Source organism: Bradyrhizobium sp. URHC0002 (assembly GCF_054059515.1).
Genome location: NZ_JBSSCF010000001.1, coordinates 7072912 through 7303597, shown reverse-complemented (window position 1 = coordinate 7303597; position 230686 = coordinate 7072912). Strand labels below are relative to the sequence as shown.

The 230686-nt window shown below is 62.7% G+C and carries 195 protein-coding genes and 7 pseudogenes (2 of these 202 running past the window's edge); 96 read left to right on the top strand and 106 right to left on the bottom strand.

What is annotated here, in order from left to right; all coding sequences use genetic code 11:
* Positions 1-1208 carry the 5' portion of an NAD(P)/FAD-dependent oxidoreductase gene (locus ACVWVY_RS35525; protein ID WP_456630753.1) on the bottom strand. It extends 25 nt beyond the left edge of the window, so the window shows 1208 of its 1233 coding nt (coding positions 1-1208); the start codon lies at positions 1206-1208; the stop codon falls past the left edge of the window.
* A gap of 163 nt (positions 1209-1371) precedes the next feature.
* On the opposite strand from ACVWVY_RS35525, the gene ACVWVY_RS35520 reads away from it, so the two are divergent.
* Entirely contained in the window at positions 1372-2382 is a 1011-nt protein-coding gene (locus ACVWVY_RS35520; protein ID WP_456630752.1) for an AraC family transcriptional regulator, read from the top strand.
* Between the two features lie 56 nt (positions 2383-2438).
* On the opposite strand, the gene ACVWVY_RS35515 is transcribed toward ACVWVY_RS35520, so the two are convergent.
* From ACVWVY_RS35515 to ACVWVY_RS35485, 7 genes are all read right to left on the bottom strand, one after another.
* A complete protein-coding gene (locus ACVWVY_RS35515; protein ID WP_456630751.1) occupies positions 2439-2654 on the bottom strand; it encodes a hypothetical protein in 216 nt (71 codons plus the stop codon).
* A 330-nt stretch (positions 2655-2984) separates the two neighbouring features.
* Entirely contained in the window at positions 2985-4037 is a 1053-nt protein-coding gene (locus ACVWVY_RS35510) for an HlyD family secretion protein (RefSeq protein ID WP_456630750.1), read from the bottom strand.
* 2 nt (positions 4038-4039) lie between these two features.
* Positions 4040-4756: an ABC transporter ATP-binding protein gene (locus ACVWVY_RS35505; protein ID WP_456630749.1), complete on the bottom strand. Its 717-nt coding sequence runs from the start codon at positions 4754-4756 to the stop codon at positions 4040-4042.
* The gene (locus ACVWVY_RS35500; RefSeq protein ID WP_456630748.1) at positions 4753-5886 is read right to left on the bottom strand and encodes an ABC transporter permease; all 1134 of its coding nucleotides are present in this window, start codon (positions 5884-5886) and stop codon (positions 4753-4755) included. The genes ACVWVY_RS35505 and ACVWVY_RS35500 overlap by 4 nt, the downstream gene beginning before the upstream one ends.
* Before the next feature lie 293 nt (positions 5887-6179).
* Entirely contained in the window at positions 6180-6632 is a 453-nt protein-coding gene (locus tag ACVWVY_RS35495) for an MgtC/SapB family protein (protein ID WP_456630747.1), read from the bottom strand.
* A 42-nt stretch (positions 6633-6674) separates the two neighbouring features.
* A complete protein-coding gene (locus ACVWVY_RS35490) occupies positions 6675-7649 on the bottom strand; it encodes a hypothetical protein (protein ID WP_456630746.1) in 975 nt (324 codons plus the stop codon).
* A gap of 397 nt (positions 7650-8046) precedes the next feature.
* Positions 8047-8319 carry a PilZ domain-containing protein gene (locus ACVWVY_RS35485; RefSeq protein WP_456630745.1) on the bottom strand — a complete coding sequence of 91 codons (273 nt, stop codon included), beginning with the start codon at positions 8317-8319 and terminating at the stop codon, positions 8047-8049.
* 337 nt (positions 8320-8656) lie between these two features.
* Between ACVWVY_RS35485 and ACVWVY_RS35480 the strand changes: the two genes are divergently transcribed.
* Positions 8657-9202, top strand: coding sequence for a GlcG/HbpS family heme-binding protein (locus ACVWVY_RS35480; RefSeq protein ID WP_456630744.1), 546 nt, complete (start codon positions 8657-8659; stop codon positions 9200-9202).
* 152 nt (positions 9203-9354) lie between these two features.
* On the opposite strand, the gene ACVWVY_RS35475 is transcribed toward ACVWVY_RS35480, so the two are convergent.
* The 3 genes from ACVWVY_RS35475 to ACVWVY_RS35465 all read right to left on the bottom strand — a co-directional run bounded on the left by ACVWVY_RS35475 (position 9355) and on the right by ACVWVY_RS35465 (position 13772).
* Complete coding sequence (locus tag ACVWVY_RS35475; RefSeq protein WP_456630743.1) at positions 9355-10125, bottom strand: SDR family NAD(P)-dependent oxidoreductase; 771 nt, start codon at positions 10123-10125, stop codon at positions 9355-9357.
* Between the two features lie 540 nt (positions 10126-10665).
* On the bottom strand, positions 10666-13227 hold the full coding sequence (locus tag ACVWVY_RS35470; RefSeq protein ID WP_456630742.1) for an arylsulfatase: 2562 nt from the start codon (positions 13225-13227) through the stop codon (positions 10666-10668).
* A gap of 257 nt (positions 13228-13484) precedes the next feature.
* Positions 13485-13772, bottom strand: coding sequence for a hypothetical protein (locus ACVWVY_RS35465; RefSeq protein WP_456630741.1), 288 nt, complete (start codon positions 13770-13772; stop codon positions 13485-13487).
* Positions 13773-13921: 149 nt separating this feature from the next.
* On the opposite strand from ACVWVY_RS35465, the gene ACVWVY_RS35460 reads away from it, so the two are divergent.
* From ACVWVY_RS35460 to ACVWVY_RS35440, 5 genes are all read left to right on the top strand, one after another.
* Positions 13922-15316, top strand: coding sequence for a CoA transferase (locus ACVWVY_RS35460; RefSeq protein ID WP_456630740.1), 1395 nt, complete (start codon positions 13922-13924; stop codon positions 15314-15316).
* A gap of 145 nt (positions 15317-15461) precedes the next feature.
* Positions 15462-16709: an efflux RND transporter periplasmic adaptor subunit gene (locus ACVWVY_RS35455; RefSeq protein WP_456630739.1), complete on the top strand. Its 1248-nt coding sequence runs from the start codon at positions 15462-15464 to the stop codon at positions 16707-16709.
* Positions 16710-16734: 25 nt separating this feature from the next.
* Positions 16735-19857, top strand: coding sequence for an efflux RND transporter permease subunit (locus ACVWVY_RS35450; protein ID WP_456630738.1), 3123 nt, complete (start codon positions 16735-16737; stop codon positions 19855-19857).
* Between the two features lie 104 nt (positions 19858-19961).
* Positions 19962-21437, top strand: a complete 1476-nt coding sequence (locus tag ACVWVY_RS35445; RefSeq protein ID WP_456630737.1) for a hypothetical protein — start codon at positions 19962-19964, stop codon at positions 21435-21437.
* A 15-nt stretch (positions 21438-21452) separates the two neighbouring features.
* Positions 21453-22361 carry a methylenetetrahydrofolate reductase gene (locus ACVWVY_RS35440; protein WP_456630736.1) on the top strand — a complete coding sequence of 303 codons (909 nt, stop codon included), beginning with the start codon at positions 21453-21455 and terminating at the stop codon, positions 22359-22361.
* Here ACVWVY_RS35440 and ACVWVY_RS35435 read toward each other — a convergent pair.
* A complete protein-coding gene (locus ACVWVY_RS35435; protein ID WP_456630735.1) occupies positions 22349-23314 on the bottom strand; it encodes an amidohydrolase family protein in 966 nt (321 codons plus the stop codon). The genes ACVWVY_RS35440 and ACVWVY_RS35435 overlap by 13 nt on opposite strands.
* Positions 23315-23490: 176 nt before the next feature.
* Positions 23491-25377 carry a phosphorylase family protein gene (locus ACVWVY_RS35430; RefSeq protein ID WP_456630734.1) on the bottom strand — a complete coding sequence of 629 codons (1887 nt, stop codon included), beginning with the start codon at positions 25375-25377 and terminating at the stop codon, positions 23491-23493.
* 111 nt (positions 25378-25488) lie between these two features.
* On the opposite strand from ACVWVY_RS35430, the gene ACVWVY_RS35425 reads away from it, so the two are divergent.
* On the top strand, positions 25489-27087 hold the full coding sequence (locus tag ACVWVY_RS35425) for an FAD-binding oxidoreductase (protein WP_456630733.1): 1599 nt from the start codon (positions 25489-25491) through the stop codon (positions 27085-27087).
* A gap of 489 nt (positions 27088-27576) precedes the next feature.
* Positions 27577-28029: an ester cyclase gene (locus ACVWVY_RS35420; RefSeq protein ID WP_456630732.1), complete on the top strand. Its 453-nt coding sequence runs from the start codon at positions 27577-27579 to the stop codon at positions 28027-28029.
* 169 nt (positions 28030-28198) lie between these two features.
* Here ACVWVY_RS35420 and ACVWVY_RS35415 read toward each other — a convergent pair whose 3' ends face one another.
* The 5 genes from ACVWVY_RS35415 to ACVWVY_RS35395 form a co-directional block, all read right to left on the bottom strand.
* A complete protein-coding gene (locus tag ACVWVY_RS35415; protein WP_456630731.1) occupies positions 28199-28564 on the bottom strand; it encodes a hypothetical protein in 366 nt (121 codons plus the stop codon).
* On the bottom strand, positions 28554-29654 hold the full coding sequence (locus tag ACVWVY_RS35410; protein ID WP_456630730.1) for a hypothetical protein: 1101 nt from the start codon (positions 29652-29654) through the stop codon (positions 28554-28556). Before ACVWVY_RS35410 ends, ACVWVY_RS35415 begins: the two co-directional genes overlap by 11 nt.
* Positions 29647-30069, bottom strand: a complete 423-nt coding sequence (locus tag ACVWVY_RS35405) for a hypothetical protein (protein ID WP_456630729.1) — start codon at positions 30067-30069, stop codon at positions 29647-29649. Before ACVWVY_RS35405 ends, ACVWVY_RS35410 begins: the two co-directional genes overlap by 8 nt.
* Before the next feature lie 44 nt (positions 30070-30113).
* Positions 30114-31085 carry an alpha/beta fold hydrolase gene (locus ACVWVY_RS35400; protein WP_456630728.1) on the bottom strand — a complete coding sequence of 324 codons (972 nt, stop codon included), beginning with the start codon at positions 31083-31085 and terminating at the stop codon, positions 30114-30116.
* 128 nt (positions 31086-31213) lie between these two features.
* Positions 31214-32629, bottom strand: a complete 1416-nt coding sequence (locus ACVWVY_RS35395) for a TolC family outer membrane protein (RefSeq protein ID WP_456630727.1) — start codon at positions 32627-32629, stop codon at positions 31214-31216.
* Positions 32630-32973: 344 nt separating this feature from the next.
* Between ACVWVY_RS35395 and ACVWVY_RS35390 the strand changes: the two genes are divergently transcribed.
* The gene (locus ACVWVY_RS35390; protein ID WP_456630726.1) at positions 32974-34827 is read left to right on the top strand and encodes an acetyl-CoA hydrolase/transferase C-terminal domain-containing protein; all 1854 of its coding nucleotides are present in this window, start codon (positions 32974-32976) and stop codon (positions 34825-34827) included.
* A 143-nt stretch (positions 34828-34970) separates the two neighbouring features.
* On the opposite strand, the gene ACVWVY_RS35385 is transcribed toward ACVWVY_RS35390, so the two are convergent.
* Positions 34971-35750 (bottom strand): enoyl-CoA hydratase, encoded by a 780-nt coding sequence (locus ACVWVY_RS35385; RefSeq protein ID WP_456630725.1) that lies wholly within the window; start codon positions 35748-35750, stop codon positions 34971-34973.
* Positions 35751-35858: 108 nt separating this feature from the next.
* Positions 35859-36530, bottom strand: coding sequence for a hypothetical protein (locus ACVWVY_RS35380; protein WP_456630724.1), 672 nt, complete (start codon positions 36528-36530; stop codon positions 35859-35861).
* A 378-nt stretch (positions 36531-36908) separates the two neighbouring features.
* Between ACVWVY_RS35380 and ACVWVY_RS35375 the strand changes: the two genes are divergently transcribed.
* Together ACVWVY_RS35375 and ACVWVY_RS35370 are read left to right on the top strand one after the other, a co-directional pair.
* The gene (locus tag ACVWVY_RS35375; RefSeq protein WP_456630723.1) at positions 36909-37454 is read left to right on the top strand and encodes a sigma-70 family RNA polymerase sigma factor; all 546 of its coding nucleotides are present in this window, start codon (positions 36909-36911) and stop codon (positions 37452-37454) included.
* 1 nt (position 37455) lies between these two features.
* Complete coding sequence (locus ACVWVY_RS35370; RefSeq protein ID WP_456630722.1) at positions 37456-38094, top strand: NrsF family protein; 639 nt, start codon at positions 37456-37458, stop codon at positions 38092-38094.
* On the opposite strand, the pseudogene ACVWVY_RS35365 reads toward ACVWVY_RS35370, so the two are convergent.
* Positions 38091-39210, bottom strand: a pseudogene (locus ACVWVY_RS35365) (DUF2336 domain-containing protein). The gene ACVWVY_RS35370 and the pseudogene ACVWVY_RS35365 sit on opposite strands and share 4 nt — an antisense overlap.
* A gap of 63 nt (positions 39211-39273) precedes the next feature.
* Positions 39274-40419, bottom strand: coding sequence for a GGDEF domain-containing protein (locus tag ACVWVY_RS35360; protein ID WP_456630721.1), 1146 nt, complete (start codon positions 40417-40419; stop codon positions 39274-39276).
* A gap of 420 nt (positions 40420-40839) precedes the next feature.
* On the opposite strand from ACVWVY_RS35360, the gene ACVWVY_RS35355 reads away from it, so the two are divergent.
* The 4 genes from ACVWVY_RS35355 to ACVWVY_RS35340 all read left to right on the top strand — a co-directional run bounded on the left by ACVWVY_RS35355 (position 40840) and on the right by ACVWVY_RS35340 (position 44958).
* Complete coding sequence (locus ACVWVY_RS35355; RefSeq protein ID WP_456630720.1) at positions 40840-41409, top strand: sigma-70 family RNA polymerase sigma factor; 570 nt, start codon at positions 40840-40842, stop codon at positions 41407-41409.
* The gene (locus ACVWVY_RS35350; RefSeq protein ID WP_456630719.1) at positions 41406-42119 is read left to right on the top strand and encodes a hypothetical protein; all 714 of its coding nucleotides are present in this window, start codon (positions 41406-41408) and stop codon (positions 42117-42119) included. Before ACVWVY_RS35355 ends, ACVWVY_RS35350 begins: the two co-directional genes overlap by 4 nt.
* Positions 42120-42155: 36 nt before the next feature.
* Positions 42156-43883, top strand: coding sequence for a S8 family serine peptidase (locus ACVWVY_RS35345; RefSeq protein WP_456630718.1), 1728 nt, complete (start codon positions 42156-42158; stop codon positions 43881-43883).
* A gap of 553 nt (positions 43884-44436) precedes the next feature.
* Complete coding sequence (locus ACVWVY_RS35340; protein ID WP_456630717.1) at positions 44437-44958, top strand: TIGR03809 family protein; 522 nt, start codon at positions 44437-44439, stop codon at positions 44956-44958.
* A 21-nt stretch (positions 44959-44979) separates the two neighbouring features.
* On the opposite strand, the gene ACVWVY_RS35335 is transcribed toward ACVWVY_RS35340, so the two are convergent.
* The 6 genes from ACVWVY_RS35335 to ACVWVY_RS35310 all read right to left on the bottom strand — a co-directional run bounded on the left by ACVWVY_RS35335 (position 44980) and on the right by ACVWVY_RS35310 (position 51289).
* Complete coding sequence (locus ACVWVY_RS35335; RefSeq protein ID WP_456630716.1) at positions 44980-46350, bottom strand: TIGR03808 family TAT-translocated repetitive protein; 1371 nt, start codon at positions 46348-46350, stop codon at positions 44980-44982.
* Positions 46351-46573: 223 nt separating this feature from the next.
* The gene (locus tag ACVWVY_RS35330) at positions 46574-47218 is read right to left on the bottom strand and encodes a pyroglutamyl-peptidase I family protein (RefSeq protein ID WP_456630715.1); all 645 of its coding nucleotides are present in this window, start codon (positions 47216-47218) and stop codon (positions 46574-46576) included.
* On the bottom strand, positions 47215-48207 hold the full coding sequence (meaB, locus tag ACVWVY_RS35325; RefSeq protein ID WP_456630714.1) for a methylmalonyl Co-A mutase-associated GTPase MeaB: 993 nt from the start codon (positions 48205-48207) through the stop codon (positions 47215-47217). Before meaB ends, ACVWVY_RS35330 begins: the two co-directional genes overlap by 4 nt.
* A gap of 53 nt (positions 48208-48260) precedes the next feature.
* Positions 48261-49772, bottom strand: a complete 1512-nt coding sequence (locus ACVWVY_RS35320) for a tripartite tricarboxylate transporter permease (RefSeq protein WP_456630713.1) — start codon at positions 49770-49772, stop codon at positions 48261-48263.
* A 3-nt stretch (positions 49773-49775) separates the two neighbouring features.
* Positions 49776-50261, bottom strand: coding sequence for a tripartite tricarboxylate transporter TctB family protein (locus ACVWVY_RS35315; RefSeq protein WP_456630712.1), 486 nt, complete (start codon positions 50259-50261; stop codon positions 49776-49778).
* A 35-nt stretch (positions 50262-50296) separates the two neighbouring features.
* The gene (locus ACVWVY_RS35310; protein ID WP_456630711.1) at positions 50297-51289 is read right to left on the bottom strand and encodes a tripartite tricarboxylate transporter substrate binding protein; all 993 of its coding nucleotides are present in this window, start codon (positions 51287-51289) and stop codon (positions 50297-50299) included.
* Between the two features lie 223 nt (positions 51290-51512).
* On the opposite strand from ACVWVY_RS35310, the gene ACVWVY_RS35305 reads away from it, so the two are divergent.
* Positions 51513-51983, top strand: a complete 471-nt coding sequence (locus ACVWVY_RS35305) for an SRPBCC family protein (protein WP_456630710.1) — start codon at positions 51513-51515, stop codon at positions 51981-51983.
* Positions 51984-51994: 11 nt separating this feature from the next.
* Here ACVWVY_RS35305 and ACVWVY_RS35300 read toward each other — a convergent pair whose 3' ends face one another.
* From ACVWVY_RS35300 to ACVWVY_RS35255, 10 genes and pseudogenes are all read right to left on the bottom strand, one after another.
* Entirely contained in the window at positions 51995-52777 is a 783-nt protein-coding gene (locus ACVWVY_RS35300; RefSeq protein WP_456632392.1) for a PdaC/SigV domain-containing protein, read from the bottom strand.
* A gap of 48 nt (positions 52778-52825) precedes the next feature.
* Positions 52826-54985, bottom strand: coding sequence for a methylmalonyl-CoA mutase (gene scpA, locus ACVWVY_RS35295; protein WP_456630709.1), 2160 nt, complete (start codon positions 54983-54985; stop codon positions 52826-52828).
* 222 nt (positions 54986-55207) lie between these two features.
* Positions 55208-55564, bottom strand: coding sequence for a hypothetical protein (locus tag ACVWVY_RS35290; protein ID WP_456630708.1), 357 nt, complete (start codon positions 55562-55564; stop codon positions 55208-55210).
* A gap of 11 nt (positions 55565-55575) precedes the next feature.
* On the bottom strand, positions 55576-56043 hold the full coding sequence (locus ACVWVY_RS35285; protein WP_456630707.1) for a GFA family protein: 468 nt from the start codon (positions 56041-56043) through the stop codon (positions 55576-55578).
* Positions 56044-56045: 2 nt separating this feature from the next.
* Positions 56046-57909: pseudogene (locus ACVWVY_RS35280) on the bottom strand (methylmalonyl-CoA mutase family protein).
* A 92-nt stretch (positions 57910-58001) separates the two neighbouring features.
* Positions 58002-58493 (bottom strand): 2-amino-4-hydroxy-6-hydroxymethyldihydropteridine diphosphokinase, encoded by a 492-nt coding sequence (gene folK / locus ACVWVY_RS35275; protein WP_456630706.1) that lies wholly within the window; start codon positions 58491-58493, stop codon positions 58002-58004.
* Between the two features lies 1 nt (position 58494).
* Complete coding sequence (folB, locus tag ACVWVY_RS35270; RefSeq protein ID WP_456630705.1) at positions 58495-58866, bottom strand: dihydroneopterin aldolase; 372 nt, start codon at positions 58864-58866, stop codon at positions 58495-58497.
* Positions 58863-59720, bottom strand: a complete 858-nt coding sequence (gene folP, locus ACVWVY_RS35265) for a dihydropteroate synthase (RefSeq protein WP_456630704.1) — start codon at positions 59718-59720, stop codon at positions 58863-58865. The genes folB and folP overlap by 4 nt, the downstream gene beginning before the upstream one ends.
* Before the next feature lie 72 nt (positions 59721-59792).
* On the bottom strand, positions 59793-60200 hold the full coding sequence (locus ACVWVY_RS35260) for a DUF4332 domain-containing protein (protein WP_456630703.1): 408 nt from the start codon (positions 60198-60200) through the stop codon (positions 59793-59795).
* 54 nt (positions 60201-60254) lie between these two features.
* On the bottom strand, positions 60255-60620 hold the full coding sequence (locus ACVWVY_RS35255) for a DUF2267 domain-containing protein (RefSeq protein ID WP_456630702.1): 366 nt from the start codon (positions 60618-60620) through the stop codon (positions 60255-60257).
* Positions 60621-60948: 328 nt separating this feature from the next.
* On the opposite strand from ACVWVY_RS35255, the gene ACVWVY_RS35250 reads away from it, so the two are divergent.
* The 5 genes and pseudogenes from ACVWVY_RS35250 (at position 60949) to ACVWVY_RS35230 (ending at position 67347) form a co-directional block, all read left to right on the top strand.
* On the top strand, positions 60949-62574 hold the full coding sequence (locus ACVWVY_RS35250) for a helicase HerA-like domain-containing protein (RefSeq protein ID WP_456630701.1): 1626 nt from the start codon (positions 60949-60951) through the stop codon (positions 62572-62574).
* A 35-nt stretch (positions 62575-62609) separates the two neighbouring features.
* Positions 62610-63932 (top strand): glycosyltransferase family 87 protein, encoded by a 1323-nt coding sequence (locus ACVWVY_RS35245; protein WP_456630700.1) that lies wholly within the window; start codon positions 62610-62612, stop codon positions 63930-63932.
* Between the two features lie 19 nt (positions 63933-63951).
* Entirely contained in the window at positions 63952-65352 is a 1401-nt protein-coding gene (locus ACVWVY_RS35240; RefSeq protein WP_456630699.1) for a M20/M25/M40 family metallo-hydrolase, read from the top strand.
* Between the two features lie 378 nt (positions 65353-65730).
* Positions 65731-66114 (top strand): annotated as a pseudogene (locus ACVWVY_RS35235) (PAS domain-containing protein); the annotation flags it as partial.
* A 117-nt stretch (positions 66115-66231) separates the two neighbouring features.
* Positions 66232-67347, top strand: a complete 1116-nt coding sequence (locus ACVWVY_RS35230) for a sensor histidine kinase (RefSeq protein WP_456632391.1) — start codon at positions 66232-66234, stop codon at positions 67345-67347.
* Between the two features lie 141 nt (positions 67348-67488).
* On the opposite strand, the gene ACVWVY_RS35225 is transcribed toward ACVWVY_RS35230, so the two are convergent.
* The 3 genes from ACVWVY_RS35225 to ACVWVY_RS35215 form a co-directional block, all read right to left on the bottom strand.
* On the bottom strand, positions 67489-68472 hold the full coding sequence (locus tag ACVWVY_RS35225) for an NAD-dependent epimerase/dehydratase family protein (protein WP_456630698.1): 984 nt from the start codon (positions 68470-68472) through the stop codon (positions 67489-67491).
* A gap of 31 nt (positions 68473-68503) precedes the next feature.
* On the bottom strand, positions 68504-69283 hold the full coding sequence (locus ACVWVY_RS35220; protein WP_456630697.1) for a class II aldolase/adducin family protein: 780 nt from the start codon (positions 69281-69283) through the stop codon (positions 68504-68506).
* Positions 69284-69404: 121 nt separating this feature from the next.
* Positions 69405-71054: a glycosyltransferase family 39 protein gene (locus tag ACVWVY_RS35215; protein ID WP_456630696.1), complete on the bottom strand. Its 1650-nt coding sequence runs from the start codon at positions 71052-71054 to the stop codon at positions 69405-69407.
* Positions 71055-71398: 344 nt separating this feature from the next.
* On the opposite strand from ACVWVY_RS35215, the gene ACVWVY_RS35210 reads away from it, so the two are divergent.
* The gene (locus tag ACVWVY_RS35210) at positions 71399-72289 is read left to right on the top strand and encodes a DUF308 domain-containing protein (RefSeq protein WP_456630695.1); all 891 of its coding nucleotides are present in this window, start codon (positions 71399-71401) and stop codon (positions 72287-72289) included.
* Positions 72290-72472: 183 nt separating this feature from the next.
* Positions 72473-72886, top strand: coding sequence for a MucR family transcriptional regulator (locus ACVWVY_RS35205; protein ID WP_057854862.1), 414 nt, complete (start codon positions 72473-72475; stop codon positions 72884-72886).
* Positions 72887-72980: 94 nt separating this feature from the next.
* On the opposite strand, the gene ACVWVY_RS35200 is transcribed toward ACVWVY_RS35205, so the two are convergent.
* From ACVWVY_RS35200 to ACVWVY_RS35190, 3 genes are all read right to left on the bottom strand, one after another.
* Positions 72981-73409 carry a SufE family protein gene (locus tag ACVWVY_RS35200; RefSeq protein WP_456630694.1) on the bottom strand — a complete coding sequence of 143 codons (429 nt, stop codon included), beginning with the start codon at positions 73407-73409 and terminating at the stop codon, positions 72981-72983.
* 82 nt (positions 73410-73491) lie between these two features.
* Positions 73492-73917 carry a DUF5330 domain-containing protein gene (locus ACVWVY_RS35195; RefSeq protein ID WP_456630693.1) on the bottom strand — a complete coding sequence of 142 codons (426 nt, stop codon included), beginning with the start codon at positions 73915-73917 and terminating at the stop codon, positions 73492-73494.
* A gap of 60 nt (positions 73918-73977) precedes the next feature.
* Positions 73978-74217 (bottom strand): hypothetical protein, encoded by a 240-nt coding sequence (locus ACVWVY_RS35190; protein ID WP_456630692.1) that lies wholly within the window; start codon positions 74215-74217, stop codon positions 73978-73980.
* 122 nt (positions 74218-74339) lie between these two features.
* Between ACVWVY_RS35190 and ACVWVY_RS35185 the strand changes: the two genes are divergently transcribed.
* Positions 74340-76148: an ATP-binding protein gene (locus tag ACVWVY_RS35185; protein ID WP_456630691.1), complete on the top strand. Its 1809-nt coding sequence runs from the start codon at positions 74340-74342 to the stop codon at positions 76146-76148.
* Positions 76141-76860 carry a peptidoglycan-binding protein gene (locus tag ACVWVY_RS35180; RefSeq protein WP_456630690.1) on the top strand — a complete coding sequence of 240 codons (720 nt, stop codon included), beginning with the start codon at positions 76141-76143 and terminating at the stop codon, positions 76858-76860. The genes ACVWVY_RS35185 and ACVWVY_RS35180 overlap by 8 nt, the downstream gene beginning before the upstream one ends.
* On the opposite strand, the gene ACVWVY_RS35175 is transcribed toward ACVWVY_RS35180, so the two are convergent.
* Positions 76829-77863: a GlxA family transcriptional regulator gene (locus ACVWVY_RS35175; protein ID WP_456630689.1), complete on the bottom strand. Its 1035-nt coding sequence runs from the start codon at positions 77861-77863 to the stop codon at positions 76829-76831. The genes ACVWVY_RS35180 and ACVWVY_RS35175 overlap by 32 nt on opposite strands.
* 73 nt (positions 77864-77936) lie before the next feature.
* On the opposite strand from ACVWVY_RS35175, the gene ACVWVY_RS35170 reads away from it, so the two are divergent.
* Together ACVWVY_RS35170 and ACVWVY_RS35165 are read left to right on the top strand one after the other, a co-directional pair.
* A complete protein-coding gene (locus ACVWVY_RS35170; RefSeq protein ID WP_456630688.1) occupies positions 77937-78629 on the top strand; it encodes a DJ-1/PfpI family protein in 693 nt (230 codons plus the stop codon).
* Between the two features lie 63 nt (positions 78630-78692).
* Positions 78693-79037 (top strand): DUF1491 family protein, encoded by a 345-nt coding sequence (locus tag ACVWVY_RS35165; protein ID WP_456630687.1) that lies wholly within the window; start codon positions 78693-78695, stop codon positions 79035-79037.
* A 124-nt stretch (positions 79038-79161) separates the two neighbouring features.
* On the opposite strand, the gene ACVWVY_RS35160 is transcribed toward ACVWVY_RS35165, so the two are convergent.
* A complete protein-coding gene (locus tag ACVWVY_RS35160; protein WP_456630686.1) occupies positions 79162-80100 on the bottom strand; it encodes a DUF2336 domain-containing protein in 939 nt (312 codons plus the stop codon).
* A 280-nt stretch (positions 80101-80380) separates the two neighbouring features.
* On the opposite strand from ACVWVY_RS35160, the gene ACVWVY_RS35155 reads away from it, so the two are divergent.
* The 4 genes from ACVWVY_RS35155 to ACVWVY_RS35140 all read left to right on the top strand — a co-directional run bounded on the left by ACVWVY_RS35155 (position 80381) and on the right by ACVWVY_RS35140 (position 82664).
* Positions 80381-80581, top strand: a complete 201-nt coding sequence (locus ACVWVY_RS35155) for a hypothetical protein (RefSeq protein ID WP_456630685.1) — start codon at positions 80381-80383, stop codon at positions 80579-80581.
* Positions 80582-80597: 16 nt separating this feature from the next.
* On the top strand, positions 80598-81371 hold the full coding sequence (locus ACVWVY_RS35150) for a hypothetical protein (RefSeq protein ID WP_456630684.1): 774 nt from the start codon (positions 80598-80600) through the stop codon (positions 81369-81371).
* A gap of 160 nt (positions 81372-81531) precedes the next feature.
* Positions 81532-82020 carry a Twin-arginine translocation pathway signal gene (locus ACVWVY_RS35145; protein ID WP_456630683.1) on the top strand — a complete coding sequence of 163 codons (489 nt, stop codon included), beginning with the start codon at positions 81532-81534 and terminating at the stop codon, positions 82018-82020.
* Positions 82021-82055: 35 nt separating this feature from the next.
* Complete coding sequence (locus tag ACVWVY_RS35140) at positions 82056-82664, top strand: ferric reductase-like transmembrane domain-containing protein (RefSeq protein ID WP_456632390.1); 609 nt, start codon at positions 82056-82058, stop codon at positions 82662-82664.
* A gap of 143 nt (positions 82665-82807) precedes the next feature.
* Here ACVWVY_RS35140 and ACVWVY_RS35135 read toward each other — a convergent pair whose 3' ends face one another.
* Positions 82808-84316, bottom strand: coding sequence for an amidohydrolase family protein (locus ACVWVY_RS35135; protein WP_456630682.1), 1509 nt, complete (start codon positions 84314-84316; stop codon positions 82808-82810).
* A 321-nt stretch (positions 84317-84637) separates the two neighbouring features.
* Positions 84638-85489 carry a LysR family transcriptional regulator gene (locus ACVWVY_RS35130; RefSeq protein WP_456630681.1) on the bottom strand — a complete coding sequence of 284 codons (852 nt, stop codon included), beginning with the start codon at positions 85487-85489 and terminating at the stop codon, positions 84638-84640.
* A gap of 93 nt (positions 85490-85582) precedes the next feature.
* Here ACVWVY_RS35130 and ACVWVY_RS35125 point away from each other — a divergent pair, with 93 nt between their 5' ends.
* Positions 85583-86437, top strand: coding sequence for an MBL fold metallo-hydrolase (locus ACVWVY_RS35125; RefSeq protein WP_456630680.1), 855 nt, complete (start codon positions 85583-85585; stop codon positions 86435-86437).
* Here ACVWVY_RS35125 and ACVWVY_RS35120 read toward each other — a convergent pair whose 3' ends face one another.
* The 3 genes from ACVWVY_RS35120 to ACVWVY_RS35110 all read right to left on the bottom strand — a co-directional run bounded on the left by ACVWVY_RS35120 (position 86438) and on the right by ACVWVY_RS35110 (position 90071).
* A complete protein-coding gene (locus ACVWVY_RS35120) occupies positions 86438-87058 on the bottom strand; it encodes a DUF1254 domain-containing protein (protein WP_456630679.1) in 621 nt (206 codons plus the stop codon).
* Positions 87055-87633: a DUF1214 domain-containing protein gene (locus ACVWVY_RS35115; protein WP_456630678.1), complete on the bottom strand. Its 579-nt coding sequence runs from the start codon at positions 87631-87633 to the stop codon at positions 87055-87057. Before ACVWVY_RS35115 ends, ACVWVY_RS35120 begins: the two co-directional genes overlap by 4 nt.
* Positions 87634-87785: 152 nt before the next feature.
* The gene (locus ACVWVY_RS35110; RefSeq protein ID WP_456630677.1) at positions 87786-90071 is read right to left on the bottom strand and encodes a transglycosylase domain-containing protein; all 2286 of its coding nucleotides are present in this window, start codon (positions 90069-90071) and stop codon (positions 87786-87788) included.
* A 283-nt stretch (positions 90072-90354) separates the two neighbouring features.
* Here ACVWVY_RS35110 and ACVWVY_RS35105 point away from each other — a divergent pair, with 283 nt between their 5' ends.
* Both ACVWVY_RS35105 and ACVWVY_RS35100 read left to right on the top strand, forming a co-directional pair.
* A complete protein-coding gene (locus tag ACVWVY_RS35105; protein ID WP_456630676.1) occupies positions 90355-90870 on the top strand; it encodes a YcgN family cysteine cluster protein in 516 nt (171 codons plus the stop codon).
* Between the two features lie 175 nt (positions 90871-91045).
* Positions 91046-92620, top strand: coding sequence for an MDR family MFS transporter (locus ACVWVY_RS35100; protein ID WP_456630675.1), 1575 nt, complete (start codon positions 91046-91048; stop codon positions 92618-92620).
* A 20-nt stretch (positions 92621-92640) separates the two neighbouring features.
* Here the strand turns inward: ACVWVY_RS35100 and ACVWVY_RS35095 are convergent, their stop codons facing one another.
* The 3 genes from ACVWVY_RS35095 to ACVWVY_RS35085 all read right to left on the bottom strand — a co-directional run bounded on the left by ACVWVY_RS35095 (position 92641) and on the right by ACVWVY_RS35085 (position 95290).
* Positions 92641-93354 (bottom strand): type 1 glutamine amidotransferase, encoded by a 714-nt coding sequence (locus ACVWVY_RS35095; protein ID WP_456630674.1) that lies wholly within the window; start codon positions 93352-93354, stop codon positions 92641-92643.
* Positions 93355-93375: 21 nt separating this feature from the next.
* Positions 93376-93567 (bottom strand): KOW motif-containing protein, encoded by a 192-nt coding sequence (locus tag ACVWVY_RS35090; protein WP_456630673.1) that lies wholly within the window; start codon positions 93565-93567, stop codon positions 93376-93378.
* An 88-nt stretch (positions 93568-93655) separates the two neighbouring features.
* Positions 93656-95290: a thiamine pyrophosphate-requiring protein gene (locus tag ACVWVY_RS35085; RefSeq protein ID WP_456630672.1), complete on the bottom strand. Its 1635-nt coding sequence runs from the start codon at positions 95288-95290 to the stop codon at positions 93656-93658.
* 365 nt (positions 95291-95655) lie between these two features.
* Between ACVWVY_RS35085 and ACVWVY_RS35080 the strand changes: the two genes are divergently transcribed.
* Together ACVWVY_RS35080 and ACVWVY_RS35075 are read left to right on the top strand one after the other, a co-directional pair.
* Positions 95656-97248: a porin gene (locus tag ACVWVY_RS35080; RefSeq protein WP_456630671.1), complete on the top strand. Its 1593-nt coding sequence runs from the start codon at positions 95656-95658 to the stop codon at positions 97246-97248.
* 444 nt (positions 97249-97692) lie between these two features.
* The gene (locus ACVWVY_RS35075; protein WP_456630670.1) at positions 97693-97857 is read left to right on the top strand and encodes a Flp family type IVb pilin; all 165 of its coding nucleotides are present in this window, start codon (positions 97693-97695) and stop codon (positions 97855-97857) included.
* An 80-nt stretch (positions 97858-97937) separates the two neighbouring features.
* Here the strand turns inward: ACVWVY_RS35075 and ACVWVY_RS35070 are convergent, their stop codons facing one another.
* On the bottom strand, positions 97938-98174 hold the full coding sequence (locus tag ACVWVY_RS35070; RefSeq protein WP_456630669.1) for a hypothetical protein: 237 nt from the start codon (positions 98172-98174) through the stop codon (positions 97938-97940).
* Positions 98175-98210: 36 nt separating this feature from the next.
* Complete coding sequence (gene ku / locus ACVWVY_RS35065) at positions 98211-99176, bottom strand: non-homologous end joining protein Ku (protein ID WP_456630668.1); 966 nt, start codon at positions 99174-99176, stop codon at positions 98211-98213.
* A gap of 261 nt (positions 99177-99437) precedes the next feature.
* Between ku and ACVWVY_RS35060 the strand changes: the two genes are divergently transcribed.
* From ACVWVY_RS35060 to ACVWVY_RS35020, 9 genes are all read left to right on the top strand, one after another.
* The gene (locus ACVWVY_RS35060) at positions 99438-99590 is read left to right on the top strand and encodes a hypothetical protein (RefSeq protein WP_456630667.1); all 153 of its coding nucleotides are present in this window, start codon (positions 99438-99440) and stop codon (positions 99588-99590) included.
* A 272-nt stretch (positions 99591-99862) separates the two neighbouring features.
* Positions 99863-100534, top strand: coding sequence for a response regulator transcription factor (locus tag ACVWVY_RS35055; protein WP_212418408.1), 672 nt, complete (start codon positions 99863-99865; stop codon positions 100532-100534).
* 98 nt (positions 100535-100632) lie between these two features.
* Positions 100633-102006 (top strand): sensor histidine kinase, encoded by a 1374-nt coding sequence (locus ACVWVY_RS35050; protein WP_456630666.1) that lies wholly within the window; start codon positions 100633-100635, stop codon positions 102004-102006.
* A 162-nt stretch (positions 102007-102168) separates the two neighbouring features.
* Positions 102169-103584, top strand: a complete 1416-nt coding sequence (locus ACVWVY_RS35045; RefSeq protein WP_456630665.1) for a hypothetical protein — start codon at positions 102169-102171, stop codon at positions 103582-103584.
* A gap of 149 nt (positions 103585-103733) precedes the next feature.
* Positions 103734-104837: a c-type cytochrome biogenesis protein CcmI gene (gene ccmI, locus ACVWVY_RS35040; protein WP_456630664.1), complete on the top strand. Its 1104-nt coding sequence runs from the start codon at positions 103734-103736 to the stop codon at positions 104835-104837.
* Between the two features lie 44 nt (positions 104838-104881).
* The gene (ccmE, locus tag ACVWVY_RS35035; protein ID WP_456630663.1) at positions 104882-105373 is read left to right on the top strand and encodes a cytochrome c maturation protein CcmE; all 492 of its coding nucleotides are present in this window, start codon (positions 104882-104884) and stop codon (positions 105371-105373) included.
* A complete protein-coding gene (locus ACVWVY_RS35030; protein WP_456630662.1) occupies positions 105370-107349 on the top strand; it encodes a heme lyase CcmF/NrfE family subunit in 1980 nt (659 codons plus the stop codon). The genes ccmE and ACVWVY_RS35030 overlap by 4 nt, the downstream gene beginning before the upstream one ends.
* A gap of 4 nt (positions 107350-107353) precedes the next feature.
* Positions 107354-107851, top strand: a complete 498-nt coding sequence (locus ACVWVY_RS35025) for a cytochrome c-type biogenesis protein (protein WP_456630661.1) — start codon at positions 107354-107356, stop codon at positions 107849-107851.
* 81 nt (positions 107852-107932) lie between these two features.
* Positions 107933-108454, top strand: a complete 522-nt coding sequence (locus tag ACVWVY_RS35020) for a DUF1993 domain-containing protein (RefSeq protein ID WP_456630660.1) — start codon at positions 107933-107935, stop codon at positions 108452-108454.
* 27 nt (positions 108455-108481) lie between these two features.
* Here the strand turns inward: ACVWVY_RS35020 and ACVWVY_RS35015 are convergent, their stop codons facing one another.
* The 3 genes from ACVWVY_RS35015 to ACVWVY_RS35005 form a co-directional block, all read right to left on the bottom strand.
* A complete protein-coding gene (locus ACVWVY_RS35015) occupies positions 108482-108895 on the bottom strand; it encodes a hypothetical protein (protein WP_456630659.1) in 414 nt (137 codons plus the stop codon).
* Positions 108896-108962: 67 nt separating this feature from the next.
* Positions 108963-112049, bottom strand: coding sequence for an efflux RND transporter permease subunit (locus ACVWVY_RS35010; protein WP_456630658.1), 3087 nt, complete (start codon positions 112047-112049; stop codon positions 108963-108965).
* Positions 112046-113131: an efflux RND transporter periplasmic adaptor subunit gene (locus ACVWVY_RS35005; protein WP_456630657.1), complete on the bottom strand. Its 1086-nt coding sequence runs from the start codon at positions 113129-113131 to the stop codon at positions 112046-112048. The genes ACVWVY_RS35010 and ACVWVY_RS35005 overlap by 4 nt, the downstream gene beginning before the upstream one ends.
* A 181-nt stretch (positions 113132-113312) precedes the next feature.
* Here ACVWVY_RS35005 and ACVWVY_RS35000 point away from each other — a divergent pair, with 181 nt between their 5' ends.
* Positions 113313-114008, top strand: a complete 696-nt coding sequence (locus ACVWVY_RS35000; RefSeq protein ID WP_456630656.1) for a TetR/AcrR family transcriptional regulator — start codon at positions 113313-113315, stop codon at positions 114006-114008.
* A gap of 8 nt (positions 114009-114016) precedes the next feature.
* Here ACVWVY_RS35000 and ACVWVY_RS34995 read toward each other — a convergent pair whose 3' ends face one another.
* On the bottom strand, positions 114017-114757 hold the full coding sequence (locus tag ACVWVY_RS34995) for a TSUP family transporter (protein WP_456630655.1): 741 nt from the start codon (positions 114755-114757) through the stop codon (positions 114017-114019).
* Between the two features lie 113 nt (positions 114758-114870).
* Between ACVWVY_RS34995 and ACVWVY_RS34990 the strand changes: the two genes are divergently transcribed.
* The 3 genes from ACVWVY_RS34990 (at position 114871) to ACVWVY_RS34980 (ending at position 118474) form a co-directional block, all read left to right on the top strand.
* Positions 114871-115749 carry a LysR substrate-binding domain-containing protein gene (locus tag ACVWVY_RS34990; protein WP_456630654.1) on the top strand — a complete coding sequence of 293 codons (879 nt, stop codon included), beginning with the start codon at positions 114871-114873 and terminating at the stop codon, positions 115747-115749.
* 171 nt (positions 115750-115920) lie between these two features.
* Complete coding sequence (locus ACVWVY_RS34985; RefSeq protein WP_456630653.1) at positions 115921-117519, top strand: Do family serine endopeptidase; 1599 nt, start codon at positions 115921-115923, stop codon at positions 117517-117519.
* 274 nt (positions 117520-117793) lie between these two features.
* Entirely contained in the window at positions 117794-118474 is a 681-nt protein-coding gene (locus tag ACVWVY_RS34980) for a winged helix-turn-helix domain-containing protein (protein WP_456632389.1), read from the top strand.
* A gap of 114 nt (positions 118475-118588) precedes the next feature.
* Here the strand turns inward: ACVWVY_RS34980 and ACVWVY_RS34975 are convergent, their stop codons facing one another.
* Entirely contained in the window at positions 118589-118825 is a 237-nt protein-coding gene (locus ACVWVY_RS34975; RefSeq protein ID WP_456630652.1) for a helix-turn-helix domain-containing protein, read from the bottom strand.
* A gap of 979 nt (positions 118826-119804) precedes the next feature.
* On the opposite strand from ACVWVY_RS34975, the gene ACVWVY_RS34970 reads away from it, so the two are divergent.
* The 4 genes and pseudogenes from ACVWVY_RS34970 to ACVWVY_RS34955 all read left to right on the top strand — a co-directional run bounded on the left by ACVWVY_RS34970 (position 119805) and on the right by ACVWVY_RS34955 (position 124620).
* Positions 119805-120761 carry a hypothetical protein gene (locus ACVWVY_RS34970; protein ID WP_456630651.1) on the top strand — a complete coding sequence of 319 codons (957 nt, stop codon included), beginning with the start codon at positions 119805-119807 and terminating at the stop codon, positions 120759-120761.
* Positions 120706-122931 (top strand): annotated as a pseudogene (clpB, locus tag ACVWVY_RS34965) (ATP-dependent chaperone ClpB); the annotation flags it as partial. The gene ACVWVY_RS34970 and the pseudogene clpB, both read left to right, overlap by 56 nt.
* Before the next feature lie 417 nt (positions 122932-123348).
* Positions 123349-123804, top strand: a pseudogene (locus ACVWVY_RS34960) (metallophosphoesterase family protein).
* A 429-nt stretch (positions 123805-124233) separates the two neighbouring features.
* Complete coding sequence (locus ACVWVY_RS34955; protein ID WP_456630650.1) at positions 124234-124620, top strand: hypothetical protein; 387 nt, start codon at positions 124234-124236, stop codon at positions 124618-124620.
* A gap of 27 nt (positions 124621-124647) precedes the next feature.
* On the opposite strand, the gene ACVWVY_RS34950 is transcribed toward ACVWVY_RS34955, so the two are convergent.
* Positions 124648-125871, bottom strand: coding sequence for a DUF1236 domain-containing protein (locus ACVWVY_RS34950; protein WP_456630649.1), 1224 nt, complete (start codon positions 125869-125871; stop codon positions 124648-124650).
* Between the two features lie 218 nt (positions 125872-126089).
* Between ACVWVY_RS34950 and ACVWVY_RS34945 the strand changes: the two genes are divergently transcribed.
* The 3 genes from ACVWVY_RS34945 (at position 126090) to ACVWVY_RS34935 (ending at position 131897) form a co-directional block, all read left to right on the top strand.
* The gene (locus ACVWVY_RS34945; protein WP_456630648.1) at positions 126090-126446 is read left to right on the top strand and encodes a hypothetical protein; all 357 of its coding nucleotides are present in this window, start codon (positions 126090-126092) and stop codon (positions 126444-126446) included.
* Positions 126447-126514: 68 nt separating this feature from the next.
* Positions 126515-129490, top strand: coding sequence for a PAS domain-containing protein (locus ACVWVY_RS34940; RefSeq protein WP_456630647.1), 2976 nt, complete (start codon positions 126515-126517; stop codon positions 129488-129490).
* Between the two features lie 979 nt (positions 129491-130469).
* Positions 130470-131897, top strand: a complete 1428-nt coding sequence (locus tag ACVWVY_RS34935) for a TAXI family TRAP transporter solute-binding subunit (RefSeq protein WP_456630646.1) — start codon at positions 130470-130472, stop codon at positions 131895-131897.
* A gap of 678 nt (positions 131898-132575) precedes the next feature.
* On the opposite strand, the gene ACVWVY_RS34930 is transcribed toward ACVWVY_RS34935, so the two are convergent.
* Positions 132576-133829 (bottom strand): tyrosine-type recombinase/integrase, encoded by a 1254-nt coding sequence (locus ACVWVY_RS34930; RefSeq protein WP_456630645.1) that lies wholly within the window; start codon positions 133827-133829, stop codon positions 132576-132578.
* A gap of 282 nt (positions 133830-134111) precedes the next feature.
* On the opposite strand from ACVWVY_RS34930, the gene ACVWVY_RS34925 reads away from it, so the two are divergent.
* Both ACVWVY_RS34925 and ACVWVY_RS34920 read left to right on the top strand, forming a co-directional pair.
* Positions 134112-135578, top strand: coding sequence for an ATP-binding protein (locus tag ACVWVY_RS34925; RefSeq protein WP_456630644.1), 1467 nt, complete (start codon positions 134112-134114; stop codon positions 135576-135578).
* Entirely contained in the window at positions 135575-138511 is a 2937-nt protein-coding gene (locus tag ACVWVY_RS34920) for a bifunctional [glutamine synthetase] adenylyltransferase/[glutamine synthetase]-adenylyl-L-tyrosine phosphorylase (RefSeq protein ID WP_456630643.1), read from the top strand. Before ACVWVY_RS34925 ends, ACVWVY_RS34920 begins: the two co-directional genes overlap by 4 nt.
* 5 nt (positions 138512-138516) lie before the next feature.
* Here ACVWVY_RS34920 and ACVWVY_RS34915 read toward each other — a convergent pair whose 3' ends face one another.
* Both ACVWVY_RS34915 and ACVWVY_RS34910 read right to left on the bottom strand, forming a co-directional pair.
* A complete protein-coding gene (locus ACVWVY_RS34915) occupies positions 138517-139269 on the bottom strand; it encodes an anti-sigma factor (protein ID WP_456630642.1) in 753 nt (250 codons plus the stop codon).
* On the bottom strand, positions 139266-139844 hold the full coding sequence (locus tag ACVWVY_RS34910) for a sigma-70 family RNA polymerase sigma factor (RefSeq protein WP_456630641.1): 579 nt from the start codon (positions 139842-139844) through the stop codon (positions 139266-139268). Before ACVWVY_RS34910 ends, ACVWVY_RS34915 begins: the two co-directional genes overlap by 4 nt.
* A 152-nt stretch (positions 139845-139996) precedes the next feature.
* Here ACVWVY_RS34910 and ACVWVY_RS34905 point away from each other — a divergent pair, with 152 nt between their 5' ends.
* Positions 139997-140773: a DUF4394 domain-containing protein gene (locus ACVWVY_RS34905; RefSeq protein ID WP_456630640.1), complete on the top strand. Its 777-nt coding sequence runs from the start codon at positions 139997-139999 to the stop codon at positions 140771-140773.
* Positions 140774-140858: 85 nt separating this feature from the next.
* Here ACVWVY_RS34905 and ACVWVY_RS34900 read toward each other — a convergent pair whose 3' ends face one another.
* From ACVWVY_RS34900 to ACVWVY_RS34890, 3 genes are all read right to left on the bottom strand, one after another.
* The gene (locus ACVWVY_RS34900) at positions 140859-141236 is read right to left on the bottom strand and encodes a response regulator transcription factor (protein WP_456630639.1); all 378 of its coding nucleotides are present in this window, start codon (positions 141234-141236) and stop codon (positions 140859-140861) included.
* Between the two features lie 66 nt (positions 141237-141302).
* Positions 141303-141920 (bottom strand): response regulator transcription factor, encoded by a 618-nt coding sequence (locus ACVWVY_RS34895; protein ID WP_456630638.1) that lies wholly within the window; start codon positions 141918-141920, stop codon positions 141303-141305.
* Entirely contained in the window at positions 141917-144064 is a 2148-nt protein-coding gene (locus tag ACVWVY_RS34890; RefSeq protein ID WP_456630637.1) for a sensor histidine kinase, read from the bottom strand. The genes ACVWVY_RS34895 and ACVWVY_RS34890 overlap by 4 nt, the downstream gene beginning before the upstream one ends.
* Before the next feature lie 512 nt (positions 144065-144576).
* On the opposite strand from ACVWVY_RS34890, the gene ACVWVY_RS34885 reads away from it, so the two are divergent.
* The 6 genes from ACVWVY_RS34885 (at position 144577) to ACVWVY_RS34860 (ending at position 153232) form a co-directional block, all read left to right on the top strand.
* Positions 144577-145503: a formylglycine-generating enzyme family protein gene (locus tag ACVWVY_RS34885; RefSeq protein WP_456632388.1), complete on the top strand. Its 927-nt coding sequence runs from the start codon at positions 144577-144579 to the stop codon at positions 145501-145503.
* Positions 145504-145603: 100 nt separating this feature from the next.
* Positions 145604-147280 (top strand): arylsulfatase, encoded by a 1677-nt coding sequence (locus tag ACVWVY_RS34880; RefSeq protein ID WP_456632387.1) that lies wholly within the window; start codon positions 145604-145606, stop codon positions 147278-147280.
* Positions 147281-147520: 240 nt separating this feature from the next.
* Positions 147521-149167: an arylsulfatase gene (locus ACVWVY_RS34875; protein WP_456632386.1), complete on the top strand. Its 1647-nt coding sequence runs from the start codon at positions 147521-147523 to the stop codon at positions 149165-149167.
* Positions 149168-149251: 84 nt separating this feature from the next.
* Positions 149252-150286, top strand: a complete 1035-nt coding sequence (locus tag ACVWVY_RS34870) for an HAD family hydrolase (protein ID WP_456630636.1) — start codon at positions 149252-149254, stop codon at positions 150284-150286.
* A gap of 84 nt (positions 150287-150370) precedes the next feature.
* Positions 150371-151597, top strand: coding sequence for a cation:proton antiporter (locus tag ACVWVY_RS34865; RefSeq protein ID WP_456630635.1), 1227 nt, complete (start codon positions 150371-150373; stop codon positions 151595-151597).
* 156 nt (positions 151598-151753) lie between these two features.
* Positions 151754-153232, top strand: coding sequence for an arylsulfatase (locus tag ACVWVY_RS34860; protein ID WP_456630634.1), 1479 nt, complete (start codon positions 151754-151756; stop codon positions 153230-153232).
* A gap of 76 nt (positions 153233-153308) precedes the next feature.
* On the opposite strand, the gene ACVWVY_RS34855 is transcribed toward ACVWVY_RS34860, so the two are convergent.
* The 7 genes from ACVWVY_RS34855 to ACVWVY_RS34825 all read right to left on the bottom strand — a co-directional run bounded on the left by ACVWVY_RS34855 (position 153309) and on the right by ACVWVY_RS34825 (position 160678).
* Positions 153309-153524: a formate dehydrogenase subunit delta gene (locus ACVWVY_RS34855; RefSeq protein ID WP_456630633.1), complete on the bottom strand. Its 216-nt coding sequence runs from the start codon at positions 153522-153524 to the stop codon at positions 153309-153311.
* On the bottom strand, positions 153514-154350 hold the full coding sequence (fdhD, locus tag ACVWVY_RS34850; RefSeq protein WP_456630632.1) for a formate dehydrogenase accessory sulfurtransferase FdhD: 837 nt from the start codon (positions 154348-154350) through the stop codon (positions 153514-153516). Before fdhD ends, ACVWVY_RS34855 begins: the two co-directional genes overlap by 11 nt.
* A gap of 3 nt (positions 154351-154353) precedes the next feature.
* A complete protein-coding gene (gene fdhF / locus ACVWVY_RS34845; RefSeq protein ID WP_456630631.1) occupies positions 154354-157242 on the bottom strand; it encodes a formate dehydrogenase subunit alpha in 2889 nt (962 codons plus the stop codon).
* An 11-nt stretch (positions 157243-157253) separates the two neighbouring features.
* Positions 157254-158810, bottom strand: coding sequence for a formate dehydrogenase beta subunit (locus ACVWVY_RS34840; RefSeq protein WP_456630630.1), 1557 nt, complete (start codon positions 158808-158810; stop codon positions 157254-157256).
* Positions 158807-159283, bottom strand: a complete 477-nt coding sequence (locus tag ACVWVY_RS34835) for a formate dehydrogenase subunit gamma (RefSeq protein WP_456630629.1) — start codon at positions 159281-159283, stop codon at positions 158807-158809. Before ACVWVY_RS34835 ends, ACVWVY_RS34840 begins: the two co-directional genes overlap by 4 nt.
* Positions 159284-159517: 234 nt before the next feature.
* Positions 159518-160300 (bottom strand): methanethiol S-methyltransferase, encoded by a 783-nt coding sequence (mddA, locus tag ACVWVY_RS34830; protein ID WP_456630628.1) that lies wholly within the window; start codon positions 160298-160300, stop codon positions 159518-159520.
* A gap of 54 nt (positions 160301-160354) precedes the next feature.
* Positions 160355-160678: a hypothetical protein gene (locus ACVWVY_RS34825; protein ID WP_456630627.1), complete on the bottom strand. Its 324-nt coding sequence runs from the start codon at positions 160676-160678 to the stop codon at positions 160355-160357.
* Between the two features lie 170 nt (positions 160679-160848).
* On the opposite strand from ACVWVY_RS34825, the gene ACVWVY_RS34820 reads away from it, so the two are divergent.
* Positions 160849-162498 (top strand): winged helix-turn-helix domain-containing tetratricopeptide repeat protein, encoded by a 1650-nt coding sequence (locus ACVWVY_RS34820; protein ID WP_456630626.1) that lies wholly within the window; start codon positions 160849-160851, stop codon positions 162496-162498.
* A 21-nt stretch (positions 162499-162519) separates the two neighbouring features.
* Here ACVWVY_RS34820 and ACVWVY_RS34815 read toward each other — a convergent pair whose 3' ends face one another.
* Positions 162520-163368: a metal-dependent phosphohydrolase gene (locus ACVWVY_RS34815; protein WP_456630625.1), complete on the bottom strand. Its 849-nt coding sequence runs from the start codon at positions 163366-163368 to the stop codon at positions 162520-162522.
* A gap of 285 nt (positions 163369-163653) precedes the next feature.
* On the opposite strand from ACVWVY_RS34815, the gene ACVWVY_RS34810 reads away from it, so the two are divergent.
* From ACVWVY_RS34810 to ACVWVY_RS34800, 3 genes are all read left to right on the top strand, one after another.
* Positions 163654-164607, top strand: a complete 954-nt coding sequence (locus ACVWVY_RS34810; RefSeq protein ID WP_456630624.1) for an ABC transporter substrate-binding protein — start codon at positions 163654-163656, stop codon at positions 164605-164607.
* A 52-nt stretch (positions 164608-164659) separates the two neighbouring features.
* Positions 164660-166477: an adenylate/guanylate cyclase domain-containing protein gene (locus tag ACVWVY_RS34805; RefSeq protein WP_456630623.1), complete on the top strand. Its 1818-nt coding sequence runs from the start codon at positions 164660-164662 to the stop codon at positions 166475-166477.
* Between the two features lie 291 nt (positions 166478-166768).
* Entirely contained in the window at positions 166769-167686 is a 918-nt protein-coding gene (locus tag ACVWVY_RS34800; protein WP_456630622.1) for a LysR family transcriptional regulator, read from the top strand.
* A 26-nt stretch (positions 167687-167712) separates the two neighbouring features.
* On the opposite strand, the gene ACVWVY_RS34795 is transcribed toward ACVWVY_RS34800, so the two are convergent.
* The 4 genes from ACVWVY_RS34795 to ACVWVY_RS34780 form a co-directional block, all read right to left on the bottom strand.
* A complete protein-coding gene (locus tag ACVWVY_RS34795) occupies positions 167713-170016 on the bottom strand; it encodes an ATP-binding protein (RefSeq protein ID WP_456630621.1) in 2304 nt (767 codons plus the stop codon).
* A 256-nt stretch (positions 170017-170272) separates the two neighbouring features.
* Positions 170273-174052 (bottom strand): autotransporter outer membrane beta-barrel domain-containing protein, encoded by a 3780-nt coding sequence (locus tag ACVWVY_RS34790; RefSeq protein ID WP_456630620.1) that lies wholly within the window; start codon positions 174050-174052, stop codon positions 170273-170275.
* A 218-nt stretch (positions 174053-174270) separates the two neighbouring features.
* On the bottom strand, positions 174271-175647 hold the full coding sequence (locus ACVWVY_RS34785; RefSeq protein WP_456630619.1) for a cation diffusion facilitator family transporter: 1377 nt from the start codon (positions 175645-175647) through the stop codon (positions 174271-174273).
* A gap of 329 nt (positions 175648-175976) precedes the next feature.
* Positions 175977-176495, bottom strand: coding sequence for a DUF2846 domain-containing protein (locus ACVWVY_RS34780; RefSeq protein ID WP_456630618.1), 519 nt, complete (start codon positions 176493-176495; stop codon positions 175977-175979).
* Positions 176496-176690: 195 nt separating this feature from the next.
* On the opposite strand from ACVWVY_RS34780, the gene ACVWVY_RS34775 reads away from it, so the two are divergent.
* The 3 genes from ACVWVY_RS34775 (at position 176691) to ACVWVY_RS34765 (ending at position 180237) form a co-directional block, all read left to right on the top strand.
* The gene (locus tag ACVWVY_RS34775; RefSeq protein WP_456630617.1) at positions 176691-177533 is read left to right on the top strand and encodes an amidohydrolase family protein; all 843 of its coding nucleotides are present in this window, start codon (positions 176691-176693) and stop codon (positions 177531-177533) included.
* Positions 177534-177992: 459 nt separating this feature from the next.
* Entirely contained in the window at positions 177993-179003 is a 1011-nt protein-coding gene (locus tag ACVWVY_RS34770) for a fatty acid desaturase (protein WP_456632385.1), read from the top strand.
* Between the two features lie 235 nt (positions 179004-179238).
* Positions 179239-180237, top strand: a complete 999-nt coding sequence (locus ACVWVY_RS34765; RefSeq protein ID WP_456630616.1) for an aldo/keto reductase — start codon at positions 179239-179241, stop codon at positions 180235-180237.
* Between the two features lie 204 nt (positions 180238-180441).
* On the opposite strand, the gene ACVWVY_RS34760 is transcribed toward ACVWVY_RS34765, so the two are convergent.
* The 3 genes from ACVWVY_RS34760 to ACVWVY_RS34750 all read right to left on the bottom strand — a co-directional run bounded on the left by ACVWVY_RS34760 (position 180442) and on the right by ACVWVY_RS34750 (position 183257).
* A complete protein-coding gene (locus ACVWVY_RS34760) occupies positions 180442-181221 on the bottom strand; it encodes an SMP-30/gluconolactonase/LRE family protein (protein ID WP_456630615.1) in 780 nt (259 codons plus the stop codon).
* 3 nt (positions 181222-181224) lie between these two features.
* Positions 181225-182193: a zinc-binding dehydrogenase gene (locus tag ACVWVY_RS34755; RefSeq protein WP_456630614.1), complete on the bottom strand. Its 969-nt coding sequence runs from the start codon at positions 182191-182193 to the stop codon at positions 181225-181227.
* Positions 182194-182264: 71 nt separating this feature from the next.
* A complete protein-coding gene (locus ACVWVY_RS34750) occupies positions 182265-183257 on the bottom strand; it encodes an NAD(P)H-dependent flavin oxidoreductase (protein ID WP_456630613.1) in 993 nt (330 codons plus the stop codon).
* Between the two features lie 630 nt (positions 183258-183887).
* Here ACVWVY_RS34750 and ACVWVY_RS34745 point away from each other — a divergent pair.
* The 3 genes and pseudogenes from ACVWVY_RS34745 to ACVWVY_RS34735 all read left to right on the top strand — a co-directional run.
* Positions 183888-184024, top strand: a pseudogene (locus tag ACVWVY_RS34745) (IS5/IS1182 family transposase); the annotation flags it as partial.
* Between the two features lie 73 nt (positions 184025-184097).
* A complete protein-coding gene (locus tag ACVWVY_RS34740) occupies positions 184098-184631 on the top strand; it encodes a methyltransferase family protein (RefSeq protein WP_456630612.1) in 534 nt (177 codons plus the stop codon).
* Between the two features lie 617 nt (positions 184632-185248).
* Positions 185249-186769 carry an SGNH/GDSL hydrolase family protein gene (locus ACVWVY_RS34735; protein WP_456630611.1) on the top strand — a complete coding sequence of 507 codons (1521 nt, stop codon included), beginning with the start codon at positions 185249-185251 and terminating at the stop codon, positions 186767-186769.
* Between the two features lie 187 nt (positions 186770-186956).
* On the opposite strand, the gene ACVWVY_RS34730 is transcribed toward ACVWVY_RS34735, so the two are convergent.
* Entirely contained in the window at positions 186957-187655 is a 699-nt protein-coding gene (locus ACVWVY_RS34730; protein ID WP_456630610.1) for a Crp/Fnr family transcriptional regulator, read from the bottom strand.
* 654 nt (positions 187656-188309) lie between these two features.
* Between ACVWVY_RS34730 and ACVWVY_RS34725 the strand changes: the two genes are divergently transcribed.
* A complete protein-coding gene (locus tag ACVWVY_RS34725) occupies positions 188310-188501 on the top strand; it encodes a hypothetical protein (protein WP_456630609.1) in 192 nt (63 codons plus the stop codon).
* Between the two features lie 178 nt (positions 188502-188679).
* Here ACVWVY_RS34725 and ACVWVY_RS34720 read toward each other — a convergent pair whose 3' ends face one another.
* The 12 genes and pseudogenes from ACVWVY_RS34720 to ACVWVY_RS34665 form a co-directional block, all read right to left on the bottom strand.
* Complete coding sequence (locus ACVWVY_RS34720; RefSeq protein WP_456630608.1) at positions 188680-189768, bottom strand: ketopantoate reductase family protein; 1089 nt, start codon at positions 189766-189768, stop codon at positions 188680-188682.
* Positions 189769-189927: 159 nt separating this feature from the next.
* Positions 189928-190359, bottom strand: a complete 432-nt coding sequence (locus ACVWVY_RS34715; protein ID WP_456630607.1) for a CBS domain-containing protein — start codon at positions 190357-190359, stop codon at positions 189928-189930.
* A 274-nt stretch (positions 190360-190633) separates the two neighbouring features.
* On the bottom strand, positions 190634-191929 hold the full coding sequence (gene oxlT, locus ACVWVY_RS34710; protein WP_456630606.1) for an oxalate/formate MFS antiporter: 1296 nt from the start codon (positions 191927-191929) through the stop codon (positions 190634-190636).
* 216 nt (positions 191930-192145) lie between these two features.
* Positions 192146-193645 carry a tripartite tricarboxylate transporter permease gene (locus tag ACVWVY_RS34705; RefSeq protein ID WP_456630605.1) on the bottom strand — a complete coding sequence of 500 codons (1500 nt, stop codon included), beginning with the start codon at positions 193643-193645 and terminating at the stop codon, positions 192146-192148.
* Between the two features lie 27 nt (positions 193646-193672).
* Positions 193673-194170: a tripartite tricarboxylate transporter TctB family protein gene (locus ACVWVY_RS34700; RefSeq protein WP_456630604.1), complete on the bottom strand. Its 498-nt coding sequence runs from the start codon at positions 194168-194170 to the stop codon at positions 193673-193675.
* 85 nt (positions 194171-194255) lie between these two features.
* Positions 194256-195269: a Bug family tripartite tricarboxylate transporter substrate binding protein gene (locus ACVWVY_RS34695; protein ID WP_456630603.1), complete on the bottom strand. Its 1014-nt coding sequence runs from the start codon at positions 195267-195269 to the stop codon at positions 194256-194258.
* A 490-nt stretch (positions 195270-195759) separates the two neighbouring features.
* On the bottom strand, positions 195760-195897 hold the full coding sequence (locus ACVWVY_RS34690) for a hypothetical protein (RefSeq protein WP_456630602.1): 138 nt from the start codon (positions 195895-195897) through the stop codon (positions 195760-195762).
* A 202-nt stretch (positions 195898-196099) separates the two neighbouring features.
* Positions 196100-196336, bottom strand: a pseudogene (locus tag ACVWVY_RS34685) (formyl-CoA transferase); the annotation flags it as partial.
* Between the two features lie 8 nt (positions 196337-196344).
* Entirely contained in the window at positions 196345-197085 is a 741-nt protein-coding gene (locus tag ACVWVY_RS34680; RefSeq protein WP_456630601.1) for a hypothetical protein, read from the bottom strand.
* Between the two features lie 420 nt (positions 197086-197505).
* Positions 197506-198783, bottom strand: a complete 1278-nt coding sequence (frc, locus tag ACVWVY_RS34675) for a formyl-CoA transferase (protein WP_456630600.1) — start codon at positions 198781-198783, stop codon at positions 197506-197508.
* Positions 198784-198846: 63 nt separating this feature from the next.
* Positions 198847-200577, bottom strand: coding sequence for an oxalyl-CoA decarboxylase (oxc, locus tag ACVWVY_RS34670; RefSeq protein WP_456630599.1), 1731 nt, complete (start codon positions 200575-200577; stop codon positions 198847-198849).
* A gap of 65 nt (positions 200578-200642) precedes the next feature.
* Positions 200643-201338, bottom strand: a complete 696-nt coding sequence (locus tag ACVWVY_RS34665) for a GntR family transcriptional regulator (protein WP_456630598.1) — start codon at positions 201336-201338, stop codon at positions 200643-200645.
* A 219-nt stretch (positions 201339-201557) separates the two neighbouring features.
* Between ACVWVY_RS34665 and ACVWVY_RS34660 the strand changes: the two genes are divergently transcribed.
* The 3 genes from ACVWVY_RS34660 (at position 201558) to ACVWVY_RS34650 (ending at position 205570) form a co-directional block, all read left to right on the top strand.
* Entirely contained in the window at positions 201558-203723 is a 2166-nt protein-coding gene (locus ACVWVY_RS34660; protein ID WP_456630597.1) for an acetate--CoA ligase family protein, read from the top strand.
* Positions 203724-203827: 104 nt separating this feature from the next.
* The gene (locus ACVWVY_RS34655) at positions 203828-204676 is read left to right on the top strand and encodes an IclR family transcriptional regulator (RefSeq protein WP_456630596.1); all 849 of its coding nucleotides are present in this window, start codon (positions 203828-203830) and stop codon (positions 204674-204676) included.
* A gap of 129 nt (positions 204677-204805) precedes the next feature.
* Positions 204806-205570, top strand: coding sequence for an NYN domain-containing protein (locus ACVWVY_RS34650; protein WP_456630595.1), 765 nt, complete (start codon positions 204806-204808; stop codon positions 205568-205570).
* A gap of 21 nt (positions 205571-205591) precedes the next feature.
* Here ACVWVY_RS34650 and ACVWVY_RS34645 read toward each other — a convergent pair whose 3' ends face one another.
* The 3 genes from ACVWVY_RS34645 to ACVWVY_RS34635 all read right to left on the bottom strand — a co-directional run bounded on the left by ACVWVY_RS34645 (position 205592) and on the right by ACVWVY_RS34635 (position 209647).
* Positions 205592-206752, bottom strand: coding sequence for an acyl-CoA dehydrogenase family protein (locus ACVWVY_RS34645; protein ID WP_456630594.1), 1161 nt, complete (start codon positions 206750-206752; stop codon positions 205592-205594).
* Positions 206753-207083: 331 nt separating this feature from the next.
* On the bottom strand, positions 207084-208886 hold the full coding sequence (locus tag ACVWVY_RS34640; RefSeq protein WP_456630593.1) for an NAD(P)/FAD-dependent oxidoreductase: 1803 nt from the start codon (positions 208884-208886) through the stop codon (positions 207084-207086).
* A 119-nt stretch (positions 208887-209005) separates the two neighbouring features.
* Positions 209006-209647: a tyrosine-type recombinase/integrase gene (locus ACVWVY_RS34635; protein ID WP_456630592.1), complete on the bottom strand. Its 642-nt coding sequence runs from the start codon at positions 209645-209647 to the stop codon at positions 209006-209008.
* 35 nt (positions 209648-209682) lie between these two features.
* Between ACVWVY_RS34635 and ACVWVY_RS34630 the strand changes: the two genes are divergently transcribed.
* Together ACVWVY_RS34630 and ACVWVY_RS34625 are read left to right on the top strand one after the other, a co-directional pair.
* Complete coding sequence (locus ACVWVY_RS34630; protein WP_456630591.1) at positions 209683-210660, top strand: Bug family tripartite tricarboxylate transporter substrate binding protein; 978 nt, start codon at positions 209683-209685, stop codon at positions 210658-210660.
* Between the two features lie 112 nt (positions 210661-210772).
* Positions 210773-211834: a ketopantoate reductase family protein gene (locus tag ACVWVY_RS34625; protein ID WP_456630590.1), complete on the top strand. Its 1062-nt coding sequence runs from the start codon at positions 210773-210775 to the stop codon at positions 211832-211834.
* A gap of 57 nt (positions 211835-211891) precedes the next feature.
* On the opposite strand, the gene tenA is transcribed toward ACVWVY_RS34625, so the two are convergent.
* Complete coding sequence (gene tenA / locus ACVWVY_RS34620) at positions 211892-212560, bottom strand: thiaminase II (RefSeq protein WP_456630589.1); 669 nt, start codon at positions 212558-212560, stop codon at positions 211892-211894.
* Between the two features lie 41 nt (positions 212561-212601).
* Positions 212602-213564, bottom strand: a complete 963-nt coding sequence (locus ACVWVY_RS34615) for an aldolase/citrate lyase family protein (RefSeq protein WP_456630588.1) — start codon at positions 213562-213564, stop codon at positions 212602-212604.
* A gap of 250 nt (positions 213565-213814) precedes the next feature.
* Here ACVWVY_RS34615 and gcl point away from each other — a divergent pair, with 250 nt between their 5' ends.
* The 4 genes from gcl to ACVWVY_RS34595 all read left to right on the top strand — a co-directional run bounded on the left by gcl (position 213815) and on the right by ACVWVY_RS34595 (position 218045).
* Positions 213815-215614: a glyoxylate carboligase gene (gene gcl / locus ACVWVY_RS34610; protein ID WP_456630587.1), complete on the top strand. Its 1800-nt coding sequence runs from the start codon at positions 213815-213817 to the stop codon at positions 215612-215614.
* Between the two features lie 189 nt (positions 215615-215803).
* Positions 215804-216589, top strand: a complete 786-nt coding sequence (gene hyi, locus ACVWVY_RS34605) for a hydroxypyruvate isomerase (RefSeq protein ID WP_456630586.1) — start codon at positions 215804-215806, stop codon at positions 216587-216589.
* A gap of 34 nt (positions 216590-216623) precedes the next feature.
* Positions 216624-217511: a 2-hydroxy-3-oxopropionate reductase gene (locus ACVWVY_RS34600; RefSeq protein ID WP_456630585.1), complete on the top strand. Its 888-nt coding sequence runs from the start codon at positions 216624-216626 to the stop codon at positions 217509-217511.
* Between the two features lie 150 nt (positions 217512-217661).
* Positions 217662-218045 carry a DUF1236 domain-containing protein gene (locus ACVWVY_RS34595; protein WP_456630584.1) on the top strand — a complete coding sequence of 128 codons (384 nt, stop codon included), beginning with the start codon at positions 217662-217664 and terminating at the stop codon, positions 218043-218045.
* A 67-nt stretch (positions 218046-218112) separates the two neighbouring features.
* Here ACVWVY_RS34595 and ACVWVY_RS34590 read toward each other — a convergent pair whose 3' ends face one another.
* From ACVWVY_RS34590 to ACVWVY_RS34580, 3 genes are all read right to left on the bottom strand, one after another.
* Positions 218113-218466 carry a VanZ family protein gene (locus tag ACVWVY_RS34590; protein ID WP_456630583.1) on the bottom strand — a complete coding sequence of 118 codons (354 nt, stop codon included), beginning with the start codon at positions 218464-218466 and terminating at the stop codon, positions 218113-218115.
* 75 nt (positions 218467-218541) lie between these two features.
* Complete coding sequence (locus ACVWVY_RS34585; protein ID WP_456630582.1) at positions 218542-219150, bottom strand: thiamine pyrophosphate-dependent enzyme; 609 nt, start codon at positions 219148-219150, stop codon at positions 218542-218544.
* 8 nt (positions 219151-219158) lie between these two features.
* Positions 219159-219713: a thiamine pyrophosphate-binding protein gene (locus ACVWVY_RS34580; RefSeq protein ID WP_456630581.1), complete on the bottom strand. Its 555-nt coding sequence runs from the start codon at positions 219711-219713 to the stop codon at positions 219159-219161.
* Between the two features lie 331 nt (positions 219714-220044).
* On the opposite strand from ACVWVY_RS34580, the gene ACVWVY_RS34575 reads away from it, so the two are divergent.
* The 5 genes from ACVWVY_RS34575 (at position 220045) to ACVWVY_RS34555 (ending at position 224684) form a co-directional block, all read left to right on the top strand.
* Positions 220045-221094, top strand: a complete 1050-nt coding sequence (locus ACVWVY_RS34575; protein ID WP_456630580.1) for a hydroxyacid dehydrogenase — start codon at positions 220045-220047, stop codon at positions 221092-221094.
* Positions 221095-221124: 30 nt separating this feature from the next.
* Positions 221125-222003, top strand: coding sequence for an alpha/beta fold hydrolase (locus ACVWVY_RS34570; protein WP_456630579.1), 879 nt, complete (start codon positions 221125-221127; stop codon positions 222001-222003).
* A gap of 8 nt (positions 222004-222011) precedes the next feature.
* A complete protein-coding gene (locus tag ACVWVY_RS34565; RefSeq protein WP_456630578.1) occupies positions 222012-222848 on the top strand; it encodes an SDR family NAD(P)-dependent oxidoreductase in 837 nt (278 codons plus the stop codon).
* 464 nt (positions 222849-223312) lie between these two features.
* Entirely contained in the window at positions 223313-224338 is a 1026-nt protein-coding gene (locus ACVWVY_RS34560; protein ID WP_456630577.1) for a histone deacetylase family protein, read from the top strand.
* A gap of 112 nt (positions 224339-224450) precedes the next feature.
* Positions 224451-224684 carry a hypothetical protein gene (locus ACVWVY_RS34555; protein WP_456630576.1) on the top strand — a complete coding sequence of 78 codons (234 nt, stop codon included), beginning with the start codon at positions 224451-224453 and terminating at the stop codon, positions 224682-224684.
* Between the two features lie 16 nt (positions 224685-224700).
* On the opposite strand, the gene ACVWVY_RS34550 is transcribed toward ACVWVY_RS34555, so the two are convergent.
* Positions 224701-225552 carry an Mrp/NBP35 family ATP-binding protein gene (locus ACVWVY_RS34550; RefSeq protein WP_456630575.1) on the bottom strand — a complete coding sequence of 284 codons (852 nt, stop codon included), beginning with the start codon at positions 225550-225552 and terminating at the stop codon, positions 224701-224703.
* A gap of 7 nt (positions 225553-225559) precedes the next feature.
* Positions 225560-227596 carry a 4Fe-4S binding protein gene (locus tag ACVWVY_RS34545; RefSeq protein WP_456630574.1) on the bottom strand — a complete coding sequence of 679 codons (2037 nt, stop codon included), beginning with the start codon at positions 227594-227596 and terminating at the stop codon, positions 225560-225562.
* Positions 227597-227763: 167 nt separating this feature from the next.
* Between ACVWVY_RS34545 and ACVWVY_RS34540 the strand changes: the two genes are divergently transcribed.
* The 5 genes in view from ACVWVY_RS34540 to ACVWVY_RS34520 are tightly spaced (at most 27 nt apart) and all read left to right on the top strand, a layout consistent with a single transcriptional unit that may run on beyond the window.
* Positions 227764-228519 (top strand): biotin/lipoate--protein ligase family protein, encoded by a 756-nt coding sequence (locus ACVWVY_RS34540; protein ID WP_456630573.1) that lies wholly within the window; start codon positions 227764-227766, stop codon positions 228517-228519.
* 7 nt (positions 228520-228526) lie between these two features.
* A complete protein-coding gene (locus tag ACVWVY_RS34535; RefSeq protein WP_456630572.1) occupies positions 228527-229102 on the top strand; it encodes a DUF6505 family protein in 576 nt (191 codons plus the stop codon).
* Entirely contained in the window at positions 229099-230121 is a 1023-nt protein-coding gene (locus ACVWVY_RS34530; protein WP_456630571.1) for a DUF6352 family protein, read from the top strand. The genes ACVWVY_RS34535 and ACVWVY_RS34530 overlap by 4 nt, the downstream gene beginning before the upstream one ends.
* Positions 230122-230148: 27 nt before the next feature.
* A complete protein-coding gene (locus ACVWVY_RS34525) occupies positions 230149-230661 on the top strand; it encodes a DUF3305 domain-containing protein (protein ID WP_456630570.1) in 513 nt (170 codons plus the stop codon).
* Positions 230658-230686: the start of a DUF3306 domain-containing protein gene (locus ACVWVY_RS34520; protein ID WP_456630569.1), read on the top strand. Its footprint extends 673 nt past the window's final position; only the first 29 of its 702 coding nucleotides appear in the window; the start codon lies at positions 230658-230660; its stop codon lies off the right edge, out of view. The genes ACVWVY_RS34525 and ACVWVY_RS34520 overlap by 4 nt, the downstream gene beginning before the upstream one ends.

The following is a 230686-nucleotide window of genomic DNA, read 5'->3' as shown; positions in this document are numbered from 1 at the left end:
CCCGAGACTGCGGCAGCAAAGATCGCTTCGACGTTCTCAGGTGCAAAAAATTCTGCCGGCGATATCGTCCCGGCATTCAGGCGTGCAAAGCCGTCCATGGCGGCCTGGTTGCCGTGAACCGCGCCAAGGATCCGTTGCAGCTCGGGGGGCGGCGGCTCGAGCGTTGCGAGTTCGCAAGTGAAATCGTACATCGCTCCGGCCGCCGCGTCGCGGGTGTGCTGGTACTCGCTCATGGCCTCCTCGAATGGCCGCGTGCCCGACAACGATTGGTCGATGGCCGTGGCGCAGAGTTCGGCGTCCCGGAAGGCATCGAGAATTCCCTGCGCTGTTACGAAATCCTTGTTGTAACCGGCGTCCCCCACGAGAGCCCAGCCTGCGCCGTAAGGCTTGCAGAAATAGTTTGGCACCGCGGTGCCGGCGAACGGTGCTTCGCGCGTGGCGCTGCGCAGCCGTTTGGCAAAGTCCGGCGCCAGTTCGATCGCTTTCAAATAATTGCCCTCGATATCCTTCTTGTTGTCCGCAAACTCTGCGTAAGGCCATCCGGCAATGACAAGCGTCAGGTCGTCATGGGTCGGCATTGCCGCAAATGCACGCTTGTCGCGGATATAGGTTTCAAAGCGGCCGTCCGTGGGCAGCCCGCTCCAATAGCTGTAGTAACCCGCCAGCAAAGGCGGCTTCTCGCGATAGTGCTCAGGATGCACAGCCTCGCTCAGCAGAGAGTGCCGCCCGTCGGCTCCCACGACAATTTCGGCATATTCCGTGACAGTGCCGCCTTGCTTCGATCGGCCCTTGATGCCGACGACGCGCGCTCCTTCGACGATGATTTCCTCGACGATGAAACCTTGACGGAGCTCGGCGCCGGATTCGGCCGCGGCGTCGACGAGCAGTTTGTCGAGGATTGTCCGCCGCGGGCAGTAGGCAACGGGATCCCTGTCCGTACCGGGGGCGCCGGCAATGGTGAATGGGCCAAAGTCGAAGGCGTAGGTATGGATCGGCGGGCATCCGGTCGCCACCAGCCGGTCAAGTAGCCCCCATCGCGAAAGCGCATTCACAGCGCGGGGATGCACGAGATGGGTCGAGACGGTGTCGCTCGGGAATGACGCGCGATCGACCGCCAGCACGCGGTATCCCTTGCGCGCCAGCAACATCGCGGTTGGCGAGCCGGCGCAACGCGCGCCCATGACGATGGCGTCGAATGCCTTGTCCATCGAAACCTCCTTGCAAAGTTTTTTCGTGCCGGTTCATGGCAGCCAGGTTGACTGATCGCGGCGGCCGAGGCCATGCAGTCGATGTAGCGAGAAACCGAAGTCGCAACTTTGCCGAAACTCCGTGGTTCTTTGCAGGCCAGGGTCCACGTTCGGGAGCCAAGGAATGGATGCCTTATCGGAAGCTCTCGCGTCGGTGCACATGACGGGCGCCATCTTCTACCACGCGGAGTGCACCGCTCCCTGGGGGTTCCGGGTGCCTCATTTGCGAAACGTCGCCCACGTCCTTGCTCCTGGAACCGAGCGCCTGGTCAGCTATCACCTGGTCACGGACGGGAAGGCGATCGTGCGCTTCCCGGGCGAAGACGATATCGCCGTCGCCGCAGGCGATATCCTGATCATCCCCCACGGCGATGCCCATACCGTTTCGAACGGCTCGCCGTCGGCCTACCTCGACAGCGGAGCTTCGATCGGCGAGTTCCTGGTCGGCCATCTGACCACGATGCGATTGGGCGGCGGAGGCGAGGTGACAAGATTTGTCTGTGGCTATTTCGGCTGCGAACTTCATGCCGATCGGCTCTTCCTCGCCGGCCTGCCGCTGATGATCAAGATCAACCTGCGGGGCGACCCGGCCGGCGAATGGCTGGAGAGCTCGGTGCGCCATCTTGTCTCCCAGGCTGGGTCCGCGCGACCGGGACAGGCGATCCTGCTCTCCAAGATGGCGGAAGCGCTCTTCATCGAAACCATCCGCCGCTATATGGAGGCGTTGCCGCCGGAACAGACCGGCTGGCTTGCAGGTGCGCGGGATGCGGTCGTCGGCGGCGCGCTGGCGCTGCTGCACCGGAAACCCTGTCATCATTGGACCGTGGAGCAACTTGCCGCCGAGGCCGGGGTGTCTCGCTCGGTCCTCGCCGAGAGGTTCTCCCGGTTTCTTGGCGAGCCGCCGCTGACTTATCTGGCGCGCTGGCGATTACAACTAGCCGCCAGGATGCTGCAAACCACGCGGGAGGCTGTGATACAGGTGGCCTCCGAGGTCGGGTATGACTCGGAGGCGGCGTTCAATCGGGCGTTCAAGCGCGAGTTCGGCATTCCACCGGGGCAATTCAGGCGATCGTGCGCCCGACCGGAGTTGATTGGAGGTAACGGGCCAACTCGTATTCCCTCGGGCACGGCGTGAAAGAAATCAAAGGATCCTCGTGGAGGTGATGCAATCCCAGATCCGCCGGTTCTGATCTACCAGTAGATCAATCCCCGTTTTGTCTTTCCGGCTCCACCTCTGGCGAATGCAGCCGCGAGCCTTTGCTTTTCGGCGCAATGTGCAGCCAGGGTCTCGTATAGCCTTGCCTCCATGAAGGGGGCGTATTCCTTGCTGGGCGAGGATGCATCGGCGGTTGCCGAGATCAGCGCACTGATTTGGCGTATTAGCAGATCGTCTGTCGATGGCTGCATAACCTTCTCCTTCGATCACGGTTTCGGCCAGCTGATTCCCGATTTCGGTTCGCCGCAAGTCGGCAAGTCACATGAACCGCCATTCCGGGTGCGACACATTGTTCGCGCGTCATCAAGCTCTAGTGATGGGCGAACCTGCGCATCTCCCGCAGCCGGGCCAGGCAATATCCCCGGTATAGTAAGCCGATGAGGTTCCACATGATCGACTCCCTTGTCTGATCACATCACCACATCACTACAACATTGCCGTTTCCGGATTTCTTCGTCGCCCGAGGAAATGGCTTCGTCGCTAACGCGCAAAACTTCGTGGCGCTTGGCGACGAAACGTCTTCACGGGCTCGCGACCTTGTCCGAACGGAAATAGACATCGGCCTTCATTCCGATCGTGAGATCTCCTGCTCCGGTCAACCCGACCGTGACCCGGACGACATCCAGTTCAGCCTGGTTGCGCGATCCCGGCGGTTCGAGGCGGCCGGGCTCGACCAGTGGCGCGATCGACTGAACGCTTCCCTCGAACTCGCGATCGGGAAATGCCGCCGTCCGCACCGTCACCGTTTGCCCTGATCTGACCGACCCGAGGTCGCGTTCGTCCAATTCCGCACGCACACATAGTGCCGAGAGGTCGGCGAGCTGCAGCGGCGGCTGCGGCGAACCGGGGGACACCACTTCGCCCACCCGCACATTGACCTGCAGCACGGTACCGTCGATCGGTGCCCGCACCGTCATCTTGTCGAGGACGGATCGCGCCACCGTGGATTCCGATCGGGCGATGCTGAGCTGGCCCTCCAGCGAGGTCGGCAAGGCCCCGTCGTCCTCGGCGGTGCGAAGTTCGTCCTGCCGTGTCGACAGTTCATTCTGGGCGCGTGTGAACGCCAGCCGGGCCGCGGTCAGATCGGCCTCCGACCCGCTGCCGGCCCGTCGCCTCGCGGCCGACCGGTCAACGGCCGAGCGCGCTTCATACAGGGTCCGCTCGGCATCGGCCACGGCATCCAGCGCCTTGCGCCGCGTCCTCGCGCTGCCCGTCGCCGACTTCTCGTCCCGGGCGCGCTCGCGCAAGGCCGTCTGCGTCTCCGCCGCCGCCAACCGGGCCCTCAGCTCATCGTCCGCGAGCTGGATCAGCGCCTCACCCGCAAATACCTTGTCATTGGTCTTCACCAGAACCTTCTGAACCACCCCGACCACAGCCGTTGCGACCTTGATCTGGCCCGAGCAAGCCTCGATGCGCCCGGGCGCAACCGCCTGCCAGCGCTTTTCCGTCGGGGTTTCGGCCGACACGCCCCACCTTGTCGGCCCGACGGGGGCGATCGCCGTAATCGCGTACAGCGCCCCGGCGCCCGCAATCAGGGCCACGACGGCGACCAGAGCGGTCCGGCGCTTCGACATGACTAGTGGTTCTCCAGCGTTTGGCGAATGCCGCCGCGTTCCTCGGCAATGATCCGTCCGTCCTCGATATGAACGACCCGGTCCGCGAATGGCAACAGACGCGGATCATGCGTCACAATCAGCACGGCGTGTCCCCGTTCCCTGGCGATCTCGGCAAGCAGCTTCATGACCGCCTGGCCGTTCTCACCATCGAGCGCGGCCGTCGGCTCGTCCGCCAGGATGATGGACGGATTTCCGACGATGGCGCGCGCGATCGCTACCCGCTGCTGTTCGCCGCCGCTGAGGTCGCGCGGATACGCCTTTATCTTGTGGGCCAGGCCGACTTTTGCCAATGCCTCGCGTGACCGGACCTTTGCCGCCCTGCGGGGTTCACCGCGCACGTCGAGCGCGAGCCTCACATTGTCGGTGGCGGACAAGGTCGGAAACAGGTGAAACGACTGGAACACAAAGCCGACATGCTCGCGCCGGAGGCGCGCCAGCTCCTCGGGGTCGAGACCGGCGGTTGAATGCTGGCAAACATGAACCGTCCCTTCCGTCGGCGACAACATGCATCCGAGTATCGACAGCAGCGTGGTCTTGCCGCTGCCGGAAGGCCCCATCAGCAAGGTGAGTTCGCCGCCGTTGAGCGCCAGGCTGACGCCCTTGAGCGCTGCCACCCTGGCAGCGCCGCGGCCAAGGTCCTTCGTTACATTCGCCGCCTCGAGCATTGGTTCGCTCATCGCGTGAACACCATGGCGGGTTCGATGCGGGTGACCTGAATGATCGCCGCGATCGACGACCCGATACACATGACGAGGGTCAGCGCAAACAGCCCGGCCATCAGCCCGGGCGTGATCATGATCGGCAACGCGGTCCCTTCGGTCAGCCGAACGACGGCGTCGCCGACCAATGCTGCGATAGCGAAGCCGATGACGGCGCTCAGCAGCGCCTGCCAGAGGATCACTTTGTAGATATACCGCCGCGAGGAGCCCATGGCGCGCAGGGTGGCGAATTCGTTCAGATGCTCCTTCGTGCTCGCATAGAGTGTCTGGGCGACTACGACGGTACCGACGATCACGCCGAGCAGGGCGCCGGCGAACAAGGCGGCGCCGGCGCCGGTGCCGAACAGCCAGAACGTGCGGCTGCGCTCGCGAAACTCGGCCGGGGTAAGGACCTCGACGTTGGCGATGTTCGACATCAACTGCCGGCGAACGGCACCACTGTCGGCTTCGGCGTTCAGGCGAACGATGAGATAGGTAGCCTTTCCCGACGGCACCCCTGTGTAGGTCCGCGCCCGCTCGACGTCCATGAAAACGAACGGCGTCGTGGTGAATGACCTGATACCGTTGGTGACGGCCACCACCTGTACGGGTTGCTGCCGTATTTCGGCGGTCGCGCCGATCCCGGAGATACCAAGGCGATCGAAATAGGTCCGGTCGACCGCCACCGCCTTGGCGCTCGCCAGCGCCTCGATCCGGCCTTCCACAAGGTCCCACGGTTGCAGCCCGCCAGCCCGCAGATCCGAACCGATGACGAAAACCGGCGTCATCGCCCCGCTCGGCATTCGCCAGTCGGCAAAACCGATCACGACCGGAATGGCGTCGGCCACGCCGTTGATGGCAAGCGCGCGATAGCGCTCGCGCGTGTTCAACAGGGAAGGGTCCTCGAAGGCCTTGGTTCCGCGCGGCATGACCCAGAGATCGGCGGACGAATGGTCGATCATCGTCGTCACCATGCGCCCGAAGCCGAAATACAGGCCCATCTGGATGGTGACCAGAACGATGGAAAACACGATCCCGATCACGGTTGCAACAAGACGCAGCCGGTCGTGAAACAGGTTTCGAAAAGCGATGGTGAAAACCAATGGCATTACCCGGCGCCGATTACTTTCTGTCCCATGTCAGTTTGGTTTTCGATGATCGGAAAAGCCAGCCATTAATGGCGGACGCCGTCCAACGGAAACGAGGTAGGTGGCAGGGAGGCGAGGTTGGGAGCCGCGAATGGACCGCCAGCACTTCGCCCGCAATTCGCCGCCAACGTGACAATTTGGTGGCGCGTCTGGCACCACAGTTCTGAATGCGGAACGCCAGCGGTTGCACTGCAGCGTTGGCGATAAGGCGCTGAAATCCAGCCAGAGAATCCGTGGTGGACAATCCATCAGGTTCAGTCCGACTTATCGCCGCCTTCGTCCTTCTTGATATCGTCTTCTTCCTTGACCAGCGTCAGCAGCCTCAGTGTCAGGAACGTGAACACCGCGACCGTCACCGCGACGTCGTAGCTGCCGAGGCCAACGGAAACGCCGATCGCGCCGGTAGCCCACAGGCTGGCGGCCGTCGCGGTGCCTTGCACGGTCGTCCCCTGCTTGAGGATCGCGCCGCCGCCGATGAAGCCGATGCCGGTGATCAGGCCTTCGATCACCTTCGCCATGCCGTCGGGGGAATGCACCAGCAGGTTTTCGCTGGCCTGCACGAAGCCGCAGCTTGCCATCGCGACCAGCGGGAAGGTGCGCAAGCCCGCGCTGCGCGCCCGCTTCTCGCGGTCCCAGCCGATCGGCACGGCAAGCGCAAAGGCCGCGGCCAGCGCCAGAAAATGAACGCCTATCTGAAATCTATCCAAAGCCCGCCCTTGTGAAACCAAAGCCTCACGCCGGCGATGGATTTACGGCGCCGCGTTCTTCCTCAACGCATCTGCCGTGGAAACGTTCACCGCCGGCGCGAAGCCGTTTGCACCGTGACCGGTTGCCGCAGGCGACATGCTGACGATCGCCGCGTCGGTCCGGTACCGCGGCAGATGATTTTCGAGCGCGTAGAAGACGCACAGTGCGAGGCTGGACCAGACCGCCAGGCTGAAATAAAGCGACATCCACGCAATCTCATCCTTCCACTCGGCGAGGTCGTGCGTCACCACCCAGCGCGTGCTGACGTCGCGCAGGCCCTCGCGGGGCGTCAGGCGTTTGTCGCCATCGGCATCGCCGGTCCGCCAGCGGTTCAGGTACATCGGGACGTCGATGGTCATCAGAAACGCCAGAAAGCCGGCAATGCCTGCGATGGCGACCGCCAGGATCACGCGAACCGCCCCATGAAATTCCGGAAGCAGGCGGCAAAGACCGACGCCGATGATGAAGAAGGCAACCGCCCACAGCGAATTTTCGATGGCGTTGCCGAGATAATTCCTGGTCAGCACCGCATACCATGACAGGCATTCCGCGATCAGGATCAGCGGTACGATCACCCACGCGGCATTCACGGTCGTTTCCGCCCCGGTCATCGTGCCGAGCTGGTGCAGGAGAATTGCCCATTGCGCCACAAAAGCGATCTCGGCCACGGTCGCCACCGACCGTCCGACCAGAACGCTGGACCACCAGGTATCGAACAGGCAGATCCGCTGCACGTCCGCGCGCGGCAGAAATGATCTGAAGGCGCAGCCGAAAACATAGGCCGCACAGAACAGCAGCATGATCCCGACGCCGGCCGTGCTGCCGGCTGCTCCGGTCGGCTGGAGGGGAAGCTCGCGATACAGCACGAACCAGACTGCGATATTGACGCCGCTCACCAGCGTCAGCAGGCCCCACCACCACGACACGGGATTCGACCAGGCCAGGGAACCTGACCGCGCCTGCCATTCCAAGCTCATTCGTCGCTCCGCTGTAATCGAACTGACATTTAACTGTAATAATACAGTCACGTGTCAAGGCCAATCACGACCAGAGTATGTCAGCGGGTGAGGATGGGGTGGGGGAGCGCGGGTCGGCGCCGATATTGGTAGCCGATCCGGTCCATGGCCATTCCGACCTGAGGTCAGGATCGATCAGGCCCAGCCGATTTTCACAGCATGAGTTTCTATGCTGGTGTTGCGGGCTAAGAATTTAACACGTGGCCGAGGATAGCTGTCGTCCCTCACGGTGAGGAGGCGCCAACGCGTCCGCGCGAGCGCTGCCCAATGACAGGCTCCGCGCCGTCTCTGGACGATGCGTCGCATCGCCGGGCGCCATAAGGCCACGTCCTTCGAGGTACGGCGAAGACGCCGCTCTTCAGGACAGAAATTTGACGCCGTAGGTCTTGCCCCTGCGCCAAACCACTTCGCACGACTGGCGCGTCTTATGTTCGGGCACCAGCGCCAGTTCAAAGCTGTCTCTGACATCAAGCGCAGTATCGGTCGCGATCTTGGCGCCGCCCGGCGAGACGTCCAGGACGAAGCATTCAATTTTCGTCACGCCGTCGTCGACCGTCAACCAGGTCGGCCGTTTGCGCAGCTCGCGTCGCGGTTCGCGCTGCACTTTTGTCCTTTGTTCGTCGACAATCATCGGGGCCATCCGTCATTGATACCCAGTCGGCTGGGTCTTGGAGCAGGCCGCAGAGTGAAGGTAATTTCGTAAAGTTTCCTTAGTTTATCTTTTCAAATTTACCGGTTTACTTCGCGAGTTGTAAGGCGAGCTCTCTCAACCGTACTGGTGTCGTCGGGCGCGTTCGAGACGTCACCCATTGTCTTCGCCGCCGCGGCTGGCGCGAGACGCACGCCTAAATTGAGTTTCAAGCAGCCCGGAAAACGCCTACTGTTGCCTTCAGCCGGGCAGCGCAGGGGGACGGCCCGGCCGCAACATAATCAATACCCTCATAATCAATAATCCTTGGGAGGAAGACATGCGTCGGAATACCTTGGCGATTCTTGCGGCTTGCGCGGCCGTGACGATCTGCGGCCAGGCTCAGGCCCAGCAGCCGGCCGCCGCCCCGCCGACCCCGGCGGCGGTGCCTGACCAGATGCCGTTCGATATCCCGTACGGGAATTCGATCACTGCCGATCGCGCCGCCGATATCGTGAAGGCGGTCGTTGCCGAAGCCACGAAATCTCCCCGCAACTGGAAGCTCGCGATTTCCGTCGTCGATACGCATGGCGAGCTCGTCTATTTCTACAAGATGGACAATACGCAGCAGGCGTCGGTGGTGATTTCCCAGAACAAGGCGCGCACTTCGGTTCGCTATCGGCGCCCGACCCAGAACATCAACAACGTGCTGCAAACACCTGCCGGGGCCTACATCATCACATTGGAGTCGCCCCCGCCGACTGGATCTCCCGGCGGCTTCCCGCTGATTGAGGGCGGCAAGATCATCGGCGCGGTCGGTTGCAGCGGCGCGACCGGCGACCAGGATGCAGTGGCCTGCAAGGCCGGCGCGGAGACGGTGAAGTAGTTGCGGATCAGGATGGCTCCGCTGGTTCGCTCCGGCGGAGCCATTGGAAATTGTAGGGTGGGCAAAGCGCAGCGTGCCCACCATTCAGCTGGTTATGTGGATGGATGGTGGGCACGGCGCGAACGCGCCTTTGCCCACCCTCCGCAACGCTCTCAGAAATTCACCCGGTTCGAGATCGCGCCGTCGACGACGAGGTTCGAACCGGTCGTGAAGGAGGAGGCCGGGCTCGCCAGGAACACCGCCGCATTGGCGATTTCCTGCGGCGTCGCCATGCGGCCGGTCGGGTTGCGCGCCAGCGCATCCTGGTAGCGCTTCGGCATGTTCTGCTCGACCACGTTCCAGATGCCGCCCTTGAAATAAACGGTGCCTGGCGACACCACGTTGACGCGGATTTTCTTAGCAGCGTATTGCCGCGCCAGTCCCTTGGCCATGTGGATCAGCGCCGCCTTGATCGGGCCGTATGAGCTGGCGCTATCCGCCTGCGCCGCCGAGATCGAGGAAAGGATGACGAAGGCCGCGTCGCCGGTCTTCTCGCCGCTGGCTTCGAGCAACGGACGCGCAGCCTCGAACGCGTTGACGGCGCCGAGCACGTCGAGCCGAAAATTTTGCTCCCATGAAGCGGGATCGCCACCCAGCGCCATGGCGCCGGCATTGGAAAACAGCATGTCGACGCTGCCCAGCTCCCCGGCCGCATCCGATATCCATGACTTCAGCGCGGCGGCATCGGTGACATCAAGGGGCGCGCCGGTCGCCTTCACACCCATCGCCTTCAACTCGGCAACGGTGCCGGCGACCTGATCCGCGTTGCGGGCGCACACCGCGACGCCTGCGCCTTCGCCCGCCAGCGTGTCCGCAATCGCCCGCCCGATGCCGCGCGTGCCGCCGAGCACGACAGCGTTTCTGCCCCTCAAACCCAAGTCCATTTTGTTTTCTTCCTTATGTGATTCCGCCGCATTGTAGCGGTGAAGGTAACCCGGGAGAAAGCTGAAATCGCCGACGGCGCTTTCGTCAATGCTGACGTGGCACATCATTGCGCTCTTTTTTCCGTCTCCCCTTGTGGGAGAAGGTGGATCGACGCTGCTCGCCACCTTCTCCCACAAGGGGAGAAGGCAAGAACTCCGCCGTACGACCGCACGTCAATGTGTGACGCGCAGTGTGACTGCCCGACGGGCAAATCACCAAAAGTCCGTCCAGCCCTTGGCGTAAAAATATTCTGCTTTCGTTCTCACGCAGATCAGTCGCATAACTCCGCCCGTCTCGCCGCGGATGAGGGGCGTTGGCCATCGTCACGAACGCGCGGTGAGATGCGATGGATGCTGATGGCGCGATAAACGTAAGCGCCGGATGCGTACGGCGCTGAAGCTACTGATTAGCTGCGCATCGACGGATATCGCTGGACACCGGCACGTCAGCGTCCGGCCGGGCTCCCGAGGAAAGGACACCCGGCCGGATTTTCTGTGGCATCAGTTATTCGCGCCAGCGCGGGCGTGCCGAATGATCTGATGCTCGTCGCTGGTGAGCTGCACCGGCCCGACCTTGACGGTGAGCTTGTCAATCTTGCCGCTGAAACGGAAGGGCACCTGATAGTCCTTGTCGTCAACGGGGGTACGTGTATCGACACCCACGTCGAAGGTTTCGTCAATTGACATGAGGAATGGAAGGGTGTGCGGGACTTTGTTGGTCGCAGCCTCGTTGCCGTCCACCTTCAGGACACCCGTGCCGCCCTTGCCGAAGCCGGGTCCATCGTATTTGAAGTCGAACACGATGGTGTGCTTGCCCGGCGTGAGCGCGTCCTTGCCTTCCCAGCGGAAGCGTTCGAGGTCGGCGAAGTTGTAGAGGAAGACTGGCTTGCCCTTGAGCAGGTACAGGCCATACCCACCGAAACGACCGCCGAGGGTGACGATCATCCCTTCGCTGCCATCCTGTGAGCCCGCACGCCCAACGGTCGAACCAGCACTGCCCGGAATATCCACTTCGGCGGTGATCGTGTAGGACCTGTTCAGGATGCTGGGCGCATCGCTCGTGGGCAGGCCTGATAACTCGCCTGAGTATGTGAAGGTGTTCCGGCCTGCAGTTGCACTTGGCCTAGGTGCGATGATGCGCTGAAGCACCGAGTTATCCAGTGGAAACACGTTGTACTTTGTCGCTTCCACCAAGAACAGCTCCTGCATCTCGCGCAGCTTGTCGGGCATCTTGGCGGCGATATCATTGCTCTCCGAGTAGTCCTCGGCAATGTTGTAAAGCTCCCACTTGTAGCCGTTGACCACGTCCGCGGGCATCTTGGCGGTGCCCAGGAGCCAGGGCGGCGCAGGTGGCGTTGTCGCCGCTATCCAACCGTCGTGATAGATGGCTCGGTTACCCCACATCTCGAAGTACTGCGTCGTGCGCGCGGACGGCACGTTGGCGCTCGACTTGTCGAAGGTGTAGGTCATGCCGACACCTTCAATCGGCTTCTGCGCGACGCCGTTGACCATCAGCGGCGCCGGAATGCCGGTAACTTCCAGGATTGTCGGCACGATATCGATCATGTGGTGGAACTGGGTGCGGATGCTGCCCGCATCCTTGATACGGTTCGGCCAGCAGATTGCCATGCCCTGGCGGGTGCCACCGAAGTGCGACGCGACCTCCTTCGTAAACTTGAATGGCGTGTCGAAGGCCCATGACCAGGCCACCGCCATGTGCGGATAGGTGGCGGCCGAGCCCCAAGCGTCATACGCCTTCAACTGCTCGGCGATCGGAAGATCCAATATGCCATTGTAAGCGGTATACTGGTTCGGAGTCCCGCGCGTGGTGCCTTCCGGACTCGTGCCGTTGTCGCCGCTGATGTAGATGATCAGCGTATTGTCGAGCTTGCCTTCGTCCTGGACTTCCTGGATCACGCGCCCGATCTCGTGGTCGGTGTAGGCGGCATAACCGGCGAACACTTCGGCTTGCCTCGCGAACAGCTTCTTCTCATCGGCCGTCAAGGCCTCCCACTTCTGCAGGTCGTCCGGCCAGGCTGTGAGCTGCGTGTTCTCGGGGATGACGCCAAGCCGCTTTTGATTGGCGAAAATCTGGTCGCGTAGGGCGTTCCAGCCCATGTCGAACTTGCCCTTGAACTTGTCGATCCATTCCTTGGTCGGCTGATGCGGCGAATGGGTGCCGCCGGGCACGTAATAGAGGAAGAATGGCTGATCCGGTGCGGCAGCATTGAGTTGTCGCAAGTGGGCGATCGCGTCGTCCGCCATGTCCGTGGTTAGATTGTAGCCGACCTTTCCAACCCAGGGGAAAACCTGGGTGGTGTTCCGGAACAGGTATGGCGTCCACTGGTCGGTCTCGCCGCCCATGAAGCCGTAGAAGTAGTCGAAGCCCATGCCGATGGGCCATTGGTCAAACGGTCCCGTCACGCCATACTGATAGCTCGGCGTGTTGTGGTTCTTGCCAAACCACGAGGTGGCGTAGCCGTTCTGCTTCAGGATGGTGCCAATAGTAGCGCTCTCCGGTCCGATGATGCTGTCGTAACCGGGATAACCAGTCGCTTGCTCCGAAATGGTGCCGAATCCAACCGAATGGTGATTACGGCCGGTGATCAACGCTGCCCGCGTCGGCGAGCACAGCGCCGTGGAATGGAATTGGGTGTAGCGCAACCCCATCTGGGCAATGCGATCCATTGCCGGTGTCGGGATGACGCCGCCGAACGCCCCCGAAACGCCGTAGCCCTGGTCGTCAGTCATGATCAGGAGCACGTTGGGCGCACCCTTGGGCGGCACCACGCGGGCAGGCCAGTACGGTTTGGACTGACTGGCTTGAAGGTTGATGTCGCCGCCAAACTTCGGTGGCGGCGGTGGAAGATACTTTCCATCTATCGTGGTGGTGGCCCCGGGTGAGCCCGGTGTGCCGGTGGTTTGCTGCGCGAGGCTGGTTGTTCCCAGTGCACACAGCAAATAAGCGGCGCTGAATGTGGTGCCGCAAAGCAGCAGGTTGCGGCGGTTTTGTAAGCGGCTTTCTGTCTTTGAGCTATCGTCATCCTTACGGTTAGGGGTCATTGGAAACTCCCTCTTGGAGACTTCGGAACCCTGTGGACGCGTAGCCGGGGCACAATGCCGCAACGCATCTGTTGATCTAAATCAACCCTCCACCCACGGGTCCGAACCGTCGGCTTCGGGTCCAAAAGACGAAGCTTCGCTGCGCCCGCAATGACGGGGAGGGAACGGTGCCGCTGGAATCTGTAGCCCGGATGAGCGAAGCGATACCGCTGCGTTCATCCGGGCTACAGGCTTCGCCCGCAATGACGACAAAGAATCTACTCTGGTGCCGCGCCGACCGGTGGACCGCCGGGCGGGCGGTGCAGGAAGGTGATCGTCGCATAGGCGCCCACCCAGGAGCCTACGGCCGCAAAGGCAACGTAAGCCCAGTTCTCGGTGTAGCTGATGACGGCGTAGGACGAGAGCAAATACCAGACGCTGCTCCAGGTCGCCGCCGGCACGCGCTTGCGCGCGACCACCGCCGAGGTGAACATGACGTAGACGGCATCCGTGGCCGCAGTCGCAAGCAAAACGGCTCCCGCCGTCAGGGGATCGATGGCAGCCATTGCAACTCCTCTGTAGGTGAAGACCCTGGCCGTCATTGCGAGCGAAGCGAAGCAATCCATCTATCTACACGTGGCGCCATGGATTGCTTCGCTTCGCTCGCAATGACGGCTAAGACTACCGAGACGAACGTTAGGGAAGAGACACGCCGATGCAAAGCCCCCGTAAAATTCTCTCCGATATCTGGACCTCGATCGGCGGCGAAGCTTCCACGCTCGACGCGCTCACGCTGACCGGCGATGAACCGCAGCTGCCGTCCTCGTTTCGCGTTGCGGCGGCCGCACAGGTTAGCGTCGCCGCGACCGGGCTGGCGGCGGCCGAGATCTGGAAAATGCGCAGCGGCGAGGCGCAGGACGTCGCGGTCGATATGCGCCATGCCGTGGTCGAATGCCGGAGCGAACGCTATCTGCGCGTTGACGGCAAACCGCCGCCGCCGGCCTGGGACGCGATCGCCGGTGTCTATAAAACCCGCGACGGCTTCGTGCGCCTGCACACCAATTTTCCCCATCACCGCGACGCCGTCTGTACGGTGCTGAACTGCAAGCCGGAGCGTGACGCGGTTCAGGCGGCGCTGATGCAATGGGACGGCGAGGCGTTCGAGACCGCGGCCTATACGAGCGGCAGCGTCGTCGCCTTCATGCGCTCGCATGACCAATGGTCGGCAACGCCGCACGCCAAGGCGCTCGCCGGATTGCCGCTGATCTCGATCGCGAAAATCGGCGAGGCCGCACCGAAGCCATGGCCCAAAGGCGAGCGGCCGCTTGCGGGCATTCGCGTGCTCGATCTGTCGCGGGTGATCGCGGGTCCGGTGGCGGGCCGGACGCTCGCCGTGCATGGCGCCGAGGTGCTGCTGATTTCCGGCCCCGAGCTGCCGGCGATCCCGTGGCTCACCATCGACACCGGCCGTGGCAAGCTGACGAGTTTTGTCGAACTCAAGAACGAGCAGGGGCGCGGCGCGCTGCGCGATCTGTTGGCTGAGGCGGATATCTTTTCGCAAGGCTACCGGCCGCGCGCGATCTCAGGACTCGGCTTCTCGCCGGAGGATGCCGCGCGCATCAATCCCGGTATCATTTACGTCACGTTGTCGGCCTATGGTCATGCCGGGCCGTGGGCGGAGCGGCGCGGCTTCGACTCTTTGGTGCAGACCGCGACCGGATTCAACCATGCCGAGGGGCAGGCCGCTGGTGTCGATGGACCGAAGGAATTGCCGGCACAGATGCTCGATCACGCCACCGGATATTTCATGGCGTTCGGCGCCATGATGGCCAAAGCGCGCCAGGCGCGTGAAGGCGGAAGCTGGCACGTCCAGGTGTCGCTGGCGCAGACCGGAAGCTGGCTGTGGAATCTCGGCCGGGTGGCCGACGGTCTAAATACCCGTGATTTTACGGGGGAGGCGGTGACGCCCTTCATCGAGGAGGTCGGCTCAGGTTTCGGTGCGCTGCGGTCGGTCCGGCACTCTGCGATTTTGTCGAAAACCCCGGCGTTTTGGGCCCGTCCGGCGATGCCGCTCGGCAGCCATCCATCGCAATGGCCGGCGCGCGAATGAGGCAGTCATCCCTCGTTCAGCTTTACTTCTCCAAACTTTAACCTCGCCGCCAAGCCCATTTTGGTTTTTTAGGTTGTGTAAATTGCCAATTGGGCAGTATTAGCGGGCAGGTGAGGCAAAACGTCGCTGAGTGGTCCGGGCTCGTATGCTCAATAAAATAACAAAGCAATGGCAGGAACTTAGCTGGAAGCGGTGGGCCATGCCCGTGGCGCTGGTGGCGCTTGCAGTCGGCGCGGGCCTGTACGGCTTTGCGAAGATCGGTGGCGCCAAGACCGGACATTCGGAAGTCTCGAGCCAGTCCCGCAAGGGATCGCAGCGCTACACGCCGAGCCCCGCTGAATGGGCAAGCCTGACCATTCAACCCGTCACCCAACGCGGCTTCCGCGCCGAACAAGTCACCGAAGGCAAGATCGCGATCGATGAAGATCGTTCGACGCCGGTGTTTTCGCCCTATGCGGGACGGGTCACCAAGTTGCTGGCCAAGCCGGGCGACAGCGTCGTCAAGGGCCAGCCGCTGTTCGTGATCGAGGCCGCCGACAACGTGCAGGCGCAAAACGATTTCATCGGCGCGATGGCCGCCATGAACAAGGCGAAGTCCGCGCTCGATCTGGCGCAATTGCAGGGAGCGCGCGCCAAGGACCTGTTCGAGGGCAAGGCCGTTCCGCTGAAAGATTACCAGCAGAGCCAGGCGACCCTGATCCAGGCCGAAAACGACATGCGCTCGTCGCAGACGGCGATGGAGGCGGCGCGCAACAAATTACGCATTCTCGGCCTCACCGATGAGGACATCGCAACCTTCCAGGAAAAGCGCCGCATCAATCCCGAGACCACCATCTTCGCGCCGCTCGCCGGCACCGTGGTCCAGCGCAAGATCGGCCCCGGCCAGTACGTCAACGCCGGCGCCAGCGATCCCGTCTATGTGATCGGCGATCTCTCCACCGTCTGGATGACGGCCTTCGTCCGCGAGAGCGATTGCGCGAGTGTCGCGATCGGGCAGGAGGTGACGTTCAACGTGCTGGCGCTGCCGGGCCGTCCGCTGTCGGCGCGGCTCAACTATGTCGCCACCGCAATCGATCCGGCGACGCGCCGGCTGCTGGTCCGCGCGACCATCGACAACAAGGACTTCGTGCTGAAGCCCGAGATGTTCGCCAACGTCACGATCTATTCGGCGGGCGACCGTCCGGCGGTCGGAGTGCCGAAGCAGGCATTGATCTATGAAGGCGAACAGGTGCGGATCTGGGTCGCGCATCCGGACAAGACGATCGAATTGCGTCAGATCAAGCCTGGCCTCACCAATGGCGATCTCGTCGAGGTGGTCGGCAATCTGAAACCCGGTGAGCAGATCGTCACCAAGGGTGCGCTGTTCATCGACCGCGCCGCGTCCGGCAGCTGACCCCTCACTGAAAGCTCCGATCTGAATGGATCGCCTGGTCGCCCTAGCAGTCAGCCGCCGCTATTTAATGGTGGCCATGTTTGTCGCCGTGTTCGTTGGCGGCCTGATCGCGTTCGGGCAACTCAACATCGAGGCCTATCCAGATCCGACCCCGCCGATGGTCGACATCGTGACGCAAAGCCCGGGCCTATCGTCGGAAGAGATCGAACGCTACATCACGATCCCGATCGAGACCCAGGTCGCCGGCATCAAGAACCTGCGCACCATCCGCACCATCTCGCTGTACGGATTGTCCGACGTCAAACTGCAATTCTCCTTCGATTACACCTATGAGGAAGCGCTGCAGCAGGTCTTGAACCGCCTGTCGCAGCTCACACCCCTTCCGGGCAACGTGCAGCCGGGCATTTCGCCGCTGAGCCCGACCGGCGAGATTTTTCGTTACCGCCTGAAAGGCCCCCCGAATTACAGCGTGCTCGACCTCAAGACGCTGCAGGACTGGGTATTGCAGCGCCGTTTCCGCGCCGTACCCGGTGTGATCGACGTCACCGGCTGGGGCGGCAAGACCAAGACCTATGAGCTGCAGGTCGATTTCAACAAGCTGGTCGCCAACGGGCTGACGCTGCCGCAGGTGCTGCAGGCCGTCGGCAACGCAAACATCAATGTCGGCGGCAACACCGTCAATATCGGCGCGCAATCCGCCGTGGTGCGCGGCGTCGGCCTGATCCGCTCGATCGACGACCTCAACAACACCATGGTATCTCAGTCGGGCGGCAATCCGGTGCTGGTCAAGGATATCGCCAGCGTCACCGTCGGCGAGAAGCCGCGGCTCGGCATCGCCGGGATCGACCAGGACGACGACATCGTTCAGGGCATAGTGCTAATGCGGCGCGGCGAAAAGAGCTCGCCGACCATTGCCCGCGTCGAACAGCTTGTCCACAACATCAATAATTCCAGCATCCTGCCGCCCGGCGTGAAGATCGAGCGGATCTACGACCGCAAGGATCTGATCGACATCACCACCCACACGGTGCTGCACAACATGGTGGTCGGAATCATCCTGATCGTGCTGCTGCAATGGCTGTTCCTCGGCGACCTCCGCAGCGCGCTGATCGTCGGCGCGACGATTCCGTTCGCGCTGTTTTTCGCCGTCATCATCCTGGTGCTGCGGGGCGAATCCGCCAATCTGCTGTCGGTCGGCGCGATCGATTTCGGCCTGATCGTCGATGCCACCGTGATCATGGTGGAGGCGATCTTCCGGCGGCTGTCGCAGACCACCGCACTGTCGGAAGCCGAGCGGAGCCACATCTCCTTCGACACCACGATGGGGATGAAGACCCACGCGATCATGTCGGCGTCCGCCGACGTGTCGCGCTCGATCTTCTTCGCTGCCGCCATCATCATCGCAGCCTTCCTGCCGCTGTTCACGCTGAGCGGTGTCGAAGGCAACATCTTCGGGCCGATGGCGCGGACGTATGCCTATGCCTTGGCGGGCGGACTGCTCGCGACCTTTACCGTGACGCCCGCCCTGAGCGCGATCATCCTGCCCGCGCATCTGGATGAAGCCGAAACCTGGATCGTCAAAAAGCTCGACCGGCTTTACGTGCCGGTGCTGAACTGGGCGATTGCGAACCGGAAGATCGTCATGACCGGCGCGGCGGCTCTTGTGGTGATGACCATCGTGTTTGCGCGGCTCCTCGGGCTGGAATTCCTGCCCAAGCTGGAAGAAGGTAATCTGTGGATCCGCGCCACGCTGCCGCCGACCATCTCGCTGCAGGAGGGCAACGCCTACGTCAACGAGATGCGCAGGATGATCCGCGCCCGTCCCGAAGTGGAATCGGTGGTGTCGCAGCACGGACGCCCCGACGACGGCACCGACGCCGCCGGCCTCTTCAACGCCGAATTCTTCGCTCCCTTAAAGCCCAACAGCGAATGGCCCGGCACCCGCGACAAGGACGAACTGACCGCGGAATTGCTGGGGCAGTTGCAGGACAAGTTCCCGGGCGTCGAATTCAACTTCTCGCAATATCTGCAGGACAACGTCTCGGAGGCGGTGTCGGGCGTCAAGGGTGAGAACTCGATCAAGCTCTACGGCAACGATCTGCAGGCGCTGACGGATACGGCCAACAAGATCAAATCCGTGCTCGGCACCGTGCAGGGCGTCACCGATCTTGCGGTGTTCACCTCACTCGGCCAGCCGACCGTCCAGATCGATATCGACCGGGCGCGTGCGGCGCGCTATGGCCTGTCACCCGGCGATATCAACGCCACCATCAAGGTCGCGGTCGGCGGCGACAGCGCCGGCGATCTCTATGAGCCCGGCAGCGACCGGCATTTCCCGATCATCGTTCGCCTCGCTCCCGAATACCGCAAGAGCGCGGAGGCGATCCATAACTTAAGGATCGGCGTGGCCGGGCAGGGCGGCGCGATCACGCAGATTCCGCTCAGCGAGGTTGCCTCGATCAACCTGATCTCGGGCGCCGCCTACATCTACCGCGAACAGCAGGAACGCTATCTGCCGATCAAGTTCTCGGTCCGTAACCGCGACCTCGGCAGCGCGATCCAGGAAGCGCAGGAAAAGGTCGCCGCCCAGGTCGAACTGCCACCGGGGTCGCGGGTCGAATGGGTCGGTGAATTCGGCAATCTGCAGGACGCCATCAAGCGGCTGTCGATCGTGGTGCCGATCAGTCTCGCGCTGATCGGCGTGTTGTTGTTTCTCAATTTCGGCTCGATGGTCGACACGCTGCTCGCCATGAGCGTGATCCCGATGGCGATCTTCGGCGGCGTGCTCGGTCTGTTGATCACGGGCATCCCGTTCAGCGTGTCGGCGGCGATCGGCTTCATCGCGCTGTTCGGCATCGCGGTGATGGACGGCATCATCATCCTGTCGCAGTACAACCAGCTCATCGACGAAGGCTATGAGCGCATGCGCGCGGTGGTCCGTACCGGGGAGCTGCAACTGCGGCCGGTGCTGATGACCTGCGTGGTGGCCGGCGTCGGATTGCTGCCGGCGGCGCTCTCGGAGGGGATCGGTTCGCAGGTGCAAAAGCCGCTGGCGGTCGTGGTGGTGACCGGCATGATGCTGGCGCCGATTGTTATCCTCGTGACGCTGCCGGTGCTGATCTCGGTGTTCTCGCGCCGGGCGCGGTAATGCGTTGTGGGCACACGCCCATGTTTCTTGCCCACTCGGTTTGTGGTTGACGCGATCCGGCGGCCGTCCCTTGATACCGGCAGGGACAACCGCAGGAGCAAGCCATGCGGATCGAGGAAAGCCAAGGATCGAACGAAGGATCGAACGGCGGGCAGAACGGCCACGCGCAGCCGGCGAAAGCAGCGCCCACCGCCGAGCAGATTCTCGGCGAAATCCGCGACTATTGCCGCGAAACCCGCACGGCCGAATCCACCTTCGGGCGGCTGGTGGTCAATGACGGCAAGCTGGTATCGCGGTTGCGCGACGGCGCCAGGATCACGACCGGCACACTCGACAAGGTCCGCGCGTATCTCGCCGAGCATCAACCCGCTTCGACCGCAACGGCAGGCCAACCGTCACCGGCCGCCAAACCGCTGAACGGCGCGGCCGCTGCGGCCACCGCCAACGCCGTCGCGCCGCCGGGCTTCCGATTCTTCGACAACCGCCAGAAATACCTGCTGTTCGTCTCCACCTGCAGCGAGAAGACCGAGGTCGGCAACCGCATCTCGCTCGAACTCGGCAATCTGCAGCCGGCGCCGCCGGCGCTTCGCATCTTCGATGCCGGCGTCGGCGACGGCACCGTGCTGTCGCGGGTGATGCGGGCGGTGCATGCGCGCTTCCCCACCATGCCGCTCTATGTCGTGGCGAAGGAGATCAGCTACGAAGACGTCCGCCTGATGCTGGAGAAGATGGCGGATCGCCTGTTCGAGCATCCCGCCACCGTGCTGGTCGTGACCAACCTCTATTACGCCGAGGCGCCCTGGCTGACGCCACGTTCGGTAACATCAGCCCAAGGCCTGATCTGGAAAGATGTCACGCTGACCGGCAACACCGCGCACGGCTTCGCCGAGCAGATCGGCGAGCTCGAAGGCTTCCTTGCCGAGAACTGGCGCGCGGGCATCAGCCCGACCACGGGCAATCCGGTCTATCAGCGTCCGGTGATCCTGACGCTGCGGCGCGAGGATCACTCATTCCTGCTTGACCCGATCATGCCGCGGCCCGGCCGGGTGATGGCGGATTACGATCTGGTCATCGCCTCACAGCCCTACCGGGCGCGGGCAAGCGTGGAGTTCAAGGCTTCAAAAGTGTTGACGCCGCTGGTCAAGTCGCTCCGGCCGGGCGGGCGGCTGATCGGCATCCATTCACACGGCAAGGATCCCGGCATCGAAATCATCGACCAGGTCTGGCCGGGAGATGATCCCTTCAAGACCGACCGCTACGCCATCCTGCGCCAGGTCAAGCACGAGCTCGGCGCGGCGGCCCGGCACTACAATTTCAACGCCTCCTCCGACGCGCGCTCGATCTTCCGCTATCGCATGCACACGCTGCCGGACGAAGTCAGTGGACCGATCGGCACCTCGACGCTGTTTGCGGCCTGGAACGCCGCGATCTACGTGGCGCAGATCGAGGACAACAGGCTGTCGGAAGTGGTCCGCGACGGGCGCTACCTCGAAGCCACCGACCGCGTTCTGAAGAAGCATGGCGGCCTGTGGTTCAACGACGAAACCTACGTGATCTCGCGCCGCCGCACACCGGCCTGACAAGGGGAGGCGTCCGTGACCGTCTCGGAGCACGCATCCACCAAACTGGCCGCGCTGCTGCCCTCGGCTTCAGTCGAGGTCTCCTCGCGCGGGCATCAGATCGCAGAATTGCGCGAGCATTTCGCTGATGGCACCGACGTCACCATCACGTTCCTGCCCGGCGACAATTATCGTCACAATATCGAAACGGCCGCTGCATTGCGCTGCGCCGGCTTCAACCCGGTACCGCACATCGCGGCGCGCGAAATGCCGTCGCGGGAAGCACTCGATGATTTCCTGGCGCGGGCACGGGGCGAAGCTAACGTCACGCGCATCCTCCTGATCGCGGGCGACGTCGCCGCAACAAAAGGTCCGTTCAGATCGGCACGCGATGTCTGCGCCAGCGGATTGATCGAGGCGCACGGGATCACGTCCGTCAGCGTGGCCGGTCATCCCGAGGGCCATCCGTTCCTCGAACTGCCTGACGCGCTGAAGGGGCTGGGAGGCTGGCGCGACTGGGGGCGGCGGACAGGAACGCGCGTCGATGTCGTCACGCAATTCTGCTTCGAGAGCACGCCGATCCTGCAATGGATGGCTGAACTCGATCGAGCCGGCATTGACCTTCCCGTGATCGTTGGTCTTGCCGGTCCTGCGACCCCGGCAACGCTGACAAAATTTGCGCTCCGCTGCGGCATCGGCAATTCCATGCGCGCGCTGCGGGCCCAGATCGGCCGGTTCGGTCGCCTGCTGACGGATACCGGGCCTGACGATGTCGTCAAGGGATTGCGCTGCGCGCCTGCGGCCGCAACGGCTTCGATCGCGGGATTTCACCTGTTCCCGTTCGGCGGCCTGCGCAAGGCCGGCAACTGGCTGCGGACTTACGACCGCGACCCGCTCGGACGTGAGCGGGCCGCGATGTCGAGCGCCGGGCTTCAGAACCCGTAAAGCTGCGCCGGGTTGTCGACCAGGATCTTCTTGCGGATCGCCGCATCCGGCGCCCACACCGGCAGCTGGTTCAAAAGCCGCCCGTCTTCGATCTGGAACAGCGGCGTGACGTCAGAGATCTGCTTGCCGGCTGGTGTAACCGAATCCGGATGCGGCCAGTCGGTGCCCCAGACGATGCGGTCGGGATTGGCCGCGATCAGCGACTGGGCGAGCGCGATACAGTCGGCATAATCTGGGCCGACCTTCGAGGCGCGATAGGCGCCGGAAATCTTCACATAGGCCTTGCCCGCCTTGACGAGATCCACGAGGTCGGCAAAGCCGGGCTGCTCGACGCCAAGCGCCGCCTGTGCGCCGCCGAAGTGATCGAATACGACCGGCACCGGTGAGGCCATGATCAGATCCTTGACCGCCGTTATCATCGGCATGTTGGTATAGATCTGCACGTGCCAGCCGCGTGCTTTCATGCGCTCGACGGCGGTCGTGAAGCGTGGCCGGGCGATGTTCGGATCGTTGACGCCGCCGGTTGCGAGGTTGAGGCGGACGCCGCGAATGCCGGCCTTGCCCATCAGATCGAGATCGCTCTCCGACGTCTTGTCGTCGATCACGGCGACCCCGCGCGCGGTCGGTCCCCGCGCCGCCATGCCGAACAGCGTGGCGGAGTTGTCGGGGCCGTAGATCGAGGGTGTGACGATCACCACGCGCTCCATATGCAGCGCCTTGTGCAGGGCAGTCATTTCCTCCGGCGAAGCCAGTTCGGGCGTATAGACGCGGCCGGCGAAGAACGGGAATTTCGCAGGGTCCGGATGGATATGGGTGTGGCAGTCGCAGGCGCCGGCGGGCACGTCGAAATTCACCGGCGTCGCCGGCTGCGCCGCTTTGGCGGAGGCGGTCTTGTTGTTCATGATCACTCCGGCTGCGATGGAGGCAAGCATCATACTGCGTCGCGTCAGCATTGGTGTTCTCCCTGGATAATGTTGTTGATTGTTGATGTCCGGACGGGCTGTGGCGCCCATCTACTTCAGCGTTCCTCCTCGGCGCCGGGCATTGTTTCGCCTGCGGTGCGGCCGGCAGACTATCGGGAGAAGCAAGGCGCGGGAAGGGCGCTCTTCCTGCAGGAATGGCTTGGCCGTCAATCGTGTGGCGAACCGTCTGGACCCTTTTGATCGAGTAGCTGAATAAAGTTGTCGTCTTCCAACAGAAGCATGAGGAATCTTCCTGCATTTCGCATGCACGCTCTGCGTAATGTTGTGCCCAACGAGTGCTCCAACCCTTCCTTTTGTTCGTCTCCCCGATCAGAGATGCCTCGCAATACGAGAAGCTTCGGCGAAGGACGAATTGCTCGATCGGCACAGATTTGCCGGTACGCTATGGCGGCACCTCCCGCTTCCATGTCAGCTGCGCTGCATCCGCGGTCAACGAGAGCGTCACCAAACTCACGTGAAGCCGCCAGGAACTCTCCGGTCGCCAGCCTGACCGAATGTGCCGTGGGGCGTAGCGCGATCTTGAATTTGTTGGGATCAAGCGTGTCGCCAAATGGAGGCTTTTCCAGCGTCGCTTTTAGTTCGGCCTCGCAATCATCCCTCCAAATTTCCTTTGCTGCCGAAAGTCGCCTGTTTTTCGTAGCGAACTCCACAAGATCGGAGCTCTCGGCGATCGCCGGATCTGTCCTCAATGAAACGATATCGCTCAGCTTCGTTTCGCCTGAAGCCTTCTGCTCCAACTGAATGCGCGAGCGATGAAAGTACAGATCGATTTCGCGAGCGACGACAACGTCGCAGATCCTGACATCGCCATCCGGTCCGGTAAAGCCGGCCGCTATCCCCAGTACTGCTACTAGTTTGGGTGACAAGGCACGAAACAGATCCTCTGTGGCGAGGCCCATCTTCACGAGACCCATATCCGCCACGAAGGTCGCCGCGCAATTCTGGCCGTTACATTTGAAGAGGTAGTAGAATCTGCCTTGTAGATACCTCATTGTGATATCGGCATCGAGCGCCAGCAACAGTTCGGTGAAATATGAGAACTCTTCCTCAAGCGGGACGAGAATGCCGACGTCAATGGATAGGGTTTGAGCTACCGCATTGGCCTGGTGCGGCGCGCTCAGCATGCGGCAAAGAAAGTGGCACGCCGTCTCGAAGGCGTACCGATGAATGGCCTCGGCATTATCCTTTATTACCTTATCGTGCCTTTCATCGCCATATCCGCCGGCTCCGCGAAGCACGATCGTCCGAAGCCATCGGTCGTGGCGATGCGAGTACTCCCACGCCGCTGCAAGCAGGCCGCCGCTCTCCATGTCGATGATGGCCAGCTTTCGATCGCGCGCTCGTAGCCATCGAACTGCTTGCTTTGTCGTGGATACAACTTCGGCGCAGGCAAAATGCACAGCATGAACCCGCGAAGCATCACGCGTCACAATTTCGGTACTGCGGAGGTGTTCTTTGATTGCAGGGCTATTGAGCAGTTCGTGTCGGCTGGGCGATTGTCCTGCTTCGTCCTGGAATGCAAGATAGATCTCCGGATAGGCATATTGCAGGTTGACCGCCAACTGCGCAAACGAGTGTGAAGGACGGAATACCTCGCCGGCGAAAACGATGTTGGTTTGATACTGGCCCTCGTTCTTCTCGATCCGCTCCGCCTTGTCTTTGGTGAGATAGCAGTCCACCTGGGTGGCAATTGCCACGTCTCCCAGTCTCAGATCGTTCGACAGTATGCCGCCAAATCCGATTTGGGCGGCGATGGATGGTTGGAATCGTTCGAGCATGAAGCGCGTCAACATTGCAGTATCGACCAGCCCGATTGGAGTTCGAGCTGCGATCGTCACAAGATTCGTATGCTTCAAGACGAACTTTTGGACCGTTCCTTTGTCGCAAATGGATACGTCAACGGGTTGAGGGGGGTGATCGGTGAGGTGCTGATAGAAAAGCGCGTTGCTGTCACCCAACCGCTCCTGGTCCCAATTCTTTTCAGGAATAATGAGAACGAGGTCGATGTGGTCTGGCCCAGGTGAATCTGACATGTGCCCCTCCATAACCCGATGAACGCTGGCTGGCGTATCGAACCGAGACCTGCTCCGATTTGACTAATCACCCGCTCGCCCGGAATATCCGACATCACCTGGAATCACTTTATGCGAAAATTCTCACAAAAGTTCAAAACCGGCGCGTCGGTGGTTGCCGTGGTCGTCGTGTTGCTGGGCGTTTACAGCTATCGCAAGCTTCAGGCGCTGGCAGCCGATCCCAACGGGGAAAAGGATTGCGGGCCGGCGGTCGGCGGCGGCGAGCAGGCGAAAATCGACCTGGAGCGGATCAAGGCGATTGCGCCGCTCAAGGATGTGAAATGGTCGCAGCTTGGCGGCAGCATCAATGATGCGAGCTGCCTCAACAAGACCGAAATCTACGGCGTGGTCGAGGTGCGCAGCGTCGAGGATATCACGAAAACGCTGGCTTTTGCGCGCGACAACAAGCTCTCCGTCACCACCGCCGGCGTGCGCCACAGCATGGGCGGGCACGCCTTCCGCAAAGGCGGCGTCGTGCTCGACATGCGCGGCTTCAACAAGATCGTGCTCAACGAGAGTTCGCGATCGGTCACCGTGCAGCCGGGCGCGACCTGGCACGACATCCAGAATGTGCTGCATCCGCGCTTTGCGGTCCGCGCCATGCAGTCGACCGATATTTTCAGCGTCGGCGGCTCGATCTCGGTCAACGCCCATGGCATGGACCATCAGGCCGGCGCGCTTGCGAAGTCGATCAAGTCGATGAAGGTGATGCTGGCGGACGGTTCGTTGCAGACGGTATCGGCGACCGAGAACAAGGATCTGTTCAACCTCGTGGTCGGCGGCTACGGCCTGTTCGGCGTCATCGTCGAAGCCGAACTCGATATTGCCGATAACCTGGTCTATCAGACCGGGCGTCGCATGATGGACTACAAGGAATTCCCCGCACTGTTCGCCAAGGAGATCGAGAAGGACGGCAATGTCGGCCTGATGTACGGTCACCTCTCGACCGCGCCAAGCTCGTTCCTGAAGGAATTGCTGCTCTATACCTACACCAAGGTCGACGGCACCGATTTCAAGCGCGAACCGCTCGGCGAGATCTCAGGCACCAAATTGCGGCGGCTCACCATCAACCTGTCAAAGCAGGGACCGCTATTCCAGGAAATGAAGTGGCTGTCGGAAAAGCACATCGAGCACCGGATGGAAAACTGCACGGTGACGCGCGCGCAGGCGATCGGATCGGCGGAGGCCTGTCTCGTCAACCGCAACGACCCGATGCACGATTCGGTGCCTTACTTACGCAACTCGCTGCCCAACGACACCGACATATTGCACGAATACTTCATCCCGCGCAGCCAGTTCGTCTCGTTCGTCGACGGCATGCGCAAGGTGCTGACCGACAACAAGACCAATCTGTTGAATGCGTCGGTGCGCGTCGTCCATCAGGAAAACAATTTCCTGACCTATTCGCCGGAGCCCGCTTTCTCCCTGGTGCTCTACATCAACCAGACCACCGATGACGACGGCAACAAGCGGATGAAGAGGGCGACGGAAGAGCTGATCGACCTCACCATCGCGCACAAGGGCCGGTTTTTCCTGCCTTACCAGCTCTATTATTCGCGCGACCAGTTGCAGCGCTCGTATCCGCAGATCAACGATTTCTTCGCGGCGAAGCGGAAGTATGATCCGAGCGAGCTATTCACCAATACGTTTTATCAGAAGTACGCGTCGTAAGACCTGATACGTCATTGCGAGAGGCCAACGAGCCGCGCATGCCCGTGTGCGATCGGTCTATGTGTGAAACAATCCAGATTTTCTGAAGCTTGGGCGGGGCATCGTAGCGGAGCCGGCGATACCCTGAAATTTACTTCCGCTTTCGGCGGCATACGGACGTGGCCGGACTTGCTACCGACTCGCCCGGTGCGTGAATGACCCAAAGGCGACCTGTGTTGGCGTAGCAGCCGGTCGGAAATCGGGTGGATCGATCTGTGTGAAATCCTATCGTGACAACACACAGATGGGAGCACGACATGCACAAATTTCATTCGATAGCAGCTCCTTGTGGAGACGGTCTCCGACCAGAACTACGAGAGCTGTTCCAGAGGCGGGCGATTGATCCGCACTCTGGGCTCCACATTCGTCATGACGATATGGTCCAAGCCGGTCCAGATCCCGTTCCGAGGCGTTCACTCAAACTAAACATGGAAATACAGGAGTTAGCACATGTCGAAGGAAAGTGAGAACAAGGCGATCGTAGGTCGCTGGTTTACCGGTTTTTGGGGCGAAACCTGCAACCTGAATATTGTGGATGAACTCGCCGCGCCGGATATGCTGTTGCAGTATTCGCTTCACGAGCCACGTCGAGGCCGCGACGAAATCAAGGCCTTCATGATCGACTTTCGCAAGGCGTTTCCCGACCTCAACTTCTGGGGTGCGGCGGACCTGATCGCCGAAGACGATTACGTCGTCGGGCGCTGGGAGGGTGGTGGTACCCATACTGGCCCTGCCTTTCGCGACTTTTTGGCGGGATCACTTCCAGCCAACACCGGACGCAAGATGAGGTTCACCGGAACGACCGTTCTTAAGCTTAAGAACGGCATGATCGTCGAGGAGATCGGGCTTGATGACGGCGTGGCTGCCTTGACGCAACTTGGACTTATGAAGACCGCCGCATAAGCTTGTTCGCACGTAGTCCTATCAGCAACGGGCCGGCCTTCTCGGGGGCCGGCCCGTAATGCCGATAAGGCACCTGCCGACGTCGCCTGTTGGCCCATCGCGTCATTTCGCTGCGCGGCAGATATGAGCTCACGGCCTTGCTCAACGATGGATTGCTTCGCGGAGCCTGTCATCCGGCGGCGCTTCGCGCCGACCGGGCGGCTCGCAATGATGGTGATAGGCCCGTGCAGCCACCGGCCTGTTCGGCGTCCAATACCAGCAACGCGCCCGCCGCATAGAGGCTGGCGACAAAGCCGGCATCGTCGGAACGCGCGATGGTGAAGTAGTCGTTCGAGGCGAGGATGCGGCCGTTGGCCTTGGCGATGGCGGCCAGCGCCTGCGATGGCGGACCGACAACGGCCATCGACTTGCCGGGGGCCGATCCAAAGGTCAGCGCAACGACGACGGCGAGCCAGCCAAACACGACGAGGGCGATGGCGCCGGCGATGCGGCCCAGCGGCAACGCCCGGCTCTGCTGACGCTCGTCAGTAATCATAAAAGTGTTCAATGCTCGCGCCCCTGGCCTTGAGCTCGCGGTTGATATCCACGAGACGGTCGATCCTGGCTTTCAGGCCGGCCCTGCGAAAACCGGGCCGGGCATCCAGCTTCAGCGAAAACAGCTCCGCCGTATCCTTGATGTCGAGTTTGGCGGCATCCGGAGCAATCACGGTAACGAGGATGTCGTGATTGCCGGCGATCTCCGCAAGGCCAATGCCCTGATCCAGCAGGCCCTGCAGGATTTCCGTCAGCGCCTTGTAGCGCGGCGCCTGCACCAGCTGCCATTGCGCGTTGAGCGCCCGGATCGGCTTGATGCGCGGCTCCTTCGCCAGCACCTGCGGCGGCAGCGCAGCGACCACGAACATGATGTCGCGCGGCTCCTCGTCCCCACCGGCGTCGAGCGCCTTCTGGATCAGCGAGGCATAGCCGATCTTGACGAAATATTCCGCGCCGAGCGCGAAGTCGCGTTCCCAGCTGCGCAGATTGCTCGGCGTCGGCGCTGAGATCGCCATCAGGCCGTCGAGCTTTTCGCGAAACGGATATTTGTACCAGGGGACGGTGTAGAGGAATGCGGCATAATCCTGCAACACGGCGCGGCCGAATTCATCCTGCGGTGTGCGCTTCTCACCCCTGATCCATTCGAACACGCGCCCAACGGTGTTCTCATAAAGCCCCTTGATGGCGTATTCGGCGGAGTAGCTGATGCCGATCACGTAGATCATGGTCTTGACCTCCGTGAGCGACTCTGCCGTCGCGGGCACCGCGCGGTTGATGGTGCAGAAGCTCTGCCAGAATCCGAAGATATGGCCGAGATAATTGAAATGGCTTTCGCTGGAGCGGTCGAGGAATCGGCCGAAATCCTCGAAGGAATAGACGATGTACCATTCGGGGAAGGTGAAGAAGGTGTTGTTCAGTTTGCGTCGGTAGCCCGGCTCGTCGATCGCGGGCAAGGTCACGGTCGACGCACTGGCCGCTGCGGCGCCGGAAGAGGGGCGGCACGTCCCCTCGATATAGGCCAGCGGCACAAACACCGACAGCGCGATCAGGATCGCGATGACAGCCAGGATGCACCGCAGCCATTTAAGCATGAACTGTGGACCGCGTCCGCGGCGCCAGCCCATAGCCGATCAGGATCGCCACACCGCCAAGGCCGAGATGCGGGGCATTGGCGAAAAACCGCGTCGAGAGCGGCAGGTTGAGGACACCGTTGATCAGGATGCCGAAGTCGAGATAGCCGCTGCCGGTGAGCAGGCCGAGCACGCCATCGGCAAAGTAGAACACGCCGAACAATTGAAAAAACAATTCCGAGGCGCGGCGCGAGGTCATGGCGGCAGCAGCCGCCCACAGCGCCGAGACCAGATGCAGCCCGTCAGCGTACCAGGTGCGGCGGAACAGGCCGAAGATCATGTCATTGGCGTCGATGAAAGCCGGAATGTAGCCGGTGAGGATCACGAAGCCGAGCAGGGCGGCATAGCCCCAGGCGCACAATCTGATGATGTCCATGATGTCTCCGGCGTGGTCGAGGACGTGTCGAATCTCTGCCCAGTCTAGAATTTTCCAAGTGTCTTGAGCAGGGCGTCGTTGAACATGCCGGGGTCTTCGATTTGCGGAATGTGACCGAGCCCCGGCAGCAGCGTCAGGCTCGTCTCCGGCGGAAGCAGCGTTCTGAGATCAAGGGCTTGATCGACCGGCGTAATGTCGTCCTTGTCGCCCCACAGGATCGCGACGGGGACTTCCAGCTTCGCATAGGCGTTACGGTCCGCGCTCGCGGCATCGGTGTCGGTGCCGAGGAAATAATATAGCCAGTTGGCGATATCGCTCGTGCTGTCGCGCTGCGTCAGCGGCCTTTGCAGAATCGCGACATATTCCGGCAGCGCGCGCTCCTTCTTCGCGATCAGCGATTTGAGCAGCATTTCCGTCGCCACGGGGTTGGTGATGGTCAGCGACACCAGAATTTCCCGAATCCATTGCGGCTGGATCACCCAGGGGGCGGCTGACGGCGCTGCCGTCAATCCGAGTGCCGCATCGACCAGCACCAATGCGCGCGCACGATCCGGATATCGCATCGCAAGTTCGGTCGCTGCACCAGCGCCGAAGGAGTGACCGACGATGATGGCGGGCTCAGCCTTCAGCGCATCAAGCACGTCGTTGATCCGGTCGGCCTGGTCCTGCCGTGTGTAACTGCCGGGACGGTCCGAGAATCCAAACGGCGGGAGATCGAGGGCGATCACATGAAAGCCTGCGGCGGCCAGCGCGTCGCTGGTATGCCGCCATAGCTCGCTCCACGCCGCCGTGCCGTGAAACAGCACCACGGGAATGCCGTCCTCCGGACCCTTCTCCTGTACGAACACGCCGCCTGAACGCGTCGGCACCAGGTGGCCGGTCCGCGGCGCCAGTTGGGTCCGCGCGCCGGTTTCCCGGATCGACGCTGCGAGGCGGAACGAGGTAATCACAAGGATTACGGACAGGAGCAGGACCAACAAGCCGTTGCCCGACCAGCGCAGAATGTTTGAAACCACGAGGCCTCGCAAACGATCGGTCAAAACGGAGGGCGGAAACGAATCGAGTTTTAGGCAAACGCGGCTTACTGGCGACTGAAACTACCAGACATGATCAGCGTCCGGTTAACACCGGGAGAAAATACAACCTACTGTCCCGACGGCGTCCGCAGGCCGTGCCAGGCGTCGCGCACCTGATGGTAGTGCACTTCCGGCAGATAATCCGGCGTGTTGAGGCCGAGGTTCTTGACGTCGAGCCGGCCGATCGCGCTGAGCAGGGTGTAGGAGGCGATCACCCGGTCGCGCTGCGCGCCGATCAGCCGGGCCTTGGCCAATATCAGGTCTTGTTGCGCGTTCAGGACGTCGACGGTGGTACGCTGGCCGCCGGCCGCCTCCCGCTGCACGCCCTGCAGGGCGACGGTGGCGGCGCGGACTTCGGCTTCGGATGCGGTGACCGCTATCTTGGCGCCTTCATTGGCAACCCAGGCGGCGACTGCGGCGGTGCGGGACTGATTGCGGACCTGGTCCAGCACCAGCCGGCTTTGGCTGGCGACCTCCTTGGCCTGCCGGGTCTGCGAGGCAGCCATGCCGCCGTCATAGATCGGCTGGGTGAGCTGGCCGGTCACCGAGGCCTGGTCGGTCCCTGCGCTGCTGAGGGTAGGATCGGACTGCCTGCTGCGGCTGGCGCTGCCTTGCAACGTGATGGTCGGCATCAGGCTGCTTTCGGCGACGCGGATCGAAGTCGACGCGACGTCGAAGTCGAAGCTGGCCGCCATCACCGCCGGATGCTCGCGGAAGGCAAGACCGGTGGCGTCATCGCGGCTGCGCGGCAGCAGGCGGTCGACGGTTTCGGCGGGGCGGAGCAGGGTGGGCGCGTTGCCGATCACCTGGCTATAGGTCGCCTGGCTGACGGCGAGGTTGACCTCGGCGGCGTTCAGGTCGGCGCGGCCCCGGCTCAGGCGTGCCTCGGCCTGCGCGGTATCGGTGGGCGTGACGTCGCCGGCATTGAGACGCTTCTGGGTGATGCCGAGCGTTTCCTGCAGGAAGGCCACGTTGGAGCGCTGCGCGTCGACCAGCGACTGGTTGGCGAGCACGTTGGTGTAGACGGTGACGGCGTCGAGCAGCACGCCCTGGCCGACGTTGCGCAGGGCTTCACGGCCGGACTGCACCTGCAGCTCTGCCACGCGGACGCTGTTGGCAGTCTTGAAACCGTTGAACAACGTCTGGGACACGGTCACGCCGATGGTCCAGGGCTTCAGGTTCGCCGACTGGACGGTATTGTCGGGCAACAGGTTGCGCACCGCCTGAAAGCCGGCGGAGAGCGTAGCGACGATCTGCGGCCGATAACCCGAAAGAGCCTGCGGCACGTTCTCGTCGGTGGCGCGCTGGCGGGCACGTTCGGCATTGAGCGCGGGGTTGGTCTGGTAGGCCTTGGTCAGCGCCTCGGGGAGGTTTTCGCCATGCGCAGCCGGCGCCGCCAACGCAAAGCAAGCCGCCGCAAGGCAAATGCCCGATCGAAGCAACCGCCTTTCAACGTGGCCAAACCTGGTGGCACGCCCAGCCATTTGATCCCGTAGCCAACACACGAACGTGATAACCCTGCTTCGAGCCATCCCGCTCTATCTGCTTGTTTGAGCATGATCTTCAGGGAATGCCGGTACCCGTCATTCCGGATCATGCGTCGCTTGTCCGCCCCCGCCGACAGTCGCGCCTCGTCTACCTGTTTAGGGGGCGTCGGCGCCACAGGCAAACTGCCGCGCGACATCAGTACATTGATTCGGTGAAATCAGCGCTCGGCTGTTGCCGGTTCGTCACAGACGAAGTCCGGCGGCAAATACGCTATAGCTTCACTGGCTGGCGTCCGATTCAGGGCGGTTGGCTCCCCAGCGATGCCCGGGTCCGCAACTTGATGCCAAAGCCGTTTTCCGATCCCGAAGCGCTCGCGGAGGATATCATCCGCGATGTCGGAACCAATCTCGTGGTCGGCTTGCCGCTTGGGCTCGGCAAGGCCAACCATGTCGTCAACGCGCTGTATGCACGTGCCGCCGCCGACCGTTCGATCAAGCTGACATTCTTTTCGGCGCTGACGCTGGAAAAGCCGCGGCCGTCGGGCCTGCTCGAACGGCGCTTCATCGGCCCGGTGATCGATCGCCTGTTTGGTGGCTATCCTGACCTGACGTATGCCGGCGCGCTGCATGCCGGCGAACTGCCGCCCAACGTCCAGGTGATCGAGTTCTTCTTCCTGGCCGGCAAATGGCTGCACGTGCCATTCGCGCAGCAGCATTACATTTCCGCGAACTATACCCATGCCGCGTCCTACCTGCTGTCGCGGGGGCTGAACGTCGTCGCCCAACTGGTCGCGAAACGTGTGGTCGATGGCGTGACGCGCTACAGCCTGAGCTGCAACACCGACACCACGCTCGACATCCTGCGCGCCCGCGGGCAAGGCCAGGCGTCGTTCAAGCTGATCGGCCAGGTCAATTCCGAGCTGCCGTTCATGCCAGGTCCCGGCGATCTGCCGGCGGATGAGTTTTCCGCCGTTCTCGACAGCCCTGCGACGGATTTTCCACTGTTTGCGCCACCGGCCGAGCCGGTCAGCGACACCAAATATGCGATCGGACTTCATGCCGCTGGCCTCGTGCCTGACGGTGGCACCTTGCAGATCGGCATCGGGCAGGTCGGCGATGCACTGGCGCGGGGGCTGATCGTTCGCCACCACGACAATGCGCAGTTCCACGCCATCATGAAGCGCCTTGTGCCGGGAGCGGCACCTGCGGAGAGCGCACCGTTCACCAAGGGGCTCTATGGGGTCAGCGAAATGCTGATCGAGGCGTTTCTCGGCCTGATAGACGCCGGTATTCTCAAGCGCGAGGTCGACGGCGTGACGCTGCACGGCGCGTTCTTCCTCGGGCCGAAATCGTTTTACCGCGCGCTCCGCGAAATGCCGGCCGAGCAACTCGCGCGCATCCAGATGATGCCGGTATCCTTCACCAACCAGCTCTATGGCGACGAGGATGCCAAGCGCTGCGCGCGCCTCGATGCGCGCTTTGTCAACACCGCGATGATGGCGACGCTGATGGGGGCGGCGATTTCGGACGGCCTTGAAGACGGCCAGGTCGTGAGCGGCGTCGGCGGCCAGTACAATTTCGTCGCGCAGGCATTCGCGCTTGCAGGCGCGCGGTCGGTCCTCGCGCTGGAATCGACCCGGCAGGCGGGCCGCAAAACGCTTTCCAACATGCGCTGGAATTACGGCCACCAGACCATCCCGCGGCATCTGCGCGACGTGTTCGTCACTGAATACGGCGTTGCCGACGTCAGGGGCAAATCGGACGCCGAGACCATCGCGGCGATGCTGGCGGTCACGGATTCCCGTTTCCAGGATGAACTGGCCGGGATCGCCAAGGATGCCGGCAAGCTGCCGAAGAGCTTTGAAATTCCGCGCAGCCACCGCGAGAATTTTCCGGAGCGGATCGCGCAAGCCTTAAAACCTGCGCGTGACGCGGGGCTGCTGCCGTCATTCCCGTTCGGCAGCGATTTTGACGGGGTCGAGCAACGGCTGATCCCGGCGCTGCAATTGCTGCGGGAAGCGCAGCGGACACCGCTGCTGTTGCCCGGGTTGCTGTGGCAGGGGATGAGGCAGCCGCCGGACGCCCGAGCCCGCGAATGTCTGGCGCGGTTGGGTCTCGATCGACCGACGACGTTTGCCGAGCGCGGCTACCGCGCGCTGGTCAATGCGGCGCTGGCTCGGAGCGGGGGAAAATAGTCGCTCGTCGTCCCTGCGAAAGCAGGGACCCATAACCACAGAACGTGCTTGTTCACGACAGATGTATCCACCTTCGTGCTTCAACACGACGGCTGCGGCGTATGGGTCCCTGCTTTCGCAGGGACGACAGCGGCGCTGCCGCCCTACCTGTTCTTGTTCACCGGCTTGCGCTTCTCGATGAACGCCGCCATGCCTTCGGAGCGGTCTTCCAGCGCAAAGGTCGAGTGAAACAGGTTGCGTTCGACATTCATGCCTTCCGACAACGGCGTCTCGAACGCGCGGTTGATGGCTTCCTTGGCCATGGCCGCCGCGGGACGCGACATCGAGGCGATCTTTTCGGCCGCCGACAGCGCCTCTTCCATCAATTTATCCACCGGCACGATGCGGCTGACGAGGCCGGCGCGCTCGGCTTCCGCGGCGTCCATCATGCGTCCGGTGAGGCACAGATCCATCGCCTTGGATTTGCCGATCGCGCGCGTCAGCCGCTGGGTGCCGCCGATGCCCGGGATGGTGCCGAGCGTGATTTCCGGCTGGCCGAATTTCGCGGTGTCGGATGCGATGATGATGTCGCACATCATGGCGAGCTCGCAGCCGCCGCCGAGCGCATAGCCGCTGACGGCCGCGATCGTCGGTTTCCGGCAGGTCGCGACCCGGTCGCCGCCGATCGCGGCGAAATCGCTGGAGAACATGTCGATGAAACTTTTCGGCTGCATCTCCTTGATATCGGCGCCGGCGGCGAATGCCTTTTCGCTGCCGGTCAGCAGGATGCAGCCGATCTTGTCGTCGGCCTCGAGATCATCGACAGCAGCGGCAATCTCGCGAAACACGCCGAACGACAGCGCGTTGAGCATTTTCGGCCGGTTCAGCGTGATGATGCCGACCGCGCCCTTGCTCTCGACAATGATGTGTTCGAACGTCGCCATGATCCACCCCGCGCTACCGATTTTGCAGGCAATGTGCCTGCTGCCGGGGTGGGCTTCAAGTGGGGCAAGCGGTTGAGGCGGCTTGCCGGCGCGCCTTGTCGCGTCCCGCTACGCCATGAACATGCGCGCGGCCGACGCCATCGTCAGCAGGGCGCCGAAGGCGATGAAGATCTTTCCGATCAGCGAGGTCTTGTCCAGGGTGGAACTGTCGTTGTTCGCGGCCTGAGCGAGGCCCTCCGCCGCCGGTCTGCTGGTCGAGGCCATCGCAACCGTCTGCGTGGAGGTGGCAGGGGCCTCCTGTGGATGTAGCGCCCGATCGGTCTCGTTGAGCTGGTCGGGCGCAACTACGGCGGTATCCGCCGGCGCCTCCGCGTCAGCCGGCTTGTCCACCGCCGCCTGCAGGACCGTGTTGGCTTTCTCCGACATTGCCGCCGACATCCCCTTGGCGCTATCGGGGGCCGCATCGTCTGCCGTCATTTGCGCGTTGGCGTTGGCGAGCCATCCCGGCAGCGCGGGTGTTGTGCCGCCGCTCGCATCGGCGACCTGCTTTTCGTCGGCTTTCTTGCTCTCGACGGATTTCGATGCCGTTCGGGTATATTTGCGATGGGCGTAGCGTTTCTTCAGGTAACGGGAACCGTGCTTGGCGGACGTCGCACTTTCAGATTTCGACACGGCGGCGCTATCGTCGCCGGCGGCCATCGTCGGCGACAGTCCCGCGATACCTATCAAAAGCCCTGCTGCTAAAATCAATGCCGATCCCGCGCTGGCTTTGATTGTCATGTGAAATCACTCCATTGGCCGCTGCCCTGCCGCGAAATGAGACCCCGCCGGTGTCCGTAGCGCGGCGGAAAGAGGGAATCTTCGGGCAACACCGGGCAAAAGCTGGGCAATGGTGTTGCAGCAGATGTGTGCTGGCGGCATTTTTGCCGGGCGGACTTCTTTAGCGGAACTGCGCCGGGTGCGAGCCTGAGCAAACGGTGTTATGAGCCTGCCGTCCGCGCAGCCGGCCGTCCCGATTCCCGGAGAGGGGCCCCGGGCGGTTGCGCTGGGGCTTCTGCGCCAGGACTTCTGATCAAGACTTTCGATCACGACTTCGTGATCGGATCGTCCCGATGTAACAAATTGAAAGATCGACCGAATTGCAGGGTAGGAGCGCTCTTGCGCGAACGGGATGACGAATGGACCGGCCTGATGCGGTCGGCCATTGCAGGCGACAGTGCGGCGTATCATCGCCTGCTCAAGGCCGTCTCGCCGGTGCTCCGGGCCGCGGCGCGCCGTGGTCTGGCGCGTGCGGGGCAACCGGTCGATCAAGCCGAGGACATCGTGCAGGACATTTTACTGGCGGTCCATCTGAAGCGGCACACCTGGGACGTCACCGCCCCGTTTGCCCCCTGGCTGTTTGCGATCGCCCGCAACAAGTTGATCGATGCGTTGCGCCGGCGCGGCCGGCGCATCTTCGTCGACATCGACGATTTCGCCGAGACGCTGCCGGGCGAAGCTCCGGCCGAGACCGCTCCAGCGAGCGAGGTTGCCGCCCAGCTTCAGACGCTGCCGGCGCGGCAGCGTGACGTGTTGCAGTCGATCGCGGTCGACAGCGCCTCGATCAAGGATACGGCCGCGAAATTTTCGATGAGCGAGGGCGCGGTGCGGGTGGCGCTGCACCGGGGGCTGGCCAGCCTGACGGCGAAGTTACGGGAGCAGTGAGATGGATACCGATCAGCTCATTCGAACGCTAGCGGCCGACAATACGCACCGGGCGCGGCCTGTCGGCTTTGCGCTGATGCTGGCGCTTTTGGCGGCGGCGCCGGTCTCGCTTCTGATGTTCTTTACCGAACTCGGCGTCAGGCCCGACGTGATGGTTGCGATGCGCAACCCGTTCTTCGACCTGAAATTCGCGGTGACGCTGGCGCTGGCGATTGCGGCGATTGCCGTCAGCCTGCATCTGTCGCGGCCCGAGGCCTCGCTGCGCGGATTTGGCTGGTTGCTGCTGGCGCCGGTGGGGATTTTGACCGCAGCGATCGGCGGCGAGATGATGATGCCGCAGCGGCTTCCGATGATGACGCGGCTGGTTGGCAAGAATTGGTGGACGTGCCTGATGGCGATCCCGCTGATGTCGCTGCCGCTTCTGGCCGGCGCGCTGATCGGCCTGCGCCACGGCGCGCCGGCGCGGCCAGGGATCGCCGGCGCGATCGCGGGACTGTTGTCGGCGGGATTGGCGGCGACGCTCTATGCCTCGCATTGCACGGACGATTCACCGCTGTTCGTGGCGGCCTGGTACACGATAGCGACCGCGCTGGTGACGGCGGTCGGCGCGCTCGCGGGCGCGAAGCTGCTCAGGTACTAGGCGAGCGTGGTGGGCGTATTCTGCTGCATGCGGTGGAAGCGCAGCACCTGCTGCGCCGTCGACGGCCGCAGCCGCTCATAGGTGTCCTGGCAGGCGGCAAGATCGGCCGGCTCCGCGCCGGACAATTCGTCGCGCATCCTGATGATGGTCCTGACCGTCGGCCACGACAACCCTGCGACCTTCGCCAAAATCATCACGCCTTCGGCCCGGGTTTCAATCATCATGTTCTCGGCGATCGCCACCGGCACGTTGGCCATCGCCGCGATCGCCGCATTGGCCTCGTCAAACTTGCCAGCCTTGGCAAACGACGCGACCTCGGATTCGTCGAGCCGGCCGTCCTCGTACAGCGATTTGACCAGAGCATGGGCAATCGCAGTGTCCTTGGTGATCGTCGAGGTCGCCGAGCGCGCGCGCCCGCGTTGCTTCCTTGACCACATTCGGCACCTGCGCCGCCTGCTGCGGGTTGGCGGCCTCCAGCCGCTGCCGCACCGTGTCGGAGGCCTTGGCGAGCAGTTTCAGATAGAGATGCCGCGGCACGGATGGACGCAGGCCGATGCGGGTCGTGAGATTGTCGTCGCCTTCGGCGCGGCTGACGAGGCGGGTAAAGCCGCGCTCGGTGAACTCCGCGCCCGGATTGTTCACGGTGGACTGGATCACCTCATCGTTGCCGCGCTGGACCAGCACGTCGGTAACCGCGCCGCTCAGAGTCCTGCGGGTCGAAATCGCCATCAAATGCGCCTGGCTCTTGCTGCGCGCATTCTCGATCAAGGTCTTGTCGTCGAGCCGCATCGACTGCGACAGCACCGGACCGGCCACCTCGATGACATCATCGAAAGCGAGCGCGCGGATGGTGAGCGGCGGGGCGGTGTCGATCGGGGCGAGACGGTTGGCCAGCAGCATCTTGGCCGAGGATTCGATGTGGTCGATCAGGCACTGGAAGACGTCATCGAACAGCCCTATCTGCTCGTCCGAATAGTCCACCGCGCCGTTGATGAAGAGATCGGTTACCCGGCGCAGGGTCTCTACCCGGCGAGCGACGGTGCCGTGCGCGAGCGTCGACTGCAACTCGTCGAGCAGATTTCCGGGAGAGGGAGAGGTGGCGGCTTTCGAAATCATGACTCTGTCCTGGAGCAAAAGCCGGTGGCGTATTCTTCGCCGCCGGAGCTGGAATATGTCGGATCAAGCGCGGGTAATGCGATTGCGTCCCTGTGCCTTGGCTGCATAAAGCGCGCTGTCGGCGCGCGCGAGGAATGTGTCTGACGTCTCGTTCGGATCAAGCGTCGCAACGCCTGCCGACATCGTCACCTTCATGCCCGGCGAGAACGCGCTCCAGTCGAGATCGGCAATAATGGCGCGCAGCCGGTCGAGCGCCCGCATCGCCTGGCCGGCGTCCATGTCGGGCAGCACCAGCAGGAATTCCTCGCCGCCATAGCGGCCGAACCGGTCGACGCTGCGGATGTTGGCGAACATGGTGATCGAGAAGGTCCGCAGCACCTCGTCGCCGGTCGGATGGCCGTAGGCGTCGTTGATGCGCTTGAACCAGTCGAGGTCGATCAGCGCGATGGAGCAGGGCGATCCGCTGCGGGGGGCGCGCACGATCTCCTCCTCCAGCATTCGCATGATGCTGCGCCGGTTGGACGCCCCCGTCAATTCGTCGAGTTCGGCAAGCTCCTCGATCCGCTTGTACGCCGCTTTCAGTTCGAAGCTGCGGTCGTAGAGCATCTTGCGCATGGTGCTGCCATACAGTCCCACGAAGGCGCACTGTCCGATCGTGAAGACAAAGGAAAGCATGGCTGCGACGCGTTCGGTCTGGGTGGCAATCGGCAGGCCGATCGGGGTGCTGCTAAAGAGGAAGATCGGCGCCAGGCCGATCATGGTGAGCGTCCAGGAGATGATTGCCTGCCGCGAGGTCATTCGCAGCGCGCCGAATCCGAAGATGAGGAATACGACGCTGAGGAAGGCAAATCCGATCTGCGGCGCCGCCAGCAGAAAGCAGAGCTGGAGTGCGACGTGGCCGGCGACCTGGAAGATCGTGAGATAGTGGTCTTCGAACCGGTCGTTGAAGTGGGCCTCCGACAACACGACAAAGACCGCGACCAGTCCGATGCCGGAAAGGAAATAGGCCGACGGAAAGATCACCGGGATGGTGCCGGCGTAGCAATAGACCAGCAGCACCGAGGTGATGAGCGCATAGCTGACGCCTTGCACGGCCAGCATCTGGCGGCGCTGGCTCGCCCGGCGCTTCAATACGTCCAGGGGCAGTCGGACCGGCGCGGTCGTCCTGTGGGAGCCTTGCCCCTGAAGCAATGAAGCCGCGCTGCTCATGTCCCGTCGCTATTGGAGTATGCCGGACGAAACTTTAGGGAATAAAGCCTTTAGGTTTGGTATCTTTTGAAGTCGAATCGAGTCCGTTAAAACCCTGCCATTGCACTGTTTCTCAACGGAAATTTGCCAGATTCCGATAGCGCAGAACGCGCTTGCGCGGGAAACCATGTGCGCACGCGGATGCTGCCCCGCCGGCGAAGCCTTGCTAAGGTTGTGGGGTGGCGCGTCTTTAAGAAAGTGTTTCCGTATTATGGTACCAATTCTGGGGTTCAGCTCGTCCTTGGCGGGAAAATGGCCTGGTGATGTCCGTCTGTGCGGTAGGTCACACATGCAGTCCGGGCATTGCCGTAATGTGAAGAATCTCACTCTTCACATCGAACCGCCGGCCTCTCCCGTCAGACACACTTTGCGAGACGGCCATTGAACGCGGCGCAGGCGGCTTCAGACGAAATTCTGATCGCTCGGATCGCTCAAGGCGACCGGCTCGCCATGCAGGTGCTTTACGGAAGGCACCATGTCAGGGTGTTCCGTTTCGGGCTTCGGCTCGTAAGGGATGAACAGATTGCGGAAGACCTCATCAGCGAGGTTTTCCTCGATGTGTGGCGGCAGGCTGGCAAGTTCGAAGGCCGATCCGCCGTTACCACCTGGATCCTGGCGATTACGCGGTTCAAGGCCCTGTCGGCACTTCGCCGCCGCAAGGACGTTGGACTGGACGATGAGACCGCGAACGCGATCGAGGATACGTCCGACGATCCGGAAGTGGTGGTGCAGAAGAAGGACACGGGTGAAGCGTTGCGCAAGTGCCTGACGGCGCTTTCGCCAGAGCATCGGGAGATCGTCGATCTCGTCTACTACCACGAGAAGTCCGTGGAAGAGGTGGCCGAAATCGTCGGTATTCCGGAGAACACCGTCAAGACGCGCCTGTTTTATGCGCGCAAGAAATTGGCCGAGTTGCTCAAAGCAGCAGGCATAGAGCGAGGTTGGCCATGATGGCAGCGAGCAGAAAAATGCTGGATCGAGAGCCCAGCGCTATCGAGATGCTGTTGCCGTTCCATGCGGCCGGTACCTTGAGCGCGCGCGATGCACGCCGTGTCGAGGAAGCGCTGGCCGGCGATCCCGAGCTTGCCCGGCAGTATGCCGTCATCCGCGAAGAATATGCCGAGACGATCAGCCTCAATGAGAGCCTGGGCGCGCCGTCCGCGCGCGCCATGGCGAAGCTGTTTGCCGCGATCGACGAAGAGCCCGTGCGCAAGCCATCGCTTTCGGTAAGTCTGTCCGCCCGGATATCGGAATTTTTCGCAAGGCTGTCGCCGCGTACGCTGGCCTGGTCGGCAAGCCTCGGCGCCGTGGCGCTGCTGTTGCAGGCCGGCGTGATCGGTGCGGTGCTGATGAAGAACCAGCCCGCTTCGTTCCAGACCGCCTCGCTCAGCCTGAACGAGCCGTCGGCAGCGCCGATCACGCGCGATCTCGCCAGCAGCGCCGCGCCGACCCGCGCGCTGGTGCGGTTTACGCCGGAAGCCCGTATCGCCGACATCACCGCGTTGCTCGACAATTACCAGGCTTCGATCGTCGACGGCGCCAAGGGCGGCATGTTCCGCCTGCAGTTCGGCAACAAGGCAATGAGCAAGGACGAAACCGCTGGCCTGCTCGCCAGGCTGCAGCGCGAGAAGATCGTCAGCCTCGCGGTCGCAACGCCTTAAGAGGCTGTCGCGCGCTCCGGGAGGGCCGAGGTTTCCATGGTTCACGATGGCCCGAATTGGCTGATGAAGACGCGCCGCGCGGCATTGATCTTGTCGGCGGCGCTTCTGCCATTGACGGCTTTCGCGGCCTCGGCGGTTCATGCGCAAAGCATCATGCGCACCCCTAATCTCAATGTCGGGGCGCGGACGCCGACCATCAATCCAACGGTGACGCCCCGGATCAACCCGACCATCGGGGCCCGGCCGGTCGTACGCACCGATACCGTCGCGCGGACGCCGCCGTCCCGGATCATGAGTTCGACTTTGCGAGTCCGCCCCGGGGCGGGCGTGCTGTCGACGCTGCCCCATGCGCGGTTTTCGCCCAACCTCTACCCGGCTTGCGAGTATGCGTTTCGCGGTCCCGACGGCGAATGCTTCGATCGTCCGGTGATGTCGGCCGGCGGCAGCAACGGCACCTCGACCAAGAAGGGCAATGGCGGATCGCGCAATAACAACGCGCAGGCCGCGGTCAATCTGCGCGCGGTCCAGAACGAACTCGTCGCCGAAATCGACGGCGCGTTATCCACCGCCGAGGCCGATGAACTGGCGCGGCGTCATGGCCTCGAGCGCATCGCCTCGCAGAGTTTCCCGCTGCTCGGCGGCACCATCGGCCTGTTCCGCATCGTCGATCGGCGTCCGGTGGACACGGTGCGCCGCGAATTCGCGGCCGACGGCAACGTGCGCTCGGTGCAGCTCAATCTACGTCATTTCCTGCAGGACCAGAAAAAGCCCGCGATCGAGGGCGACGTCGCGCAATACGCGGTCGCCCAGCTTCGGCTGCCGCAGGCACACGCGCTCGCCCGCGGTATGAACGTCACCATCGCGGTGATCGATTCAGGCGTCGACGTCAAACATCCCGAACTCGCCAATTCGGTCGCTGACAGTTTCGACGCGCTCGGCAGCAGGGAAGGTCCGCATGTCCACGGCACCGGCATTGCCGGCGCGATCGTCGCGCATGCCAAGCTGATGGGTAGCGCGCCGGAGGCGAGGTTGCTCGCCATCCGCGCATTCGGCGCGGGATCGAAAGGCGCGGAGAGCACGTCCTATGTGATCCTGAGGGGATTGGACTACGCGGCCGAGCATGGTGCGCAGATCATCAACATGAGCTTTGCCGGCCCGAAGGATCCGCTGATCGAACGGGGAATCGCCGCTACCGCAGCCCGTGGCATCCTGATGGTGGCTGCGGCCGGCAATGCCGGGGCGAAATCGGCGCCGCTCTATCCAGCCGCCAATCCGAACGTCATCGCGGTGAGCGGAACCGACGCGCAGGACAAGCTGTTTGCGGCGTCGAACCGGGGCAATCACATCGCGATATCAGCTCCGGGCGCGGATATCTTCCTGCCGGCGCCGGATGAAAAATATCAGATCACATCGGGCACGTCGTTCTCCGCGGCCTATGTCAGCGGCGTTGCGGCGCTGTTGCTGGAGCGCAATCCTGCACTGAAGCCAGGTGATGTTCGCGCCATCCTGACGAAGACCGCCCGCGATCTCGGCGCCCCCGGCCGCGACGATCAGTTTGGAGCCGGCGAGGCCGACGCCTTTGCCGCTGTCATCGCGGCGACCGCCGCGCCGGCGGTTCCGCTTGCCTCGGTTTCCGGCAAGCCGGCGGGCGAAAAAACGCCGGCGCTTGACCCGTCCGCCGATAACGCTTCCGTGAGCCGGGCACTGAACGACGCCCCGCCATCGATGGCGTCGGACAAATCGGCCGCAAACGGCGCGAAATAGCCTGCTGCGCAGTGATTTTCCGGCAATCATCCGCGAATACGAGGGTAAAAAAATCGTCCGGCGTTTTGAACGTCCCGCGAGGATGCTGCGACTTATTTATGTGGGAGCGGTAATCCCTCCCCATCGGCTGTATTCGGCGCGAGCGCCCATCCACCCCAAGCGCCCCATATGGCTTGACCCGTCCGGTTGTCCCCCCGGACGGGTCTTTCATTTTCGGCACAGGTTTTTTGGAAGAAGCCGCGTCGCGTGCGGCGCCGGATGGGCTTGCCGACCGCAGACTTTCGGTTCGTCCGCGTGACGCGCGATACCTTCCTCGGGTGTCTTCCCAAACGAAATTATCGGGAAGCGCTTCGCAACGCGGCCATGCTGCCGTGCAGCTTGACTGTGAATAGAGCTGACAACTCCGTATTTGTGCGGGTTTGTTCGATTGCTGGCCTGCTCCGTAGCGCCACGTACTGGACAATGAGAAAGTTTTCCACAGAATATACCTGTCACGTCCAATTGATTCGTTTCAGGTTGCGTCTGCGTCCGTCTCTCTCTTACGGGCTGATTTATGGCACATCCTGCAGACGTGGCGCGCGGCCGCAACATCGTTGCGCGCTGGTGCAACCTCGCCGAGCAACGGCTGGAACACCTCACCGAACTGTTCGAGAGCGGGCGCTGGCGCCGCTATCACACCGAACTCGATTTTCTCGAAAACATCCAGGAAGCCAAGGCCGCCGTCGAAACCTGGCGTGACCTGTTGAGCCGCGAGGCTTCGCTTGAAAACACAGCGATCGACATGTCGTGGGTTGGCCGCCGGCGCACGACGCCGCTGCCGCGCGATACGGGGTACCGTCAGCCGGTTGTGCACCTGAAGCCGCAACCGGCGCCGATTGCAGCAACGCCGTCGATTGCCACCGCGCCGTCACGCGAGGTTCCCGCTGACGTTCTGGTCGCGCTGGAAAGCCAGCTCGTCGATGCGAATGAGGCGCCGTCCGTACCCGACGTGCTGGCGCTCGACGAAATGCAGTTCCCGGCACTCGATCTCGATTCGATGAAGGAGCGTTATCCGCTGCTGCGCAACGCGCTGTAGGCGGGCGGAGAGGGACACGAGCTACCGCCGCACCGCGTTGCCTCCGACCACCACCTGCGCGTAACGCTGCGCGCCTTCGGCCGACAGGTCGGTCGTGATGGTACGGGCGTGATCGAGCCCGACCACGGCGCCGCGCGGGGTTTCCGAAATCATGTTGTTGTTGATCAGCGCCGTGCCGGCGCCGGGCAATACCGACACGCCGACACCGACGAAGGCGTTGCGGATAACGTTGCCCGTGATCGCGACGTCGCGGAGATATTTGCCCCAGCCGGCGATGATGCCGAAGGAGGGCGCGTTCTCGACCACGTTGCCGGTCACGGATGAATCCGCCTCGACATAGATGCCGATCCCGGCGTCGTCGTCGGGTGCGGTGCCGATCGGCCGCTTTGGCAGCAGGTTGCGGATGATGTTGCCCTGCACGACGGCGATGCGTCCGCCTTCGTTGAAATTGCAGACGGAGACGCCGACGGCGGCGCCATCCACCGTGTTGTTGGCGATCACGGCGCCCTCGAACGCGAATTCGGAATAGAGCGCGACCTCGCGGACATTGCTGACGCTGTTGTCCGTGATGTGGATGTTGGAGGCCGAATTGCCGCGCACCGCCGAGTAGTCGCAATTCCTGATGCGGTTGCCGCGCACGATCACGTTGCCGGCGCGGAAGGCGTTGATGGCGTTGCCATATTGTCCGGAGCCGCCGGGGCCGGCCTTGATGTCCTCGATGCGGTTGTCGAGAACGAGCGTGCCGTCATCGCCAATCGCCGTGCGCAGGATTTCGATGCCGTTATCATTGGTATCGGTAATGGTGTTGCGCGATACGATCAGGCCCTTCGCGTCGAAGGATACGACCGCGGTGGTCGCGATTTTCGTGAAGATGTTGTTGGAAATATCGCCCGAGACCTGTTCCAGCCAAATGCCGTTGCCGCCGCTGCCCGTGATTTCGCAGTCGGCGATGCGGACGTCGCGACCGCTGAGGCAATGCAGGAGACCGCGCCGCTCTGGCAGCGGAATATTGCCGCCGTCGAAGGTGATGCCGGTCAGGCCGACGCTGTTGGCGCGTTCACCTTGCAGCATCGAGGCGCCGCCGCTGAATATGAGTTTGGTCGCGCCGCGCACGCCGACCAGTTGCGTGCCGCTTTGCAGGCGAAGCATGCCGGTGCGATAGACGCCCGGCGGCAGCGCCAGCGGCACTTGCGCGCGCGCGGCTTCGTCGATCGCGCGCTGCAATTTCGCGGTTTGATCGTCTGGGCTGCCGGGGCGCACGCCATGCTGCGTGACGTCGCGCCCAAGCGTGGAGGTGGGTGGTGCCGCGCGGGCGGCCTCCGGCGACATCGCAAGCGCACCGGCGACGCCGGCGGCGGATCCTCCAATGAGATGGCGGCGGTTCATGTCCATGATGGCCCTCGCGCGATGCAAGTTCTGGCATTCGCGAATTCATAGGTATCGCGAAATTGCGACCCGGCATGGTGAAGACGAGGCAGGAACGCGATGATTGTTCGGGGTAGGGTTAATGTTGGGTAGGACCGCGGTCCGTAGGGTGGGCAAAGCGCAGCGTGCCCACCATTTCCATTTGCGAAGAGCAGTGGTGGGCACGCTTCGCTTTGCCCACCCTACGAAGTTATGGAGGCCTTCGCGCCAGCCTCGCCATTTCCAGCAGCATCGCTTCGCCGGCATCGACCAGATCTTCCAGCGTGATGCGCGGAAAGCCCTTGCGCCTGACGGCGCCGCCGCGCGCCAGCGGCGGGATATGGATGAAGGCGGCGAGGCGCGGGCCGCTGTCGGCATTGACGGCCTCGATCGCGCGCCAGCTCAAATAGTTGCAGAGATAGCTCCCGGCATTGCGCGAGGCGCGGGCATCGAGGCCGGTGGCCTTGGCGGCACGCAGCAATTTCGCGGTATGCGGGCCGAACCTCTGCGCGTCAGCGCCGTCGGCGATCGATCGTTTTCGCACGCGGGTTTGCGCGGCATCGGGCCACAGCATGGTGACGGCGTTGCGGGCGCGGGTTTCGACCCGGACGTATCCGGTGCGGCCGGCGAGGCCGAACATCAACAGCGCATGCGGCTTGTGCTTTTGCAGAGCCAGCGGCAATTCGCGGTCGACCGCCTTGTAGGTCACGGGAAAGATATGACTGGACAGTTCGACGTCGGTGAACGCAGGACGCCGCAGCCGCGTCAGACGCGCCACCAGCGGCTGGGTCGGATTGTAGGGCGCGCCGGGAAACGGGCCGAAGCCGGTGAGGAGAATGCGAAGTTTTTCGCTCACCGCAGCCACTCCGCGATCTGTTCGGCGGCGACCGCCGGCGTGACGCGGCCGTCGGCGACCTCGGCCTCGGTCTTCTTCACCTTGGCGCGGATCGCGGGATCGGCGCGCAGCCGTGCCATCATCCGCTGCTCCAGCATCGACCACATCCATTTCACCTGCTGCTCGCGCCGCCGGCCGGCGAATTCGCCGGAGGCATTCATGGCGGTGCGGTGATCGAGAATCTTCTGCCACAGCGTGTCCATGCCGGTGCCTGTCAGCGCGGAGTAAGTCAGGACCGGCGGATGCCAGTGCTCCGAGCGGGGCGTCAGGATATGCAGCGCGCCGCGGTATTCGGCCGCCGCCAGATTGGCACGCTTGATATTGTCGCCGTCGGCCTTGTTGATCGCGATCATGTCGGCGAGTTCGACCAGGCCTTTCTTGATGCCCTGCAATTCATCGCCGGCGCCGGGCAGCATCAAGGCCAGGAAGAAATCGGTCATGTCGCAGACGGCGGTCTCGGACTGGCCGATGCCGACGGTCTCCACCAGCACCACGTCGAAGCCGGCGGCTTCGCACAACAGCATCGCCTCGCGGGTTTTTGCAGCGACCCCACCCAGCGTGCCTGACGAGGGCGAGGGCCGGATGAAGGCGGCTTCGGAATTCGCCAGCCGCGCCATCCGCGTCTTGTCGCCGAGGATCGAGCCGCCGGTGCGGGCCGAGGAGGGGTCCACCGCCAGCACCGCGACCTTGTGGCCGCGCCCGATCAGGAACATGCCGAGCTCGTCGATAGTGGTGGATTTACCGACGCCGGGCGAGCCGGTAATGCCGACGCGAATCGCCCTGCCGGTGTCTGACAACAACGCCTGCACCAGATCGCGCGCGGCGGCCTGATGGTCACCGCGCCTGCTTTCGATCAGGGTGATTGCGCGCGCCAGCGCCGCGCGGTGGCCCGAGCGGAGCTCCTTGGCAAGCTTCTCGATATCGGGGGAAGCATTCTTCGGCAGGATCATGCCTTGGTTTACAACGGCCGAGCCGTGCAGGCGAGGGGGCCTGCGCGGTCCGTTCAGCCGGCCGATGTGGCGGGGGCGGGCTGGCCTTTGAGCTTCCGCCACACCCAGACCAGCGCCGGCCAGATCAGCGCGCCGATCGCCATGGCGGCGAGGATCGCGGCGATCGGCCGCTCGAAGAACGGCAATATGCTGCCGTCGGATTTGATCAGCGAGGTGACGAACGCCTGTTCCACCATGGTGCCCATCACGATGCCGAGCACCATGGCAGCTACCGGATAGCCGTTTTCCTCCATGACGTAGCCGATGATCCCGAACATCGCGACGGTGACGACGCCGAACATGTTGTTGCCGATGGCGAAGGAACCCACCGCGCAGCACAGCATGATGACCGGCATCACGCTGGAACGCGGCGCGCGCAGCACATAGCTCGCCAGCCGGATCATGACGATGCCGAACGGGATCATGATGATGTTGGCGATGATGAACATCAGGTAGATCGCATACATGCTCGACGCTTTTTCGGTGAACAGCGTCGGGCCGGGGTTGAGGCCCTTCATGTAGAGCACGCCGATGGCAATCGCGGCGATGGTGTCGCCGGGAATGCCGAACAGCAGCGACGGCACCCAGCCCGAGGCGATGCTGGCGTTGTTGCTGGCGCCGGCTTCGACCAGGCCTTCGACATGGCCGGTTCCGAACTTCTCGGGTTCTTTTGAAAAGCGTTTCGACATGGCGTAGCTGACCCAGGCGGCCATGTCGGCGCCGGCGCCCGGCAGCACGCCGATGATGATCCCGATGATGTTCCCGCGCGTCATCTGCCAGTGATATTTTTTTGTCAGCAGCCACTGGCCCGCCATGATGCTCCCGAACTTGCGCCGCGGGATCGGCGGCGGCTCCGGCGTCAGCATCGCGCGCATCACCTGGGCCACGGCAAAGACGCCGACCAGCGCCGGGATCGGTTCGATGCCGCCGAACAGGTCGGTCATGCCGAATGTGAAGCGTGGTACGCCGCCCGGGTTTTCGATGCCGATGCAGGAGACGAGCAGGCCGATGAACATGCCGGCGATTGCCTTCACCGGGGAAGAACGCGCGACCAGCGTGGCGCACATCAGGCCGAGGAACGCCAGCCAGAAATATTCGAAGGTCGAGAACGACAGCGCGATCTCGGCGAGTGGCGGCGCCAGGATCATCAGCGAGAGCGTGCCCGCGATGCCGCCGACGGCGGAAAACCACACGCCCGCGCCGAGCGCGAGCTCCGCCTCGCCCTTGCGCGTCATCGCATAGGCTTCGTCCGCATAGGCGGCGGAGGCGGGGGTGCCGGGAATGCGCAGCAAGGCGCCTGGAATGTCACCGGAGAAGATCGCCATCGAGGAGGCCGCCACGATGGTAGCGATCGCGGCGATCGGCGACAGATAGAAGGTGACGGGGACCAGAAGCGCAGTTGCCATCGTGGCCGATAGCCCGGGCAGCGATCCGATGACGAGGCCGTAGATCGAGGCCGCGAACATCGCGATGATGACTTCCCAGGTGGAAATGAGCGCGAACGCTTCAATCAGGGTTTTAAGCATCGATCACCACGGCATCGGCAGCAGCCCGGCCGGCAAGGGCACGCGCAGCAACTTTGAGAAAATCAGATGAATGCCGATCGGCGCCAGCACGGCGAGCGGCAACGACAGCTTCCACTTTGCGCCGAGCGCGGTCGACGTGACGAACACGATCAGCGCTGCCGTGATGATGAAGCCGAGCCGGTCCGCCACAACCACGTAGAACAGCAGCAACGCCGGCGGCAGCAGGGCGCGCAGCCCGTAGAACTTTCCGGTCGGCGCCGGTGGCTGGCCGCCCTCGACCGGAATGAGCTCTTCTTCCTCTTCGAAACTGTGACCGATCCCGAACGCGATCGCGAGCCCGCAGAGCGCGAGACCCGTCCCGATCACGAGTGGGAAGACGTTGGGCCCGACCGGCTGGCCGGGCACCGGCGGCAACTGCCAGCCGCCATAGGCGGCAGCCGCGCCGAGGCCAACGAGAAACAATCCCGTGACGCGATCGGGAAGACGCATGGAAGAACTCCGCGGATTGGAACGATGAAGCGCGATCAGGCCTTCGACAGGCCAGCGGCCTTCATCGCCACGCCCATCTGGGCGTCGCCCTTGTCCATGAAGGTGGCGAATTCGGTCGCGTCGCCCCAGACCGTTCCGAAGCCGCGATTGCTCATGAACTCCTTGAACTCCCTGGAGTCGAAAACCTTCTTCAGCGACGCCGTCAGCTTGGTCGCGACATCCGCAGGCAAGCCCTTGGGGCCGGCAATGCCGCGCCACGCGCCGGTCGAATAATCGATGCCCATCGCTTCCTTCAGCGTCGGAACGTCGGGGAAGGCCGGGTTGCGGGCCGCGGCCATCAGCGCAAGGCTGCGCGCCTTACCGGCCTCGATGATGGCGCGCGCTTCCGGCACCGAGCAGGTGGTGAGGTCGAGGCCGCCGGCCGCGAGATCCTGCATCGCGGGCGCAGCGCCGTTCGACGGCACCCAGGCCACGTGGTTCGGTGCAAGTCCCATCGCCTGCATCCAGCCGACCAGCGCCAGGTGCCAGATGCCGCCCTGACCGGTGCCGGAGGCCTTGAACTTGCCGGCAGGCGCGGCCTTGATGGCTTCGGCGAGCTCTTTCACGGTCTTGTAGGGCGACCCGGAGCTGACCTGGATGCCGGGCGGATCCTCGTTCATCAGCGCCAGCGGCGTGTAGCTCTTCGGCGCCAGTTCCGTGAGCCCCTGCCAATGCATCATCGAGATTTCCACCGTCAACATACCGATGGTGTAACCGTCGGGCTGTGCGGTCGCGATCGCGGTATGACCGACCACGCCGGAGCCGCCGGTGCGGTTGACCACGTTGAACGGCTGGCCGAGATCCTTCTCCAGCAGCGCCGCCACGATGCGTGCGGTCGCATCAGTACCGCCGCCGGCGCCCCACGGCACGATCACGGTCACCGGCCGCGCCGGATAGGCCTGCGCCAAAGCCGGCTTGATGCCAAAACCCGCGACGGCCGCGGCAGCAGCGGATGAAGCCGCGAAGGCGCGGCGGGTAATCTTGGGCATGGTCGTTCTCCCCTGCGGCGTCCGTGAGGCCGGACGCTCTTTGATGAGGCATTCTAGGCGGCTTTGCGCAGGGATCGCAAGGCGTTGGGCAATGAAGCGCAATCATTGCAGGTGGGCATCGCGCCCTATCCGGAAATCGGGTGGCAGCGATCAGAGCTACCTGAAATAGGTATCATGTGCGGCGCCGGAGTTGAGGCAGCCGCGATCGAATGCGGAGACCATCATGACGATAGCCTATTACAGCACCGTGCTGAACCACCCTCTGGAAACCGTGTGGACCCTGATCCGCGATTTCAACAATTATCCGGCCTATATCGACGGGGTCACCGAGAGCGTGATCGAGGACGACAAGGGCGGCGACGAGGTCGGTGCGGTCAGGCGCTTCTGCTATCTCGGCAACTGGATCAGACAGCGCCTGGCCGGCCATTCCGACGCAGGCCATTCGCTGACCTATGCCGGCATCGAGCCGTTTCCGTTTCCGCCCGGGCTCTTGCCCGATGCGCCCGGACCGACGCGCTATGAAGGGACGATGCACCTGCTTCCGGTCGTCGAGGGCAACAGGACATTTATCGAGTGGAGAGTTCAGCTTGATACCGCGCCGCAGGATTCCGATCGCTGGCAGACGCTGTTCCAGTCATGGATTCCGGACTGGACGCATTCGCTTGAGCGGGCGCTGGGCCGTCAGGCTGCTTGATGGTACGGCCGTCATTGCGGCCCGTCTTCGTCGTCCTTCGGTCGCGCGCCGCCGAAAATCCTGACGCCTTCGGGCGTCAGATACGGCTTCAACGTCTCCCATGGTACGAAGGCGACATACCCGCCTTCGGCGTAGGAGCCGACCGCGTAAGGAGCGTAGTGAAAGGTCAGGCCGGAGCTCTTGCCTTCCTCGGTCGATGGCGCCAGCGAGACCGGCCCGATCTGGAGCAGCTTTGGCTCGATCGCTTCGATGGCGCTGGCATCCGTGCCTTCCGTGCCGCGTTTCTTTTTCTCGGCCTCCAGCGATGCAATGACGCCCTGCCGCATCGCTTTCAGCGTCGGGCCGTTGTCGGCCGTTTCGGTAAAGAATGGACGGATGCTGATGCGTTTGCCGGCTGACTTGTCCCACAGGATCGTGTCGGACGAGCTGTTGGGATGCGCGCCACCGGTATACTCATAGTTGGCTCTGACGATGCTGACATAACGGCCGTCGACCACCGAGCGCATTTCGTATTTCCGCTCCATGGTCCAAGGGCCGTTGCGGAAAAGCTCAGGGTCCTGCTTGCGCTCCTTGTCGGCATCGGCGCGGTTCTTCTCCGCCCACTTCTTGCCCTCGGCCAGGCAATTGGTCGCCAGCGCTGCATCGGCCTTGATCTTCGCGTCGAGGACGACGCTGGCCTCGATCGATTTGGTCTTGATGGAAAAGTCCGGCTTGGGCTCGGCGGCAAGCGCCGGGCCGAGTGCCGCAGCGCATGCGATGGCGCCCGCTAAAGCCAATGTCCGGGCGAATGCGATGCTGCGCAAGGACGGTCCTTCCGGAAGTAGCTGGCCCCCGGCGGAAAGTTACTCCGCCGCCTCGCTGCTGTGGCCGAGCCGGGCGTTGAGCTTTTGAATCAGCTCTTCGGCGGCATCGGAGATCACGGTGCCGGGCGGGAAGATCGCTTCGGCGCCGGCCTTGTACAGTGCCTCGTAATCCTGCGGCGGGACCACGCCACCGATGATGATCATGATGTCCTCGCGGCCGTGCTTCTTCAGTGCGGCCTTCAGTTCCGGGACAGCCGTGAGGTGGGCGGCGGCCAGCGACGACACGCCGAGAATATGGACGTCGTTCTCGACTGCCTGGCGTGCCGCCTCGTCGGCGGTGGCGAACAATGGTCCGATATCGACGTCGAAGCCGACATCGGCAAAGGCGGATGCAATCACCTTCTGGCCGCGGTCGTGGCCGTCCTGGCCGATCTTGGCGACGAGGATGCGGGGGCGGCGGCCCTCGGCGTTCTCGAACGCATCGATCAGCTCCTGCACCTTCTCGACCCGGTTGGACATGGCGGACGCCTCCCGCTTGTAGACGCCGGTGATGGATTTGATTTCGGCGCGGTGACGCCCAAACACCTTTTCCATCGCGTCCGAAATTTCGCCGACGGTGGCTTTGGCGCGCGCCGCGTCGATGGCGAGCGCCAAAAGATTGCCGTTGCCTTCGCCGGCGCTGCGCGTCAGCGCCGCGAGCGCAGAATCGACTTCCTTCTGGTCGCGCTCGGAGCGCAGCCGCTTCAGCTTGTCGATCTGCAGCCGCCGCACGGTGGAATTTTCCACCTTGAGCACGTCGATCGCGGCTTCATTGACCGGCTTGAACTTGTTGACGCCGATCACCGCCTGACGTCCGGCGTCGATCCGCGCCTGCGTCTTGGCGGAGGCCTCCTCGATGCGCAGCTTCGGCACGCCGGCTTCGATCGCCTTGGCCATGCCGCCGAGCGCCTCGACCTCCTGGATATGGCCCCAGGCTTTCGCCGCGAGATCCCGCGTCAGCCGTTCGACGTAATAGGAGCCGCCCCAGGGATCGATGATGCGGTTGGTGCCGCTTTCCTGCTGCAGGAACAATTGCGTGTTGCGCGCGATGCGGGCCGAAAAGTCGGTCGGCAGCGCCAGAGCCTCGTCGAGCGCATTGGTGTGCAGCGACTGGGTGTGGCCTTGCGTCGCCGCCATCGCCTCGATGGTGGTGCGCATCACATTGTTGAAGACGTCCTGCGCGGTCAGCGACCAGCCGGAGGTCTGGCAATGCGTGCGCAGCGACAGCGAGCGCGGATCCTTTGGATTGAACTGCGTCAGCAGCTTGGCCCACAGCAGCCGCGCGGCGCGCATCTTGGCGACTTCCATGAAGAAGTTCATGCCGATCGCCCAGAAGAATGACAGCCGCGGCGCGAAGCGGTCGACGTCGAGGCCGGCCGCCAAGCCTGCGCGCAGATATTCGACGCCGTCGGCCAGCGTGTAGGCGAGCTCGAGGTCCTGCGTCGCGCCCGCTTCCTGCATGTGATAGCCGGAGATCGAGATCGAATTGTACTTCGGCATTTTCTGCGAGGTGTACGCAAAGATGTCGGAGATGATCCGCATCGAGGGCGTCGGCGGATAGATGTAGGTGTTGCGCACCATGAATTCTTTCAGAATGTCGTTCTGAATGGTGCCCGACAACTTCTCCGGCGCAACGCCCTGTTCCTCCGCGGCCGCGACGAACAGCGCGAGGATCGGCAGCACCGCGCCGTTCATGGTCATCGACACGCTCATCTGGTCGAGCGGAATGCCGGCGAACAACGTGCGCATGTCGTAGATGGAGTCGATCGCCACGCCGGCCATGCCGACGTCGCCGGAGACGCGCGGATGATCGGAATCGTAGCCGCGATGGGTGGCAAGGTCGAAGGCGACCGAGAGGCCTTTCTGCCCGGCCGCGAGGTTGCGGCGGTAGAAGGCGTTGGAATCTTCCGCCGTCGAGAAGCCGGCGTACTGCCTGATCGTCCAGGGCTGGTTGACGTACATGGTCGGGTAGGGGCCGCGCAGATAAGGCGCAACGCCCGGCCACGTCTCCAGGAAATCGATGCCTTCGAGATCGGCCTCGCTGTAGCCGGGCTTCACCGGGATGCCCTCGGGCGTCAGCCACGGCTCGGCACCGCCGGCAGGCTGCGCGGGCGCCACCGGCTCGAACGCAACATCAGCGAAATTGGGAATGCGGGTCATTCCTTGGATTCCTCAAACCTTCGGTTTCGTTCGATCAGCTTTTGAACGTTCTTCTTGTAGACCGGGTCGTCCAAGCTGCTGTTTGGCAGGACCTTTGTGAAGAACCGCTGATCGGCCCCGAAATTGGGTCGATCAAGTTGATCACAAGGTCTGCCAAACACCGAAACATTGGCCAATCCTACCACGCTTGCCGCCCCTGATAACCAGCCAAATCCGCTCGGCTCAGCTAGCTGTTTGCGCTTTTCGCAGCGCAATCCGTCGTTTCATTTCGTCAGTTACGTCCTTCAACTCACATTCCGAGAGGTAAGCATTGTAGTCTGAGGGCATAAGCAGTTCGTGACCTTTCAGTGCGGCGAGGCCTCCAAAGATCAGAGCGTTGATCTTGTAGAAGATCCGAGCATGAAACAGCCCTCGGCCGAATAGGATCGTCCAGAGGCGGTCCAGCAGCCTGTGTCTGGCGTATTTCGGCGCTTCCAGAATTCTCACTTCCTTTTCCCGGATCAGCGCCTCATATCTCGACGCGATTTCGGCGTCGTCGAGCTTCGCTAGGTCCCCCCGAAGGTTCATTCCGATGCGCATGGATCGCGGGCTCAATCATGGTCCGGATGCTGGTGGCTGGTAATCGTCGCCATCTTCTCTGGCCCGTAATTCTGTTGCGTGGTCTGGCTCGGCAGGTTGGCGATGCCGACCACCCAGCCGAGCCGGGATTCGGTTCCAAATTGCCGCGTCGGCACCACCCGGTCGGGGCGGTCGAACGCGCCGGTCATGATCTCGATCCGGGGGCCATCGATCAGCCGGTAGGTCAGCGGCGTGCCGCAGGCTGCGCAGAAAGCGCGCTCGGCGATGGAGGAGGACTGAAACGTCGCCGGCTTGCCGCGGGTCCAGGTGAAGTGTTCGTGCTCGATATCGGCGAGCGAGGCGAAGGGCGCTCCCGATGCTTTCTGGCACATCCGGCAATGGCAGATGCTAACCTTGGGCGGCGGCACCGACAGCGCAAAGCGGATGGCGCCGCACTGGCAGCCGCCGGTCAGGACCGTCTTGTGGTTGTTCTCCGTCATGCTCACTCCATGCGCCGCCAGGTTTCCCGCAGCATCGCCAGCGCGTCGCCGCCGGCAAAGATGAAATCGCCGACGCCAGCCGTGCGCAACGCGGCCTCCTGTTCGCCGGGCCGCCCTGCCAGATAGATATGCGTGGCGCCGGCGGCTTGAAGGGCCTTTGCGGCGGCGGCCGCGTGTTCCGCGTAGACCTTGTCGGACGAGCAAAGGCAAACAATAGCGGTGCCGGACCCCTTGAACGCGGTCGTGAGCGCCGCCGGGTCGGCAAAGCCTTGCGTATCGATCGCCTCGATGCCGCCGGTCTCGAAAAAACTCTTGGCGAAGGTGGCGCGCGCGGTGAAGTCGGCGGCAGTGCCGAGATTGGCGAGGAATATCTTTGGCCGCATGCCGGATGTCTTGAGCTCTTCGTCCGATTTGTCGCGCAGCGCCTCGAACGGCGCGGCCAGCCGCATCGGCGCCACCGCATCGAACTTTGAACTTTGCCTCGCCATAGGGCGGCAGCACCACCGGCGTCGCATCGAGCACGGCGATCTCAGCTTCATGCAGGTTCGGAAACTCACTCGCGCCCGTCAGCACGTCACGTCGCTTGGCGATATTGGCCTCGCGGGCAGCGCGGGTTGTGGCGACCTTGCGCTGGATCAGATTTTGTTCGAGCGCGGCGAAGATGCCGCCAGCCTTTTCGATCTCCTGAAACAGCGACCACGCGGATTCGCAAAGCTGTCTTGTCAGTGTTTCGATGCCGCCAGAGCCGGCTGCGGGATCGCTCACCTTGGCGAGGTTGGATTCTTCCAGCAGCACCAGTTGCGTGTTGCGCGCGGCACGCCGCGCAAACGGATCGGGCAGACCCAGCGCCAGCGTGTGCGGCAATACGGTGATGGCGTTGGCGCCGCCGAGGCCGGCGGAGAAGGTCGCCATCGTCGCCCGCAGCATGTTCACGTAGGCGTCGCGCTGCGTCAGCATCCGCCAGGCGGTATCGGCCGCGATGAACAGCGGTTTGGGCGTGAGACCGCAGGCCTCTTCGATCCGCGCCCATAATAGCCGCAGCGCCCGGAATTTCGCCAGCGTCAGGAACTGGTCGGCGTCCGCGCTGAGCCGCGCATAGACCTTGCCTTGCGCATCTTCGAGCGCAATCCCGGCCTGTTCGATCGCACGCAGATAGGCAACGGCCGCGGCCAGCACGAATGCCAGTTCCTGCACTTCCGATCCGCCGGCATCATGAATCACCCGCCCATCGGCGGCGGCGAGCGGGCCCTTAAAACCCATCGCGGCGAGGCCTTTGATCGCGCCCGTGACCGCGGGCGCGATCTCTTCCCAGCTGTAGGGACTGAAGCCCCAGACTGCACAGGACCCAAGCGGGTCCAGCCCGAAGCGGATGTCGCAGGCGGCGGGATCGATGCCTTTGCGCTTGATATATTCCGCCACGTGAATGGCGGCCATTCGCGACTGCGGGCCAATCTGAAGCTCGATGCCGATCCCGGCGTCGAGATAAATGCCGTCGAGAACCTGCGCGACCGCCTCTGGCGAAGGATCCAGTCCGAAACCATGGGCGCCATTGGCGCCGGCGAATACGAGTGTCAGTCCCGTCGCGCCGTTCTCCAGATCGTGCAGTGCCTGTGCGTTGGCCGCTTTTGCATCGGGATGATCGATCCGCTGCATGATCTGCCAGGGCGCAGCCGCAGCACGGCCGGCGACCGGCGCGGCTCCTTTCGCGCGGCGATAGATCGGATCGATTTTCAACCCGTCGGACGTCTTGCTGATCAGTTTCTCGAACGGCGCGCCCTTCAGCACCCCGTCGACCAGCTTGCGCCAGTCCTCGTAGGTCGCTTGCGGAAACTCCGCGGCCAATGTCAGCTCATCAATATTGGTCATCCGGGCTATTTATTCCCTGGTCGTCTCTCGATTTGGCCGGAAATTGCCACGGGGCGGCCGCCAAGCCAAACGGTTGTTTGGGTCTTTCGGGGTCAATCGAGGTCGGGCAACCGCTGGATACCCTCGGTCGAAAGCTGCGCCAGCGCGTCGGCGACGCGGCGTCCCGCAATGACACGGTCGGGCGCGATTTCGGCCAGCGGCACCAGCACGAAGGCGCGCTCCAAAGCCCGCGGATGCGGCAGCGTCAGTTCCGGCTTGTCGAGCCTGACATCGTCATAGGCGATCAAATCGAGGTCCAGGGTGCGCGGACCCCAACGTGTCTCACGCGCGCGGTCGCGGCCGAATTTTTTCTCGATCTTGTGCAGCGTGAACAGCAGCGCATGCGGGTCGAGGCTGGTTTCGATCTCGATGCAGGCGTTGGTGAACGGCGCCTGCTGTTCCTCGCCCCAGGGCGGGGTGGTGTAGTCGGATGAACGCGCGAGCAGGGCGGCCTGTGTCATGCCGCAAATATTGGAAATGGCCTTGTTGAATGTCGCGCGGACGTCGCCGACATTACCGCCGAGCGCGATCAGCACGTCCGCCATGTCAGGGCGATTGCCGCTTGCGCGTCAGCACCACGCCGACATCCTCGAAGATCGCGGCAATCGGCGCATGCGGCTTGTGCACGGTGACCTTGACCGCATCGATGCGCGCAAACGCCGCGAGTATCGCGTCTGCCACGGCGCCCGCGGCGCGCTCCAGGAGCTTGTAATTGGTATTCTTGAACGCCGCCGTCGCGGTCGCCACCACGCTGGCATAGGATACGGTGTCGGACAGGTGATCGGTGCGTGAGGGTTCCGACAGGTTGACGGCAAGTTCGAGATCAATGACGAAACGCTGCCCGACTTCGGTCTCGTGCTCCATCACGCCGTGGCGGGCATGGATGACGACGCCGGTGATGAAGATCGTATCGCTCATCCCTGTTCCCTGATTGCGGCGGTGACGCGCAGCGCCTGTACGGTTTCGGCGACGTCATGCGCCCGGATGATCCGCGCCCCGTTCTGGGCCGCCAACAGATGCGCGGCGATCGAGCCGCCGAGGCGCTGATGCGGCTCCGACGGCGTCACCGTGCTGATGAAACGCTTGCGCGAGGCGCCGACCAACAGTGGAAGTCCGAACGACTGCAACTCGCCGAGCCGTGCCAGCGCGGTCATGCTTTGCTCCGGCGTCTTGCCGAAGCCGATGCCTGGATCGAGCACGATCTTGTCAGGCGAAATTCCAGCTTTCGCCGCGATGTCGAGCGAACGCGCGAAGAAGTCGACGATTTCCTGCATGATGTCTGCAGCGGGATCGGCGCTATCGCGATTATGCATGATGATGACGGGCGCGCCGCGCTCGGCGACGAGGCCAGCCATGCCGGAATCGCGCTGCAGGCCCCAGACATCGTTGGCGATCGCGGCGCCCTGATCGAGCGCCCAGGCGACGACGGCGGATTTCATGCTGTCGATCGACACGGGAATGCCGAGCGCGACGATTTCGGGCAGCACCGGCTGCAGGCGTTGCAATTCTTCTTCCGCCGAGATCGGTTCCGACCCATAGGGCCGGGTGGATTCCGCACCGATGTCGATGATGTCAGCGCCCTCGGCGATCATCCGCCGGGCCTGGGCCAGCGCGGGTTCGGGGGCCGCAAATTGCCCGCCGTCCGAGAATGAATCGGGCGTTACGTTCAGTACGCCCATCACCGCCGGATAAGGCATGGACAGCAGCGCAGACAGCACCGGTTGACCGGCCGGACCGGTTGTGGCGGTGGGGCTTGGCTTGGCTGCGATCATGCGGTCGATTTGCGCGGTCCGCGCCGCCGAGTCAAGGCGTGAGAGCCGGTCTCCGCGGGCAGCCTGACGGCTTTAGTAGCTAATCTTCGGCGCCAGCCTGCGCGCCTGTTCGATCAGTTGCTCGACTGATCTTTCCGAAGGCAAAACCCGGACAAGTTTGCGCCGGATATTTACGTCTTTCATGTTCTGGGCCAGTCGCGCCGGATTGCGGAGCGCGAGTTCGCGTACCGTGGTGACGCCGGCCGCGCGCACCAGGCCTACCTTGGCCTTGCCCATGCCGGGAATGCGCATGTAGTCGGAAAAATTGGCCCATTCGAGCAGTTGCTGTTCGCTGATGCCGGTCTTCGTCGCGAGCGCCTTACGCCCTTTCACCGTGCGGGCAGCCTCCAGCAGCGCCTCGGTGGTGCGAATGCCCACCGATTTCAGTTTCGAGGCAGAGTAGGCGGTCAGGCCTTCGATCTCGGAAAGGGGATAAGTCATGATACTCGATGAAAAAAGAATGTGCTGAGGCCGAACTGCTCACCAAGGCGCGAATTATGCGAACTGGCTGAGGCCCGGCGTCCCTGAAATGATTTCGCCCATCTGATCCGCTCCGATTTTGTCGCGGCCGAACCTGAATAGTTCACGCGCCACGTTTTGAATCTCGCTCATGCCCAGACCAAGCGCCATCAGCCTGGTGCCCACCGCCATTACTCCGCCGCCCATCAGCCGCGAGAAGCCGCCATTGCTGCTGGAGGCCGCAATCGCAGCCTCGGCACCCGGAATTTGGTCGATCAGGGCCTGAACCTTGTCGGAGGGCCCCTCGTTACGGAGAAAACCCAGAACGATGCCGATGGTTTTTTCAGCGACAGCGCTATCGATGCCGGCCTTGGAGGCCAGCCGTCCAATCAGTTCGTCCATATTTGCCCCGTCCCCAACCAGCCGTTTGATTGGCCGCTTGCCTAAAATTGATCTTGAGCGCCTGCGTTCTGAAATACAAGCGACCCACCCCCATCGAGATGATTTTGATTCGCCGAGTGTTGCAGCAATGCAAGACTTGGTGCCGATTCACGCTTACTTGTTGCGCTGCGTTCCCGCTTTTTTCTCTCTAAGGTCGGAAAAGTATGAGAAGCAGAGATGTCGAGGTGGGTGAATACTCATATGTGCGCCGCGAACGGTTTCAATCCGAAGCCAGGATGCGATATGATTGCCAATCAAACCTGCGCGATACGCGCGAAGAGGCGATGCAATGGTGACCTCCGATAACAAGACGGCCGATACCGACGAGAAGATTTTCATCGGCAAAGGTGAAGAAACGGTATGGCTTGCGCTTGCGCTTGCCAATCGGCATGGCCTCGTCACCGGAGCAACCGGAACCGGCAAGACCGTATCGCTGCAGGTGATGGCGGAGGGTTTTGCCCGCGCCGGTGTTCCCGTGTTCGCGGCCGATATCAAGGGCGACCTGTCCGGCATCTCCGAAGTCGGCGAGGGTAAGGATTTCATCCTCAAGCGCGCCAAGGAGATGGGCCTCGATTTCCAGCCCGACCAGTTCTCGACGGTGTTCTGGGACGTGTTCGGCGAGCAGGGCCATCCGGTTCGCGCCACGGTCACGGAGATGGGCCCGTTGTTGCTGTCGCGGATGCTCGATCTGAACGACGTGCAGGAAGGCGTCCTCAATGTCGCATTCCGTGTGGCGGATGAAAACGGCTTGACGCTGATCGACATGAAGGATCTGCGGTCGCTGTTGGATGCGATCGCGCCAGCCGGCGGAAAAAAGGGGCCGGATGCCGAGGAGGATGAACTCGCCGACATCCGGAAGGCCGCGCAGAGCTTTGGCAATGTCAGCAAGGCAACTGTCGGGACCATTCAGCGCCAGCTTCTGGTGCTGGAAAACCAGGGCGCAGCAAAATTCTTCGGTGAGCCGGCGCTGACGCTGAAGGATTTCATGAAGACCGACAGCGACGGCCGCGGCATGATCAACATCCTTGCCGCCGACAGACTGATGCAGAGCCCGAGGCTCTACGCCACCTTCCTGTTGTGGATGCTGTCGGAGCTGTTTGAAGAGTTGCCGGAAGCCGGCGACCTGCCGAAGCCGAAACTGGTGTTCTTCTTCGACGAAGCGCATCTGTTGTTCGACGATGCGCCGGACGCGCTGATGGACAAGATCGAGCAGGTGGTCCGCCTGATCCGCTCCAAGGGCGTAGGCGTCTACTTCGTCACACAGAACCCGATCGACGTGCCGGACAAGGTGCTGGCCCAGTTGGGCGGTCGCGTGCAGCACGCGTTGCGTGCCTTTACGCCGCGCGACCAGAAGGCGGTGAAAGCGGCGGCGCAGACCTTCCGGCCCAACCCCAAGCTCGACACCGCGCGCGTCATCATGGAACTCGGCAAGGGCGAGGCGCTGGTGTCGTTCCTCGAAGGCGGCGGCACGCCGACCATGGTCGAGCGCGTCATGATCCGTCCGCCGACCGCACGGATCGGGCCGGTCACGCCGGAAGAGCGCAAGGCGATCATGAGCAAGAGCCCGCTCAAGGGCAAATATGACACCGCGATCGACGCCGAATCTGCCTATGAGATGCTGCAGAAGCGCGTGGCGGGAACGGCGGCGCCTGCGGGTGGGCAGGATGGTGGCGCTGCCGGCGGCGGAATTCTCGGCCAGCTCGGATCGATCGTCGGCACGATCTTCGGCACCAACGTCAAGCGCGGCAGGATGTCGACCGGCCAGGTGATTGCGCGAGACGTTACGCGGTCCGTCACCAACAAGGTGGTGGGCGGCATCGTCGCCGATCTCGGCAAATCGGTCGGCGGATCGCTCGGCAGTTCGGTTGGGCGCGCGCTGGTGCGGGGCGCGCTCGGCGGCTTGCTGCGGCGGTAGAGCTGCGATCTCCCTCTGACCTCCGGAACGAGCGCGTGCTGAGATATCCATCGTTGCGAGCGCCGCTCGATCTTCTGTTTCTGGCCTGCTGCATCGCGCTGACGGCCGACGTACTGGTCCCGGAAATCTGGGCCAACGGCAAAACCAAGGACTATCCGCTATGGTTCTGGGCGGGGCAGCAGGTGCTGCACGGCAGGAATCTCTACCCCGACAATCCCGGCGGCTATTTTGAATTCATCTATCCGCCGCTGTCGGCGGTGCTGCTGGCGATCCCGAGCTGGTTCGGCAAGATCCCGCTTTATCTGTGCCTGTCGTTCCTCAACATCGTCGCGTGGTGGATGACGGCGCAATTCTCGCACGCGATGGCGGGATCGGGGCGGAAGCCCGGACCGTGGCTGGAAGCGCTGCCTGGCCTCGTCACCGTCACCTTCGTGTTCGACATGTTCGATCTCGGTCAACCGAATCTCGTGCTGCTGGCGCTGATGCTCTACGGGTTCTGGCTGCTGCGCGATCATCGTGGCTGGATGGCGGGAAGCATGTTTGCGCTGGCCACCGCCATCAAGGTGTTTCCAGTGGCGGTGCTGCCTTATCTAGTGTGGCGAAGACAGTGGGCGGCAGCGGCGAGCATGCTGATGTTGACAGGCGTGTTTCTGTTCATTCTGCCGGCACCGTTTCGCGGCTTCCAGCACAATGTCACGGAGCTGAAGACCTGGTACCAGGGCATGGTGGGGACCAGTTCGGAGAAGGGGTTCGGACAGCGCGACGAGCAGAACTGGTCGTGGGTCAATCAGTCGATCATCGCGGTGACGCACCGGCTGACGCGGCCGGTGAACTATAATCAGGACGATCCGTCCAAGCCGGTGCGCACGATGAATGTCGCCAATCTCGATTTCAGGACGGCGAACTGGATCGTGCTGGCGATCTCGCTGGCGATAGGGCTCGGATATCTCGCCGTGATGCCGAAGGCCACGCGCCGGACCGAGCGGTCGGATGCCGAGGAGCTTGGCATCCTGTTCTGTCTGATGACGGTCGCTTCGCCGCTGGCTCGCCAGTATTACTTTCTGTGGCTGTTCTTTCCGATCACCGTGCTGGCCCATCGCGCCGCTTATGATCCCAGGCCTGCGGTCAGAACCGGCACATGGGCGCTGCTCGCCGTCGCGGGCGGCTTGTTGTTCCTGTCGCTTCCGCTGTTCCCGATCGACCTGCAGGCCTATGGCAATAATCTCGCCGCCACCATCCTGCTGACGGCAGGGCTGGTCTGGCACATATTGCATCCGCCTGCCGCGGATGTTGCCTTGCCTCAGGCCACGGGCGAGCTACAACTTGACGCCAACAACAAGGCTTACAGCCAAGGGTAACCTCAAGGATAATCCAGCCATGTCCAACGCAAAAATGCAGCCGGTTCTCGATCACATCGACGCCGATTTCGACAACAGCCTCGAGCGGCTGTTTGCGTTGTTGCGGATCAAGTCGATCTCGGCCGACACGGCCTTCGCCGGCGATTGCAAGACGGCCGCCGATCATCTTGCGAAAGATATCGCGACGCTCGGCTTCAAGGCCGAGGTGAGGCCGACGGCGGGGCATCCCGCGATCGTCGCCAAAGCCAATGGCGGCGCCGGCGGCCGTCCGCACGTCCTGTTCTACGGCCACTACGACGTGCAGCCGGTCGATCCTTTGAACCTCTGGCACCGCCCGCCGTTCGAGCCCGTGGTCACCGACCACGCCGACGGCCGCAAGATCATCGTTGCGCGCGGGGCAGAGGACGACAAGGGGCAGTTGATGACTTTCGTCGAGGCCTGCCGCGCCTGGAAGAAGGTCACGGGATCGCTGCCGGTCGACATCACCATCGTGATCGAGGGCGAAGAGGAAATCGGATCGAAGAATTTCGTGCCGTTCCTGGAAGCGAACAAGGACGATCTCAAGGCCGACTTCGCACTGGTCTGCGACACCGGCATGTGGGACCAGAACACGCCGGCGATCACCACCTCGCTGCGCGGGCTCGTCTATGACGAGGTCAAGATCAAGGCCGCCAATCGCGACCTGCATTCCGGCATCTTCGGCGGCGGCGCGCGCAATCCGATTCGGGTGCTGACCAATATTCTCGGCGGGCTGCACGACGAGAACGGCCACATCACCATTCCCGGATTCTACGACGGCGTGAAGGACCTGCCGCCGGACATCCTGGCGCAGTGGAAGAACCTCAATCTCACGCCGGAGTCGTTCCTGAAGCCGATCGGCCTCTCCATTCCTGCCGGCGAGAAGGACCGCCTCTTGATCGAACAGGTGTCCTCGCGTCCGACCTGCGACATCAACGGCATCATCGGCGGCTATACCGGCGAGGGCTCCAAGACCGTGATCCCGGCGGAGGCTTCCGCAAAAGTCTCGTTCCGCCTGGTGGAGGGTCAGGACCCGGCAAAGATCCGCAACGCCTTCCGCGACTATGTCACCGCGCGCTTGCCCGCCGATTGCAAGGCCGAATTCATCGACCACTCCAACGCACCGGCGATCGCGCTCGACTGGAACATGAAGCCGCTTGCCGCCGCCAAGCGCGCGCTGACGGAAGAGTGGGGCAAGGAAGCGCTTTTGATCGGCTCGGGCGCCTCGATCCCGATCGTGGCGGATTTCAAGCGCACGCTCGGCCTCGACACTGTGCTGGTCGGCTTCGGACTCGACGACGACAACATCCATTCGCCGAACGAGAAGTATGACCTCAAGAGCTTCCACAAGGGCATCCGCTCCTGGGCACGGATTTTGGCAGCGCTCGCGGAGGCGAAATAGAGCGCGAGATAACGTAGGGTGGGCACGCGGAGCCTGTCATCGGGCGCGCGTTGGTGCGACACATTGGCTTTGCCTACCCTTGGCATCGTCATTGCGGCGACCGCGCGCCAGTGCAGAATGTGGTGGTTCTGGGGCAATTCTGGGCAGGTCCAGGGTTATTGGGACTATTGCACGCCACCTCATTGAGGCGTTCAATCCCGCAGATGACCGTCTCGTCGATACGGACCAGTTCGATCTGCCGTCGGCAGACGAGACGGTGGGCGACATGATCCGGATCCCCGGCGGTGTGCATTCCGAAGCGATCAATATCTCTAAAAGCGTATCGGGTTTAGTTGCGTCGCGCGCGGGAGGATTGGCGATGGAAGCCGATAGCAGCCGATGACAGCATATCAATCCTCGATCACGACCGGCGTGCCGCCGCGATTTTCAGACGAGGTGTTCGATCCGCGGCAGCCGACGCTGCAACTGATCTACGACGCTGCGCCGATCGGCCTTGCGTTCTTGTCGCCGGACTGCCGCTACCTCCAGGTCAACCAGCGCCTGACCGATATCTGCGGCATATCGGTTGAGGATCATCTTGGCCGCTATGTGCGGGACTGCGTACCGGCGCTGGCGGACGCGGTCGAAGGCATCGTGCAGTCGATCATGCGTACCGGCGATCCCGTCACCGGCGTCGAGGTGGCTGGCCAGCGCGCCGACCAGACCGATGAGCGCTTCTGGGTCACCTACTGGCACCCGCATCGCAACGCCGACGGTGAGATCGTCGGCGTCAATGTCGCTGCCGAGGAGATCACCGAGCGCAAGCGCGCCGAGGCCGCGCTAAGGGCCAGCGAACGTCAGTTCCACACGCTGGCGGATTCGATTCCGCAACTGGTGTGGATGGCGCACGCCGACGGCGCGACCTACTGGCTCAACAGTCACTGGTACGAATACACGGGCCGGCCCGCCGGCGAGGTCAACCCGCATGCCTGGCATACGGTGCTTGGCAATCGTTGGACCGAGGCATTGGCAACTGGCACCGCGCTGGAGTCGGAGTTGTCGCTGCTCAGCAAGGATGGCGAGTACCGCCCGTTCCTGACGCGCGTCGTTCCGCTGCGCGATTCCCAGGGCGTGGTCTATGGCTGGATCGGCACGCATATCGACATCAGCGAGCGCAAGCGCAGCGAGCGGGAAGTGCGGCGGGCCAGGGATGCGGCCGAAGCCGCGTTGCAAAATCTGCGCGAGACTCAGAACTGGCTGATCGAGGCGGAAAAGCTTGCCGCGCTCGGCCGGCTGGTCGCGGGTGTCGCGCACGAAATCAACAATCCGCTCGGCACCAGTCTGACGGTCGCGTCCTCGCTGGAGCGCAAAAGCCAATTGTTTGCCGCGGAAACGGCTCAGGGAACGCTCAAGCGGTCGAGCCTTAACGAGTTTGTGGACGCAGTGCGCAATGGCTCTGCGCAGCTTCAGGAGAGCCTGAACCGCGCGGCCGGACTGATCCAGTCGTTCAAGCAGGTGGCGTCCGACCGCAACAATTCGGATCTTCGGTCGTTCGACCTCGGCGATCTTACCGAGCAGGTCGCCATGGGCTTACGGCCGGCTCTGCCAAAGCACGGCGTGACGTTGAACGTCGCGTGCGAGCAGGGCCTTTCGATCAGCAGCTATCCTGGCTCCTACGGGCAGGTGCTGACCAACCTTTTCCTCAACTCGATCGCGCATGCGTTTCCGGACGGCCAGCAGGGAAGTATTGCCATCAAGGTGAGCGCATGCGGCGACAATGATGTCGAGATCATCTTCAGCGACGACGGCTGCGGCATGAGCCCGGACGTCAGGCGGCAGGCGTTCGATCCGTTCTTTACTACCCGCCGCCACCAGGGCGGCACCGGCCTTGGCCTGCATATCGTCCATAGCGTGGTGACGAATCGCCTGGGCGGCCAGCTTCGCTTGAGCAGCGAACCCGGCGCGGGAACTGACGTAAGGATCATACTCCCAAGACAGATGCCGGACGGGACGTGAGCGTTACGCCGGCGATGCCGCCGTCCCCAAATAAAAACGCCGCCCGGGATTGGGCGGCGTTTTGATTCCGGACGTATAGAGGTATGTAACCGGCAATTTAGCGCATCCACGCGGTTCGTCCACCGGATATTTCTCGCGCCCTCACTCCACCGGGTAGGGGCCCTCGCCAAAGACGCGGTCGTGATAGCCCTTGCTGCCGACCTCGCGCGCGAGCGGACTGCGGAACTCCTCGCCAGCGCGCAGCCGCGCGATCAGCGCGCGGAAATCATGGCGTGGCTGCCAGCCGAGTTCGGCGCGGGCCCGGTCGTTGACGTAGACGCGATCGATGCCTGGAATCATCGTCCAGCCGCGCCGCGCGAATTCGGCCTCATAATCCGGCACGTAACGGCGGACAACCCGCGGCGCGTCGTTGCGCAATTCCGCCGCGTCCTGCCGCGCGAATGGCGTGGTGGCGCTGATGATGTATTTCGCGAACCCGGCCGATGGCGCGTGATGGGCGGCCAGCAGATGCGCGCTGACCACGTCTTCGATGTCGACGCGGCGATAGAGGAACTCGTTGGTCTTGATGTTGGCGTCGGTGTAGGCCTCGCGTACCGCGCGATGGTCGTCCTCTTCGGGAAAGAAGCGCGAGGTGCGCAGCACAATGGCGCCCAGCGAATGATTGCGCGCGAACAGCTGGCACAGATCCTCCGCGGCCGCCTTGGTGACGCCATAGATATTTTTCGGCACCGCCGTGACGTCTTCGGTGACCCAGGCCGCCGGCTCGCCCGGGGGCGGCACCAGCGCATCGCCGAATACACTCGTGGTGCTGGTGTAGACAAACGCCGTGACCCCGGTTGTGGCGGCCTCTTCAAGCAGATTGAGCGTGCCTGAAATGTTGACGTCAATGAAGTCCTGGCGGCTGTGGGTCGCCACGTGCGGCTTGTGCAGCGTCGCGGCGTGCAACACGGTCGTGGCGCCCTTCATGCAACGGCGCACGAAAGCCCGGTCGGCGATTGAACCCACTTGGTGGGTGAATTCACCGGCCTGAACATCGATCCCAATGGTCTCGCGCCGTTGCGCCTGCAACGTGCGCATCAGCGCCTCGCCCAAATGGCCGGAACTGCCGGTCACCAGTACCGTCACGCCGCCAAAACCTTTCGCGCGCTCGCCCGGCTCAGGTCTTGTAGTTCGGGTCGATGCGATCCAGTTTCCGCAATAGCGGCGGCCATACCAGATTGGTCGAGCGCCGTTCCGCGAAATCGGCATTGCTGAACAGTTGTTCGTTCTTGTCGATCACGGCCTGTTCCACCGGGTAGGCGGTCGGGCCCAGCATGCGGGTGCGCACCTGCATCGTGCAGGCCCGCTCCAGATGGTACATGCGCTCGAAGGCGGAGGCGACCGAGCGGCCGACCGTCAGCGTGCCGTGATTGCGCAGCAGCATGTGGTTCTTGGTGCCGAGGTCCTTCTGCAGCCGCGGGCGTTCGTCGTGGTCCAGCGCGACGCCTTCGTAGTCGTGATAGGCGAGGTCGTGGGTGACGAACTGCGCGGTCTGGTTCATCGGCAACAGGCCCTCCTTGCAACTCGCGACCGCCGTTCCGTCCGGCGTATGCAAATGAAGCACGCAGCCGGCATCCTCGCGCACCTCGTGGATCGCCGAATGGATGGTAAAGCCGGCCGGATTGATGCTGTATTCGCTCTCGCTAAGCTGGTTGCCGTGCAGATCGACCTTCACCAGGCTCGACGCGGTGATTTCCTCGAACATCAGTCCGTAAGGGTTGATCAGAAAGTGATGATCGGGACCCGGGACGCGCGCCGAGATGTGGGTGTCGACCAGGTCGTCCCAGCCATAGAGTGCTACGAGGCGATAGCAGGCGGCGAGATTGACGCGCTGGTTCCACTCGGCGTCCGTCATGCCGGACGGAGTTTGCTTCAGGCGAGCTTCGGCTGGCGACATGGCGCGCTTTCTCCTGAAAATTGTTGATTTTCGACAGCGAGCCTAGCCCTCTGCCGGACGGGCAGCAAGGCGCACGTCCTGCGTGGCAGTCATGCTGTTGCGCTATCGCCGCGATGCGTCGCTAAGGCGCCGGAATGGCCAGCAGCGTCGGGATCGGACGGCCGCGGATATCGTAAACGCGCGCGAACACGACGTCGTCGCGCTTGATTTCCACCATGACGGGCGCGGTGAGGCCCTTGCAGTAGAACTCGCCCAGCGTCATGGCGAAGTCGGCGGACTGGCTGTCCCAGCCGATCGTGAAGTCGGGGCCGAGCGCCACCTGCGCCGGGCGCTGCGGGCCGCATACCGCGACCTTCCATTTCCGTCCCTGCGGCGGCGATTCCTGCCGTTCGACCAGCTCTTCGCGCAGACCATCGGACGCCTGCTTCAGCGCCAGGCCCCAATAGTCCAGCATGAAGTAATTGTCGGCGGTGCGAACGGTGCCGGCGATGTGGTTGAAATGGGTGTATTCGTAGGGGTGCAGGCGGATCATCTCGCTGAGCGGCAACAGCAGGCCGAACGTGAACACCGCAAGTGCGGCAGGTTGCCAGCGGCGGTGATTGACCTTGAGCCAGTTCATGCCCCAGGCGAACGATACGCCGGCCAGCACCGCCATCGGCGGGATGACGAAAACGAAATGCCGGATGCCGTTGTAGAGCGCCGGCCGCTTCACCATCGCGATCACCAGCGGCAGGCTGGCCGCCAGCGTCAGCATCAGCAAGATGGTCTTGCGGCGGGCGGAGACGTCCGCGCGCGACAGCGACATGAAGGTGCCGACGACGCCGGCTAACAGCAGCGTGAGCAATATTTCGGGAAGCTGCAGTGCGAACAGCGTCGGCAGGTAGGACCACGGCATATCAGGCACCGAGACCAGCGCGCCGTCGAACATTTCCTTCCAGGGCTTCTCGAAGAAGTGCGAGAAATAGGTCAGCGCCTTGAAAGGATGGTCCGCCTCCATGATCGACCACGGCCACATCAGGCCCATGATCAGGTATCCGACCACGAGGCCGGGCAGCAGCACGTACATGACATGGGCGAAGCGGCGGATCGCTTCGCGCGCGCCTTGCGTGCGAACGTCATCGATCAGCAGCGGGACGAAGCCCACGATCGCATAAACCAAAGCCAGCCCGCCGAGAATCCGGCAGCCGATGGAGAGGCCGGCGCCGAGGCCCACGATCAGGATGGTTCGCGGCGAGGGTGCGGGATATTCCTCGGCGAGGCGCACCAGACCCAGGATCAGGATCACCATCGAGACGGCAAAGGGCGCGTCTTTCGGGTTCATGAACATGTGCCCGTAGAAGGTCGGGCACAGCGTCAGCAGCAGCAGGGTCGCGAGCCCGGCAAGCGGGCCGCCGACGCGCCGCGCCAGCCGCCAGGTCACGGCAAGGCCGATGACGCCGACGACGGCGCCGAGCAGGCGGCGCGTTTCAAAAAGTTCGAGCGGAATGATCTTGTGCAGCAGGGCCGCCGCCATGTCGAAGCCGCCGCCATACATGTAGAGATTGGCGAACGACAGCGCGCCGGTGTCCTTGAAGCCGGAACCATACATCCGCAGCAGCAGGTCGGCATATTCGGCGTGCGTGTAGTCGTCCCAGCCCAGCCCGTAGTCACGGAAGGTCAGGCCCGCGACAATGGCGACCACTGCCAGCGCTAGTATGGCAAGGTCGTCGCAGGTCCGCTCCACCGAGCGCCGCGCGGGCGTATCGAGGGCAGAAGTCGTGATAGCTGACATGGCGATTGGTAACCCAGCCCCTATGGCCCAGCTTGGATATTCTTGAGCCTCATTCCCCGGGTACCCATATAGCGCAGTTCCATTTCCAAGTATTGGGAATTGTGGCCTTAAATCCCTGATGCAATGCAACAAAAGGGCAGCAATTGGTAGGTGGTAAGACTACGGGTAGCGGGCTGAACGGTACCTGAATGGCCGGATGCTTGTCTGCGGCTTCAATCCTGTAACCGAACGACGCTATTGCGGAACCCTGGATGCAATTCGCGGTTGGCGGTGCGGACAATATGACGGTATCGTGGCGTGGGGCGGCTTGCGAGCGTTTCGGGCGCGGCTGAGGGGTTACTTCGATGATGTTTGTTATGTTGGTCGCCGGGATCGGCCTCATTTTGGCGGGCCTGCTGGCGATCGCATACGGAATTGGGGTCCAACTCAGTACCGGCAATACGCTGATCATCGCCGGCATGATCGGCGTCTGCACCGGCATGATCATGCTTGGGTTCTGGATGACGGTCCGGGAGTTGAAGAACATCGCGCGGCGGCTCGGTTCTGGCGTGCCTGAAGTGCGCGGGGAGGCTGCGGTGCGGCCGGGGGTTCCTGTTGCCGCGACGCGGGATTCCGCCTCCGCCGGTGGCGGGTTCCTGGACGCTGAGCAGCCCGGCGGTTCCGGACCCTTTTCTTCGCCAGCGGCCCCGCCGGCTTTTGCCTCAGCGGCGCCGCCGCCGTGGCAGAACGAGGCTGTCCTGCGTGATCATCCGATTCCGGAACCGACGCACCCCGAACCGCCACCGTCGGCTTCGAAACCGAAGCGCAATTTGCTGTTTTCATCGACGTCCCGAAAAGAGCGCGAGCGTGCCCAGGTACGGTCCAGCGAGATGCTACCGCCGGACCTGTTGTCGTCGGACCTTCGCCTCAAGCCGCCCACCGTGCCGCCGATCGACACGGCCGAACCGCCCCCGGGATCGTTCGACGATGCCTGGCCGAGAGCGGAACGCGCAAAGCCCGGTGAAATTCCGCTGCCGCGGCGCGCCAGCCGGATGCCCCCGACGCTCCCAGAAGCCAATGGCGGACCGGTGCACATCGAGGATCAGCCCGAGGTGACGGTGCTGAAATCGGGCATTGTCGATGGCATGGCCTATTCGCTCTATTCCGACGGTTCGATCGAAGCCCAGATGCCGGAGGGGATGATGCGCTTCGCCTCGATTGATGAACTGCGCGCGCATCTCGACCAGCGGCTGTAAAACCGGCAATACTTGCCAAGGGGCCGGCTATCGAAAATAAAGCGCCGTCGTTCCTGTCAGTTTCCCGGCACTTCGTTGATATTCGCCAAGTCGTATGAGATACCGCTGATGTATAGGCGCGGTTGGATACTGTCCGAACCGTATGGCCGGCGGATGCATTCTGTGATCCCAAAAGGTTGAGCCATGACCGATTCCGCCGGCAAGACGCCCGTCGAACTGACCGCCAACATCGTATCGGCCTATCTCAGCAACAATCCGACCCAGGCCTCGGAAATCCCGAACCTGATCAGCCAGGTCCATGCGGCGCTGATGCGGGTGTCGAGCGGCCGCCCCGAGACGCCGCTCGAGCCGGCCAAGCCGGCCGTGTCGGTGAAGAAGTCGATGACCCCGGAATATCTGGTCTGTCTCGAGGACGGCAAGCGCTTCAAGTCGCTGAAGCGTCATCTGCGCACGCAGTACAACATGACGCCGGAGCAATACCGCGACAAATGGGGCTTGCCGCCGGATTATCCGATGGTGGCGCCGAACTACGCGGTGGCACGCTCACAGCTCGCCAAGAAGATGGGCCTCGGCCAGCAGGCGCGGAAGCGGAAGTAGTCCATAGTTTTCAAGCAAAGCATGCCCTCGGACTTGATCCGAGGGTGGGTACCGGTTCGCGTCACGAAAACGCGTCAAATATAAGCTCTGGACGTCAGGAAGCCGCGGCCAGCGTCTCGCGCGCGTCTGAGCGGATGCGCTCGACCATGGAGCGCAGGCCGTTGGAACGCTGCGGCGTAAGGTGGTCGCGGAAGCCGAATTCGTCGAACACGGCAAGCGCATCGGTTGCCAGGATCTGCTGCGGCGTGCGGCCGGAATAAAGCGTCAGCAGGATCGCGATCAGGCCGCGCACGATGTGGGCGTCGCTATCGCCCAAATATTTCAGCCGCGGTTCACCGTTGCCGCTACGGTCGATCTGCCTGGAGAGCCAGACCTGGCTGACGCAGCCATTGACCTTGTTCTCGGCGGAATGCTCGGCCTCCGGCATCGGGTCGAGCGTGCGGCCGAGTTCGATGACGTACCGGTAGCGGTCGTCCCATTCCTCCAGCAGCTCGAAATTGTCCCTGATCTCGTCGATCGTCATCGTGGCCCGCGTCCGTTTCCTTGAAGCTCTATATAGGATGCGGATCGAACGAAAGCGACGGAAATGGAACCGGTTCCGCCCGCTATTTTGCGGCCAATGGCGTCTGCGGCAGCCGCCATTCGATCGCCATATCGTCTGCCGTCAGCGCGTCGGCGGGCAACGCGGCCGCGGCGTCGTCGGCCGGGTCGATCGAGCTGGTATGGTCGGGCTTCTTGTCGGGGACGGGCTTCGTGTCGGTGACGGGCTTCTTGTCGGTGATGATCTTGTACAACTGGCGGGCGCCATCCTGGGCGCGCTGGCCGATCGCCGTCGCCGCCTGACCGCCGACCTCGCAGGCCGCCGGCTGGCGCTTGCAGAATTGGCTCATGTCGGAGACGGCGGCGGTCGCAGCCGATACGGCTTCGGAGGCGCCGACCTGCGGCACCTTGTCCGATTCAGGCGTCTTTTCCCTGGGCAACAGCACGAGCACCAGCCCGAGCCAGAATGCCATGCGAAGCAGAAAAAACATCTCGCGACCCCGGTCGTCTCTTATGGTTGTGTTGCAGTTAAACCGCAGCTTTGTTCCTGACTAACAGCCGTCGATAAATCCGAAGTGTTTGCATTGAGGTAAAGTCGCCGAAAATTCGCTGAAAATTGCAATGATTCGATTCGGCGTAAATTTTCGATTGATGACCACCATCGCGCGCAAAGTCCGCGCCGTTCGCCCATCCACCATTTCGAAACCATAGATCATCGCGGCTTGTAACCTGTCGTTCACCATCCGGGTCGAATGAGCGTCGTGCGAGGCGTGAAACGCCTGCGAATGCACGGTGTTGGTCGGTCGATCCCGGCGCCTTAGCGTTCGCTTAAGTTCGCTCTGACACGGTGACGCAAAGATTGAGGGGGCGTTCCGGCGCGTCTGTCTGACGAACAAGCCGAAGCGCGAGAGCCGTGACTGTTTTGAGTATCATCCGCGATTGTCTCGATGCCTTGCTGCATCCCTCGGCACGATATGATGCGTTGACGCGTGCGCGTCACCGCGCATTCATGGCGCCGCGGCTGCTCGGCAGCCTGGTGGCGCTTGCGGCTTTTCCGGTCTATCTGGCGATGCGCGGGGCGCCCACGGCGCTCGAGGTCGCGGCCTTCGCCTGGCTGATCGCACCGATCCTGTTATCCTGGTTCCTGTCGCGCACCGGCCGCTACGAAGGCGCGCATATCCTTTCCGCGCTGGCACTGGCTGGCCTCGTCATGATGGTTGCCATAACCACCGGCGGTATCGAATCGTTCGCCGCGGTCTGGCTCATCGTCGTTCCGCTGGAAGCCGCGCTGTCGGCCTCGCGCCGCGTGGTCGCGTTTGCTTCCGCGCTGGCGCTGTCATGCGTCGCCTTGCTGATCGCGCTAGGACATTTTCACTTCCTGCCGGTGCCGGAGTCGAACGCCGCCCTGCGCGCCGTCCTGATGGGAGCCGGCGTGGCTGCCGCGACGCTCTATGCGGCGGGACTGGCCGTCAGCGCCGAATCGCTGGCGCGCACTTCGGTGGCGTTGCTCTATGTGGAGGAAGACCGTTATCGCTTGCTCGCGCGAAACATGAGCGACGTGATTTCGCGTCACAGCCGCAACGGCGCCGTGGAATTCATTTCGCCGGCGGCGGAAGCGCTGCTCGGCACGCCGGTTGCCCGGCTCACCGGCCATGGCCTGTTCGACCGCGTCCATGTCGTCGATCGTCCGGCCTACCTCACGGCGCTGTCGGACGCTGCGCGCGGCAGCGAGCAACGCGTCGAATTCCGTCTTCGCCGCGACGCGGCTCGCGGCCAGAACATTTCCGCCGATTTTATCTGGGTCGAGATGCGTTGCCGGCCGCTCGAGCAGGGTTCGCTCGAGGCCGAGGTCGTCGCCGTGATGCGCGAGGTCACCGATCGCAAGGTCCAGGAGCAGGCACTCGAACTGGCGCGCACCGCAGCCGAGCATGCGGATGCCTCCAAGACCCGATTCCTGGCTACCATGAGCCACGAACTGCGCACGCCGTTGAACGCCATCATCGGTTTCTCCGAGATGATCGTGCACGAAGAGGCGATGATGATCGACGCCGCGCGTCGCAAGGAATATGCGCAGCTCATCAACGATTCCGGCCAGCATCTGTTGTCGGTCGTCAATGGCATCCTCGATATCTCAAAGATGGAAACCGGCAATTTCGAAATTTCGCCGGAGCCGTTCGCGCCGCGCGCGGCGCTGTTGCACTGCTGCAATTTGCTGGCGCTGAAGGCGCGCGACAACGGCGTCGATCTGATCACCCGTGCGTCGGAGGATTTGCCCGTGATGAATGGCGATCCCCGCGCGTTCAAGCAGATCGCGCTGAACCTCGTCGCCAACGCCATCAAGTTCACCGAGCGCGGTGGCAGCGTGACGGTTTCCGCCGCGGTCGAGGGATCGCGGCTGATGCTGTCTGTCACCGATACCGGGGTCGGGATCGCCGCCGAGGATCTGGCACGGATCGGCGATCCGTTCTTCCAGGCCGGCAAGACCTATCAGCGCAAGCACGAAGGCACCGGCCTCGGCCTGTCGATCGTGAAGGGCCTGGTCGGATTGCACAATGGCGAGATGAACGTGCAGAGCACGGTCGGCGAGGGCACCACGATAGCTGTTGCCTTGCCGCTTGACTTTGCGCCACTGCTGACGCCTTCAAACAACGTCGCGCCGCTGAAACCGGCGCTGCGATCCGGATCACAGGATCAAGTCCATCAGGTGAAGAAACGTGCCTAGGCGCATTGACGACGATGACGAGATGCCACGCCGCCGCCGTCGCGGCGCGAAGGCGGCTGCGATTGAAGTGGAGGAAGAGCGCGGCCTTGTGATGCGCATCCTCCTGCGCAGTCCGAAAGACGTGGTCGCGGGCCTGCTCGCCGCTGCCGCGATCTGCGCCATCCTCGCCAACGCGCTGTTCCTGCAGGCCGGACGCCATCCCTCGCCGATGTTCGGCTCGGTGGTGACGCTGCCGGCGCCGCAAGCTGCCGTCGTGAGCCCGCTGCCGCGCCCGCGCCCGGTCGAACTGGCCTCAGAGCCGCCGGAAATCAGGCCGGTCGAGGTGAGGGGGGCTGATCCCAGACACGTCGAGATCAGAAGCGCCGATCCAAGGGGCGATTCCAAAAACGCTGACCCCAAGAACCCTGACCCACTGGCCAATCTGGTGGTCAAGTCGACAGGTGCGCCCACCGCGGCGCCCGCGAATGTGGCGCGTCCGCCCGCGCCGATTCCGGCCACCGCGCAAAGCGCCGGCGCGCGCCGCGTGGCTTCCGTGCAGCGCGCGCTCACCCAATATGGCTACGGCCAGTTGAAGCCGACCGGCGCGGTCGGTTCGGACACGCAGGCCGCAATCTCGAAATTCGAGCGCGACCGCAAGCTCCCGGTGACCGGCCAGATGTCCGATCGGCTGGTGAAGGAGCTCACCGCGATGATCGGCCACCCGATCGACTAGGCGACGGTGTCCGCCCGGTCCGGTGCATGGCACGGAACAGTCTTGGCGCTACGCCAAATCGCCGTTCAAAAGCATTGTTGAGCCGGATCGGGGTCAGCCCGACCTTGGCTGCGACACCTTTGAGCGGCAAGTCCCCGTCAACGAGCGTGCGTGCTGCTTCCAGACGGAGGGCTTCGACGAAATGAGCCGGCGAACTGCCGGTTGCAGCGAGAAAGCGGCGATAGAAATTGCGCTCGCCCAAGCCCGCGCGGGCTGCAAGGGTCGGCACATCCAGCGGCCGATCCAGATTGTTCTGCATCCAGTCGATCAGGTCCGCGAACGGGCTCTCGGCCTGGATGCGGGCATTCAACAGCGGACTGAACTGCGACTGATAGCCCGGCCGCCGCGCGTAGAGCACCAGGCGCCGGGCAATGGCATTGGCGACCTCGGCCCCGCAATCGGCTTCGACCATCGCAAGCGCCATGTCGATTCCCGTGGTGACACCGGCCGAGGTCCAGATCTTGCCGTCGACGACGTACAAGGCTTCGGGATCCACGGTAATGCCGGGATACAGCGCGGTCAGCGAGTTACACGCTTCCCAATGCGTTGCCACCCGCCGCCCGTTGATCAATCCCAGCGCGGCCAGAATGAATGTGCCTGAACATACCGAGCCGACGCGTCTTGCATTTTCAGCTCGGCGCGGAACCCAGCGGCGAACCGCCGTATTGGCAATTGCGGCGCGCAGCGCGGGCTCTTCGGCGCCGGCGATCAGCAATGTGTCGATCCGGCCATCGGGCATGCGTGCGATCGCGCGGGTTTGCACCGCAAGGCCGCTATCGCTTGCGACTGCGCCGCCCGCAGGGGACAGCACCTCGACCCTGTAGGCGTTGCGCTTGAGTTCGCGGTTGGCGGCGGCGAACACGGCGACAGGGCCGGTCACGTCCAGAAGCTGGAAGCCGTCATAGGCGAGCAGGACCATGGTCAGCGATTTCGGCATTGTCAGAAAATAGCAGTTTATTGTCATTCCTGACAAGGCAGTCCGCGGGATAGCCTGAGCTCAATGCTCACTTGCCCATTTCCCTGCCTTGGAGACGATGATGCGGCTTTCGATCCTGATTTATGACGGGCTGACGACCCTCGATGCCATCGGCGGCTATGAGATACTCGCTCGGCTTCCCGGTATGGAGACGGAGTTCGTGGCGTCGCGTCGCGGCATCATTGCCGCCGACACGCGGAGTCTCGGCCTAGTGGCTTTTCGCGAATTTTCGGAAGTGACGGCCACGGACATCTTGTACGTTCCCGGCGGTCCGGGTGGGTTCGCACTCGAGACGGACGAAGTCTTTCTGGATACGATCCGCCGGCTCGACAAAACCTCGACCTGGACTGTCGGCATCTGCAATGGCGTCGGTCTGCTCGCCGCCGCCGGACTGCTCAAGGGCCTGAAGGCAACCACCAACTGGTTCTATCAGGATAGGCTGCGAGCTTATGGGACAGAGTTCGTTGCCGAGCGCTATCACCGCGACGGCAAGTACGTCACAGGCGCCGGCGTTTCCGCGAGCATCGATGCAGGTCTGTTTCTGACGTCGTTGATCGCCGGCGAGCAGGTCGCGAAGACGCTGCAGCTCGGCATCGAGTATTATCCAGCGCCGCCGTTTCCAGAACGGCGCCCGCAGGACGTGGCCGTCGAAATACAGGATCGGATACGTCGTTTCGAATCTGAAGGCGGCAAGAAGCAGTTGGCTCAGGAGCCGGCATTCAAGGACATGTTCGAGCTCGCGACGGGGTCATGATCACCCAGGATCCCGGGTCGGCTCTAGCTTCGCGTTGAACGCTGGCCTATACCCGTCGCCACCATGCGATTGAAATCAAGCATCTGGGTGGCCGCCTATCTGCGCCGCTGCCAGACCGAGGGAATTTTTGGCGCCGTGCGCAAGCGCGGGGCGGAGGAGGCGGGGGCGGTGTTCGTCAAGGTGGCGCTGCTCGACGGCAACGCCATGCTGTATGCACCGGCGCCGCAGACCGTCTATGACGAGAGCCGCCCGACCGAGCGCTTGTTCGTGTCCGCTTCGCCGCAGCCGGTGCCGGAGCAATCGGTGGAAGAACGCCTCGCCAAGGAACTGCGGTTCGATCCCGACGTCTGGATCGTCGAGACCGAGGACCGGGCAGGGCGGCATTTTCTGGATATCGCGAAATCTTAGAGCATGCTTCAACTAAGTTGAATCATGCTCGTCGATTATCTTCTTGTTTGAGCATGATCTCCGGGCAAACGCGTTCCGCGTTTGTCCCGAGGGAAAACCGGTGTCCACTTTTCCGGATCATGCGCTAGCGCTTCGAACCGTCGGTGCCGGTGCGAACGGCCGGCGCAGTTCCGGGCTGCACGGCGGGGCGCGTTTGCAAGGTCGCCGCACGCGCGCGATGGCGTTCGTCGTCGTAGAGCGCGGCGCGGTATTTGGCGCGGGTGACCGCCATGGTCGAGCCGCGCCACGCCGCCAGCATCACCAGCGCGGATCGTTCGCTCAAGCGGTCGTAAAGCCGCGACAAGCGATAAACGTTGTGCACGGATGAGCCGAACTCGGGATTGAGAAACAGCAGCACGCGCTGGAACGCGGCGCTCGGCATGTCCAGCGCGCGCGCGGCGCAGGCCAGCGGCTCGCCACCGGGATCGTGGACCACCTGCTCGGCAATCCGCTGCGGCAGGATCAGGGCTTCACCGATTTCGAGCGCGAAATTTTCGGTGTCCTCGGCGAATGCGGCCATCTCCAGGATATGGAGCGCGCGGGCGGCGCGGGCTGCGGGAATTCGCGCCGAGGCTTTCAACGGCGTGTCGTCCAGATTGTGCAGGATCAGCGCGCGCTCGCTGGCGCCCGCCGCAAAGAACATGTCGCTGATTTCGGCGGCATCGTTGGGCCGCATCGCCAGCGTGGAAGCCATCCGCAACTGCGCTTCGGTCGGCGGCTTCACCGTCGGCGCGCTGGTCGGAGCGGCGGCAATCGCGGCTGCGAGCGGCAAGTCCTGGCCGGGGGGCGAACGCCGCAGCCCGAGCTTGTCCATGATCTCGGGCGGGGTCGCCGGATAGATCGCGAGCCGCGCCCGCACCGCGGCGCGGGTGGCGTCGTCGACCTGGTCGATCAGGCGGGACGTCAGTTCGACGAACTGCCGTTCCTCGTCGGCGGAATGGGCGCTGGTCTGGACATAGAGGTCGGTCAGCACGCGCAGCAAGGTCGGCCTGATATCGACGCCCTCGCGGCGCGAGAGCGACATCAGTCCGTCGAATCCTGGAAACAATGGAGCTGCGGTCATGTCAGGTGTACGCGACTTCGGTAATCCCTCCTTCAGCCTACGCAGGGCGCTTTAAGAGTTGGTTAAGGAAAACAGCCCGTGAAGAAATCCGATAAAATGCGCGCTTTCGGTGGGCGCACATAACCCCGGAACCCGTAACTGTACCGCCTGCACAAATTAAGATGCCGTTAACCACGTTCTGTTCTGAATAATGACATGTCGCCGGCCAGATCGCCCGTGCGGCAACCAGAGAGAACGAGATATGGGCACCATCATTGAATTTCCGGCGGATGCGGCTTCGCGGCGGCCGGGCTCAACCACGGATGGGGCTCCACGCGATGGTCTGGGAACCGTGCTGATCCTTCCTGTTGTCCGTATCGAGCGTAAAGCCGGCGAGACCGGCGATGGGCGCGGACCGGAAGAGGGCACCGCACCCGGTCGCCGTCGTCGTCGGCGCCCCTGAACGACGGACATTTGAAATGCCGGAGCTGTGCCTCCCGATCCGGACCACCGGGCTTCGGTCACTCCCGGCTCTCATGCTGCTCGTGGCAGGTACGGTGCTCGGCGGCTGCAGCGGCGGGGATTTCGGTCGCACCCGCGCCGATATGCGCAACGACGACATGCACCGCTGGCTGGGCGCCGAGGCCACGGCAAGCGTCGGCCTCAAGTCCTCGCAGTTCCAGCTCACCGAAAACGAGCGCCAGCTTCGCGATCTCGCCTATCCCTTGATCGAGCCGCCGCATTCGCGGCCCGCCTGGAAGAGCGTGTTCGGCGATTACCAGCCGCTGCCCTCGCCATGGCGGCAGAAGGTGGTGTTCGACCGCACCACCTACGGACGCGCCCTGATCGACGAGCCGCACCGCTCGCACACTTCGCGTTATCAGCAGTTGATCGAGGACGTCCGTAACGACATCACGAGGTTCGAGCCGTTCTTTGCCTCGGCCGCGCGCGTCATCGAACTCGACCGCAAGCGCAGCGCCAGCCTGAATATGGTGTCGGAACTGTCGCCGCGCGAACAGGCCGATGCGATCGCCCGCATGGAAGAGAACACGCTGATCGTGCAATGGGTCCAGCAATGCCTGGAGCAGCGCATTTCCTCGTATCGCTGGGCGCTGGAGCGGCTGGTGATCCAGGCGCCTGACGGCATCGCGGCCGATGCCGACCGCCTGATCGGCGAGCTTGCCGCGCAAACCGCCAATCCGCCGCTTGCTGCCCAGCCGGTGATCGGGCGGGCAGTGACGGTGAAGGGCTAAATGGGGCCCATGCCCCACTAACGACGCTGGTCGAGTGGCCGGCACACCGTTCACAACACTGTTATTGCGACCTGTCGCGCTCTTCGCCTCCCTTAACTGGGCGTCTGACGCGCGTTGCTGTAACCTCGTCTGCAGCTGCACGGACCCAGGAGGACTTCACATGCCCACCCTCGTGCTCAACCGCCGCAACCTCCTCGCCGCCGGCGGCGCCGTCCTGGCAACCGGGGTTTCCGGGTTCCTGCTGCCGGCCCGCGCCGCCGGCCTCGCGCCGACCGATTCGATGTCGGGCGGGGCGAACAACTACCGCAAGGGCGCGCCGATCGTGGATCGGATCGGCAAGGGTGGCTTCTGGATGAGTGGTACCGTGCGCCGCGCAGGCGACGGAACTCCGCTTGCCGGGCAGCGCATCCAGATCTGGGCGCACACGACCGAGGGGCAGGAGCACGAGCCGCAGAGTCATGGAGCCACGCTCACCGACAAGAACGGGGCGTTCCGTCTTGAGATGCCGCAGATCATTCCCATCTTCGGCCAACCGCATGGTCACCTCGCCTATGACAGTGGTGAGTTCAAAACCGTCTTTCTACGTCCCGTAATGCGGAGCGCAAAGGAAACCAGCCTGGAGGCGCATTTCGTCCTTCAGTCGGTCTGATCGAGTTGCGAACGAAGGGATGGAGATTGGCCCAGGTGATCCTGATCTGGGTCGCCTTTGCGGCAGCCGTTTGCGTGCCGATCGCCGCTGCAGCGGCGAGCCCGCTGCTCGCATGGCGCGGTCCGGTCTACATCCTGGCCGGATTCGCAGGGATTGTCGCACTCGGCGTCATGCTCCTTCAGCCGCTTTTGATTGGCGGATACTTACCGGGACTGTCGGGCCGCATTGGGCGGCGTGCCCATCACTGGATCGGAGGCACGCTGGTCGCGGCGGTGGTGGTCCACGTCGTGGGCCTTTGGATCACCAGTCCGCCGGACATGATTGACGCGCTTCTCTTCACATCGCCGACGCCGTTCTCCCCCTTTGGTGTGATCGCCATGTGGGCAATCTTCGCCGTCGCGCTTTTGGCTGTTCTTCGCCGGCGATTAGGGCTGCGAACGTGGCGCATCGCCCACACGCTGCTCGCGATCGTCATCGTCGTTGGAAGCGCGGTCCACGCCATACTCATCGAGGGCACGATGGAGACGGTCTCGAAGGCTGTGCTCTGCGCGCTGGTCCTTGCGGCGGCAATAAAAGTAATCGCTGGCCTGCGGGTGTGGAGAAAGCGAGCGACGTCGCGCGGAGAGAGCGTTGCGCGGCAGTAGGCTAGGCGGAATTGATAGCGACAAGGATCTTCGGAACGTGTCCGGGTTGGGTCAGAGGACTAAACTAACGCACTTCTTGGCGGCAAGGGCTCCGATCCAGTCGGACAGGCCATTGGCCGCTGCGCCGCCGCAACTGCTGGCACTCAGGCGGCGCGAACGTATCCGTAACGGAGGTTCGAGGGTTGCTCCGCAGCTTGTGCGTACTCGCTCTTGAGCGCTGCGAGGCGGTCTTCGGAAAAGATTGGCATTCTCGTGTTATCGGCCGCCTTGAGCTTGATCTTGTAGAACCTGGTTGCGTTGCCCGAGAAGATCAACTGCTTTGTGCCGCTGTTGGCGTCGCCGAGCGGCGCAAAGCCATATTTCTTCTGCATGTCCTCCGGGATTTCGAGCCGGCGCAGCGCCTCGATCTGCCACTGCGGCGAGCCGTACCAGACCGAATCGGTGCCCCACATCACGTGGTCGATCCCCATGCCTTTGATCAACGTGCCGACCAGCGCCGCGCAGAACTTGGGATGCGCAACTGCCGAGTTGGCAAACGACGTGCCGAGTTCGGCATAGACGTTGGTGACACCGAACTTCTGCGGGATTTCCGCGAGGTCCGAGGCCCACTGGATGCGGCCGGTCTGCTCGAACTCCGCCCAAGCCTTGTCCGGCAGCTCGAGGAACGCCCGCAGCGCCGAGTGATAGATCACGAAGTTCATCTGCGGCCAGTCCTTCGCCGCCTTTCCAATGTCCCACGCGGTTGCATATTCCCACACGCCAGCGAACGATTTCTCGTAATCCGGCGGCAGCAGCCCCTTGTGGATGCACAGCGTGTTGATGCCGGCCTTCACCGCCTTTTCGTAGAACGGATACATCACCTGCTCATCGTCGAGCCGCCATGGGAATTTGGAGGGTGCCAGCGGATCGCCGATCGTGTAGGACTTCCAGGAATCCGGCTTGTAGACCTCGATTGCCTTGTCGACCTCTTCCATCCAGCCGGGCTGCTTTGGGGTGATGACGCTGTGCGCCAGCAGGCGGCGCGAACCGGCGAAGTCGTTAATGAGTTCGCGGGCCTTGACGATCTGCTCGTTGGAAAGAAGCCACCAGCTCGGATCGTCGAACGGCGCTCCGCTCAGTAGCGCCATGTTTGTGTCGCTGTCGTAGTAGATCTCTTTTACGTAATTCTGGAACTTGTAGCGGGCGAGCGAGGAGACGCCTTCCTCCTTCATCTTCGGATTCCAGTGCTGGCTTGCAAAGTCGGCCAGCCCCAACAGCTCCTTGTGATCGAAGTCGTCGCGCACGAAATGGGTCTGGACGTCGAAGATGAACTGGCCGGCGAGGCCTTGCGCGCGCGCCAGCATCAATTCGGGTTCGCGGGCCTCGGCCGGCGCGACCTGGAAAACATTGCCGTAGACGTCGTTCATCGCGAGGAACGCCGCGGCCATGCCGCAGCTCGTGTGCAGGAACTGCCTGCGGCTCAAGCCGAGGTGCTTGCCGTTAACGTCGGCGAGTTCGTTGATCCGTGCCTCGACCTTTTTTTGCACGGCGCTCTGCGGGGGCGGCAGATACTCGCCGTTGGAAACAATCTGAGTGGGAATCGGCGTTGCTGCCGATGCCGCCTCCGCGCCCGCGACAAGACGTTGCTCTCGCTCACTAAGCCAGGTGCTCATTGTTTCTCTCCCTCTTTGGGGGCCATCGACGATGCTGGTCGGTGCGCGCATGAGGCTACGCGATTTGGCCACTCCCGATCAGTTAGAAGGACGGAATAGGCGTAACCTCCCGCGTTTCAGCTACGCATAAGGCCGTCACACTCCCCTCACGCTCAGGCGAGTCTCTTCATCGTGTCGTGCTGCCAGAGCACAAACACACTCGCAAAACTACTTGCGGTAGTGGCGGCATCATGGCCGAATTCAATGCTCAAACCTCCATTCGCGCAAGCAAGTTATCCGACAGTCACACTGTCCCAACGCGCCCATTGCGACTGGCCGGGTTTACCGGGCCTTCGATTTGGCGCGGCCCGCTTTGGGCCGCTGGCTCTGCAGTTTCGCGATAAAATTCTGCAGCGTCTCCGACGGAGGCCGTGCCGAGCTGTAGGCGAGCCCCACCTCGCGCTTCACATCGACGTCGATCTCGCGCACGGCGACATCGGAATTGGCGCGCGCCACGCCTTCGGGAACGATGGCAATGCCGACACCGGCGGCGACCAGCGCCATCGCCCAGTCTTCGGATTCGGCAATCGCCGCGGGCTGGCGTGACGCCGATGCGGCACGGCCGAAGAATTCGCTCTGCTCGCAATGACAGCGATCGACCATGGCGACGCCGGCGAGGTCCGCGGTGCGCAGCCGCTCCTTCAGCGTCAGCGGATGCGACGGCGGCAGGGCTGCGACGTAACGCTCGACCCAGAGCGGCACGAAATGTTCATCGGCGCGCAGCAGATTTTTGGAGACCATCCGCGCATCCGAAGGCTCGTCGACGCCGACGAGACGGAGCGCGATGTCGGAAGTCCCGGTCAGCGGCTTCAGAAGCGCGATGGTTCGCGGTCGGTCCAGCGTGCGCATCAGGCCGAGCGTCAATGCGCTCCGCGTCGCAGGTTTCCGGAACAGGTTTTTTGCGGCGTCCGCCTCGTCGATGATGCGGCGGGCCACGGCGTGGAATTGTTCGGCCGCTTCCGTCGGCGCCACGCCCTTCTTGTGCCGGATGAACAGCGCCGTGCCGAGTTCGGCTTCCAGGTTGGTGATCGCCGCCGAGATCGAGGGCTGCGAGATGAAGCAGCGTTTGGCGGCCGCCGTCAGGCTGCGCTCCCTGAACACGGCCGCGAAATAGCGGAGTTCGCGGATATCCATAGTCTGTTCCTATTGATACTATCAGATATCGATATTTTACCTATGGCTCAGGGAATGGCAAGCAAGACGCCTGACCTTGAAGGAGACCTTGTCATGCGCGTCCATCATCTCAACACCGGCACCATGTGCCCGATCGGCCGGCGCCTGGTGAACGGCACCGGCAGCATTTTTCAGCGCGCGCGCATGGTGTGTCATTGTCTGCTGATCGAGACCCATGACGGGCTGGCGCTGGTCGATACCGGCATCGGATTGGACGACATCGCCAACCCGCCGCGGCTAGGACCCAAATGGGTCCGGCAGACGACGCCGCGGCTCGATCCGGCCGAGACCGCCGCGCGGCAGGTCGAGGCGCTCGGCTATTCCAAAAGCGACGTGCGGCATCTGTTGCTGACGCATCTCGATCGCGATCATGCCGGCGGCATTCCGGATTTTCCGAACGCGAAGGTGCACGTCCATCGCCGCGAGTACGACATGGCGGTGACGCGCCGGACGCCCGCACCGAAAGGCCGCTATATCACCGCGCAATGGCAGCATGGTCCGCAATGGGCGTTCTACGGCGAAGGCGGCGAAGACTGGTTCGGCTTCAAGGGCGTCCGTGCGCTCGGCGATCGCGAGCCTGATATCCTGATGATCCCGCTGCCGGGCCATACGCTCGGCCATTGCGGCATCGCCGTGCGAAGCGGGCATAAATGGCTGCTGCATGCCGGCGATGCTTATTTCTTCCACGGGCAAGTACAGGCTTCGCCGAAAACGCCGCTGGTGCTCGGCATGTTTCAGCGCCGGGCCGACATGGATCGCGCCATGCGTATCGAAAACCAGGCGCGGCTACGGACGCTCAAGGCCAATCACGGCGATCAAGTCACGATCTTCAATAGCCACGATCCCGTGGACTACGAGAATTGCCGCTGCGGCCAACACCAGGAAGTGCCGAGCCATAATAAGCCGTGATCAGCGCTTGCCCTTCGGCGCCGGGGCAGGGGCTGGCGCCGGCGGCGCCGGTTCGGGTTGCTTGGCCGGCGGAGGCTCGGTCTGCAACGTGCAGCGCGATGCCGCGAGCGAGGCCTGCGCCTGCGGCATCAGCCCTGGCTCAGGCGCCAGCGCCTTCAGCACGATCAGGCCGGTCGCGGTGGGGGAGTCGATGATCAGCCGGTCGGCGGCGGTGATTTCCTCATCCTCCGGCAACGCGGAATGCTGATCTTCCGTCATCAGGTCGAGTTCGATCACCTTGCGGCCGGCCGAGCGGTCGTTGATGGCGTAATAGGCGACCTCGTTGCGCGTGTAGAACGACACCGAGGTATAGGCCTGGCTGACCGGCACCGTCAGCTTGATGGGGCCGCCGGAAAGGTCGTAGCGGCAGATCGCGACCGCAAAGGCCGGGTCCATGAACGGCATCGGCGCGTTGTTGGGCTCGGCGAGCGGAAGGGCGGTGACGGCATTCTCTTTGGTCATCGGCGTCAGCCGCGAATAGGCGTCCTGGGTGGCAATGCGCGGCAGCGCCAGCACGCTGACGAGATGCACTACGCCGCCCAGCAGCACGCCCGCGATAATGGTGAATACCAGCCGGATCATGGGCAGCCTGCCGTCGTGATGGAAGGCATCGGGGCGTCGCGCTGCGTTCGCGTCGCCACGCCAACCGGCGTATCGTACAGCCGCAGCATCAGCGCGTAGCGTTCGATGCCGCCGGTCGGCAGCCAGTTTCCGGCCCGCGACCGCGCCGCCACGCGGATCTCGAACGAGCCGTCGGAGCCGCGGACGATCTCCTGGCTGGTGAAGCCGTAGCGCTGCAGCGAATTGGCGACCAGATGCCCCTTGCGGTCGAACAGGGTCAACGTCCAGAACCGGGCCGCCGGGGTCACCCCGCTGACGACCACGTCGCAGCGCCCGTCGAGCGGTTTCTTCTTGTCGTCTGTCGTGGCCGAGAAGGCGATGCCGTCACCGGTGCCGATCGGCAATTCGCCGCTACGGGCAATCAAGGCGCGCGAATAGGGATCGACGTCGGCGGTGCCGCTCTTGGGCCGCGCGGTCCAGGCGCCGATCGTGAGCGTGCCGAGATCGGTGCCACGCGTCGCCGTCATGTAGGTCGAGCCGAGACCGACGGCGGTGGCAAGCGCTAACGCCAGCAAAGTGATGAAGATCAGCCGCACAGGCCAGTGCTCCGAAATCTCACGGCATCAGATTCCGGTTGAACCGGCTTCATCCGAAACCTGAAGCGCTTCGTTTTGTGTGAGCATGTCGGCGCGGACGCCTCGCATCTGCTCCGAGGAAAGCCGGTTAACATTCTGCCGGATCATGTCTTTTAATTCTTCCGCTGCGCCGGTGCAGGCTGGTCGCCAGCGGCTGCGATATAATTCTCGGGGAAAGCCAGCGCGCCTGATGTGACCGGCTTGGCGGGCTGCTTCTGGTCGTTGGACGAGGTCTTGCCCGCGACCTTGCCGGCCTCGTCGAGCAGTCGCTCGACGCGCACCAGAATATCCGCGCCGCGCTTGGTCAATACCGGCGGCGGCCCCGGCTTGGTCTCCAGCACCCGTGCCGCACCGTTGGCCGCGACGCTGGCGGGGACGGCGGCCGGCGGCAGTTTCGTGCCCATGCCGATTCCGGGGATTTCCTTTACCTCGACGCCCTGGTGCGCGACGACCATGATGTCGTGCCAGGTTTGCGCGGGCAGCGAACCGCCGGTCATGCGGTTGGTCGGCGAGTAGTCGTCATTGCCGTACCAGACCGCGCAGGTGAAGTTGCCGGTGTAGCCGACGAACCAGGCGTCGCGGTACGCGTTGGTGGTGCCGGTCTTGCCTGCGGTCGGAATACCGTCCAGCGCGGCGCGGCGGGCGGTGCCCTCGCTGACGACGTGGCTCATCATCCACGCCATGTCGGAGGCGACGGAGGCGGGAATGGCCTGCACCGGCTTCTTGCCGTCGCGGTCGAATCGCCAGACCAGATCGCCGGCGCCGGTGCGCACTTCCAGCACCGAATGAGGTTTCACCGACTTGCCCTTGTTCGGGAAGGTCGCATAGGCGACCGCGTGTTCGAGCACGGTGACTTCGTCGGAGCCGATCGGCATCGACGGCGTATCGGGCAGGGGGGCCGTGAGGCCGAATTTCCGCGCCACCTCGGTGATCTTGACGCGGCCGGCCTTGGCGGGGTTCGGCGACTTGCCGCCGAGCGCAATCGACAGCTTGACCGGCACGACGTTGATCGAGCGGGTGATCGCCTGGGTCAGCGTCACCGAGCCCGAATAGGAGTGGCCATAATTCTGCGGGCACCAGTTGCCGATGCAGACCGGACCGTCGACCACGATCGAGGTCGGCTTGTAACCGTTCAACAGCGCGGTCGTGTAGACATAGGGCTTGAACGAGGAGCCCGGCTGCCGGTAGGCGTCGGTCGAACGGTTGAACTGGCTGGCGCCATAGTCACGGCCGCCCACCATCGCGCGAACGCCGCCGTCGAGATCGGCGACCACAGTCGCGGCCTGGGTGGCGTGATAGTCCCGGCCGAACTGGCGGAGCTGGTTTTCGACGGCTTCCTCGGCGGCGCGCTGCACGTTCATATCGATCGCGGTGCGGACCACGAAGACGCGCTCGATGTAGGATTTCGGGAACGTGTCGACCAGCTTGCGCATCTCTTCGAAGGCGTAGTCGAGATAGTAGTTCGGCGAATTTTCGTCGCGGCGATCGACGGCGACCGCAGGATTGCGCCGCGCACCGAACACCTGGCCTTCGGTCATGAAGCCGGCATCGACGAGGTTGTCGAGCACGACGTTGGCGCGGGCGCGGGCGGCGGGCAGGTTGATGTGCGGGGCGTATTTGGTCGGCGCCTTGAACAGGCCGGCCAGCATGGCGGATTCCGCCAGATTGACGTCGCGCGCCGACTTGTTGAAGTAGAAATGCGCCGCGCCGTCGACGCCGAAGGTGCCGCCGCCCATATAGGCGCGGTCGAGATAGAGTTTCAAAATCTCGTTCTTGGTGAGGCGCGTCTCCAGCCAGATCGCCAGGAACGCTTCCTTCACCTTGCGCTCGATGGTGCGCTCGTTGTTCAGGAACAGGTTCTTCGCCAGCTGTTGCGAGATCGACGAACCGCCCTGGCGCACGCCACCGGCCTGCGCGTTGGTGACCAGCGCGCGCGCGGTGCCGGCGATGTCGATGCCGAAATGGTCGTAGAAGCGGCGGTCTTCGGTGGCGAGCGTCGCCTTGATCAAATTGTCCGGAAAATCTTCCAGCGGGATCGAATCGTTGTGCTTGATGCCGCGGCTGCCGATCGGATTGCCGTAGCGGTCGAGGAACGACACCGCGAGGTCGGATTTCTTCAACCAGTCATCATCGGCGGTTTCGCGAAACGCCGGGATCGCGAGCGCCAGCATCAGGATCAGCCCGCCGAGACCGATGGTGGCGGCTTCCGAAAACGGTTCGATGAAGACCCAGCGCTTCCAGCGGCCGACATAGAAGCGGTCCATGAAGGTGGAGTAGCGCTCGTACAGCTCGCGCAGGCCCTTGCCCGACGAGAACAGCGTCGAGTCGATGCGCGCATCCAGATCCAGAAGGAAGTTCCGGATCTTCTGCTTCAACTGCGGAGGTACGATCTGGCGCACCGGGACCCTTGGTCGTTGGCAACGCTCACACACCCGGCCGGGCGCTGTCGAGACGTCATGCTTTGATGTTGCGGCAAACCCAAGGCGCTTTTAGGACGCTTGGAGACTCACAATTGTTCTATCCGAGCGGGGGCCATAAACCAATGCTCTCGCTCACCATTTTGGTGGTCAGCCCTAACGCGTTCCCAGCTTTTTTACCCCCGTAATCAGCCCGCTTGCGCCTGGGTTGCCGGACCCCCTAGAAGGGCTGCAGCCGAACCCGACCCGGAAACCATCCGACTTCATGACCGCGCCGCCCAAGCGAGCTTCCAGCCAGGAGGGATTCTTCTGGAAAACCAAGACGTTGGAAGAAATGTCCAGCGTCGAATGGGAAAGCCTGTGCGACGGCTGCGCGCGCTGCTGCCTGGAAAAGCTCGAGGACGAGGATACCGGGAAAATCTACTTCACCCATGTTTCCTGCAAACTGCTCGATTCCGGCCTATGCGCCTGCAAGGATTACCAGAACCGTTCCGACAAGGTTCCGGATTGTGTCCGCCTGACGCCCGAGAACGTCCGCACCCTGAACTGGCTGCCGCCGAGTTGCGGCTACAAACTTGTCGCGGAGGGACGCGATCTCTACTGGTGGCACCCTCTGATTTCGGGTGACCCCAATACCGTGCATGAAGCCGGGGTTTCGGTGCGCGGCAGGGTGCAGGGCACCGAGGACGAGATCGCCGATGAGGATCTCGAGGACCACATCGTGCAATGGCCGGCACTGTTGCCGAAGCGGGCGCGGCTGAAGAAGCGGCCCAAAGCCTGAACGTAACCCGCTGAAGCTGTTGCGCTGATCACTCACGGAAACGCGAAGCCATCCTCGCGGGATGCACCCATGCACCCGCGGTGCTGCCGCGAAGGGGACTGGTCCTCTAAAGTGCTGCCGATATGGCGATTCCATCTCAGCGGCTTTGGCTGCGCAGAACAATATTACGTCCGACATGAACAAGCACCAACGGCAAGGCCGCGAGCCCGCCGACCAGACGACATTGCCTGACGATATCGGCGAAGAGCTCTCGCGCATCACGACGGAGGTCATCGATGTCAGCGATGCGCCGCCGATTGCGCCGCCGGTGCCGCTGAGCCCCGACGAGGTTCGCACCATCCTGATGAGCCTGTTGCTGACGATGTTCCTGGCCGCGCTCGACCAGACCATCGTGGCGACGGCGCTGCCGACCATCGGCCGCCAGTTCAACGACGTTAGCAGCCTGTCCTGGGTCATCACCGCCTATCTGTTGGCCTCGACCGCGGTAGCACCCGTGTTCGGCACGCTGAGCGACATTTACGGCCGCCGCGTCATGATCACCGTTTCGCTTGTCCTGTTCACGGTCGGCTCGATCCTCTGCGCGGTGGCGCCGAACATGCCGATATTGATCGTCGCGCGCGGCCTGCAGGGGCTCGGCGGCGGCGGCATCATGCCTGTGGTGCAGACCGTGATCTCCGACGTGGTCTCACCGCGCGAGCGCGGCAGGTATCAGGCCTATTTCAGCGGCGTCTGGATGGCTGCAGGCTTGCTGGGTCCCGTGCTCGGCGGCGTGTTCGCCGAGCATCTGCACTGGTCGATGATTTTCTGGATCAACGTGCCGCTCGCGGTCGGCGCACTGTTTCTGCTGCTGCCCAAGATGGGCAAGATCCCCGTGTTCCATCGCCGCCGCAAGGTCGACTGGCTCGGCGGCGTGCTGTTGATGGCGTCTGCCGTCGTCGTCATGCTGGTGCTGAGCTGGGGCGGCAACCGCTATGCCTGGCTGTCGCCGGCGATCATGGCGATGATCGGTGGGTCTGTCGCGCTGGCGTTCGCCTTCGTCTGGCACGCGCGCAAGGCCGACGAACCGTTCCTGCCGCTGCCGCTGCTGGGCGGAACGGTGGTGCCTTTCGCCATGGCGGCCGGCGGCTGTGCACTTGGCGCCATCACCGGGCTGACCGTGCACCTGCCGCTCTACTACGAGGTCGTCTATCATTTGACCGCGAGCGAAGCCGGGTTGGCGCTGATCCCGATCGCCGCGATTTCCACCTGTGGTGCCGCGATCGCCGGACGGACCATGGCGCGCGCCAAGCACTACAAGCGCGTGGCGATCGCGGGCACTTCGGCGGCGGCGATCTTCGGTGCGGTGCTGACCGTGACGACGCTGCCGCTATGGGGGTTTCTGATCGTGCTCTCGCTGTTCGCGCTCGGGCTCGGCACGACATTCCCGGTCAGCGTGGTCTCGCTGCAGAACTCGGTGGCGCGCGCGCAGATCGGCACCGTGACGGGTGCGATGAATTTCTTCCGCTCGCTGATGTCGTCGTTCACGGTCGCCGCCTTCAGCGCGATCCTCTTGATGGCGCTGGGCGCGGGTATATCGCTCGGCGAACATCGGGGACCGGCGAACGCGATTCCGGTCGCCGACATGATTACCGCATTCCGCTACGTGTTCGGCGCCGCCACCGCGCTGCTGGCCTGTGCCGCGCTTTGCATCATCCTCATGGAGGAACGGCCGCTCGCCGGCCCATCGACGCCGGCGGAGATGGCCGAATAGGGGATTATTGCCGGCCAGCTCTAAGATGAGCCGGTGAGAAAGCGCGTGATCGCGCCGCCGAGCCGAGCGCTCTCCAGCGGTTCGGCGAGCGAGGCTTGCGCAGATGTCACCACACTATCGGGCGCATGGCCCTTGCTGCGTACCATCTCGCAGCAGGCCAGCGCGAAGCCTAAGGTGAATTCCGGGTGTGCCTGCACCGAGAACGTGGTGCCACCGGCGTAGAGCAGCCCGGCATACGGCGTGAAATCCGAGGACAGGATGGTTTTGGTGCCGGCCGGCGGCGTGATGACCTGGTCCTGATGCGAGCAGGCGAGTGCGATATGTGCGCCCTCGACCAGCCCGTTGCCGGCCGCCACGTCGTAGACATGCCTTCCCAGCCCCCAGCCTTTCTCTGACTTGCGCGCCGTGCCGCCCAACGCCTGCGCGATCAATTGATGGCCGAAACAGACGCCGACCATCGGCACCTTTCTCTGGTGGGACGTGCGCACGAACGCCTCGAGCGGCGCGATCCACTCGAACCCGTCATAGACGCCGGCCGAGGAGCCGGTGATGAGAACCGCTTCCAGCCCTCTGATTTCAGGCAGCGGCTCGCCGGCGGCAATGCTGACGGTATCGAACGTGACGGTGGCGTCGGCGGCGCCGATCATCCGCTCGAACATCTGCGGATACGATCCGTGGACCTCGCGGTTCCTGGGACTGACAAGCCCGGTTTCGATGATAGTGACGTGCGGCATTAGCGACGAACCGGTAGTGTCTCAGTTTGAATTTTCGGGCACCAGTTCGATCTGCCTGAGCGCCAAGTCCACCGGGGTGGCGCGGCCATATGCCTGAACGTCCACTTTGACGGTCTGTTCGCCTACTTCCCTCACTTCGCCCCGAAAACCAACAAACGGACCATCGATGACCTGCACAATGCGGCCTTCGATTCCCTCATGATGCTTTCCCATTATCGCTCTCCATGTTTGCGAAGCTTACCGCTAATAAGACGGCCGAAAATCCAAACTGAGACACTACATACGACCGGCCGTTGGTGCCTCAGGTTCCCGGTCTTGAAACCTCGGTCTCCTTGCTGGTGATGAATTCCAGCAGCACCGGGACGCCTTCCCTGGTCTTCTGAATACCGCGCTTGATCGCCGGGATGATGTCTTCAGGCTTCGTCACCCGCTCGCCATAACCGCCGAAGGCCCGCGCCATCGCGGCGTAGTCGCCGGAAATGTCGGTGGAGCGATATTTCTCGGTCGAGATCGGCATCACCTTCAGTTCGATCGCCATGGAAAAATTGTTCAACAGGATCGACATGATCGGGATGCGCTCGCGCACCGCGGTTTCGAAATCCATGCCGGTGAAGCCGATCGCGGCATCGCCCCAGACGTTGATGCAGAGCTTGTCGGGCTTTGCCAGCTTGGCGCCCATCGCTAGCCCAAGGCCGTAGCCGAGCTGCGTGGTCTTGCCCCAGCCGATATAGGAGAGCGGTTCGACCGATTTCCAGAACGGGGACAACTGGTCGCGCGGGCTGCCGGCATCGTGGGTGATGATGGTGTTGTTGATGTCGACGGTGTGCTGCAGATCCCACAGCACGCGGTAGGGGTTCAGCGGCGCGTCGTCATGCGTCAGCTTCGGCATCCATTTCGCCAGCCACTCCTCGTGGGAGGCCGCGATCTCGGCGGCGACCGCCGTCGCGTCGCGATCGGTCGTGACGGTCTTGCCGATCTCTTCCAATAGCGCGTCGAGTACGAGCCCGGCATCGCCGACCAGGCCGATATCCGCCTCGACATCCTTGTTGAGATGGTTGGGGTCGAGCGTCGAATGGATGATGGTTTTGCCCTTCGGCATGGCGATGCCGAATGAGGTCTCGGTGAAGGAGCAGCCGATGCCGAAGATCACGTCGGCTTGCCCCAGGAATTTCGGCACCGCGCGCGGCACGGCGAGGCCGCCCGATCCCAGCGACAGCGGATGCGTCTCCGGAAAGGATGACTTGCCGCCAAGGCTGGTGGTGACGGGGATGGCGAGGCGCTCGGCCAGCCTTCTGAGCTGCGGCCAGGCTTTTGCGTAATGCACGCCCTGGCCGGCATAGATCACCGAGCGCTTCGCCGCGACCAGCAGGGACGCCGCTTCCTTCATATGCAAGGGATCCGCGCCGTAGCGGGTGCGCAGCACCGGCGTGTAGTTCAGCGGTTCCGGCACTTCCTCGTTCCACATATCGGCCGGGATTTCGACGATCACCGGCCCGCCGCGGCCGTTCTTCAGCTTGGTGAACGCGCGGCGGAAAATGTTGCAGACCTCGGTGGCGATGTTGATCGGCTCGGACGATTTCGAGAACGCCTTCATCGCCTGGCTGGAATTGAAATTCGGGTCGATATTGGCGAGCCGGCGCGCATAGCCCATCGGCAGCACCAGCACGGGAACCGACTCGCCGTAACATTGCGCCACGCCGCCCATCGCGTTCTCGGCGCCGGGCCCATGCTGCATGCAGAACGCGCCGATCGATTGCCCTGAGGTGACGCGCGAGATCGCGTCCGCCATGTGAATGCCGATGCGCTCCTGGCGCACCATCACCGGGCGGATGTCGGCATTGGCGGCATATTCGATGAGATGATTGACCGGATAGCCGCAGAGGATTTCGATCCCCTCCCGCTTCATGATTTCTGCAATGGCGGCGCCGAGCTTCATGACGGTCTCTCCCCTGATGCAGGCCGGTTGGGTTCGGCCGATTTGCAACAGTAGGAACAGGATTTTCCGGCCCGGTAAAGCGCTGACGAAGAATGCGCGGGAAGTACTGATATGCGTTTTGCCGCTTGAGGGGCACCGTTCGGTAAAATTACCGAGATGCAGGCCGGCGAAGAATTTACTTGCTCGCAACACCGCAGCGAGAGGTCGAAAGTAGATCGTTTGCATTGGTTTGACGCGGCGGCGTTGCGAAAACATCACAGCCGCGACGGAAGTGAGGCGGCATCACACTCTTGTCATTCCAGCCAAGGATTTTTGGATTACTTCTGAGACATGCAACCGCATGAATCGCGGGACAGGAGACTGAAATGATTACGGCGCGAACACTTATTCTCGGCTCGGCGGCAGGCTTGATCGCCATCAGCGGGGCACAGGCGGCTGACCTTCCGGTCAAGGCCAAGGCAGTCGAATATGTGAGGATCTGCTCACTTTACGGCGCCGGCTTCTACTACATCCCGGGCACCGACACCTGCATCAAGATCGGCGGCTATCTGCGTGCCGACGTCACGTTCAATGGCGGCGTCCACGGCGCACCGGCCTGGAGCAGCGATCTCGGCCAGCAAAACCGCTACCGCGACTACTTCACCGCTCGCTCCCGTTTGGCGTTGACGGTCGATACCCGTACCGCGACCGAATACGGCGTGGTCCGCACCTTCGGCCAGGCCGATTTCCAGTTCAACAATAACAACAACAACAACCCGACTACGCTAACCGCGTTCCCGGGCAGCTCTACCAACGGGCTCATGACCCCGGGTGGCGGCTATGCTGCGGTTGAATATCTTTTCATCCAGTTCGCCGGCTTTACCTTCGGTAAGTCCTCGTCAGCTTATTCGACGCCCTGGAACGGTTTTCCAGGCAACATCTCCTCGAGCCTGCTCGGCGGCAACAACACCGACACGGGCGTCAACAACATCCAGTACACCGCCGAGTTCGGCAACGGCGTATCGGCCTCGATCGGTCTCGACGACCCGACCGCCTGGAATCGCACGGCCGTCTACAATCTGGGAATTCCGTCGGCAATTGGCGCCAACGGCACCGGATCCAACGCCTACGCCGGCACCCATGCTCCCGATATCGTCGCCAGGATCCGGGTCGATCAGGCCTGGGGTCTGTTCCAGTTGTCGGCCGCGGCGCACGAGGTCAACGCGTCGTACAATATTCTGGCCGCCGGCGCCGTCCCGAATGCGCTTTCTGAAATCAGCGGCCACCCTGAAACCAAGTGGGGCGGTTCGGTGATGGCTGCGTTGCAGATCAAGAACCTGCCGACCGGTGCGGGCGACGACATCAAGATCGACGCCTCCTATGCCAAGGGCACGACCAAGAATGTGATCGCCACCAGCGGCACCTCGCCGAACTTTGCGATGTTCGGCGACAGCGGCTTCGGCTACCAGAGCGTCGGCTTCGGCGCGACCACCGACGGCGTCTACATGCCCGGTGCAGGCGGTACCGGCGGCATCGTCCTGACGACGGCCTGGGGCGTCCGCGGCGCGTTCAATCACAACTGGGACCCGTACTGGTCGTCGAGCCTGTTCGGCAGCTACTCTGCTGTCCGGTATGACGGCGGCGCGAACGACAACCTGCTCGGTGCGGGAACCACTTCGGCCAAGGGTGCCTATTGTGCGCAATTCAACCTCAGCCACCCGGGTCAGGCATTGGTCGGCAATACGACCGGCGCCTACACCTGCAACCCCGACTTCAACGTCTCGCAGCTTGGTGCCAACCTCCGCTGGACACCCGTCAAGAACCTGACGTTCACGGGCGAAGTGCAGTGGTTCCACCTCGACCAGAAGATGTCGGGCAGCTCGGTATTCACGGCGACCGCTCCGAAGCCGTCCGCGCTCTACCAGTTCAAGGATCAGGACACCGTCCTGCTCCAGGTCCGCGCCCAGCGTAACTTCTAAGAACGACTTCCGGACCGGGCCATTGTGCCCGGTCCCTCCTTCAACGCCGCGGCGGGGCGGGGGTAACTACCCCGCTGCGCCGCGGCGACTGAACATCGCGGCCATCAGGCCGATTATGTGATCCATGATACGGACCTCGCAGCCGCCGATAAGTTGGCGATAAGCTGCTCCTGGGTCTCCTCGTGCAGGAGATGTAATTCCTTCCCGTTTCGCGCTTCTGCGCTGTCATCTGCCTCACTCCGCAAGACGCCGATCGGGCGACGATGGACGGGCGGTGCGCAATCGATGGTAAATTTTCCGTACTGTATGATTCCGGGACCCGCGGATTCTTCGACCGCCTTAATCGATCGTTCATGCTGTTCGTCAAGGCCTCTTCAATCGTTCCCGCCTAGAGTTTAAAAAGTATGGCGCGGGAATTTCGGGGAGCGTCGACAGGAGTTTTTTATGCGTCGATTATTGGCACGATTTGTCGACGATGAATGCGGTGCTACCGCCATCGAATATTGCCTCATTGCCGCCGGCATCAGCATCGTGATCGTCACTGCCGTTAACGGCATCGGCAGCGCGCTCAACACGAAATTCACCGAGGTCAGCGCCTCGCTCAAGTAGCCGGGATTCAGCGGCACGCATCATGCGAGAGCTGCTGCTCCGGCAGCGGCCGACAGGGGCGGGGCGGCGATTGACGCCGGCTAGCCTTCTTTCCCGTCCGCATTGAGCGCCCGCATGACAGCGATCCGCGCGAACATCAGCCAGCCACCGCCGGTCTCGGCCGCATTGATCAGATTCTCGACTGCGGTCTGCCAGTGCGCCTCGTGCTGCACCTTTTCCGGCAATGCCATGACATAGTCGGCAGCTTGTTGCAGCGTCACGAGCCTTCGGCCGCCGCGAAGCGGTATCGGGTCATCGAACGGGGTTGACCAGGGCATCGCGCGCTAGATGATGCTATCGCGCTCCTTGCCCAATCATCCGGCCTTCTTGGCGCGGGCGGCGCTGCGCACCGGCTTCTCGGCCTTCTTCGGTGCTTCCTTAACCGCCTCCTTGGCGGCGCGTTTGCCGCTGCCGCTGATCGGCAGCAGCATCTCGCGCTGGCCGGCGGCGGCCTTCTTCGGCTTCTTGCCCTTGGTTTTGGCGGCGGCGGGGGCGGCCTGTTTTTCGCTGGCGAGGCTGCGCTTGAGCGCGTCCATCAGGTTGATGACATTGCCGCCGGTCTTCGGGGCGGCCTTTGGCTTGGCGCTGAGGCCATTGCGCTTCTGGTTGATCAGGTCGATCAGCGACTGCTCGTAGCGGTCCTCGAACTGCTCGGGTTCGAACGATCCGGATTTCTGCTCGACGATATGCTTAGCCAGATCAAGCATATCCTTGGTGATCTTCACATCCTGGATGTCGTCGAAATATTCCGTCTCGCTGCGCACCTCGTAGGGGTAGCGCAGCAGCGTTCCCATCAGCCCCTTGTCGAGCGGCTCCAGCGCGATGATGTGCTCGCGGTTGGTCAGCACCACGCGTCCGATCGCGACCTTGTCCATGCTGCGGATGGTTTCGCGGATCACCGCGAATGCATCGTGGCCGACCTTGCCGTCCGGCACGAGGTAGTAGGGGCGGATAACATAGCGGCTGTCGATATCGGATCTCGGAACGAATTCGTCGATCTCGATGGTGCGGGTCGATTCCAGCGCTATGTCGTCGAGCTCGTCCTTCGACACCTCGATGTAGGTGTCGGTGTCGATCTTGTAGCCCTTCATGATGTCGTCGTTGGTGACTTCCTCGCCGGTCTCGGCGTCGACCTTGGCGTATTTGATGCGGTGGCCGGTCTTGCGGTTGATCTGGTTGAACGAGACCTTCTCGGTATCCGACGTCGCCGGATAGAGGGCGACCGGACAGGTCACGAGGGAAAGACGCAGAAAACCCTTCCAATTGGCGCGCGGGGCCATGGGCTACTCCAAAAAAACGCAACAGACGACCGACGAGGATACCATCGGATGCCCCCGTCTCAAACACGGCGGGACAGGGAATCGCGGAATGGCGTTAACCGCCGAACGGCCCGGCTCTGCGGCCGGCCTGCGACCTTTTGGCCGCCGCTGCCGCGTGGCGCGGCCCGAAGGCCCGGAACATCACTTCCGATCATGCGTTGCTTTAATCGGCGGTGTCGAAGCATTCGCTGGCATTACAGGCACTTACTCGAAGAGGTCCCCATGGCAACGCGACGACATGGCCAAATCATCGAAACCCCGACTGAGGCGCGCCAGGCCGAACCCGGCCCGTCGGTGCTCGCGCTCCTGACCGTTTCGACCGGGCTCGCGGTTCTGATCCTCGGCATCGTCTGGTTCGTATTCTTCCGTACGTGAGCGATTGAATGGCCGACGCGACCGGGGTTTGCCTGCCGCCTGCGGACGGGAAGCGCCCCGCCATTTCGGAAGCTGCCGACGCAAGCGACCTGCCGGGCCTCTTGGGGCAGTCAATTGGCTATGCTAGGCGTTCGGCTTGCGGCCATGCCTGGCCCCCGAAAGCGTTATGACGAAAAAGTAACATTGCCCCGTGTCCCTCGTTCATGGCCCGTTCACGCCGGTGGGCCTCATCTTGAGATCTGATATCGTAGGGCTCATTTTTGGAGGCCAGCTTGCGCCTGCTCGTTGTGGAGGATGATCCGGATCTCAACCGTCAGCTTACGACGGCTCTGACGGATGCCGGTTATGTGGTCGATCGCGCGTTCGACGGTGAGGAGGGGCATTTCCTCGGTGACAGCGAACCTTATGATGCCGTCGTGCTCGACATCGGGCTGCCCAAGATGGACGGCATCTCGGTCTTGGAGGCGTGGCGCCGCGGCGGCCGCGCGATGCCGGTCCTGATCCTCACCGCACGCGACCGCTGGAGCGACAAGGTGCAGGGGTTTGACGCCGGCGCCGACGACTATGTCGCCAAGCCGTTTCACCTCGAAGAAGTGCTGGCGCGAATTCGCGCGCTGTTGCGCCGCTCCACCGGTCACGCCCAGTCGGAACTGACCTGCGGTCCGGTCTCGCTGGATACGCGCACCGGCCGCGTCAGCGTCTCCGGCAATCCGATCAAGATGACCTCGCACGAATACCGCCTGCTGGCCTACCTGATGCATCACACCGGGCGCGTGGTGTCGCGCACCGAACTGGTCGAGCATCTCTACGATCAGGACTTCGATCGCGACTCCAACACCATCGAAGTATTCGTTGGCCGCATCCGCAAGAAGCTCGACGTCGACATCATCCAGACCGTGCGCGGGCTCGGCTATCTGCTGACGCCGCCGTCGCCCGGGACTTGATTTGCGCGTTGTTTAATTCGAGCATGACCCGATCCGAAGGCTGGTCTCCATCCTTCGGATCGAGGCCTTAAAGACATGCTTTTCTGGATCGTGCCCTGATGCGCGGAAGCTCGCTCGCGACGCGGTTGTTCCTGTCGGCGACGGCGTGGGTGGTCGTGATCCTGGTCATAACCGGCGTGATCCTGTCGTCGGTCTATCGTAACGCGACCGAGCGCGCTTTCGACCGCCGCCTCAACCTCTATCTCCGCACCCTGATCGCCGAAGTCGCGACCCCGGACGAGCCGCCCGACCACCAGTTCCAGTCGCTCGGCGAGCCATTGTTCGAACTCCCCTTGTCCGGCTGGTACTGGCAGATCGTCCGTACCGACGAGAAGGCCGAGACGCGGGCGTCGCGTTCGCTGTGGGACAAGAAGCTGCCGAAGCTCGAGGAGATCGGCGCGGAGCTGACCCCCGCCGGCATCCGTCTCGGTTACGTCGACGGGCCCGAGGGCCAGAGTCTGCGGGTCGTCGAGCGGCCGGTCGACCTCGGCGTCGACGGTAAATTCCTGGTCAGCGTGGCCGGCGACGCATCCGAGATTTTCGACGAGATCCGCGCCTTCGATTATTACCTCGGCGGCACCTTTGCAGCGCTCGGTATCGTGCTGCTGCTGACGACGATCTTCCAGGTCCGCTTCGGGCTGGCGCCGCTCAAGCGCATTTCGGAATCGATCGCCGACATCCGCTCCGGCCGCGCCGAACGGCTGGAAGGCGAGTTTCCCGTCGAGATCGCGCCTCTGGCGCGCGAGACCAACGCGCTGATCGACGCCAACCGCGAAATCGTCGAGCGCGCGCGTACCCATGTCGGCAATCTCGCCCACGCCATCAAGACGCCGCTCTCCGTCATCGTCAACGAGGCTTCCGCCCACGCGGTAGATCCCTTTGCCAGCAAGGTCTTGGAGCAGGCCGATGTGATGCGGGATCAAGTGGCGCATCATCTGGAACGGGCCCGCATCGCCGCGCGCGTCACCACCGTCGGCACCGTCACCGAGGTCGCGCCTGCCATCGAGGCGCTGCGGCGGACCATGGAAAAGATCCATCGGGATCGCGGCATCACGATCGAGGTGAAGGCTGATCTCCTGGCCAGGTTCCGCGGCGAGCGCCAGGACCTCGAGGAGATGGCCGGCAATCTGGTCGACAATGCCTGCAAATGGGCGGCCTCGCAGGTCTTCATCGAGGTGAGGGTGGAGCCGCCGTCAGAGCCCCTTGCCGGGCCGTGGCTCCGGATCGTCGTCGATGACGATGGCCGCGGATTGTCCGCCGCCGAGCGCGCGCAGGTATCCCGGCGCGGCCAGCGCCTGGACGAATCGAAGCCGGGGTCCGGGCTGGGGCTTTCGATCGTGGTCGATCTCGCCGGCCTCTATGGCGGCAGCCTTGTCCTTGGCGACGCCCCGATCGGCGGGTTGCGGGCGGAACTGGTGCTTCCGGGGGTCTGAAGGCCTCGCCCGGCTGATTACCTGGGGTTGAAGGGGCGGTTACTGGCAATGCCCGGGGTTGATTTCGTTATTCCTAAACGACTTCTTAACGCGCGCACTTCTAAGATTGGTGCCGGGCGCGCTTTGCCGTCCACGTGACACACGCATATCCACACCAGGCGAATGAGCCAGACATCGACCGAGCGGCTGAGGGACTATCTCGCCCAGCTCCCGCCGCAATCGCAGGCGCTGCTGATGCGGGAGTTCGAGCGCGCCATTGAGCGCGGCGAGGACATAGCCGTCGCCAATTTCGTGCTCGAGCAACTTCGCAAGGTCGTGCGCGGAACCGAGGAAGACGACGAGACGCGTCCGCGGACCGACGATCCGGCGCGCCTGTTGTATGGTCCGCTCGAGCCTTTTCTCGTCGAGAGCAATTTTCCCGTCAGGGCCGGGCAGATCCGGCGTGGGTCGCTGCTGCCAATCTGGCAATGGCTCGGCCGCGACGGGGCGCCCGATGCCGCGCGTGCATTCGAAGCCTCGCTCGTCGGGATCAGGCAGAGCGGCAGCAACGCCGGCCTCGAAGGCGTGACCCGCAAGTTCCAGCTCGCCGCAGCCGACGCGATCATCAAGATCGCCACACCGGTCGCGGGCGACGACAGGCAGCGGGCGCTCGCCCGTATCGGCCCGCCCAATGTTGTCGAGGACTTGTTGTCGATCGCAGGCGTGCTGCGGGCGCGCGAGACGCTGGATACGCTCGGCAGCCGGATGCCGGGCCAGATGCGGGTGTTTTCGGAATCCCAGATTGCCTCGGTGGGGACGGCCCTCAACGTTCCCTCGCTGCAGACGCCGCAATTGCTGCCTTTCGCGCTGTCGCTGATCATGCAGCGGCTGGCGCAGCCGTGGCAGATCATCCGTCTCGCGATCAAGATGGCGGCATCCGACGACGAGATTCGCGTGGCCGCCACGCCCTACGGCATCGCCGTTACGATCGCGCTGCACGATCTTTCATTCCTCACGGCCTGCCTGCGAACGGACATCAGGCGCAGCCAGTTCGACAATGTCGGCGAGCAACTGAAAATGCTCCACGATGGCGTGCGCGGGCTGCGCACCGAGCTCGACCTGCGCAACGATTCCGCATGGGGCCGCCAGCTCACGACGATCCGCGCGGAAATTTCCAATTCGCTGCAGTCCGAGATCGAGAGCGTGCCCGGCCGGGTCCGTCGTATCCTGCGTCAGCGCGCCGACAAGGATATCGCTGCCGCGCCGAAAATCGACGTCGCGGAGGTTGAAGAGATCGCCGCCTTGATCGACTTCGTGGCGGTATGCCGCACCTATGCCAGCGAACTCGCCATCAACGAGGTCACGCTGCGGACCTATTCCGACCTGCAGCATTACGTCGAGCGATCTACCGAGAGCCTGGTGCAGGCGCTGCGCGGCGGCGACCCCAAGGCGCGCGCCTACCGCCAGACGCAGGCGCAGGCGGCGATCCGCTTCTGCGAAATCCTGTTCGGCCATGACTATGCGTCGCTGATGAGCCGGGCGGCCGAAAATGCCGTGACCGGCGAGCGCAAAGCGACCAAGGCGACCAAGGCGAGCTAGGCTCAAATCCCCGCCGGCCTGGCCTTCTGGGAGACTCCTGTCCGGATGTTTTCTGCCGCAATTGTCAATTGCCGGGCTTGCCGCCGGTGGTGTAAAGCGGCGCATCGGCGCTCGCCTGGACGCGCCGTTCCGCCCCCGGGAACCGCCTGATGACGCTGTGGTTTATGTTCGCGCTGATGACGGTCGCGGCGATCTTCGCCGTGCTCTGGCCGTTGAGCCGCGGCACTTCTGCGCCGGCCGGCGGCAGTGAGGAGGCGGTCTACCGGGATCAGCTTGCCGAGATCGATCGCGATGTCGCTGCGGGCCTGATCGGCGTGTCCGAGGCCGCGGCCGCGCGTGTCGAAATCGGTCGCCGCCTGCTCGCCGCCGCGGACGGCCAGCGCGACCTGCCGGTGCGGTCGAACCTTGGTCTGCGACGCGCTTCCGTGATCGTGGCGCTGCTGGGCCTGCCGATTGCGGCGGTGACGTTCTACCTGTCGCTCGGGTCGCCGCAACTGGGCGACTTTCCGCTTGGCTCGCGCACCCGTACCGCCGACGCCAGCCAGCCGCTCGACAACATGGTGGCGCAGGTCGAGGCGCATCTCGAAAAAAATCCGACCGACGGCCGCGGCTGGACCGTGCTGGCGCCGGTCTTGGCGCGTCTTGGCCGTAACGATGATGCGGTCAGGGCCTACCGCAATTCCATCACCTATGCCGGTGACAGCGCAGAGCGCCGCGCTGATCTCGGTGAAGCCCTTGCGATTGCGGCGGGCGGCGTCGTCACGGCGGAGGCCAAGGCCGAGTTCGAACGCGCGGTGGCGCAGGACGTCGGCGAACCCAGGGCGCACTATTACCTCGGGCTCGCTGCCGAACAGGATGGTCGCCAGGCGGACGCCGCCGCGATCTGGCGCGCGATGCTCGCCAAAGCGCCCGCGGATGCGCCGTGGCGGCCGGTGGTCGAGGCCGCGCTGGCGAGGGTCGGGAGCCCCGCCGCGCCAGCACTCTCCAACGATGCGATGGCCGCCGCCAAGGACATGAGCGAGGCTGACCGTGGTGCGATGATCCGTGGCATGGTCGATCGACTCGCGACCCGGCTGAAGCAGAACGGCGACGATGTCGAGGGATGGTTGCGGCTGATGCGGGCCTATATGGTGATGGGGGACCGCGACAAGGCGGCGACCGCGCTTGTCGAGGCGCGCCAGGCGGTCGCCAACGATACCGAGCGCTTGCGCCAGCTCAATGAGGGCGTGAAGAATCTCGGGCTTGGTGGGTGAGGCCATGATGCCGGAACCCAAGGGCGAGGACAGAGGATAGCCATATGACGCGCAAGCAACGGCGTTTGACCATGATCGGCGGTTCGCTCGCGGTGCTCGCCATTGCCGCGGCGCTGGTCCTGAACGCCATGCGCGATTCCATCGTGTTCTTCTCCACGCCGACCATGGCGGCCGAGAAGCAGATCCCTCCCGGCAAGCGGTTCCGTCTCGGCGGCCTGGTGCAGCCGGGATCGCTGGTGCGCGGCGACAGTCTCGCGGTCAATTTCAGCGTCGCCGACGGCAGCGCCACGCTGCCGGTCGCCTACAAGGGAATTTTGCCGGACCTGTTCCGTGAAGGGCAGGGCGTTGTCACCGAAGGCGCACTGGATGCCTCCGGCGTCTTCAGGGCCGACACCGTGCTGGCCAAGCATGACGAGACCTACATGCCCAAGGATGTCGCCGACGCCTTGAAGAAACAGGGACACTGGAAGGACGATTACGGCGCCAAGCCCGGCGTCGCGGCCTCGGCCGCGCCGGTGCAGGGGGCTTCGAAGTGATCGCGGAAGCCGGGCATTACGCGCTGGTGCTGGCGCTTGGATTGGCGCTGATCCAGTCCACCGTGCCGTTGCTTGGCGCGCGCTACGGCGATCATGCCCTGATGAATGTCGCGCGCTCCAGTGCGCTCGCGCAATTGCTGTTCGTGGCGACGTCGTTTGCGTTGCTGACGATGCTGCACGTGATGTCGGATTTCTCCGTCGTTAACGTGTTCGAGAACTCGCACTCGATGAAGCCGCTGATCTACAAGATCACCGGCGTGTGGGGCAATCACGAAGGATCGATGCTGCTCTGGGTGTTTATCCTGGCGCTGTTCGGCGGCCTGGTCGCCGCCTTCGGCAACAATTTGCCGCTGTCGCTGCGCGCCCACGTGCTGGCGGTGCAGGGCTGGATTGCGGCCGCGTTCTATCTGTTCATCCTGGTCACCTCGAATCCGTTCCTGCGCATCGCGAGTCCCCCGATCGAGGGCCGCGACCTCAACCCGGTGCTGCAGGACATCGGCCTCGCCGTGCATCCGCCGATGCTCTATCTCGGCTATGTCGGGTTCTCGATCTCGTTCTCCTTTGCGGTTGCTGCGCTGATCGAAGGCCGCATCGACGCCGCCTGGGCGCGCTGGGTGCGGCCATGGACGCTGGTGGCGTGGATATTCCTTACGCTCGGCATCGCGATGGGATCGTACTGGGCCTATTACGAACTCGGCTGGGGCGGCTGGTGGTTCTGGGACCCGGTCGAGAATGCTTCCCTGATGCCCTGGCTCGCCGGCACCGCGCTGCTGCATTCCGCGGTCGTGATGGAAAAGCGCAACGCGCTGAAGGTCTGGACCATCCTGTTGTCGATCCTGACCTTCTCATTGTCGCTGCTCGGCACCTTCCTGGTGCGCTCGGGCGTCTTGACCTCGGTACATGCGTTCGCGACCGATCCGGCGCGCGGCGTGTTCATCCTGCTGATCCTCTGCCTGTTCATCGGCGGAAGCCTGTCGCTGTACGCCTGGCGGGCGTCGGCGCTGAAGCAGGGCGGACTGTTCGCGCCGATCTCGCGCGAGGGCGCGCTGGTGCTCAACAACCTCTTTCTCACCACGGCCTGCGCCACCGTCTTCATCGGAACGCTGTATCCGCTGGCGCTGGAGGTTCTGACCGGCGACAAGATTTCGGTCGGCGCGCCGTTCTTCAACCTGACCTTCGGACCCCTGTTCGTGCCGCTGATGGTGGCGATGCCGTTCGCGCCGCTATTGGCATGGAAGCGCGGCGATTTGCTCGGCGCGGCACAGCGGCTGACGGCGGCCGGCATAGCGGCGCTGTTCGCGATCGCGGTGCTGTGGGCTTGGACATGGGGCGGAGCCACGCTCGCGCCGCTTGCGATCGGGCTTGCGGTGTTCGTCATCGCGGGCGCCTTGAGCGATTTGGCCGAACGTACCGCATTGTTCCGCGCACCCCTGACAACGGCGATGGCTCGCGCGCGCGGATTGCCGCGCGCGACCTGGGGCACGGCGTTCGCCCATGCCGGCGTCGGTGTTGCCCTGATCGGGATCGTCTGCGAGACCACCTGGAACAGCGAATATATCGGCTCGATGATGCCAAGCGATGTTGCCAGGGTCGCCGGCTATCAATTGAGGCTCGACAGCGTCACGCAGCGGCAAGGGCCGAATTTCCGCGAGATGATCGCGCAATTCACGGTCAGTCTCGACGGCGAGAAGCTCCGCGTGATGACGCCATCGAAGCGCGACTTCACCACGCGGGGTTCGTCGACCACCGAAGCCGCGCTGCTGAGCCGTGGCGCCAGTCAGCTCTATGTGTCGCTCGGCGAAACCAGCGCCGGCGCCATTGCGGTCCGCATCTATCACAAGCCGCTGGTGCTCTTGATCTGGTGGGGGCCGGTGCTGATGGCGTTCGGCGGCCTGCTGTCGCTGTCGGACCGGCGGCTGCGCGTCGGCGCGCCGAAGCCTTCCAAGGCCGCTCGTGCGCTGCAGCCGGCGGAGTGAGCCGTTGAGGAAGCTTCTCGCCAGCGTATTTGTCGTCGCCATGATGGTCGGGTGCCCGTCCGCCCACGCGGTGCAGCCCGACGAGATCATGTCGGATCCCGTGAAGGAGGCGCGGGCGCGTGACCTGTCGCGCGAGCTGCGCTGCATGGTGTGCCAGAACCAGTCGATCGACGATTCCGACGCGCCGCTGGCGCGCGACCTGCGGCTCCTGGTGCGCGAGCGGATCGCGACCGGCGACAGCGACAGCCAGGTGATGGATTTCCTGGTGGCGCGCTACGGCGAGTTCGTGCTGCTGAAGCCGCGCTTCACGCCGCATACGCTGCTGCTGTGGCTGCTGCCGCCGCTCGCGTTGATCGGAGGCGGGCTGGCGCTCTGGTTCTACAGCCGCCGCCGCGCGAATGCCGGCAGCACCGCCGATTCCTCGCTCCTGCGCTTGACGGAAGAGGAAGAGGCGAGGCTGGAGCGGCTGCTCGCAGCCGATGCGCCGGATAAGCCGGCTTAAGCCCGCGCCATTGCAAGCGGGCGGGTTTCCGCTATGACTCCCCTGTTCAAAAACAAAACATAGCCCAGGAGGAAACCGCACATGGCCTTTTCACTCTACGACGCCAGCGTGGCGAATTACCTTCAAATCCTCGGCGGGGTCAGTGGCTTCCTCGAGCGCGGTCTGACCTATTTTCGCGAACAGAACATCGATCCGGAAACCATGGTCGAGGCGCGACTCGCGCCGGACATGCTGCCGCTGCGTTTCCAGATCATCTCCGTCGCCCAGCATTCCCGCGGCGCCATCGAGGCCGTGCAGAGCGGAGAATTTCGTCCGCCTTCGTTCAAGACGCCGTACGATTACGCCGGATTGCAGGCGCTGGTCGCACAAACCCGCGAAGCCCTGGAGGGCTGGACGCCGGATGCCGTTAATGCGCTAGGTGGCCGGGACGTCGTCTTTCTCCTCGGCGATCACAAGCTGCCCTTCACGGCAGAGGGTTTTTTGATGTCGTTCTCGCTGCCCAATTTCTATTTCCATGCCACCACCGCCTACGACATTTTGCGCACCAACGGCGTGCCGCTCGGCAAGCGCGATTTCATGGGCCGGCTGAAGATGAAGAAGTGAGGGCGCTCAACGGCCGCGAAGTCTCGTTCAGGCTCGGGCATGGCCGGTTATGGGAGTCGTTATGGTGCCGGCAGCAACGAGTTGGAGCACGACGAAGAAGCCGTGTAACGCCGTCGTCACATAGCCGACGACAAGCATGTCCGCGGCGATGAAGAGTTGCCAGAACACCAGATTGGCGGTGCCGAGCAGAACATGGATCGCTGCGGCCGTGAGGTGCCAGGCGCGCGACGGTTCGGCCCGCCACATCTGGATGCCGATCACGAAGGCCAATCCGTGCGCTTCGATGAAGCCGAGACCGGAGTGGGGGGCCGCCGCGACGATCGCGGCCACTGGCCCGAGCCCGAAAAAGACGCCGAGCACGTCGCTGCAGAATCCGCCCGCCGATGCGGCGAGCAGGAAGATGGCGTTGGTGCGAAGGAGTATTTGCCGTGATGTCGTCATTCATGATCTCCGTTTCTCGATAGAGGCGGCGCTTCGGTTGGAAGGCGCCGGGTATGAATGCCTGTCGTCACGCAGCGAGCGGGAGTTTGTCGGGCTGTTCGGCGGATTGCTCCGTGACCTCTGGCTTGATCTTGAACCAGGCGACATAGAGTGCGGGCAGGAACACCAACGTCAGCAGCGTGGCTACGACAAGGCCGCCCATCACCGCATAGGCCATCGGACCCCAGAACACCGTTGGCGCAATCGGGATCATGCCAAGGATGGCAGCGGCGGCGGTGAGCAGAATGGGCCGCAATCGGTGCTCGGTAGCACTGATGACCGCTGACCACGGATGTTCGCCGTCGGCGATGTGCTGGTCGATCTGCGAGATCAGGATCACCGAATTGCGGATCACCATGCCTATCAGCGAGATGATGCCGAGGATCGCAACGAATCCCATGGGGGCGCGTGAGATCAGCAGGGCTCCGGCCACCCCGATCAGCGCGAGCGGCGCCGTCAGGAGAACCAGTATCAGCCGCTGAATGCTCATGAGCTGGACCATCAGGATGGTCGCCATCAGGAACAACATGAGCGGAAACACCACCAGGATACTTTGCTTGGCCTTTGCGCTGTCCTCGATGACGCCACCGAGCACGACCCGATAGCCGGCGGGGAGGCGAGTGCGGAACTCCTCGACCGCGGGAGCAAGCTGTGCGGCGACCGTGGTGGCTTCGACCCCAGGAACGACGTCGGATTGCACGGTGACGGTCGGCAGCCGCTGGCGTCGCCAAATCAAGGGCGGTTCGAGCGAGTACGAAAGGCTTGCGATCTGCTCCAGCGGAACATGACGACCACCGGAAGCGGCGATCATGAGGTTGCGCAAAGTATCGACCTTGGCCCGCTCCTCAGGCACCGCCCTGGCGACGATATCGATCAGGTACACGCTGTCGCGCAGTTGCGTGATCCTGGTGCCCGAAAGAACGGCATTGATGTTGTTTGCCAGTTGCTGCGAGCTGATGCCGAGTGCCCGCGCGCGATCCTGGTCGACATCGACCTTGATCACCTTGGCGTTCTCGTTCCAGTCGTAGTTGATGTTGCGGGTGTTGGGATTTTGTCCGAGTACCTGGGCAAAGGACAGCGCCAGTTCTCTGGCCTTGTCCGGATCCGGTCCGCTGACCCGGAACTTGAGCGGCCAGCCCACGGGCGGCCCCAGTTCAAGCGGGGTTACCCGCGCCATAAGCGCGTCGAAGTCGGTCGCGACGGCCTTTTCGATCCGTGCCAGGACATGGCCGCGGACCTTGGGACCCTTGGTGACAACCACGGCCTGCGCGAAGAAATCATTGGCCAGTTGCTGATCGAGCGGCAGATAGAACCGGATCGCTCCCTGGCCAACATAGAAACTCCAGCGCTCGACATCGGGATCGGCCTTCAGCAGGTTCTCGACCCGCGCGACCACCTGCTGTGTCGCCTGAAGCGAGGCGCTGTGCGGAAGCGTCAGGTCGATCAGCAATTCCGGCCGGTCCGACTTCGGAAAGAATTGCTGCGGGACGAAACGCATCGCGCCAACCGAGCAGGCGAACAGGACCGCCGCTGACCCCAACACGAACCATTTGCGCCGCAGGGCCAGGTCGAGCGTCTGGCGGAACCAGTTCGAGAACCAGGACGAGCCGTGATTGCCATGGCTTTTCAACGTGGCCGGCAGGATCATGACGCCAGTGAGCGGCGTGAAGAGAACCGCGACAATCCAGGAAACAACGAGGGCGATGCCGACAACGGCGAACAACGAGAAGCAGTATTCGCCGGCGCCGCTCTGGGCGAAGCCGACCGGCACGAATCCGGCAATCGTGACCAGCGTGCCCGTCAGCATTGGAAACGCCGTCGATGTATAGGCAAAGGTGGCGGCCTTGATCTTGTCGTAGCCTTCTTCCATCTTGGTGATCATCATTTCGACCGCGATCATCGCGTCATCGACCAGCAGCCCGAGTGCGATGATGAGGGCGCCAAGGGAAATACGCTGAAGCGAGATGCCGGCGAGCTTCATCGCCAGGAACGTAATGGCAAGCACCAGGGGAATCGCGACCGCCACGACGATTCCCGGACGCCAGCCGAGCGCGAGGAAGCTGACCGCCAGCACGATCGCGATCGCTTCAGCGAGGCTTTCGGTAAACTCGCCGACGGCCTCATGAACGACCTGCGGCTGATCCGCGACCAGATGCATGTCGATCCCGACCGGGAGGTCGCGCGCCAGTTCCGCCGCGCGCTCCTTGGCGTTGTGGCCAAGCGCCAGCACGTCACCGCCGGTTGCCATCGAGACCGCAAGGCCGATCGCCGGCTGGCCGTTGAAGCGGAACACCGGCTGCGACGGCTCGACATAGGCGCGGCGCACCGTGGCGATGTCGCCCAGGCGGAAGAACCGGTCCTGGAAGCGGAAGTTGACCGCCTTGAGGCTTTCCTCCGAGGTGAATTCACCGGAAACCCTGATGGCGATCCGCTCGGGGCCGGCGTCGACTGTACCGCTTGGCACCAGCGCATTCTGGGTCTGCAGCGCCTGAACCAGGGCATTCGAATCGAGGCCGAGGGCTGCGATTTGCTGGGTCGAGAATTCCAGATAGATTTTCTCGTCCTGTACGCCGACCAGTTCGACCTTGGCGACGTCGCGTACACGCAAGAGTTCTGCGCGCAAGCGATTTCCGACGTCATGCAGTTCGCGATGGCTGAATCCATCGGAGGTCAGGGCGAATATCAGCGAATATGTGTCACCGAACTCGTCGTTGAAGAACGGACCGGAGACGCCTGAGGGCAGGGTGTAGCGGATATCGTCGATCTTCTTTCTGACCTGATACCAGAGCGGCTGTGTCGCCTGGCCGCTCACAGTGTCTTTCAGGGTCACGAACACCACGGATTCACCGGGCTTGGTGTAGCTCTTGACATAGTCGAGGTTGGGAAGCTCCTCGAGCTTCTTCTCGATCCGGTCGGTGACCTGTTGCAGCGTATCGCTGGCCGTTGCGCCCGGCCACATCGTCTTGACGACCATCGTCTTGATGGTGAATGGCGGATCCTCCTCGCGGCCGAGTTTGCCATAGGACCAGAATCCGGCGATCGCCGCCGCGAACATCAGATAGACAACAAAACTTCTGTGGCGGAGTGCCCAGTCGGAAAGATTGAAGCCGGTCATCGCACGCCTCCCTCGGCTAGACGAACCTTCTGGCTCTCGCGGAGCCTGTTGACACCGGCCGTCACGACAACGTCGCCCTTTGCCAGGCCACCGCTGACGATGACCCGGTCGGTTTCGTAGCGGGTGACGGCGATGGTCTTGAGCCGCACCGATTGGTCGGTGGGGTCGACGATCCACACCGCCGGCGCCCCTTCCTTGTCGAACAACGCGCTTCCGGGCAGCACGACGACCGGCAAGCTCGATGCCTTGAGATGACCGGCGATGCTGCTGCCGAAACGCATCTGTTCCGGCGGATTACTCAAGGTGACCTTGACCTGGTAGGTTCGCGTGGTCGGGTCAGCGATCGGAGAAACCTCGCGCACGACGCCGTTGGCCGATACGCCGGGATTGCTCAGCAGCAGTACCGCGACTTCCCGGGGCTCATGACCCGTCGTGTTGTATTCAAAGGCTGCTTCGGCCATCGAGAAGACCGCGTCCTTTTCGGCGGACCGGGCGACCCGCACAATCATGTGTCCGCTGTTGACGACCTGGCCGACCTCGGCGCCGACTGCCGTAACGACGCCATCGAACTCGGCATGCAACTCGGAATAGTTGACCTGGTCCCTCGCCATGTCGACGACGGTCCGCGCCTGATCGCGCTTTGCGTCCGCGGAGCGGAAGTTCTTGAGCGCGGAGTCGTAGATCGCGCGGGTGGTCGCGCCGCTCGAGAGCAGTTGCCGATGTCTGTCTTCGGTGCCCTGCGCTTCGACGAAAACGGCGTCGGCGGCGACGAGATCGGATTCTGCCGATTTCAGCTTGTTGCGGTAATCCTGTTCATCCAGACGCGCGAGGACATCGCCCTTTTTGACGACGGCGCCGACATCGACAGCGCGCGTGACCATCTTGCCGGCAACGCGAAAGGCGAGCTCGCTTTCATGGCGCGGCTTCACCTCACCGATGGCACGGCGATCGTCGTCGATCGGCTTGGGGTCGACGACGAGCGTGCGGACGGATTTCACCTCCGGGGCCTTCGGTGCAACGTCGTTGCATCCGGCGACCGGCAACATGCAAGCAAGCAAAAACAGATGTCGTCGAAGCGACATGGAACCCCTCCCTGCAGCGAAACAGAAACTTCTCTGGAATGTCTTGCCGCGGCTGCGCCTGAGCGCACTTGCGTAACGGCTGTGAAAAGTATAGTACACACTATACCTCAAAAGTAAAGTGCTCACTATACAAAAAGATAGTGCGCACTATACAAGCGGAAAAGCGAGGGTTCTCAACGCCATGGCCAAGAAGACACGCACGTCGCTGCGCGACATCGAGCAGGAAGCCGAAAAATTCATCGCACCGAAAACCGAAAAGGAGAGGGCGATCATCGACGCCGCTGTCGAGTTGTTCGGCAAGCATGGAATCGACGGCGCGACGACGGCGCAGATCGCCAGGCTCGCCAACGTCACCGAGAAGACGCTGTTCCGTTACTTCCCGTCGAAGAAAGACCTGGTGAAGCGGGTGTTCTTTCCGCTGCTGCTGCGGATCGGGCTGATGCGGAACTGGGAATCCTTCAAGGGCCTTCTGAAGGAGAAGGGCAATGGTTCGGGCTTTCGGAACTGGTACGTCGCGCTTGCGACTGACCGGCTCGCGACCGTCACCAGAAATCCGCTGCTGGCCCGCACCGTTCTGCTCGAGCTGGTGCAGAACGAGGAGCTGCGCGACGCCATGGAGCAGGTCTGGCGCCAATATATCTGGCGCCCGATGATCGAAAGCCTCAACGAACTCAAAGCCGAGGGCGACATTCGCAAGGAGGTCGACGTCGAGGTCCTTGCCCGAGCCGTGCACTGCCTCCACATCGGCTACTTCCTGACGCGCCATGTGCTCGCCCCGCAGGTGAAATGGGACGATGCGACCCAGATCGAACTGATGGCGGACATTCTCGAGCACGGTGCGGGCACGGCGGGACGGCGCAATTCGGGGCAGCGATGAGGCGGGCCTCATAGCAGCACCAGTCCCTCGATCAGGTAGATGGTAGAGACCGCGCCGATCACGTAGCGCGACCAGGTTCGGAATTGCTTCTCGCTGATCAAGTCGAGGACCAGCCGCGAGAGGTGCGTTCCGGCGATCGCCAGCGGGACCGCGATCGCGACGGCCATCAGCGATATCCGCTCGCCGCCGCCGAGCAGCAGGTGGCCGAAATAAGCGACCTTGAGGGAGTGGCTGAGGAATTGCACCGCGGCCTTGGTCGCGACCTGCTGCTTGCGGTCGAGTTGCGAGCGGACAAAAAAGACGTCGAGGATCGGCCCGGACACGCCGGCCAGGAGCTGCAGGACAGTGCAAAGCGCCCCGCAGCCATAATCGTGTCCCCGCCGTCGCAAGTCGGGCGCGAAGTGAGGCGGAAGCGCCAGCCCGATGAAGGGCGTCAGGCCAATGATAATTAGGGCTATGGACTTGCTGGCCGTGATCGCGGCCGCGCTGATCGCCACGGTTACGATGGCCGCGCTGGCGGCATAATGAGCGACGATCCGCCAGTCAGTATGCGCTCGCCATTGCCAGGCCCGCCAGCCGCTGGAGGCCATTTGCACGAGGCCGTGCAGCACCATGGCTGGCGCCAGTGGCATGAATGCCAACAGGATTCCTAGCAGTATCATGCCCCCGGCCATCCCGAAAATGCCTGAGACGAACGAGGTCGACACGATGGCGGCAGCGAAGCCGGCGGCGATGGGGAGGCTGAGCATGGGCGTCGTCCCGGTGAGATCCGATGCCGTTCCATGCGCGCTTGACGGCGTTGCCGCAAACGCGTTTAGTTCAGCCATAGGCCAAGGAAAAGTTAGTCTAACGAGGCTATCCCATGCGGCGCCTTCCTTCGCTGAACGGTTTGCGAGCCTTCGAGGCCGCGGCGCGCCATGGCAGCTTCGTGGCTGCGGGGCAGGAGCTGAACGTCACGCAGGCGGCGATCAGCCGTCTGGTGCGGCTCTTGGAAGCGCGCCTCGGATTTCCGCTGTTCGAGCGTCTGCCCAATGGCCTGGTGTTGACCGCGCAGGCGAGGGCGCTGCAGCCAAATCTCACGGCGGCATTTGACTCGATTGCCTCGAGCGTCGCGCAGGTCTCGGCGATGCGCACGACGCCTGTTCTGACGATCGGCGTCGGGCCGTCTTTTGCGACGCGCTGGATGATTCCGCGCCTTGCGAGCTTTTATCGCGCCCATCCCGACATCGAGGTGCGGCTTGCGACTGGCGGCGCGATCAATCCGTTCCGGGATGACTGGACCTGCGGCATTCTTCTCGGCGGCGGCGATTGGCCGGAACTGGCGGCGGAGCCGTTATTTTCCGCCGACCTGTTTCCAGTATGCGCCGCTTCGATTGCCCGGCGGCTCGGCAAGCCATCGGACCTGTTGCAGGAGAGCTTGCTGCAGGTGGTTCACTCGCCGGAGGATTGGCCGTTATGGCTCTCCGCCGCAGGCGTGAAACGCCGCCGTGCCGCGTTGGGGCCGAGCTTTGCCAATTACGGAATGGCGTTGCAGGCTGCGCTCGACGGCGTTGGTGTGGCGATTGGCCTGCGCCCCTATGTCGAAGACGACATCGCCATGAGCCGTCTGGTCGCGCCGTTTTCGCTGTCGGTCCCGAAGGGTAGGGCGTGGTATCTTGTGTACCGTCCGTTCCGCGAAACCGATCCCGGCCTGATTGCCTTCCGCGATTGGCTCAGGCAGAATTTCACGGAAAAACCGTAGAACTAACCGGCTGATTTACCTGCGATATTCTGCCGCATCCATAACCGCCTCCATTACAAAAGTTTAATTCGGCAGCCAGCGCGCGGTAAGGCGGCAAACCCCATCTTCAATCCTGTCAGGTGCCCCAGCCCCCGCACCGTCGAAATCAGGTTCTCTGGAGATTTTAGAAACATGACCGAACGTCCCGTCGATCTTTCCCAGCTACCGTCCTACGGTGCAGCGCGCCGTTCGCTGTTCTCCGCGCGCAAGTTCGCGCTGATGGCTTCCGTCGTCGCCGGCCTCGGCGCCGCCGTCTATGGCTTCTCGCCGCAGCAGGGCCCGCTTGATGTCTTCACCAGCGCGGCGCACGCGCAGGTCAACACCGAAGTCCGCAAGGTCGAGCGGCCGATCGGCTTTGCTGACATCGTCGAGCGCGTGAAGCCGTCGGTTATTTCGGTCAAGATCAACATCGCGGAGAAGACGGCCAAGGGTGACGACAACGCCAACAAGGACGAGGACTCGCCGTTCCAGCCGGGTTCGCCGATGGAGCGCTTCTTCCGCCGCTTCGGCGGTCCGGATGGCTTGCCGCCCGGCCTGCGCGGTGGACCGCGTGGCGGCCGTGGCCCGGTCACCGGCCAGGGTTCCGGCTTCTTCATCTCGCCTGACGGCTTTGCCGTGACCAACAACCACGTGGTCGACGGCGCCGACAAGGTCGAGATCACGATGGACGATGGCAAGACCTTCACCGCGAAGGTGATCGGCACCGATCCTCGCACCGACCTGGCGCTGATCAAGGTCGAGGGCCGCAAGGATTTCCCGTTCGCCAAGCTGTCCGATAGCAAGCCGCGGATCGGCGACTGGGTGCTCGCGGTCGGTAACCCGTTCGGCCTCGGCGGAACCGTGACCGCCGGCATCGTCTCGGCCTCCGGCCGCGACATCGGCAACGGCCCGTATGACGATTTCATCCAGATCGACGCGCCCGTGAACAAGGGCAATTCCGGCGGTCCGGCGTTCGACACGTCAGGCGAAGTGATGGGCGTCAACACCGCGATCTATTCGCCGTCCGGCGGTAGCGTCGGCATCGCGTTCTCGATCCCCGCTTCGACGGTCAAGAGCGTGATCGCCCAGCTCAAGGACAAGGGCTCGGTCAGCCGCGGCTGGATCGGTGTCCAGATCCAGCCGGTGACGTCCGATATTGCCGACAGCCTCGGCATGAAGAAGGCGGAAGGCGCACTGGTGGCGGAACCGCAGGCGAATGGTCCGGCGGCCAAGGCCGGCATCCAGTCGGGTGATGTCATCACCGGCGTCAATGGCGAGCCGGTCAAGGATGCCAAGGAACTCGCCCGCACCATCGGCGGTCTCGCGCCGGGCAATGCGGTCAAGCTCAACGTGCTGCAGAAGGGCCAGGAAAAGGTCATCAACCTCACGCTCGGCCAGTTGCCGAACACGATCGAGGCCAAGGCCGACACCGATAAGGAAGACAAGGGTGGCCTGAGCAAGGGAACCGGCGTGCCGAAACTTGGCCTGACGGTTGCCCCCGCCAACAGCGTGGCCGGCGCCGGCAAGGAAGGCGTCGTGGTCACTGAGGTCGACCCGAAGAGCGCTGCGGCCGAACGCGGGTTCAAGGAAGGCGACGTCATTCTCGAGGTCGCCGGCAAGAGCGTCGCCAGCGCTGGCGAGGTGCGTGAGGCGATCGACGCCGCCCGCACCGACAACAAGAACAGCGTTCTCATGCGCGTGAAGAGCGGCGGTTCGTCGCGCTTCGTCGCGGTGCCGCTGGCGAAGGGCTAAACGAGGACTAGATATCAGATGGAGGGTTTCGCCGGCATTCGTCGCCCCCGCCGACGTCTCCTTCCGGGGAGCGGGTCCAAAACTCGCTCCCTCTGGCAACCTTCCAGCGGAATACGCCCCCCTCCGTCGGAAGGCCCAAAGGGCGGTGAGGTCCCCCAGCTTCACCGCCCGCTTTTTTCACTTCATCGAGAGAGCCGCCGGTCGCCTTGCATGTGCAGGGCGACCGCGCCATGGTGAGAGAAAGCCCATTCCCGTGACCGCAACTGCCCCGCAAATGCGCCTGTTGATCATCGAAGACGACCGCGAGTCCGCCGACTATCTGGTCAAGGCGTTCCGTGAAGTCGGCCATGTCGCCGATCTCGCCAGCGATGGCGAGGAGGGGCTGTCGATGGCCGATGGCGGCGACTACGACGTGCTCGTGGTGGACCGCATGCTGCCCAAGCGCGACGGCCTGTCCGTGATCGGGAGCTTGCGCGAGAAGGGCAACCGCACGCCGGTCCTGATCCTCTCCGCGCTCGGCCAGGTCGACGACCGCATCAAGGGGCTGCGCGCCGGCGGCGATGATTACCTGCCGAAACCCTATTCATTTGCCGAACTGCAGGCGCGTGTCGAGGTGCTGTCGCGTCGCAATGTCGGCCCGGCCGAAGAGACCACCTACCGCGTCGGCGATCTCGAGCTCGATCGTCTCTCTCACAGGGTTGCCCGCGGCAAGGACGAGTTGACGCTGCAGCCGCGCGAGTTTCGCCTGCTCGAATATTTGATGAAGCATGCCGGCCAGGTGGTGACCCGCACCATGCTTCTGGAAAACGTCTGGGATTATCATTTCGATCCGCAGACCAACGTCATCGACGTGCATATTTCGCGGCTGCGCTCCAAGATCGACAAGGGTTTTGAGCGGCCCTTGCTGCACACGATCCGTGGCGCCGGATACATGATCCGTGATGGGATCAGATAAGATACAACAATTATTGCACTTTTTCAGGCGTATTGTTTTTTGATTGCCAATTATTTACCGCTTGTCCCAACCGTCAGTCGGCTCCGTAGCAACGCCCAAAAGTAAAAGCCCCGCCTAAGCGGGGCCTTCTTCAATCGGCTTGCCGGCGTCCGGCAGCATTTTGAGCCATACTCTCAAATCGTCCGGCAGGATGATCGTACGCCTCCCGTGCTTCTTGGCCTTGAGATCACCGCCGCTGATCGCTTCGCGAATGGAGGTCAGCCCGATCCCCGTGAGCGCGCTTGCCTCCTCGGGCGACACCGATAGCCGTTCCGAGAGCGGTACCTTTCCCTTCTGCCCGAATTCGTTCATCAGATAAGCGCCTTATCGTTTGCGGCCACAACGGTGCGGCTGGTCTCGTCGCCCTTGTGATCGACCTGCGATTCCGGCACGCGCGACAATCTCACGCGCCTCCTTGGCGTAGCTCGGTACTGAGGCCAACAAAGAGCGCATCGAAAGAGGTGATCATTCCCCACATGATGCAATTGGCCGTGCCGAAGCGAAATGGTTGTCAGAAATGCGTCGTACAATTGGATACCAAAGCGAATGAAAGGAGAGGCGCCCGCTTCCCAATTTCTTCGCCCTACTCAAGGCGATAGCTGCGACGAATTTCTGGGGCTTGGGTCGAAGCCTCTCACCACTATGAAGGTGATCAGCTGCTGATATCGGAAAATGGTTCGTCTGGACTCGAGCCTGCAACCGCACCGTTATGAGCGAAAGAAAATCGGTTAGCCTCGTTGATTTTGCAGCGGTTTGTTTGATTTCGATTGCGTTCGTTGTGTTTCGAACAGGTTGTTTCTGGTGCGAAACTGGTGCGGCCGTTGCGCCTGCAAGCGCGCTCTCGGAATGGCCGGCGCATCGGCCGTCAAGTTTCGGATCCATTCGTCGTGGATAGCGTCTGTCCAGTGCGCTCAACAAGGCGATCAACGGCGGCTTGGACAATGATATTTCTGAGGTGAAGGGGACATAGAATGCAGGCGTCGAAGACGGCGACCGAGGGCTCAACGCCATGGCGCTGCCTGAGGTCCTCGGCGAGCGCCTAACGCACGTTCAATGCGTTCGATCTTGCATAGCTGAGATCGCGCGGTATTCGGCATGGTCGGAGTCTATCCACATGCCGGCATCCGAATCTTTGCAATGATTTGGAAGTAGGCTTCACTAGCAGTCTTTCCCAGTGATTCGCACGGCTTACGATCGATTTCGTGCCGGGAACGGCAAGCAGCACACCGCCTGATTCGGCGACAGTTGAATAACTGTTCGAGAGTGTGAGCTGAATGCTAAGGTACAGACGATGCCGATACCCGTAACTGCGCAACTGCCCCCACCGGAAAGCTGGGAAGAGTTTGAGAGCATGTGCGCGGATCTGTATTCGCGCATCTGGAACGATCCCAACACGCAGAAGCACGGACGCCAGGGCCAACCGCAGGGTGGGGTTGACGTTTATGGCCGGCCTGATGGTCAGCACTATGCGGGCGTGCAGTGCAAGAAGAAGGATACTTGGCCTCTAAAAGAGCTCACGATCACTGACGTTGATCAGGAGGTCGAAAAGGCCAAGACATGGCACCCTGGCCTAACGGAATACATCGTTGCAACCACGGCCCCCAACGACGAAAAGGTGCAGAGCCACGTTCGAGACGTGACAGCTGCGCACAGCTTGCAGGGCTTGTTTCCTGTATCTGTCGTGGGTTGGAGTGAGCTAACCAGGAGGCTCACCTCCTATCCAGACCTAGTAAGGAAGTATTACCCGAACATCGCCTTCGCTGACATCGCGCGAGAGCTCGCCGATACTCTACCCGTGCTGACGGTCAAACTTTTGGCTGAGAAAATACGCGACTTGCCTGCGGTTGCTTCAGCCTCCGATGGGGCGATCGAGGTTGCCAAAACAGCCATTTATGAGCCGTCCGTCGTGAGGGCGCTCGAGCGGGACTTGGCCGCTCGATACCACCGAGCAATAAGGCGGTCCTTCTTTCCCGAAGCGGTCAAAATCGACGAGTTTCAGAGCCTCGCAGATTTCGCCCTGGACGACCAGTCTATCAATATCCAAAGTGATCTAAGGCGTCGCGTGTTGCTAAGAGCTTCTCGCAGCGCCGCCGTGCGTGGATTTATTGACAAAGCCGAAGCGTTGCTGACCGCCGCCCAAGCGATGAATGGCCCTGACTCTGATGTCATCGCCCGGGCTCGCCTAGTCCAGGCACGCGGCGATCGAAGCGCTGCGCAAGGGCCGCAGCGCCGACAGCGCAACGGCTGAAAACGCCTATGACGCGCTGAAGAAATACGCCCGCGACCTCACGCAGGCCGCGCGCGACGGCAAGCTCGACCCCGTGATCGGCCGCGACGAGGAAATCCGCCGCACCATCCAGGTGCTCTCCCGTCGCACCAAGAACAATCCCGTGCTGATCGGCGAGCCCGGCGTCGGCAAGACCGCCATCGTCGAGGGCCTGGCGCTGCGCATCCTCAATGGCGACGTGCCGGAAAGCCTGAAGGACAAGCAGCTGCTCTCGCTCGACATGGGCGCCCTGATTGCGGGCGCCAAATACCGTGGCGAGTTCGAGGAGCGGCTGAAGGCCGTGCTGCAGGAAGTCATCGCGGCCGAAGGCTCGATCATCCTGTTCATCGACGAGATGCATACGCTGGTCGGCGCCGGCAAGGCTGATGGCGCGATGGATGCGTCCAACCTGTTGAAGCCCGCATTGGCGCGGGGCGAGCTGCACTGCATCGGCGCCACCACGCTCGACGAATACCGAAAGCATGTCGAAAAGGACGCGGCGCTGGCGCGGCGCTTCCAGCCGATCTTCGTCTCGGAGCCGACGGTCGAGGACACCATCTCGATCCTGCGCGGCCTGAAGGACAAGTACGAGCAGCATCACGGCGTTCGCATCACCGATTCCGCGCTCGTTGCCGCGACCACCCTGTCGAACCGCTACATCACCGACCGTTTCCTGCCCGACAAGGCGATCGACCTGGTCGACGAGGCCGCGGCGCGGCTGAAGATGCAGGTCGATTCCAAGCCCGAAGAACTCGATTCGATCGACCGGGAAATCATCCGGCTGAAGATCGAGCAGGAGGCGCTGAAGAAGGAAACCGACGCCGGTTCCAAGAGCCGCCTGCAGGCGTTGGAAAAGGAGCTCGCCGATCTCGAGGAGAAATCGGCGGCGCTGACGGCGCGCTGGAGCGCGGAGAAGAACAAGCTCTCCGATGCGCAGAAGCTGAAGAGCGAACTCGACGCCTTGCGTATCGAACTCGCCAACGCGCAGCGCCGCGGCGAATTCCAGCGCGCGGGCGAACTCGCCTATGGCAAAATTCCGGAGCTGGAAAAGAATCTCGCGGAAATCGAAGCCAAGGAAGGCGCCGGCGAGATGATGGAGGACGCGGTGACCGCCAACCACATCGCGCAGGTGGTGTCGCGCTGGACCGGTGTTCCCGTCGACAAGATGCTGGAAGGCGAAAAGGACAAGCTCCTGAAGATGGAGGACCAACTCGGCCGGCGCGTGGTCGGCCAGGCCGAAGCGGTGCGCGCGGTGGCAACCGCGGTGCGCCGTTCGCGCGCGGGCCTGCAGGATCCGAATCGCCCGATGGGCTCGTTCATGTTTTTGGGTCCCACCGGCGTCGGCAAGACCGAGCTGACGAAGGCGCTGGCGGAATACCTGTTCAACGACGAGACCGCGATGGTTCGCCTCGACATGTCGGAATACATGGAGAAGCATTCGGTGTCGCGACTGATCGGCGCGCCGCCGGGCTATGTCGGCTATGACGAGGGCGGGGCGCTCACCGAAGCGGTGCGGCGGCGGCCCTATCAGGTCGTGCTGTTCGACGAGATCGAAAAGGCGCACCCTGATGTCTTCAACGTGCTGCTGCAGGTGCTTGACGATGGCCGCCTGACCGATGGCCAGGGTCGCACCGTCGACTTCCGCAACACGCTGATCATCATGACCTCGAACCTCGGTTCGGAATTTTTGGTGAACCAGCCGGAAGGCGAGGATACGTCCGAAGTGCGCGAGCAGGTGATGGGGATGGTGCGGGCGCATTTCCGGCCCGAATTCCTCAACCGTGTCGACGAGATCATCCTGTTCCACCGCCTGCAGAAGAGCGAGATGGGGCGGATCGTCGAGATCCAGTTCACTCGTCTCCAGAGGCTGCTGGAGGATCGCAAGATCACGCTGACCCTCGATGCTTCGGCGCGCGACTGGCTGGCTGCCAAGGGTTGGGATCCCGCCTATGGCGCGAGGCCCCTGAAGCGGGTGATTCAGCGCCATCTGCAGGATCCGATGGCCGAGATGATCCTCGCCGGCGAAATCAAGGACGGCGATCGCGTCGTGATCTCGGCCGAGGGCAATGTCCTGACCTTCAATGGTAAGGCGCCCCAGACCGCCGAGGTAGCCCAGTTCGAGGCGCCACAGCCCAAGCGCAAGCTGCATTAAAGGGGAATGACGTCGTGCTGATCGACGACGCCCCACAGCCGGCCAGCCATGTGCGCGGGCGATTAAGCTGAAGTATCCCACCAGGATAGAAGCGAGTGTAGGTGCGGGGTGGCCAGCACAGCTACGCCGAGCAATGGCAGAAAGCTCTGGAAGTCGACGCCAGTCGTTCAGCTATCGTTCTAATGAGCCAGAGGCGGAACCCGGGGAGGGTGCCCGGGTTCCTAGCCCGCCGGAACAGCATCCCTCCCTCTGGGGACCGCTCGGCATGGCTGCCCTCTTATGTTCACAAGCTAGCTGAACCGTCGGTGAACTTTTGCACTTAGGGACTAAGAACGCACGAGCAATGTGTCGCATAAGGCGCCCGTCCAGTCTCTTGGGATGCTAACGCCCCGTTCGGTCCTTGAGGAATAATGCGCAGTGCTGAGGATTGGCATCATCTCGGACATCCATGGCCTGCTGCGGCCCGAGGCTGGTCGATGGCTGGCCGGAGTAGTATATCATCCACGCCGGTGATGTTGGTCGCGTGGACGTTCTCGAGGGACTGCGTCGGATTGCGCCCGTCACCGCAATCAGAGGAAACATCGATACCGGCGAGTGGGCAAAAAATTATCCGGATACTCAGATCGTACGGCTGGGCGGGCGAAGCTTCTACGTCTTGCACGATCTTCAGGAACTGCAATTCGACCCGGCAAAGCACGGATTTGACGTGGTCATTTCAGGCCACTCGGATCGAAAACTATTGACAGGGTCCTCTACCTGAATCCCGGAAACGCCGGGCCACGGCGTTTCAAGCTGCCCGTCACATTGGCGACTCTGGAACTGACCGCACGCGGGCTTCAGCCCATCATTCACGCGGTTAGTTGCGCCAACTGATCGCACAAACGGCGCGACCGACTTTTCGAGGGCCTGTTGAACACCAGCTCACTTCGGCTGCTAAAGCGCTGGCGGAGGTGGAGCAGGGGCATTCGGTGGGCAAACTCGTGCTCGTCGCTGACTGAATATTTTCGCCGCGATTCCCGCAGCGCTCAATCGAACCCAACTCTGATGCAGCGATCTGCGAGCGAGACGAGCCAAGGCACCCTGGGTTCAAGGAAGGACGGGCTTCTCAAGGTGATGGTGCCGGATGAAAGCTTTCACGTGAGATGCTAGGCCGATCGGGATTCTTGTCGAGCAACGCCTTTTAAGGAAAGATGCTTTCCCTATGAATTCGCGAACACGGACGCCACGCGAGTTGCACTCACCATCCTTGTTGCGATTTCCGCGCTTTTGTTGCCCGTGACTTCTGTCGGGACTGAGCTGGCGGTGATCATTGCAATCAGCACCACCCGGCCGATCTACGTTCGCTTCAAGCCTCCTCGTCTTTGGTCGGCGTTCATCACCCTCACAGATGCTGCCAAGTACACCGCCAAGCTGCCCGAGGCGCTGATCCCGGTGGCCGAGAGCGGAGGCCCGGCGATACTGGCGCGCATCGGCGGCCTGCGGGGCGTTGAACCGCAACCACGTCCACGAGTTCAACCGACGCGAAAGGACCGCACCGGGCCGGCGCAAACTCAACTGGGATCAGCCATGACCGTTTTTGTTCATGCCAACACCTGCAAGCCGACCGGCGACGTTGACCACATCAAGGTGTTTGCAAACCAGGCTGCCGCGGAGACGTACAGCCTCCTTACACTGCCCCTCTCCCCGTGAAACCGGGGAGAGGGAGAACAGCCAGCCTCAGTCGATCACCTGGACGATCTTCTGCTGCTGCGGGTCAACTAGAACCACCTCGTCGCCGATGGCGAGATAACGGTAGTTGGCGAGCTCCGGATGGTTGCGCGCCAGCTCTTCCGGCACTGGCTGCAGCGACAGACAGTTTGACGCCGAGGTTCCGCCTCTGCCGCCCGAAGGCGAGGTCGACCCGACCGTCGTCGAAGAGCTCCGCACCAATTCCCTGAACCGCGTGCGCGTGTCATCGCTGATGTGGACACGGTCGCGGCCGTATGCCGCCTGGCTGTGACCCGGTCCGTCGTCGAGAATATCGACGACCTCGCGCCGCCGCGGATCGATAATGGCAACGCGGTTGTCGATCACCGTGTACTCATAGTCCCGGTATTGCGGCATGATCCGCACGATATCGGGCGGCAAACGGCGCGCCTGCACACCCCGCGGCAACCGCCTGCCGACATCGAGCTGGACATTGAGATTCTGGCTGGTGACCGTCCGGTCGCGCCGCAGCTGATCGACGACTTGCCTGCGCTGATCGTCGTTGACCGCGGTCGAGGAAGTCTGGCGGTTCGATTGATCCGGCGCCTGGCCGGTCTTCTGGGTCTGTGTGTTGTCGGCCGGTCGCGCGCTCTGCTGTGGCGAGGAGGTGGAGGGCTGGGCGGCCTGATCGCGCTGCTCCTTGCGATCGCGATCGATCTGCTGCTGGGTCTGCTGCTGCTTGGTATCGGCCGGCCTGGTGGCGTCCTGCGCGCGGTCCTGCTTCTGCTGACCTTCGCGGCCCCGCAGCTTTTCCTCTGCCTGTTGCTTCTGGTCGGTAGCCGGCTTGGCATCGCGGCCCTGCTGCAGATCCTTCTGCGCCGTGCTTGAGGGCGCGCGCTCGCCACGGCTGGGTTGATCCTGGCTCTGCCGGGTCGGCTCTTTTGACTCGCGGCTTTGCGGTTCCTGCGCCTGCTTGCTGCGCTCGGCTGGCGACGGCGCCTCACCGTGCTGCATGTCCTTGGCGCCGCCCTTCGAATCGGATTGCGCGCGCTCCTTAATGCGATCAGCCGCGCCGCCGCGATCCGGCTCCTTCGACTGGGCGGCTGGACGGTCCATTTCCCTGGACTGAGACGCCGGTGACTGGGAGCGGGGGCTCTCCTCGCGTTTCTGAGAACCTTCCGGCGATTGCGCAATGGCGGCACCGGCGCCGATCGCCAATGCCATCGCTGTCGTGTAAAGCCAATTAATCCTCATGGGAGAACCTCCTGTTGGTTCCCCCCACCCGTCTGGATTGGGTAACCTAGGTTGCCGCGTTTGGTTCCACCATGACGACGGTCAACCGGCGGCGAGGCAATCCCGACAAGGAAGCAAAATATCTCAACGTCTTTCCACCGTAACGACTCCAAGACGGTCTATCGTCCGATGGCGAAGGACGTCCCTGTCGATGGCTTCTGGTCAATCAGCGGCTCCTCGTGGCCGCTGAAAATCACCTTCTCAGTTTGCTGGATGCTTCGGCGCTGGCGCTGCTGAAACCGCACATGCGGACGATCTCGGTCGAACATGGCGAACTGCTCCACGGCTCCGCGTCGGAGGTCGACTTCGCCTATTTCCCGCGCTCCTGCATCATTTCCGTTCTCGCCAGCACCGGCCAAGGCGTGACCGCCGAGACCTCCGTCATCGGCCGCGAGGGCATGATCGGGTCAGCGCACGACGATCAATCTGGTCGGGCGCTCGCTGAAAAATGCCGGTCTCATCCAGATCGGCCGGGGCCGCAAAGTCGCCGTGATCCGGTCAAACGGACGCGAATGACCCCTTGGCGGACTTGTTGATGTAGACCTCTGGGGCGGTTGGGCCTATCTTCTTGGAAGTACCTTGGCCCTAACAGTTGAGTACGCCAATGGTCGGTATTGATCCCACTGCGACAGGCCGCGACGCCGAGCGGGCACTGCGCGAAAACGAGTGGCCCTATTGGGCCCTGGTGGCCGCCGGTTCAGACGCGGTGTATCGCATGAGTGCCGATTGGGGCGAGATGCGTAACCTCGTCGGCCGGGATTTCATTGCTGATAGCAGCAGTCCGAGCCTGAGCTGGCTAGAGAAGTTCATCCATCCAGACGACCAAGCATGTGTTAGGCAGGCCATCGATCGTGCCATTCAAGCTAAGAGCGTCTTCGAATTGGAGCACCGTGTCATTCGTGCCGATGGCTCGCTAGGCTGGATGCATTCGCGCGCGGCTCCCCTGATTGATAGCGACGAAAACATCATGGAGTGGATCGGCGCGGCGGTTGATGTCACCGAGCGCAAACGTGGGGAAGCGGCACTGCGCCGAAGTGAAGCGTGGCTCGCCGGACAGAAGGAAGCGTTTCAGGCTGCCGTGAACGGCGCACCGCTCGCCGAAGCACTCGGTATCCTTATCTGCACGGCGATCGAACAGACGGACGGGAATGCCAGATGTGCCTTCTATAGTGCCAACCGGGAAGGGACCGAGTTGCACCACGTCGTTGGGATGTCCGAGAGCTATGCCCGCCACGTCGAGGGCTTCAAAATTGGCCTAGATTCGTTGGCGTGCGGCTTGGCTGTGGCGACCGGAGAACCGGTCATCACTCCAGACGTGCTCCTGGAGCCGAGGTGGAAGCCCTGGTTATGGTTGGCTCACCAGTACGGTTTCCGCGGCTGTTGGTCATTTCCTGTCGGGACTTCGGTGGGAAAGCGCGTCGGTACTTTCGCGATGTATTTCAAGGAGCCGCGCATCCCGACCCCAGCGGACCTGCAACGGGCGGCGACCCTCACAGACACCGCTTCAATCATCATTTCCCGCCATCGAGAAGCCGAGGAACGCGAACGGGGAGCACTGGAGTTACGCGAAAGCGAAGCGCGGTTATCGGCAATCTTGAGACAGGTCCCCGGCGGTGTCAGCCTGTTCGACTGCGACGGACATTTTTTGTTGCGCGCAGGACCGCTCGGGCGGCTCTGGGATGACCTAATTCCAACGCGGAGTGCCCAGTCGCTCCGGCGCTGGAAGGGCTTCACTGACGACGGAAGGCCTCTTTCGCCGTCGGAGTATCCAGGCGCCAGAGCCTTGCGCGGAGAAGTCGTTGCTCCCGGCCTCGATTTCATCCACACGGCCGACGACGGAAGCGAGACCTGGATCCGTTGTAGCGCCGCGCCGTTTCGTAACGAGACAGGCGAAATCATCGGGGCCGTCGCGATCCTTCAGGATATTGATGAGGAGAAACGAGCGGCACAACGCCTGCGTGCGAGTGAAGCACATCTCAGGTTCGCTGTGGACCTGGCGAAGTTGGGGCTCTACGTCTGGAATCCACAGAGCAACGAATTACGCTGGGACGACAGGCTAAGAGCGATGTGGGGGCTACCGGCCGAGGCACCAATCAATTTCAACCTATGGAAGTCTTGTATCCACCCGGATGATATCGCGCGCGTCGAGGCCGCTCTTCAACGGAGTATAGATCCGCATGGCAACGGGATTTACGACATTGAATACAGAGTCGTCGGAAAAGGCGACGGTATAGAGCGTTGGATCGCGACACTTGGGCAGACCAGTTTCGAGAATAGCCGGCCGACGTTGTTAAGAGGCGTCGCGCTGGACGTCACTGATCGCAAGCGTGTTGAACAAGCTCTTGAGCATCACGTTGAAATTCGAACGCGCGAGCTGGGGGAGGCCAACCGGCAGCTACGTGCTCAAATAGAGCAACGGGAAATCGCCGAGGCCGAGTCCCAGCAACTGCAACGCCTCGACGCGATAGGGCAGATTACGTCAGGCGTCGCGCACGACTTCAACAATCTTTTGAGCGTCGTGCTCACTAACGCCCGTATGTTGTCGCGCAATCTGGAGGATCCCGGTGATCGGGAAGGCATCGAGCTGGTTCTCGGAGCGGCGCAACGAGGCGCGAATCTCACCTCGCAACTGCTCGCGTTCTCGCGCCAACAGCGGCTTGAGCCTAAAGTGGTCGATCTCAACAGCACCATCGTGAAGATGGGTGGCCTACTCAATGCCTCGCTTCGTGGAGCGATCCAACTCCGCACGAACCTCGCCGCGGACCTTTGCCCAGCCTTGGTAGATCTAACCCAAATTCAGTCGGTGATCCTCAATCTGGTTATTAACGCGAGAGACGCCATGCGGTCAGGGGGGACTCTGACCCTCGAGACTTTCAATGCCATCACCGATCAAGAGCTCTCCGGCCCGGAAGCGCCGGCTCCGGGAAAGTATGTGGGACTGACCGTCCGAGATACAGGCATGGGTATCCCCGACGATGTGCTCCCCCACGTCTTCGAGCCTTTCTTCACTACGAAAGGACCAGGAAAAGGATCGGGTCTCGGACTCGCCCAAGTTTTTGGTTTCGCCAAGCAGTCGGGTGGCGGCATCGCGCTTAAGACGCACGTCGGCGAAGGCACCTCGGTGACGGTGTTCTTACCTTGTGGCGAAGTGGTCCGACGAGTGCGCGAAAGAGAATCTGGTGCCGGGCAAATTTCAACGGTGGAGCTAAAGCCGTGCATTCTAGTTGTTGATGATGATCAGGCAGTTCTCAGGTCAACCGTTAGAGTACTTGAGGCCGTCGGATATGCGGCGGTGCCCGCTGCCAGCGGACAAGAAGCCCTTGAGCTGATTGCAAACGGTCTGAAGATAGAGCTTGTTCTTGCGGATTTCGCCATGCCGGAAATGACGGGAGTCGAGCTCGCGAAAGCGATCTGCGCGACCCATCCCAACTTGCCCGTGATCCTCGTCACCGGTTATGGAGATCGCGAGATTTTAGAGGAGTTTCGAGAAGCGCAAATACTTCGGAAGCCTTATGATGATGACGGACTGATGAAGGCGATTCTAACGGCCCTAACACCTAGGGTGATCTGCGCAGCTTGACTCCCGCCTGTGGCACCTAGCTGATCTGCCCGGGCGGTCTGACGATGTCTGCTGTTGAAGAGATAGTGTTGCAAAAGTCCTTTGCGGCATGCAACTCAAACTCTAGAGCCATAGGCGCGACGATCGAATAATAACGTGGGGAACTACGCTGTCGGGCGCTAAACTCACTAGGCGATTCCGACAACGGGCTTGCCTGAGGCTACATTGACCGGCGATTGTCCCTTATTTCGTTCTTTCGCGAAAAATTAGCCGCGCGTCCTTTTGGGACTTTTGCAACACTATCGAAGATGGAGCGGACTTAGTTCGATTACGGTCCGAGATCCGAGTTTGCCGAGTGGGCCCCGGGAGATTCGCCCCGAGCCCCTCACAGATCCGGACAGGATACTCTCGCATCGTCCGGCTGGTGCCACCGCGCGAAGGCTGCGCAAGCGGCTCCAACCGCGAGGCCGAAAGTACCGATGCGCCGGTCACCCCCGGTTTTGACATCACCTAATCCAGCGCTTTCGACGCTTCAGAAGCAGTTTGCTTGCGCTCGCCTCTCCCGACCATGCCTGCCGGGATCATTTTCCAGGCGTTTCCGCGACGCTTACCACCACAGCTTAACCGCAGCAGCTCGCGGTGGCTTGGGATCAGCGACCTGATCGCCGAACCCGAAGGACCCTCCTTCATTTCCAATACAGTTGCGCACCGCCGTTTGGACCGGCGCTACTCGTGACACAAGACCCATACCGGAAGTCGGCCTCCAGGCAATGGGATGTCGTCCCATTCCGGCCATCGACCCTTTCCAGTATCGGACGTTCATTCGGTCTCGTGGTTGTTCGGCAAGCGTCGTCGAAACCAGAGCCAGCCCGTCGCATTTTTCAGGCCGTCATGTGGTGTTCCGCTCTTGAAACCAGGGTCGCTGCTGCGACGTTATCCTTGGAAAATGTGGTATTCCTGCAAAGCAGGAAGCGCATTTGATCTCCGACTGGCAGCGGAAATGTCCTCGTCCGATGGTACAAGTGAAACCAGTGACGCAGCCCGCCGACGGCGGAGAAGGAGCAACACCTTACTGCTGGTCTTGGCAGTTGGATTTCTTATTTTTGGCGCCGCAGCGGGCGCACTGTATTATGCGTTGCAGCCGGTAACTCTCCGGATTGCCGTCGGACCGCCGGGAAGCGACGATCACAAAGTGATTCAGGCGACGGCCGGGGCCTTCGCCAGCGAAAGCAGGACAGTCAGGCTGTCTCTTATCACGACCGACGGCGCGGTCGAAGCCCTCGCCCTGCTTGCTGCTGGCAAGGCAGATCTTGCGGTCGGTCGTGGCGATCTGGAGATGCCGGCCGACGCGCAGACCGTCGCCATCGTGCGTAAGAACTTCGTTGTGCTGTGGGCGCCTTCCGGACTTGCGGACAAGAGCTCCAAAAGAAAGCCCGCGCCGAAAATCAAGGAGATCGCCGATCTCGCAGGGCACAGGGTCGGCGTGATTGGCCGGACGCCAGCGAACGCCGCGTTGCTGCGGGTCATTCTGAGCGCCTCCGGCGTGGAGGCGGACAAGGTCCCGGAAACGCAATTTGGCACGGACCAAATCGAAGAGCTGGCGCGCGACCCGACTCTCGATGCATTCATGGCGGTCGGTCCGCTCGATAGCAAAATCACCTCCGACGCCATCGCCGCGACGGCCCGGTCGCGAGGCGAGCCGAAGTTTCTCGCGATCGAGGCATCGGAAGCAATCGCCCTGAAGCACCCGCGTTATGAATCCGAGGAAATTCCACCCAGCATCTTCAATGCGAATCCGGCCTGGCCGGATGACAAGGTCGAGACTGTCAACGTCAGCCACCTGATCATGGCGCGAAAGGCTTTGTCTGAAACGACGGCTGCGGCATTTTTCCGGCAGCTATTCGCCGTCCGTCAGACGATTGCCAGGCAAGTGCCTGGCGCTGCGCACATCACCAAGCCGGACACCGAGAAAGACGCCGAGCTGCCGGTGCATCGGGGAGCGGCAGCCGTCATCGACGGCACCGAACGCACCTTCCTCGACAGGTACGGCGATTACTTCTGGTTTTCGCTCCTGCTTCTCTCCGGGATCGGTTCGGCCGGCGCCTGGTTGCGTCACTATTTGAATCGGGATGAAAGGGGCGAAAACACCAGCCATTGCAACAGAATCCTGGCCATGGTTTCCAGCGTACGCAGCGCGGAATCCAACCAGGAACTGCTGATGATGCAGCGAGAGGTCGACGCCATCATAAGTGAAACGCTCGAATGTTACGATGACGGCGCCCTCGAGGAAGAGGAACTGGCGGCCTTTGGTCTGGTGCTCGAACTGTTCAATCACGCCATCGTCGAGAGGCGCGCGGCATTGCAAGCGGACACGCTCGAATCGGCTCGCGGTGCGGCGAGAGGCCAGAGCCTCACGTCTCAACGATGACGTAGCGTGTGCCGAGAAGTTCGGGTGGTTCAACTTCTCGTCCCTCGGCCTTCAAAACAAAAGCGGTGATTGGCGTTGTGTGTTTGGCATCAGTAAATTGTACCAGACAATTGTCCCGTCAACGAGTCGGGGTAATCAAGCCCAAAGAAAACCCGGACCGTTATGCAGCAGCCATCTGCATAATGGTCCGGCCTGACCGTTTGTTGCGCGGATATTCTGTCGGCGAAAGCTGCGGCCTGTTCGGGCTGCAAAAGGCGTAATGGACCTCAGATGCTATCCGGATAACTGAGAGTTTTCATTGAATGGCTACTTCTTTTTCTTCTTGGCTGCCTTCTTTGCCTTCTTTGCCTTCTTCGCTTTCTTGGCCATGTTGCCCTCCGTGATCCCAAAAGTTGGCTCGATGCAAGTCGCCAATCGACGTGCATAGATTAAGAATACACCATAGTTGCAAGATTGATACTGCGCGCTTCGAACAGGGTAAACGACGATCACACAGTCACAACTCCGCAATCGGTCGAAGCTCTTACCTGATGCGCGGACGCCGCGCGCTTTGAGGATCAAGACGGGAAGAAGTTCGCATGTGGTCGGTAGACGAAGCCGACGACGGCGAGGATCCACCGGTCCCTGATTACATCGCGACGGAAGCGCGCTTCGCTCACTAAAATTTTGGTGGGCTCGTTAGGCGACGAGCTTGAGCTTTTGCCGCTTTCTTTCGGGCGGTTGCTCGCGCGACGTATTCTTGGGCGGCTTGATGAAGTCAGCCCAAGCCTGCAGCACCTCGCGGCGTCGCTTGATCATCTCGCTGTCCCAATACGACAGTTCAGCCTCATCGCCGATACGGTGCGACAGGCAGAACTCAAGCACTTCGCGGCGAAAATTGTGCTCCTTATTGTCAGCGCCCCAATTTCGGAAGCTCGTGCGGCAGCCATGCATGGTGGATTTGACGGCAGTACGCTCGATGGCCCCAACAAGCGCGTTCGCCCGGATCGGCTGATGTTGCTCCGCGTGGTCGGAGGGGAACACGTACTTATCCGTGCGCGGCATCGATTGGATGATCTCGATAGCCTGATCTGACAGCGGGACGAGATGCGGCTTCGGCTCTAGCTCGCCCTTGATCTTCATCTTCTCAGCCGGAACCATCCACGTCCTTGCTTCGAAGTCCAGCTCCGTCCACTCCATCAGCCGGATTTCTTGGCTCCGCGACACGGTGAGGATGCCGACTTCTGTGCAGCGCGCAGCGTTGCCGGTATCATAGCGCAGCCCTGTCATCATTTGCGGCATCTTGGTATATGGCGCGGACCGATGCCCCTTCTTGCGATTCAACTTGCGTGGCGACGGCAGCAGGTGTCTGAGGTTGCCGCGCCACGCGGCCGGGTTCTCGCCCGTGCGCAGTCTCAATGCCTTGGCAGCGTCCATCAGCCGCTCGATCCGCTGGCGCGTCCGTGACGCTGTGACCGGCTTCACGGTCCAGATCGCCTTGAGCGCCTCCAACACGTGCTCGGTGGTGATCTCCTGGAGCTTCTTGTCGTGCAGGCTCGGCACGTCCCGGACGGAGCGCTGCCACTGTTTCAACTCCTCTTCGGATAGCCCTTGGCACCAAACAGGATACTGTTCCTCGGCAAACTCCTTGAACGTCTTGCTGCCCTGAGCGGTGGCCCGCTTCTTGACGCGCGGATCGATGCCCTCGCGCTTCAACGCGACCTTATAGTCGCGCGCCTTCTCGCGCGCGCTGCTTAGGGTCAGAACGTCACCGCTTGCGCAGTCGCGGTCGCCAGCCCTGGCGAACTCCATCTGCGCCCGCTTGCCCTCGAGGTCGGTGAAGCGGAAGGCCCACACCCGTTCGCCGCTTTTGCGCACCGCCAGATAAAGCCCCCCGCCGTCCGCATGAACGCCAGCTTGCAGGGATTTAACTTGGTTCGAATTGAGTGCCACTTTAACGTTCCCCTTCTGCTTACCACCTACCGTCACGGATGCTTCGCCCGTGAGGTAGCCTTCCAAAATGGACCACTTTCGGATATGTTACCGTCACGGATACTTGGGAAGGGAGAGCCGCGTCAACTTACCAGTTTTTCGCCAGAACCGGCCGGCGTTCGGCGATGTTCAGTGAAGTTAGACGAGAGCATATGCGTCTAACATGATGAAAATAAAAGGGAATGAAAATCGTGACGATGGTCAGTGATAGCAGACATGACGCTCAGAATGGATACATGATCCGTGACGGCCTTCGGTAAACTGATCCGCACCACGGCGTTCCGGCTGACGCTGGTCTATCTGTTTTTGTTTGCGCTGTTTGCGGCGTCGCTGCTCGGCTATTTCGCCTGGAATACGCGGCGTCTGATCAACGAGCAGATCACCGCTACGGTGACGGCCGAAACCGGCGAGATGGTCGACATCTATACGCGCCGTGGCTTGCGCATACTCGTCCCCACGCTTGAGAAGCGGGCGCTGCGGCCGGGCGCCAATCTCTATCTCGTCACCACGCCTGAGGGGAAAGCGATCGGCGGCAATGTCGGTGCGCTGTCGCCGGGCGTGATGGCCTCGACCGGCTGGATGGAAACCGGCTACCGCCGGCTCGACGAGCAGGACACGGCGGAGCATCGCGCCCTGGTGCGCGTCACCGAGCTCACCAACGGATTCCGCCTGCTGGTCGGCCGTGACCTCGAGGAGCGCCGGCGGCTGTTCGGCATCGTCGCCCATGCCGCACAATGGTCGCTGCTAGTCGTCATCGTGCTCGGCATCGGCGGCGGCATCTTCGTGGCGCGGCGGGTGCTGCGGCGGATCGACGCCATGACCGGCACCACACGGCGCATCATGGCCGGCGACCTTTCCGGACGGCTGCCGGTCGGGCGCTCTGGCGACGAGCTCGATCGCCTCGCGGAAAACCTCAACGCCATGCTGGAGCGCATCGAGGCGCTGATGATGGGGCTGAAGGAAGTCTCCGACAACATCGCCCATGACCTAAAGACACCGCTGACGCGCATGCGCAACCGCGCCGAGGAGGCGCTGGCGAGTTCCGGCAGCGAGGCCGAATACCGCGCGGCGCTGGAACGGACCATCGAGGAATCCGACGGCTTGATCCGCACCTTCAACGCGCTCTTGATGATCGCACGCGCCGAGTCCGGGCAGGCGCGCGGCAACATGGACGATTTCGACGCGGCCGACGTCGCCAAGGGCATCCACGAATTGTATGAGCCGCTGGCCGAAGACGACGGCATGACCCTTCGCGTCAAGGCCGCGACCGCGCGGCTGCACGGCAACCGTGAGCTGATTAGCCAGGCGCTCGCCAACCTGGTCGAGAACGCCATCAAATACGGCAAGCCGTCGACGGTGGTGCAGCCGCTGGATCCTGCCGCCGCCGCGCGCATCAGGGAGATCGTGATAGAGGCGCGGCGTGAGAACGACCATGTGCTGCTCAGCGTCACCGACCATGGGCCGGGCATCCCCGAAGCGGACCGCAAGCACGCGGTCGAGCGGTTCGTGCGGCTCGAGGCGAGCCGGACGCTGCCGGGTTCCGGGCTCGGCCTCAGCCTGGCATCCGCGGTGGCGACCCTGCACGGCGGTGAACTCAGGCTCGGCGATTCGCATCCGGGCCTGACCGCGACGCTGGTCATCCCGGCGCTATCCGCCGCGGGTGACAGGCTTGCGGCCCAAACGCCGGATGTGCCACAGAAGGTGGCATGAATTCCTCCGCCTTGGCCGTGCGGTTCGTGAGCGGGCCGCATATCACTGCCAGCAGCACCGCCGAACAACGCCTGGGAGACTGGCTCGCCGAACTGGAGCCACAGCAATCGGCTGAGATCGGCGCGTGGCTGGATCGGCCGTTCGCCAGGGCCATCCTGCTCGGCATCGTCGAGTTCTCGCCGTACCTGTTCGACCTGATCCGCGCCGATGCCGCTCGGCTGCTCCGCCTCCTGGCATGCGACCCGGAACCGCATCTCGCCGCGCTGATCGAGAAAACCTCGCGCGACGTGCTCGCCGCGGCGGGCGAGGCCGACGTGATGCATCTGCTTCGCCGCATGAAGTCAGAGGCCGCGCTGTTGATCGCGCTGTGTGACATCGGCGGGGTCTGGCCGGTGATGCGGGTGACGGCAGCGCTGACTGACATCGCGGTGACCTCCGTGCAGACCGCCTTGCGCTTCCTGCTGCGCCAGGAGGTCGCGCGCGGCCGCATGACCGCCTTCAATCCCGACCGGCCGGAGGAGGGAAGTGGCCTGATCGTGCTCGCGATGGGCAAGATGGGCGCGGGCGAACTGAACTATTCCAGCGACATCGACCTGATCGTATTTTTCGATCCCGCCGCCACCTCGCTGGTCGCCGACATCGAGCCGGCGCCGTTCTTCGTGCGCGTGACGCAGGCGCTGGCCCGCTTGCTGCAGCAACGCTCGGGCGACGGCTACGTGTTCCGCGTCGATCTGCGCCTGCGGCCCGATCCGGCCTCGACGCAGGTGGCGATGTCGACCGAGGCGGCGCTGCATTATTACGAGCGGGAAGGACGGACCTGGGAACGCGCCGCGATGATCAAGGCGCGCGCCTGCGCCGGCGACGCCAGGGCGGGCGAGGCGCTGATCTCGGAACTTTCGCCGTTCGTCTGGCGCAAGCATCTGGATTTTGCAGCCCTCGCCGACGTCCACGACATGAAGCGGCAGATGCAGACCTATCGCGGCCAGAGCGAGATCGCGGTCGAAGGCCATAACGTCAAGGTCGGCCGCGGCGGTATTCGCGAGATCGAGTTTTTCGCGCAGACGCAGCAGCTCATTGCCGGCGGCCGTCACCCGGAATTGCGGGTGCGTCCGACGCTGCAGGCGTTGCATGTCCTGGCCACCAGCAACTGGATCACCTTTCGGGCGTTTGACGAACTGACGGCGGCTTACGAGTTCCTGCGCCGCGTCGAGCACCGGCTGCAGATGATCGCGGACGAGCAGACCCATGCGCTGCCCGAAAATGCCGAGGCCGTCGAGCGCTTTGCGAACTTCTTCGGCTATGAGAGCAGGACAGCCTTTGCGAAGGATCTGCTCGGCCATCTCAATATCGTGCGGGGGCATTACGGCAAGCTGTTCGAGGGCGATCCGGCCGGCACGGCGCAGCTGCCCCAGTTCAACTATGCTGCAGGACCTGAGGATGCGCGCCTGCTCGACCATCTGGCGATGCTGGGCTTCAAGAAGCCCGTCGCGGTGGCCGGCACGCTGCAGCTCTGGATGCAGGGAAATTATCGCGCGCTCCGCAATGAAGCGACCAAGGCCGCGTTCATCGAATTCGTGCCCGGCCTGATCGACGGCCTCGCGCATGCCGAAGATCCTGATGACGCGGTGACCGCGTTCGATCGCTTTCTCGGCGCCTTGCAGCGCGGCGGCCGGCTGATTTCACTCTTGAGAGAGAACCGCGAGCTGGTTGCGCTGGTGGCCTTGATCCTCGGCGCGGCGCCGCGGCTCGGCGACATGCTGGCGCGCCAGCCGCAGATCATGGACGGCCTGATCGATCCCCGTTTTTTCGGCGCAATGCCGGACCAGAAGGAATTGTCGGCCCGGCTGGCGGCGACGCTGAAGGACGCGGACTCCTATGAAGACTTCCTCGACCGCCTGCGGTTGTTCGGCCAGGAGAGCCTGTTCCTGATCGGCACGCGCATCCTGTCCGGCACGGTATCCGCCCAGCAGGCCAGCGTCGCCTTTGCCGACGTCGCCGAAGGCATCGTGCACACCGTGCATGGCCTGGTCAGGGATCAGTTCGCCACCCAGTACGGCCGCATCAAGGGGCAGGAGACCGCAATCCTCGCGATGGGCCGGCTCGGCAGCCGCGAGATGACGGCTTCCTCCGACCTCGACCTGATCCTGCTGTACGATTTCGACGGGGACAATCCCGATTCCGACGGCGAGCGATCGCTGCACGGCGCGCAGTATTTCGCGCGGCTGACCCAGCGGCTGATCTCGGCGTTCACCACGCGGACCAATTACGGCGTGCTCTATGATGTCGACATGCGGCTGCGCCCGTCGGGCCGCGCGGGGCCGCTGGCGTCGCGGATCGATTCATTCGCCGACTACCAGGAACGCGAAGCGTGGACCTGGGAGCACATGGCGCTGACACGCGCGCGGGTGATTTCGGCTTCACCGGTGTTTCGCGCAAAGATCGAAGCCATCATCCGCAGCGTGCTGACGCGGCCACGCGACGCGGCCTCCACCGCCGGCGACGTCGCCGACATGCGCCGGGCGATTGCGCAGGAAAAGGGCGAGGACGACATCTGGAACCTCAAGCTCGCCGCCGGCGGGCTCGTTGATATCGATTTCGTCGCCCAGTATCTGCAGCTCGTTCATGCTGCAGAAAAACCCGAAATCCTCAGCATCTCCACGCTGCAGGTGCTCGACAACGCCGCGCGCCTCGGCGTGCTGCCGCAGTCCGACGCCGAGATTTTGCGTTCGGCTGCGCGGCTCTATCACGACCTCACGCAGATCATCAGGCTTTGCGTCACCGGCAAGTTCAATCCGGAAACCTCGGGCGATAACCTCTTGCACGTGATGGCGCGCGCCGGCGACACGCCTGATTTCTCGACGCTGGAGGCGAGGGTGCGCGAGACGCAGGGCGAGGTGAGGCGGGTGTTCCTGGCGCTGGTGGGCGGAGGCTAGGGCGACTACAACGCCCGTGCCGCGTTGCCCTTGAACAGGATTGGGCCGGTCGGCCGTCCGAGGGGCGAGCCGCCTTCCGGCTCCAGCGTGATCTCGAACAGTTGATCCTGCACGGTTTCCGGCAGCGCCTCCAGGTCGAGCTGCAGCGTGCGCGACTGACCGGTGACGCCGATCGATTTCGGGCCGACCGCGCGATCCCACAAGGTCCAAACCTGCAGCGTGCGGCCGGCAGGAACCTCGATCGGCCGTAACGGTATCAGCTCGACCCGGCCGTTCGAAAACGCGTTGACGATGGCGCCTGCCTCTTTCGTCGTGTCGTTCACCAGCACGGCGACGTAAATCGGCTTGCGCTGGGCGAGCGCGAGCATGTCGTGACGAAGCTGGCGCGACGTCGCCAGCGACCCGATCATGATCATTGCAAAAAGCGCTGCCGCGAAGGCGCCGCCGATACCGAGTCCGCGCCAGAACCGGATGTTGTCCCACAGCTCGGTGCCACGCAGCGCGGCGCGTGCGGAGGGCAGGGCATCGATCGGTGCGATCTTGGTCGCATCCGCGATGCGCTGCCAAAGCGCCGGGCTCGGCGGGGTTTCCTCGGCCGTGAGATCGAGTTCCGCAAGCCGTCCCCGCCACGCGCTGACAGCCTGAGCAAACGATTGGTCGGTTGCGATGCGCCGTTCGGCGGCGGCGTGCTCCGCATCGTCCAGCAGGCCCATCACGTAATCGCCGGCCATGGCGTTATCGGCGTCGTGCGGGTTCATCCCATGCACTCCTGCAACGCAAAGAGGCTGCGCCGTACCCAGCTTTTGACCGTGCCGAGCGGAACCTTCAGCCTTCCCGCCAGTTCGCCGTGGCTCATGCCGTGAACATAGGCCAGCACCACCACGTCGCGGCGGGGGCGGTCGATCTGCTCGAGACACCGGCGCAGGGCGCTGGTTTCCGGCATCCGCGACAGGGCGGCCTCGCAGTCGACATCCCCGACGTTTTCATCTGATGCTTCATAGCGGTGTTCATCGCGATGAATGCTCAGCGCGCGGTTGCGCACCACCGCATAGAGCCAGCCGCGGGCGCTGCCGCGGCGCGCATCGAAGCCGGCCGCGCCACGCCAGATCCGGATAAAGGCATCATGCACCGCCTCTTCCGCAAGATCCTGCCGAAACAGGATACGGCGGGCGATGCCGACCATGCGCGGCGCCTCGCTGTCGTAGATCACGCGCAATGCGGCGCGGTCGCCGGCCGCGCAACGCGCCAGCGCCGCAGCAAGCCGCGCCTCGCGCTCCTGATCGAGCAGGTCGGGAGCCTGCGGGTTGGCGGTGATGGTGCCATTTCCAGTCATGTCTATGCCTTTGCATAGCTGTTCTACCTTGAGATGCGGCATTTGGATGCATGCGCCGAAAATTATTTTTGGTGTGCTGCATCCGTTTCGCCGCGCCGCCGGTACCCGCTGTGTTGGTCCCGAGAGGATCATGGAACACAGGGAGCTTTACGATGAATTTTCGCTCAATTTTCGCCGCTTCGGCCGCACTATTGCTGTCGTCCGCTGCCGCCAACGCCGCGCAGGTCGCAGCCCTGATCGGCGGCGACACCATTGCGATGGTCGATACCGCGCAGAAGAAGGCGACCGGGTCGGTCAAGGTCACCGGCATTTCCGGTGCGCTGGTAGGAATCGACGTGCGTCCGGCCGACGGCATGCTCTATGGACTGGTCGACGATGGCACCATTGTGACCATCGCGATCGACGGCAAGGCCACGACGAAGTCGAAGCTCGACACCATGCTTGCCAAGGGTGTGGCTGCGACAGTCGATTTCAACCCCGTGGCGGACCGCCTGCGCGTAATGGGCGCCGATGGCATGAACCTGCGGGCGAATGTCGAGGATGGCAAGGTAACCAAGGACGGCGACCACAAATATGCCGAGGGCGACATGCACAAGGGCGAGAAGCCGAACATCGTCGCCGGCGCCTACACCAATTCGGTGAAGGGCGCCAAGGAGACGGCCTTGTTTGACATCGATGCGACCATCGGCGGATTGATCAAGCAGGCGCCGCCGAATGACGGCGTGCTCGGCGCGATCGGCAAACTCGGGATCAAGGCGGACAGCGTCGCATTCGACATCTGGTCCGATGGCGCCGGCAAGAACGAAGCCTGGCTGATGGCGGACGGCACGCTCTACAGCGTCGACCTCGGCACCGGAAAGGCGACCGAGGCGGCAAAGATCGCCGGCGTCAGCGGCACGGTGAAGGACATCGCCATCATGGGAATGTAGGAGATTCCTGCCGCCCTCGATGCCTGGACCCTGGCGCATGCTGCGCCAGGGTCGATCCCAAGATTTATTGCCGGTTTACGGTTCTCTACCCGGCGCTACGCGAGTCACCGACCGCTTTGTCGATAGCGTCGAACAAGGCCTTTTCCTGCAATGGTTTCCGGAGGCTGGCAACCAGCCCTGCCTGATCGCGCAACGCGACGTCAGCATGCGCAGTGATCAGGATTGTCGGAATTTTTATGCCGTTGCTCACGAGATGCTGCTGAAGTTCCAAACCGTTCATTTCCGGCATCTGGAGATCGATAATCAGGCAGTCCGGAAGACCGGCCGGCAACGCCGCGAGAAATTCCTGCCCCGATCCATAGGTTCGGGCACGAAAAGCGTGCGAACGCAGCAACCGGCTCAAGGCCTTGAGCACGGCTGGATCATCGTCCACAATAGCAATCGATGTGGATGCTTCCGCCATGAAATACTATTGCGGTTGCGTAGCGCGCCCGTCGAGTTGGCCCTTGGGCCAATAGGCACGTGTTCCTTACTTCGACGGATTGAGCTTCTCGGCCATGCGGACGAGATCGGCGACGGTGTGAATGCCGAGCTTCTCCATCATCCGGCTGCGGTGGACCTTGATGGTCTTTTCGACCGTGCCCAGGTCTCCGGCAATCTGCTTGTTGAGCCGTCCCGCCACGACATGCGTAAACACTTCGCGTTCGCGCGGTGTCAGGCTGCCGACCTTCGCCTGCATCGATTCCATCTCGGAATGAAGCCGACGCAACTCGGCGTCCCTGGCTTCCGCGCGGGATATGGCCTCGAACAGATCCTTGTCCTTTACGGGCTTGGTCAGGAAATCGATCGCGCCGGCCTTCATGGCGCGCACGCTGGTGGGAATGTCGCCTTTGCCGGTGACGAACACGACCGGACGATGATAGCCGCTGGCTGCGCTCAGCACGCGATGAATCTCCAAACCATCCAGACCCGGCATCGAAACATCCAATACGGCGCAGCCGGGCACCGTCATGTCATGCTCATCGAGGAATACCCGGGGGGAAGAATACGCTTTGACCTCATATCCCCTGGCGCGGAGCAGTCGCGACAGTCCCTTGAGGACTCCCGGGTCATCGTCGACGAGGTAAATTGTGAACTTTTCCGTCATGCGGCGTCGGAGGTCGGCTGTTGGACAGGTAAGGAAAATTTCGCGATAGCGCCGCCGCGCTCATTGTTGACCAGGGTCAGCTTTCCCTGATGGGCCTGTATGATCGTCGAACACAGGGTTAGACCCAGACCGAGGCCATGGTTCTTGGTGGTGTAGAAAGGCTCGAACAGCCGGCCATTTTCCTTGGCGCGAATACCGTGTCCACGATCACTTACGGTGACGTCCACCATCCCGGCTTGGGAGCCACGGGTTGAGATCAAGATAGAGCGCTGCGCTATCGGGGTCGAGGCCATGGCGTCCATTGCATTCATGACAAGATTGAGCAGGACTTGCTGCAGTTGCACAGAATCGCCGCGTGTCGGAGATGGAGCATGATCTAGATCAAGCTTGAGGCTGATATCGCGGGCAATCAGCTCGCTGTTCAGCAGGCTAACCGTTGATCTGACAAGGTCATTGATATTGACATATTCCGCTTTCCGCTCGCCCTTTTTCAAAAGACCGCGGAGACGATGGATAACCTCGCCGGCACGATTGTCTTCATGAACAATCTCCTCAAGGGCATCGTGAATTTCGACAACATCCGGCGACTCCTGCGCCAGTAGATGAAGCGCCGCTTGCGCATTGGACAGGATCGCAGTGAGCGGCTGGTTGATTTCGTGAGCAATCGATCCGGAAAGCTCGCCAAGCACGGACACGCGCATCAGATGCTCAACTTCCTGACGTTGTAGAGCGACTTCGGCCTCGGCCGACTTCTGTTCGGTAATGTCGATGAATATGCCGCCAATATGATCCGATTGGCTGCCACCCTCTGAAGGGGAGCGGGCGCGCATGCGAACCCAACGCGCCTCTCCACCCGGCAACACAATTCGGACGTCGCCGACGGCAGGTTGCTCTGTCTCCAAAGACCTTTCAAGCGCCCGGATTGCAATTTGCAGGTCGTCCGGGTGAACGGCCGAAAGGAACGTTTCGCGGGTTAACGGCGCATCGCGCGCAACTCCAAACATCGCCCTGCAATGCTCGGTCGCCCAAAGCTCATTTCGATGCCGGTCAAATTTCCAAAGCCCAATATTGGCAGCAGCAGCGGCGAAGGTCATCCGCTCTTCGCTTTCCTTGAGAAGGTTTTCGGCGCGCAACCTTCTCCGCCGCTGAACCAGTAGCGCGCCAACGATCAATGATTGCAAGGCAACAATCAGGATGGCCGCAACGACGGCGCCTCGATGTTCGCTCCAGATCGTCGGCTCCTTGAACAAGACGGCAGTATCGGGAGGAAGCTTGCTCTCCTGGAGCCCCCACCGCGCCATCGCCCTGTGATCGACCCGATAGGTCTGTCCCGGATTTGTTTGAGGCAGGATCGTCGCAGGGTCTTTCCCGACGAGGATTTGAAGAGCCATGTCTGCCGCGCGAACACCAACCGATTCAAATGTCTCAACAAAGCCGCCGACGATGCCATTGCCAATATAGGTGTCATAGGGGGCATAGACCGGTGCCGGTGAGATCTTGGACAGAGGGCCTGCCAAGCGAGCTGGGACAAAGGCGTTGCCTTCGCTGTCGGCAAATACCGTCAGGAGGATCACAATCGAATCACGGGGAATCTTCGAGACTTCTTCAACCAGATTCGAATAGGAACGATCGAACAGGTATGTCACTTCGAGTTTTCGTTTACGATCCTCGATGGTTTTTCGAGCAGTCGACTGCCACCGCCGATCCACTTCCCCGCTTCCAGCAATGACGAATAGACGGCTGGCTTCCGGCTGCAGTCTCTCCGCGAGCGCAAGCGTCTTGTCCAGGTCAAACTCGGAAATTATTCCAGTGATGTTTGGCGGTAGCCGCAACGCACCATAGTTTTGTGGGGATACCGACGTGAATACGACGGGCGCATTTGGAGCGATGTCGTCGCGGTGCCTGACGATGAATGGCAGAGCTACGCTACCTAACGTTATCACCACGTCGGGGGGGCGTTTTTCGTACTTGGCCCGCAGGAACATCGTTATCCGGGATTCGTATCCGGGATCCGTATTTCGCGCCAGGTCAAGAAAGTCGGCATCGATTTCGAGTGGTTGTGGCGAGCGTTCCAGCAAGCGCTTTCGAGCGCCGTCGGCGATCATTGTGGTGGCGGGGAATGTGTAATTGAAGGCGTGCAGCATGAGCACGCGCCGAGGCTCAGCGGCGTGAGATTCCGGGCCGAACAGAAAAAGGAGCGCCAAGCTCCACCCTGCGATGCGCGTCCTGGTCATTTGGAAAAGGCCGCCACTCAATACGCAACAATACAAAACGAATTCACAAACGGCGGAATCTGCCCACCCGGATCAACATGCGGGCTTACAACCTTACCACGCTTTTGAGGGCGCATCCGGCCTAGCCCGTTTGGGATTTGGTAGCAGAATCAACGGCGATTTTCGCGCCCAATGGAAATAGCCGGCCGGTGCCCTCCGCTGTAAAATCCGTACACGCAGGCGCCCCAAGGTCCGCCCAGGCTGGATGCCCGATGTTGGACCACGGTCCAATAGCCTGTGACGAGCCTCCTGCGTAGCGTGCCCCCGGGCCGGATCGCGATTTTGGAGCGATCGGTCGGGAGGCAACGCGTGAGATGACAACGCTTTTCCCCGCAACCACATTCAAGGCCGACGTGACGGTTGGTGCTTCGCAGGCCGACGGAATGCTGCGGATTCCCGCGGGCACGTTCCGCATGGGATCGGACAAGCACTATCCCGAAGAAGCGCCGGCTCATCGCGTTACTGTCGACGAATTCCTGATCGACCGCACGCCGGTGACGAACCGGCAGTTCAAGGAATTCGTAAAGGCAACCGGCCACGTCACCGTCGCCGAGATAACGCCCGATCCGAAAGACTATCCCGGAATGCTTCCGCACATGGCCTATGCGGGTTCGCTGATGTTCTTGCCGCCCAACCATCCGGTCAATCTCCGCGACTTCAGCCAGTGGTGGACGTTCGCCAAGGGCGCGCAATGGCGCCATCCTTACGGACCCGGAAGCAACATCCGCGGGCTGGACGATCATCCAGTCGTGCATGTGGCATTCAACGATGCGCTTGCCTATGCGCAATGGGCTGGCAAGGATTTGCCAACTGAAGCGGAATGGGAGTTTGCGGCGCGCGGCGGGCTCGACGGCGCCGAGTTCGCGTGGGGCGATGAGTTCACACCGGGCGGCCGTCACATGGCCAATACCTGGCAGGGTGAGTTTCCACGGCAGAACGTCAATGCTGATGGCTTTGAGCGCACCTCGCCGGTCAGTGCATTCCCGCCAAACGGGTACGGCCTGTACGACATGATTGGCAACGTCTGGGAATGGACGGCCGACTGGTATTCGCCAAAGCATCAGGCGGATGCTCCGAAGGCTTGCTGCATTCCCGAGAACCCGCGCGGCGGCAGCGAGGCCGACAGCTACGACCCCAGAACCACCAATGTGAAAATTCCACGAAAGGTCATCAAGGGCGGCTCGCATTTGTGCGCGCCGATTTACTGCCGACGCTACCGGCCGGCAGCGCGACACGCGGAGCCGGTCGATACTTCCACGAGTCATCTTGGCTTTCGGTGCGTCAGGCGAGGAGCCTCTGATGCATCATAAACAGGAGAGCGTAACCATGTTGAGTTCCGTATTGCCCGACAGGCCACGCAAGACACCTGGTTGGCACAAGCAGTCCTGCGCCTCGCTGCTTGGCGCGACGATGTTGATGTCGCTGTCCGGGCCGGCCAGCACGCCGGCAACCGCACAGCCGGCACAGAAACCCAATATCCTCTTCATCATGGGCGACGACATCGGCCTCTACCAACCGAGCATCTACCATCGCGGCCTGATGGTCGGCGAGACGCCCAACATCGATCGCATCGGCAATGAAGGCGCAATATTCACGCACTACTATGCCGAGCAGAGCTGCACGGCCGGTCGCAACGCCTTTTTCACCGGCATGCATCCGCTGCGCACCGGCATGATTCCTCCGCAACTGCCCGGCAGCCCGTCCTATCTGCGGCCCGGCACCCCGGCGCTCGCGAAATTCCTGCTCGATCTCGGCTACAACACCGGCGAATTCGGCAAGAACCATCTCGGCGATCACACCGACGCGCTGCCGACCGCGCATGGCTTCCAGGAATACTGGGGCTACCTGTATCACCTCGATGCGATGCAGGGCGTGAGCTTCCCGGACATCAACAAGTCCCCCACGCAGCAGACGGTTGCCCCGCCATGCAAGAATACGCCGATCCCCGGCATCCCGGAGGTACCGGGCGCGGTCGATCCGAAAACCGCTGTTTGCCTGACGCCTCCGCGCAACGTCCTGTCGTGCAAGTCCGATGGTACAGCCAGGACTCAGCAGTGCATCGATCAAGGCCCGCTGACACTCGAGCGATCGAAGGGAGTCGACGAGGAAATCTCGGCCAAGGTCATCGACTTCCTCGATCGCAACGATCCGAAGACGACGGGCAAGCCCTTCTTCGTCTGGTACAATCCTGCGCGCATGCACATCACCACCGTGCTGAATGACAAGTACGCGGGCATGGTCGGCGAGCCGGGCGGCAAGGACTGGGGCCTCAACGAGGCCGGCATGAAGCAGCTGGATGACAACATCGGCTATGTGCTGAAGAAGCTCCAGGACATGGGACAGCTCGACAACACGATCGTCGTGTTCACGACCGACAACGGCGCCGAGACCATCACCTTTCCGGACGGCGGCACCACTCCGTTCAAGGGCGGCAAGCTGAGCACCTGGGAAGGCGGCATGCGTGCTCCGGCGCTCGTTCGCTGGCCGGGGGTCATCAAGCCCGGCACCATCAAGAACGACATCTTCGCGTCGCTCGACTGGCTGCCCACGTTTGTCAACATCGCCGGTGGCGCAAAGGGAGACGCGCTGAAGAAGCGTATCGAGGCCGGCCAATATCCCGGCATCGTGAAGACCACGCTCGATGGCGTCGATCAGGCCGAGTATCTTTCCGGACGTTCGGAAAAGTCGGCGCGCGATACCTTCTTCTACTATTCGGGCAAGGATCCGTCGGCGGTCCGCTACAAGAACTGGAAGATCTACTTCACGATGGTATCCGACGCGCCGCAGGGCTTCATAGCCGGAGCGCTTCCCTATCACTGGGCCCAGGTCGTCAATATCAAGCGAGACCCGTTTGAGACCTCCATTGGTGCGCAATACAAGACACTCATGGGCTTGGGCGGCGTGATCGGCTCACCTTCTACAGCCTACGTCTATGACTGGAACATGCTGCCCATCGGCCAGGCGCTGTGGCTGAAAGAACTCGAGAGCTATATTCCGTACCCGCCGCTGCAGGACCCGGCGAGCTACAACCTCGAGCAGGTGCTGCAACAGGTCAAGCAGGCCAAAATTGCCGGTCGCAGCGACTAGTCGCGTGCGATGAGCATGATCCGACGAAGCGGGCGCCCCACGACGGGGCGCCCGCCAACGGAATAGCGAGCAAGTGATCAAGGAGGCCACGCTGGGCCGGTCGCGACCTCCACAAGCCACGTCCACTTCCGATGCATCAAGCGAACAGAGCCAATTGCATAACAACGGGAGGAGTACGTCATGAGTAGCAAGCATTCGCCAGAAGAATCCCACGACATTGCGCCGGAATCGGGCGGCGGAATGAAACGCCGCGATCTGCTGCTGAGTGGAAGTTCTCTCATCGCCGCTTCGGCGCTCTCGGCCGTCGGCCTAACAAGTGCTGCGCAAGCGCAGCAACCAACTCCGGCACCCGCTGCGGCCGGACAACGGCCGAACATCGTCTTTATCATGGGTGACGACATCGGCTGGTTCAACATCGGCGCCTACCACCAGGGCATCATGGCCAGCCGGACACCGAACCTCGACAAGCTCGCCGCGGAAGGCATGCGCTTCACCGACTACTACGCCGAAGCGAGCTGCACGGCGGGCCGCGCCAACTTCATCACCGGAGAACTGCCGATCCGTACCGGGCTTACCACGGTCGGCCAGGCTGGCTCTCCTATCGGCATGCCGGCGCAAGCGCCGACCATTGCGACCGCGCTGAAATCCATGGGGTACACTACGGGACAGTTCGGCAAGAACCACCTCGGCGACCTCAACGAATTCCTGCCGACCATGCACGGCTTCGACGAGTTCTTCGGCTATCTGTACCACCTGGACGCGATGGAAGATCCGGCCCACCGCAACTACCCGCAAGCGCTCTTGGCCACCGTCGGTCCCCGCAACATGGTTCATTCCTGGGCGACCAACGTCGACGATCCGACGGTGCAGACGCGCTGGGGCAAGATCGGCAAGCAAAAGATTGAGGACGCCGGACCGCTTTATCCAAGGCGGATGGAGACGGTGGATGATGAAATCCTGAAAATCACGTTCGACTTCATCGACAAGGCCAAACGGGACAACAAGCCGTTTTTCGTCTGGCTCAACCCGACGCGCATGCATGTCGTCACTCACCTCTCGGAGAAATACGAGAACATGCGCAACTCTGACAACGGCTGGTCGGTTTCCGAGGGGGGGTTCGCCCAGCTGGACGATATCGTTGGCGCTGCCATGAAGAAGCTCAAGGACGAGGGCTTCGACGACAACACGATCGTCGCGTTCACCACCGACAACGGCGCGGAAAACTTTACCTGGCCCGATGGCGGACAGACGCCGTTTGCGGGCGGCAAGGGAACGGCGCTGGAAGGTGGCTTCCGTGTGCCCTGCATGATCCGCTGGCCGGGCAAGGTGCCGGCAGGAAAGGTCGAAAACGGCATTATCTCCGGACTTGACTGGTTCCCGACCTTCGTCGCCGCCGCCGGCAATCCGAATATCGCCGAGGAGTTGAAGAAGGGAAAGCAGCTCGGCGACAAGACCTATAAGGTCTACCTCGACGGCTACAACCAGATGGACCTGATTACCGGAAAGGGCCCGTCTGCCCGCCACTCGGTCTTCTATTTCACCGAGGGCACGCTGAGCGCGGTGCGCATCGACGACTTCAAATATCGCTTCACCGATCAGCCGAGCGGCTGGCTAGGAGGCACGGTCAAGGTTGATTGGCCGATCCTCACCAATATCCGCCTTGATCCCTTCGAACGCACGAACTTGCCCAACGGCGCGCAGGGGTCGTTGGCATTCTATAACTGGTTTGTTTTCGAGTTCTGGCGGTTCCAGTTCGTGCAGCAGGAGGTGGGCAAGCTCGCCCAGACTGCGATCGAGTTTCCACCGATGCAGAAGGGTGCGAGCTTCAACCTGGAAGCCGTCAAGGAGCAGATCGAGAAGGCCATGCAGTCGCACGCTGGCAAGTAGAGGGTGCGGTGAGCGGGCGCTCCCTGTCGGGGCGCCCGCTTTACGATTCCACAATCCCCGCCTTTTGATGAAAGGGAACCGACCATGTCAACGCAGCGGGCTTCCTTTGGCGTCAGCCGCCGCATCCTGCTCTCTTCCCTGGCTTTGCTTCCCGCGCTGTCTGCCGCGCTCCGCTCCACCTCCGCGCGGGCACAGGCACGCGATCCACTCCCGTCCTGGAACGAGGGGACGACCAAGGCCTCGATCCTCGATTTTGTCGCGCGGGTCACGACGCAAGGCGGGCCTTTCTTCATGCCGGTCGAGCAGCGCATCGCGACCTTCGACAATGACGGCACACTATGGGTCGAGCACCCGATGTATGTGCAACTGGCCTTCGCACTCGACCGCGTGAAGGCCATGGCGCCCATGCATCCGGAATGGAAGACCAAACAACCGTTCGCGGGGGTGCTGGACGGCGATCTGAAGGCGGTGATGGCATCCGGCGAAAAGGGATTGGTCGAACTGATTGCGGTGACGCATGCCGGCATGACGACGGCGGAGTTCGAGAAGATCGTCACGGATTGGCTGGCGACCGCGCGCGATTCCCGCTTCAAGCGGCCCTATACCGAACTGGTGTACCAGCCGATGCTCGAACTGCTCGCCTACCTCCGGGCCAGCGGTTTCAAGACTTTCATCGCGTCAGGCGGCGGCATCGAATTCATGCGGCCATGGACCGAACGGGTCTACGGAATACCTCCGGAGCAGGTGATCGGATCGTCGATCAAGACTCGATTTGAGATGAAAGACGGTGCGCCAACGCTCTTCCGGCTACCCGACATCAACTTCATCGACGACAAGGCAGGCAAGCCGATCGGCATCAACGAGCACATCGGTCGCCGTCCGATCGCGGCCTTCGGCAACTCCGATGGCGATCTCGAAATGCTGCAATGGACGACACTCGGCGCCAGCGGCGCGCGGTTCGGCCTGATCGTCCACCACACCGACGCGGAACGCGAATATGCCTACGACCGCGATTCGCATTTCGGCAAGCTCGACGTAGCGCTGGATGCTGCAGCGGTGAACAGGTGGACCGTGGTCGACATGAAGAAGGACTGGAAGCGGGTCTTTGCCTTCGATTGACGTCCGAGTTCGGTCAGCAGGATCGTTGATTAACCCGCACTCCATGCATGGACGCGCTCGCTGGAGAGGAGGCGCCGTCTGAACATGCTGTCTAACACGATCAGCCTCCTCCGGGACTACCTCTTCACCTTGCCGGTGCTCGCGAAGTTCGCGATCGGGATGGTCATGCTCGTCATCATCCCCCGGCTTTCCCGCCGATTGCATATTCCCGTACCTGTAGGCCTGCTGCTTAGCGGCGTTTTAGTTGGGCCGTATGTTCTGGACATCTTTGGCAAGGTCCGACCGATCGCAGATTTCCTGGCGGAGCTGGGCAAACTGCTGTTGATGTTCTTTGCGGGCCTGGAAATCAATCTCGAACTGTTTCGGCGCGCCCGACACCGCTCGATTGCCCTCGGCATCGCCACGACCGTAATTCCTCTGGTGCTCGGCACCATCGTTGGGCTCTCATTCGGTTACGCCGCAATTCCGGCGATCGTGATCGGGTCGCTGCTGGCTTCGCACACACTGCTGGGGCTGAGCATAGTGAGCCGGCTCGGCCTGGGCAGCCTGGAGCCGGTGACGGTAGCGGTTGGCGCCACGGTGATATCAGACACACTGTCGCTCGTGGTGTTCGCTATTTGCGTTTCGATTTACACGACCGGATTTTCTCCGTCCGGTCTGGCGCTCCTGCTGGCCGAAATCGCTGGCTATATCGCGCTGGTCCTGTTCGGCCTGAGCCGCCTCGGTGCCTATGTGCTCAAGCGGGTCGAGGATGAGGAGGACGCTTACTTTGTGCTGATGCTAGGCATCATGGCCGTCGCAGGCGTGCTTGCGGATGCGATCCAGCTGCCGGGAATCGTGGGTGCGTTCCTTGCGGGACTCGCCATCAACGCCTCGGCACAACACGCGCCAGCCAGTGTCAAGCTTGAGTTTCTGGCTAAATCGCTGTTCATTCCGATCTTCTTTGTCGTTACCGGATTCCTGATCAACCCGATCAACTTTATTTACGGGATTTTCGACAACTTCCTGCTCGTTGCCAGCATCATCGGTGCTCTGCTCGTCGGCAAGTGGATAGCCGCCTGGGGCGTGGGTCGCGCATACGGTTACAACCAAAATGAACAGCTCACGATTTGGTCGCTCACGCTGCCACAAGTGGCCGCCACGCTTGCCGCGACACTGGTCGCGCATGAAACGCTCGGTGCAGCCGGTCAACGGTTGCTCGACGATCGAATGCTCAATGTCGTGCTTGTGCTCGTGTTCGCAACATCAGTCCTGGGTCCGGTGTTGACTGAGCGGTTTGCGTCTCGTCTGACGACGGGTACCCCGAGTTGAACTCGATCGTCGATCGGGTGCGCACCAAATGTAACGCTGGCCGGTATGATGGCGCAATCTTGCGCATCCGCGGGAGAACAAAGCCGATCGGATCGCCAGGGTGGTTGATTGAGCTGACAGCAAGATGCGGCGGATGGCCAACGAGGGAGTTGGAAAATGCACGTGAGCAAACGCGTTTGGCTCGGTTCGATAGCCTCGATCGTCGCCTTGACGGTTGCGAGCGTACCAACTGCCGCGCAACAGCCCAAGAGGCCCAACATTGTCGTTATCCTCATGGACAATTTGGGTTACGGCGAGTTGGGCATTTACGGCGGCGGTATCCTTCGCGGCGCGCCCACCCCGCGCATCGACGCGCTTGCCGGAGAGGGCATGCGCCTGCTCAACTTCAACGTCGAAGCACAATGCACACCGTCCCGGTCGGCTCTCTTGACCGGCCGTTTTGCCATCCGTTCCGGCACTTACGAAGTGCCTATCGGAGGCGTTCCTGATGGATTGACGCAGTGGGAAATCACCACTGCCGAGGTGTTGTCAGCGAAGGGCTACGCAACCGGTATCTGGGGTAAGTGGCATCTCGGCAGCGCCGAAGACCGGATGCCTACAAATCAGGGATTTGATGAGTGGTATGGCATCCCGCGCACGTACGACGAGGCGATGTGGCCGTCCCTCGACGAGACGAAGAGCATGTGGCCGTCGGTCGGGAATAAGCAGGGCTGGGATGCGAAGGTGGTTCATCCCCAGCATATCTATGAAGCGCGCAGGGGTGAGCGACCCCGGCAGGTTGCGGTGCTGGACGTGGATCGCCGCCGCACCATGGATGCCGAAATCGCGGGCCGAGCGGTGGAATTCATCAAGCGCAATGCGGTCGCCGGAAAGCCGTTCTACGCCTACGTTCCGTTCGCGCAGGTTCACATGCCGACGCTTCCAAATCTGGAATTCGCGGGCAGGACCGGCAACGGGGATTGGGCTGATTGCCTGGCCGAGATGGATCACCGCACCGGACAAATTCTCGACGCGATCAGGGAAGCAGGCATCGAAAGCGATACGCTCGTCGTATTCGCCAGTGACAATGGGCCGGAGGCAACCCACCCTTGGGAAGGTGACAGTGGACCGTGGCGCGGTACATACTTCACGGCGATGGAGGGCTCACTGCGTGCACCGTTCATCATTCGCTGGCCGGGAAGGGTACCGGCGGGGCGCGTCAGCAACGAAATCGTTCACATCGTTGACCTCTTCACGACGCTCGCCCGCGTCGGCGGCGCGGAGGTCCCGACGGATCGTCCGATTGACGGCGTGGATCAGCTGGATTTCTTTTTGGGCAAACAGGAAGCCTCTAACCGCGAAGGTTTCCCGGCCTACGTCGCCGACCGCCTGTCAGCCGTCAAATGGCGAAACTGGAAAGTGCATTTGATCTGGCAAGAAAGCATGTACGCTCCGCCGCAGAAATTGCCATTGCCGAAGATCATCAATCTGCTCACCGACCGAAAAGAGGAGCGCGATGTCGCTGCGTACAACTCCTGGGTCGCCGATCCCGCAGTGAGAATCGTCGGAGAACTTGAAGCGAGCTTCAAGAAGTACCCTCCGATCAAGCTCGGCACCCCGGATCCCTACACGCCGCCAGAGCCGGCTTCCCGGTAGCGCTGGTTCGTCGCCTTGCTCGCCGACGCGGGCGGCGCTCATCACGGGGCGCGACCACCATTCGGCGGGGCGGCGGTCAGGCGGCCTTCTTCAGCGTCTGGATCGCGTCGCGGACATTGGGGTCGAGCCCGCTGCCGCCGCTGTCCAGATGCGCAAAGATAGCTTTCCGCATCCGCGGGTCCCAGAACTTCTTGATGTGGTCGGCAATGCCGGGCACGGCCTTGTCGTGGCCCTGGCTCTGAAAGAATTTTCCGATTTGATTGGCCATGTAGATCAGCCGATCAGGCGACATGGGTAGCCTCCGCAACGCCAGTGTGTTGTGTAGCCGCAATCCGCTGGGGATGCGTGAAGATCTCAAATCCATCCGCGCGCGCGATGGCGGCGAGGGTGATGCCGGCGGCATCCGCGGTGCGAACCGCCAGTGCGGTCGGCGCCGACACCGCGACCATCAGCGGCGCGCCGATGGTGGCGGTCTTCTGCACCATCTCGACCGAGACCCGGCTGGTCAGCAACACCATGCCCTCGCTGGCGGAAACGCGCTCCTGCGCCAGTGCGCCGGCAAGCTTGTCGAGCGCGTTGTGGCGGCCGACATCCTCGCGCAGCGCCACCAGGCCATGCGCCGGCGTCCAGAATGCCGCCGCATGCACCGCGCGGGTCTGGATGTTGATCTGCTGCAACACCGTAATGCTCGCCATCGCGGCCATGATCTCGTGGGGCGAGAACGCGCGTCCCCCTGCGACGATCGCGGCCGGGCGCACGGCTTCGGCGATGGACTCGATCCCGCAGATGCCGCAGCCGGTGGGGCCTGCGATGTGCCGCCGTCGCTCGTTGACGCGCTCGGCTTGTGGCGAGGCCAGCCACATCCGCAGTTCGATGCCGTCATCGAGTTCCACGGTATCGAGCGAGACGATCTCCTCGGGCGATTGGACGATGCCCTCGCTAAGGCTGAAACCGACCGCAAAATCCCGGAGGTTCTGCGGCGTGCCCATCATGACGGCATAGGTGCCGCCATTATAGGTCAGCGCAATCGCGGTCTCTTCCGGGATCAGGCGTGTGCCTTCACCAAGATGACCGTCGCGCCAGATCTGCCGATCGGCTGTGGTGACCGCTTCACGCATGCCTTACTCCGCGGCTTCCGCCGGCGCGATGCGGCGGGAGTGGCGGGCCTGCTCGTCATAGGCCTTCTGCCAATCACTTGGACCATTGGACGGCGAAATCTGCACCGCCGTGACCTTGTATTCCGGGCAGTTGGTGGCCCAGTCCGAATACTCCGTCGTGATGACGTTGGCCTGCGTGTCCGGGTGATGGAACGTAGTGTAGACCACGCCCGGCGCCACGCGATCGGTGATCTCCGCGCGTAGCGTGGTTTCGCCGGCGCGGCTTGCGAGCCGCACCCAGTCGCCGTCGCGCACGCCGCGCAGTTCGGCGTCATGGGGGTGGATCTCCAGCCGGTCCTCGCTGTGCCAGACGACGTTGTCGGTGCGGCGGGTCTGTGCGCCGACATTGTACTGGCTGAGGATGCGGCCCGTCGTCAGCAGCAGCGGGAACCGTGGCCCGGTGCGCTCGTCGGTCGGGATATATTCGGTGACCACGAACTTGCCCTTGCCGCGCACAAAACCGTCGATATGCATGACAGGCGTGCCTTCCGGCGCCTTCTCGTTGCAGGGCCACTGCACCGAGCCGAGTTCGTCGAGCTTCGTGTAGGAGACGCCGGCAAAGGTCGGCGTCAGCGCCGCGATCTCGTCCATGATCTCGGAGGGGTGGTCGTAGCGCATCTCAAAGCCCATCGCCTTGGCGAGGCCGATGGTGACCTCCCAGTCGCCGAGTCCGTTGCGCGGAGTCATCACCTTGCGGACGCGCTGGATGCGCCGTTCGGCATTGGTGAAGGTGCCGTCCTTCTCCAGGAAGGTCGATCCCGGCAGGAAGACATGGGCGTAGTTCGCAGTTTCGTTGAGGAAGAGGTCGTGGACGATGACACATTCCATCGACGACAGCGCCGCGACCACATGCTTGGTGTTGGGATCGGACTGCAGGATGTCTTCGCCCTGCACGTAGAGCCCCATGAAGGTGCCCTCGATCGCGGCGTCGAACATGTTGGGAATGCGCAGGCCCGGTTCCGGATTGAGCTTGACGTTCCACATCGCCTCGAACTGGTCGCGCACCGCGTCGCCCGAGATATGGCGATAGCCGGGCAGTTCGTGCGGGAACGAGCCCATGTCGCAGGAGCCTTGAACGTTATTCTGGCCGCGCAGCGGGTTCACGCCGACGCCGGGGCGGCCGATATTGCCGGTCGCCATGGCGAGGTTGGCGATCGCGATCACGGTGGTCGAGCCCTGGCTGTGCTCGGTGACCCCCAGACCGTAATAGATCGCGCCATTGCCGCCGGTGGCGAACTGGCGCGCGGCTTCGCGCAGGTCTTTCGGATCGACACCGGTCATGATCGCGGTAGCTTCCGGGCTGTTCTTCGGTAGCGCCACGAAGGCGGCCCATTCCTCGAACTCGCTCCAGTCGCAGCGCTCGCGTACGAAGGCTTCATCGACGAGGCCCTCGGTGACGATGACATGCGCCAGCGCCGTGAGCACGGCGACGTTGGTGCCGGGCATCAGCGGCAAATGCAGCGCGGTGAGGTGCGGCGCTTCCACCATTTCGGTGCGGCGCGGATCGATCACGATCAGCTTGGCGCCCTGGCGCAGCCGCTTCTTCAGCCGTGACGCGAATACGGGATGGGCGGAGGCCGGATTGGCGCCGATCACCATCACGACGTCGGTATGCTCGACCGAGTCGAAATCCTGCGTGCCGGCCGAGGTGCCGAACGTCGTCGACAGGCCGTAGCCGGTTGGCGAATGGCAGACCCGGGCGCAGGTGTCGACATTGTTGTTGCCGAAACCGCCGCGGATCAGTTTCTGCACCAGATAGGTTTCTTCATTGGTGCAGCGGGAGGAAGTGATGCCGCCGACGGCGTCGCGGCCGTGTTTTTGCTGGATGCCCTTGAATTTGGCGGCGGCAAAATTGAAGGCTTCGTCCCACGACACCTCGCGCCAGGGATCAGCGATGTCCTCGCGGATCATCGGCTTGAGGATACGTTCCTTGTGGGTGGTGTAGCCCCAGGCGAAACGGCCCTTGACGCAGGAATGGCCACGATTGGCCTTGCCGTCCTTGTAGGGAACCATGCGCACGACTTCCTCGCCGCGCATCTCCGCCTTGAAGGTGCAGCCGACGCCGCAATAGGCGCAGGTCGTGACCACCGAATGCTCGGGCTGGCCGATGTCGATGACGGACTTTTCCGTCAGCGTCGCGGTCGGGCAGGCCTGCACGCAGGCGCCGCAGGAGACGCATTCGGAGCCGAGAAAACTTTCGCTCATGCCCGGCGAGACGCGGCTGTCGAAGCCGCGGCCCGAGATCGTCAGTGCGAAGGTGCCTTGCACCTCCTCGCAGGCGCGGACGCAGCGCGAGCAGACGATGCATTTCGACGGATCATAGGTGAAGTACGGGTTGGACTCGTCCTTTGGCATCCAGTTGTCGTTGCTGCAGCCGTCCGACTTATCGTTGAAGGACTTGGCGAACACATGGTTCTCGCCCTCATAGCCGTAGCGCACGTCGCGCAAGCCGACTGCGCCGGCCATGTCCTGCAATTCGCAATCGCCATTGGCGGCGCAGGTCAGGCAGTCCAGCGGGTGGTCGGAGATATAGAGCTCCATCACGCCCTTGCGCAGCTTCTTCAGGCGCTCGGTCTGGGTATGGACCACAAGACCGTTCATGGCGGGCGTGGTGCAGGAGGCCGGTGTGCCGGCGCGGCCCTCGATCTCGATCAGGCAGAGACGGCAGGAGCCGAAGGCGTCAACCATGTCGGTCGCGCAAAGTTTCGGAATCTGCGTGCCGGCTTCCATGGCCGCACGCATGATCGAGGTGCCTTCGGGCACGGTGACGCTGTTGCCGTCGATGGTGAGCGTCACCATCGCCTCAGATTTCGAACGGGGCGTGCCGAAGTCGGTTTCTTGAATGAGTGACATGGCGAGGTCCTTTATTCCGCGGCCTGCAGGGTGGCCGGTGCCGGGCCAAAATCTTCCCGGAAGTGTTTCAGTGCGCTCATGACAGGGTAGGGCGTGAAGCCGCCGAGCGCGCACAGTGAGCCGAATTTCATGGTGTTGCAGAGGTCTTCGACCACGGCGAGGTTTTCGCTAGTCCGCTCGCCGCGAATGATCTTGTCGATGGTCTCGACGCCGCGCGTGGAGCCGATCCGGCACGGCGTGCACTTGCCGCAGGATTCGACCGCGCAGAACTCCATCGCAAAGCGCGCCTGCTTCGCCATGTCGACACTGTCGTCGAACACGACGATGCCGCCATGGCCAATCAGCCCGTCGCGCGCCGCAAAGGCCTCATAGTCGAACGGCGTATCGAACAGCGCGCGCGGGAAATAGGCGCCGAGCGGACCGCCGACCTGCACCGCGCGAACGGAACGGCCCGAGAAAGTTCCGCCGCCGATATCGTCGATCAGTTCGCCGAGCGTGATGCCGAACGCGGTTTCGAACAGGCCGCCATGCCGGATGTTGCCGGCAAGCTGGATCGGCATCGTGCCGCGCGAGCGGCCCATGCCGAAATCGGCGTAAGCCTTGGCGCCATTGTCGAGGATGAAGGGGATGGCCGCGAATGACAGCACGTTGTTGATGACGGTGGGCCGGCCGAACAGGCCCTTGTGCGCGGGCAGCGGCGGCTTTGCGCGGACGATGCCGCGGCGGCCCTCGAGGCTTTCCAGCAGCGAGGTTTCCTCGCCGCAGACATAGGCGCCGGCACCGACCCGGACTTCGAGGTCGAAACTGTGGTGGGAGCCGACAATGCCCTCGCCAAGATAGCCGGTACGCCGGGCGGCCGTGATCGCAGCGTTCATCGCCGCCACCGCATGCGGATATTCCGAGCGGATGTAGATGTAGCCCTTGGTGGCGCCGACGGCGATGCCCGCGATCGTCATGCCTTCGATCACGACGAAGGGATCGCCCTCCATGATCATGCGGTCGGCAAACGTGCCGCTGTCGCCTTCGTCGGCGTTGCAGACGATGTATTTGCGGTCGGCTTGGGCTAACGCCACCGTCTTCCACTTGATGCCGGTCGGGAAACCGGCGCCGCCACGCCCGCGCAGTCCGGACGTGGTGACGTCGGCGAGGATCTCGTCCGAGGTCAGCGTCAGCGCGCGTTCCAGCCCCTTGTAGCCATCATGGGCGCGATAGTCGCCGACCGAACGGGGATCGATCACGCCGCAGCGTGCGAAGGTCAAACGGGTCTGCCGCTTCAGCCACGGAATTTCGTCGGCGAGGCCGAGCTTCAACGGGTGCGCCCCGCCGGCGGTCATCGCGTCGAACACCGTTGGCACGTCGGCCGCGGTCACCGGGCCGAACGCGACGCGGCCCTGCGACGTCGCGACCTCGACCATCGGCTCGAGCCAATAGAGCCCGCGCGATCCGGTCCTGATGATCTCGACGGCGATACCGGCCTTGGCGGCCGCCCACTCAAGTGCAGTGGCCACTTCATCGGCGCCCACGGCGACCGCACCGGCATCGCGGGGAACGAAGATGCGCATGGTCATCGCTGTGCCTCCGCCACCAGCGCATCGAGACGCGCGTCATCCAGCCGTCCGACGACGCGGCCATCCAGCATCGCCGACGGCGCGGTGGCGCACAGCCCGAGGCAATAGATCGGCTCCAGCGTGACGCGCGAATCGGCGGTGGTGCTTCCGATTGATATGCCGAGCTTCGCTTCCGCGCGCGCGGCGAGCGCGTCGCCGCCGGCGGCCTGGCACGCCTCGGCACGGCACAGCTTCAGCACATGGCGGCCTGCGGGTTCGCTGCGGAAATCATGATAGAAGGTGAACACACCGTGGACTTCGGCGCGCGACAGGCTGAGCGCGGATGCGATCATCGGAATGGCGGGCTCCGGCACGTAACCGAACGCCTCCTGCATCGCGTGCAGGATCACCAGCGTTGCGCCTTCGAGCTTGCCGTGCTCGGCGATGATCTCGGCGCCGCGCGCTTCATTCCAGGGTTCGTATGCCGATGTCATTCGCGTTCTCATCAGAGGTTGTGGATTCTGATGAGTAGGGGAAACGCGAAGAATATCAATAAAGCTGTCTCATGTTGCGATTTCAAAACCCAATCAAGACAGGGGCATAGGCAAAGCCTATGGGCCAATGGCGGGAGGATTTGGGTTAACGCCTGATTATCGTCATATTCCACACCACAACGCGCCCGTCAGGTTCGTCCTGACGAGCGCGTTTTGCATGCTTAATCGCTGTTTTCAAAAGATGCCGGGCACCAGCATCGCCACCTTCTCGCGATAGCGCCGGTACTCCTGGCCGAACATCGCCACCAGATCGCGCTCTTCGAGATAGATGCCGACGAAGATGTAGGCCGTCGTCACCGCAGCGAACAGCAAATGACCGAGCGTCATCGTCGGCGTCGACCAGAAGGCAATGATGAAGCCGAGATAGATCGGATGCCGGATCAGGCGATACAGGCCCGGCGTCTTGAACTTCATGGGCTCAGTCACGCGGCCGGCAAAATGCGTCACCACCTGGGTCAATCCGAACAGCTCGAAATGGCTGATCAGGAAGGTGCTGTAGAGCACGATGAGCCAGCCCAAAAAGCCGACCGCGGTCACGACGCCGGCGAGAACAGGGGCTTCGATGTTCCAGACCACCGTCGGCATCGGCTGCCACTGCCAATACAGCAATATCAGCGAGAGACTCGCCAGCAGCACGTAGGTCGAGCGTTCGATCGCAGGCGACGCGAAGCGCGTGAACAGCTTTTTGAAGCCCTGCCGCGCCATGCCGCTGTGCTGCACGGCAAAGATCGACATCACCACCAGGTTGATCAGCAAGGCCGTCGTCAGCGAGGACGTTGAACCGGTATCGACGGTCTTGGGTACGACATATCCGGAGACGAAGCCGACAGCGTAGAGAAACGTGCCGAAGAAAATCAGATAGGCGAGGCCGCCGTAGCAGAGGGTGAGCAGCCTCGTTGCAAGGGAGGCGATGGCGGGAGGCGCCGTATTCGGTCCGGTTTGCATCGTAATCGACATTTGAAATCTCCTTGGTTTGGAATGCTGACGTCGGGAAATTGTCTTGGGCCTTGGTCAGGACGGCTTGAGGCGTCTCCGCTCGCGCAGCCGCGCGGCTCTTTCGAGCGCGTCATCGATCGGGCCGCGGTAGATGCGCTTGTTGTTCAGGTTGCGATCGCCCGCTCGGTGCAACGCGAGCAAGGCAGCTTGCCGTTCGCGGTAGGCGAGGGCGGCGGCCATCCAGTCGTTGAGAAGGCGCTTCAGGCGCGCGGTCGGCACGAGCGGGCTGACGAGGGGGCTGGTGCGGATCCTTGCGCGGGGCTGCATGGCGGCCTCGTGCGGCAACAAGCCTTCTGGTGAAAAGTCCGCCTTGGTGGGATTGAGCAACAGGCCGGTCATGGCGTCTCCAATTGAACGATGATTGACCGGTCTGTAGATTGAGCCGCCTGTTCCTGCTTGACGGATTTCTTGAGAAGACCTTTGTTTTTCCTCCGAAAGCGACTGATTTTGCTTAGTTTTGTAACGTGAACCGCCTGACAGGGGCGGAGCCTTATATCGGATTAGCGAAAGTGGTATCAAAATACCAATTTGCCGAGTTCGAGATCGACCTCAGCCAGCAGGAGCTGCGCCGGCTTGGCGCAGCGGTGCATATTGAGCCTCAGGTATTCGATCTCATCGTTCATCTGGTGCGCAACCACGACCGGATTGTCAGCAAGGATGAACTTATCGAGACGATCTGGAACGGCCGGATCATCTCCGAGGCGGCGCTCTCCAGCCGCATCAATGGCGCCCGGCGCGCGCTTGGCGACAACGGAAACGACCAGACCCTCATTCGGACGTTGCACAAGCGTGGCTTCCGCTTCGTCGGCGATGTTCAGTCCATCGACGCGCCGATGACAGATGCGGCGGCGGCGCGACTTGTTCCGGACGCGCCGGGCAACGTTCCAGGCCGCGTGTCGATTTCTTCCGAAGTGTCGCGCCTCGACGATGTCGTCTCGGAATCCGTAAAGGCGGAGGCCGTCACGCGATCGTCCATCGCCGTGATACCGTTTGGAAACATGTCGGATGACCCCGAGAACGACTACTTCAGCTATGGCTTGACCGAGGACATTATTCGCCTTCTCGCCCGTAACCGCTGGCTTTCGGTCATCTCGCGGCACTCGACGATTGCGTTCCAGGGACGCGTGGTGGATGCACGCGAGATTGGTGAGTTGCTGGGCGTCAGGTATGTGATGGTCGGCAGCGTTCGCAAGAGCCGCGATGCCGTGCGGATAACGGCGGAACTCGTCCGCGCGGCGGATGGAAAGCAATTGTGGGCCGACAAATACGACCTGCAGCTGGAGAATATCTTCGATATCCAGGAGGAGATGGCACGGCAGATCGCCGCAACGATCGAGCCCGAGCTGTCGAAGGTCGAACAGCAGCTCGCCTCCCGCAAGGCGCCGGAAAGCCTGGACGCCTGGGATTGTTATCAGCGCGGTCTATGGAATTTTTGGCGCTTCACCACGCCGGGATTTGACTCGGCCGAAACCTATTTTCAACGGGCGATTGCGGCCGATCCGAATTTTGCGCGCGGCCACGGCGCGCTCAGCTACGTCAATCTGCAACGCGCGTTCATTGACGAACCGAAAGATCGCGCAGGCCGGCTGGAAACCGCGTTGCGCCAGGCGCGCCATGCGGTGGCGCTCGACGAGCTCGATTGCTTCTGCCACTGCGCGCTCGGACGCGCATTGTGCCTGACCCATCAGAACGACGAGGCGCTGGCAGCGCTCGACGTATCGCTGGAGCTCAATCCGAGTTTTGCGCAGGCCTATTTCGCCCAAGGGTTCAACATGCTGTGGTACGGACGGGAGATCGAGGCGGAAACGCTACTCGACCGGGCGATCATGCTCAGTCCGCGCGACAGCCATATTGCGGCTTTCCACCATGTCCGCTCCTGGGCGCACTTCTCCCTGGGCGAGTATGACATAGCCGTCGAATTTGCGAGGCGGGCGACGCGGCAACCCAATGCCACCTATCAGGCTTTTGCGTCGCTTGCGGCGTCGCTCGGCCTTCTCGGGGATCGGGCGCAGGCGGAAACGGTGGCCGCGGAACTGCTGCAACGCAAGCCGAACTACAACATTGAAACGGCGCGGCAGGAGTTCTTCTTCTGCAATGATGCGGGCTTCATCGATCGGTTCACCGAAGGACTGCGTGTCGCCGGTGTTGCAAACGGCTAGCCCGTCGCCACCGCTTCGTGGTCACGGCTGCGGGCCGGACAAGTTCATTTCGCGCTCGGCCCGGAAAACATTGCTGTGCAGGTTTGCTATCCATTGCCGTCCGCTCGACGTGACATTGAGATAGCGTATGGCCGTCTGAACTTGCGGTGCGACATTGTTCCAATAGAACTGCGGATATTTGTAAACGACGTCTGCCGGCGTCTCGTAGCCGAGCGTTTTGTTCATGCCGACTTCTTCGAATTCGTAGAACAGGGCATTCGCTTTCTTCAGGTAGTTGGGGTCGCCGAGCTGCCCGATGAGGTCGGCCGCGCGCAGCAGCAGGCCCTCTTCTTCGTTTAGTTCGTCGTTTGACGATGAAGCAACATAGGGAAATCGCGTATATTCGATTGCCTTGGCGATCCGGCTCGCATCGACTTCATCGGTGGGGTCGAGCCGCTCGAAGACGAACAGCTTCGAGCGGTCCACATGGTAGGGTCCCAGCGCCGCATCGGATGAACCGCGCGCCAGGCGAATGGTTCGGCCGCTGAGATCCGCAACATAGGAATCCCCGCTATCTCCCTGGACAATTCCGCGAACATATCCGATGTCGTGGCTAAGGCACGCCAGGATGAAATTGGTGTAGTCGTCTGCCGTCGTGTGCCGCAGCATCGCCCGACCCATCAGGATGTCGTGGCCGGCAAGGGTCACGAGCATGGTGTGTTCGATGTTGTGATAGAGAGCGTCGCTATTGCCGATGCATTCCAGTGTGAGGCGGGCTGCATAGGGGAGAAATTCAGCCAGCCGGGCTTGGGAGGAGCCAAACCGGCTCCTGGTATCTGAAGCGAGGAATGAACCCAAAGCTTGCGCGACCAGTTCCGGGATTGTGATCATGGGGCCCACCAGCTCGGTTGTGCGACGCCACCGACATTATCGTATCAGCGTCGCACGATAGCACGTCGTTGGGGTAGACCGGATATCGATGACACCGCGCAAGCGGGCGCCACGCAGATCTGACGGTTGGTCAGTTGCCGTGACGTATTTTGGCGCGCCACCGCCGCCGTGACCGGGCGGCCTGAAAAGCCAAAATCAAGATTATCTTTAGATTATCTGAATACGGGCTTTAAGCGCGGCACGCCGGTCCGGGCCATATTCGCCGGCATGGAACGACGACAATTCATGGCGCTTATGGGTGCGGCGATGGCGTGGCCGGTCGCCGCATTCGCTCACGATTCGACGCGAATTTATCGCATCTACTGGCTCTCCACACAGTCACAGCCCGATCCGTTCCTGGATGGCTTCCGGGAGGGATTGCGGGCGCGGGGCTATGTCGAGGGGAAAAACGTCGTCCTGGAATTGCATTATGCGATCGGCAATCCGCAGGCGTTGCGCGAGGTGGCGTCCGAACTCAGGCGCGGCCGGGTCGACCTGGCCGTATCGAGCGGGCCGGCGACGCGCGCGATGACGGAGGTGGCGGAAGTTCCGGTCCTGTTCGCTCTGAGCGGCGACCCCGTGGAGTTGGGCCTGGTCAAAAGCCTCGGGCAGCCCGGTGGCAATTTCACCGGCTCGACCTTCCTGTCGCTGGAGCTGGCGGGCAAGAGGGTTGAGCTATTGAAGGAAGTCCTCCCGAACCTGCGCAAGCTTGCCGTTCTGTCAAATGCCAACCATCCGGGCGAACAATCGGAGTGGCATGCGACCAAGGAGGCTGCCGAAAAGCTGGGTATCGTGCCGCACTATGTGCCTTTCTCCGGCGCAAATGAATTGGATAGCGCGCTTGGAATGGCAGGAGAGGCGCATGCGGATGCGTTGCTCGTCTTCCCCGACGCCCTCACGATGGTGCACCGAGCCAAAATTGCCGACTTCGCCATCGCGCACCGGCTGCCGTCGATGTTCGGCTGGGGCGAATATTGCGACGCCGGCGGACTTCTGAGCTACGGCGCGAACCAGCGGGCGACCTATTTCTGGCTGGCGACTTATGCTGACCGGATCCTGCGCGGCGAAAGGCCCGCCGATCTCCCGGTTTTTCAGCCGACCAAATTCGAACTGGTCGTGAATCTCAGGACCGCTGAACGGCTCGGCATCGATCTGGACAAATCTTCAGTTCTTTTCCGCGCCAACCGGGTGATCGAATGACCCCGGCGCATCTCATATTGGTTCAAAACCCTTACCATCGGATTTTCCTTCGGTGACACGTCCGCGCCGCTCCCTGTTCATGAAGTACTTCGTCACGCTGTTTGTCGCAGTGGTGACGCCTCTCATGCTTGGTTCCGCGACCGAAGCCTGGTTCGCGTTTCGCGACAATCGCTTCGACCTCAATGAACTCCTTCAGGTCGAGGCCCGCTCCGCAGCCGACCGGATACAGGCTTTCACCGACGGAATACGCGATCAGCTCGGTTGGGTCGTGCAGTTTCCCTGGACCCCTGGCGAGGACGACCGGCGCAGGATCGACGGGCTGCGCCTGCTGCAGCAGGTGCCGGCGATTGTTTCGCTCTCGCTGGTCGACCCGACCGGGACTGAACGGGTCTTCGTATCCCGCGTGAGCATGAACAGGACCGGCCACGGCGCTGATATGTCGGCGGATCCCGCGGTTGTGGGGGCGCGCGCCAACCGGGTCTGGTATGGCCCGGTGCACTATCAGCGTGATTCAGAGCCTTACATGCGGATCGCGGTTGCGGGAAACCGCGCGGCCGCAGGCATCGTCGTTGCCGACATCAACCTCAAACTGATCTGGGATATCATCGCGGCGATCAAGATCGGCGACACCGGACATGCCCTTGTCGTCGACGACACAGGGCGCCTGATTGCCCACCCGGACATCAGCCTGGTGCTGCGCAGCGGTGCCGGGGCTGGCGATTTCGACCGCCTCAAATCCGTCGTCAGCGCCGCGGATGGATCGGCGGTCGCCACGACCGGCGAGGACGGCAAGCCCGTCGTTGCGCTCTCGGTGCGTGCTGCGAACGTGGGCTGGACGGTGATCGCACAACAGCCGGTCATGGAGGCGTTCGAATCGATCCGCGCCGCCCTGTGGCGCTCTCTGGTGCTCATCGGCATCGGCATCGCCTTCGCATTTGTTCTCGCCTACTGGCGAGCGTGCCGCATGTGGGTACCGATCCGGCAACTGGAGGATGGCGTTGAACGGATCGGAATGGGGCAGTTCGACCATCGCATCACGATCGAAAGCCGCGACGAACTGGAGCAATTGGCGATCCGTTTCAACCAGATGGCGGCAGAACTTGCGGCTTCGCAACAGAAGTCCGAGCGCATCAATCGTCTAAAGCAATTCCTTGCGCCCGAGGTGGCTGAACTGGTCGAACACTCCGATCAGGGGCTGCTGGACGGACAGCGCCGCGAGGTGGTCGCGATTTTTGGCGATCTGCGCGGCTTCACCGCGTTTTCCGCGCGCGCCGAGCCTGATCTCGTTATCGCCGTGCTGAGGGAGTATTATGAAGCGATCGGCACCGTGACGGCCCGCCACGGCGCCACCTTGATCCGCTTCGCCGGCGACGGCGTGATGGTCCTCGTCAACGCGCCGGTCGCGTGCGAAAACCCGGCGCAGCGCGGTATTCGGCTTGCGATCGACATGCAGGCTGCGGTGCAATCCCTTGCCAATTACTGGAACGCCCGTGACTGCGCCATTGGTTTCGGCGTGGGTATCGCGATGGGACCTGCGACCGTCGGAACGCTCGGCTGGCACGGACGCCTCGACTACACAGCCATCGGAAACGTCGTCAATCTGGCATCGCGGCTTTGCGATTTGGCGGCGAATGCGCAAATACTGGTGGATCCGGTCGTCACCGCGCATGTCAAGGATAGCATTACCCTTGCGTCCATCGGCGAGCGGGCCATCAAGGGCTACGATCGCGCATTGGAAGTTTTTGCGGTGGTTCGCGACGTCGGGCCGCTGCCGCATCTCGGTCGTCAGCTCCAGCCTGCCCACGTTCGACCCGTTGAAGCGGGATCGGGCAGACTAGCGTCGGAGCTTTCTCCGGCAGAAGCTGGCTGAATGCAGTTTCAACCCGACTGAAGCCGAAGGGAGAGGGGGCGCCACTCTTCCAACGACCTGCGAACTGCGTTGCCTCGCGCGCAAGCTCGCTGCGCTCGTCCGGGCTACAAGAAATCCTCAAGGACGGACTTCAAGGTGATAAGGTCGGAAAATGAGGTGATATGAGAACCGAATTGCCCCTGAAATCGACCCCCCCGGACGTCCCTTTTGACGTGTTGATGGCCGCCGGTCCGTGCTATTTCTGGCCGCCGTACGACCATCCCTGCCATTGAACTTCCTGGGGCTATCCTCTTGATCGACAAGCTTGAACTGTTGCTGGCGCTCGCAAAAGAGCGGCATTTTGGGCGGGCTGCGGAGGCCTGCGGCGTCACCCAGCCGACCATGTCGACCAGCCTCAAGCAGCTCGAGGAAATTCTGGGCGTCATGCTGGTGCAGCGCGGGTCGCGGTTCCAGGGCTTCACGCCGGAAGGTGAACGCACCCTCGACTGGGCACGGCGGATCGTCGGCGATACCCGTGCGATGCGGCAGGAGATCAACAGCCTCAAGGACAAGCTCTCCGGCGAGATCCGGATCGCCGCGATCCCGACCGTGCTCGGCATGGTGGCGTCGCTGACGACGCCGTTCCGCGCGCGGTACCCGGACGTGCGCTTTCGCATCCAGTCCTGCACCTCGGCCGACGTGCTGGGCCTGCTGGAAAATCTCGAGGTCGATGCCGGGCTGACCTATATCGAGAACGAACCGATCGGCAAGGTTCGCACCATTCCGCTCTACAACGAGAGCTATCGCCTGCTGACGTCGCCCGATGCCATGTTCGGCGATCGCAAGCAGGTGACCTGGAAGGAAGTCGGCCAGGTTCCGCTGTGCCTCTTGACGCCGGACATGCAGAACCGCCGCATCATCGATCGCGCGCTGGCGTCGGTCGGGGCCGAGGCCACGCCGACGCTGACCTCGAACTCGCTTGTGGTCCTCTATACGCATGTGAAGACCGGACGCTGGGCGAGCGTGATGCCGGCAAAACTCGCAGAGACCCTGGGCTTGGCGGATACCATCCGCAGCATTCCGATCGTCGATCCCGTCGTCGACTACAGCGTCGGATTGGTAATCCCGCAGCGCGACCCGATGACACCCCTGATCGCGGCGCTGGTGCAGGTCGCCCGCGAAGTGGCGCCGACGCTAAGCGTTCAGAGCGAAGCAACCGCTCGGACTTGATTCCGGGGATGGACGCCGGTTAACCGTCACGCGGCTGCTGCCTCGACCTTTTTCAGCTGTTGCGTGTCGCGCGGCAGCGTGATGCGCACCACGGTGCCGGTGCCGAGCTTCGAGCGCAGCCGCATGGTTCCGCCGTGCAGGCTGGTCAGCGAGCGCGCGATTGCCAAGCCGAGGCCCGAGCCCTGGTAGGTCTTGGTGAGCTGGCTCTCGACCTGTTCGAACGGATTGCCCAGCCGCCGCAGCGAGGCGGGTGCGATGCCAATGCCGGTATCGGCGATCATGAGCACGATCGAGTCTGAGAGCACGTGGCTCCGCACGGTTATCCTGCCGTTGTCGGGGGTGAACTTCACGGCATTGGACAAGAGGTTGACGAAGATCTGCTTGACCGCGCGGCGGTCGGCCATCACGGAAATGGTGCTTTCGATATCGGCGTCCAGCGTCAATTGCTTGTCCTCGGCGCGCCCGGACACCACGCGCACCGACTCCGCGAGTATCTTCGACAGGTCGAGCTGCTCCATGTCGAGCTTCATGCGGCCGGCTTCGATCTTCGACATGTCGAGGATGTCGTTGATGACTTCGAGCAGGTATTTCCCTGATGTGAGGATGTCGTGGCAGTACTCCTGATACTTGTCGGAGCCGAGCACGCCGAACATGCCGCTGCCCATGATCTCGGAGAAGCCGATGATGGCGTTCAGCGGCGTGCGCAGTTCGTGGCTCATATTGGCGAGGAATTTGGATTTCGCCTGGTTGGCTTCCTCGGCGCGATTCTTTTCCTGCGAGTATTTTTCGGCGAGGTCGGCAAGCTCGGCCTGCGAGCGCTTCAGGTCGATCACGTTGGCGCGCAGGCGGGCGTCGTTTTCGATCAGCTTCTGCTCGTGCTCCTTGATGCGGGTGATGTCGGTGCCGACCGAGACGTAGCCGCCGTCCTTGGTGCGGCGCTCGGAAATGTGCAGCCAGCTTCCGTCGTCGAGCTGCGCTTCGAAGGTGCGGGCTCCTGGAGCCTGTGCACCGGTCTCCTGCAGCCGGGTGCGCACTTCCGGCATGCTTCCGACCTCGATCACGGTCTCATACGACGTGCCGGGGGTGACCGCCGTATCCGGCAGTTTGTGCAGGCGCTGGAAATGCGAATTGCAGAGCACGAGGCGGTCTTCCGCGTCCCAGAGCACGAAGGCCTCCGGAATGGTCTCGATCGCGTCGCGCAGCCGCAAGTCGGCCTCCACGGTCTTCTCGGCGAGGCTCTTCTGTTCGGTGATGTCGACCGCGATGCCGATCAGGTGCAAGCCGCCGTCGGCCAAGGCCTGGCTGAGCTCGCAGCGCACCCGCAGCCAGATCCAGTGGCCGCCGGTGTGCTGCATGCGGAAGCTCTGGTCGATGTGGTCGAGTTGGCCTGCGATCATCTGGTCGGCGATCGCAAACAGGTCGATGTCGTCGGATTTCACCAGTGCGTTGACTTCGCCGAAGGTGAGGAGGTCGTTGCGGGAGTCGAGGCCGAGCATCGTGAACATCGAGGCCGACCAGAAGATCCTGCCGCGCTCCAGGTCCCAGTCCCACAAGCCGCAGCGGCCGCGGTTGAGCGCGGTGTCGATCCGGCCGCGCACGGCGTCGTTGATGAGATCGCCCTCGCGGGCGCGGGTCGACTGCCAGTGGAAGGCGAAGCCGAGGATCAGCACGACGAAGCCCGTGGTGGCCGAAAGGGTCACCGACAATGCGGCATCCGAGCCCCACAGCGGCTCGTTCTTTTCCTGGATGACGATGACCTGGCCCGGCAGCGATTTGACCAGCCGCGAGATCGCCACGGCGCCATTGCCGTTCGGCAGCGTCATGTCGCTGACGACGCCCTGCTGACCGGGGGCGGTGAGCAGTTGGGCCGTGCTGATGATATCGAGGACGCGATCGCCGTCGCCAAGGCTGCCTTCAACCGGGACGCGGGCCAGAATCCGGTGATCGGCGCCCGTGATGATGACATGGCGGCCGCTGGCGACGCCCCATGCCGGAATCAGGTCAGGTAGCAGGCTCTGCAGCCGCTCGATATTGGCGGCGCGGTCCTGCCTGATAGAGCCGAGGCGGTCGAGGCGTTCGGCCAGCAGGTCGGTGAGCGCGGAGAGGTCGCGCTTCATCGCGGCGCGTTTTTGCCGGCTCTGGTCGATCACCTGCACGAAGGCGCCGAGGCAGATGGTGATGAGGAAGGCGATGATGAGCGTCGGGACGGCGCGACGAAGCGCCGGCTCAGCGATGAGCAGCCGGTGATAGGCAGGTTTTGCGATCGATTGTGCCAATCCCTTGATCGAGTCGGATTGGACACACGCGTTCGCCGCATGCGCGCGCGCCATGCTTTAGACCCCCGCCGAAGGCTCTTTTGCACATTGTCCGGAAGGAACCCCACGTCATTCCGAATCATAGCGATTTGAATCCAGATTTTCCGGGCTGTCGAGAGTCAACGATTTGTTAATTCGAAATAAATGTTGTCCCACGCAAAATAATGGCGGCATTTCGAGTCCGAAAGGAGAACGCGCTGCCTCAATTTGAGCTGCAGCATCGCATGTTCGTTGCGGCGGTCATGCCACGACGATGCCGCGCGAGTTGTGCTCACCACCGGTAACTTGCGACGCTCTTGCCGGCATAGGAACGGGTGACGGCGGAGAACTCGCCCTCGAACGTCGCGGCGAGCGCAAAACCGTTCAGCCATTTCAGTTCGACCGAAGCCGTCGTCAGTGCCGCGTCGTGCGCGCCGGCCGCGCCGTTCACTACAAAACTTGCGCCGGGCAGCGCCTGGAATGTCGCCGAGGCCGCGTTGAGAGGATTGTAATCATGGGCCCAGGCGGCGCGACCGCGCAATGTCAGCAGCGCGCCGTTCATGGCAAAGGATTTGTCGCTGCGCAATCCGAGTTCGGTCCGCGGCGCGGTCACGTTCTTTGCAAGATACGACAATGCAAACGCATTGGTGCCGGAGACCACCGTTTCGGCGTAGGCGGGAAGGCGGGTCATGGTCACCTGCGCCGCGGCGTAAGGCGTGACGCCGAGGCCGCCGAACCATGGCGCGATGTAGCGATTGCCGCCTTCGAGACGGCCGGCGAAGGTGTCGGCGGCAAAGCGCGCGCGCAACTGGTCGATGCCTGCGATCGTGACCGTGCGGTCGGTCGTGACGTCATGCCAGCCATAGGCCGCGGCCGCGCTGACATAAGCGGAGCCGGCCGTGTGCCTGATGAATGCGCCGGCCTGGAACAGGTCGGTTCGTCCGCTGCCGCCGGAGGCGACGCTGAAATTGGTGCCGCCGCCTGCCAGTGCGAAGCCCGCGACCGTCGCCGGTGACAGCCAGTAGTCGGCACCGGCCGCGACACCAAAGATGCGGCTGGTGGCTGTGCTCGATCCGATGACCGCGTTGCCATCGGTGGTCTGGCCGCCGCCGAAGCCCGATACCCATGTGCTCCATCGAGATTCGAATACCGGCGCATGCGGGGCCTTCGTGTGCATGAGCGCGTCACCGACCGCACCGCGCAGGGGAACGGCCGCATAGGCGTTTCTGACGTCGTTCTCATCGGCGAATTCCGTCGCGCGCGATGGATCGGGACGGCGGTCGGCGGCGGACACATCCGTGATCGCGGTCATGAACTGCGTCATCGCCTGTATCATGGTCGGGTGCACCGCGGGCGCGATAAGGCCGGATGCCTGCGTCAGACCGGCCGGCGTCAATCCGCCATAGACCAGCGGAATGCTGCCGTTGCGGTTGAAGGCGTCGACCAGCCCGTTGGCGACGTTGGTCTGGTTGACGTTGAGGGCGCTGTTGGGCAGGGCAAAGGAAAGCGCGAAATTGAGATAGACGTTGTTGGCGTCGTAGCTGAGGCTCGGCTTGAAGGCGGGCGCGGGACCGCTGCTCACGAGCGATCCGAAGGTGCCGCTGACGCCGCCCGCGGCATTGACGATGACATACTGCTTGGCGACGGAGGTTCCGGCTCCCGAGACAAAGGACAGGTTGACGGTGGCGCCCGACAGCGTGGCCGTTCCCGCGACGTTGACGCGGTCGGCGCTGGTCGGGGAGACCTCGACCATGTAGGACGCCGCCGTGGTGAACGAGAGACTGCCATTCACCGTCAACAGGCCGATCGAATTGCCGGGCGCCAGTCTGCCGCCGTTGACAGTGGTGTTGCCGACGGTGCCGTTGCCGCCGAGCGTGCCGCCGGCATTCACCGTCACCGCCGACTGGGCGATGGAGCCGTTGACCGACAACGTGCCGCCATCGATCACGGTTGATCCCGTGTAGGTGCTGGCCGCAGTCAGGATCGTCGTGCCGGCCTCGACGCGCACCGTTCGCGTGCCGGCGCCGCTGCCGGTGATGATCGGTGTGAAAGTGTAGTTCGCGCTGGTGTGGTTGAATACGAGCTGGCCGTTGCCGCTACCCAAATTAACCGAGGCCGCGCTGAGCGTGCCAGGCGCGGCGGCGGCCTGGCCCACGGCGGCGCCGATATTCAGCGCGCCGCTCGAGCCGGCCTGGTTGGCGATGGACACGGCCACGGCCGACACGGCGCCGCCGTTGCGAATGGTGAGCGTCCCGGCACCGGAAGAACCGACGTAGAGATAGCCGCTATTGGCCCAGGTCGAGCCGGCGCCATCGACCGTCACGGTGCTGGTCGAGGAGGCAAAGCGGCCGACATGGCCGTAGACGTTGGACACAGCGCCGCCGTTGCTGATGTTCAGCGCACCGTTGCCGCTGGAGCCGACATAGAGATCGCCGCTATTGGTCCAGGTCGAGCCGGCGCCATCCACCGTCGCAGTGCCGGTCGAGCCGGATAGAGCGCCGATGGCGGCCCCACCGGCATTGCTCAGCGCCCCGCCGTTGCGGATGGTCAGCGTGCCACTCCCGCCAAAGCCGACGTTGAGGCCGGTGCTGGTCCAGGTCGAGCCGGCACCGTCCACTGTCGCAGTTCCGGCCGAGCCGAACTGGATGCCGAGATAGCCGGCGACGTTGCTCACGGTTCCGCCGTTGCGGATGGTCAACGTGCCGCTGCCGGAATCGCCGACGATGAGATCGCCGCCGTTGGTCCAGCTCGAGCCGGCGCCATCCACCGTCGCAGTGCCGGTCGAGCCGGAAGCACCGCCGATGGCGGCCCCACCGGCATTGCTCAGCACCCCGCCGTTGCTGATGGTCAGCGTGCCGCTGCCGGCATCGCCGACACGGAGATTGCCGCTATTGGTCCAGGTCGAGCCGGCGCCATCCACCGTCGCGGCGCCGGTCGAGCCGGAAAAACGGCCGATAAAGCCCCAGCCATTGCTCAACGTCCCGCCGTTGCGGATGGTCAGCGTACCGCTCCCGCCAAAGCCGACATTGAGATCGCCGCTATTGATCCAGGTCGAGCCGGCACCGTCCACCGTCGCGGTCCCGGCCGAGACGGACTGGATGCCGAGAATGCCCGCGGCGTTGCTCAGCGTCCCGCCATTGCGGACGGTCACCGTGCCGCTGCCGGAATCGCCGAGGATGAGATCGCCACCGTTGGTCCAGCTCGAGCCGGCACCATCCACCGTCGCAGTGCCGGTCGCGCCGGAAGCACCGCCGATGGCGGCCCCACCGGCATTGCTCAGCGCCCCGCCGTTGCGGATGGTCAGCGTGCCGCTGCCGCCATCGCCGACACGGATGCTGCTACTGGTCCAGGTCGAGCCGGCGCCATCCACCGTCGCGGCGCCGGTCGAGCCGGAAAGACGGCCGATAAAGCCCCAGTTATTGCTCAACGTCCCGCCGTTGCGGATGGTCAGCGTGCCGCTGCCGGAATCGCCGATGATGAGATTGCCGTTATTGGTCAAGGTCGAGCCGGCGCCATCCACCGTCGCAGTGCCGGTCGAGCCCGATGAGATGCCGAGATAGCTGCTGCCGACGGTGCTCACGACGCCGCCGTTGCTGATGGTCAGCGATGTGCTGCCGTTGTTGCCGAAATAAAGATCGCCGCCATTGGTCCAGGTCGATCCGGCGCCATCCACCGTCGCGGTGGCGGTCGAGAGAAAGCCGAAGTAGCTGCTCACCGCCCCGCCGTTGCTGATGGTCAGCGTGCCGCTGCCAATGGCGAGATTGCCGCTGTTTGTCCAGGTCGAGCCGGCGCCGGTTACTGTCGCGGTGCCGACCGAGCCGGCATTGGAGCCGATGACGGCCCAGCTGTTGTTGAGGGTGCCGCCGTTCTGGATCGTCAACGCGCCGGTGGCGGAAACGCCGACCGTGAGATTGGATGACTGCGCCCCGGCTGCTCCGACCACCGTTGCGTTGGGCGCGACCGTGTCGATCAACGTGCTACTTGCGTTGGTTGGAACGCCGCCCGACCAGTTGCCAGCGTTGAACCAGTCGCTCGAGGCGGCGCCGGTCCAGTCCACGGCGCGCGACGGCATTGTGGACGCCAGTACCATTCCCAGTGCAACGGATGTGGCCGAAAGGCCGTTCTGGAATTGCCGAGCGGATGAATTCGCCATATGTACCAACAGGTTCCACTGCCGGGAACCGACATGGGGCGATTCGATCTAACTAATCCTTAACCATACGGCCGGCGTCCAAGTAATATTACGGACGTGGTTGGCCTCGGCCTGGGACGTTGCTGCGCGGCAACGCGCTACACACGCGGCGGTTCGGCGTGGCTGATCACGCGCTTGATGGTCGGAAACGCGCGGCGCAGCGCGCGCTCGATCTCGTCGACGTTCTCGTGCACCTTGATGACGCTCATCGAGGGTGCTGCGCGGCAATGGAAGTTGACGATTTCGCCGGCGTCGGTGTCGCGCACCCGCACATTATGGATGTCGTGGATCGCGCCGTTGCCGGCATAGCGCGTCAGCGCGGCCTTGATGGTCTCGACGCGCGCTGGCGCGGCGTCGGTGCCGTGCGGCAGTTCCGGTTCGAGCGGTTCGATGTGGGTGTCGACCTCGACGTCCTCGCCAAAATCCTCGCGGATATTTCGCTCCAGCACGCGGGTAACCTCATGGGCCGCCGCAAGCTCCATGTCGCCGTCGACCTCGAGGTCGATGCCGACGATCAGCTTCTCGCCGAGATCGTGCACGGTGACATGATGAACGGCGAGGCCGGAATTACGGGCGATCACCATGATGCGCTCGCGCACGCTCTCATTGTCGCGGATGACCGGCACCGCGGTGAAGGTGAGGTCGGCGTCGCCGAGCGCCTCCGTGACCGCTGCCTGCGCGGTCTTCTTGATCGCCTCGACCCGGTCGATCGGATAGGTGCGCGGCACTTTTACGATGGCATCGATGAAATGCGTCGGCCCGACCATGCGAACCCGCAGGCGCTCGACTCCGACCACGCCGGGCACCGCGCGGATGGCGGCGATGGCCTTTTCCGACGCGCCCTCCGGCGCACGATCGAGTAGTGTTTCGATGGTGGAGCGCCCGAGCCGCAGGCCGAGAACCGATATCATGACGGCGACCGCAATGGCGGCGGCCGAGTCGCCCCAGAGATAGCCGAGGCCGGTCAGCACCAGCCCGATGATGACGGCGATGGAGCCGAGCACGTCGGAAGCGAAATGCAGCGCGTCGGCCGCCAGCGCCTGGCTTCGGGTCGCGCGCGCCGTGCGATGCAGCGCCCGCGCGCGCCAGAAATTCACCGCGATATCGATCACCAGCACCACGAAGGGGATCGCCGAGAGCGTCGGCGGGGCTGCGCCCTCGCGCAGGCGGCTCCAGGATTCGACCAGGATGCCGCCGGCGAGCACGTAGAGCAGCGCGATGACAAAGAGCGCCGACAGGCTCTCGAACTTGCCGTGGCCGTAATGATGTTCCTCATCAGCCGGTTGGTCGGAGACGCGCACCACCAGCCAGGTGATGACGGTGGCGATCACGTCGACGGAGGAGTGCAGGGCCTCGGAGATCAACGCGAGCGAGCCGATCGCAATGCCGACGGCGAATTTCGCCGCAGCCATGCCGGCGCTGGCGAAGATCGAGATCGCCGCGACATTGGTCTTGATGGAGGGGGGATGACTCATGGCGGGGGTTTAGCAGGGCGTCATGTAAGATTAAAGCCGACAAGAATTCGCAATTGCCAATCAGTCGCAGCAAATGAAGACCGTCATACCCCGCGCATGCGGGGTATCCAGTACGCTGCGGCTTATCGGTTCAATCACTGCCGCCTCTGGGATACTGGATCGCCCGGTCAAGCCGGGCGATGACAACCGAATGTGTGTCCACGTTCTCGCGGCGCCATGCCCGAGGTTTGCAATCTCGTGAATACGCGCATTGGACTATCCAGCCGAGATAGCTTTGGTCGCGAAGTCAGAGCCGAAGAAATGATCGCCGACGCCGCCAATCACCCACGCTATTGCGGCTTCAATTGACTGATGACGGCAGGTCCCTCTGCTGCGTCGATTTGGTAGAGGGCGGCGCCAGAAAAGCCTGCCATGAGCGGAGACGTCGGCCGCATTTGCTCTCCGCTGCTGCCGGCAAGGGCCTGATTGAGAAGATTTTGACCGGGCGCTGCCACCTGTGGCGTACCGACGCCGAAATAGTAGGTCTTTCCAGCCTCAATTTCTATTTCGGCTTCATAATCCATCATGATCGGATTGACGCAGGCTATCCGGTAGCGTCCCGGCGGTTTTTCTGAAAAGAAATAGAACCCCTTGGTTACCGAACCAGCCGGCTTGCCATCGATCTTGATTCCCGCTTCAGCGCCGACAAGTCCCTTCTCGCGCAGAAAATATAATCTCGCGAGCCGCGCATCCCGCGGCTTGGTTTGAGGCGGAGTTTCAAGCGCCACTTCGGAAACAGTCGATGATTTGCATCCACCGAACTGAGCAACAAGGCAGAACACCAAAGCCCACAACACAACACGCCGCATAACAAACCCGACTCTCATTGACTACCGACAAAAACCACAAGTTGTAAGTTGGCGCAATTGTAATTGCGTCACATCCGCTGATGTCCGCTTCAGGGCCCCATAGCTTGCCAGACGCATTGCAGCGCGGCGTTCTTGCTATCTGGACACGAGCCGGCCGCATTGTCCAAAATCGCAGGCAAAAGAACGGAGGCGACGATGGCGATTATCGATTCCCAGGTCCATGCCTACGAGGCGAACAGTCCGAAGCGGCCCTGGCACAGTGTGCCGAACTGGCCCGATCACGTCACGGGTGACGAGATGGTGGCGGCGATGGACAGGGTCGGCGTCGACGGCGCGATCTTCATCTCCGCCTTTTCGTTGTACCGCTACGACGCCAGCTATGCCGTGGAAGTGCAGCGGGCCCATCCCGGCCGGCTTGCCATCGTCAAGCCGCTCGACCCCGATGACCCTGATGTGGCCGAAATCGTCGCGGAGTGGAAGAAGACGCCGGGCGCGGTCGGCGTCCGCATCATGCTGAGGAAGGACGAGAAGCGCGCGACTGACGATCCCGGCCTCGACCGGATTGCGCGCGCGGCCGTTCGTTACGATTTTCCTCTCAACATCCTGTGCTGGGACAATCTGGACGCAGGGACCGCGCTGATCGATCGCCATCCCGATACGCGGTTCATCATCGACCATCTCGGCATCCTGCAGCCGCGCGTGCCGCCGGCGCCGCCCGAGCCTTGGACCGACTTGCCGAAGGTGCTGGATCTCGCAAAACGCCCGAACGCCGTGATCAAGGTCAGCGGCGCCTGCACGCTGTCGCGCGAACCGTATCCGTATCCGGATATTTGGGACCCGCTCGCGCGCGTGTTCGATGCCTGGGGTTTCGATCGCTGCCTGTGGGGCACGGACTGGACGCGGGCATTCGCCGTCGTCAATTACGAGCAGGCCGTCGAGCCCTTCCTCAAGACCAGCCGCCTGAGCGACAGCGAGCGGGCCATGTTGATGGGCGGTGCCTGCATCAAGGCCTATGGCTGGTCGCCGAACAAAGGATAGCGGGCGGGGCGAGCCGACTTGTCCGCCGTAGCTCGAAGCGCGAAGGCGGAGGGCGTTATCCGCCGCTTGCGTCTCAAGGAGGATGGCGGATTACACAGCGTTAATCTGCCCCACACTCCGTCACCATAATTCCCCATAATTCCCGCTTTCGAGCGGGACTTAAGACATCACAAATTCGAGCTCTCAGTCTGCTTTTGACCCCAATGGGGACGCCGGAAACGCGTCCTTGACGGCACCCTGATTCGTGTCCATATGTCGCGTAGTCGACACTTGGCCGAACGGCTGGGCGCTTAGCCTTGCCGCTGACAGGCACGCACTTTCAGGCCTTCTCCAAACATCGATCAACCGAAGAAGGTGCCGAGCCGTCGGTGTCTCGATCTTACGTGCACCGGTCACAAGGGGATATCTTTGCAGAAGACAGCTGTGCAACGGCCTAACAGGCAAGAGGGCCTGGGCTTCGTGCAACCTCCTAGTGGCGATGACGCCCTCGACGCCCGGCGTTGGACGCGCATCCTGAATAACTACAGCACCCCGAACCGGCTGCGCAGTATGGCCGAGTTGGCGATCACGGCTTTGCCGCTCATCGCGTTGTGGACCGCGGCCTGGTTCACGTTCTCCCTCGGCCATGCCTGGGCTTCGTTGCTGATCGCTGTTCCGGCTGCCGGCTTTCTCGTGCGCCTGTTCATGATCCAGCACGATTGCGGTCACGGCACCTTTTTTGCCAGCCGTGTGGCGAATGACTGGGTCGGCCGCGTCATTGGCGTGCTCACGCTCACGCCCTACGACTGCTGGCGCCGCTCGCATGCTACTCATCATGCCACCACCGGCAATCTCGATCGCCGCGGTACCGGCGATCTCGATACGCTGACCGTGCGCGAATATCGCGCGCTTTCCTGGTGGGGTCGTCTGAAATACCGTCTTTACCGCCACCCGCTGATCATGTTCGGGGTCGGCCCGGCCTATCTGTTTCTGTTGCAACAGCGGCTCCCGGTCGGCCTCATGCGCAATGGCTGGCAGCCCTGGGCCAGTACGATGGCAACCAATCTCGCGATTGCCGTCATCGTTGCGACGCTCACCTGGTTTATCGGCATCAAGGCGATCCTGCTCGTGCACCTTCCGACGATTGTTCTCGCCGCCACGGCCGGTGTATGGCTGTTCTACGTGCAGCATCAATTTGAGCACACGATGTGGGACCGCGACGAGAACTGGAACCTGCATCAAGCCGCGCTGCACGGCAGCTCGCATTACGAACTGCCGGCGCTGCTGCGCTGGTTCACGGCCAATATCGGTATCCACCACGTGCATCACCTCTCCAGCCGGATTCCCTATTACCGGCTGCCGCGCGTGCTGCGCGATTATCCTGAACTGCGCGACGTCGGCCGCATCACACTGCTGCAGAGCTTTCAGTGTGTACGGCTCGTGTTGTGGGACGAGACGCAGCGCCGCCTGGTGTCGTTCCGGGAAATCTGAGGGCGGGCCTCGCATAATCTCGAGACTGATTGCGGGTAGGGCGGATTAGCCGACTTGTCCGCCGTAGCTCGAAGCGCGAAGGCGGAAGGCGTAATCCGCCGCTGAATGAGCTGGCGGATTACGTTGCGCTAGTCCGCCCTACGCGGGCAGCGGAATACTTCACGGCGCCAAATATCACGATTGAAAAGCCGCCATTCGACATCGCATAATCTCCGGATCATCCGGAGGAACGGCGATGCAATTGCGGGTGTTTGGGCGCACGGGGATGCAGCTCTCGGTGCTGGGCTTCGGCTGCGGCGCGGTGGGCGGGTTGATGGTGCGCGGCGATGCGGCCGACCAGGCGCGTTCCGTCGCACGCGCGATCGCCGTCGGCGTCAACTACTTCGACACCGCGGTGCTGTACGGCGATGGCGAGTCGGAAAAGAACCTTGGCCGGGTTTTGCAACAGCTGAAACCGGCCAACGTCATCGTCGGCACCAAGGTCCGGCTGCCGCCTGGCGAAGTTGGCGGCATTGATGACGCCGTCAGGACATCGCTCGAAGGCAGTCTGGCGCGGCTGCGGCTTGACCGGGTCGACATCCTTCATCTGCACAATCCAATTACCGAGCAAGGCGGCGGACCGGCGCTCAGCGTCCGGCAGGTGCTCGACGAGGTGGTGCCGGCGTTCGAACGCCTGCGCGAGCAGGGGAAGATTCGCTTCCTCGGGATCACGGCACTCGGCGATACGTCCGCACTGCATCGGGTGATCGATAGCAGCGTGTTCGACAGCGCGCAGGTGGTCTACAACATGCTCAATCCATCTGCGGCCTGCGCATTGCCGGCGCGCTATCCGGCGCAGGATTATGGACGGTTGTTCGAACACACCGAGGCCGCCGGCGTTGGCGTCGTCGGCATCCGCGTGCTGGCCGGCGGCGCGCTGTCGGGCTCGGCCGAGCGTCATCCGATTGCGGGGCCGGCGCCCGAGCCGATCGGCTCGGCGATGAGCTACGATGCCGATATCGATCGCGCGCGCCGCCTGATGCCGCTGATAGAGGAGGGGTTCGCCACGAGCCTGACCGAAGCCGCCACGCGGTTTGCGCTGTCTCACCCGGCGATGGGTACGATCCTGGTCGGCATGGCGACGCCGCAACAATTCGACGACGCACTCGCAGCGGTGGAAAGAGGCCCGCTGCCGCAAGCGGCCCTCGACCGGCTGTCAGCCCTGCGGCAGGGGTTTTCCGGTGAGCCGCGATGATCGGGCAAGGGGTGTAGGGCGGATTTGCCGACTTGTCCGCCGTAGCTCGAAGAGCGAAGGCGTAATCCGCCGCTGCATTCTCACACAAGACGGCGGATTACGCTGCGCTAATCCGCCTACGCGCTGTTGTGTAGTGCGCGGTCAGGGATGGCCAGCCCCGGCAATTTCCACATCTATCACGTCGATCCGCGCGGAGGATTTGCTTTACCGGAGTTCTTCGTGGGATGTTGTTGCACTCAGGCAGAACAATGTCCGCCGTTCGGCGCCGCCGAGGACGCAGGCAAGGGCGCGGCGGCCGGGCACTTCTATTCGCTGCAATTCGCGCCCGCTGCGGTCGACGCGAATGAAGGCATCTTCTTCGAAGGCTGCGACCCACACGGCGCCTTGTTGGTCTAGGCAGATGCCATCCGGAGACTTCATGCTTCCGAAGCGGCCACGAAACTTCAAGTCGCCGTTCGGTGTGATGTCGTAATCGGCGAGGCATGCGCCATCCATTTCGGCGACGACGAGCCGACGGTTATCGGCCGAGACGGCGATGCCGTTGGGAAACCGCAATCCTTCGGCGACCACGCGGGCCGCGCCGTCCGGCATCACCAGAATGATGCGGCCGGGAGCGCCGCGATCGGGCGGCGGCGGCATATCAAAACCGAGATCGCCGACATAGGCGCGACCCTGCCCATCGATGATCATGTCGTCGATCGTGCCGGTCGCGATCGCTGACAGGTCGGCATAGAGCGAAAGCCGGCCGTCGGCATAGGTTATCAGGCGCTTGCGGAACATCGTCAGGACGACGAGCCGTCCGTCCGGCAGGATGCCTGTGCCGCAGGGCGTGTCGCCCTCGAATTTCGCATGCTGCTCGCGCGCGCCGGACGGGGAGAGGCTGAGCAGCGTCCGATCCAGGCAGTCGACGAACCAGAGCCGGCCCGCGTGCCAGCGCGGCCCCTCGAAATAACGTCCGCCATCAAGTACGCATTGCAACGTCATCGGCTACATCGTCACCACGATCTTGCCGAGGTGCTTGTTGGCTTCCATGTGCTCGAATGCCTTGCCGATCTCGGCGAACGGATAAACCTTGTCGATCGGCAATTGCAGTTTTCGCGATTCCACCGCGCCCCAGATGTCTTTCCGGACCTCGTCAAAGATCTCGCGGACTTCCTCGATGGTGCGGGTGCGGAAGGTGACGCCGATATAGTTGATGCGTCGGGCGGCGTGCAGGTCGAAATTGAAATCGGCGTGCGTGCCGCCGAGCCGGCCGACATTGACGATGCGGCCCTTGACCCTGGTTGCAGCGAGATTCTGGTTGGCGACCTTGCCGGAAACCTGGTCGACGATCAGGTCGACGCCTACGCCATTGGTCGCTTTCAGCACCTGATCGACCCAGCCGGGGTCGCTGGAATCCACCGCGAGATCGGCGCCGAATTCCTTCAGCCGGCTGCGGCGCATCGCATCCGTGGACGAGCCGATCACGAGTTTTGCGCCCTTGAATTTTGCGATCTGCATCGCCATCAGCCCGACGCCGGAGCTGGCACCCTGGATCAGCACGCTCTGGCCCGCCTGCAGCGCGCCGTTGGTGACAACGGCGTTGTGCATGGTGGCGAGCGCGACGGGGAGGGTGGCGGCTTCCTCAAAGTTCATGTTCGAGGGCGCGCGGAACAGCCGGCCATGGTCGGCCAGCGTGTACTCAGCGAAAGCCGCGCCGCCCGAGCCCATGATCTTGTCGCCGACCTTGATGCCCTTGGCATCGGGCCCAAGCTCGGCGACTTCGCCCGCCCATTCCATGCCGAGCACGGTGCCGACGCCGCCGGCCGCGCCATGCACATGGCCCTTCGTCATGCCGAGATCGGCGCGGTTGAGGCCGCAGGCATGGACCTTGACCAGCACCTGCGTGCCCTTCGGCGAAGGTTTTGCGACGTCGGCGATTTCGGCGCCATTGGCGCCGTAGACATAGGCTTTCATGGGCTCTTCTCGTTGTTGGAGGCGCACGCAGCTGCTTCTCGGTGGCTTGTCTTTTTCTGGCGTCAAGCCGCCTATTCGGCGGCCTGACGGCGGGCGCCCGACACCATGCCTTCGAGCCGGCTCTGGATGATGGCTTCTGCGTCGCGCATGATGCGCGACACCAGTTCGGCGCAGGTCGGAATGTCGTGGATCAGGCCCTGGACTTGGCCGGCCGACCAGATGCCTTCATCGGCATCGCCGGTCGCGTAGACCATCTTGCCGCGGGCGCCGGCGACGAGTTCGCGCACGTCCTCGAACTTTGCGCCTTCCTTCTCCATCGCGACCACCTTGGTCGAGATCGTGTTCTTGGCCACGCGCGAGGTGTTGCGCATGGTGCGGAAGATCAATTCGGTCTCACGCTCGTCGTTCGCAACGATGCGCTCCTTCACGAGTTGGTGGATCGGGCTCTCCTTGGTGCACATGAAGCGCGTGCCCATGTTGATACCCTCGGCGCCGAGCGCCAGTGCTGCGACCAGGCCGCGGCCGTCGCCGAAACCGCCCGAGGCGATCATCGGAATCTTGATCTTGTCGGCGGCGGCCGGGATCAGGATCAGGCCGGGCGTGTCGTCCTCGCCGGGATGGCCGGCGCATTCAAAGCCGTCGATCGAGAGCGCGTCGACACCCATCCGCTCCGCCGACAGGCCGTGACGGACGCTGGTGCATTTGTGGATGATCTTGATGCCGTGCTTCTTGAATTCGGTGACGTGTTCCTGCGGCTTGTTGCCGGCGGTCTCGACGATCTTGATGCCGGCTTCGATGATGGCCTGGCGGTATTCCACATAGGGCGGCGGCTTGATGGCGGGAAGAATGGTCAGGTTCACGCCGAACGGCTTGTCGGTCATGTCGCGGCAGCGCGCGATTTCCTTGGTGAGGTCTTCCGGCGTCGGCTGCGTCAGCGCGGTGATCAGCCCGAGCGCGCCGGCATTGGCGACGGCGGCGACGAGCTCGGCGCGGCCGACCCATTGCATGCCGCCCTGGACGATCGGGTGTTCAACGCCAACGAGTTCGGTGAATCGCGTCTTCATGTCTGCCCTCTGGTTTCCATGAGCATTTTCCATTTGGAAAATGCTCTTTCCTGTCATTTTTCGCCCACGGAGGCCCGCGCGCGTCTTTTGTGAGATTTCGAGGGGCAGGATGCCGTCACCCCCTGCAAAAGTCTACGGGGGTGGGCGGAGGTTAGGGCAACACCATCATGCAAAAGAAGGGCCTTGTTTCCGCGGGACGGATAATTTTGCTGGGAGCTCGGGCATTTCCGACATCACACGCTAAACCGGGCATGCTGCGGACACGCCAAATCGACGCTTTTGTCCCAGAGTGGATTCCGACCGGACCAGCAGACGCATCGCGTTCCTGAATTGGGACTGAGGAACTGCAATGCAGCGACACCGTTCCAAGCTCCATACGTTGAAAGAGCAGATCGCGGCCGCGAAGAAGCGCCTTGAAGTCGCAGGATCGCGTTTGCCGCCTGGTTTGCTGCGATCGAAACTGGAGCGAAAGATCAGACATCTCGAGGCCGCTTCCCACATGAACGACTGGCTCACGTCGCCCGGCCTTAGGTCGCCCACGTAGACGCTGTCAGGTCGCCTCAGTTGGCGGCGACGTTCATGCCGTGGAGTGGTTTGAAGGGCGCAGGATAGGACTCTGTCCTTCCGCGGTATAAGGATCGCAACGGCATCGAGCGCTGCTACTGCAGGCTCAAGGCTTCAGGCGTATCGCAACGCGCTACCACAAACTCGCTCGGAACTACTTCTCAGCCCTGTGCCTCGTGGCCGCCGTGGCATTCTGGCTTTAGCCGTGCGCGGTTTCCGCTTTTGGGATAACATGGCGAGCGTGTCGGCACCCGGATGACGACGGGAAACCTTGCAATGAGCTCGCAGCGAGTGTCGGGAACCGCCGTGCAACGAACCATTGCCGTCCTGGGCTCGGCGGTTTTCTTCGTGGTCGCCCCATTTACGCTGGCGGGGCTCGTTCCATGGTCGATCACGGGTTGGCAACTCCGGCCGCCGTTCCTTGGTCTGGAGCTGACGCGCGGCATCGGCGCGATAATGATTCTCGCAGGCGTGCCTGGGCTCGTCGACGCATTTGCGCGTTTCGCGCTGCAGGGTCTCGGCACCCCCGCGCCCATCGCGCCGACCCGGAATCTCGTGGTGACCGGTCTCTACCGTTATGTGCGTAATCCAATATACGTCGCGGTCGTTGCCATCATCCTGGGTCAAGCGGTGCTGATGGGCGATTGGCGCCTCATCGTCTACGGCGCGCTGCTCTGGCTCGCCTTCCACGTCTTCGTCGTGGCGTACGAAGAACCCACGCTCGAGCAGACGTTTGGAAGGGAGTACGAGGCGTTCCGCGCCGCCGTCCCGCGCTGGATACCGCGGATGACCCCATGGCGCTCGGAATGATCGGTGGCCCCCGGTAACATCTCCCCATTGACGAAGCGGTTGGGTTTCAGGCGCGTTCGCAACGCGCTACGACAAACTCGCTCGGAACTACTTTTCAGCCCTGTGCCTCGTTGCCGCCGTGGCATTCTGGCTTTGATCAATTGAGTCTGGACCCTGGTTGGCAGCGGCCGGGTTTGAAAACGTGAGTGGCCTATTTCGGAATAGTGGCGCATAAAGTGGCATGTCAGAATCACACCGCCGGTCCTGCCAGTGCGGAGCGGTTTACAACCGCACCGAGTCGATGGCCCCCGGCCGCCAGATCAGCAGCTTTGAATGCTCGGTGTGCAGCGTGACCATGGAAAGCTGGAACACGACATGGGTGCCAACCTATCGGTTGGTTGCCGGTCCCGTCAGGGATGGCGAACAAGGCTCTTAAAGACCGCACTTCAGAATCTCAATTCCGCTGCGCAACCTTGAAATCGCGAACGCCTTAATTCGCCCGGGAGGCGGGAGCGCAACATGCGGTTGCTCGCGCGGTGCACACTGACGATCACGCACTTCACGGTAAACTGAGACTCGCGACAGCGCGGTTGTGCTAACCTGACAAAACAAGTTCTGCGTATGTGCGGTCCAGGCGCATGCCGAAGGATCCAAAAAAGCTAGGCATCTTTACCGGGCGTGGTCGGCTGGTTGCGCTGGCTGTCGCAGTCGGATTGGTGCTGGGCGTGGGACCCACCTCAGCACAATTCTTTAATTTCGGCGGATATCAGCAGCGGCCGCAGCCGCAACGCGGCGGCGGCTGGTTCGGCAACGAACAGCGCGGCGGCGGCTGGTTTGGTAACGACCCCTTTGCGCCGTACCAGCAGCAGTATGCGCCGTCGCCTCGGCACGGGCGGCAAGCGCCGGCGGTGCGCGAGGATTTTTCAAAGGCGCCGCCGCCCGAGAAGCGCAACACTGTTCCCGAGCGCCACATTCTCGTGCTCGGGGACTCCATGGCGGACTGGCTCGCCTACGGGCTTGAGGACGTCTATGCCGATCAGCCCGAGATGGGCGTGATCCGCAAACACAAGATATCCTCCGGCCTGATCAGGTATCAGCCGAAGGGCAATCCGGCCGATTGGGCCGCCGCCGCCAAAGGTATTCTCGCCACCGAAAAAGCGGACGCCATCGTCGTCATGCTCGGGCTTGACGATCGCGTCGCAATCCGCGAGCCGGCAGCCGACAAATCCGACACCAAGCCCGGGGAGAAGAACGACGCCAAGGCCAAGACGGATGGCAAGCCTTCAAGCGAAAAACCTGCGGCGAAGCTGGACGGCGCGTCCAAGGCGGTGGATCCCGAATTGCCGCCAGACGATTCAGCCGACAACAGCGATGCGCGGCAGGCCATGGAATCGGAAAAGAGCGCGGGCTCGCCGAGCGGCCTCCATGAGTTTCGCGATAAACGCTGGGTCGAACTCTACAGGGAAAAGATCGACGAGATGATCCGCGTGCTCAAGGCCAAGGGGGTACCGGTGCTGTGGGTAGGTCTGCCGGCGGTACGTGGCCCCAAGGCGACCGCCGACACGGCGTTTCTGGATACGCTCTATCGCGATGCGGCAGGCAAGGCGGGCATCACCTATGTCGATGTCTGGGACGGATTTGTCGATGAAGCCGGGCGCTTTTTACAGCAAGGCCCCGATTTCGAAGGCCAGATCCGCAGGCTGCGTTCCTCCGACGGCGTGTACTTCACCAAGGCCGGCGCGCTCAAGCTCGCGCATTATGCCGAGCGCGAAATCAACCGGCTGTTGGCCGCGCGTTCCGCGCCGATCGTGCTGCCCACCGAACCGGCAACCCCCGACGCCAGTGCGCGGCCGGATCAGCCGGCGCCGCGTCCGCTGGCCGGGCCGATCGTTCCCCTGGTGGCTTCTTCTGTCGGTACGGATCAATTGCTCGGTGCTCCCGGGGCGCGACAGGTCGCGATGGATGCACAGGCAGCGCGGCTCTTGATCAAAGGCGAGGCTTTGTCGGCTCCCGCCGGTCGCGCCGACGATTTTGCCTGGCCACGACGTGAAATAGGACGCGGAGGGACCAAGGGCGAGACACCAGTGGCGTCAGCATCGCTCGATGCCAACGCGCGGGCGCCGGCGGCTTCGCCAAAGCTGAAAAAGCATCGCCGCTAGAGCCCAATCGCTTTTAGCGCGCCCGAACAACCGGTATCCGACTTCGCTCGAAAGCGCGATCGCGCTCAGCCGATGCGGACGGGCGTGCCGCAGCGATCAGATCGCCGGGCAGGAGCATCATGTCGTGGAGATCTTGCTGACGAGTTCCTGCGCGCCGAAGATCATGTTTGATATGGGGCAGCTCTGACTATTCAGTCGGCTTTTCGTCTCGTTCCAGCTCGGGTTTTTCATATAAGACCGCGTTCAACAAAGAACGGTGCACCTCGATATTTCCGTTGTAGCTGATCAATCCAAGCTTGCGAAATTTGTTCAGAAAAAAACTCACCCGGGGCCGCGTCGTTCCGATCATCTCCGCCAGGGTTGCTTGATTGATGGCAGCATCGATTGGGATTGGCTTTCCATCTTTTCCGAAATTGGCCAGCAGTAGAAGAAGGCGTGCGAGCCGCTTCTCGCTCGAATTGAATAGCTGGTCGATCAAATCCTCTTCAATGCGATTGCTGCGGGTCACCAGGTAAGTCACGAAAAGTTCTGAAAACATCGGTTCCTTGCGGAGCGCCGCCAGCATCGCCTTCCGCGTTATTGAGGTGATAAGGCACTCCTCCATTGCCCTCGCCGTTCCAATGCGGACCGCCTGACCATTCAAACATCCCTCGCCAAAAAACTGCGCCGTCTCCAACATGCCGACGACGGCTTCTTTGCCTTGCTCGGAAACAACGGTCACCTTGACCTTGCCCGATTGGATATAAAAAACCCTATCAGCCGCCTCACCTTGGGAGTAGATGATCCGGCCTTTCCGGTACTTCACTATCGTTTTGCCGGTCCCGACTTTGGCTAGAAAAGCCTGGGGATCGAACGCTCGCTTTGACGACTTCACAAGTCCCTCCATTGGAACCGGCGAAACCTAAATATTAAAAATTGTACGTTGTGGTCAATATTGACCAGCGGACCTATTTTCGGGGCGAGAAAATCACCCCGTCAGAGTCCGGTGTCCGGCAGACTGTCGCGCACCCACCTGATTCAACGGGGGTGCCGAATGCTCGGCTCTCATCCCTCATCAACCGATCCGCCGCTCAGCCCCATAGAGCGTCCGCGCTGTCAGTACTGTCAGATCCGTACGAAGCTGGTCGGCGTTGTGGCCGGCACAGCGGGTCACGAACTCCGCATCTTTGCGTGCCCAAGATGTGATCGTGTCCATCAAGTTTTGGTGGTCAGCGACCCCATGAACGGCGATGCCAGAGGGTGGCTTGAAGGCGAGCTTAGATCGCCAAACTAGATTTTGGCAATCTCATGGAAGATTAAAAATGTCTGCCGAAGTAGCACCCTCACGACCCCGGGTCCTATCGAGTTCACGGTGCGCCCGTTGCCGGGGTGTTGCTATGGTGCAGCGCATCACGCCTTCGCTACCGGGGTATGAGCATTGGACGCTGCGCTGCACAAGATGCGGCCACATCCAGCAACTGCAGGTTGTATCCAGCGCGTCGCCCGCCGAACCTCTCGATTGGTTCGATGGCAATTTGTATTCACCGACATGAGGCCCGACATGCGCAACAAGAACAAGACCGTATTTTTGACGGCGGACCATTTGGAAGAGCAGGCAGATGCGCGCGCCACTGAGGCGAAGCAATTGCCTGAGGGAGAGGCGCGACAGAATGCGCTTCGTAACGCCGCACAGTTAAGGGTGTACGCTTCCATGAAGCGCGCCTTCGCACCGCAAACCGCCAAATCGAAATAGGATCGGAACAGTTGCAGAAAGCCGGATTTTGGCCCCGAGGGTCGGCGATCGGGCCTGTCGGCTGTGATGATCGATCGCGTTGTCGAGCGAAGCGGACGCGGCTTCGCTCAAGAAAAACGCGTCGAAACTTAAGACCAGAGTCCCTTCTGGTTCATCCGAACCGAGAACCGCCAGGGCTCTAAGTCACGGCGAAGGGAGCGCGTCGCGGCGCGGCCGATCCGCCCCTCGCGATGCTCTCATTCAGTTTCTGATCGACGATCTGGACCGTACGGTCGATTTCGGCATTGGGTGCGCCGAGCTGATGCGAAATCAGCTTTACCAGCAGGTCGACGCGCTCGATGAATTGCGCACCACCAGCGACCGCCCGGGCCGCCGACGACGGCTTGAGCAGGCTTTCGGCCGCCTTGGCGTATTTCTCGAAGGGCACCTGATCGGTGGGGTCGGCGCCCAGACGCTGGGCGACGGCATCGACATGGTCATAGATCGACTGCGAGAGATTGATGTCGCCGTGCACGGCGTCGTGGATCGATTGCGGCTCTTGCGGCGTGATACACCGGTAGTTCCCCGTCAGCAGCATCGACCATTTGGCCAGCGGGACGAACATCGAATCGAACACTTTGAGCTTCACCGGAACGTCCTGTCCATCAAGCTTCACCGCATCGATGTCGGCTTCCAGCTCCCGCAGCAGCAGGTTATGTTTTTCATCCGCAAACGATGCTGCCTTGAAGTTTGTGGGCAGGCCGACATGAAGAACATTCGCCGCCTCTTCCGGCGGACGGAAGGCCTGCGGATCGGGGGAGCAGAGCGACATCAGGCCCGGCTCGAACCGTTCCCATACCCCGGCATTGGTATAGGCTTCCTCCAGCTCCATGTTCGCCAGCGCCGGGATCCGTTTGAGATAGGGCAAAGGCGGCATGTTCATGATTGAAAGGCAAGGCAGTTTCGCCTCGGCGATTTTGATCATCAGAGCCTGGATCGCATGGTCGGCGTATTGCGGTTCCTGCATCGCAAGACCAACCAGATCATAGCGCGAAGGATCGACGTCGGCGGGTTCGACCGCGTCCAGGATCCCAGGCAGGTCACGCGAGAAGATCGGCCGGTGGGCCGCCTCATCGCGCAGCTTGATGCGAACTTCGGTGCCGTCGCGATTGATGAGTTCTGCCGTCTGCTTCCGGCAAACCAGGGTCGCGTTGTGACCCGCCATCAAAAGCTTTGTCGCCAGCAATGAGCCATACGAGGCTCCAAGGATCAGAATGTTGCGCGCCATGCGCCCTCCCACAGATGATGTTTTCCGGCGCGCCACTACTCAGGCGCAGATTTGCGAGCGCCTGCTTTGGGGCAGGAGTTGAGCTGAGTATTGCGGTGCGATGCCGTCTTCCCTGGGAGTGCAGCCCCAAAAAATGCCGGCGGTGTTCGAAGCGGCCGGTCAGGCCGAGGCGGCGAGGTTGAAGGGCGTCGCTTCGTCGTCGAACGCGGTTGAGATGTCGCGAATGCTGATGACGCCGATCAGGCTGTAATTGTCGATGACAGGCACGTGGCGGATGTGATGCTTGCTCATGAGGTGACGGACATGCTCGAGCGTATCCGTCGATGTGCAGGAGACGAGCTGCTGCACCGAAATGAATTGCGAAACGCGCATGTTCACGCCGGCCGTGCCGTGTTCGGCGATGGCGCGCACCACGTCGCGTTCGGTGAACATGCCGACGGCGGTGTTGCCTTCGGTGCGGACGACATCCTTGACGACCAGTGCGCTGATATTGCTGGAGCGCATCAGTTGGGCTGCAATGGCGACGGTCTCGTTCATGCGAACCGTTGCGACACGGGCGGCTTTCTTGCGCAGGATATCTCCGACTTGCATGGCAACCTCCTTGGGGTGAATTATTACGTCAAGTCTGGTATACATAATGCCAATTGTCAACACGATTTGGAGTGGAAATAGTCCGCCGGAATGAAGATAAATAGGCAGTATTACTGACGTTCTTGAAACGCTGCAGTCCAGCCGGGGGAGGGAGGGATGTCGGTGGAGCGGTCCAGAAAGCGCTCAGGTATACCAGAGGCCGTCGAGGCAAAAGAAAACGCGCCCACCCCGGAGGATGAGCGCGCTTGTTTCGAACAACCGATCCGGTTTCGGATCAGGCCGCCAGCTGCGATTTGGCGACCACCACCTTGCGCCAGGGCTTGAGCACCGCGATCGCCAGCAGCGAGGCCAGGATGTTGGCGCCGGCCGCGACGAGGAACACCGCGTCCCAGTTGCCCGACGACTGCTGCATGTAGTTCGCCACCGGCACCAGCAGTGCTGCGGTGCCCTTTGCCGTGTAGAGCAGGCCGGCATTGGTGGTCGCGAACTTCGCACCGAACGTATCCGTGCAGGTCGACGGGAAGAGGGAGTAGATCTCACCCCAGGCGAAGAACACGAAGCCCGACAGCAGCACGAACCAGACCGGATCGTGGCCCAGCATGTAGAGGCCCCAGATGCCGATGCCTTCCATGCCGAACGCGATGAACATGGTGTTCTCGCGGCCGATCATGTCGGAGATCCAGCCGAAGAAGGGGCGGGTAAGGCCGTTGAGCACGCGATCGATGGTGGCTGCGAACGTCACGGCCGTCATCGTCACCGCCATCAGCGTGACCGGTACGCTGTCGACCTTCCAGTCGACGGCGATCGGCTTGAGGTTGGCGGTAACCATCAATCCGCCGGCGCCGACGATCACGAACATGAAATACATCAGCCAGAAGATCGGCTGACGGATCACCTCGGTCGGCTGATAATTGCGCCGGGTCTGGATGATGTTGGCGTTCTGCGTCACCGCAGGAACTTGTCCTGACTTCGGCGCGAACAGGAAGAAGGCGAGGATCACGATGATGATGCCCTGGCCGAGACCGAAATAGAGGAAGGTGGTCTGGAAGCCGGAGTCCTTGATCATCGCCTGGATCGGCGCGACCGTCAGCGCCGAACCCGCGCCGAAACCGGCGGCGGTGATGCCGGCGGCGAGGCCGCGCTTGTCGGGGAACCATTTCAGCGCGTTGCCGACGCAGGTGCCGTAGACGCCACCGGCGCCGATGCCTGCGATGATCATGCCGAGATAGTAGCCGTTGAGCGAAGTCGCCTGGGCGTTGATCGCCCATCCGATGGCGCAGAGGATGCCGCCAATGAGGACGACGATGCGCGGGCCGTATTTATCGACGAACCAGCCCTCGACCGGCACCAGCCAGGTTTCGAACAAAACGAAAAGGGTAAAGGCCCACTGGATCGAGGCGCGATCCCATCCGAATTTCTTCTGGATGTCGGGGACGAAGAAAGTCCAACCATATTGGTAATTGGCGATCATCACCATCGCGAGAACGCCGATGGTCAATTGGGTCCAGCGATAGGCATCGCTGACTCGGGCCGCCTCAACGGGCGCCGCACCATGCACTGTGTCCGTCATTTTCCCTCCATAGGCTGTTCTATCGATACCCGACAGCTCACGTCAGTTTGGTATATGTTATGCCAGTAGACAAGGGATATTTTGGCCGGCACACTGCAATTCGTCACCGCGCCGGAATGCTGCAAGCGCGAAGGAGGGGACGTGCGTGAGATAGCACGGCCCCCCGAACAGGACAAAAACACGTTTGATTTTATGGCGGTAATGTTCCGCCTGGGTTTACGCGATGGCGGCGCGGAGGCGGGTATAGCCTTGCTGGATCACCGACCAGAACAGCGCAATTAGTCCCAGGATCATGATCGTTGAGACCAGCGTGTTGGAGAAGAACACGCCGAGCGAACCTTGGGATCCCAGCAGCGACTGCCGGAATGCCTCTTCCGCCTTGTCGCCAAGCACGATCGCCAGCACCAGCGGCGCGAGCGGATAATTGCACTTCTTCAGGAGATAACCGATCACGCCGAACACCAGCATCAGCATCACATCGAACGTGGAGCTGTGGACCGAATAGGCGCCGATCGCGCACAGCACCAGGATGAGCGGCGCGATGATGCTGAATGGGACGCGCAGGATGGCCGCGAAAACCGGCACGCAGGTCAACACGACGAGCAGGCCGACGATATTGCCGAGATACATCGAGGCAATCAGGCCCCAGACGAACTCCTTCTGTTCGACGAACAGCATCGGTCCGGGCTGCAGGCCCCAGATCAGGAGGCCGCCGAGCAACACCGCGGCCGTCGGCGAGCCCGGCACGCCCAGCGAAAGCATCGGCAGCAACGCCGCGGTGCCGGCGGCGTGCGCCGCGGTCTCCGGCGCGACCACGCCCTCGATTTCTCCCTTGCCGAAATTGGCGCCGTGCTTCGACACTCGCTTGGCGATGCCGTAGCTCATGAAGGAGGCCGGCGTTGCACCGGCGGGCGTGATGCCCATCCAGCAACCGATCATGCAGGAGCGCAGCGACGTCATCCAGTAGGCAGGCAACTCCTTCCAGGTCTGCAGCACGACCCGCAAATTGATCTTGGCGCTGCCGCCGCGGAAGGCGAGCCCTTCCTCCATCGTCAGCAGGATTTCGCCGATGCCGAACAGGCCGATGACGGCGATGAGGAAGTCGAACCCGTTCAGCAATTCGGTAAAGCCGAACGTCAGCCGGAGCTGTCCGGTGATGGAGTCGAGGCCGACGGCGGCAAGCGCAAATCCGATCATCATGGCCGCAATGGTCTTGAAGGGCGGCTCCTTGCTCAAGCCGACGAAGCTGCAGAACGCCAGAAAATACACCGCGAATTTTTCGGCTGGCCCGAATCGCAGCGCGAAGCTCGCGACCAGCGGCGCGACCAGCGTGATCATGATCACCGCAAACAGCGCGCCGACGAACGACGAGCTAAAGGCCGCCGTCAATGCTTCGCCGGCCTTGCCCTTTTGCGCCATCGGGTAGCCATCGAACGTCGTCGCGACCGACCATGGCTCGCCTGGTATGTTGAACAGGATCGAGGTGATCGCCCCGCCGAACAGCGCGCCCCAGTAGATACAGGACAGCATGATGATGGCCGATGTCGGCGGCATGCTGAACGTCAGCGGCAACAGGATGGCCACGCCATTGGCGCCGCCCAATCCCGGCAGCACGCCGATCACGACGCCGAGCACGATGCCGACGACCATCACCATGATGTTGAAGGGCTGCAGCGCGACCGCAAAGCCGTGAAACAGATTGACGAGTTCTTCCATCGCGGTGATCCCCAGCGTGCGACGACGTTACAGACCGAGCCACTCTTCGACCGGCCCCTTGGGAAGCGGGACCAGAAACCAGCGCTCGAAAATGAAATAGGTGACGATGGGCATGCCGAGCGCGACCGCCAGCACGACCAGCCAAGGGTACTTGCCGAGCCATCGCATGAACCATCCGATGAAGATGATCGAGGCGAGGTACAGCCCGGTGAACGGCATGGCGCCGACATAGATCGCGGTCGGAACGACGACGCTCATGACCTGGCGAAGCTGTCCCCATTCGGCGAACAGCTCGTCATTGTCTTCGCGCAGTCCGTTCCACAGGTTTATCGCGCTGGAGGCGAGGATGAAGATTCCGATGTAGAATGGAAAGAAGCCGGCGCGCGGACCTTCCGCGCCCCAGTTGATGCCGGCCTTCACGCTGCCGACGATCACGACCACGCCGAAGAGGGCGATCAGCAACGTGATCCCTGCCTCCACCAGCCTGTGGGTGGGGCCGGTCTTGCTCGAGCTGCCTGTGGTCATCAAAACTCCATGCGAGTCCGGGCCAGCGGTCCCTTAAGGCCCGGCGTTTATGCTGCGGTTCCGGTTTGCGGGTTCAACCAGTCGATCAGTTTCCCGCCGTGGCGAGGAAGCCGGCATCCTTCATCAGGACCTCGTGACGCTTCTCCTCGACCTCGACCCACTTGGCATAGTCAGCCCCGGTCAGGAAGGTCGTGTTGAAAGCGCCGCTCTTCATGAAGTCCTGCCATTCGGGCGTGGCGCGGACCTTCTTGAACAGCTCGATGTAATATTCGACCTGGTCCTTGGTGGCCCTCGGCGACATGAAGATACCGCGCAGCATCAGATATTCGATGTCGAGACCCTGCGACTTGCAGGTGGGAATGTCCTTCCAGCTCTTGCCGTCGGCGACTTGCTCGTCATAGGCCATCGGTTGCGCGTCGAACACGCAGAGCGGACGCAGCTTGCCGCCGCGCCATTGCGCGACCGCCTCGATCGGATTGTTGACGGTCGAGTCGACGTGGTTGCCGACCAGCTGAACGGCGACTTCACCGCCGCCCTTGTAGGGAATGTAGGTGAACTTGGCGCCGGTGGCCTTTTCGACCGCGACGGTGATGATCTGGTCTTCCTGCTTCGAGCCGGTACCACCCATCTTGATGCTGCCCGGAGCAGCCGTCTTCACCGCATCGACATACTCTTTCGCCGTCTTGAACGGCTGCTCGGCGTTGACCCAGAGCACGAACTCGTCGAGCGCCAGCATCGCCACCGGGGTGAGATCCTTCCAGTTGAACGGGATGCCGGTCGCAAGAGGGGTGGTGAAGAGGTTGGACAGCGTGATGATGATCTTGTGCGGGTTGCCGCCCGCTCCCTTGAGGTCGAGGAAGCCTTCGCCGCCGGCGCCGCCCGACTTGTTGATGACGACCATCGGCTGCTTCATCAGATTATGCTTGGTGACGATGCCCTGGATCGTCCGCGCCATCTGATCGGCGCCGCCGCCGGTGCCGGCAGGAACGATGAACTCGACGGGCCGCACCGGTTCCCATGCGGCGGCTGCGGGGACAGAAATCCCGACCGCGCACAAGGCAATGATTGCGCCCCACGCCGTTTGTGCTTTGTGTTTCATTTGATTCTCTCCCGTCGATTTATGGTTGCACCGGTCTCTGCCGGCTTCCCAATGTTGTATTTACTGCCGCGGCGGCTGTCTTCTCCGATCGGTCACAGGTTGGAATTGTAAAAGGGGCCCGTCGGCGCGGCATCCGCTCCTTTCGGCCAATTGCGAATTTGCCATACACAGCAAAGGGAAGTCATGGGATGCACCCATGTTCCATCCCCGATCGGCTGCCTGTCCCGGTAACGCAAGGCCGTCCCCCCCCAGTGCGCCCCTTTTTCATTCAAGAGCGCGATGGCCTCATTTTTGTATGCGATATGCCAGGACGCAAACCCATAGTTGCCGTGGATTGCCGTTCGGGCTGATTTGTCGCAGACGTTGGTAAAGCCGGCGGCCTGGCGCAAACAAAAAAATGGCCCCGGAAACCGGGGCCATGGATCCAATCAGCGAAGGCTGAGGTCGGTCGTCTGATCGCGCCTGTGCGCAGAAACGCTTATTTTCAGGCTCAGAGACCGAAACGGGGGAGGTCGCCGTTGCGGACGGCAATGCGGCTGCTGGCGGTCAGCAGGCGGTCGATGGAGGCCATCAGACGGCTGAACAGGGTGCTGGAGGGCAGGAGGCCGATGGATGCAGTCTTGGACATGTTTGTCCCCTTTTCTTGGTGCGGAACCATTCCGCTTCGTGATCTGGGGGTAATTTACGTATACCAGATACCAGCCACAACAGGCTTGTTTGCATAGCAGCAATTGGCAGTTTGCATTGCAGCAAAATTAACGAAAGTGGCATTCCAGACAGCAAAAGGCCGCCGGAAACCGGCGGCCTTGGCATTTCAGATGACAAGGGGCCTATTCGGCCGCCTGCTTGCGCGGCGGCTCGAGGGCGCCGGAATCGTGGATCTCGGCGACCTGGTGGTCGGAGAAGCCGAGCACCTGGCGCAGGATTTCGTCGGTGTGCTCGCCGAGCAGCGGCGAACGCGTCACATCGCTCAGTGAGTCCGACAGCTTGATCGGATTGTCGACCGAGATGTACTTGCCGCGGGTCGGATGTTCGACTTCGACCACGGTGCCGGTGGCGCGCAGCGAAGGTCGCGCTACTCGCAGCCAGCGACGCGCTTGACCGCCTTCCTGTACTTCAGATGAAGCGAGCTGTTAGCCTCATCCGAAGGAGCGTTACGACCCAGGATGCGATCTGAGTCCAGGCATGTTTGGAGGTCAAGCTGGACGTGCGAGCAGGACCCCAAGGCGTTCTTTTCGGCCTCTTCCTTCGACGCTCCAAATCCAACAAAAGTCTGTACACGACCGGCCTCGGTGTCACCCGGCGATACAAGAGTGATTTCCGAAATGTAATAGGACGAGCACGAGGCAGCGGTCGCCTCGGCAGGACCAAAAAGCATCCCAAGTACGAGCACCATTTGCGCGGTAGCCTTCATAACTGCTCTCTGTTGTCTTGCCTTCTCCGGACGTGGAGGAATTTCTTCTTTCCTTTTCGGTGATCGAGCGATACGCCGAACCGCCCCGGCTATCCGTTGGAGGAACGGTGTGAAATCGGGGATGTCTGTCATCGCTACGAGTAAGGCGGCTATCCAAAAGAGATTTCCGGGAGTGAACATCGCGAGCAAGCAGAGCGTCGCAACGACTTCGTATTTGGCCTTCTGTTCCTGCGGTACTATTTTCGCAGGCAAATAGAGAAGTCGGAACATCAGGACCCCCATTGTTACGGTGAACAACAATAGGAAGAGCCCGGTGAACACCGTGAGCGTGTCGATTTGTCCGGGCTCTGTGATGAACCAAGGCAAATGCGTGGGGATTGCAGGATGCTGCGTTTCGATCATCCTTCCCTTCCGGTCCGTTCACCGGGTGAAGGCGAGCGCTGATGATGCGGGGAACTATTGACCTAGATCAAGCAGACGACCTTTATCTCCGATGCCGGCCAAATTTGGAGGCCGTCTCGGTTGGCGGCGTTTTTCATTTCAGACGTCGCCAGTGGCCCTTAGGCGACCTGCAGCTAGCAACCGCCAAGGTCAGCTTTCACGAGGAGAGCAGACCAAAGCCCTGCAAATGCAGAAAAATAGCAAGGGGAGTCTGCGGGGGCGTCTGTTGCGGGTCCGCGCGACCAACAGCTGAAAGCATTCAGAACTCACTCGCCAGCGGGAGAGCTGCAGCAAGCAGCCGCCGAACCGCTTCGGCCTTCACCCACTCCAATAAAAAGGCCGCCGAAACCGGCGGCCTTTGGTGCTGTTCGGTGGCGTCGCTTATTCGGCCGCCTGCTTCCGCGGCGGGGCGAGCGCGCCGGAATCGTGGATCTCGGCGACCTGGTGGTCGGAGAAGCCGAGCACCTGGCGCAGGATTTCGTCGGTGTGCTCGCCGAGCAGCGGCGAACGCGTCACATCGCTCGGTGAGTCCGACAGCTTGATCGGATTGCCGACCGAGATGTACTTGCCGCGGGTCGGATGATCGACCTCGACCACGGTGCCGGTGGCGCGCAGCGACTGGTCCTCGATGATTTCCTTCATCGACAGGATCGGGCCGCAGGGGATGTCGTCCTTGTTGAGGATTTCCATCGCCTCGAATTTTGTCTTCGTCATCGTCCACTGCTCGACGCGCGCGAAGATCTCGTTGAGGCGCGACAGCCGGGCCGGCGGCTTGGCGTAGTCGGGATGGGTCTTCCAGCCGGGTTCGCCGATCACATCGCAGATCTTCTCCCAGACCGGCGCCTGGGTGATGAAATAGAGGTAGGCGTTGGGATCGGTCTCCCAGCCCTTGCACTTGACGATGCGGCCGGGCTGGCCGCCACCGGAATCGTTGCCGGCGCGCGGCACGGCATCGCCGAACGGAATGCCTTCGCCGTACTGGCTGTATTCCTTCAGGGGGCCGTGGGCGAGGCGCTGCTGGTCGCGCAGTTTGACGCGCGCGAGGTTGAGCACGCCGTCCTGCATCGCCGCGGTCACCTTCTGGCCCTGGCCGGTCATGGTGCGCTGGTAGAGCGCGGTGACGATGCCGAGCGCGAGATGAAGGCCGGTGCCGCTGTCGCCGATCTGCGCGCCGGTGACGAGCGGCAGCCCGTCGCGGAAGCCGGTGGTCGAGGCCGCGCCGCCGGTGCACTGGGCGACGTTCTCATAGACCTTGCAGTCCTCGTACGGTCCGGGGCCAAAACCCTTGATCGAGGCCACGATCATCTTCGGGTTGATGGCGTGGATTTTCTCCCAGGGGAAGCCCATGCGGTCGAGCACGCCGGGGCCGAAATTTTCCACCAGCACGTCGCAGCTCTTGATCAGCGCGGTGAGGACTTCCTTGCCCTTGGGGTTCTTGGTGTCGAGCGTGATCGAACGCTTGTTGTGGTTCAGCATGGTGAAATACAGGCTGTCCACATTGGGAATGTCCTGCAACTGGCCACGCGTGATGTCGCCGACGCCGGGGCGCTCGACCTTGATCACGTCGGCGCCGAACCAGGCCAGCAATTGCGTGCAGGTCGGACCCGACTGAACGTGGGTGAAATCAAGAATACGAACGCCCTCGAGCGCCTTTGTCATCGTGTTTGCTCCGTACTGTGTCTGTCTGCCTTGCGCGTGCAGGATGAAATGGGTTGAAGTCGGTTATTTCTTCTTCAGGACGCTTTGCGGATTGAGGTTGCCGATACGGCCGCTCTCGGAACCGGCCGCCGGATCGATCACGGCGTTGATCAGCGTCGGCTTGCCGGAATCCATCGCGGCGTTGACGGCGCGTTTCAATTCGTCGGGCGAGGTGGCGTTGATGCCGACGCCGCCGAACGCTTCCATCATCTTGTCGTAGCGCGAGCCCTTGACGAACACGGTGGTCGCCGGATCCGAACTTGCGCCATTGACGTCGGTGCCGCGATAGATGCCATCATTGTTGAAGATGACGATGCAGACCGGAAGCTGGTAGCGGCAGATGGTCTCGACTTCCATGCCCGAAAAGCCGAAGGCCGAGTCGCCCTCGACCGCGAGCACCGGATTTCCGGTTTCGACGGCGGCTGCGATCGAATAGCCCATGCCGATGCCCATGACGCCCCAGGTGCCGACGTCGATGCGCTTGCGCGGCTTGTACATGTCGATCACGCCGCGGGCGAGGTCGAGCGTGTTGGCGCCTTCGTTGACGAAGATCGCGTCCGGCCGCTCCTTGACGATGGTGCGCAGCACGCCGAGCGCGCCGTGATAATCCATCGGCGAGGCGTTGCTCATCAGCTTCGGCGCCATCTTGGCGACGTTCTCGTCACGTTTCTTGGAAACCGTGCTGAGCCAGTCGGCCGGCGCGGCCGACCAGTTGCCGCCCATGCCCGCGAGCAGGGCTGAGACGCAGGAGCCGATATCGCCGACCACGGGGGCCACGATCTCGACGTTGGAATCCATTTCCTTCGGCTCGATGTCGATCTGGATGAATTTCTTGGGGTTTTCGCCCCAGGTCTTGCCCTTGCCGTGCGACAGCAGCCAGTTGAGGCGGGCGCCGATCAGCATCACGACGTCGGCGTCCTTCAGCACGGTGGAGCGCGCAGCTCCCGCCGATTGCGCATGCGTGTCGGGCAGGAGGCCCTTGGCCATGCTCATCTGCAGGAACGGGGCGCCGGACTTTTCGACGAAGGCGCGGATCTCGTCGTCGGCCTGCGCATAGGCCGCGCCCTTGCCGAGGATGATGAGGGGGCGCTTCGCAGCCTTGAGCACGTCGAGCGCGCGCTTGACGGCTGACGGGGCGGGGATCTGGGCGGGCGCTGCGTCGATCACCTTCACCAGCGACTTCGCGCCGGCAGCCGCATCGATCACCTGGCCGAAAAGCTTTGCGGGCAGGTCGAGATAGACGCCGCCCGGGCGGCCGGAGACGGCGGCACGGATCGCGCGCGCCAGGCCGATGCCGATGTCGGCGGCGTGCAGGACGCGGAAGGCCGCCTTGCAGAGCGGCTTGGCGACCGCGAGCTGGTCCATTTCTTCATAGTCGCCCTGCTGCAGGTCGACGATCTCGCGTTCGGAAGAGCCCGAGATCAGGATCATCGGGAAGCAGTTGGTGGTGGCGTGGGCCAGTGCCGTGAGGCCGTTGAGAAAGCCGGGCGCCGAAACGGTGAGGCAGACGCCCGGTTTCTTGGTCAAATAGCCGGCGATCGAGGCGGCGTAGCCGGCATTCTGTTCGTGGCGGAACGAGAGCACGCGAATGCCCTCGGCCTGCATCATGCGTCCAAGATCCGTGATCGGGATGCCCGGCACACCATAGATGGTGTTGATGCCGTTGAGCTTGAGCGCATCGATGACGAGATGAAAGCCATCCGTCAGTTCCTGCTCGGTGCCCGGTGCTTCGGACTTGGTCGCGGTATTCAGCATGGGCTCATCTCCCTGATCGTTTTGGTTCGGACGATTTTTCGTCGTCTTCTGCTGCGAAGTGGCGTCTAGTTGAACAGTTCCTGCCCGTGCGCTTCGACGTAGGCGGCAAGGCCCAGCGTGTGATCGCGCGCGCGTTTCTCGGCGAGTTCGGTGTCGCGTGCTTCCAGCGCCTCGATGATCGCCAGATGCTCGGGCAGGGAGGTCGCGGTGCGATCCTTCCGTCCGATGGTCAATTGCCGGTAGCCGCGCACGTGCAGCAGGATGTCGTTGGTCATGTCGACCAGCACCGGCGATTCCGACAGCGAGATCAGCGCCTGATGGAACGCGATATTGGCCTTGGAGTATTCCTCGACATGGTCCTGCGGCAGGCGGTCCTTGCCGAAATCCTTGAAGAAATCGCGCAGCGCCGTGATGTCCTTCTTGCGCGCCGTGTTGGTAATCAGGCGCGCGGCCATGCTCTCGAGCGCGGCCCAGGCGCGGATCATGTCGACGATCTCGGTCTTGGTGCGGCGGACCACGACGATGCCGCGACGCGGCACGGTTTTGACGAAGCCATCCTGCTCCAGCATCGCGATGGCTTCGCGAATAGGGGTGCGGCTGACGCCGAGGCGTTCGGACAGCGCGCGCTCGTCGAGCATCACCTGCTCGGGCGTCGCATAGATGTCCATCTTGAGAATAGCTTCCTTCAAGGCTTCATAGGCCTTGTTCTTGAAGCTCGTCTCAGGAGCAATCCGGACGATTGCGATATCTGCATCAGCCATGACAGGCGGCGCCTTGGTTTGTTTAGGTGCGGGCACGACTCGTCTCCTCCCTGTGTTGGAGACGTCTTCTTAGCAGAAGAAACAGCCTAATATTTTTGGCATACCAAATACCAGGATGTCAAGATGCCCGTGTTTTCGATGTTTCTGCATGATAGTTTGTCTTGACAATCTGATCTCTGGCATACCAAATACCATAAAATTAGCCCCAGGAGGAAGCCAATGTCAAATTCTGCAGATGCGGCCCGCAAGATCGTCGAGCCCAGCGCCCACCAGGCTGTCCGCCGGGTGCTCGATACGGTGAAAGCCGAGAAGCGCACCAGCCTCACCGCGCCGGAAGGCAAGCTGGTGTGCGACGCCTACGGCATTCCGGTTCCGCAGGAAGGCGTGGCGAAGTCCGCGGCCGAGGCCGCCAAGCTCGCGACCGCCATGGGCTTCCCGGTGGTGATGAAAATCGTCTCGCCGGACATCCTCCACAAGACCGAAGCCGGCGGCGTCGTGGTCGGCGTCAAGACCGCGACTGACGCGGAAAAGACCTACGAGACCATTCTCGCCAACGCCAAGAAATACAAGGCTGACGCCAAGATCGAGGGCATCCAGGTCCAGCAGATGCTGGCCGGCGGCACCGAGGTCATCATCGGCTCCATTACCGACGGCTCGTTCGGCAAGCTGGTGGCGTTCGGCCTCGGCGGCGTGCTGGTCGAAGTGCTGAAGGACATCACCTTCCGCCTCGCGCCCGCCACCAAGGACGATGCCCTGTCGATGCTCGACGGCATCCAGGCCCATGACATGCTGAAGGGCGTGCGCGGCGGCGATCCGGTCTCTCGTGACGCGCTGGCCGACATCATCGTCAAGGTGTCGCAGCTCGTCAGTGATTTCCCCGAAATCGTCGAACTCGACCTCAACCCGGTGTTCGCCACCAAGAAGGACGCGATCGCCGCCGACGTGCGCATCGTCGTCGACTTCGAATACAAGCCGCGCCCGGCGCCGCGCCCGACCGAAGAAATCGTCACCGCGATGAACCGCATCATGCAGCCGAAGGGCGTTGCCGTGATCGGCGCCTCCGCCGAGGACGGCAAGATCGGCAACTCCGTGATGAAGAATCTCATCAACGGCGGCTACAAGGGCGAGATCTATCCGATCCACCCCAAGGCCGCCGAGATCCTGGGCTACAAGGCCTACAAGAGCGTCAAGGACGTGCCCGGCGTGATCGACACGGCGGTGTTTGCGATCCCCGCGAAGTTCGTCGCCGGTGCGCTGGTCGAATGCGGCGAGAAGAAAATTCCGGGCGCGGTTCTGATTCCGTCGGGCTTTGCCGAAGCCGGCGCGCCCGAATTGCAGGCCGAGATCGTCGAGGTCGGCAAGAAGTACAACATCCGCCTGATGGGGCCGAACATCTACGGCTTCTATTATACACCGGCCAATCTCTGCGCCACGTTCTGCACCGCCTATGATGTCAAGGGTTCGGCGGCGCTGTCGTCGCAGTCCGGCGGCATCGGCATGGCGATCATCGGCTTCTCGCGCTCGGCCAAGATGGGCGTCTCCGCGATCGTCGGCCTCGGCAACAAGTCCGACATCGACGAGGACGATCTGCTCGCCTTCTTCGAGCAGGATCCGAACACCGCGATCATCGCGCAGCACTGCGAAGACTTGAAAGACGGCCGCGCCTTCGCGGAAGCCGCCAAGCGCGTCTCCAAGAAGAAGCCGGTGGTGGTGCTGAAGGCGGGCCGCACATCGGCCGGTGCGAAGGCGGCCTCGTCGCATACCGGCGCGCTCGCCGGCAACGACAAGATCTACGAGGACGTGTTCGCGCAGTCCGGCGTGATCCGCGCCCGGTCTTTAAGGCAGTTGCTCGAGTTCGCGCGCGGCGTGCCGGTTTTGCCGACGCCGAAGGGCGAGAACATCCTGATCATCACCGGTGCCGGCGGTTCGGGCGTGCTGCTGTCGGATTCGGTTGTGGATAACGGCCTGTCGCTGATGACGATGCCGGCGGACCTCGACGCCGCGTTCCGGAAATTCATTCCGCCATTCGGCGCGGCTGGAAATCCTGTGGATATCACCGGTGGCGAGCCGCCGATCACCTACGTCAACACGGTCAAGCTCGGCCTGTCGGACGATCGCATCCATTCGCTGATCCTCGGCTACTGGCACACCATCGTCACGCCGCCGATGGTGTTCGCCCGCAACATGGTCGAGGTGAAGAAGGAGATGGAGGCGAAAGGCTTCGTGAAGCCGATCGTCGCCTCGCTCGCCGGCGACGTCGAGGTCGAGGAGGCCGCCGAATATCTCTACCAGAACGGCATCCCGGCCTATGCCTATTCGACCGAACTGCCGGTCGAGGTGCTGGGCGCCAAGTACAAGTGGGCGCGCGGCGCGGGCCTGCTCTGAGTCTATCAACAACAAATGCCGCTTCGGACATCCGAAGCGGCATTTTTGTCTGACGAATTGCCGATCTCGCTAGCAGTCTGACTCACGGATGGATGCAGGTCGCGATGAAGAAAGACGTGATCCGCCGCAAGGCCATCGAGCCGAAATCCAGCGCGGACAGCGAGCCCGACGCGCGCGACAGCGGCGTCCAGTCCGTCGATCGCGCGCTCTCGATCATCGAAACGCTGGCGGAAGACGACGAAGGCTATCGGCTGAGCGATCTTGCCATCCGCACCGGGTTGTCGACCTCAACGGTGCATCGCCTGCTGGGGACGCTGGAAAACCGCCGCTTCGTGCAGTTCGACCGCACCGAATCGAAATGGCATGTCGGGGCGCGCGCCTTCACGGTGGGGGCGACGTTTGCCCGCAGGCGTAATTTCTCGGCGCAGGCGGTGCCATACCTGCGCAAGCTGCGCGACCTGACGCGCGAGACCGCCAATCTCGCCGTGGTCGACGACGAATTCATCATCGTGCTGACGCGGATGGAAAGCCGCGAGATCATGCGCTCGCTGACCAAGGTCGGCGGCCGCGTCGCCATGGTGGCCTCCGGTGTCGGCAAGGCGGTGCTGGCGACCTATTCGGATGCTGATGTGAGCGCCATCATCCGCCATCACGGCATGCCGCGATTGACGGAAAAGTCGATCGTGCGGCCGGGTGACCTGTTCAAGGAACTGGAAAGGGTCCGCCGCCAGGGATTTGCCATCGACGACGAGGAGGCCTGTATGGGCCTGCGCTGCATCGCCGCCGTCGTCTACAACGATTGCGCCGAGCCGCTGGCGGCCATTTCCGTTTCGGGCATGACCAGCCGCCTGACCGACGAGCGCCTGCCGATGCTCGGGCAGACGGTGCGCGAGGTCGCCGCGGAATTGACGGTGGCGCTTGGCGGCGTGATGCCGGAAGTGAAATCGGCCTGAGCCGGATTTGCGCCCCGCCAGGGGAAATTAGCTCTGGCGGCGAGAGCCTCGACATCGCTATATCCATCCGTCGCTGTCCACGGCGCGGTTCGAGGGACGATGTCCTCGATTCAACAATTGGGGAAAGTCATGCCTTCCGAAACGCGCTCGCCCCGTCTCGCGGTTCTGATCGACGCTGACAATGCGTCCGCAAAGATTGCGGATGGATTGTTCGAGGAGATTGCAAAAATCGGGGAGGCCAGCGTCCGCCGCATCTACGGCGACTTCTCCAATGCAAGGTCCAAGGGCTGGGCCGACATCCTGTCGAAGCACGCCATCATACCACAGCAGCAGTTCGCCTATACGACTGGAAAGAATGCGTCCGACATAACCCTGGTCATCGACGCGATGGACCTGCTTCACAGCGGCCGGTTCGACGGATTCTGTCTGGTGTCGTCAGACAGCGATTTTACGCGGCTTGCCGCCCGCATCCGGGAGCACGGCGTCGATGTGTTCGGGTTCGGCGAACAGAAGACACCGGAAAGCTTCCGGCAGGCTTGCCGACGATTCGTCTATACCGAGAACCTGCTTGGCGGCACGGCGAACACGCAGGATGCCGCCTCGAGGTCGCAGCCGCTCCAGCCCCCCGATGCAGCCACCCCTATGATCAAGAAGGTCATCGCCCAGATGGAAAGCGAAGACGGGTGGGTCGCTCTCGGGGAAGTCGGAAAACGGCTTACCGACCTCGCCCCCGATTTCGATCCGAGAACCTTCGGCTCCCGCAAGCTGAGCGACCTCGTGCGAAAGACAAATTCTTTCGAGATCGATCAGCCCAAGGGCGGATCCACGCGAATTCGGATCAAGCCTGCCGGATCGCCTCCAAAGACACGAGCTACCCGGAAACCCGTGGGATGAATCGCCGCGCCCGCGCTCCGCTCAATGCTGTTCGGCTTTCCAGTCGCGCTTGATCTTCTTGGCCGGCGACCATTTGTGGACTTCGGTCGGCCCGTCATAGATACGGAAGGCGCGGATCTCGCGGAAAGCCTGCTCGACGATCGTTTCGGTCGAGACGCCGGTACCGCCCATCACCTGCACGCAGCGATCGGCGACCCGCATCAACGCTTCCGACACGGCCACCTTGGCCATCGAACTCTCGGCCGTCCCGAGCGAGCCGGTGTCGAGCACACTTGCGCACCAGTCGATCATCAGTTCCGATTGTTTGAGATCGATTAGGTTCTCCGCGAGCATGAAGCCGACGCCTTCGTGATCGACCAGCGGTTTTCCGAACGCGTGGCGGCGGCAGGCATAGTCGGTGGCGATCTCATTGGCGCGGATGGCGAGGCCCAGCCAGCGCATGCAGTGCGACAAACGCGCCGGGCTGAGGCGGATCTGCGCGTATTTGAAACCATCGCCGGCGGCGCCCAGCATCTGGTCGGCGGAGACGCGAAGGTTCTCGATCTCGATCTCGGCATGCCCGCCCGGCATCGAACTATCGATCGTATCCAGCACGCGCAGCGTGCGGATCGCGGGATCCGGCAGATCGACAAGGAACATGCACGCGCCGTCGTCCGACTTCGCCATGACGATGCCGACCCGGGCGCCTTCGGCTCCGGTGATGAATTTCTTTCGTCCGTTGATGACCCAGTGATTGCCGTCGAGCCTGCACGTGGTCTGCATCATCGAGGGATCGGAGCCTGCGCCGCCCGCGTCTGCCGGCTCGGTCATGAAGAACGCCGAACGCGCTCGGCCCGACACCAGCGGCTCCAGGAAGCGCACCTTCTGTTCGGCGCTTCCGACCTTGCCGAGCAGATACATATTGCCCTCATCGGGCGCCATCGTGTTGCAGGCAAGCGGCCCCAGGGGTGAGAGGCCGGACCTTATCAAGGCGATCGCAGTCTCACGCTGCGTGAAATGCGATCCATCTGGCAGAATGTGCGGCGTGAGCACACCGGCCTTGCGCGCCTTGTCGCGCAGTTCCTGCACGAGGTCGTCGCTCGGCCCGTGCGGACCCGTCCGCGGATCCTTCTCGTAGGGGATCACCTCGGCGCGGATAAAAGTCTCGATCTTCGCGGCGATGGCGTCGGCTCGATCAGTCATGGATGCGGATACTCCGGTCGGTTTCCGCCTCGGCGGGTCTTGGTGTTTCGGTTACGTACGCCCGATCACGGCGCGCCAGAATGCCGCCATCCATTGACGGAGTTGGTCATATAGGCGGATGGATCGGACACGAGCAACAGGGCAGTTGGTAGTGAGCCTCGGGGAGGGCTGCCGAGTAGCGGCTCTCACCCTTTTTGCACTCCGAGGATCGCCGTATAACCGAGATCTGAAGGCGGAAGTTTCGGCTCAACGGCCGCTTCTGGCGGCGAAGCGGACATCAGGCAAGACGCCGATTTTAGTTAGGTGCCGTCTCCGGATCATGCTCAAGCAATCAGCTCAGATGGTGGGCCTTCTGGAGACTGTAAACCGGTGTGGGAATGCCTTCCATTCGCGCTTTCAACTGGAGGGACAGAAACTGGGAGTAGTGGCGTGACTGGTGCAGGTTACCGCCATGGAACCAAAGTCCCTCCTGCTGCGTCGGCTTCCACATATTTCGCTGTTCGCCTTCCCATGGGCCCGGGTCTTTGGTCGTATTCGAGCCTAGTCCCCAAACCTTACCCACCTTGTCCGCAACTTCCCTGGAGATCAGGTCCGCGGCGAAGCCGTTCATCGAACCGTAGCCGGTGGCATAAACGACGAGATCTGCCGGCAGCTCGGTCCCGTCGGTCAAGATGACGGAATGTTCCGTGAGCTTTTTGACATCGACCCCGCTCTTCAGCTTGATGCTGCCATTGGCTACCAATTCCGAAGCACCAACGTCGATGTAGTATCCGGATCCACGCCGCAGGTATTTCATGAACAAACCGGAATCGTCGTCACCATAATCGAGCAGGAAGCCTGCCTTCTCGAGACGTTTGTAGTAATCGGCATCGCGTTCCCTGATCGCGTTATAAACCGGGATCTGAAACTCGTGCAGAATCTTGTAAGGCAGTGAAGCAAAAATCAGGTCGGCTTTGGCCGTCGTCATTCCAGACTGGACCGCCTGTTCGGAGTAAAGCGAGGCCAATCCGAGCTCCATCAGCGAGTCCGACTTCACAACATGGGTCGTCGAGCGCTGAACCATGGTAACGTCCGCTCCGGCTTCCCAAAGTGCGGCACAAATATCATGGGCGGAATTGTTCGAGCCGATCACAACGGCTTTCTTGTCTTTGTATTTGTCTGGTCCCGGATGCTGCGATGAATGGTGCTGATCGCCCTTGAAAAAGTCCATGCCTTCGAATTTCGGTATGTTGGGCTTGGCTGACATCCCCGTCGCAAGTACGAGCTGTTTAGGCTTGAGGACGACTTCCTTGCCGTCGCGCTGAACGACAACGGTCCATTCGCGGCTTTTCTGGTCGTAAGATGCCTTCTTGCATTCGGTGGCGCCCCAGTAGTTGAGCTCCATCACCTTTGTATACATTTCGAGCCAGTCCCCGATCTTGTCCTTCGGTGAGAAAACCGGCCAGTTCCGGGGAAACGGCAGATAGGGCAGATGATCGTACCAAACCGGATCATGCAGACAGAGCGACTTGTAACGTTTGCGCCAGCTGTCGCCAGGTCTTTCATTTTTTTCGACGATGATCGTCGGCACATTAAGCTGGCGCAGACGGGCTCCGAGCGCGATGCCGCCCTGACCGCCACCAACAATGACGCAATAGGGCTGACGCGAGTAGCCGAGTTCGGCAGCTTCGGCCTCGCGCTCTTCCTTCCATGTCTTTCGATTGCGTTCGGCGCCGTGTTTCGCTCCCATCGGACGGTCGAAGCCCAATGGCTCTTCGTGTCCCTTGAGTTCGCTCATGGTCGTCAGCAACGTCCAGATCCGACCGTCTTTCAGGCGCATGTGGCCAAAGCCACGCGCGACCTCCGTTTCGAATTGTATCCAGCTCTCTATAACTCCATCTGTTTCGGAAGCGTCCTCTCCGTCCGCAATCTTCCAGTTCGACGGCTTCGTATCGGCGAGCCGCGCCTTGAGCATGTCGCGAACCTGTTCCTTGCCCTCCATTGTTTTGATGTTCCAGGTGAAGGTAACGAGGTCGCGCCAGTAGCAGTCCGTCTGGAAGAGATCGACGGCGCGTTCCACCTCGCCAGCGGACAGCGCTTTGTCGAGCGCGCTGAGCAGATCAGACACTTTTCCGTCCGGGGCTTTGTCGAGCATGATGTCCTCCCTTGTGCCGATGGCAGAGCTGCGCTCTTTTCTCGTTCCGGCGAACTGAAGCCGAGGCGCCGACGAAAGCGATGAGCTCGCGCGGTGTCATTCGGTCTTTCAGGACGGATCTAAATTCTAGCACTTTGCGGCGAAGAGGCGAGGGAGAAACAGCCAGTCGGGTTAAAATGCGGCCGGCAATCGGATTGGGTCCAACACCTGATTTTCAGGGAACGTCCGGTTTTTGTCGCGCAAGCGACCGCCGGGGATAAGTGATGACTAGAGCTCGATTTGCTTGCAATGTGTAGAGCATCGCCAACCTCGATCCCGAGATAACGGACGGTGCTCTCCGGTTTTGTATGACCGAGTAGAAGCTGGACTGCACGAAGGTTGCCAGTCTTGCGATAGATTTGAGTAACCTTCGTCCCCGCCATCGAATGGGTACCATAGGAGATCGATTTCAGATCGACGCTGTCAACCCAGCGATGCACCTGCGGGGAATATTGTCGGGTGGATAGGTGAGGGCGTGCATGAAGTCGGCTCGGGAAGAGATATCGAGACCAGTCGCGCGGAGAATTCGTAACCAGACTTCGAGGGAAGCCCTCGTCTGCTCCGTAATCTCGAACTGCACTGGTCGCCCCGTCTTCTTTTGGACGACTGTCGCTCTGTCCCGGACCCGACGTCCGCCAAGTGCTATGAGAGGCATCGACCCCTTCCACCGCCTGACTAGAGGGGTGTAGTCTGTTCCCGCGGGGCGTCCGGCTGGATGGCATGTCCGCAACACAGCGCAGACTGTGGAGGGAGGATCATGAAATTTCCCCGCCGCACATTTTTGCATCTGGCCGTGGGCGCTGCTGCGTTGCCGGCCGTGCCTCGTCTTTCGCGCGCGCAAGCCTATCCGTCCCGGCCGGTGCGCATCGTCGTAGGCTTTGCCGCGGGCGGCGCTACCGACATCCAGGCACGCCTGATGGGTCAATGGCTGTCGGAGCGCCTCGGCCAGCAATTCATCGTCGAGAACCGCGCCGGCGCCAGCGGTAACATCGGAACCGAAGCTGTCGCCAAAGCGCCGCCGGATGGCTACACGCTGCTGCAAATCGTGACCCCGCATGCGATCAATGCCGCGCTCTACAGCAATCTCAATTTCGACTTCATCCGGGACATCGCGCCGGTGATCTGCGCCGCGCGGCTGGCCTACGTCGTCGTGGTGCATCCGTCGGTGCCCGCCAGGACGATCCCCGAATTCATCGCCTACGCCAAGGCCAACCCGGGCAAGATCAACTATGGGTCGGCCGGCCCCGGCACCCCGCAAAACATTACGTGCGAACTCTTCAAGATGATGGCGGGCGTGGATTTGGTCCACGTCCCGTATCGCGGCGGCGCGCCTGCGGCCACCGATCTGGTCGCCGGCCATTTGCAGGTGATTTTCAGTCCGGTGTCGGAGTCGATCCAGCACATCCAGGCCGGCAAGCTGCGCGCCCTGGCGGTAACGACCGCGGCGCGTTTGGACGTGTTGCCGGACGTTCCTACGGTGGCGGAGTTCGTGCCTGGTTATGAGGCCAGCGGTTTTGCGGGCATTGGCGTGCCCCGGAACACTCCGGTGGAAATCATCGACAGGCTGAACAAGGAGCTCAATGCCGGCCTTGCCGACAGCAAGGTCAAAGCCCGGATCGTCGAACTGGGCGGCACAGTGCTGGGAGGCACGCCTGCGGAATTCGCAACGATTATCTCTGAGGCTACCGAAAAGTGGGCGAGGGTGATCAAGTTCGCAGGCATCAAGGCTGAATAGGGCAATAGCCACGGGTTCGACGCTTGGCGGGCCCTCCCGATCCGCTAAAGTAACCTCTGCAACGAATGAGCGGACGCTATTCGCCGCCACAAGAAAAATACAGGGGAGAGCCATGGGCCGGAAAATTGCGATCGTCGGGGCAGGGGCCGTCGGCGGCTATGCCGGTGCCCATATGGTGCAGGCGGGCGAGGACGTCACCTTCATCGATCCCTGGCCCGAGCATGTCGAGCATATGCGCAAGCACGGGCTGCGGGTCACCCACGCCATGGACGTTGCGGAGTTCTCGGTGCCGGTGCGCGCGCTCCACGTCACGGATGCGCAGCAGCTCGCCAAGGAGCAGCCGGTCGACGTCGCCTTCGTCTGCATGAAATCCTACGACACGGCGTGGGCCACCATGCTGATCCAGCAATATCTGGCGGCGGACGGTTATGTCGTGTCGCTGCAGAACTGCATGAACGAGGAGACGATTGCCGGCATTGTCGGCTGGGGCAAAACGCTGGGCTGCATTGCCAGCAGCATCACGGTCAACCTGCCGGAGCCCGGCCACATCCATCGCGGCGCCGGCAAGGGCGGGGCGGCGCATACCGTCTTCCGCGCCGGCGAAGTCCACGGCCGCCTCACGCCACGGGCGGAAGAGGTCTGCCGCCTGGTCGGCTATTCCGACAGCGCCAAGGTGACGGACAATCTCTGGGGCGAGCGCTGGTCAAAGCTGGTCGCCAACGTCATGGGCAACGGGCTTTCCGCCTGCACCGGTCTGCCGGGCGCAGAAATTTTGCAAAGCGAGCCGCTGCGCCGCTTCTCCACGCGGCTTGGCAGCGAAGCGATCCGCGTCGGACAGGCGCAGGGCTATCAACTGGAAGAAATCCTGCATCTACCGCCCGACACGATCGCGCGCGCCGGAGAGGGCGACGAGGCGGCGATGCGGACCTGCGACGAGCAACGTTTCAAGGACGGCAAGCGCACTTCAAGCGCGCAGCGCCCCTCGATGGGGCAGGACATGCAGAAGGGCCGAAGGACGGAGATCGAGTTCCTCAACGGCCTGGTGGTGCGCGAAGGCGAGAAGATCGGCATCTCCTGCGCCGCAAATGCCGCGCTGACCGACATCGTCAAGCGCGTGGAGCGCGGCGAGCTGAAGCCGGATCCGCGGCACATCACGGAATTGCGACTGAACTGACCAGCTTTGCGTTACAACGAGGTTCAGCAAGCTTTCCGGCCGGCACTGGGTGACTGTTCAGCGCTTCCCCGCGCGCCATCCCATTTCCCAGAAGTCGGCCTCAAGCCGGGTGGCTTCCTTGAAGATCGCGATCAGCTCTGCCTCGCGGGCCGGCGTGGCATAGAGATCGGCGAGACCTTCGAGGTGCGACCGCGCCTTCGCCGCGACTTCCTGATAGGGGGCCCCGGCATATTCGGCGATCCAGACGCTATAGGGGTTCGTTGCAGCGAGCGCATTGGGCCGCGCGGCAAGCCGCGTCGCAATCTCGGCGTAGCCGATGACGCAAGGAGCGAGCGCCACCTTGAGCGCCAGCAGGTCGCCGCGCATTCCCGCATCGAGCACGTACCGGGTATAGGCCAGCATCTCAGACGCCGGAGCGGCTTGTTCGAGGTCAGTGGCCGACAGGCCCCAGCCGGCGCAGAGTTTTACGTGCAGGTTCATCTCGACGTCGAGAATGGCCGAGATGCCGGCAGCCGCTTCGCGCATGTCGGCGAGGCTCGGCGACTTGTAGACGGCGAGGGCATAGGCGCGGGCAAACTCGATCAGGAACAGGTAATCCTGGACGAGGTAGTGCCGAAACGCCGCCTCGGGAAGCGAGCTGTCCGCCAGCGCCTCCGTGAAGGGGTGCTCGGTATAGGCCCGCCACTCGGCAGATGCTGCGGTCTTCAGTCGCTCGAAAAAACTCATGATCTTTCGTCGGCCTTTCGTTTCAGGGAGTGCGCGCCGGACTATACCGGCAATCTCCGCTTCTGGTGTGCCCGGCCCTTGATGGCGGATGCCTCGCTATGCCCCGCGATCACCCGCACGCCCTCGTCGATCCGGGTGGTGATGTTGTCCGGCGTGCAGCCCTGCAGGAAAGCGACGCCGTTGTGGCGGCAGGCGGCGAGGATACGGTCGCGCGCCGCCTGCATTTCCGGTGGATAGGGCTCGGCCGGAATCGTGCGGTAGCCGAGCGAAAGACTGAGATCACCCGGGCCGATCTCGGCAAATCCAAGCCCCGGCACCGCGAGGATCGCTTCGCAATTGGCGACGCCTTCGGGGCTTTCCAGCTTCACCCCCAGCAGCAGTTCGCCTTTCGGATTGAGCGGCCAGGGATCGCAGCGCTCCAGATATTCCTCGGTCGACAGGCCCCAGATCGGCGCCGCGGTGGTTTCCGATCCGCGCCCCCGCGTGCCGATGCCGAGCAGTTTGCGCCCGGTGGCGTCGGTCCCGCCGTCCTTGGCCCGTATCGCTCCCTCCATCCGCGCCATCGGCGACGGGATCGCGGGATCGACGCCAATCGTGTTGTGCGGATAGCGGCAGGATTCCACGAAGGCGCGCACCGCATCGGCGGTTTCCGCCTGGCAGAGCAGGATGCCATGCACACCGCGGCCGAGGATCTGGCGGAACTGCCAGGCGTTGTAACGCACATGCGCGGCGTCGATGCCATTGACCGGTGCCTCGACGATCACGGTCGGCGTGCGGTGCCCCGACCGTGTCGGCCCGGCATCGACCATGCCGCCCATATACTCGGCAAGGCCGGCCATGTCGAAGCAGCCATGCTCCATGCCGACATTCATGTAGTCGGCCCAGGTGCCGGCATCGATGCGACCTTGCGCATGGGTCAGCACATGGCCGCTGTGCGGGCCGTCATAATAAATTGCCTGATCCTGCTCCAGAAGTTCGACGCAGCGACTGATCCGCTTACCCATGATGTCCGCACCTATGCTTGGGATCGGCATCATAGCGGAGCAATCGACCGGTGCGGAGACCGACCTCAAACACCCCGGCTCGGCTTCAAACGCCCAGCCATCCCCAAGGTTTCACCGTGTGGCCGATCCAACCGACTGATCCGGCATGCTTTTTCGTCGATCATTCCACATCGCGGGAAACAAATTCAGCTTCGTTGAGATCGCCGGTCATTGCCGTGATCATCATGTCCAGCAAACAGCGAGGCGCGACATGGCGAAGATGCGAGCGATCGATGCGGCCGTACGGATCCTGGAAAAGGAAGGCGTGACCATCGCCTTCGGTGTTCCCGGAGCTGCGATCAATCCGTTGTATTCCGCGCTGAAGAAGCGCGGCTCGATCGGCCACATCCTGGCGCGGCATGTCGAGGGCGCTTCGCACATGGCCGAGGGTTATACCCGCGCCAAGGCCGGCAATATCGGCGTCTGCATCGGCACCTCGGGCCCGGCCGGCACCGACATGATCACGGGGCTTTACTCGGCGATCGCGGACTCGATCCCGATCTTGTGCATCACCGGACAGGCGCCGCGGGCACGGCTCTACAAGGAAGACTTTCAGGCCGTCGATATCGAATCGATCGCCAAGCCCGTAACGAAATGGGCGGTCACCGTGCGCGAACCGGCGCTGGTGCCGCGTGTGTTCAGCCAGGCGTTCCACGTCATGCGTTCGGGGCGTCCCGGGCCGGTGCTGATCGACCTGCCGCTCGATGTGCAACTCGCCGAAATTGAATTCGACGACGAGACCTATGAGCCGCTGCCGGTCTACAAGCCTGCCGCCACGCGCAGGCAGATCGAAAAGGCGCTCGAGATGCTCAACGCCGCGGAACGGCCGCTGATCGTGGCGGGCGGCGGCGTCATCAATGCCGATGCGTCCGCGTTACTCGTGCAGTTCGCCGAGGCCGTCAACGTGCCCGTGGTGCCGACGCTGATGGGCTGGGGCGCCATCCCCGACGATCACGTGCTGATGGCGGGCATGGTGGGCCTGCAGACCAGCCACCGCTACGGCAACGCCACCATGCTGCAATCCGACTTCGTGCTCGGGATCGGCAACCGCTGGGCCAACCGGCACACCGGTTCGATCGAGACCTACACCAAGGGGCGCAAGTTTGTGCATGTCGATATCGAGCCGACGCAGATCGGGCGCGTCTTCAATCCCGACTTCGGCATCGTGTCCGACGCCAAGGCGGCGCTCGAACTGTTCGTCACGGTCGCCAAGGAGTGGCGGAAGGCCGGCAAGCTGCGGGAGAGGCAGGCGTGGCCGGCGGCGTGCCAGGACCGCAAGCGCACGATGCTGCGCAAGAGCCATTTCGACGACATGCCGATCAAGCCGCAGCGCGTCTATGAAGAGATGAGCAAGGCGTTCGGGCGCGACACCTGCTATGTCAGCGTGATCGGCCTGTCGCAGATCGCCGGCGCGCAATTCCTCGGCGTCTACGGCCCGCGCAACTGGATCAACGCCGGACAGGCCGGTCCGCTCGGCTGGACACTTCCCGCCGCGCTCGGCGTCCGCGCCGCCGATCCTTCGCGCCAGATCGTGGCGTTGTCGGGCGACTATGATTTCCAGTTCCTGATCGAGGAGCTTGCGGTCGGCGCCCAGTTCAAGCTGCCCTACATCCACGTTGTCGTGAACAACTCCTATCTCGGACTGATCCGCCAGGCGCAGCGTGGCTTCGAGATGGACTATCAGGTGCAGCTCTCGTTCGAGAACATCAACGCGCCCGAACTCGGTGTCTATGGCGTCGATCACGTCGCTGTCGCGGAGGGGCTCGGTTGCAAGGCGATCCGCGTCACCGATCCGAACCATGCGCAGGCGGCGTTCGCGACCGCGCGGGAATGGATGGCCGAATTCAAGGTGCCTGTCGTCGTCGAGTTCATTCTCGAACGGGTGACCAACATCTCGATGGGCACCGAGATCGACAACATCGTCGAATTCGAGGAGGTGCTTGATCTGCCGCTGGACGACACGCCGGCCAAATCGAGCGCGCCGCAGTCCGGCAAGCTGCTGCCGGCGTAATCACGCCGCCTCACGCGCTCCTCATGGTGAGGAGCGCGAAGCGCGTCTCCGGATGATGCTTCGCATCGCCGGGCGAACCATGAAGCCCGTCTGTGGCCTGCATCCTTCGAGACGCCCGCTACGCGGGCTCCTCAGGATGAGGGTTTGAGCGGCGGTGATGCAGTCAGACTAACGCGAGGAGACCAGACCGTGCCAAAATTTGCCGCCAATCTCACCATGCTGTTCGGCGAGCTGCCGTTCCTCGATCGTTTCGCCGCCGCCAAGGCCGCCGGTTTCAGCGGGGTGGAATATCTATTCCCGTATGATTTCGGCAAGGCCGAACTGCGCGAGCAGTTGCACCAGCACGGCCTGACGCAAGTGCTGCACAATCTTCCCGCCGGTAACTGGGGAGCCGGCGAGCGGGGCATCGCCATTTTGCCCGACAGGGTCGAGGAGTTTCGCGACGGCGTCGCGCGCGCCATCGACTACGCCAAGGCGCTCGATTGCCGTCAGCTCAACTGCCTGGTCGGCATCGCGCCCGACGGCGCGGATACGGCCGAGCTGAACGAGGTATTGATCGGCAATCTGCGCTTCGCCGCGGATGCGCTCGCCAGGGAAGGGATCAAGCTCCTGATCGAGCCGATCAATACGATCGATATCCCGGGCTTCTATCTGAACCGGACCGGGCAGGCGCTTCAGCTCATTGCGGACGTACGCTCGAGCAACCTGTTCGTGCAGTACGACATCTACCATATGCAGATTATGGAAGGTGACATTGCGCGCAGCCTGCAAAAGCACTTGGCCCGCATCGCCCATGTCCAGCTGGCCGATAATCCCGGCCGCAACGAGCCGGGCACCGGCGAGATCAACTATCCCTTCCTGTTCCGCCATCTCGACGCTATTGGTTATCGCGGCTGGGTCGGGTGCGAATACAAGCCGAGGACGACGACGGTCGAAGGCCTCGGTTGGCACGCCGCACTGACGGCCGATACTTGAACAAGAAGCAAAAAAGAACAAAGGGGAGTTTGAAATGATCGATATCGGTTTTATCGGCCTCGGCACCATGGGGCGCCCGATGGCCGGCCATCTTCAGGCCGCCGGCCATCGCCTGTTCCTGCACGACGTCGCACCCATCGCATCGGAGCTGGTTGCGGCGGGCGGTGAGGCCTGCAAATCGGGCAAGGAAGTCGCTGAGAAGGCGGACGTCGTCATCATCATGGTGCCTGATACGCCGCATGTCGAAGCGGTGTTGTTCGCCCAGGATGGTGTCGCGGCCGGGCTCTCGAAGGGACAGATCGTCGTCGACATGAGTTCGATCTCGCCGCTTGCCACCAAGGAATTTGCGAAGAAGGTAGAGGCGCTCGGCGCCGATTATCTCGATGCGCCCGTATCCGGCGGCGAAGTCGGCGCCAAGGCGGCAAGCCTGACCATCATGGTGGGCGGGCCGGAGCGCGCGTTCAACACCATGAAGCCGGTGTTCGACAAGATGGGCAAGAACGTCACCCTCGTCGGCGCCAACGGCGACGGGCAGACCACCAAGGTCGCCAACCAGATCATCGTAGCGCTGACGATCGAGGCGGTCGGCGAGGCGCTGTTGTTCGCGTCGAAAGCAGGTGCGGATCCGGCGCTGGTGCGGCAGGCGCTGATGGGCGGCTTTGCATCGTCGCGCATTCTCGAAGTGCATGGCGAGCGCATGGTGAAGCGCAATTTCGAACCGGGCTTCCGTATCGAACTGCACCAGAAGGATCTCAACCTGGCGCTGGAGGGGGCGCGGGCGCTCGGCATTTCCCTCCCGAGCACGGCGGTGGCCCAGCAATTGTTCAGTTCCTGCGCAGCCCATGGCGGCAAGGCGTGGGACCACTCAGGCATGGTGCGCGCGCTGGAGATGATGGCGAACCACCAGGTTGCAAAAGGCTGATCGCTTAAGACTCAATTCTTCTAAGACTGGAACTCCCCTGTGACTGGAACCGCGTCGAATTTCGGCGCGGCTCTTTTTGCCGCCGCATTGGAACGGAACCTCTAATGCCTCCAGTGGTTGAGACACATCGTCAATTCACTGGAGGACATGATGACCAATCGCTTTGCTGTTTCACTGATCGCAGTATCGCTGCTCACTTCAAGCGCCGCGTTTGCCCAGTCCACCACGGTGCAGGGTGCAAACGAAGGCGCGAGGACAGGCGGTGCGGTAGCTGGCCCGGTCGGCGAGGTTGTCGGCGGAACCGTCGGCGCGGCTGTAGGACTTGGCTTGGAAATTCCGAACGCCGTGATCACCGGGCTCCCGCGGGATCGTTCGGTCGTTGTTCGCGAGCGGGTGGTAGTCGGCGAGCCGCTGCCGGAAACGGTCGTGCTGCGGCCGGTGCCGAGCCACGCCGAATATAACTATGCCGTGGTCAATGAGCGCCGTGTGATCGTCGAGCCGCGCACGCGCCGGGTCGTCAAGATCATCGACTAACGAATACGGCGTTTCTGAATGAATCCTCGCGGGGCCCATCGTCCCGCGAGGATTTTTGTGACCGGGGCTAGGGCAGCGAGCGCTGCGTTCGCCTGATCGTCCAGTCCAGCGCCGCGGCGGCCACAAGGCCGAACGATGCGGCCAGCGCGTCGACCAAAAAATCCTCCAGGCGGGCGTGCCGGCCGGGCGCCCACAGTTGCAGGATCTCGACCAGCCCGGTGAAGGCGATGACAAAGATCGCCGTGGGCAACCGGTTGCGTGTGTGCGCCAGTCCCAAAGCCAGTCCCAGCACCACAAAGGCAAGCGCATGCTCGCCGTTCTGTCCCAGGTTGGAGTGGGGCCGCTGTGCCGCCGGCCCGAGCGTGGCGAAGGCGACGGCGGCGGTAAGGCCCCAGGCGAATAGTCGAAGGATGATTGTCATGAGGGTCGCATAGCACGATTTATGTACGGGATACCCCGCGCGCGCGAACGGGTGATGCCTGTGGTTAATTGCCTTTTAGAGAGGTTCCCTTACGCCCATACCGTGCATAAAGCGCTCCCGGATCTGTACGGGATCGCGGCGGGTGGTGCCTGTGCCCGGCTTGTCGTCGATGCGCACGCCGATCAGCGTCGGGCCTGCGGCCGACATCGAAAGTTCGATCAGGCGCTCAAAATCGTCTTCGTCCGCAGCCCAGCTAGAGTTGCTGAGCCCGCTCGCGACCGCAATGGCGACGATGTCGGCGACGGCCGCCCCCGGCGTCGGTTGCGCGCCGGTGATCTGGTAGATGCCGTTGTCCATCACCACCATGGTGAGGTTTTTCGGCGCCAGCGTCGCGATGGTCGAGAGCGAACCCAGTTGCATCAACAGCGAGCCGTCGCCTTCGAGGGCAAATATGCGCCGGTCCGGCTGCGCCAGCGCGACGCCGAGCGCGATCGGGAAGGCGAGGCCCATGCTGCCGAGCATGTAGAAATTCTGCGGCCGGTGGCCGGCGGCCCACAGGTCGAAATTGGTGTTGCCGATGCCGCCGATCACGGCTTCCTCGTTCTTCAATTTCGCGATCAGCCGCGAGGTGAGATCGAAGCGGTTCATGACCTTGGTATTGCGGGCCGGATTGTCGCTGTTCATGAGATCGCTCACTTGTCGAAGACCTTGCCGCCGGTCAACAGCGGCGAGAGGATCAGCGCCACCGGCGCCTGCGTGGTGATGGCCTGCTTGATGGAGCGGTCGACGATGAACTCGAACTCGTCGAGACGTGTCGCGGTGTGGTGCTCCATGGCGAGCGAATCCAGCACCGGGCGCATCGTGCGGCACACCAGCGACTGGCCGTAATTGAATTCGCCGAGCGTGCCGCGTTCGGACACGAACATGATCAGCGGAATCTGGTAGGGGATGGCCAGCGACGCCAGCACGTTCGCCAGCGTGGCAAACCCGGACGTCTGCATCAGCACCGCGCCACGCAGGCCGCCCATCCAGGCGCCGGAGACGATGCCGACCGCTTCCTCCTCGCGCGCGGTGGGGAAGGTCGTGAAGAAGGGGTCGGCGTGCAGATTCCTGATCAGCGTCGTCAGGACGCGGTCGGGCACGTAGGGGACCAGGCAGATATCGTTGCGCTTGAGCGTTTGCAGCACGATGCCGTGCCAGCTCTTCTCAGAGGCTTCGGGCGAGGTTTTTTCCTCCGCAACCGCCATTTTTGGTCTCCTCTCCCCGCGACGGTATTTCGCTCGCGCGCATTCTTGGAGCGGCGAAACTTGACGCCATCGGCGGGATTGTCAACATGTTCCAACCGTATCCTGCTCTGCGCGTCGTGCCGCTACAGCCGGGATGCGACGATGTGAGATAAATAAGAAAAGATATCGGGAGGGGCTATGGCTGAATGTATCCGGACTGCTGCCAACACCGCGGCGCTGATCGCTGCGGCCGCATTTTCGCTGAAATTTGTCACCTGATCGTGGTCCCGAGCGGCCGTCCCGCAAGCCAGTCAAACCCTACGCTCCGCCGAACTGAAAGTTGCCAAGGAAAATGACCGTCAACAACAAGCGCGTGTTTTACGTCAAATACCTCGCCCACGAGATCTACATCGATATCCTTAAAAGCCGCGCCGACGTCCGGCTCGACCGGCTGGAGAATGACAGTCCCGATGCGGTCGCAGCGCCGATATTGTCGGCGGCGCATGCCTATCAGGTCGGTGCGGCGCGCGACGAGATCGCAAAACATTTCCATGTCGATCAGGATTTGCTGAAGCGGGCGCCCAACCTCCTGATCGTGTCCTCGAACGGCGCGGGCTTCGATCCCGTTGATGTCGATGCCTGCACGGCGGCGGGCGTGCTCGTGGTCAATCAATCCGGCGGCAACGCCAATTCGGTTGCCGAGCATGCGTTGGGGATGATGCTGACGCTGTCCAAGCGCATTCTCGAGGCCGACCGCGCGCTGCGGCGCGAGGCCAACGTCAATCGGAATTCGCTGATCGGCAACGAGGTTCAGGGCAAGACCGTCGGCATCGTCGGGATCGGCAATGTCGGCCGCCGTATCGCCGAGCTGTGCAATGGCCTGCTGCACATGAAGGTGATTGCCTACGATCCCTATCTGACCGCGGAAGAAATCGCCGCCCGCGGCGGCGAAAAGGTTGAGCTTCACGAACTGATGCGCCGTTCGGATTTCGTCTCGATCTCATGTCCCCTGTCCAAGGACAATCGCCGCATGATCGGCGCCCGCGAGTTCGCGCTGATGCAGCCGCACGCATTTTTCATCACCACCGCGCGCGGCTTCATTCACGACGAGGTGGCGCTGTACGAGGCGTTACGCGACAAGCGCATTGCCGGCGCCGGGCTCGACGTCTGGGACAAGGAGCCACCGCCGCCGGAGCATCCGCTGCTGCAGTTCGACAATGTGCTGGCGAGCCCCCACACCGCGGGCGTGACCAAGGAAGCGCGGGTGAATATGGGCAGGATCGCCGCCGAACAGATTCTCGGTGCGCTCGACGGCAAGCGCCCGCCGCGCATCGTCAATCCCGAAGTATGGCCAGCTTACGTGAAGCGCTTCGAGCGCGCGTTCGGATTTGCCCCAAAATAGACCATCACCGCCACGAAAGACGATCCCGCGATGGCCGAACCGGCAGACCGCTTTTATGAGTCCCAGGGGCTGCGGTTGCACTATGTCGACTGGGGCAACGAGACCGCGCCGCCTTTGATCCTGGTCCATGGCGGGCTCGACCATTGCCGGAACTGGGATGCGATCGCAGGGGAACTGCAGCCGCATTTCCATGTCGTGGCCCCGGATCTGCGCGGGCACGGCGATTCCGAATGGGCAAAGGGAAGCAGCTACAGTCTGGTCGATCATGTCTACGACCTCAACCGCTTGATCCGCTTCACGGAGCTGCGGGATCCCGCCATCGTCGGTCATTCACTGGGCGGAATGATCTCGCTCGCCTATGCCGGAACCTACCCGGCGCAGGTGTCGCGCCTTGCCGTGCTGGACGGAGCCTTTCTGTCAGGCTCCCGACGCACACCGATTCACGAGCAGATGTCGCGATGGATCGACCAACTCGATCGCATCGCCGAGCGCGAACCCAGCGCGTTCCGGACGATCGAGGAGGCGGCGATGCGGTTGTCGGCGCGCAACAAGCGGCTGACACCGGCGCTGGCGCTGCATCTGGCCCGGCACGGCGTTCGGCAGGGCGCCGACGGCCTCTATCGCTGGAAGTTCGATCATTATCAGCGGACGAGGGCGCCATATCGGCTGTCATCGGACGAGTATGCCGCCTTGTGGTCGCGCATCACCTGTCCCACCCTGTTGATGTGGGGCGACGAAAGCTTTCTTCCCGATCCCGAGGCCGCCGGCCTGCTGGCGCATTTCAAGCAAGCTGAACTGCAGAAGATCGCGGGCGCAGGCCACTGGCTTCATCATGACCGGCTCGACGTGGTCCTCGCGTCGCTGCGACGGTTTTTTGCAACACCACAGGCTGCGCAAAGCGCGATCTGAGAGGCAAAATGTCAGACAAGCTACGCCATGTCCGTCAGCTAAGTCCGGAATCCGCAGGCGAGGCGCCGGGGCGCGGGCGGCTTCAGGGCCGCAAGATTCTGATCGTCGGTGGCGGACAGCGGACGTTCGACGCCGCCACCGATCCGGTCGGTAACGGCCGGGCGATGTCGTTGCTGTTTGCGCGGGAAGGGGCCCATGTCGCGGTCGCCGACGTGAACCGCGCCAGCGCCGACGACACCGTCCAACGCATTATGGCCGAGGGAGGCCAGGCGTTTTCGATCGAGGCCAACATCGCGCGCGAAGAAGATGTGAACCGGATGATCGACGAGGCGATCAATGGTCTCGGCGGGCTAGACGGTATGATTCTCAATGTCGGCATCGGGGTCGGCGCGCTCGGCCTCGACGGGGTGGACCTCAAGGAGTGGAACGACACGTTCGCGGTCAACCTGACCGGCCCGATGCTCTGCTGCCGCAAGGCGCTCAAGCACATCGCCGACGGGTCCTCGATCGTATTCATCTCGTCGATCGCAGCCCTTCGTTCCGGCTCGCAACTGATCGCCTATGATGCGTCGAAAGCGGCGCTTGGCGGGTTGATGCGCAATGTCGCGAAGGAAGGCGCCAGGCGCGGCATTCGCGCCAACATCATCTATCCGGGCCTGGTCGATACGCCGCTCGGCCGGCACACCAGCGCCGGCCGGCCTTCGCGAAACGCGTCGGGCGTGCCGTTCGGGCGGATGGCGACCGGCTGGGAAATCGCCTATGCGGCACTGTTCTTCATTTCCGACGAGAGCGTTTACGTCAACGCGCAGGCGCTGGCGGTCGACAGCGGGATCACCGGGCTTTGAGGGCTGGAATCCGGAGAGAAAATCTCATTCGCCGCGGGGCCGATCGCGGCAATAAATCCACTGCCGATCTGCCTCCGGACGGAGCGTACATTGCTATTTTCCGAGGGATATCGACTACTTAGGTGCGTAAGACCATCTTCCCTGTGCGCCCTTGCCCCCGGCGCGTATGGAAGACGAAGAGATGCGACAGGTTCGTTCATTGCTGAGCAGCGCGTCCTCCCGGATCGGACGCCGGCTGTCCCTGATCGTGGCCATCGCCGCTGCCAGCCTGCCGTCTGCCGGCGCTTAAGCTATATCCCGAGTGGAAACCGGCTTCCCGTCAACGAGCTGAGCGCTCGTACGGGTGAGGTTTGCTGGCTGAATGCCCCGCGGTCTCGCGGGCAAATTCGCATGACATCGCGCGGAGCTGTAAGCTGCTGCCCGTGGGCCTGCCACTGTTCGTTTCCAGCCATCGGAGTACCCGCGTGAAGGCCGTCTACACCGAACTGCACCGCAGCCACGATCCGCAATTCTTCCTGGTGCGCGGCGTCATCCAGCGCACCACCGAGCAGCCGGAGCGCGCCGACCGTTTGCTGGCAGGACTGAAGGCCGGCAAGCACGATCTGGTTGCGCCGACGGTTTTCGGTCAGGGACCGAGGTCGCGCGTCCACAGTCCCGAATATCTTCGCTTCCTGGAGGAGGCGTGGGACGCCTGGAAGGCCCTTGGCGATTCAGGTCCCGAAATGATCGCCAACATGCATCCGGTGCGTCACGCCGCCACGTACCCGACCCATATCGTTGGCCGCCTCGGTTGGCATACGGCCGATACGGCGTGTCCGATCGGGCCAGGCACATGGGCTGCCGCGTGCGCAGCGACCGACGTTGCAACAACGGCTGCACAGTTCGTCATGGACGGCGAAGACGCAACCTATGCCCTTTGTCGCCCGCCCGGCCATCATGCCTATCGCGATCTCGCAAGCGGATTCTGCTTTCTCAACAACAGCGCAGTGGCGGCGGCTCACCTTAAGCTGAAGCATGAGCGCGTCGCGATTCTCGATGTCGACGTGCACCATGGCAATGGCACGCAGGGCATCTTCTACGAACGATCGGACGTTCTCACCGTATCAATCCATGCCGATCCCGTCTTCTTCTACCCGTACGTTTGGGGATATGCGCATGAGCGCGGCGCCGGCCCCGGCCTCGGCGCCAACCTGAACATTCCGCTGCCGAAGGGCACCGGGGATGACGACTATATAAAGGCGATCGCCGAGGCGGAAAGAACCATCCGCGCGTTTGCGCCCGGTGCGCTCGTGGTGGCGCTCGGTCTCGATGCCTCGGAGCACGATCCGCTCGCCGGCCTTGCGGTGACGACGGCCGGCTTCCGGCGAATTGGTGCTGCGATCGCCCGATTGGGCCTTCCGACCGTGTTCGTGCAGGAGGGAGGGTATCTGTCCGATATCCTCGGCGCCAATCTGACCGCGGCGCTCGGCGGTTTCGAAGAGGCGCGTTAGCCCGCACGTCGACTTCCGCCGCGCCTGCTTGCAGGTGTGGCACGATGTCCTGTTGTCCAGTGGCCAAGGGCAGATCTAGGCTCAGGGCGCGATGCACCGAAGAACGGTCCGAATGCTCTCAGCTTTGCGGGCTCTGGTGGCTCCATTCTGGAGCTATTCCCGAGAGCGGACGGCTGCGCAGCGCGATGCGACCAATAGATCGGCCTCGCCACTTCTGATTTATGTTGCCGCCACGCTTTGCGTGGTGCTGTCGATCCTCATGATCGATCTGCACCGCGACGAACTGCGAACGCTCGGTGTTGTCGGTGGAGCAGAGCGGATCAATCCGGTCTTCATGAGCCCGTGAATTACTCGCGCCGTGTCTACTCGATGACGATACGCGGCGGCGGCCGGTGCGCCGCACCGGTGACGATCGTGGTCCAGATTTCACGCGCCATGCCGACATAATGCCTGGCATGGACTCCGTCTGGCTCGATCGCGACGATCGGGCGGCCGTCGTCGGAGGTCTGGCGGATCTGCATATCGAGCGGGATTTCGCCGAGATAGGGGATGCCGCGGCGCATCGCTTCCGACCGCGCGCCGCCATGGCCGAAGATCGGCGTGACGTGGTTGCAGGTCGGGCAGCAGAAGCTCGACATGTTCTCGATCAGGCCCAGAATCGGAATGCTCACCTTCTGAAACATCGCAATCCCGCGCCGCGCGTCGATCAGGGCGATGTCCTGCGGCGTCGAGACGATGATCGCGCCGGCCAGCGGTGCCTGTTGCGCCATGGTGAGCTGTGCGTCGCCGGTGCCGGGCGGCAGGTCGACGACGAGAATATCGAGATCGTCCCACGCCACCTCGCGCAGCATCTGCGTGATCGCCGAGATCACCATCGGTCCGCGCCAGATCATGGCGTTGTCTTCCTCGACCAGAAAGCCGATCGACATCACCTTGACGCCAAAGCGCTCCATCGGCTCCAGCATGCGCGGGCCGATCTGCCGCGGCTTGCCGCGCAATCCGAACAGCTTTTGTTGCGACGGGCCGTAAATGTCGGCGTCGAGAATGCCGGTCTTCAGTCCGAGCGCGGCGAAGCCGAGCGCGAGGTTGCAGGAGGTGGTGGATTTGCCGACGCCGCCCTTGCCGGAGGCAACCGCGATGACGTGCTTGACGCCGGGAATGCCGGCGGCTTTTGACGTCGCGCGGGCCTTGAGATCGGGAGGGATGGCGGACACGGGTTGCTCACGATCCAAGCGGATCGTCCTTCTTCACGTCGCGCGCACGCAAATAATCTTCCGTCGTCATGACCGGCGGGCGCTGCGGTGCCGCATGCGGATCAAAACTCTCGTTCACGACGGCTTCGACGCGGCAGTCCGCGCACATCTTGATGACGTCGAGACGTTTGGCATTGGCGCCCTGGAACATCCAGTGCCTCTCGCCGAGTTTTGCCAGCACGCGGTCGATCGAGCTTTTGGTGCCGAAGGGCTTGCCGCAGGCGATGCAGTTGAACGGCTCTTCCTCCTTCAGGACACGTTGCGGGCTGTTCCAGGCCTGGAAATCGAGACGCGGCTCGATGGTGATAACTTTTTCGGGGCAGGTGGATTCACAGAGCCCGCATTGCACGCAGAGGCTTTCGGTGAAACGCAGCATCGCGCGATCAGGGTTATCGGAGAGCGCGCCGGTCGGGCAGGCGGTGACGCAGGCATGGCACAGCGTGCAGCCGTCGACGTTCAGATTCACCGTGCCGAAGGGAGCACCCTGCGTCAGCGGCACGACATCGACCGGCGCAGGCGCGGCGAGGTGAAGCTCGCGAAACGCCGTCTCGAGCACGCCACGTTTCGCGCCGCGCGGCACGAAGCCGGCGGGCTTTTGCGTGGCAACACCACGAGGTGCGGCATCCAGCATGGCGCGCAACTGGTCCGGATCGTCGGTCTCGATGATCTGAACGATGCCGGTGCCAAAACCTAGCGCGCTGACGACGCGATCGGCGGTTTCGACTGCGCGGCGAAGTGCGGTGATGTCGTGGCGGGGTTTTGCACGCGTCAGCAGCGCGACGCCGCTGCCGCCATAGGCGAAGACGGATGCGAGGAGTTCCGGACCGAGCTGGGTCACTTCGTTGACCCGCAGCGGCAGCACATTGGCCGGCAGGCCCTCGCCGAACCGCGCCAGGGCATCGATGAGATCTTCGCCGTGCTCGCCGTCGTGAAACAATACCACGGCATCGCTTCCACCCGCCTTGCGGTAGGTCTGCAGCAGCGTTCGCAGCCGGCGCATCAGGGCGTCCGCGTTCGGCAGCGCATAGGATGCCGCGCCGGTCGGGCAGACTGAAGCGCAGGAGCCGCAGCCGGCGCAGACATTGGCGTCGATCGCGACCGCGTTGCCATCAGGCGTGATCGCGCCGGTCGGGCACAGGTCGAGACAGCGCGTGCATCCGGTAATCGAAGAGCGCGAATGCGCGCACAGCGACGGCTCGAAATTGACGAAGCGCGGCTTGTCGAAGGTGCCGACCAGCGCGCCGGCATCCGCGATCGCGCGCTCGACGGCCGCCTTGTCGCGCGGATCGGCGCGCAAATAACCGGGGCGCAGTTCATGCGCGGGAAACAGCGGCGCGCCGCCGGAGAGATCGAGGATCAGATCGCAGGTGGAAGTCGCGCCGTTGCGCGAAGGTCCGAACACGAGTTTTGCGCGCGAGGAGGGGGAGGGCAACGCGTAATCGTCGATCGCAAGCTCGAACTGCCCGAGATGCCCACGCGCATTGCGGATCGTACCCTTCAGCACGGGAAATTCGTTGGCGCGGCGCGGCGGCACGTCGCCGGGCCTGGTCAACAGCACGGTGATGTCCAACCGATCGGCGAGACGTTGCGCCGCCTCGATGGCAATCTCGTCGCGGCCATAGATCAGCGCAACGCCGCTGCTTTCGAGTGTCACCAGCGAGAGTGGCGGCATCTCTTCGCCAGCTGCGGCAATCAGCGCTGCGGCTTTTGGTCCCGCGGCGGCAGCATCCTTCGACCAGCCGCCGGTCTCGCGGATGTTGACGAAGGTGAGCTGGGCTTGCGGAGTGCCCTCCGCGACTTCCCGAAACAGCGCCTCTTCCTGGGTGCATGCAACCGTGATCGGCGCGCCTTCAGCGAGCGCTTTCTTGAACTGGTCAAGGTCGAGGCCGCAAAGCTGGTTCGCCTGCGTGCGCCTGGCCGTGCAGCCACGACCGATCGCTTCCGCGTCGAGCGGCATGGTTTTCTCGCAACTGCAAATCAGGAGGCGAGACGTCGCCGCGCTCATTTGAAATACCTTCGACCCGATGCATTAAGCGGGCGGTTGCTTTATCCCGCAGTTCTGCGGTAACCGCTCGGGCGGACATCTGCAAGACACAAAGGCCGCTCGCGCCGCCACCTTGCGCGAGATAGCATACACCCGCGGGCTTTGAAGCAATGAGGGAATAGTTCTTCGTGATCGCTCGTCCAGGGGATACGGAACAGACGCTCGATCTGCCCCCCGGTTATACTTTGGTCGCGTTGCGCGAGCTCGGCGACGCCTTCAGTCACGCCTGCGAGATCGCGGCGGAGGCGGGGGCCGGGACACTGGTGTGGGTGCGCCGTTACGATCTGGTCGAGTTCGCGGTGGTGCTTGAACCGGACGAGCCGCTCCGTTCGGCGCGCCGGGCATTCTTTGCCGGCATGAATGCGCTGGCGGACGCGATTGCCGCCCATTGTCCGCCGGAGCGGGAGGTGAGTTTCGACTGGCCCGACGCGATCCGGTTCGACGCGGGATTGCTCGGCGGCGGGCGGCTCGGCTGGCCGGCCGAATGCACCGAAGACGACATACCTGAATGGCTCGTTTTCGGCGTGATCCTGCGCGCCGCCGACATGGCGCATGTCCCGGAAGTGCAGGCGGCCTCGGGCGTGTCGTTGCTGAGCGAAGGTTTCGAGATGGTCGATACCGACGCGATCATCGAGAGCTTCGCCCGCCACCTCATGACCGCGTTCGACCGCTGGAAGGAGCGCGGCTTCGAGGCGATCGCGCGGGACTATCTGGAGCGGCTTCCCAAGCGCAAGGCCGGCGACATCAGAGGCATCGACGTCAACGGCGATCTTCTGGTGAGCCAGCCCACCGGCGGCGGAGCGCCGGAACGGAGCAGTCTGGTGGATGCGCTTGGACGCACTGCTTGGTATGATCCGCAGGCGCGCGGTCCGAAATTCGGATGAGGCGGACATGTTGAAATTTCCGCGAACCATCAGGTTGGACCCGTCCGATACCTTTGTTTTCGAGCGGGCAGCCGAACCCGGGGAATGGGCGGTTTCCGGCGCGTTCGTGTTCTGGAACCGGGATCCGGCCGCGCTCGGCCAGAAGCAGCGCGTGGCGTTGCGTTCGGGCTTTCTCGGAATCGACAGTTTGGGATGGTCGACGCTTGCCATCGTCACCGAAGCCACGGAAGCGGAGCGGGAGACGATGATCGAGCGGCTCGCTCGCCAATTGGTGGAGAAATTCGGGGCGCCCGATGCCGAGGCTGCGCGCGTTGCCGCCGAGGAGGAGGTCGCGTTCGCAAGCTCGCTGTGCGAACATCCGCCGCAGACGCTGCTCGCCGTTCAGCGCAGCGTTGAAAATGGCGAAATCCGCGAACGCTTTCGTACCCTCAAGCCGCGCGCAGGTGCCGCAGATGCCGATCGGTTGCACGCCCATGCCAGCGCCTTTACCTTTCATGAAGTCGAAGGCGATGCTGAACCCGAAGAAGAGGTCGATCTTCTCGGGCTGATCAGGACCGATGCCAGGACGACGGATCGCACATGAGAGAATTCTGGGTCGCCTCGGGCCATCACCTCACGCGCCGCGCCGATCACGGCGGGCTGGTCGCGACGCCTGAACTCATCATGGCCTATCTGGCGCGGCCCGAATTGATGCCGCCGGCGGATGCTTGCGAAGCGGAGCGCGATCTGCATGCGGGCCTGATGGCCGATCCGTTGCGCGCGGTCTCAGCTAACGACATCGCCCGGCTTGCCGATGCCGACGCGCGCGAGAATTGGTCCTTCATGATGAATTTCCGCGACCGGCTGATGGCGGCGCCGTCGCTGGAGGCGGTCTATGTCGCACTGGCCCGAAAAGGAGCCGGCGACCTGCCGCCGATCTTTCTGTCGCAACTGTGTCACCTGATCCTGCGTAACGCGCTCGAAGGCTGCGACGACCCTTATATATTGCGTGCGGCGGAGCTGTTCTATCGCAGCCAGCTGGCGGCCGTTCACGACGGCACGCTGCTATTGGCCGATGCGGAGGTGATCGAGGCAGAGCAGCATGCCCAGCACGACCTGCATTCATCGCCGCTCACGGCCATGCTGCAACAGCCAAAGTCCTTTGGCGAGATGGACGTGATGGACGACGAAAACGCCTGGACCTACTGGTCGCGTTCGGACGCCCATGCGATGGCCATGAATCTCGGCGGCAACGCCAAGGCGCGCGCCGGCCTGTGCCGGGTCATCGAGCGGTGGATTGGCCATCTGCTCGGCGTTACCGTCAGTGTCGAAACCATCGCCTCGATCGAAGATCGCGACTGGCGCTGGTTCGTTGGTCTCGACAGCGACGCGACGCGGATCGGCAATGCGCTGTGGCGCGGCGAGCGGTTGGAGGGCGACGTTGCCGGGCGTATCGTGGCCTTGATGCGCCTGACTTTCGAAGATGGGCGGCTGGTGGATGAGCGGGTCGGCGACAGGCCGGTCTATCTCATCCTCGCCATGGGTGCGGACAAGGTGGTGAGATTGAAGCCGCAAAATCTGGTCGCGGGGTTGCCGTTGGCGGCGGCCGCGATTGTCACATGACCCACCGGAGAGAGGACGGGATTGGCCATGACTGAAGCATCCCGCGAGGTTGGCGTGGTGGTGCGTCGCCGTTCGATCGACAATCCCTGGATCGACCAGTTGTGGTCGCCGGCAATGATCCTGGACGAGGTGCCGTCAACGGCGCCGTGGACCAAGCTGTCCACTGAGGCCGATACGACGACCTATTACGCGGGCTCGGCCAGCATCGAACTCTTCAGTGCGGAAACCGCAAATTATCGCGATAACCTTGCCGATGGCGCACCGCGCATCTGGGTCGCGTTGCGGCGCCAGGACGGTGGCGCCGAACTCGAACTGACAAAGGTAACCGCCGACCCGACCGAAGGGGAGGCGATGTTCGAAAGCGGCTGCGACGTGATCGGCACTGTGCCGATGCCGCCCGAGATCGCGGCGTGGATTGCGGCGTTCGTCGATCGATTCCATGTCGAGCGCGTGTTCCACAAGCGCAAGCGGGATCGCGCGGCGGGCGATCGGCCGCGCGTGCCGGGCGACCGGCCGGATGAAGGAACGGGACGCCGATGAGTGGTCCGGACGAAGCCGAAGGCGA

Bases quoted from the DNA above. Each gene is read 5' to 3' on its own strand.
- folB (WP_456630705.1), bottom strand. From the start codon at position 58,866: ATGAGCGATACGATCTTCATCACCGGCGTCGTCATCCATGCCCGCCAC.
- ACVWVY_RS35230 (WP_456632391.1), top strand. From the start codon at position 66,232: ATGGCGCACGCCGACGGCGCGACCTACTGGCTCAACAGTCACTGGTAC.
- ACVWVY_RS35360 (WP_456630721.1), bottom strand. From the start codon at position 40,419: ATGAGCAGCGCGGCTTCATTGCTTCAGGGGCAAGGCTCCCACAGGACG.
- ACVWVY_RS35345 (WP_456630718.1), top strand. From the start codon at position 42,156: ATGGTTCACGATGGCCCGAATTGGCTGATGAAGACGCGCCGCGCGGCA.
- ACVWVY_RS34545 (WP_456630574.1), bottom strand. From the start codon at position 227,596: ATGAGCGCGGCGACGTCTCGCCTCCTGATTTGCAGTTGCGAGAAAACC.
- ACVWVY_RS35515 (WP_456630751.1), bottom strand. From the start codon at position 2,654: ATGCAGCCATCGACAGACGATCTGCTAATACGCCAAATCAGTGCGCTG.
- ACVWVY_RS35120 (WP_456630679.1), bottom strand. From the start codon at position 87,058: ATGATCCGGCTGGTATTCACCATTATCGCGGGCGTGCTGCTGGGCGGC.
- ACVWVY_RS34865 (WP_456630635.1), top strand. From the start codon at position 150,371: ATGCTGTCTAACACGATCAGCCTCCTCCGGGACTACCTCTTCACCTTG.
- ACVWVY_RS34775 (WP_456630617.1), top strand. From the start codon at position 176,691: ATGGCGATTATCGATTCCCAGGTCCATGCCTACGAGGCGAACAGTCCG.
- ACVWVY_RS34720 (WP_456630608.1), bottom strand. From the start codon at position 189,768: ATGGCGCGCAACATTCTGATCCTTGGAGCCTCGTATGGCTCATTGCTG.
- ACVWVY_RS34600 (WP_456630585.1), top strand. From the start codon at position 216,624: ATGATCGATATCGGTTTTATCGGCCTCGGCACCATGGGGCGCCCGATG.
- ACVWVY_RS35465 (WP_456630741.1), bottom strand. From the start codon at position 13,772: ATGGCTGCCATCGATCCCCTGACGGCGGGAGCCGTTTTGCTTGCGACT.
- ACVWVY_RS35015 (WP_456630659.1), bottom strand. From the start codon at position 108,895: ATGACGACATCACGGCAAATACTCCTTCGCACCAACGCCATCTTCCTG.
- ACVWVY_RS34795 (WP_456630621.1), bottom strand. From the start codon at position 170,016: ATGGCGCGCGCGCATGCGGCGAACGCGTGTGTCCAATCCGACTCGATC.
- ACVWVY_RS35150 (WP_456630684.1), top strand. From the start codon at position 80,598: ATGCCGGAGCTGTGCCTCCCGATCCGGACCACCGGGCTTCGGTCACTC.
- ACVWVY_RS35045 (WP_456630665.1), top strand. From the start codon at position 102,169: ATGAGCCAGACATCGACCGAGCGGCTGAGGGACTATCTCGCCCAGCTC.
- ACVWVY_RS35485 (WP_456630745.1), bottom strand. From the start codon at position 8,319: ATGATTGTCGACGAACAAAGGACAAAAGTGCAGCGCGAACCGCGACGC.
- ACVWVY_RS34835 (WP_456630629.1), bottom strand. From the start codon at position 159,283: ATGACATCGGCATACGAACCCTGGAATGAAGCGCGCGGCGCCGAGATC.
- meaB (WP_456630714.1), bottom strand. From the start codon at position 48,207: ATGATCCTGCCGAAGAATGCTTCCCCCGATATCGAGAAGCTTGCCAAG.
- ACVWVY_RS34730 (WP_456630610.1), bottom strand. From the start codon at position 187,655: ATGGAGGGACTTGTGAAGTCGTCAAAGCGAGCGTTCGATCCCCAGGCT.
- ACVWVY_RS35470 (WP_456630742.1), bottom strand. From the start codon at position 13,227: ATGACCCCTAACCGTAAGGATGACGATAGCTCAAAGACAGAAAGCCGC.
- ACVWVY_RS34935 (WP_456630646.1), top strand. From the start codon at position 130,470: ATGTCCTCGTCCGATGGTACAAGTGAAACCAGTGACGCAGCCCGCCGA.
- ACVWVY_RS34975 (WP_456630652.1), bottom strand. From the start codon at position 118,825: ATGAACGAATTCGGGCAGAAGGGAAAGGTACCGCTCTCGGAACGGCTA.
- ACVWVY_RS35395 (WP_456630727.1), bottom strand. From the start codon at position 32,629: ATGGCTGGGCGTGCCACCAGGTTTGGCCACGTTGAAAGGCGGTTGCTT.
- ACVWVY_RS34905 (WP_456630640.1), top strand. From the start codon at position 139,997: ATGAATTTTCGCTCAATTTTCGCCGCTTCGGCCGCACTATTGCTGTCG.
- ACVWVY_RS35000 (WP_456630656.1), top strand. From the start codon at position 113,313: ATGGCCAAGAAGACACGCACGTCGCTGCGCGACATCGAGCAGGAAGCC.
- gcl (WP_456630587.1), top strand. From the start codon at position 213,815: ATGGCGAAGATGCGAGCGATCGATGCGGCCGTACGGATCCTGGAAAAG.
- ACVWVY_RS34755 (WP_456630614.1), bottom strand. From the start codon at position 182,193: ATGAAAGCCTATGTCTACGGCGCCAATGGCGCCGAAATCGCCGACGTC.
- ACVWVY_RS35510 (WP_456630750.1), bottom strand. From the start codon at position 4,037: ATGTCGAAGCGCCGGACCGCTCTGGTCGCCGTCGTGGCCCTGATTGCG.
- ACVWVY_RS34970 (WP_456630651.1), top strand. From the start codon at position 119,805: ATGCCGATACCCGTAACTGCGCAACTGCCCCCACCGGAAAGCTGGGAA.
- ACVWVY_RS34615 (WP_456630588.1), bottom strand. From the start codon at position 213,564: ATGGGTAAGCGGATCAGTCGCTGCGTCGAACTTCTGGAGCAGGATCAG.
- ACVWVY_RS35455 (WP_456630739.1), top strand. From the start codon at position 15,462: ATGCTCAATAAAATAACAAAGCAATGGCAGGAACTTAGCTGGAAGCGG.
- ACVWVY_RS34910 (WP_456630641.1), bottom strand. From the start codon at position 139,844: ATGACTGGAAATGGCACCATCACCGCCAACCCGCAGGCTCCCGACCTG.
- ACVWVY_RS35450 (WP_456630738.1), top strand. From the start codon at position 16,735: ATGGATCGCCTGGTCGCCCTAGCAGTCAGCCGCCGCTATTTAATGGTG.
- ACVWVY_RS34985 (WP_456630653.1), top strand. From the start codon at position 115,921: ATGACCGAACGTCCCGTCGATCTTTCCCAGCTACCGTCCTACGGTGCA.
- ACVWVY_RS35005 (WP_456630657.1), bottom strand. From the start codon at position 113,131: ATGTCGCTTCGACGACATCTGTTTTTGCTTGCTTGCATGTTGCCGGTC.
- ACVWVY_RS34790 (WP_456630620.1), bottom strand. From the start codon at position 174,052: ATGCCGTCGCGCGCCGTGGACTGGACCGGCGCCGCCTCGAGCGACTGG.
- ACVWVY_RS34660 (WP_456630597.1), top strand. From the start codon at position 201,558: ATGTCAAATTCTGCAGATGCGGCCCGCAAGATCGTCGAGCCCAGCGCC.
- ACVWVY_RS35460 (WP_456630740.1), top strand. From the start codon at position 13,922: ATGCAAAGCCCCCGTAAAATTCTCTCCGATATCTGGACCTCGATCGGC.
- ACVWVY_RS35350 (WP_456630719.1), top strand. From the start codon at position 41,406: ATGATGGCAGCGAGCAGAAAAATGCTGGATCGAGAGCCCAGCGCTATC.
- ACVWVY_RS35130 (WP_456630681.1), bottom strand. From the start codon at position 85,489: ATGGATATCCGCGAACTCCGCTATTTCGCGGCCGTGTTCAGGGAGCGC.
- oxlT (WP_456630606.1), bottom strand. From the start codon at position 191,929: ATGACGGACACAGTGCATGGTGCGGCGCCCGTTGAGGCGGCCCGAGTC.
- mddA (WP_456630628.1), bottom strand. From the start codon at position 160,300: ATGTCGATTACGATGCAAACCGGACCGAATACGGCGCCTCCCGCCATC.
- ACVWVY_RS34825 (WP_456630627.1), bottom strand. From the start codon at position 160,678: ATGACCGGCCTGTTGCTCAATCCCACCAAGGCGGACTTTTCACCAGAA.
- fdhD (WP_456630632.1), bottom strand. From the start codon at position 154,350: ATGCGTGAAGCGGTCACCACAGCCGATCGGCAGATCTGGCGCGACGGT.
- ACVWVY_RS35305 (WP_456630710.1), top strand. From the start codon at position 51,513: ATGACGATAGCCTATTACAGCACCGTGCTGAACCACCCTCTGGAAACC.
- ACVWVY_RS34995 (WP_456630655.1), bottom strand. From the start codon at position 114,757: ATGCTCAGCCTCCCCATCGCCGCCGGCTTCGCTGCCGCCATCGTGTCG.
- ACVWVY_RS34595 (WP_456630584.1), top strand. From the start codon at position 217,662: ATGACCAATCGCTTTGCTGTTTCACTGATCGCAGTATCGCTGCTCACT.
- ACVWVY_RS35385 (WP_456630725.1), bottom strand. From the start codon at position 35,750: ATGGCGACGTTCGAACACATCATTGTCGAGAGCAAGGGCGCGGTCGGC.
- ACVWVY_RS35170 (WP_456630688.1), top strand. From the start codon at position 77,937: ATGCGGCTTTCGATCCTGATTTATGACGGGCTGACGACCCTCGATGCC.
- ACVWVY_RS35060 (WP_456630667.1), top strand. From the start codon at position 99,438: ATGGCAACGCGACGACATGGCCAAATCATCGAAACCCCGACTGAGGCG.
- ACVWVY_RS34880 (WP_456632387.1), top strand. From the start codon at position 145,604: ATGTTGATGTCGCTGTCCGGGCCGGCCAGCACGCCGGCAACCGCACAG.
- ACVWVY_RS35310 (WP_456630711.1), bottom strand. From the start codon at position 51,289: ATGCCCAAGATTACCCGCCGCGCCTTCGCGGCTTCATCCGCTGCTGCC.
- ACVWVY_RS34705 (WP_456630605.1), bottom strand. From the start codon at position 193,645: ATGGAAGAACTCGTCAATCTGTTTCACGGCTTTGCGGTCGCGCTGCAG.
- ACVWVY_RS34590 (WP_456630583.1), bottom strand. From the start codon at position 218,466: ATGACAATCATCCTTCGACTATTCGCCTGGGGCCTTACCGCCGCCGTC.
- ACVWVY_RS34900 (WP_456630639.1), bottom strand. From the start codon at position 141,236: ATGGCGGAAGCATCCACATCGATTGCTATTGTGGACGATGATCCAGCC.
- ACVWVY_RS35070 (WP_456630669.1), bottom strand. From the start codon at position 98,174: ATGCCCTGGTCAACCCCGTTCGATGACCCGATACCGCTTCGCGGCGGC.
- ACVWVY_RS35200 (WP_456630694.1), bottom strand. From the start codon at position 73,409: ATGACGATCGACGAGATCAGGGACAATTTCGAGCTGCTGGAGGAATGG.
- ACVWVY_RS34885 (WP_456632388.1), top strand. From the start codon at position 144,577: ATGCTGCGGATTCCCGCGGGCACGTTCCGCATGGGATCGGACAAGCAC.
- ACVWVY_RS35410 (WP_456630730.1), bottom strand. From the start codon at position 29,654: ATGCTTAAATGGCTGCGGTGCATCCTGGCTGTCATCGCGATCCTGATC.
- ACVWVY_RS34940 (WP_456630647.1), top strand. From the start codon at position 126,515: ATGGTCGGTATTGATCCCACTGCGACAGGCCGCGACGCCGAGCGGGCA.
- ACVWVY_RS35435 (WP_456630735.1), bottom strand. From the start codon at position 23,314: ATGCTGACGCGACGCAGTATGATGCTTGCCTCCATCGCAGCCGGAGTG.
- ACVWVY_RS35425 (WP_456630733.1), top strand. From the start codon at position 25,489: ATGCGAAAATTCTCACAAAAGTTCAAAACCGGCGCGTCGGTGGTTGCC.
- ACVWVY_RS35320 (WP_456630713.1), bottom strand. From the start codon at position 49,772: ATGCTTAAAACCCTGATTGAAGCGTTCGCGCTCATTTCCACCTGGGAA.
- ACVWVY_RS34725 (WP_456630609.1), top strand. From the start codon at position 188,310: ATGCGCAACAAGAACAAGACCGTATTTTTGACGGCGGACCATTTGGAA.
- ACVWVY_RS35405 (WP_456630729.1), bottom strand. From the start codon at position 30,069: ATGGACATCATCAGATTGTGCGCCTGGGGCTATGCCGCCCTGCTCGGC.
- ACVWVY_RS35380 (WP_456630724.1), bottom strand. From the start codon at position 36,530: ATGACAATCAAAGCCAGCGCGGGATCGGCATTGATTTTAGCAGCAGGG.
- ACVWVY_RS34555 (WP_456630576.1), top strand. From the start codon at position 224,451: ATGCTCTCAGCTTTGCGGGCTCTGGTGGCTCCATTCTGGAGCTATTCC.
- ACVWVY_RS34630 (WP_456630591.1), top strand. From the start codon at position 209,683: ATGAAATTTCCCCGCCGCACATTTTTGCATCTGGCCGTGGGCGCTGCT.
- ku (WP_456630668.1), bottom strand. From the start codon at position 99,176: ATGGCCCCGCGCGCCAATTGGAAGGGTTTTCTGCGTCTTTCCCTCGTG.
- ACVWVY_RS35105 (WP_456630676.1), top strand. From the start codon at position 90,355: ATGACCGCGCCGCCCAAGCGAGCTTCCAGCCAGGAGGGATTCTTCTGG.
- ACVWVY_RS34665 (WP_456630598.1), bottom strand. From the start codon at position 201,338: ATGGCTGATGCAGATATCGCAATCGTCCGGATTGCTCCTGAGACGAGC.
- ccmI (WP_456630664.1), top strand. From the start codon at position 103,734: ATGACGCTGTGGTTTATGTTCGCGCTGATGACGGTCGCGGCGATCTTC.
- ACVWVY_RS35260 (WP_456630703.1), bottom strand. From the start codon at position 60,200: ATGACTTATCCCCTTTCCGAGATCGAAGGCCTGACCGCCTACTCTGCC.
- folK (WP_456630706.1), bottom strand. From the start codon at position 58,493: ATGGCGGACGTGCTGATCGCGCTCGGCGGTAATGTCGGCGACGTCCGC.
- ACVWVY_RS35255 (WP_456630702.1), bottom strand. From the start codon at position 60,620: ATGGACGAACTGATTGGACGGCTGGCCTCCAAGGCCGGCATCGATAGC.
- ACVWVY_RS34645 (WP_456630594.1), bottom strand. From the start codon at position 206,752: ATGACTGATCGAGCCGACGCCATCGCCGCGAAGATCGAGACTTTTATC.
- ACVWVY_RS34860 (WP_456630634.1), top strand. From the start codon at position 151,754: ATGCACGTGAGCAAACGCGTTTGGCTCGGTTCGATAGCCTCGATCGTC.
- ACVWVY_RS35165 (WP_456630687.1), top strand. From the start codon at position 78,693: ATGCGATTGAAATCAAGCATCTGGGTGGCCGCCTATCTGCGCCGCTGC.
- folP (WP_456630704.1), bottom strand. From the start codon at position 59,720: ATGATCGCAGCCAAGCCAAGCCCCACCGCCACAACCGGTCCGGCCGGT.
- ACVWVY_RS35195 (WP_456630693.1), bottom strand. From the start codon at position 73,917: ATGTTTTTTCTGCTTCGCATGGCATTCTGGCTCGGGCTGGTGCTCGTG.
- ACVWVY_RS34530 (WP_456630571.1), top strand. From the start codon at position 229,099: ATGAGAGAATTCTGGGTCGCCTCGGGCCATCACCTCACGCGCCGCGCC.
- ACVWVY_RS34565 (WP_456630578.1), top strand. From the start codon at position 222,012: ATGTCAGACAAGCTACGCCATGTCCGTCAGCTAAGTCCGGAATCCGCA.
- ACVWVY_RS34890 (WP_456630637.1), bottom strand. From the start codon at position 144,064: ATGCTGCACGCCTTCAATTACACATTCCCCGCCACCACAATGATCGCC.
- ACVWVY_RS35240 (WP_456630699.1), top strand. From the start codon at position 63,952: ATGTCCAACGCAAAAATGCAGCCGGTTCTCGATCACATCGACGCCGAT.
- ACVWVY_RS35490 (WP_456630746.1), bottom strand. From the start codon at position 7,649: ATGAGCTTGGAATGGCAGGCGCGGTCAGGTTCCCTGGCCTGGTCGAAT.
- ACVWVY_RS34640 (WP_456630593.1), bottom strand. From the start codon at position 208,886: ATGCTCGACAAAGCCCCGGACGGAAAAGTGTCTGATCTGCTCAGCGCG.
- ccmE (WP_456630663.1), top strand. From the start codon at position 104,882: ATGACGCGCAAGCAACGGCGTTTGACCATGATCGGCGGTTCGCTCGCG.
- ACVWVY_RS35100 (WP_456630675.1), top strand. From the start codon at position 91,046: ATGAACAAGCACCAACGGCAAGGCCGCGAGCCCGCCGACCAGACGACA.
- tenA (WP_456630589.1), bottom strand. From the start codon at position 212,560: ATGAGTTTTTTCGAGCGACTGAAGACCGCAGCATCTGCCGAGTGGCGG.
- ACVWVY_RS34740 (WP_456630612.1), top strand. From the start codon at position 184,098: ATGAGCTCGCAGCGAGTGTCGGGAACCGCCGTGCAACGAACCATTGCC.
- ACVWVY_RS34535 (WP_456630572.1), top strand. From the start codon at position 228,527: ATGTTGAAATTTCCGCGAACCATCAGGTTGGACCCGTCCGATACCTTT.
- ACVWVY_RS34625 (WP_456630590.1), top strand. From the start codon at position 210,773: ATGGGCCGGAAAATTGCGATCGTCGGGGCAGGGGCCGTCGGCGGCTAT.
- ACVWVY_RS34840 (WP_456630630.1), bottom strand. From the start codon at position 158,810: ATGACCATGCGCATCTTCGTTCCCCGCGATGCCGGTGCGGTCGCCGTG.
- ACVWVY_RS35290 (WP_456630708.1), bottom strand. From the start codon at position 55,564: ATGCGCATCGGAATGAACCTTCGGGGGGACCTAGCGAAGCTCGACGAC.
- ACVWVY_RS34950 (WP_456630649.1), bottom strand. From the start codon at position 125,871: ATGAGGATTAATTGGCTTTACACGACAGCGATGGCATTGGCGATCGGC.
- ACVWVY_RS35010 (WP_456630658.1), bottom strand. From the start codon at position 112,049: ATGACCGGCTTCAATCTTTCCGACTGGGCACTCCGCCACAGAAGTTTT.
- ACVWVY_RS34715 (WP_456630607.1), bottom strand. From the start codon at position 190,359: ATGCAAGTCGGAGATATCCTGCGCAAGAAAGCCGCCCGTGTCGCAACG.
- ACVWVY_RS35160 (WP_456630686.1), bottom strand. From the start codon at position 80,100: ATGTCGCTCTCGCGCCGCGAGGGCGTCGATATCAGGCCGACCTTGCTG.
- ACVWVY_RS34760 (WP_456630615.1), bottom strand. From the start codon at position 181,221: ATGACGTTGCAATGCGTACTTGATGGCGGACGTTATTTCGAGGGGCCG.
- ACVWVY_RS35095 (WP_456630674.1), bottom strand. From the start codon at position 93,354: ATGCCGCACGTCACTATCATCGAAACCGGGCTTGTCAGTCCCAGGAAC.
- ACVWVY_RS35445 (WP_456630737.1), top strand. From the start codon at position 19,962: ATGCGGATCGAGGAAAGCCAAGGATCGAACGAAGGATCGAACGGCGGG.
- ACVWVY_RS35335 (WP_456630716.1), bottom strand. From the start codon at position 46,350: ATGGACATGAACCGCCGCCATCTCATTGGAGGATCCGCCGCCGGCGTC.
- ACVWVY_RS34815 (WP_456630625.1), bottom strand. From the start codon at position 163,368: ATGATCACAATCCCGGAACTGGTCGCGCAAGCTTTGGGTTCATTCCTC.
- ACVWVY_RS35175 (WP_456630689.1), bottom strand. From the start codon at position 77,863: ATGACAATAAACTGCTATTTTCTGACAATGCCGAAATCGCTGACCATG.
- ACVWVY_RS34810 (WP_456630624.1), top strand. From the start codon at position 163,654: ATGGCGCTTATGGGTGCGGCGATGGCGTGGCCGGTCGCCGCATTCGCT.
- ACVWVY_RS34585 (WP_456630582.1), bottom strand. From the start codon at position 219,150: ATGAACAGCGACAATCCGGCCCGCAATACCAAGGTCATGAACCGCTTC.
- ACVWVY_RS35250 (WP_456630701.1), top strand. From the start codon at position 60,949: ATGGTGACCTCCGATAACAAGACGGCCGATACCGACGAGAAGATTTTC.
- ACVWVY_RS35080 (WP_456630671.1), top strand. From the start codon at position 95,656: ATGATTACGGCGCGAACACTTATTCTCGGCTCGGCGGCAGGCTTGATC.
- frc (WP_456630600.1), bottom strand. From the start codon at position 198,783: ATGACAAAGGCGCTCGAGGGCGTTCGTATTCTTGATTTCACCCACGTT.
- ACVWVY_RS34875 (WP_456632386.1), top strand. From the start codon at position 147,521: ATGAAACGCCGCGATCTGCTGCTGAGTGGAAGTTCTCTCATCGCCGCT.
- ACVWVY_RS35420 (WP_456630732.1), top strand. From the start codon at position 27,577: ATGTCGAAGGAAAGTGAGAACAAGGCGATCGTAGGTCGCTGGTTTACC.
- ACVWVY_RS34915 (WP_456630642.1), bottom strand. From the start codon at position 139,269: ATGAACCCGCACGACGCCGATAACGCCATGGCCGGCGATTACGTGATG.
- ACVWVY_RS35315 (WP_456630712.1), bottom strand. From the start codon at position 50,261: ATGCGTCTTCCCGATCGCGTCACGGGATTGTTTCTCGTTGGCCTCGGC.
- ACVWVY_RS35210 (WP_456630695.1), top strand. From the start codon at position 71,399: ATGATGTTTGTTATGTTGGTCGCCGGGATCGGCCTCATTTTGGCGGGC.
- ACVWVY_RS35390 (WP_456630726.1), top strand. From the start codon at position 32,974: ATGCCAAAGCCGTTTTCCGATCCCGAAGCGCTCGCGGAGGATATCATC.
- ACVWVY_RS34650 (WP_456630595.1), top strand. From the start codon at position 204,806: ATGCCTTCCGAAACGCGCTCGCCCCGTCTCGCGGTTCTGATCGACGCT.
- ACVWVY_RS35285 (WP_456630707.1), bottom strand. From the start codon at position 56,043: ATGACGGAGAACAACCACAAGACGGTCCTGACCGGCGGCTGCCAGTGC.
- ACVWVY_RS34735 (WP_456630611.1), top strand. From the start codon at position 185,249: ATGCCGAAGGATCCAAAAAAGCTAGGCATCTTTACCGGGCGTGGTCGG.
- ACVWVY_RS35155 (WP_456630685.1), top strand. From the start codon at position 80,381: ATGGGCACCATCATTGAATTTCCGGCGGATGCGGCTTCGCGGCGGCCG.
- ACVWVY_RS35475 (WP_456630743.1), bottom strand. From the start codon at position 10,125: ATGGACTTGGGTTTGAGGGGCAGAAACGCTGTCGTGCTCGGCGGCACG.
- ACVWVY_RS34695 (WP_456630603.1), bottom strand. From the start codon at position 195,269: ATGAAACACAAAGCACAAACGGCGTGGGGCGCAATCATTGCCTTGTGC.
- ACVWVY_RS34700 (WP_456630604.1), bottom strand. From the start codon at position 194,170: ATGACCACAGGCAGCTCGAGCAAGACCGGCCCCACCCACAGGCTGGTG.
- ACVWVY_RS35090 (WP_456630673.1), bottom strand. From the start codon at position 93,567: ATGGGAAAGCATCATGAGGGAATCGAAGGCCGCATTGTGCAGGTCATC.
- fdhF (WP_456630631.1), bottom strand. From the start codon at position 157,242: ATGTCACTCATTCAAGAAACCGACTTCGGCACGCCCCGTTCGAAATCT.
- ACVWVY_RS35075 (WP_456630670.1), top strand. From the start codon at position 97,693: ATGCGTCGATTATTGGCACGATTTGTCGACGATGAATGCGGTGCTACC.
- ACVWVY_RS34750 (WP_456630613.1), bottom strand. From the start codon at position 183,257: ATGAAGACGCGATTCACCGAACTCGTTGGCGTTGAACACCCGATCGTC.
- ACVWVY_RS34920 (WP_456630643.1), top strand. From the start codon at position 135,575: ATGAATTCCTCCGCCTTGGCCGTGCGGTTCGTGAGCGGGCCGCATATC.
- ACVWVY_RS35340 (WP_456630717.1), top strand. From the start codon at position 44,437: ATGGCACATCCTGCAGACGTGGCGCGCGGCCGCAACATCGTTGCGCGC.
- ACVWVY_RS34655 (WP_456630596.1), top strand. From the start codon at position 203,828: ATGAAGAAAGACGTGATCCGCCGCAAGGCCATCGAGCCGAAATCCAGC.
- ACVWVY_RS35415 (WP_456630731.1), bottom strand. From the start codon at position 28,564: ATGATTACTGACGAGCGTCAGCAGAGCCGGGCGTTGCCGCTGGGCCGC.
- ACVWVY_RS34575 (WP_456630580.1), top strand. From the start codon at position 220,045: ATGACCGTCAACAACAAGCGCGTGTTTTACGTCAAATACCTCGCCCAC.
- ACVWVY_RS34780 (WP_456630618.1), bottom strand. From the start codon at position 176,495: ATGCGGCGTGTTGTGTTGTGGGCTTTGGTGTTCTGCCTTGTTGCTCAG.
- ACVWVY_RS34895 (WP_456630638.1), bottom strand. From the start codon at position 141,920: ATGACGGAAAAGTTCACAATTTACCTCGTCGACGATGACCCGGGAGTC.
- ACVWVY_RS34990 (WP_456630654.1), top strand. From the start codon at position 114,871: ATGCGGCGCCTTCCTTCGCTGAACGGTTTGCGAGCCTTCGAGGCCGCG.
- ACVWVY_RS34580 (WP_456630581.1), bottom strand. From the start codon at position 219,713: ATGGCGGTTGCGGAGGAAAAAACCTCGCCCGAAGCCTCTGAGAAGAGC.
- ACVWVY_RS35125 (WP_456630680.1), top strand. From the start codon at position 85,583: ATGCGCGTCCATCATCTCAACACCGGCACCATGTGCCCGATCGGCCGG.
- ACVWVY_RS34525 (WP_456630570.1), top strand. From the start codon at position 230,149: ATGACTGAAGCATCCCGCGAGGTTGGCGTGGTGGTGCGTCGCCGTTCG.
- ACVWVY_RS35220 (WP_456630697.1), bottom strand. From the start codon at position 69,283: ATGTCGCCAGCCGAAGCTCGCCTGAAGCAAACTCCGTCCGGCATGACG.
- ACVWVY_RS35520 (WP_456630752.1), top strand. From the start codon at position 1,372: ATGGATGCCTTATCGGAAGCTCTCGCGTCGGTGCACATGACGGGCGCC.
- ACVWVY_RS34785 (WP_456630619.1), bottom strand. From the start codon at position 175,647: ATGAGTCATCCCCCCTCCATCAAGACCAATGTCGCGGCGATCTCGATC.
- ACVWVY_RS34980 (WP_456632389.1), top strand. From the start codon at position 117,794: ATGCGCCTGTTGATCATCGAAGACGACCGCGAGTCCGCCGACTATCTG.
- ACVWVY_RS35370 (WP_456630722.1), top strand. From the start codon at position 37,456: ATGGATACCGATCAGCTCATTCGAACGCTAGCGGCCGACAATACGCAC.
- ACVWVY_RS35215 (WP_456630696.1), bottom strand. From the start codon at position 71,054: ATGTCAGCTATCACGACTTCTGCCCTCGATACGCCCGCGCGGCGCTCG.
- ACVWVY_RS35480 (WP_456630744.1), top strand. From the start codon at position 8,657: ATGCGTCGGAATACCTTGGCGATTCTTGCGGCTTGCGCGGCCGTGACG.
- ACVWVY_RS35050 (WP_456630666.1), top strand. From the start codon at position 100,633: ATGCGCGGAAGCTCGCTCGCGACGCGGTTGTTCCTGTCGGCGACGGCG.
- scpA (WP_456630709.1), bottom strand. From the start codon at position 54,985: ATGACCCGCATTCCCAATTTCGCTGATGTTGCGTTCGAGCCGGTGGCG.
- ACVWVY_RS35145 (WP_456630683.1), top strand. From the start codon at position 81,532: ATGCCCACCCTCGTGCTCAACCGCCGCAACCTCCTCGCCGCCGGCGGC.
- ACVWVY_RS34570 (WP_456630579.1), top strand. From the start codon at position 221,125: ATGGCCGAACCGGCAGACCGCTTTTATGAGTCCCAGGGGCTGCGGTTG.
- ACVWVY_RS34765 (WP_456630616.1), top strand. From the start codon at position 179,239: ATGCAATTGCGGGTGTTTGGGCGCACGGGGATGCAGCTCTCGGTGCTG.
- oxc (WP_456630599.1), bottom strand. From the start codon at position 200,577: ATGCTGAATACCGCGACCAAGTCCGAAGCACCGGGCACCGAGCAGGAA.
- ACVWVY_RS35500 (WP_456630748.1), bottom strand. From the start codon at position 5,886: ATGCCATTGGTTTTCACCATCGCTTTTCGAAACCTGTTTCACGACCGG.
- ACVWVY_RS35205 (WP_057854862.1), top strand. From the start codon at position 72,473: ATGACCGATTCCGCCGGCAAGACGCCCGTCGAACTGACCGCCAACATC.
- ACVWVY_RS34870 (WP_456630636.1), top strand. From the start codon at position 149,252: ATGTCAACGCAGCGGGCTTCCTTTGGCGTCAGCCGCCGCATCCTGCTC.
- ACVWVY_RS34855 (WP_456630633.1), bottom strand. From the start codon at position 153,524: ATGTCGCCTGATCGGCTGATCTACATGGCCAATCAAATCGGAAAATTC.
- ACVWVY_RS34635 (WP_456630592.1), bottom strand. From the start codon at position 209,647: ATGCCATCCAGCCGGACGCCCCGCGGGAACAGACTACACCCCTCTAGT.
- ACVWVY_RS35430 (WP_456630734.1), bottom strand. From the start codon at position 25,377: ATGTCAGATTCACCTGGGCCAGACCACATCGACCTCGTTCTCATTATT.
- ACVWVY_RS35020 (WP_456630660.1), top strand. From the start codon at position 107,933: ATGGCCTTTTCACTCTACGACGCCAGCGTGGCGAATTACCTTCAAATC.
- ACVWVY_RS35135 (WP_456630682.1), bottom strand. From the start codon at position 84,316: ATGAGCACCTGGCTTAGTGAGCGAGAGCAACGTCTTGTCGCGGGCGCG.
- ACVWVY_RS34690 (WP_456630602.1), bottom strand. From the start codon at position 195,897: ATGTCCAAGACTGCATCCATCGGCCTCCTGCCCTCCAGCACCCTGTTC.
- ACVWVY_RS35085 (WP_456630672.1), bottom strand. From the start codon at position 95,290: ATGAAGCTCGGCGCCGCCATTGCAGAAATCATGAAGCGGGAGGGGATC.
- ACVWVY_RS35505 (WP_456630749.1), bottom strand. From the start codon at position 4,756: ATGAGCGAACCAATGCTCGAGGCGGCGAATGTAACGAAGGACCTTGGC.
- ACVWVY_RS34680 (WP_456630601.1), bottom strand. From the start codon at position 197,085: ATGATCGAAACGCAGCATCCTGCAATCCCCACGCATTTGCCTTGGTTC.